This window comes from Silvibacterium dinghuense, assembly GCF_004123295.1.
Lineage (GTDB): Bacteria > Acidobacteriota > Terriglobia > Terriglobales > Acidobacteriaceae > Silvibacterium > Silvibacterium dinghuense.
The window spans coordinates 1-230,686 of the sequence record NZ_SDMK01000004.1 but is presented as its reverse complement, the minus strand read 5'-3'; the positions used below and the strand labels follow the sequence as shown (position 1 = coordinate 230,686).

162 protein-coding genes, 5 tRNA genes and 3 pseudogenes (1 of these 170 cut by a window edge) are annotated in these 230,686 nt (G+C 60.2%); 108 read left to right on the top strand and 62 right to left on the bottom strand.

Annotated features, from left to right (window positions below; all coding sequences use genetic code 11):
- Window positions 1-637 carry the 5' portion of a glycoside hydrolase family 35 protein gene (locus ESZ00_RS17115; protein WP_129209569.1) on the bottom strand. 1,280 nt of this gene lie to the left of the window's left edge, so only the first 637 of its 1,917 coding nucleotides appear in the window; it begins with the start codon at window positions 635-637; its stop codon lies beyond the left edge, outside the window.
- A 181-nt stretch (window positions 638-818) separates the two neighbouring features.
- Between ESZ00_RS17115 and ESZ00_RS17110 the strand changes: the two genes are divergently transcribed.
- Complete coding sequence (locus tag ESZ00_RS17110; protein WP_164981581.1) at window positions 819-1,946, top strand: alpha/beta fold hydrolase; 1,128 nt, start codon at window positions 819-821, stop codon at window positions 1,944-1,946.
- A gap of 265 nt (window positions 1,947-2,211) precedes the next feature.
- Here the strand turns inward: ESZ00_RS17110 and ESZ00_RS17105 are convergent, their stop codons facing one another.
- Window positions 2,212-2,898, bottom strand: a complete 687-nt coding sequence (locus tag ESZ00_RS17105; RefSeq protein WP_129209565.1) for a hypothetical protein — start codon at window positions 2,896-2,898, stop codon at window positions 2,212-2,214.
- A 4-nt stretch (window positions 2,899-2,902) separates the two neighbouring features.
- On the bottom strand, window positions 2,903-3,202 hold the full coding sequence (locus ESZ00_RS17100) for a PadR family transcriptional regulator (protein WP_129209564.1): 300 nt from the start codon (window positions 3,200-3,202) through the stop codon (window positions 2,903-2,905).
- Window positions 3,203-3,612: 410 nt separating this feature from the next.
- Between ESZ00_RS17100 and ESZ00_RS17095 the strand changes: the two genes are divergently transcribed.
- Window positions 3,613-4,713, top strand: a complete 1,101-nt coding sequence (locus ESZ00_RS17095; protein WP_129209562.1) for a hypothetical protein — start codon at window positions 3,613-3,615, stop codon at window positions 4,711-4,713.
- A gap of 46 nt (window positions 4,714-4,759) precedes the next feature.
- Here ESZ00_RS17095 and ESZ00_RS17090 read toward each other — a convergent pair whose 3' ends face one another.
- The 5 genes from ESZ00_RS17090 to ESZ00_RS17070 all read right to left on the bottom strand — a co-directional run bounded on the left by ESZ00_RS17090 (window position 4,760) and on the right by ESZ00_RS17070 (window position 12,620).
- Window positions 4,760-5,269, bottom strand: a complete 510-nt coding sequence (locus ESZ00_RS17090) for a lipocalin-like domain-containing protein (protein ID WP_129209560.1) — start codon at window positions 5,267-5,269, stop codon at window positions 4,760-4,762.
- A 46-nt stretch (window positions 5,270-5,315) separates the two neighbouring features.
- Window positions 5,316-6,239, bottom strand: a complete 924-nt coding sequence (locus ESZ00_RS17085; protein WP_129209558.1) for a LysR substrate-binding domain-containing protein — start codon at window positions 6,237-6,239, stop codon at window positions 5,316-5,318.
- Between the two features lie 360 nt (window positions 6,240-6,599).
- Window positions 6,600-8,114, bottom strand: coding sequence for an efflux transporter outer membrane subunit (locus ESZ00_RS17080; RefSeq protein WP_129209556.1), 1,515 nt, complete (start codon window positions 8,112-8,114; stop codon window positions 6,600-6,602).
- Window positions 8,111-9,382, bottom strand: coding sequence for an efflux RND transporter periplasmic adaptor subunit (locus ESZ00_RS17075; protein WP_129209554.1), 1,272 nt, complete (start codon window positions 9,380-9,382; stop codon window positions 8,111-8,113). The genes ESZ00_RS17080 and ESZ00_RS17075 overlap by 4 nt, the downstream gene beginning before the upstream one ends.
- Window positions 9,383-9,434: 52 nt before the next feature.
- Window positions 9,435-12,620, bottom strand: coding sequence for an efflux RND transporter permease subunit (locus ESZ00_RS17070; protein WP_129209552.1), 3,186 nt, complete (start codon window positions 12,618-12,620; stop codon window positions 9,435-9,437).
- 269 nt (window positions 12,621-12,889) lie between these two features.
- Here ESZ00_RS17070 and ESZ00_RS17065 point away from each other — a divergent pair, with 269 nt between their 5' ends.
- Window positions 12,890-13,789 carry a LysR family transcriptional regulator gene (locus ESZ00_RS17065; protein WP_129209550.1) on the top strand — a complete coding sequence of 300 codons (900 nt, stop codon included), beginning with the start codon at window positions 12,890-12,892 and terminating at the stop codon, window positions 13,787-13,789.
- 9 nt (window positions 13,790-13,798) lie between these two features.
- On the opposite strand, the gene ESZ00_RS17060 is transcribed toward ESZ00_RS17065, so the two are convergent.
- Both ESZ00_RS17060 and ESZ00_RS17055 read right to left on the bottom strand, forming a co-directional pair.
- On the bottom strand, window positions 13,799-14,593 hold the full coding sequence (locus ESZ00_RS17060; protein WP_164981580.1) for a TIGR03435 family protein: 795 nt from the start codon (window positions 14,591-14,593) through the stop codon (window positions 13,799-13,801).
- A 194-nt stretch (window positions 14,594-14,787) separates the two neighbouring features.
- Window positions 14,788-14,874: transfer RNA gene (locus tag ESZ00_RS17055), tRNA-Leu, on the bottom strand.
- A 225-nt stretch (window positions 14,875-15,099) separates the two neighbouring features.
- On the opposite strand from ESZ00_RS17055, the gene ESZ00_RS17050 reads away from it, so the two are divergent.
- The 4 genes from ESZ00_RS17050 to ESZ00_RS17035 all read left to right on the top strand — a co-directional run bounded on the left by ESZ00_RS17050 (window position 15,100) and on the right by ESZ00_RS17035 (window position 18,957).
- Complete coding sequence (locus ESZ00_RS17050; protein WP_129209548.1) at window positions 15,100-15,333, top strand: hypothetical protein; 234 nt, start codon at window positions 15,100-15,102, stop codon at window positions 15,331-15,333.
- A 493-nt stretch (window positions 15,334-15,826) separates the two neighbouring features.
- Window positions 15,827-16,591: a TIGR03435 family protein gene (locus ESZ00_RS17045; RefSeq protein ID WP_129209546.1), complete on the top strand. Its 765-nt coding sequence runs from the start codon at window positions 15,827-15,829 to the stop codon at window positions 16,589-16,591.
- A 306-nt stretch (window positions 16,592-16,897) separates the two neighbouring features.
- Window positions 16,898-17,659 carry a TIGR03435 family protein gene (locus ESZ00_RS17040; protein WP_129209543.1) on the top strand — a complete coding sequence of 254 codons (762 nt, stop codon included), beginning with the start codon at window positions 16,898-16,900 and terminating at the stop codon, window positions 17,657-17,659.
- Between the two features lie 251 nt (window positions 17,660-17,910).
- Window positions 17,911-18,957: a hypothetical protein gene (locus tag ESZ00_RS17035; protein WP_164981579.1), complete on the top strand. Its 1,047-nt coding sequence runs from the start codon at window positions 17,911-17,913 to the stop codon at window positions 18,955-18,957.
- A gap of 195 nt (window positions 18,958-19,152) precedes the next feature.
- Here the strand turns inward: ESZ00_RS17035 and ESZ00_RS17030 are convergent, their stop codons facing one another.
- A complete protein-coding gene (locus ESZ00_RS17030) occupies window positions 19,153-19,581 on the bottom strand; it encodes an OsmC family protein (protein ID WP_129209539.1) in 429 nt (142 codons plus the stop codon).
- Window positions 19,582-20,113: 532 nt separating this feature from the next.
- On the opposite strand from ESZ00_RS17030, the gene ESZ00_RS17025 reads away from it, so the two are divergent.
- From ESZ00_RS17025 to ESZ00_RS17005, 5 genes are all read left to right on the top strand, one after another.
- Complete coding sequence (locus ESZ00_RS17025; protein WP_129209537.1) at window positions 20,114-21,802, top strand: ArnT family glycosyltransferase; 1,689 nt, start codon at window positions 20,114-20,116, stop codon at window positions 21,800-21,802.
- A gap of 109 nt (window positions 21,803-21,911) precedes the next feature.
- Window positions 21,912-22,760, top strand: coding sequence for a TIGR03435 family protein (locus tag ESZ00_RS17020; RefSeq protein WP_164981578.1), 849 nt, complete (start codon window positions 21,912-21,914; stop codon window positions 22,758-22,760).
- 133 nt (window positions 22,761-22,893) lie between these two features.
- Entirely contained in the window at window positions 22,894-23,901 is a 1,008-nt protein-coding gene (locus tag ESZ00_RS17015; RefSeq protein WP_129209534.1) for a DUF5715 family protein, read from the top strand.
- 432 nt (window positions 23,902-24,333) lie between these two features.
- Window positions 24,334-24,891 (top strand): sugar O-acetyltransferase, encoded by a 558-nt coding sequence (locus tag ESZ00_RS17010; protein ID WP_129209532.1) that lies wholly within the window; start codon window positions 24,334-24,336, stop codon window positions 24,889-24,891.
- A gap of 108 nt (window positions 24,892-24,999) precedes the next feature.
- A complete protein-coding gene (locus ESZ00_RS17005; RefSeq protein WP_129209530.1) occupies window positions 25,000-25,893 on the top strand; it encodes a CPBP family glutamic-type intramembrane protease in 894 nt (297 codons plus the stop codon).
- A 353-nt stretch (window positions 25,894-26,246) separates the two neighbouring features.
- Here the strand turns inward: ESZ00_RS17005 and ESZ00_RS17000 are convergent, their stop codons facing one another.
- On the bottom strand, window positions 26,247-26,951 hold the full coding sequence (locus ESZ00_RS17000; protein WP_129209528.1) for a CPBP family glutamic-type intramembrane protease: 705 nt from the start codon (window positions 26,949-26,951) through the stop codon (window positions 26,247-26,249).
- Window positions 26,952-27,312: 361 nt separating this feature from the next.
- On the opposite strand from ESZ00_RS17000, the gene ESZ00_RS16995 reads away from it, so the two are divergent.
- On the top strand, window positions 27,313-27,846 hold the full coding sequence (locus tag ESZ00_RS16995; RefSeq protein WP_164981577.1) for a BTB/POZ domain-containing protein: 534 nt from the start codon (window positions 27,313-27,315) through the stop codon (window positions 27,844-27,846).
- Between the two features lie 190 nt (window positions 27,847-28,036).
- On the opposite strand, the gene ESZ00_RS16990 is transcribed toward ESZ00_RS16995, so the two are convergent.
- The gene (locus ESZ00_RS16990; RefSeq protein ID WP_129209524.1) at window positions 28,037-28,672 is read right to left on the bottom strand and encodes a hypothetical protein; all 636 of its coding nucleotides are present in this window, start codon (window positions 28,670-28,672) and stop codon (window positions 28,037-28,039) included.
- A gap of 344 nt (window positions 28,673-29,016) precedes the next feature.
- On the opposite strand from ESZ00_RS16990, the gene ESZ00_RS16985 reads away from it, so the two are divergent.
- The 4 genes from ESZ00_RS16985 to ESZ00_RS16970 all read left to right on the top strand — a co-directional run bounded on the left by ESZ00_RS16985 (window position 29,017) and on the right by ESZ00_RS16970 (window position 36,997).
- Complete coding sequence (locus ESZ00_RS16985) at window positions 29,017-32,505, top strand: CRTAC1 family protein (RefSeq protein ID WP_129209523.1); 3,489 nt, start codon at window positions 29,017-29,019, stop codon at window positions 32,503-32,505.
- Complete coding sequence (locus ESZ00_RS16980; RefSeq protein ID WP_129209521.1) at window positions 32,502-34,301, top strand: CRTAC1 family protein; 1,800 nt, start codon at window positions 32,502-32,504, stop codon at window positions 34,299-34,301. Before ESZ00_RS16985 ends, ESZ00_RS16980 begins: the two co-directional genes overlap by 4 nt.
- Window positions 34,302-34,310: 9 nt before the next feature.
- Window positions 34,311-35,162, top strand: coding sequence for an RnfABCDGE type electron transport complex subunit D (locus tag ESZ00_RS16975; RefSeq protein ID WP_129209519.1), 852 nt, complete (start codon window positions 34,311-34,313; stop codon window positions 35,160-35,162).
- A 209-nt stretch (window positions 35,163-35,371) separates the two neighbouring features.
- A complete protein-coding gene (locus tag ESZ00_RS16970) occupies window positions 35,372-36,997 on the top strand; it encodes a CRTAC1 family protein (RefSeq protein ID WP_164981576.1) in 1,626 nt (541 codons plus the stop codon).
- Between the two features lie 112 nt (window positions 36,998-37,109).
- On the opposite strand, the gene ESZ00_RS16965 is transcribed toward ESZ00_RS16970, so the two are convergent.
- From ESZ00_RS16965 to trxB, 8 genes are all read right to left on the bottom strand, one after another.
- Window positions 37,110-38,711 (bottom strand): NAD(P)/FAD-dependent oxidoreductase, encoded by a 1,602-nt coding sequence (locus tag ESZ00_RS16965; protein ID WP_129209516.1) that lies wholly within the window; start codon window positions 38,709-38,711, stop codon window positions 37,110-37,112.
- A gap of 49 nt (window positions 38,712-38,760) precedes the next feature.
- Window positions 38,761-39,933 (bottom strand): archaeosine biosynthesis radical SAM protein RaSEA, encoded by a 1,173-nt coding sequence (locus ESZ00_RS16960; protein ID WP_129209515.1) that lies wholly within the window; start codon window positions 39,931-39,933, stop codon window positions 38,761-38,763.
- Window positions 39,934-40,051: 118 nt separating this feature from the next.
- Window positions 40,052-41,371: an asparagine synthase-related protein gene (locus ESZ00_RS16955; protein WP_129209513.1), complete on the bottom strand. Its 1,320-nt coding sequence runs from the start codon at window positions 41,369-41,371 to the stop codon at window positions 40,052-40,054.
- Window positions 41,372-41,786: 415 nt separating this feature from the next.
- Window positions 41,787-43,163, bottom strand: a complete 1,377-nt coding sequence (locus tag ESZ00_RS16950) for an NAD(P)/FAD-dependent oxidoreductase (RefSeq protein ID WP_129209511.1) — start codon at window positions 43,161-43,163, stop codon at window positions 41,787-41,789.
- A 250-nt stretch (window positions 43,164-43,413) separates the two neighbouring features.
- Window positions 43,414-44,775 (bottom strand): DUF3300 domain-containing protein, encoded by a 1,362-nt coding sequence (locus ESZ00_RS16945; protein WP_129209509.1) that lies wholly within the window; start codon window positions 44,773-44,775, stop codon window positions 43,414-43,416.
- 584 nt (window positions 44,776-45,359) lie between these two features.
- A complete protein-coding gene (locus ESZ00_RS16940) occupies window positions 45,360-48,305 on the bottom strand; it encodes an IPT/TIG domain-containing protein (protein WP_129209508.1) in 2,946 nt (981 codons plus the stop codon).
- A 406-nt stretch (window positions 48,306-48,711) separates the two neighbouring features.
- Window positions 48,712-48,912: an allantoinase gene (locus ESZ00_RS16935; RefSeq protein ID WP_129209506.1), complete on the bottom strand. Its 201-nt coding sequence runs from the start codon at window positions 48,910-48,912 to the stop codon at window positions 48,712-48,714.
- A gap of 77 nt (window positions 48,913-48,989) precedes the next feature.
- Entirely contained in the window at window positions 48,990-49,922 is a 933-nt protein-coding gene (gene trxB / locus ESZ00_RS16930; protein WP_129209504.1) for a thioredoxin-disulfide reductase, read from the bottom strand.
- Window positions 49,923-50,319: 397 nt separating this feature from the next.
- Between trxB and ESZ00_RS16925 the strand changes: the two genes are divergently transcribed.
- The gene (locus ESZ00_RS16925) at window positions 50,320-51,666 is read left to right on the top strand and encodes a reverse transcriptase family protein (RefSeq protein ID WP_129209502.1); all 1,347 of its coding nucleotides are present in this window, start codon (window positions 50,320-50,322) and stop codon (window positions 51,664-51,666) included.
- A 248-nt stretch (window positions 51,667-51,914) separates the two neighbouring features.
- Window positions 51,915-52,253 carry a hypothetical protein gene (locus ESZ00_RS16920; RefSeq protein WP_129209501.1) on the top strand — a complete coding sequence of 113 codons (339 nt, stop codon included), beginning with the start codon at window positions 51,915-51,917 and terminating at the stop codon, window positions 52,251-52,253.
- Window positions 52,254-52,323: 70 nt separating this feature from the next.
- On the opposite strand, the gene ESZ00_RS20375 is transcribed toward ESZ00_RS16920, so the two are convergent.
- A complete protein-coding gene (locus tag ESZ00_RS20375; RefSeq protein ID WP_229741156.1) occupies window positions 52,324-53,658 on the bottom strand; it encodes a tRNA (adenosine(37)-N6)-threonylcarbamoyltransferase complex transferase subunit TsaD in 1,335 nt (444 codons plus the stop codon).
- Between the two features lie 98 nt (window positions 53,659-53,756).
- Between ESZ00_RS20375 and ESZ00_RS16905 the strand changes: the two genes are divergently transcribed.
- Window positions 53,757-54,110, top strand: a complete 354-nt coding sequence (locus ESZ00_RS16905; protein ID WP_129209500.1) for a hypothetical protein — start codon at window positions 53,757-53,759, stop codon at window positions 54,108-54,110.
- 5 nt (window positions 54,111-54,115) lie between these two features.
- A complete protein-coding gene (locus ESZ00_RS16900; protein WP_129209499.1) occupies window positions 54,116-55,498 on the top strand; it encodes a CCA tRNA nucleotidyltransferase in 1,383 nt (460 codons plus the stop codon).
- A gap of 290 nt (window positions 55,499-55,788) precedes the next feature.
- On the opposite strand, the gene ESZ00_RS16895 is transcribed toward ESZ00_RS16900, so the two are convergent.
- Complete coding sequence (locus ESZ00_RS16895) at window positions 55,789-56,586, bottom strand: hypothetical protein (protein WP_129209498.1); 798 nt, start codon at window positions 56,584-56,586, stop codon at window positions 55,789-55,791.
- Window positions 56,587-57,211: 625 nt separating this feature from the next.
- The gene (locus tag ESZ00_RS16890; RefSeq protein WP_129209497.1) at window positions 57,212-57,823 is read right to left on the bottom strand and encodes a superoxide dismutase; all 612 of its coding nucleotides are present in this window, start codon (window positions 57,821-57,823) and stop codon (window positions 57,212-57,214) included.
- A gap of 448 nt (window positions 57,824-58,271) precedes the next feature.
- Between ESZ00_RS16890 and ESZ00_RS16885 the strand changes: the two genes are divergently transcribed.
- From ESZ00_RS16885 to ESZ00_RS16820, 15 genes are all read left to right on the top strand, one after another.
- On the top strand, window positions 58,272-59,639 hold the full coding sequence (locus ESZ00_RS16885; protein ID WP_129209496.1) for a glucoamylase family protein: 1,368 nt from the start codon (window positions 58,272-58,274) through the stop codon (window positions 59,637-59,639).
- Window positions 59,640-60,238: 599 nt separating this feature from the next.
- Complete coding sequence (locus tag ESZ00_RS16880) at window positions 60,239-62,674, top strand: glycoside hydrolase family 15 protein (protein ID WP_129209495.1); 2,436 nt, start codon at window positions 60,239-60,241, stop codon at window positions 62,672-62,674.
- A 164-nt stretch (window positions 62,675-62,838) separates the two neighbouring features.
- On the top strand, window positions 62,839-64,845 hold the full coding sequence (gene tkt / locus ESZ00_RS16875; protein WP_129209494.1) for a transketolase: 2,007 nt from the start codon (window positions 62,839-62,841) through the stop codon (window positions 64,843-64,845).
- A gap of 230 nt (window positions 64,846-65,075) precedes the next feature.
- Complete coding sequence (locus ESZ00_RS16870; RefSeq protein WP_129209493.1) at window positions 65,076-65,699, top strand: HAD family hydrolase; 624 nt, start codon at window positions 65,076-65,078, stop codon at window positions 65,697-65,699.
- Between the two features lie 8 nt (window positions 65,700-65,707).
- Window positions 65,708-66,667, top strand: a complete 960-nt coding sequence (gnd, locus tag ESZ00_RS16865; protein WP_129209492.1) for a phosphogluconate dehydrogenase (NAD(+)-dependent, decarboxylating) — start codon at window positions 65,708-65,710, stop codon at window positions 66,665-66,667.
- A 197-nt stretch (window positions 66,668-66,864) separates the two neighbouring features.
- Window positions 66,865-68,403 carry a glucose-6-phosphate dehydrogenase gene (zwf, locus tag ESZ00_RS16860; RefSeq protein WP_129209491.1) on the top strand — a complete coding sequence of 513 codons (1,539 nt, stop codon included), beginning with the start codon at window positions 66,865-66,867 and terminating at the stop codon, window positions 68,401-68,403.
- A gap of 93 nt (window positions 68,404-68,496) precedes the next feature.
- Window positions 68,497-69,294, top strand: coding sequence for a 6-phosphogluconolactonase (gene pgl / locus ESZ00_RS16855; protein ID WP_129209490.1), 798 nt, complete (start codon window positions 68,497-68,499; stop codon window positions 69,292-69,294).
- The gene (glk, locus tag ESZ00_RS16850) at window positions 69,291-70,313 is read left to right on the top strand and encodes a glucokinase (RefSeq protein WP_129209489.1); all 1,023 of its coding nucleotides are present in this window, start codon (window positions 69,291-69,293) and stop codon (window positions 70,311-70,313) included. The genes pgl and glk overlap by 4 nt, the downstream gene beginning before the upstream one ends.
- Before the next feature lie 12 nt (window positions 70,314-70,325).
- Window positions 70,326-70,682 carry a copper resistance CopC family protein gene (locus ESZ00_RS16845; RefSeq protein ID WP_129209488.1) on the top strand — a complete coding sequence of 119 codons (357 nt, stop codon included), beginning with the start codon at window positions 70,326-70,328 and terminating at the stop codon, window positions 70,680-70,682.
- 34 nt (window positions 70,683-70,716) lie between these two features.
- Window positions 70,717-72,369: a copper resistance D family protein gene (locus tag ESZ00_RS16840; RefSeq protein ID WP_129209487.1), complete on the top strand. Its 1,653-nt coding sequence runs from the start codon at window positions 70,717-70,719 to the stop codon at window positions 72,367-72,369.
- Window positions 72,370-72,681: 312 nt separating this feature from the next.
- Window positions 72,682-75,276 (top strand): M1 family metallopeptidase, encoded by a 2,595-nt coding sequence (locus ESZ00_RS16835; RefSeq protein WP_129209486.1) that lies wholly within the window; start codon window positions 72,682-72,684, stop codon window positions 75,274-75,276.
- A gap of 194 nt (window positions 75,277-75,470) precedes the next feature.
- Entirely contained in the window at window positions 75,471-76,202 is a 732-nt protein-coding gene (locus tag ESZ00_RS16830; protein ID WP_129209485.1) for a YggS family pyridoxal phosphate-dependent enzyme, read from the top strand.
- Between the two features lie 9 nt (window positions 76,203-76,211).
- Window positions 76,212-76,523, top strand: coding sequence for a DUF167 domain-containing protein (locus ESZ00_RS16825; protein WP_188590854.1), 312 nt, complete (start codon window positions 76,212-76,214; stop codon window positions 76,521-76,523).
- 104 nt (window positions 76,524-76,627) lie between these two features.
- Window positions 76,628-76,780 (top strand): hypothetical protein, encoded by a 153-nt coding sequence (locus ESZ00_RS20135; protein WP_164981575.1) that lies wholly within the window; start codon window positions 76,628-76,630, stop codon window positions 76,778-76,780.
- A gap of 99 nt (window positions 76,781-76,879) precedes the next feature.
- Entirely contained in the window at window positions 76,880-78,322 is a 1,443-nt protein-coding gene (locus ESZ00_RS16820) for a sodium:solute symporter family protein (protein ID WP_129209484.1), read from the top strand.
- 214 nt (window positions 78,323-78,536) lie between these two features.
- Here ESZ00_RS16820 and ESZ00_RS16815 read toward each other — a convergent pair whose 3' ends face one another.
- From ESZ00_RS16815 to ESZ00_RS16805, 3 genes are all read right to left on the bottom strand, one after another.
- Window positions 78,537-78,980 carry a hypothetical protein gene (locus ESZ00_RS16815; protein ID WP_129209483.1) on the bottom strand — a complete coding sequence of 148 codons (444 nt, stop codon included), beginning with the start codon at window positions 78,978-78,980 and terminating at the stop codon, window positions 78,537-78,539.
- 310 nt (window positions 78,981-79,290) lie between these two features.
- Complete coding sequence (locus ESZ00_RS16810) at window positions 79,291-81,003, bottom strand: S53 family peptidase (protein ID WP_129209482.1); 1,713 nt, start codon at window positions 81,001-81,003, stop codon at window positions 79,291-79,293.
- 382 nt (window positions 81,004-81,385) lie between these two features.
- Window positions 81,386-83,578: an OPT family oligopeptide transporter gene (locus ESZ00_RS16805; protein WP_129209481.1), complete on the bottom strand. Its 2,193-nt coding sequence runs from the start codon at window positions 83,576-83,578 to the stop codon at window positions 81,386-81,388.
- 469 nt (window positions 83,579-84,047) lie between these two features.
- Here ESZ00_RS16805 and ESZ00_RS16800 point away from each other — a divergent pair, with 469 nt between their 5' ends.
- From ESZ00_RS16800 to ESZ00_RS16770, 8 genes and pseudogenes are all read left to right on the top strand, one after another.
- On the top strand, window positions 84,048-85,190 hold the full coding sequence (locus ESZ00_RS16800; protein WP_229741140.1) for a PP2C family protein-serine/threonine phosphatase: 1,143 nt from the start codon (window positions 84,048-84,050) through the stop codon (window positions 85,188-85,190).
- A gap of 393 nt (window positions 85,191-85,583) precedes the next feature.
- On the top strand, window positions 85,584-86,483 hold the full coding sequence (locus ESZ00_RS16795; protein WP_129209480.1) for an EamA family transporter: 900 nt from the start codon (window positions 85,584-85,586) through the stop codon (window positions 86,481-86,483).
- Window positions 86,484-86,759: 276 nt separating this feature from the next.
- A pseudogene (locus tag ESZ00_RS20525) lies at window positions 86,760-87,020 on the top strand (double zinc ribbon domain-containing protein); the annotation flags it as partial.
- A 66-nt stretch (window positions 87,021-87,086) separates the two neighbouring features.
- Complete coding sequence (locus ESZ00_RS16790) at window positions 87,087-87,731, top strand: ComF family protein (RefSeq protein WP_129209479.1); 645 nt, start codon at window positions 87,087-87,089, stop codon at window positions 87,729-87,731.
- A gap of 57 nt (window positions 87,732-87,788) precedes the next feature.
- Window positions 87,789-88,415 carry an HNH endonuclease gene (locus ESZ00_RS16785; protein WP_229741139.1) on the top strand — a complete coding sequence of 209 codons (627 nt, stop codon included), beginning with the start codon at window positions 87,789-87,791 and terminating at the stop codon, window positions 88,413-88,415.
- A gap of 459 nt (window positions 88,416-88,874) precedes the next feature.
- Window positions 88,875-89,288 (top strand): hypothetical protein, encoded by a 414-nt coding sequence (locus tag ESZ00_RS16780; RefSeq protein WP_129209478.1) that lies wholly within the window; start codon window positions 88,875-88,877, stop codon window positions 89,286-89,288.
- Window positions 89,289-89,300: 12 nt separating this feature from the next.
- The gene (locus tag ESZ00_RS16775; RefSeq protein WP_129209477.1) at window positions 89,301-90,113 is read left to right on the top strand and encodes an RNase A-like domain-containing protein; all 813 of its coding nucleotides are present in this window, start codon (window positions 89,301-89,303) and stop codon (window positions 90,111-90,113) included.
- A 41-nt stretch (window positions 90,114-90,154) separates the two neighbouring features.
- On the top strand, window positions 90,155-90,490 hold the full coding sequence (locus ESZ00_RS16770) for a contact-dependent growth inhibition system immunity protein (protein ID WP_129209476.1): 336 nt from the start codon (window positions 90,155-90,157) through the stop codon (window positions 90,488-90,490).
- A gap of 12 nt (window positions 90,491-90,502) precedes the next feature.
- Here the strand turns inward: ESZ00_RS16770 and ESZ00_RS16765 are convergent, their stop codons facing one another.
- Together ESZ00_RS16765 and ESZ00_RS20130 are read right to left on the bottom strand one after the other, a co-directional pair.
- A complete protein-coding gene (locus tag ESZ00_RS16765) occupies window positions 90,503-91,648 on the bottom strand; it encodes a glycoside hydrolase family 88/105 protein (RefSeq protein ID WP_129209475.1) in 1,146 nt (381 codons plus the stop codon).
- A gap of 209 nt (window positions 91,649-91,857) precedes the next feature.
- Window positions 91,858-92,034 carry a hypothetical protein gene (locus ESZ00_RS20130; protein ID WP_164981574.1) on the bottom strand — a complete coding sequence of 59 codons (177 nt, stop codon included), beginning with the start codon at window positions 92,032-92,034 and terminating at the stop codon, window positions 91,858-91,860.
- Between the two features lie 283 nt (window positions 92,035-92,317).
- On the opposite strand from ESZ00_RS20130, the gene ESZ00_RS16760 reads away from it, so the two are divergent.
- Together ESZ00_RS16760 and ESZ00_RS16755 are read left to right on the top strand one after the other, a co-directional pair.
- Window positions 92,318-92,653: a signal protein gene (locus ESZ00_RS16760; protein WP_129209474.1), complete on the top strand. Its 336-nt coding sequence runs from the start codon at window positions 92,318-92,320 to the stop codon at window positions 92,651-92,653.
- A gap of 424 nt (window positions 92,654-93,077) precedes the next feature.
- Window positions 93,078-95,819, top strand: a complete 2,742-nt coding sequence (locus ESZ00_RS16755; protein WP_164981573.1) for a carbohydrate-binding protein — start codon at window positions 93,078-93,080, stop codon at window positions 95,817-95,819.
- A gap of 82 nt (window positions 95,820-95,901) precedes the next feature.
- Here ESZ00_RS16755 and ESZ00_RS16750 read toward each other — a convergent pair whose 3' ends face one another.
- Window positions 95,902-96,888, bottom strand: coding sequence for an SDR family NAD(P)-dependent oxidoreductase (locus tag ESZ00_RS16750; RefSeq protein WP_129209472.1), 987 nt, complete (start codon window positions 96,886-96,888; stop codon window positions 95,902-95,904).
- Between the two features lie 452 nt (window positions 96,889-97,340).
- Here ESZ00_RS16750 and ESZ00_RS16745 point away from each other — a divergent pair, with 452 nt between their 5' ends.
- A complete protein-coding gene (locus tag ESZ00_RS16745) occupies window positions 97,341-97,970 on the top strand; it encodes a TetR/AcrR family transcriptional regulator (RefSeq protein ID WP_229741138.1) in 630 nt (209 codons plus the stop codon).
- A gap of 393 nt (window positions 97,971-98,363) precedes the next feature.
- Here ESZ00_RS16745 and ESZ00_RS16740 read toward each other — a convergent pair whose 3' ends face one another.
- The 5 genes from ESZ00_RS16740 to ESZ00_RS16720 all read right to left on the bottom strand — a co-directional run bounded on the left by ESZ00_RS16740 (window position 98,364) and on the right by ESZ00_RS16720 (window position 101,792).
- Window positions 98,364-98,819, bottom strand: coding sequence for a VOC family protein (locus tag ESZ00_RS16740; RefSeq protein ID WP_129209471.1), 456 nt, complete (start codon window positions 98,817-98,819; stop codon window positions 98,364-98,366).
- Between the two features lie 109 nt (window positions 98,820-98,928).
- Entirely contained in the window at window positions 98,929-99,327 is a 399-nt protein-coding gene (locus tag ESZ00_RS16735; RefSeq protein WP_129209470.1) for a hypothetical protein, read from the bottom strand.
- A 6-nt stretch (window positions 99,328-99,333) separates the two neighbouring features.
- The gene (locus ESZ00_RS20125; protein ID WP_164981572.1) at window positions 99,334-100,152 is read right to left on the bottom strand and encodes a hypothetical protein; all 819 of its coding nucleotides are present in this window, start codon (window positions 100,150-100,152) and stop codon (window positions 99,334-99,336) included.
- 16 nt (window positions 100,153-100,168) lie between these two features.
- A complete protein-coding gene (locus ESZ00_RS16725; protein WP_129209469.1) occupies window positions 100,169-100,582 on the bottom strand; it encodes a hypothetical protein in 414 nt (137 codons plus the stop codon).
- 292 nt (window positions 100,583-100,874) lie between these two features.
- Window positions 100,875-101,792 carry a hypothetical protein gene (locus ESZ00_RS16720; RefSeq protein WP_229741137.1) on the bottom strand — a complete coding sequence of 306 codons (918 nt, stop codon included), beginning with the start codon at window positions 101,790-101,792 and terminating at the stop codon, window positions 100,875-100,877.
- A gap of 217 nt (window positions 101,793-102,009) precedes the next feature.
- Here ESZ00_RS16720 and ESZ00_RS16715 point away from each other — a divergent pair, with 217 nt between their 5' ends.
- The 9 genes from ESZ00_RS16715 to ESZ00_RS16675 all read left to right on the top strand — a co-directional run bounded on the left by ESZ00_RS16715 (window position 102,010) and on the right by ESZ00_RS16675 (window position 115,387).
- Complete coding sequence (locus ESZ00_RS16715) at window positions 102,010-104,043, top strand: sensor histidine kinase (RefSeq protein WP_129209468.1); 2,034 nt, start codon at window positions 102,010-102,012, stop codon at window positions 104,041-104,043.
- Between the two features lie 83 nt (window positions 104,044-104,126).
- On the top strand, window positions 104,127-106,271 hold the full coding sequence (locus ESZ00_RS16710) for a S9 family peptidase (protein WP_229741136.1): 2,145 nt from the start codon (window positions 104,127-104,129) through the stop codon (window positions 106,269-106,271).
- Window positions 106,272-106,295: 24 nt separating this feature from the next.
- The gene (locus ESZ00_RS16705) at window positions 106,296-106,544 is read left to right on the top strand and encodes a ribbon-helix-helix domain-containing protein (protein WP_129209467.1); all 249 of its coding nucleotides are present in this window, start codon (window positions 106,296-106,298) and stop codon (window positions 106,542-106,544) included.
- Window positions 106,541-106,960: a type II toxin-antitoxin system VapC family toxin gene (locus ESZ00_RS16700; protein ID WP_164981571.1), complete on the top strand. Its 420-nt coding sequence runs from the start codon at window positions 106,541-106,543 to the stop codon at window positions 106,958-106,960. Before ESZ00_RS16705 ends, ESZ00_RS16700 begins: the two co-directional genes overlap by 4 nt.
- A 5-nt stretch (window positions 106,961-106,965) precedes the next feature.
- On the top strand, window positions 106,966-107,511 hold the full coding sequence (locus tag ESZ00_RS16695) for a regulatory protein RecX (protein ID WP_129209465.1): 546 nt from the start codon (window positions 106,966-106,968) through the stop codon (window positions 107,509-107,511).
- Between the two features lie 333 nt (window positions 107,512-107,844).
- Window positions 107,845-110,664 (top strand): alanine--tRNA ligase, encoded by a 2,820-nt coding sequence (gene alaS, locus ESZ00_RS16690; RefSeq protein ID WP_129209464.1) that lies wholly within the window; start codon window positions 107,845-107,847, stop codon window positions 110,662-110,664.
- A 307-nt stretch (window positions 110,665-110,971) separates the two neighbouring features.
- Window positions 110,972-113,506, top strand: a complete 2,535-nt coding sequence (locus ESZ00_RS16685; RefSeq protein ID WP_229741135.1) for an N-acetylmuramoyl-L-alanine amidase — start codon at window positions 110,972-110,974, stop codon at window positions 113,504-113,506.
- Between the two features lie 234 nt (window positions 113,507-113,740).
- Window positions 113,741-114,844, top strand: a complete 1,104-nt coding sequence (locus ESZ00_RS16680) for a DUF6599 family protein (RefSeq protein ID WP_129209463.1) — start codon at window positions 113,741-113,743, stop codon at window positions 114,842-114,844.
- Window positions 114,845-115,311: 467 nt separating this feature from the next.
- Window positions 115,312-115,387: transfer RNA gene (locus tag ESZ00_RS16675), tRNA-Thr, on the top strand.
- A 319-nt stretch (window positions 115,388-115,706) separates the two neighbouring features.
- Here the strand turns inward: ESZ00_RS16675 and ESZ00_RS16670 are convergent.
- Window positions 115,707-116,771 (bottom strand): cobalamin-independent methionine synthase II family protein, encoded by a 1,065-nt coding sequence (locus ESZ00_RS16670; protein WP_129209462.1) that lies wholly within the window; start codon window positions 116,769-116,771, stop codon window positions 115,707-115,709.
- Window positions 116,772-116,937: 166 nt separating this feature from the next.
- Between ESZ00_RS16670 and ESZ00_RS16665 the strand changes: the two genes are divergently transcribed.
- Window positions 116,938-117,951, top strand: a complete 1,014-nt coding sequence (locus tag ESZ00_RS16665) for a tetratricopeptide repeat protein (protein WP_229741134.1) — start codon at window positions 116,938-116,940, stop codon at window positions 117,949-117,951.
- Between the two features lie 140 nt (window positions 117,952-118,091).
- Window positions 118,092-119,264 carry an acyl-CoA dehydrogenase gene (locus ESZ00_RS16660; RefSeq protein ID WP_129209460.1) on the top strand — a complete coding sequence of 391 codons (1,173 nt, stop codon included), beginning with the start codon at window positions 118,092-118,094 and terminating at the stop codon, window positions 119,262-119,264.
- Window positions 119,265-119,872: 608 nt separating this feature from the next.
- Here the strand turns inward: ESZ00_RS16660 and ESZ00_RS16655 are convergent.
- From ESZ00_RS16655 to ESZ00_RS16630, 6 genes are all read right to left on the bottom strand, one after another.
- On the bottom strand, window positions 119,873-120,808 hold the full coding sequence (locus ESZ00_RS16655; protein WP_129209459.1) for a hypothetical protein: 936 nt from the start codon (window positions 120,806-120,808) through the stop codon (window positions 119,873-119,875).
- A 250-nt stretch (window positions 120,809-121,058) separates the two neighbouring features.
- Window positions 121,059-121,135, bottom strand: a tRNA-Arg gene (locus tag ESZ00_RS16650).
- Window positions 121,126-121,764 (bottom strand): hypothetical protein, encoded by a 639-nt coding sequence (locus ESZ00_RS16645; protein ID WP_129209458.1) that lies wholly within the window; start codon window positions 121,762-121,764, stop codon window positions 121,126-121,128. The genes ESZ00_RS16650 and ESZ00_RS16645 overlap by 10 nt, the downstream gene beginning before the upstream one ends.
- A complete protein-coding gene (locus ESZ00_RS16640; protein WP_129209457.1) occupies window positions 121,719-122,816 on the bottom strand; it encodes a YheT family hydrolase in 1,098 nt (365 codons plus the stop codon). Before ESZ00_RS16640 ends, ESZ00_RS16645 begins: the two co-directional genes overlap by 46 nt.
- Complete coding sequence (locus ESZ00_RS16635) at window positions 122,813-123,640, bottom strand: DUF72 domain-containing protein (RefSeq protein ID WP_164981570.1); 828 nt, start codon at window positions 123,638-123,640, stop codon at window positions 122,813-122,815. The genes ESZ00_RS16640 and ESZ00_RS16635 overlap by 4 nt, the downstream gene beginning before the upstream one ends.
- Before the next feature lie 38 nt (window positions 123,641-123,678).
- Window positions 123,679-123,753 (bottom strand) — tRNA-His (locus ESZ00_RS16630).
- Window positions 123,754-123,832: 79 nt separating this feature from the next.
- On the opposite strand from ESZ00_RS16630, the gene ESZ00_RS16625 reads away from it, so the two are divergent.
- Together ESZ00_RS16625 and ESZ00_RS16620 are read left to right on the top strand one after the other, a co-directional pair.
- Complete coding sequence (locus tag ESZ00_RS16625; protein WP_129209456.1) at window positions 123,833-124,357, top strand: DUF4112 domain-containing protein; 525 nt, start codon at window positions 123,833-123,835, stop codon at window positions 124,355-124,357.
- Window positions 124,358-124,463: 106 nt separating this feature from the next.
- Window positions 124,464-124,540, top strand: a tRNA-Pro gene (locus ESZ00_RS16620).
- Between the two features lie 135 nt (window positions 124,541-124,675).
- On the opposite strand, the pseudogene ESZ00_RS20520 reads toward ESZ00_RS16620, so the two are convergent.
- A pseudogene (locus ESZ00_RS20520) lies at window positions 124,676-125,251 on the bottom strand (site-specific integrase); the annotation flags it as partial.
- 1,502 nt (window positions 125,252-126,753) lie between these two features.
- On the opposite strand from ESZ00_RS20520, the gene ESZ00_RS16610 reads away from it, so the two are divergent.
- The 4 genes from ESZ00_RS16610 (at window position 126,754) to ESZ00_RS16595 (ending at window position 131,716) form a co-directional block, all read left to right on the top strand.
- Window positions 126,754-126,951, top strand: coding sequence for a helix-turn-helix domain-containing protein (locus tag ESZ00_RS16610; protein WP_129209455.1), 198 nt, complete (start codon window positions 126,754-126,756; stop codon window positions 126,949-126,951).
- 267 nt (window positions 126,952-127,218) lie between these two features.
- Complete coding sequence (locus ESZ00_RS16605) at window positions 127,219-128,205, top strand: hypothetical protein (protein WP_129209454.1); 987 nt, start codon at window positions 127,219-127,221, stop codon at window positions 128,203-128,205.
- A gap of 446 nt (window positions 128,206-128,651) precedes the next feature.
- On the top strand, window positions 128,652-130,130 hold the full coding sequence (locus ESZ00_RS16600) for a hypothetical protein (RefSeq protein WP_129209453.1): 1,479 nt from the start codon (window positions 128,652-128,654) through the stop codon (window positions 130,128-130,130).
- Window positions 130,131-130,162: 32 nt separating this feature from the next.
- Entirely contained in the window at window positions 130,163-131,716 is a 1,554-nt protein-coding gene (locus ESZ00_RS16595) for a hypothetical protein (protein ID WP_129209452.1), read from the top strand.
- Here ESZ00_RS16595 and ESZ00_RS20120 read toward each other — a convergent pair.
- Complete coding sequence (locus ESZ00_RS20120) at window positions 131,669-131,836, bottom strand: hypothetical protein (protein WP_164981569.1); 168 nt, start codon at window positions 131,834-131,836, stop codon at window positions 131,669-131,671. The two genes, ESZ00_RS16595 and ESZ00_RS20120, sit on opposite strands and share 48 nt — an antisense overlap.
- Before the next feature lie 65 nt (window positions 131,837-131,901).
- Here ESZ00_RS20120 and ESZ00_RS16590 point away from each other — a divergent pair, with 65 nt between their 5' ends.
- The 3 genes from ESZ00_RS16590 to ESZ00_RS16580 all read left to right on the top strand — a co-directional run bounded on the left by ESZ00_RS16590 (window position 131,902) and on the right by ESZ00_RS16580 (window position 139,289).
- Window positions 131,902-132,378 (top strand): hypothetical protein, encoded by a 477-nt coding sequence (locus ESZ00_RS16590; protein ID WP_129209451.1) that lies wholly within the window; start codon window positions 131,902-131,904, stop codon window positions 132,376-132,378.
- Window positions 132,379-133,233: 855 nt separating this feature from the next.
- Window positions 133,234-136,098: a hypothetical protein gene (locus tag ESZ00_RS16585; RefSeq protein WP_129209450.1), complete on the top strand. Its 2,865-nt coding sequence runs from the start codon at window positions 133,234-133,236 to the stop codon at window positions 136,096-136,098.
- A gap of 383 nt (window positions 136,099-136,481) precedes the next feature.
- Window positions 136,482-139,289 carry a hypothetical protein gene (locus ESZ00_RS16580; RefSeq protein ID WP_129209449.1) on the top strand — a complete coding sequence of 936 codons (2,808 nt, stop codon included), beginning with the start codon at window positions 136,482-136,484 and terminating at the stop codon, window positions 139,287-139,289.
- 132 nt (window positions 139,290-139,421) lie between these two features.
- Here ESZ00_RS16580 and ESZ00_RS16575 read toward each other — a convergent pair whose 3' ends face one another.
- From ESZ00_RS16575 to ESZ00_RS16560, 3 genes and pseudogenes are all read right to left on the bottom strand, one after another.
- Window positions 139,422-140,651, bottom strand: coding sequence for a tyrosine-type recombinase/integrase (locus ESZ00_RS16575; RefSeq protein ID WP_129209448.1), 1,230 nt, complete (start codon window positions 140,649-140,651; stop codon window positions 139,422-139,424).
- A gap of 23 nt (window positions 140,652-140,674) precedes the next feature.
- Window positions 140,675-141,293 (bottom strand): annotated as a pseudogene (locus ESZ00_RS16565) (recombinase family protein).
- 333 nt (window positions 141,294-141,626) lie between these two features.
- Window positions 141,627-142,271: a TetR/AcrR family transcriptional regulator gene (locus ESZ00_RS16560; protein WP_129209445.1), complete on the bottom strand. Its 645-nt coding sequence runs from the start codon at window positions 142,269-142,271 to the stop codon at window positions 141,627-141,629.
- Window positions 142,272-142,390: 119 nt separating this feature from the next.
- On the opposite strand from ESZ00_RS16560, the gene ESZ00_RS16555 reads away from it, so the two are divergent.
- Genes ESZ00_RS16555 through ESZ00_RS16545 form a run of 3 tightly spaced genes read left to right on the top strand, consistent with a single transcriptional unit; the run spans window position 142,391 to window position 148,199 of the window.
- The gene (locus ESZ00_RS16555; RefSeq protein WP_129209444.1) at window positions 142,391-143,587 is read left to right on the top strand and encodes an efflux RND transporter periplasmic adaptor subunit; all 1,197 of its coding nucleotides are present in this window, start codon (window positions 142,391-142,393) and stop codon (window positions 143,585-143,587) included.
- Window positions 143,588-143,599: 12 nt separating this feature from the next.
- Window positions 143,600-146,773 (top strand): efflux RND transporter permease subunit, encoded by a 3,174-nt coding sequence (locus ESZ00_RS16550; RefSeq protein WP_129209443.1) that lies wholly within the window; start codon window positions 143,600-143,602, stop codon window positions 146,771-146,773.
- The gene (locus tag ESZ00_RS16545) at window positions 146,760-148,199 is read left to right on the top strand and encodes an efflux transporter outer membrane subunit (protein WP_129209442.1); all 1,440 of its coding nucleotides are present in this window, start codon (window positions 146,760-146,762) and stop codon (window positions 148,197-148,199) included. Before ESZ00_RS16550 ends, ESZ00_RS16545 begins: the two co-directional genes overlap by 14 nt.
- 174 nt (window positions 148,200-148,373) lie before the next feature.
- On the opposite strand, the gene ESZ00_RS16540 is transcribed toward ESZ00_RS16545, so the two are convergent.
- Window positions 148,374-148,934 (bottom strand): septal ring lytic transglycosylase RlpA family protein, encoded by a 561-nt coding sequence (locus ESZ00_RS16540; RefSeq protein WP_204520229.1) that lies wholly within the window; start codon window positions 148,932-148,934, stop codon window positions 148,374-148,376.
- 232 nt (window positions 148,935-149,166) lie between these two features.
- Here ESZ00_RS16540 and ESZ00_RS16535 point away from each other — a divergent pair, with 232 nt between their 5' ends.
- From ESZ00_RS16535 to ESZ00_RS16510, 6 genes are read left to right on the top strand one after another with little or no spacing between them, the layout of a single operon-like run.
- Window positions 149,167-150,546 carry an MBOAT family O-acyltransferase gene (locus tag ESZ00_RS16535; protein WP_164981567.1) on the top strand — a complete coding sequence of 460 codons (1,380 nt, stop codon included), beginning with the start codon at window positions 149,167-149,169 and terminating at the stop codon, window positions 150,544-150,546.
- On the top strand, window positions 150,533-152,251 hold the full coding sequence (locus tag ESZ00_RS16530; protein WP_129209439.1) for a GDSL-type esterase/lipase family protein: 1,719 nt from the start codon (window positions 150,533-150,535) through the stop codon (window positions 152,249-152,251). The genes ESZ00_RS16535 and ESZ00_RS16530 overlap by 14 nt, the downstream gene beginning before the upstream one ends.
- 13 nt (window positions 152,252-152,264) lie before the next feature.
- Complete coding sequence (locus ESZ00_RS16525; protein WP_164981566.1) at window positions 152,265-153,995, top strand: GDSL-type esterase/lipase family protein; 1,731 nt, start codon at window positions 152,265-152,267, stop codon at window positions 153,993-153,995.
- A gap of 58 nt (window positions 153,996-154,053) precedes the next feature.
- Entirely contained in the window at window positions 154,054-154,293 is a 240-nt protein-coding gene (locus ESZ00_RS16520) for a phosphopantetheine-binding protein (RefSeq protein WP_129209437.1), read from the top strand.
- Window positions 154,290-155,246 carry a 3-oxoacyl-ACP synthase III family protein gene (locus tag ESZ00_RS16515; RefSeq protein ID WP_129209436.1) on the top strand — a complete coding sequence of 319 codons (957 nt, stop codon included), beginning with the start codon at window positions 154,290-154,292 and terminating at the stop codon, window positions 155,244-155,246. The genes ESZ00_RS16520 and ESZ00_RS16515 overlap by 4 nt, the downstream gene beginning before the upstream one ends.
- The gene (locus tag ESZ00_RS16510; RefSeq protein ID WP_164981565.1) at window positions 155,243-155,602 is read left to right on the top strand and encodes a lysozyme inhibitor LprI family protein; all 360 of its coding nucleotides are present in this window, start codon (window positions 155,243-155,245) and stop codon (window positions 155,600-155,602) included. The genes ESZ00_RS16515 and ESZ00_RS16510 overlap by 4 nt, the downstream gene beginning before the upstream one ends.
- Before the next feature lie 96 nt (window positions 155,603-155,698).
- On the opposite strand, the gene manD is transcribed toward ESZ00_RS16510, so the two are convergent.
- The 5 genes from manD to ESZ00_RS16485 form a co-directional block, all read right to left on the bottom strand.
- The gene (manD, locus tag ESZ00_RS16505; RefSeq protein WP_129209434.1) at window positions 155,699-156,907 is read right to left on the bottom strand and encodes a D-mannonate dehydratase ManD; all 1,209 of its coding nucleotides are present in this window, start codon (window positions 156,905-156,907) and stop codon (window positions 155,699-155,701) included.
- Window positions 156,908-156,936: 29 nt separating this feature from the next.
- Window positions 156,937-157,713, bottom strand: a complete 777-nt coding sequence (locus tag ESZ00_RS16500) for an SDR family NAD(P)-dependent oxidoreductase (protein WP_129209433.1) — start codon at window positions 157,711-157,713, stop codon at window positions 156,937-156,939.
- A gap of 77 nt (window positions 157,714-157,790) precedes the next feature.
- The gene (locus ESZ00_RS16495; protein WP_129209432.1) at window positions 157,791-158,432 is read right to left on the bottom strand and encodes a response regulator; all 642 of its coding nucleotides are present in this window, start codon (window positions 158,430-158,432) and stop codon (window positions 157,791-157,793) included.
- Window positions 158,416-160,518: a sensor histidine kinase gene (locus ESZ00_RS16490; protein ID WP_129209431.1), complete on the bottom strand. Its 2,103-nt coding sequence runs from the start codon at window positions 160,516-160,518 to the stop codon at window positions 158,416-158,418. The genes ESZ00_RS16495 and ESZ00_RS16490 overlap by 17 nt, the downstream gene beginning before the upstream one ends.
- Before the next feature lie 74 nt (window positions 160,519-160,592).
- Window positions 160,593-161,561 carry a sugar ABC transporter substrate-binding protein gene (locus ESZ00_RS16485; protein WP_164981564.1) on the bottom strand — a complete coding sequence of 323 codons (969 nt, stop codon included), beginning with the start codon at window positions 161,559-161,561 and terminating at the stop codon, window positions 160,593-160,595.
- A 276-nt stretch (window positions 161,562-161,837) separates the two neighbouring features.
- Between ESZ00_RS16485 and ESZ00_RS16480 the strand changes: the two genes are divergently transcribed.
- Window positions 161,838-165,278 carry a TonB-dependent receptor gene (locus ESZ00_RS16480; RefSeq protein ID WP_164981563.1) on the top strand — a complete coding sequence of 1,147 codons (3,441 nt, stop codon included), beginning with the start codon at window positions 161,838-161,840 and terminating at the stop codon, window positions 165,276-165,278.
- Between the two features lie 89 nt (window positions 165,279-165,367).
- Window positions 165,368-167,062, top strand: a complete 1,695-nt coding sequence (locus ESZ00_RS16475) for a GH35 family beta-galactosidase (protein WP_204520228.1) — start codon at window positions 165,368-165,370, stop codon at window positions 167,060-167,062.
- 9 nt (window positions 167,063-167,071) lie between these two features.
- Here the strand turns inward: ESZ00_RS16475 and ESZ00_RS16470 are convergent, their stop codons facing one another.
- From ESZ00_RS16470 to ESZ00_RS16460, 3 genes are all read right to left on the bottom strand, one after another.
- Complete coding sequence (locus ESZ00_RS16470) at window positions 167,072-168,310, bottom strand: SGNH/GDSL hydrolase family protein (RefSeq protein WP_229741132.1); 1,239 nt, start codon at window positions 168,308-168,310, stop codon at window positions 167,072-167,074.
- A 25-nt stretch (window positions 168,311-168,335) separates the two neighbouring features.
- Complete coding sequence (locus tag ESZ00_RS16465; protein WP_129209428.1) at window positions 168,336-171,053, bottom strand: glycoside hydrolase family 3 C-terminal domain-containing protein; 2,718 nt, start codon at window positions 171,051-171,053, stop codon at window positions 168,336-168,338.
- Between the two features lie 81 nt (window positions 171,054-171,134).
- On the bottom strand, window positions 171,135-173,654 hold the full coding sequence (locus ESZ00_RS16460; RefSeq protein ID WP_129209427.1) for an alpha-glucuronidase family glycosyl hydrolase: 2,520 nt from the start codon (window positions 173,652-173,654) through the stop codon (window positions 171,135-171,137).
- 491 nt (window positions 173,655-174,145) lie between these two features.
- On the opposite strand from ESZ00_RS16460, the gene ESZ00_RS16455 reads away from it, so the two are divergent.
- From ESZ00_RS16455 to ESZ00_RS16445, 3 genes are read left to right on the top strand one after another with little or no spacing between them, the layout of a single operon-like run.
- The gene (locus tag ESZ00_RS16455; protein ID WP_229741131.1) at window positions 174,146-175,324 is read left to right on the top strand and encodes a TolC family protein; all 1,179 of its coding nucleotides are present in this window, start codon (window positions 174,146-174,148) and stop codon (window positions 175,322-175,324) included.
- Complete coding sequence (locus ESZ00_RS16450) at window positions 175,321-176,466, top strand: efflux RND transporter periplasmic adaptor subunit (RefSeq protein WP_129209426.1); 1,146 nt, start codon at window positions 175,321-175,323, stop codon at window positions 176,464-176,466. Before ESZ00_RS16455 ends, ESZ00_RS16450 begins: the two co-directional genes overlap by 4 nt.
- A complete protein-coding gene (locus ESZ00_RS16445) occupies window positions 176,463-179,603 on the top strand; it encodes an efflux RND transporter permease subunit (protein ID WP_129209425.1) in 3,141 nt (1,046 codons plus the stop codon). The genes ESZ00_RS16450 and ESZ00_RS16445 overlap by 4 nt, the downstream gene beginning before the upstream one ends.
- 106 nt (window positions 179,604-179,709) lie before the next feature.
- On the opposite strand, the gene ESZ00_RS16440 is transcribed toward ESZ00_RS16445, so the two are convergent.
- On the bottom strand, window positions 179,710-180,561 hold the full coding sequence (locus ESZ00_RS16440; RefSeq protein ID WP_129209424.1) for an alpha/beta hydrolase: 852 nt from the start codon (window positions 180,559-180,561) through the stop codon (window positions 179,710-179,712).
- 331 nt (window positions 180,562-180,892) lie between these two features.
- Between ESZ00_RS16440 and ESZ00_RS16435 the strand changes: the two genes are divergently transcribed.
- A complete protein-coding gene (locus ESZ00_RS16435) occupies window positions 180,893-181,801 on the top strand; it encodes an SMP-30/gluconolactonase/LRE family protein (RefSeq protein ID WP_164981562.1) in 909 nt (302 codons plus the stop codon).
- Window positions 181,802-181,809: 8 nt separating this feature from the next.
- On the opposite strand, the gene ESZ00_RS16430 is transcribed toward ESZ00_RS16435, so the two are convergent.
- The gene (locus ESZ00_RS16430; RefSeq protein ID WP_129209422.1) at window positions 181,810-182,562 is read right to left on the bottom strand and encodes an SDR family NAD(P)-dependent oxidoreductase; all 753 of its coding nucleotides are present in this window, start codon (window positions 182,560-182,562) and stop codon (window positions 181,810-181,812) included.
- On the bottom strand, window positions 182,549-183,763 hold the full coding sequence (uxuA, locus tag ESZ00_RS16425; RefSeq protein WP_129209421.1) for a mannonate dehydratase: 1,215 nt from the start codon (window positions 183,761-183,763) through the stop codon (window positions 182,549-182,551). The genes ESZ00_RS16430 and uxuA overlap by 14 nt, the downstream gene beginning before the upstream one ends.
- 266 nt (window positions 183,764-184,029) lie before the next feature.
- Between uxuA and ESZ00_RS16420 the strand changes: the two genes are divergently transcribed.
- The 11 genes from ESZ00_RS16420 to metH all read left to right on the top strand — a co-directional run bounded on the left by ESZ00_RS16420 (window position 184,030) and on the right by metH (window position 206,975).
- A complete protein-coding gene (locus ESZ00_RS16420) occupies window positions 184,030-185,199 on the top strand; it encodes a substrate-binding domain-containing protein (RefSeq protein ID WP_129209420.1) in 1,170 nt (389 codons plus the stop codon).
- A 463-nt stretch (window positions 185,200-185,662) separates the two neighbouring features.
- The gene (locus tag ESZ00_RS16415) at window positions 185,663-189,385 is read left to right on the top strand and encodes an outer membrane beta-barrel protein (protein ID WP_164981561.1); all 3,723 of its coding nucleotides are present in this window, start codon (window positions 185,663-185,665) and stop codon (window positions 189,383-189,385) included.
- A gap of 251 nt (window positions 189,386-189,636) precedes the next feature.
- Window positions 189,637-191,877 (top strand): GH92 family glycosyl hydrolase, encoded by a 2,241-nt coding sequence (locus tag ESZ00_RS16410; protein ID WP_129209418.1) that lies wholly within the window; start codon window positions 189,637-189,639, stop codon window positions 191,875-191,877.
- Window positions 191,867-194,902, top strand: a complete 3,036-nt coding sequence (locus tag ESZ00_RS16405; protein WP_129209417.1) for a DOMON domain-containing protein — start codon at window positions 191,867-191,869, stop codon at window positions 194,900-194,902. Before ESZ00_RS16410 ends, ESZ00_RS16405 begins: the two co-directional genes overlap by 11 nt.
- Window positions 194,899-197,235, top strand: a complete 2,337-nt coding sequence (locus ESZ00_RS16400; RefSeq protein WP_129209416.1) for a glycoside hydrolase family 2 protein — start codon at window positions 194,899-194,901, stop codon at window positions 197,233-197,235. Before ESZ00_RS16405 ends, ESZ00_RS16400 begins: the two co-directional genes overlap by 4 nt.
- A gap of 50 nt (window positions 197,236-197,285) precedes the next feature.
- Window positions 197,286-198,932 (top strand): glycoside hydrolase family 28 protein, encoded by a 1,647-nt coding sequence (locus ESZ00_RS16395; RefSeq protein ID WP_129209415.1) that lies wholly within the window; start codon window positions 197,286-197,288, stop codon window positions 198,930-198,932.
- A 13-nt stretch (window positions 198,933-198,945) separates the two neighbouring features.
- Entirely contained in the window at window positions 198,946-200,142 is a 1,197-nt protein-coding gene (locus ESZ00_RS16390; protein ID WP_129209414.1) for a glycoside hydrolase family 27 protein, read from the top strand.
- A 351-nt stretch (window positions 200,143-200,493) separates the two neighbouring features.
- On the top strand, window positions 200,494-202,434 hold the full coding sequence (locus ESZ00_RS16385) for an NHL repeat-containing protein (RefSeq protein WP_129209413.1): 1,941 nt from the start codon (window positions 200,494-200,496) through the stop codon (window positions 202,432-202,434).
- A 178-nt stretch (window positions 202,435-202,612) separates the two neighbouring features.
- Window positions 202,613-203,044, top strand: a complete 432-nt coding sequence (locus ESZ00_RS16380; protein ID WP_129209412.1) for a hypothetical protein — start codon at window positions 202,613-202,615, stop codon at window positions 203,042-203,044.
- Between the two features lie 107 nt (window positions 203,045-203,151).
- Window positions 203,152-204,258 (top strand): homocysteine S-methyltransferase family protein, encoded by a 1,107-nt coding sequence (locus tag ESZ00_RS16375; RefSeq protein WP_129209411.1) that lies wholly within the window; start codon window positions 203,152-203,154, stop codon window positions 204,256-204,258.
- Window positions 204,255-206,975: a methionine synthase gene (metH, locus tag ESZ00_RS16370; protein WP_129209410.1), complete on the top strand. Its 2,721-nt coding sequence runs from the start codon at window positions 204,255-204,257 to the stop codon at window positions 206,973-206,975. The genes ESZ00_RS16375 and metH overlap by 4 nt, the downstream gene beginning before the upstream one ends.
- A 106-nt stretch (window positions 206,976-207,081) precedes the next feature.
- Here the strand turns inward: metH and ESZ00_RS16365 are convergent, their stop codons facing one another.
- Window positions 207,082-207,303, bottom strand: a complete 222-nt coding sequence (locus tag ESZ00_RS16365) for a toxin-antitoxin system HicB family antitoxin (protein ID WP_129209409.1) — start codon at window positions 207,301-207,303, stop codon at window positions 207,082-207,084.
- 710 nt (window positions 207,304-208,013) lie between these two features.
- On the opposite strand from ESZ00_RS16365, the gene ESZ00_RS16360 reads away from it, so the two are divergent.
- Together ESZ00_RS16360 and ESZ00_RS20370 are read left to right on the top strand one after the other, a co-directional pair.
- Complete coding sequence (locus tag ESZ00_RS16360) at window positions 208,014-213,542, top strand: beta strand repeat-containing protein (RefSeq protein WP_129209408.1); 5,529 nt, start codon at window positions 208,014-208,016, stop codon at window positions 213,540-213,542.
- A gap of 43 nt (window positions 213,543-213,585) precedes the next feature.
- On the top strand, window positions 213,586-214,902 hold the full coding sequence (locus ESZ00_RS20370; protein WP_229741130.1) for an OmpA family protein: 1,317 nt from the start codon (window positions 213,586-213,588) through the stop codon (window positions 214,900-214,902).
- A 153-nt stretch (window positions 214,903-215,055) separates the two neighbouring features.
- Here ESZ00_RS20370 and ESZ00_RS16350 read toward each other — a convergent pair whose 3' ends face one another.
- Window positions 215,056-216,495: a putative bifunctional diguanylate cyclase/phosphodiesterase gene (locus ESZ00_RS16350; RefSeq protein WP_164981560.1), complete on the bottom strand. Its 1,440-nt coding sequence runs from the start codon at window positions 216,493-216,495 to the stop codon at window positions 215,056-215,058.
- A gap of 611 nt (window positions 216,496-217,106) precedes the next feature.
- Here ESZ00_RS16350 and ESZ00_RS16345 point away from each other — a divergent pair.
- From ESZ00_RS16345 to ESZ00_RS16290, 12 genes are all read left to right on the top strand, one after another.
- A complete protein-coding gene (locus ESZ00_RS16345; RefSeq protein ID WP_129209749.1) occupies window positions 217,107-217,283 on the top strand; it encodes a Flp family type IVb pilin in 177 nt (58 codons plus the stop codon).
- Window positions 217,284-217,465: 182 nt separating this feature from the next.
- A complete protein-coding gene (locus tag ESZ00_RS16340) occupies window positions 217,466-218,005 on the top strand; it encodes an A24 family peptidase (protein ID WP_129209406.1) in 540 nt (179 codons plus the stop codon).
- 5 nt (window positions 218,006-218,010) lie between these two features.
- Complete coding sequence (gene cpaB / locus ESZ00_RS16335; protein ID WP_129209405.1) at window positions 218,011-218,835, top strand: Flp pilus assembly protein CpaB; 825 nt, start codon at window positions 218,011-218,013, stop codon at window positions 218,833-218,835.
- A complete protein-coding gene (locus ESZ00_RS16330; protein WP_129209404.1) occupies window positions 218,832-220,277 on the top strand; it encodes a type II and III secretion system protein family protein in 1,446 nt (481 codons plus the stop codon). Before cpaB ends, ESZ00_RS16330 begins: the two co-directional genes overlap by 4 nt.
- 68 nt (window positions 220,278-220,345) lie before the next feature.
- Window positions 220,346-221,533: a CpaE/TadZ family protein gene (locus ESZ00_RS16325; protein ID WP_164981559.1), complete on the top strand. Its 1,188-nt coding sequence runs from the start codon at window positions 220,346-220,348 to the stop codon at window positions 221,531-221,533.
- A 35-nt stretch (window positions 221,534-221,568) separates the two neighbouring features.
- Window positions 221,569-222,912, top strand: coding sequence for a TadA family conjugal transfer-associated ATPase (locus ESZ00_RS16320; RefSeq protein ID WP_129209402.1), 1,344 nt, complete (start codon window positions 221,569-221,571; stop codon window positions 222,910-222,912).
- A gap of 12 nt (window positions 222,913-222,924) precedes the next feature.
- Window positions 222,925-223,899, top strand: a complete 975-nt coding sequence (locus ESZ00_RS16315; RefSeq protein WP_129209401.1) for a type II secretion system F family protein — start codon at window positions 222,925-222,927, stop codon at window positions 223,897-223,899.
- Between the two features lie 5 nt (window positions 223,900-223,904).
- Entirely contained in the window at window positions 223,905-224,807 is a 903-nt protein-coding gene (locus tag ESZ00_RS16310) for a type II secretion system F family protein (protein ID WP_129209400.1), read from the top strand.
- Between the two features lie 198 nt (window positions 224,808-225,005).
- A complete protein-coding gene (locus tag ESZ00_RS20515; RefSeq protein WP_204520227.1) occupies window positions 225,006-225,365 on the top strand; it encodes a DUF192 domain-containing protein in 360 nt (119 codons plus the stop codon).
- A gap of 31 nt (window positions 225,366-225,396) precedes the next feature.
- Window positions 225,397-226,803, top strand: coding sequence for a pilus assembly protein TadG-related protein (locus ESZ00_RS16300; protein ID WP_129209399.1), 1,407 nt, complete (start codon window positions 225,397-225,399; stop codon window positions 226,801-226,803).
- A complete protein-coding gene (locus tag ESZ00_RS16295; RefSeq protein WP_373283905.1) occupies window positions 226,745-227,302 on the top strand; it encodes a TadE/TadG family type IV pilus assembly protein in 558 nt (185 codons plus the stop codon). The genes ESZ00_RS16300 and ESZ00_RS16295 overlap by 59 nt, the downstream gene beginning before the upstream one ends.
- Before the next feature lie 41 nt (window positions 227,303-227,343).
- Window positions 227,344-227,853 carry a TadE/TadG family type IV pilus assembly protein gene (locus ESZ00_RS16290; protein ID WP_164981558.1) on the top strand — a complete coding sequence of 170 codons (510 nt, stop codon included), beginning with the start codon at window positions 227,344-227,346 and terminating at the stop codon, window positions 227,851-227,853.
- Window positions 227,854-227,989: 136 nt separating this feature from the next.
- Here the strand turns inward: ESZ00_RS16290 and ESZ00_RS16285 are convergent, their stop codons facing one another.
- Window positions 227,990-228,217, bottom strand: coding sequence for a hypothetical protein (locus ESZ00_RS16285; RefSeq protein ID WP_129209397.1), 228 nt, complete (start codon window positions 228,215-228,217; stop codon window positions 227,990-227,992).
- 1,225 nt (window positions 228,218-229,442) lie between these two features.
- On the opposite strand from ESZ00_RS16285, the gene ESZ00_RS16280 reads away from it, so the two are divergent.
- Window positions 229,443-230,480, top strand: coding sequence for a LacI family DNA-binding transcriptional regulator (locus tag ESZ00_RS16280; RefSeq protein ID WP_129209396.1), 1,038 nt, complete (start codon window positions 229,443-229,445; stop codon window positions 230,478-230,480).
- The last annotated feature ends 206 nt before the right edge of the window (window positions 230,481-230,686 follow it).

Here is a 230,686-nt window from a genome sequence, read left to right as displayed (position 1 = left end):
TGAGGGCATGGTGAATGTCTTCCATGTACTCGTGGTCGTCACCGTAGGAGCCATACTCGTTTTCGACCTGAACCTCGATGATGGGGCCGCCGTTGCCGATCTGCAGCGGCGCAACCTCCTGGCCGAGGCGCAGGAGCCAGGTGCGAGCGGCATTGAGGAACTTGGGATCGCGTGAGCGGACGTTGATGCTCGGGTCCTTGAGCAGCCAGGCGGGGTAGCCGCCGAACTCCCATTCGGCGCAGGCGTAGGGGCCGGGGCGCAGGATGACGTAGAGGCCTTCCTGCTGCGCCTCGCGGACGAACTCGGCAATGTCCTTGTTGCCGGAGAAGTCGTAGACGCCGGGCGTGGGCTCGTGCTCGTTCCAGAAGACGTAGGTGGTGATGGCGTTGAGGCCCATGGCCTTGGCCATCTTCAGGCGCGCGCGCCAGTACTCGCGCGGCACGCGGGCGTAGTGCATCTCGCCGGAGATGATCTGGAAGGGCTTGCCGTCGAGCAGGAACTGGCCGTTCTCGACTTTGAAGGAATGCGCGGTGTCGGCCGCCTGGTAGGTGGTCTGGGAAGTGGCCTGGGCAGAGAGAAGCTGGCAGCCGCCGAGGGCGAAGGCGGAGAGCAGGAGCGCGGATGATATCGATTTCATTTGGAATTTCATGGGCTCGTGAACAGGGTAACGAAATTGTGAGGCTGGGGGTAGGATTTGTCTCCCATACGAGCCGAAATCGGAATCGCGAGCTGGTGGGATTGTGAAAGGAGGCTTGACAGGCGCATCGTCATTGTTAGATAGAATGCTACATAGGGCTGCTGTACGAACGAGGTGGCGGATGGATTTCGATTATGTCGTGATGCCGGTGGTGATTGTGGTGCTTGCGCTGATTGTCGATGGGCTTGGCCTGCGCTATGCCTTTGCCGTGTCGAGGAGACCTCTGAGGCGTGGTCAGAAGGCAATCCGCCTAGTGGGTGCATGGGCGGCGATGATGCTGGCGTCTTCGGTGGCGACGTTGAGCGCCTACAACGCGATTGCGATGCATGCCTTCTGGGTAAAACATCCGCCGGCGGGCGAGTTCGAAGCGGTGAACGGCGCAAGGATGTACATCCACTGCATGGGAGAAGGCTCACCGGCCTTGGTGCTCGACTCCGGGCTTGGTGACGATTCGATGATGTGGGCTCAGTTGCAGCCCGTGCTGTCGAAGACGACGCGAGTGTGTGCGTATGACCGCGCCGGATTTGGAGGGAGCGAGCCTACGGCCGGGCCCCAGGATGCGGACCAGATCGTAGAGGCGCTGCATGGACTGCTCGGCGCGGCGAGCATATCTGGCCCTGTGGTGCTGATGGGGCATTCGATTGCCGGGATCTATATCCGCGACTACGCCGTGAAGTATCCGGAGGACGTTGCAGGGCTGATCTTTGTGGATGCTTCGACGCCGTTTCAGGATCGAAAGATGGGAGTCACAATGGGCGGCGGTCCGCCGCCTTGGTTGTTGCAGTTTGCGATGATTGTGGGGGTGCCTCGGCTGATTGGAATGTGCTCATCGCACGGAAGCGGAGAGAACACCGATTATCCTGTGATGAAAAGCGAAGACCGCTGCCGCATGTACTATCCGGCGCTGGCCATGGAACTCCGCGCGTTCGGCGATTCGAGCGGAGAGGCGTCACGCCGGAGTAGCTTTGGCTCGCTGCCGGTGCTGATCTTTTCGCACGATCCATTTGGGACGCTGCCGCGTAAGCCTCAATCTGCAGACGAGAAGAAAAGGCAGGGCATGTGGGACGGGCTGCAGGAGAATCTGAAGTCGCTCTCAACACGCAGCCGGAGGATCATTGTGACGGGTGGCACGCATCATCTCTTTGAGGAGCGGCCGCAGCTGGTGGTGGATGAGGTGACGGCGTTTCTGGAGCAGATCCGCGGGACTGCGCCGCAGCCTACAACCTATGGTTCGACAACGCGGGAATAGGCCTGCTTTGCTGGACTGGCCGTCCAGGCATTCCGCGCCTCACGCCTCCGCCCCCGCTGCTACGCGCAGAGCGATCCGCCTTCGGCCCCCGCTTCCTCTGGTCGCGATTTGGGATTGTTCATAAAAAGAGAAAACCGGGTGGCTCATGCAAATTTGTTATTGGCTTGTGTGGGGCGAGAAATTTGTTTCTGTCGGAGTTTGTGCTCTCCTGCGCCTCAAACGCAAGATGCGGGGCACCCGGCGGGGAGTTTGCAGGTGCTCTGGCTCAGCGCTCGGTGAGCAGGGCGTCAATTTGCTCGAGCGTGAAGCGGCTGCCGAGGCGGCGGCGGGTATAGGAAAGCACGAAGGCGGATATCGTCAGGCAGACGATGGAAATGAACCAGAGGCTGGACCGGAGGTCGTAGACCAGGCTGGCGAGGATCAGGAGCATGGGAAGAAGGTCAAGGGCGGCGAGGCGCAGAGAGCGTTGCAGCTGCTGCCGGTAGTAGAGGATCACGGCGTGAGCGTCGTCCTGATCGGGGACCTCGTCGCGGAGAAAGAGGTAACGGCTGTGGAGGAACTGGGCGAAGAAGAGCGTGGCCTGGGTGGCAAGCATCAGGAGGCTGCCGACGGGGTCCTTGCGATGGCCGATATGCGCGACAATCAGGGCTATCCAGATCAGGCCCGCTGCCCAGATCAGGTATCTGCCGGTCCGGAGATCGGTGGCCTGGCCGCGGCGCCGCGAGGCGAACTTCTCCGCCTCGGCGGCAAGCTCCTCCATGGTGTGGATGGGCGCCGGCCGGTAGTGCGCGAGCACGCGCAGGCTGCCGCAGGCCCAGTTGAGGGCGCGCCAGTCGTTCCCGATGCAATCGAGTTCTGCGGCGATGGCCTCCGCCCATGGCTTCGAGCCGGGAGAGGCGTGTCGCACCGTAAACTCTGCCAGCCGCCGTGCGATGTTGCGAATGAGGCTCATGGCTTCATATCCCGAATGCCGGTTTGCGTGCGGTGAGAGTCATGGTGTCTTCCGCCCAGTCGCGCGCGGCGCGCACACCGTTCGCGGTGAGGCGATACATGTGACGCGGCGGGCGCCCGTTCTCCGCGGCTTCCCACCTGGTTTCGAGCAACTGCTGCTCGGCGAGGCGGATGAGCAGCGGATACAGTGTTCCGGACTTGAGACCGGTCTCACGGCTGATGTCGTAGCCGTAGCTCCACGCGCGCGGGGAGCGCAGGAGCTCGCGAAGGACAAGGGCTGTCTGCGGAGTGCGGCGTAGCTTCACGTGGATAAATCTACATATGTAGATTTAGGTTGTCCAGAGGATTGTGCCTGTCTTCACCCCCTGGCATGCGTGCCCGGGTATCCGCAGACGCGTATGTCTGGGGTGAAGCTGTGCCCTGATGCGTTGCTTTTTTCTCTCGCGCGTTTATCGCCCATCCCTGCCAGGCAAAAGAATTCGAGTGGCTCATGCAAATTTGTTATTGGCTTGTGTGGGGCGGGAAATTTGTTCTTGTTGGAGTTTGTGCTCTCCTGCGCCTCAGACGCGAGACGCGGGGCATCCTTTTCGTGCCTTCGGCATGCTTCAGCATTCAGCAAAGCATATTGCCGATGGTATGATCGGGGCGCTTTTCATGCTTCCTGAGCGATGCAGAGAAACAGTGTGTGCGTTTGCAGGCTGGAGCGGAGGTGGGAATGAAACCTTACGTTGGATATGCCGCACTGGCTCTCATCACCGGCACGATGTGCTTTGCACAGGACACAGGCGCGATCAGAACGATCAAGAACGCTCCGTTTTCCGCCGAATTCCAGGGGTTGAATGCTCATGCAAGTGACTCGCTGACATGGACTGCGCAGGTTGCCCGCTCAAGCAGCGGGAGCGTGTACCAGGCCCACTTTTTTACCTCGGGCGTTGCGAAAGACAGCCTCAACAACATGCATATCCGCATCCTCGATGCTTCGAGCGGCTGCAATCTGTATATCTCCCCATTCGTGTCGCAAAGACACCAGGCAAGCAACGGCACATGGCTTGGAGGCATGGCCGGGTTGAGCATCAACCTCTACGCGGATCGTTCCGAGCAGCGCTCTGTCACGGTCGAAGATCTTCGCCGCGGGTATGCGCGACAGCAGCAGCAATTTATCGAGACGCCGCAACGGGATATGTCCGAAGGCATGGTCCGCCGCAGTTCTCTTGGAGAAAGAGAGGTGGACGGCACGGCCCTCTTCGGACTGCATATGGAAAGCGCGCCGGATGCAGAAAGACATTTCACGCAGGACGAATGGGAATCGGATCTGGGGTTTACCTATAGCTTCCGCTCGACGAATCTGGAGGATGGGAGTACCCAGAGCTTCAGCGCAGCGCATGTAAAGCTGGCAGAACCCGATCCTGCGCTGTTCACGGTGCAGGAGAAGTATTTTCCTCCTACCGACGTGTTTTCCAATGCGAAGACTGTATTCGTTTCCGCATCGGCCGGGGATGCGAATCTGCAACGCCGCATTGCGTCGATCCTGACCGCGTCCGGGCACCTGACTGCGGCTCCCGATGCGCAGTCCGCGGACCTGACTGTGCACCTGCGGCCGCTCTCGCCGCCTGCTCCTTCTGCGTCCGATCAGGAGATGGAGATGCAATTCCGCAGGCCGGGCAATGAAATTCCTGTGTCCATCGTTCTTCATCTGCAACATGCATCCGTCGACTGGACAGATGCGCCCGTGGTCAGCACATGTTTCGCGAATCTATGGAGCCAGATGGAAGCCCTGCCTATCTCCACTCCGGCTCCTGATGGGGAGAAGTTCTGAGTTCCTCTCACTGGGGTATGCAGGCATACGCGCTTACTCAGGCTTCTTATCTTTCCTCTGTGGATTTGTCCTGGGTTGCCCGCCGCAGAGTTGTGACGGGGATGGAGCCGTCAGGCCGCGGTGGTACTTTCCACGAAAGCTGGTCCCCCTTCATTTCGTAACTGCGTACCTGAACGGTGTCATCCCAGTTCGGCCAGGAGGCGCGATCGATGCGGAAGGTGATGGTGTGCCGATCTGGATCGACGGCGTACGTGCCGAAGTGAACGCTCATTCCGAGCGCGGCGTTTTTGAACTCTTCCGCCGTTACCTGATTCCTGTCTGCGGATGAAAACTTTGCGCGGTCGGCGCGATAGATCTGCACGGAGTAGTGGCCGTCGGCTGTAAAGATGATCAGACCATGAGGATTGCTGCCGAAGTCCGGAACCGTGGTTCCATCGGGCAGCACCTTGTCTGCTCCTGTAAGAATCCATGTGCCGACAATGGAAGAGCTCTGCGCCATGGCTGCCAGGGGAGCGCACAGCAGTGCGATGAGAAGGGCAAGACTGCGAGTCATCATGCGGCGACTGTAGCAATGTGTCCCGGGCTGCACAATTTGATTCTTCTCAACGCTCGGGTGAGTGGGGCTCACGAGTGATGCGGCGTTGTTTCGGAGGGCCGGATTGCTGCAGGATCGGCTCGAGAGAGCTGGTCAGCAGGGATGCCATGTGATCCTCCGCCGCGCCGCTCGCCTGTGCATGGCGGTGCAGGGTGACCGGGAAGCTGCCCAGGGGTGGAAGCCCGAAGAGCGAGGCGCCCGCGATAAGTCCGCCAGGAAGATGGATGGCGGCGCGCGCGGTGATGCCGAGTTTGCCGCGCAGTGCTGCCCAGAGACCATCCAGGCTTGGGCTGACTGCGGCGATACGATGCGGGATTTGCCCGGTTTCAAGCTGCTGCAGCGCGCACTTGCGAAAGGCGCACTGCGGACCGAGAAGCGCAAGCGGTATTGGCTGGTTGCCCGGAGGTGCAAAATCCGGGGACGCGATCCATGCCAGGCCGATTCGTCCGACCATCCGTGCGCCGGCACGGTCGGCATGGCCGATAACGACAGCGAGATCCAGGTCGCCTTTCTCGGTCGCTTCCACTAATCGTGCGTTGCCTTCGATATGCAGCTCGACCTGCATGCGGGGATAAATGCTGGCGAAGTGGGACAGCACGGGCGGCAGAACAAAAGCGAAATCCTGCGGGCAGCCAATGCGAATCTGGCCTGCAAGCTTTGCTCCCTGCAGCGTGGCCAGCAGTTCATCGTTCAGGGACAGTATGCGGCGCGCATAAGCCAAGGCTGTCTCGCCGGCTTCCGTGAGAGCAAGGCCCCGGCCGCGCTTGCGAAAGATGGGCAGGCCAAGCTCATCCTGCAGGCGCTTCATCTGCAGGCTGATCGCGGAGGGTGTGCGTCCGAGATCAGCCGCAGCCTGTGCCAGGCCGCCCCGATCATGGGCGACTGCGAGGGTCCGTAAGATGTCGAGGTCGAGATTGATGCGGGGTGCCATCCTGTCCTGATGCTACCAATGCATCCTCTCTTTGAGGAGCGGCCGCAGAGCCAACCGTGCGGCCTTCGGCCTCCGCTCCCTCTGGTCGCGATTTGGGTTTTCTGTGGGGGAGACGGAAATGGGTGCCCCATCCTCGCTTCCGTTGGATGGGGGAAATTTGACGTATTCGTCTGAAGTTTTGTCTGAGTGAGGAGAACCCACGTCTCAAATGCGAGACGTGGGGCACCCGGGTTCGTGCTTCCCCTTACAAGTCGCAGAGAGCGCGGCTTGCAGGGGCCGCTCGTTGTGGGGCGCGAGGCGCAAAAAAAACCGGCCCGATGTTCCGGGCCGGCGTTTGTGAGCAAAATGTGATCGTGATGGTTACATTTTGGGCAGCCTGCTGGTGTCCCATCCTCCGCCCAGTGCCTTGATGAGCAGGACGCTGGCTTCGAGGCGGCGCTGCATGATGGCGAGATCGTTGCGCTGGTTGTTGAGCGCGGCGGTCTGCCAGGTGACCACCTGCAGATAGGTATCGACGCCGCCTTCGTAGCGGGTCTGGAAGAGATCGAGCGACTGCTCGGCCGATTCGGTGGCCTGGTGCTGCTGATCGGCCTCGTGCGAGAGCACACGCAGCGCGGCGAGATTGTCTTCGACCTGCTGGAAGGCGGTCAGCACCGTCTGCCGATAGGTGGCGACCGTTGCATCGTACTGCGCTTCGGTCATCACTTTCGTCGACTTGCGGCGGCCGGCGTCGAAGAGCGTCTGCGAGAAGGTCGGTCCCACAGCCCAGAAGCGCGAAGGCCAGTTGAACCAGTTGAGCGCCGAGGTGCCCTGCAGGCCGAAGAGCGCGCTGAGGGAGAGCGTTGGGTAGAACGCTGCCTGGGCGATGCCGATCTGCTCGTTGGCCGCGGCCATGCGGCGCTCGTCGGCGGCGATATCCGGGCGGCGCTCGAGGAGCTCGGCGGGCACGGTGGCCGGGATCACCGGGAGCAGCGGGGTCTGCTGGTTGAGCGGTGTGCGGTCGAGGGTGAACTCGGCCGGGGGCTTGCCGATCAGGACGGCGATGGCGTGCTCATATTGGGCGCGCTGCACTTCGATGTCGGTGAGCTGTACCTTGGTCTGGTCGAGCTGGGTGCGGGCCTGGGCCACATCGGACATGGGCGCGGCGCCGCCTTCGAAGCGATCCTGCGTGAGCTGGAGCGCCTGCTCGTAGGCCTTCACCGTGTCTTCGAGGAGCTTGGTCTGCGCATCGTCGGTGCGCAGGCCGAAGTAGTCCATCGCCAGCTCGGCATGGAGGCTGAGGCGGACGCTTTCGAGGTCAGCGGCGTTGGCCTGCGCCTGCTCGCGGGCGGCGGTGACGCCGCGGCGGATGCGTCCCCAGAGATCGACCTCGTAGTTCAGATCGAAAGGCAGCGAGAAGTTGCCCTCGCCGTCGTTGACCTCGGTCGAGGAGAAGTAAGGCTGGTGCGCGGAGTCGCGCACGGCGCCGACCGAAGGCGAGACCCCGATGGTCGGTGCCTCGTAGGAACGGGCGTAGCCGATCTGTGCGCGGGCGGCGCGGAAGTTGGCTTCGGCGGCCTTGAGCGTCTGGTTGGCGGTGTCGATCTGGCCTTCGAGCGTGCTCAGCTCGGAGTCGTTGTAGATGGTCCACCAGTCGCCCTTGAGGGCGTTGTCGGCGGGCTGGCCGGGCTTCCACCCGTCCTGATTTTGAGCGGAAGTGTCGTGCGCAGCGGAGGACTGTGCTGCATTGTCAGCAGATGCCGGCGGCTGTTCCTTGAAGGCCGGCGGCGTGGGCACGTCGGGACGCTTGTAGTTGGGCCCGACCGTGCAGCCGGCAAGAGGCAGCAGGGCCGCGGCCATCACCGATGCCGCGCGGAGTAAGGAGACGTGCTTCATGCTCCGGCTCCCGGCTTGGTTTCGACGCGCACCGGCTGGCCCTGCGCGAGCGAATCGGATGGATTGAGGATGACCTGGTCCTGATCGTCGATGCCGGAGGTGATTTCGACGGTGGCGCCGTAGTCGTGGCCGACGGTCACCGGAACGAGATCGACCTTGCCGTCGCGGACGACGCCGACGCGCAGTCCCTCGGCGCGGAAGAGGAGCGTATTCGAAGGCAGCGTGAGCGAGCGGTCCTCGGCAGGCACGGGGATATGTACGAAGGCGTACTGGCCGGGGAGCAGCTTGTGGTCCTGGTTCTCGATATCGACTTCGACGTTCAGGGTGCGGCTGGTGAGGTCGATCGAATCGGAGTTGCGGACGACTGCGCCTTCGAACTTCTGGTTTGGCGCGGCGTCGGAGGTGATGACCACCTTGTCGCCGTTCTTCACGAAGCGGGCATCGGCTTCGGGCACGGGCACGAACATGCGCAGCCTGTCGGTCGCGGCCATGTGGAAGAGCTCGGTGCGCAGCGAGCTGGAATCGCCGGCCTGGATGAGCGAGCCGATGTCGATGTTGCGCGCGGTGATGACGCCGGTGAAGGGCGCGTAGACCTTCTCAAAGCCCTGCAGCTGCTGCAGGCGGCCGAGGTTGGCCTGGGCGGAGGCGAGCGCCGACTGCTTGGCGGCGTAATCGCTGGTGGCCTGGTCGGCCTCCTGGCGGGAGACGGCATTTTTGGCCAGCAGCTTCTTCCAGCGCTCGGCGGTGATCTGCGCGATCTCGAGATTCGCCTGCGCGGTGGCCAGGTCGGACCTGGCCTGCTGGACCTGCTGATCGAGCTCGGGGGTCTCGATATCGGCCAGCAGCTCGCCCTGCTGCACGTGCGAGCCGATGTCGTGGTACCACTTCTTCAGGTAGCCGTTGGTGCGGGCGTAGATGCCGGTATCGATGTAGGCCTGGGTATTGACGGGCAGCACGATTTCGAGCGCCTTGGCGCCGCGCGATGCGGTGGTGACATCGACGGCTTCGATGGCGTCTTCGTGCGTGACGTGGGTCAGCTCGGAGGCATCGTGGGCACGCGAGCGGATACCGAAGACGATCGCGACCACGATGATGAGAGCGACCACGCCCAGGCCGATGAGAAAGGCCGGGGAAAGGCGGCGGTCCGGATCGACGATCACGGTGGGCTCTTCGGGAGCCGGTCGGGGAGCGTGATGGACCGGGGCCGTGAACTCTGCGGAGGGCGTGCTTTCCCTCGCGTCGCGGATTCCTTCGTTCTGATCGGGCATCGGGCTTCTGGGCCTGCTTTCTGAGGAATGTTCCATGGTCATGATCCCTGCTCTAGGCGTGCTGCGGGTGCAGTGCGTTGTGCTTCTCTTCGGCCGGGGCCGATCCTTTTTCGCGTCCGTGGAGCAGGGCGAAGACGGCAGGCACGAAGATGAGCGTGGCGACGGTGGCGCACATGAGGCCGCCGATGACGGCGCGTCCGAGCGGCGCATTCTGCTCACCGCCGTCGCCGAGGCCGAGCGCCATGGGCACCATGCCGATAATCATGGCCAGGGCCGTCATGCAGACGGGGCGGAAGCGGGTGGCGCCGGATTCGATGGCGGCGAGGATGGGGTCATGGTGCTCGGCCAGTCGCATCTTGGCGAAGGAGACCACCAGGATGGAGTTGGCCGTGGCCACGCCCATGCACATGATGGCGCCCATCAGCGCGGGCACGCTCAGCGTGGTGTGGGTGAAGAAGAGGAAGAGCACGATGCCGGCCAGCGCGGCGGGCAGCGCCGTGATGATGATGAACGGATCGAGCCACGACTGGAAGTTGACCACGATCAGCATGTAGACCAGCAGGATGGAGAAGACCAGTCCGCCAAGCAGCGAGATGTAAGAGCTGCGCATGGTGTTGACCTGTCCGCGCAGGCTGAGGAACATGCCGCGGGGCACGGTCTTCGACTGCTCGTCGACGATGGCCTGCACCTGCTTGCCGACGGCTCCGAGGTCGCGATCCTGCACCGCGCCGTAGATGTCGACGACGCGGCGGATGTTGTACTCGGAGACCACGGCGTCTTCATGGCCGCGATGGATGCCGGAGAGATCGTTGAGCGTTTCCGGTGTGGGGCGCGCGGGGCCGCCGTTGGCGGAATTGATGGGAATATTCTGCAGATCCTGCAGTGAATCCATGCGGTACTGCGGGGTTTGCGCGACGAGGTTGTAGTTCACGCCGTTCTTGTAGTTGAGGAAGAACATGGGCGTGATCTGGAAGCTGCCGCTGAGCGAGTTGAGCATGCTCTGCGCCACATCGCGCGCGGTGTAGCCGCCCTGGCCGGCCTTGGTGCGGTCCACGTCCACATCGAGCGTGGGATAGTCGAGCGGCTGCTGGATGCGCAGGTCGACAAGGCCCGGAACCTGGCGCAGTTTTTCCATCATGGCCGTGGCCACCTTGGTGCTCGATTCGAGATCGCTGCTCTGGATCTGGATATCGATGGGCGCGGGCAGGCCGAAGTTGAGGATCTGCGTGGTGATGTCGGCGGGCAGGAAGTAGAACGTGGTGCCGGGGAAATCACGCGGCAGGCTCTCGCGCAGCCTGCGGATGTAATCGGCGGTGGGGTGGTGGTCCTCGTTCAGCGAGACAAGGATGTCGGCGTCGGCTGCGCCGATGCCGCCGTTGGTCATGTGCATGGTGTTCATCGGGCTGTAAGGCAGGCCGATGTTATCGAGGATGTTGTTGACCTCGTTCGCGGGGATGGTCTTGTGAATGGCGTCTTCGACCTGGTCGGCGAGGCGCGCGGTCTCTTCGATACGCAGGCCGGTGCGGCCGCGCATGTGCAGGATGAACTCGCCCGAGTCGGTGGAGGGGAAGAAGTCCCGGCCGAGGAAGGGCAGCAGCAGGAAGGCGCAGCAGCAGCAGAGCAGGAAGACGGGGATGAAGGCCTTGCGCAGGAAGACGAGACGGGTAAGCAGCGTCTCATAGCCGGAGCGGACCTTCTCGAACTGGCGCTCGAAGCCGCGCTGGAAGAGCGTGAACGGATTGCGCGTGGGACCGGTGTGCTTGTGGCGCAGCAGGTACATGGCCAGGGTCGGCACCAGGGTTCGCGACAGGATATAGGAGGCGATCATGGCGAAGATGACGGCCTCGGCCAGCGGCGCGAAGAGGTACTTCGAGACGCCAGTCAGGAAGAACATGGGCAGGAAGACGATGCAGATGCAGAGCGTGGAAACCAGCGCGGGAACCGCGATCTGCGCGGCGCCGTCGAGGATGGCCTCGCGCATCTCGTAGCCGTTCTCGAGGAAGCGCTCGATGTTCTCGATGGTGACGGTGGCGTCGTCGACCAGGATGCCGACGGCCAGCGCGAGGCCGCCGAGGGTCATGGTGTTGATGGTCTCGCCGATCATGCTGAGCACGATGACCGAGGTGAGAATCGAGAGCGGGATGGAGACGGCGATGATGACGGTCGAGCGCCAGCTGCCGAGAAAGAGCAGGATCATCAGGCCGGTCAGGGCCGCGGCGATGATCGCCTCACGGATGACGCCCTGTACGGCCGAGCGGACGAAGACGCTCTGGTCGGCGATCGGAGTCATCTTGACCGCGGGCGGCACGAGCTGCGAGACGCGCGGCAGGAGGCCGCGGATGCCGGAGACGACCGAGAGCGTCGAGGCGCTGCCGCCCTTGAGGATGCTGATGAGCACGCCACGGCGGCCATCCTGGCGGACGATGTTGGTCTGGAAGGCGGCGCCGTCGCTGACGGTGGCTACATCGCGCAGGTAGACCATCGCGCCGTTCACCTGCTTGATGGGCAGCATGTCGAGCTCGGGGATGGTGCGGGGCGCGGCGTTGGAGCGGACGTCGTACTCGAGCGGGCCGATCTTGGCGGTGCCGGAGGGCAGCACGACGCTGCCGTTCTGCATGGCCGTCAGCACGTCGCCGGGCGAGACGCCCTTGGACTGCATCTTCTCCTGGTCCATGCTGACGGTGATCTGCGCCTGCTTGCCGCCGTAGACCTGGGGAATGACGGCGCCGGGGATGGTGACCAGCGCGGGACGGATGAAGTTCTGGGCGTAGTCGTTGAGCTGCTGCTCGTTGAGGCCCTGGCCGGAGATGCCGATCTGGATGATGGGCACGCTCGAAGCGGAGAAGTTGATGATCTCGGGCGGCAGGGTTCCGGGAGGCAGCTGGCGGAGCATGTACTGCGAGGCGGCGGTAACCTGCGCGTTTGCGGTGTCGAGGCTGGCGCCGGGCTGCAGGTAGATTTTGATGGTGGCGACGCCGTTGTAGCTGGTGGATTCGGTGTGCTCGATGTTGTCGACCAGCGTGGTGAGCGCCTTTTCATAGGGCGCGACCAGGCGGCCTTCCATCTGCTCGGGGTCGAGGCCGGTGTACTGCCAGGCGACGGAGACCACGGGGATGTTGATGTTCGGGAAGATATCGGTGGGCGTCCGCAGGATCACCACGGGCGCCATGATCAGGATGAGCAGGGCCAGGATGATGAAGGTATAGGGACGGTCCAGCGCTAATTTAACGATCCACACTTAGGGGAGGCCTCCGGGTGACAGGCTCTGGGTTAAAGCATTTCTCCTGACACCGTAGTGTCTCCAGCGGGCGTGCCATGCCGTCTTTCTTGAGAGAAAACGGCACTTGCGCTCTCGCCTCACGCGACAACCTCAGGAGAAATGCTCTAGGCACTCAATCGGAAAAACCGCTGCACCTATTTTGACCCAGTTTCGGACGTGGGGATTCGTTCTTTATTCCGTTGGCACCTATCGGAATAAACGATTGTTTATCACGTAAACTGTCTTTAATGGAGCTTAGACATCTGCGCTACTTCATCACGGTTGCGGAGACGGGCGGATTCGGACGCGCGGCGAAGCTGCTGCACGTGGCTCAATCGGCTATCAGCGAGCAGATTCGCGACCTGGAGACGGAGCTGGGCGTTCCGTTGTTTGATCGTCAGAACCGTCGAATTCAGCTCACCTACCAGGGCGAGCAGTTTCTGGAAGACGCGCGGGCGGTGATGGAGCAGGCGACCCGTGCGGTGGAGAATGTGCAGCGCACGCAGCGGGGCGAGGTTGGCAAGCTGACGGTCGGATTTTTCGTTGGTGGCATGGGGCCGTTCTTTTCGGCGATTATCCGCGAGTTCCGCCGCATCTATCCGGGCATCCAGGTATCGCTGGTGGAGATGGCGCCGGGCATGCAGTACCAGGCGCTGCAGGCGGGGACGATCGACGTGAGTTTCACGCGCACGCTGCCGGCGGTGCACGCCTCGCAGCTGCGTTCGGAGCCGCTGCGCACCGAGCCGTTCTACGCGGTGCTGCTGCGGACGCATCCGCTGGCGCGGCAGCCCTCGGTCTTCATGCGGGAGCTGGCCGGGGAGACCTTCATCCTGAACGACCGGCGGTATTCGCCGGCGGTCTTCGACAAGGTGATTACGCTGTGCACGGAGGCGGGATTTTCTCCGAAGCTGGGAGCGACGGGCAGCGTCTCTTCGGGAGTGATTGCGCTGGTGGAGGCAGGCGAAGGGGTGGCGATCCTGCCGCAGGGCTCGCGCATTCTGGGCAGTGAGGACATCGTGTGGGTGCCGCTGGCCGACAAGGGTGCGGTGATCGACATGGTCGTGGCCTGGTCGCCGAAGATGGAGCGCCCGGCGCTCAAATCCTTTCTGGAGATGGTGCGCAGACGGCGCAAGGTCGAAAAGATGTAGACGCCCGGCTCAGTTCGGGGTGGGCTGGGTTACGGCGTCGATCACGATGGTGTCGACCGGTGCCTTGCCGGCGCGGAGCCTGAGTCCCAGCTGCGGCAGGCCCTCGAGGACGGCGTTGGTCTGGTCGGCATTGGCTTCGTCGGGCGCATCGACATGGAAGTCGTACGAGCCGGTGATGCCGGTCTGGTCGATGACCGGGCGCTGGAGTGTTTCGCTGAGCTGCTGGGCGGTATAGGGCATGGTTGTGTTTTGCCCCACGATCTCGCCGTTCCCCTTGCCGTCGGAATAGACCATGACAATGGTGCGTGGCGGCCATTCCGGATGTTTCGGGGTATCGAGTTTCAGCGGCTTGCCGTTGCGTTCGAGGAAGTAGACGGGCTGCTCGGTCTTTTCCAGGTGGTACTTGAGGCCGAAGCGGTCGCGGAGCAGCGCCTGCAGCATAAGCCGCTGCTCATCGATTAATGGATGGGTGATGCCCGGAGGTGTGTACTGGCGTGCGGAAGAGTCATCGGGCGGCACGGCGGTGATGTCGAACCTCGATTGCTTCACCCAGTCCGGGCCGCCCGTGACGCGGACTATGGGAATATGGAAGGCCTCGGAGATGAGATAGGTGAGCCAGCACTGTCCTCCTTCAATCCGGCCGCCTGGGTAGGTGAGCAGGCCGATATACCGGACCGACGCGGGCTTGATGGTGGCCACGGCGAATTGCGGCAGCGGTTTGCCGGGCTGAGGGAGCAGGATGTCCTGTGCGTGCGCGGCCAGGGCCGAGGCGAGGGTGAAAACAGCGGCAGCGAGCAGGCGCATGGTCGAGTTCTCAACGGCAGGATGACAGCGGAAGCAGTGTAACGTCGTATGTTGGGCGCGTCCAGGTGTCTTGCCGGAGAGGTGACGCTGGAGATCGAGAGGCGTCCAGAAACACGAAGACCCGCTTTCTAGGCGGGCTGTGTGCGAATCATTGGTGACTGCTGTGCTTGTCTTCCGAAGAAGACAAAGCGTATTGGTGCCGAAGAGAGGACTCGAACCTCCACACCCTTGCGAGTACATGGACCTGAACCATGCGCGTCTGCCAATTCCGCCACTTCGGCACGCATGTGGTATCCAGCGTTGCGACTTACTGGACTGGCAGTGATTCTTAGTGTTACAGACGAGGAAGAGGATGTCAAACCGGCGTGACTTGCAGCCGGAAGCGCTCCGGATACGGCGCGGGACAGGGTCGACGCATCGTAGAAGAAAGAAAACAAAATGGCCCTCGCCGCCGGACCGGTCCCGGTTCGTTCCGGCTGCAACCTCTTATGGAGTGAGTTCCGCGTATGAGTCAGCCAGCCGATCTTCCGCCGATTCCCCTGGAACAGGCACAACAGATTCGGGCCTATGCCCACGATCTCAGCAACGCCCTGGAGATCATCCTGCAGACCAGCTACCTGCTGGGAACACTCGAACTCGGAGAACAGGGGCAGCATTGGCGCAAGCTGCTCGATGACGGAGTCCAGCAGGCGGCGCGCGTGAACCGCAATCTCAGGGAATATATCCAGCACAACAGCTAGCTGCTTCGCGCAGGGCGAATCGCCTTCGGCCTCCGCTCCCTTTGGTCGCGATTTGGGATCTGTGGGGTGGATCGGAAAGGGGTGCCCCATCCAAGCTCCGCTTGGGTGGGACGGTACGAACCTTCGTGACGCGTTTATCCTGCGAACCCATGTCTCAGAAGCGAGACATGGGGCACCCGGGTCGTTCTTCTGAAAAGTCTTTGCGGAACTTGGCGTGCTTTGCGTCCTGGCGCGAAAGGGATGCGTGCAGACGCACGACTCCCTCTGTGCTCTCTGTGTCCTCTGTGGTGAATCGCCTTTGTTCTTCCCCACGCAAGCCAACTTCGGGCTTGCATGGGCCACCCGGCTGCTGCGCGCAGGGGACTGCGCGTCCGGCGAATCGCTTCGCGTGGCGCTCCCTTTGGTCGCGATCCGATAGTGGGAGAAGTGAATTTTTTCCTGCGACGGCAGTGCGTTCGCTTATGCTCCTCAGTCAAAGGGCTGAGGTGCACGGATGCGGGTTCTTCTGGTTGCGCTGGTGAGTTGTCTGTCGTTGGCATCGGGTGTGGCCCAGGAGGCTGCGCCGCTCAAATACGATGTCGCCACGGTCAAGGAAAACAAATCGGCTTCGGGCATGACCATGCTCCGCTTTACGGGCAGTGACATGCTGAACGTCGAGAACGGGACTCTGCAGATCATGTTGTCGGCGGCCTACGGCCTCCATCCGTACCTGATCGAAGGCGTGCCGAAGTGGGGCGAAAACCAGCACTTCGATGTTCAGGCGAAGATCCTGGACGCGACGCCGGACCAGATCAAGGCGCTGACGATTGAGCAGCGGCGGGCGATGTTCGCGGCGGTGCTCGTGGATCGCTTCCATCTGAAGACACACTGGGAGACGCGCGAGAAGCCCGAGTACGAGCTGGTGCTGGCCAAGGGCGGCAGCAAGATGAAGGAAGGCTCGGGGCAGCAACACTCCAGAATGCTGAGCCCGAATACCCTGAATGCCAAGCAGCAAAGCGCCGCGGAGCTGGCAGAGGCGTTTGCCGATGCGCTGCAGGAGCCGGTCGTGGACAGGACCGGGCTCATGGGAAAGTACGATGTGGATCTGAAGTGGGCTCCCATGACGTCGAAGAGCGGCCCGGATGCTGCTCAGGATGAGGACGCGGCGCCGGACATCTTCACCGCAGTGAAGGAAACGCTGGGCCTCGAGCTGAAGCCTTCGCGCGGACCGGTGCAGGTGCTGGTGGTGGATGGCGCGGAGATGCCGGTTACAGACTAGGTCGTGTCCCCATATATCCAGGCTGAAAATAAGCGACTTGTATTGCGCATTGTCATTCCGACCGGAGTGAGCCGTAAGGCGAACGCAGCGGAGGAACCTGCAGTTTTCTCCACTCCGCAGGACGATAGAACTGTCCTGCTCCGGTCGAAATGACAATTTGTGGAATGGCTCTATGGGGATGCGACTTAGGTCGTGTCGACTTATAGCTCAGCCAAATCGTTGTCATCGCTTCGGCCGGGATGACAGCGCAGTGGTAAGTTTTATTTTCAACGCCTCTCTGTGTGGATACGGCCTGGAGGGAGATGCATGCGTATTCTGCTTGTTTCGCTGCTGGGTTGTCTGTCGTTGGTGTCGGGTGTAGCCCAGGAGGCCGCGCCGCTCAGGTACGACGTGGTGACGGTCAAGGAAAGCAAATCGACAGAGCCCATCACGCTGATTGATTCTGATTCCGGCGACATGCTGAAGGTCGAGAACTCATCGCTGATGACCATGCTGACGGTAGCTTTCGATCTTCACGAATACTTGATCGAAGGCGCGCCGAAGTGGGGACAGAGCAAGCACTTCGATGTGCAGGGGAAGATTCTCGATGCGACGCCGGACCAGATCAAGGCGTTGACGGAGGATCAGCGGCGGGCGATGTTCGTTGCGGTGCTCGAGGACCGCTTTCACCTGAAGACGCATTGGGAGACGCGCGACAAGCCGGAGTATGAGCTGGTGGTGGCCAAGGGCGGCAGCCGTCTGAAAGAGAGCACCGCGAAGCATCCCTCGAGCGGATTGAACTGGGACGGGATGGATGCCGAGATGCAGAGCTCCGGAGACCTGGCGAAGACGTTTGCGTTCGCGCTGGAGAAGCCGGTGGTGGATAAGACCGGGCTGACGGGAAGATACGACGTAACGCTGAAATGGGCTCCGCTGCGCGGAAAGCCGGACCCCTCTCCATCGGAGGACATCCGGCCTGACATATTTACGGTAGTGAAAGAGTCACTGGGGCTGGAACTGAAGCCCACCCACGGACCGGTGAAGGTTCTGGTGGTGGACAGCGCGGAAGAGCCTTCGCTGGAAAACTAGGGACTGGCCGTCCAGGCCTTTCGCCTTCGGCCCCCCGCTCCCGTTGGTCGCGGGCTGGCGTGTTGCGCAGCAAAACAAAACCGCAAGTCCTTCCACTGGTTCGCCTTGGACTCGCTCCGGTCGGGATGACATTGCGGTGGTGAGTTTTTATTTCAATCGTTCTGCGAATCCATGTCTCAGAGTCGAGACATGGGCATCTTTGATTTGTCTTTTCTGAAAACTCTTTGCAGCTATCTTCTCAGGACAAATAAATGCGCTGCAATAGTTTCAGCGCTGAAACTATTCAATTTAAGTGCATTAAGGAATACTCTAGAGCCGTTACTAGGCAAGTGCACGCCAGTTTAATTTACATGACTCTTATCGTTCGAGATCGTTCAACTGACGGCACTCTCGCACCTCCTGCAGTCAATTATCTGGACAATATTCCGGAAGACGTTTTGTTCTATAGGGAGCATTGCCAACTTCATCCTTCAGCAATTTACAACCGCTCGCTTGAAAAAATCGCTAGAGCATTCTGTTCAGTAACAAAAGAGTATTTTCTGGAAACGGACAATCTTCGCCGTGATAAAGATGCTGCTTTGGATGTCAGCCAACTCCTTGATTACCAAGTTCATTTCCTTAGAACGATGCAGGAATATTTAGATGAATTGTGGCTGATTCTTAAGACGCTGATCGATCCGAAATTGGCAAGCAAATCGAGTGAATTTACAGAACAATATGTCCTCGACAATAAATTGCCAGGAGCAAAATCATTTCAAGAGGCGATACGAGATTACAAGAGCACACTGCGGATAGCTAATAAACTCAAACATCAGCAGTGCTTCCTTAGAGTAGTAGCCGCGTGGTTCGGAAGGGATGTCCATCTTGGCTATTGCCTTGAGGAGCCAGATACAAATGGGATATTAGGACCTTCTCCAGAAGTTCATCCTGACCAGGGAGCCTTTTCTTTCGCTCGGGATCTAACTTGGCATATGGCGAATGTGTACCGTGGCTCAGATAAACTCATCAACGCTGTCCAAAAAGTACTTTCGGCAAAGGGTATATCCCTTCCGAAGACAAAAGTCGCGGATCATCTTCAATGGGATGCCGCGATTACGGAATTAGGGAAAATCCCAATGGCTTACTTCCCAAAAGAAATGCGAAAGCCTATTGCTAAATTCAACCTCGATGATTCTTCTCAAATATTGAAGATAAAACTGCCCTACCAAATGGCTGTGCAAGTGCCATATCCAAACAGAGTTGGATACCTTTTTACTCCACACAAACACAGCTTATCTTGTCGGCTTCCGTTATTGTGACTGATCTTATTGGGGTGAATCCGTGGTTTTGCCGTTTAAGCCGAAACTCTAAAAGTTCACAAAGAAGGTGGAAAGTTTGATATCTAGGGCCGCGGCGATGCGTTCAAGCACACGCCAATTCCTTCGGCCCCCCGCTCCCGCTGGTCGCGACCAGCGGGAGCGGAGGCCGAAGGTGGATCGCCCTGCGCGCAGCAGTTAGACCAGCTGGGCGTCGAGGGTGATCTCGGTGTTGCCGTGGAAGAGGCGCGAGATGGGGCAGCCGGCCTTGGCGTTGCTGGCTGCGGTCTCGAAGGCTGCCTCGGAGGCGCCGGGGACCTTGGCGCGGGTCACGAGCGTGATGTGGGTGATGGTGAAACCGGCGTCGGTCTTCTCGAACTTGACGTGCGCGGTGGTTTCGAGCGACTCGGGGGTGAGGTTGGCCTGGCCGAGCTGGGCGCTCAGGGCCATGGTGAAGCAGCCGGCATGAGCGGCGGCGATGAGCTCTTCGGGATTGGTGCCGATGCCGTTCTCAAAACGGGTGCCGAACGAATACTGAGTCTCCTTGAGGACTCCGCTCTGCGTCGAAATGACGCCCTTTCCGTCCTTCAGTCCGCCGTTCCAAACGGCGCTCGCGGTGCGCTCCATAACTGCTCTCCTTCGTTTTTGAGGGTTCTGCTCTGGGGTGATTGCCGGTGAGTTGGATGCGGGGACCGGGGCAAATGCTGGAACCCGCTTGCATACCTGTTTTGCTTCGCGGCCCGAAGACGGCCTGAGGCCGCGTTTAGAGCATAAACAAACCCAGGGTCCGGGTCGAATCGCCTCCGGCCTCCGCTCTCGTTGGTCGCGAAACCAGCCATGCCGGATCGCGACCATAGGGAGCGCCGCGCGAAGCGGATCGCCTGGACGGCCAGTCCCGCTGCTGGGTGCAGCCGCGGGCCGGTTATGATAGACAAAGCAGGCTTTGTGCCCGGGTCATTCGTCTCAGAGCGAAAGACCGGTGAGGCACCAGCGGGCGTTGTGGCCGGGCCTTCGCAGCAGTAGCCGTTCATTTTTTAAGAAACATTGATGGTGTGCAGGGTTTTTGACGGGAAGACTCGTGTCCGGATCAGCCTGGAGCGCGAGGTTCTGGTGGTTCCTGTTGTGTATTTCATGCGGTGCTGGCGGGAAGGGCTACGGATTGATCGAGCAGAAAAACGCTGAGCCGAACTGGTTGCAACATATCGAGCGGAGCTGGCTGACCACGCTGATCTGGGGGCTGTGGCTGGCGGCCGTGGCGGCACTGCTCGCCCTGCATGCCGTGCACCTGCGGGCGGATTTCCCGAACTTCTCGCCCTGGATGGATTACGCCAAGTACACCGATGAGGGCTGGTACGGGAAGGCTGCGATCGAGCACGCGGTGCTGGGGCACTGGTATGTGCATGGAGACTTCAATCCCAGCGTGGCGCTGCCGGTGCTGCCGGTGCTGGAGTGGGGGGTCTTCCGCTTTACGGGCGTAAGCCTGGTGGCGGCGCGGCTGATCGTGCTGGCGGCCTTTGCCGGGAACCTGTGGCTGGTCTATGCGCTGGTGCGTGCGGAAACGCGCACATGGGGTGTGGCGCGGCCGATCTCCTCTGCCTCAGCCATGCTGGCGGTGACGGTGCTGGCCTCGAGCGCGTTTCTCTATGCCTTTAGCCGGCTGGCGATCCTTGAGCCGCTGCTGGTGCTGTTTCTGCTGCTGGCATGGTGGCTGGGGCTGGCGCTGCGGCGGGCAGAGAGTATCGCCGCGCAGGCGGTATGCGCGGTAGGCATGGGTTTTGCACTGTGCCTGATGATCCTGACCAAGACGACGGCGATCTTCCTGGTGCCCTCGGTGGTGTGGCTGCTGTGGGACGGGCGGCTGAAGGACAGCGCGCGGAGGACGGCGATGGTGGGCGTGGCGGCGGCTGTGCCGTGGGCGCTCTATTACGGGCTGTTCGTGAAGCCGCGCTACAGCTACGACTATCACTATCTGTTTGCGGCCAACCAGTGGGAGCAGCCGCACTCGGTGCTGGGCTGGGTGGCGGCCTTCTGGTATGCGGTGCATGGCGCGCTGTGGATCAGCAGCTGGCTGTGCGTGCTGCTGCTGGTGCTGGCTGTGGCGACGGCGGTCCTGGCGCGCGGCTTTTGGCGCAGCCGGCTAGTGCAGGCCGCGTGGCTGGCCGTAGCCGGATACCTCTTCTTCATCGGCTGGCATAACAACATGCAGCCGCGCTACTACCAGGTGATCGCCTTTCCTCTGGCGATGCTTGCGGGACTGGCCGTCGCAGCGTTAGCTGCTTCGCGCACGTGGGTTCGTGCCATCCCACCCAAGCCAACACCGGGCCTGGATGGGGCGCCCGCTTCTTTCCCTGACCTGGAGCGTTCGGCGGTGCTGCGGCGCGGACTGGTTGCGGTGGCGATGCTTACCCTCGTGACGGGCTCTGCCTGCGAGGCGTGGCAGATTGCCGGCTGGGCGCGGCATCCGCAATACACCTTTCTGCATGCGGCCGAAGGGGTGACGGCGTATATCAACGCGCACCCGAACGGGAACCGGCTGCTGCTCTCGATCTCCGGCGATGACATTACGCTGATCACGCATCTTCCGGCGATCTGCGACGACTATGGAACGTATGATCTGCCGATGCGCATCCATGCCTACCGGCCGGGATGGTATGCGGCGTGGAACGAGATCGATCCGGGAACGCTGCAGGACCTGAGCACGCAGTATTCGCTCGAGCAGGTGGCGTCGTTCGCGGCCTTCGACGATCCGGACCGCAACCGGCTGATCCTCTATAAGCTGCACCCCCTGCCGCCGAAGCGCCAGACCTTCGACCTGGCGATGGAACGCGAGGAGAATGCAGGAAAGTAAAGCGACGGTGCGGGGGACAGGGTATAGCCGGGAGCGCGGAAAGAGAGGCATGCGTCGGTACAACATGCGTCCACTCAGGTTCCCGCCTGCCGAAGATCGGAAGTGTGCCATGCGGACTTCCGGCTCTCGTGTTCTTTCCGCCATTTTTGTATTTCTTCTCTGCTGCGCGGCATCCTCATGGGCGCAAGCTTCGGCGGTCGCTCAGGGTTCCGGCCCCTGCGGCGCGTTTTCTCTGACCCCTGACAATACGTTGGCCTTTGACGTGGCAGTGATCCGGCCCGGCGATCCTTCGCGGGACCGGGTGCTGTTCAAGGCCAATGACTATGGCAAGTGGGAGGTGGAGGGAGTGACGCTCTCCACCTTGATCGAGGAGGCTTACGGCGTCGATTCCTACCAGGTCGAAGGCATTCCGCCGGGGCTGCGGCAGAAGCGGTTCGATATCCGGGCAAAGACGCTGGCTGCTCCCGGCGGTGGACCGGTTCCCAGGGTCGATCCCAACGAGGCCAAACGTCTGCAGACGCTGCTTGCGGATCAGTTCGGCGTGCGGCTGCATTGCCGGGTTGGAGAGCACAAGACTGCCGTTCTCTACCGCGATCCGAAGCACGCTGCCCCGCCGGTCTCCACGCTGGCGGTCAAGGATGGCAGATGGCGGGAAGGCCATGGCTCCGTGACCGGCAAGGGTGTTTCCTTTCAGGTAGTCGTCCACGAAGCGGGATGGGCTCTGCAGGAGAAGGTGGAGGATGACACAGGTCTCCAGGGCTCCTACGACTTCGATCTGAAGTGGACGCCGCCGGGAGAAACGAGTGATGATCCGGACGCAAAGACCTTCGAACAGGCGCTCTACGAGGCCTTCGGTGTGAGGGTGAAGCACGAGATGCGGCCGCTGGCCGTGCTCGTCGTGGATCAGGCTCATATGCCGCAGCTCGAGGATGGAACACAGGTTTCCGGCAGGTTCTGACCGTTGGATCAGGTCCGGGCCAGTCCCACTTTCGGGGGAGGAACCCGGATGGCTACTTTGCGGGGCCGCCGGGCTTCGATAGCCTGAGGATGCTCTGATCGATTCGCCGCGAGCCTTCTTGCGGTATTGCCTCATGCGGTTTTTCTGCCGGGTCTCGCTGATCCTGTTGCTGTGCAGCGGACTCACCATCCCTGTTTTTGCCACCACGGCGCGTAAGGGCACGGCCCACGGGCGGTCTTCCCATGCCCGGAAGACGGCCGCCTCCGCCCCGGTGAAGGCGACAGCCGGAACGACGAAATCCAGAATGACGAAGAACAGGGCTGCGCATAAGACCGCAAGCGCGAGCGAGCAAGCGGCTTCGACTGCTCCTGCGGCGCGGCACCGTGGTTCGCACGCGGCCGTGGCCGAGCCTGTTGCTGAGCCGGTAAGCGGCCGGCTGGGGCGCAGGGCGCGTCGTCGTGCCGCGCTGATTGCCGCCCATCGGCGGCCGGCACGGATGGTTCCGGCCAAGACCGAGGTCGCCGATGCCATGATTCCGGCGGCGCCGCTGGATCATTGGGCGATTCTGCCCGCGCTGGTCGGCTCGCGTGCCTCGCTGGTGCGGCAGAACGAGCGCACCCAGGCCGACGGGCTGACACGCATCGAGGACGATGCCGAGCTGGACCAGCTGCTGGCCGATCGTGCGCTGGTGGCCGTACCGGTGAGCATGAACCTGCGCATCAACGAGGGACTGCCGGAGAATCGCCGCTACTGCCGTCCCTGGACGGCGCGATTTCTTACCGATCTGGCGCGGGCGCATGCGGCGCGTTTCCATCGCAGCCTGCAGGTGAACTCGGCAGTGCGCACGGTGGAGTATCAGCGGCACCTGATGGAGGTGAACGGCAACGCGGCGCCGGCGGATGGAGACATTGCTTCGCCGCATCTGACGGGCGCGACCATCGACATTGCCAAGAAGGGGCTTTCGACCTCGGAGGTCTCGTGGATGCGGGCCTACCTGTATCCGCTCGAAGAGGCAGGGAAGATCGATGTGGAGGAGGAGTTCTACCAGTCGTGCTTCCACATCACGGTCTACAAGTCGTATGAGTCGGCCGGCCGGCCGAGCCTGGTGCCGGCGGCAGTGCTGGCCGAGCGCGTAAAGTAGCCGCTTCGCGCTGCTGCGCGCAGGGCGAAGCGGCCTTCGGCCTCCGCTCCCTTTGGTCGCGGCGCTACCCGCGCGGCTTTTTGCCTTCGGCCCCCGCTCCCTTTGGTCGCGATTTGGGAACTGTGGGGTGGACCGGAAACGGGTGTCCCATCCAAGCTCCGCTTGGGTGGGACGGTACAACCCTTCGTGACGCGTTTCTCCTGCGAACCCATGTCTCAGAATCGAGACATGGGGCACCCTTGATTTGTCTTTTCTGAAAATTCTTTGCGATCTTTGCGTCTTTGCGCTGAAAAGGGATATTGGCCAGGGTACGGAACCCTCTGTGCTCTCTGTGTCCTCTGTGGTGAATCGCCTTTGTTCTTCCCCACGCAAGCCAACTTCGGGCTTGCATGGGCCACCGTCGTATCTTCGTTTGAGGAGAAAGCAACGGGCATGACGCAGGACAACGGTATCAAGGTGATTCCCAGGCGCACGCCGGAATCGGCGGCCATGGTGGCCAGCGTCAAGCGGGCCATGGCCATTACCCCGGTGTTGAACCGGCTGACCTTCGACGATGCGGAGCAGATCCGGGCCGTGTTCAGCGAACTCATCGGCTGCACGGTGGATGAGAGTTTTTCGCTGATTCCGCCGTTCTACACCACCGGCGGTGAGCATATCCGCGTCGGGCGCAATGTCTTCATCAATCAGAATTGCACCATGTATGACCTGGGCGGGATCGATATTGCCGATGACGTGATGATCGGTCCCAATGTAAGCATTCTGACCGCGGGCCATCCCGTGGAGCCTGCGCAGCGGCGCGCCGCTGTGATTGCGCAGCCGGTTGCGATCGGGAAAAACGTATGGATCGCAGCCGGCGCGATCATCCTCGGCGGCGTCACCGTAGGCGAGAACTCGGTTGTGGCGGCGGGTGCGGTCGTGACCAGGGACGTTCCTCCCAATACCCTGGTTGGAGGAAATCCGGCGAGAGTCATCCGTTCGATCGGCGACTGAAGCTTTTACGGTCTGGCGATGGGCGGAAAGAGACGGTCACCGGATGAAACGATCACGGGACGAGAGGGTCAGCGGTTGCGCTGGCTGCCGTGCCGATAGGATTGGGGCGTGACGAGTCCCTGGCTGCATCCTTCTGTTCTGAGCGCAGCGTTGCTGGCGCTGGCTCCGCTCTTCTGGCTGGGTTTTGTGGGCGAGCAGGGCTGTGCCGGATTGCGCGCGCGGCTGCAGCCTGCGCTGCTGCGTCTTCTGTTGCCTGCGCTGCTGGTGATCCCTTATCTCCTGGTGGCTGTACCGGCGGACTCCTTCCGCTGGTATGGGTGCGGGGTGTACCTGTGCGCTCCGGTGCTGGTGGCGTGCTGTCTTGCATGGGTAGCGCGGCGCGATCCGGAGCAGACCGGCCATTGGCTGGAGTTCGTGGTGCTGCTCGGGCTGGGGCTGGCCGTCGATCTGCGCTGGCTGGAGCCGGCGTGGCCCTCGGGGCTTGCAGCATTCGGAAAAGTTCTATTGCTGGATGCGGGGCTGTACGGCTTTCTGGTGGTGCGCGGGCTCTCCGGCGTGGGTTTCGACCTGCGTCTGCGCGGGAGCGACTGGAAGACCGGCCTCAGAGAGTGGTGCTTCTATGCGCCGATGGCGATTCCGCTGGGGCTATGGCTCGGATTTCTGCACGTGCACTGGCCACCGAAGCATCCGTGGATGGCGGTGCCGATGTGGCTCTTCACCTTCGTGCTGATCGCGCTGCCGGAGGAGATCTTCTTTCGCGGCTGGATGCAGAACCTGCTGGAGCGGCGGATCGGGCGGCGTGGCGCGCTGGCGGTGACGGCGATGCTCTTCGGGCTCTCGCACTTCAACAAGCGAACCCACTTCTTCAACTGGCGGTATGTGCTGCTGGCGGCGCTGGCCGGCATCTTCTATGGGCGGGCGTGGCGGGAGAAGCGGCGGATCGACGCTTCGGCCATCACGCACGCCACCGTAGACACGCTCTGGGGTCTCCTGCTCCGCTAGGACTGCGCGTCCGGCGATTGTGCTTCGCGCTGCTGCGCGCAGGGCGAAGCACAATCGGCCCCCGCTCCCTTCGGCCCCCGCTCCCTTCGGTCGCGCTTTGGGAACTGTGGGGTGGACCGGAAACGGGTGCCCCATCCAAGCTCCGCTTGGGTGGGACGGTACAACCCTTCGTGACGCGTTTCTCCTGCGAACCCATGTCTCAGAATCGAGACATGGGGCACCCTTGATTTGTCTTTTCTGAAAATCCTTTGCGATCTTTGCGTCTTTGCGCTGAAAAGGGATATTTGTCAGGGTACGGAACCCTCTGTGCTCTCTGTGTCTTCTGTGGTGAATCCTTCTTGCATTCTGCGAACTTACCTTTGATTTCTTGCTGCGGTTTCGTGCCCGTGCGGTGCTGGCCGGTGTGGATGGTAGTGCAGGTAGCCTAATCCGGCGCGCATGTGGTGATGCACATGGTTGGGCACGGTGAGGGCGATGGTGATGCCGAGGATAGCGTGGGCCAGGCCCAGCGTGTAGAGGTTGCGATAGCGCAGGAAGAGGATGCAGGAGACCCATCCCCAGGCGAGCGTGAGCGTGGTGAGCAGCGGGTTGGGCAGGTGCGCGAGGGCGAAGAGCAGCGCGGCGAGTACCGCGGGCGCGGCGGCATATCTCGCCGGAACGATGCGGCGCAGGCGGGCGAGGAAGTAGTTCTGCAGGAGGAACTGCTGGACGAAGGCCCAGAGCAGGTATCCGGCGAAGCGGAAATCCAGCAGCATGTGGCCGATGTGGCGATGCAGGGTGTGCAGGTACGCGGCGGCGACTCCGGCCACGAGCGCAAGGCCGAGCGCGAGCGCCGGAATCCAGAGCGAGCGGAGGACTCCGGCGCGGGTCAGGCCGAGCGCGCGCAATGAGGCGCGCCGGGCCAGCGTGAGGACGGCGATCACGGCGAGAGCGATCCAGTAGAAGACGCGCTGCCAGGGATCATCCGTCCAGAGCACGGCAAGGATCAGGAGATATCCGCAGGCGAGCTCGAGGATGTCCCGCATGCGCGATGAGCCGGGCTGGACAGCAGGCTCCATACAGGTTCAGACGGAGTTCCGCCGCTCCGTGTCTGGCAAGTCTTTGACGTTGTATTGCTTGCGGGATCGACGCAGCGCCGCCGGATCGGGTAGCGGAAAAATCGTCCGCAGGACTCAGGGTGGGTTCCTGCGTGGAAAGGCTGCCAACCGGAGGAGAGCGATACCAATCTCTATGAACAGGACGTGAATTCATATTGAGTTTCGCAGCACGAAAGCGAGGCCCACAGGACTGGTATTTATGTTTCTTAAAATGTTTTCGGCTGCAGCCATTGCAGCTTGTTTTGCCGTTTCAGCCCAGGCGCAGCATGCAGATTCCAGTACAGCGGAGGATGCGAGCTCGAGTTCTACCTTGAGCTCGGCGATGACCGCCGCGGCACAGGACCCGCCGGCGCCACGGCCACAGCAGGTGCTGGAGGCCCCGGTTCCCGCTGTGGCTTTTTCGGCAGGCTTCAGCTATCTGCAGACCGATCTGCTGAATACTCCCGGAGTGGCGAATACCTACACCCTCGGGTGGTACGCGATGCCGCAGTACTACTTCACCAGGCACCTGAGTGCGATTGGCGAGTTCGACGACCTGGGGAACTACCACGCGCATGCAGGGGAGAATGTCCGCGCCTTCCTGGGCGGTCCGGAGTGGACCTTTGCGACGATGCACCATGTGCAGCCGTTCGTCTTCACGGAGGGCGGCGCGGTGCGCGACTCGCGCGACAACTATATCAACTGGATGGCCTCGGCCGCTGGTGGCATCGGCTTCAACACCAGGATCTCGAAGTCGGTGAGCTTTCAGCTGATTCCGGCCGAGTACGTGGCCTCGAAGCAGACTGACGGCGACTGGAGCGGGAACCTCATGGCCAAGGCAGGCTTCACCTTCAACGGCTTCCGCTGGAAGCGCTAGGACTGGCCGTCCAGGCCTTTTGCCTTCGGCCTCCGCTTCCTTTGGTCGCGATCGGGGCTGATGCAAGCCAAACCCACGTCTCAACCTCGAGACGTGGGGCACCCGGTTTCTGCTGGAAGTGCCGGTTTTCCTATGAAAGACGATGAAAGAGCGCCGGGCCTTCGGGCCCGGCTTTTTTTATGATTCGCGGTTATTGCGACAGATTGTTCGCCGGAGCGCTGGCGGCAGGCGGATTCATATTGCTGACCTGCCAGCCGTCACTGCCTTTGGTCAGGGTCGCCGTTGCGGTCTGCTGGCCGGAGGTGTCGGTGGCGATCTTGGGGAAAGCCGTGGACATTTCGGTGGATTTGGCCCAGTCGGCGAGTCCGGTCACGTCGGAGTGGTAGTTCACGGTGTATTGCGTTGCGTCGGGGTTGTCGCTGGGCGTGTAGGCATCGATGGACTTCACGGCGAGATGGCCATAGCAGAAGTTGCCATAGCCGGGCTGGGATGGATCGGCGGTCCAGACGGAGCGGCCTTTCTCGGTGAGGTCATAGTTATTGACCTGCTTGGAGCCGATGAGGAACCGCTTTTTCTCCTGCGAGCTGCGCTGGAGGAGGCCGGCATCGGTAAGGGCGTCAAAGCCCCTGGTCTGCTCATCGTTGGAGGTATCGGCCTGGGCCGGGAGCTTGACGGAGCTGGACCAGACGCAGCGCGGAAAGCTGCTGTAGGAGTGGTTGATCGCCGATTCAAAGGCAGTTTTATCGACAAGGTTGGTCTTGCGGCAGCCTGCTCCGAGGAAAAGAAGACTGCAGGCGGTAAGGCAAAGGGCCCGTTTCCATGACATCTCTGAAATCTCCATGAAAATTTGGATGCGGAGCCGCAAGCTGCCAGGAAGCGCAGTCCTCTACTCCTTTTGATGGAGTCATATCTCGTTCCATGGTTGGAAGACCGTGACTGTGTGCGCTCCTTATAGTGGCGGAGCGGAAAGAAGGCACAGCGGTGGTGGGGGTATCCGGGCACGAAGATGTGGAGAGAGATTGCCGGAGGTTTGCGGCAGGCTCCACAATGGATGACTGGATGCGCATGCCCGGTCTTTCTTCTTTTTTTCTGTCTCGTTCTCTGTCCCGCTTTTCTTCGGTCCAGGCGTTTTCCTCGCGGCCTGCTGTGGCGCTGGCCTGCGGAGCGGCTTTGGGTGCGGTTTTGAGCATGGCCGGCTGCCATTCCTCGGAGCATGTGCCGTCGCCGGGCAGCGATGCCTATAGCCGTGCGGTGTCGGACTTCTATGTAGGGCTGGCTGCGCTGCAGGTGGGCGACGACGTGCGTGCGGAGAGCGCGCTGGCAGACGCAACGCAGGTGGCTCCGGGCGAGCCCGCGGTGTGGGTGAACTGGGGCATCCTGGCGTTAAGGCAGAGAAATTTCGACATGGCGGCGGAGCGGTTGAACCGCGCCGCGAAGCTCGAGCCGCATAATGACCAGGTTTATTACTTGCTGGGTGTGCTCGAGAGTGAGCGCGGCAACACGCAGGCGGCGATTACGAACCTGGGGATCGCATCGGGATTGAATCCGAAGAACGTGCGCGTGGGCTATGCGCTGGCCGAAGAGGTAGAACGGCAGGGGAATCCGGGAAGCGACGGCCAGTATCAGCAGATTCTGCAGCAGATTCGCAGCGTTTATCCCCGCAATGTGATTGCGGAGCTGGACCTGGCGCGCGTGGCGGCAAAGGCAGGCAATGCGCGGCTGCTGCAGGCGATGGTGAAAGACGTGGCTGGCCAGTCGGCAGAATGGCCGGCGGATGCGCAGGCACAGCTGAAGGCCTTGCAGGCGGCAGCCCTGGAGACGGATGTGCGTCCGGCGGCGCGGCGCACGCTCTTTCTGCGCAATGTGCTGATGCAGGTGCCGTCGGTGCGCGAGGACCTGGCCGAGCTGAAACCGGCGGCGGGTGAAGAGGCGCAGCCGATGACGCATCCGTTGAAGATGGCGGCACCGGGCTCGGAGCCTGCGCCGGCCGATATGGCGATGCAGTGGCAGGCACAGCCGTTGAGCGGGGATGCGGCAGCGTGGGCCGGGGCGATTTCGCTGACCGGCGAGGGCGCTCCGGTGACAGCCACGGCGACACCGCAGGAGTTGACGCTGAGTTCGGGCGCGCGGATGGCGTTTCCCGGCTCCGGTAAGGGAGATACGGTGGCCGCGCTCATGCCGGAGAGCGTGCTGCCGGTGGATTTCAATTACGACTTCAAGACGGACCTGGTGCTCACCGGCGCAGCCGGCATCCGCTTCTTCCGGCAGGACACGCCCGCGCAATTTACAGACGTGACCGCGGCGACGAAGCTGCCCGAGGCCGTGCTGCGCGGCGCTTATACCGGCGCGTGGGCCGCGGATATCGAGGCGGACGGCGATCTGGATATAGTGCTGGGCGCGGCTGCGGGGCCGGTGACGGTGCTGCGCAATAACGGGGATGGGAGCTTTGCTGTGCTGCATCCCTTTGCGGGCGTGAACGGGCTGACGCAATTTGTGTGGGCCGACCTGAACGGCGATGGCCTGCCGGATGCGGCGATGATCGATGCGGCCGGAAAGCTGCACGTGTTCATCAATCAGCGGCTGGGCGCTTTTGCCGAGACCGCTGTGCCGATCGATGAGGCGAAGGCCGTCACGGTGGCGGATGTGGGCGGATGGCTTTCTCTGATTGCCGCTACGCCGGATGGAAAGCTGGTGCGGCTCGCGGCATCGGATGCCGATGCCAGCGCGCATCCGCAGTGGACGACGGCGACGCTGGCGACGGTGCCGGATGCGGCGGCGCTGTTTGCCGGACCTGGATCAGGTTCGGTGCGGCTGTATGCGTCGGATATCGACAACAACGGCGCGGTGGACCTGGTGCTGACATCGGTGCTGGCGCCTGTGGGCGGCCATGCTGCCGGTGCGCGCATCTGGCTGGGTGATGAACATGGTCACTATCTGCCGGCGCCGCAGCCGCAGGGACTGGCGAAGGTCTTCGGCATCGCCGACCTGAAAGCCGATGGGCGCATGGCGTTGCTGGGGCTGACGGCGGATGGTCATGCGGCGGCGCTGGTGGCGCAGGGGACGAAGGGCTATCACTGGCAGACGGTGCGGCCGCGCGCGCGCACGGCGACCGGCGATCAGCGCATCAATTCATTCGGCATCGGCGGTGAGATTGAGATTCGTTCCGCGTTGCTGACGCAGAGGCAGGTGATCGCCGGTCCGCAGCTGCACTTCGGCCTCGGCGCGCATACACAGTCGGAGGTGGCGCGGATCATCTGGCCGAACGGCAGCGTGCGCGCGGAGTTCGCGCTCAAGGCCGATCAGCAGGTGTTGACCGAGCAGCGGCTGAAGGGCTCGTGCCCGTTCCTGTTTGCGTGGGACGGCAAGGAGATGAAGTTCGTGGAAGATACGGTGCCGTGGGGATCGGCGCTGGGGCTGCGGATTGACGGCGTGGGCACGGCGGCGATTGCGGCTACCGAGGAGTGGTACAAGATTCGCGGCGATCAGCTTGCTCTGCGGGATGGCTATCCAACGCCGCGCGACGCTTATTACGATCTTCGCATCACCGGCGAGCTGTGGGAGACGTATTACTACGATCATCTGAAGCTGATGGCGGTGGATCATCCGGCGGGGACGGAAATCTTCACAGGTGAAATGTTTGTCGTCCCCGCAGTGAAGCCTGCGGTGACGGCGACGGCCGAGCCGCAGCCGATTGCGCGGGCGACGGACGATCTTGGCCATGACGTGACGGCGACACTGCGCGCGCGCGATGGGCAGTATCTCGATACCTTCGGGCGCGGACAGTATCAGGGCGTGACGCGCGATCACTATGTGGAGCTTGATTTGGGGAAGGATGTGCCCGCATCCGGCCCGCTGTATCTGATCGCGAGCGGATGGCTGCATCCCTCGGACTCTTCGGTGAACGTGGCGATGGAACAGGGCGCGCATCCGGCGCCGAAGCCCCTGAGCCTTGAGGTCGTGGATCGCGATGGGCACTGGCATGTGGCGAAGGCCAACCTCGGCTTTCCGGCAGGAAGAAAGAAGACCTGCCTCATCGATCTGACGGGCGTGTTTCTTCCGGGTGCGCCGCATCAGGTGCGGCTGCGCACGAATCTCGAAATCTACTGGGATCAGATCGAGTGGGCGAAGGGCGCGCCGGATGCGCAGGTACGTGTGACGCCGCTCACTGTCACTTCCGCCGATCTGCATTATCGTGGCTACTCGATGATCGATCAGGCCAACGATTCGTCGCCGGAGATTCCGGAGTACAACAAGCTGATGGCAACGACGCAGATCTGGCGCGACCTGAGCGGCTACTACACGCGCTATGGCGATGTGCGCGAGCTGCTGGCCAAGACCGACGATCGCTACGTGATCATGAACGCGGGAGACGAGATGAGCTTACGCTTTGCTGCTCCCGCGGCGCCGCCTGCGGGTTGGGTGCGGGACTTCATCATCGCAGGCGACGGCTGGGTGAAGGACGGAGACTACAACTCAACCTACTCCGCTACGGTCCAGCCGCTGCCGTATCACCAGCGCACGGTGTATGACACGGCGCCGGGAAGGCTCGAAGACGAGTGGGTGTACCGGCACCATCCGGAAGACTGGCAGACCTACCAGACGCGGTATGTTTCGCCGGAGGGATTTGTGAACGCATTGAGGAGTTCGGACGCACGATGAAACGCGGTCCTGTTGCCCGCCTTGTGCTGGCAGTGATCTTTGTCGGCCTGATTGTGACGCCGCTGGTGGTGAAGCGAATTTCAGCGCGGCGGCGCGCGGAGGCCATGCGGATAAGCCAGGCCGCGGCGCTCGAGCGCTACGGCTTCTATCTCACCGAAGTTTCGCAGCGGGCGGGGGTGCACTTTGTGAACGAGGGACCGACCCTCGATCCGAAGCTCGCGCACATCATGCCGGATGTGGCTTCGATGGGCGCGTCGGTGACGGTGGTGGACTACAACCGCGATGGCTGGCCGGACTTCTACGTGACCAACAGCCGCGAGGGAAGTAAGAACGCCTTATATCGTAACAATCACGATGGCACATTTACGGATGTCGCGCCGGAACTGGGCATCGCGGATGTGAACCAGCCGGGCACCGGCGTTTCGATGGGCGCGGTGTGGGGTGATTACGACAACGACGGCTATGAGGATCTTTATCTCATCAAGTGGGGACGGCCGGAGCTCTTCCACAACGACCACGGCAAGGGCTTTACGCGCGTGAGCGAGCAGGCCGGGCTGCCGCCGTGGATCAACGCGAATACGGCGGTGTGGTTCGACTATGACGGCGATGGAAAACTCGATCTCTTTGTCGGTGGCTACTACAACGAAGATGTCGACCTGTGGCACCTGAAGACGACGAAGATGATGCCGGACAGCTTCGAGTACGCATCGAACGGCGGACGAAAGTATCTCTTCCACAATCTAGGCAAGGGGAAGTTCGAAGAGGTGAGCCAGCAGCTCGGCATCGATAGCCGGCGGTGGGCGCTGGCCTCAGGCGCGGCGGACCTGCTGGGCAATGGGCACCAGGACCTGTTTATCGCCAACGATTACGGGGTTTCGGAGCTTTACTTCTACGACGGCAAGCGGTTCCGTGAAGTGGGCAGGCAGACGGGCATCGGCTTCGCACCGAAGAGCGGCATGGATGTGGCTTTTGGGGACATATTTAACCAGGGTAAGTATTCGGTCTATGTCTCGAATATCTCCGAAGAGGGATACCTGATCCAGGGCAATAATCTGTGGACGCCGAAGGACGGCACCTCGGGCGACGGGATTCAGTATGAAAATCTCGCGCGCGATCTTGGCGTGGAGCTGGGCGGATGGAGCTTCGGTGCACAGTTCGCGGATCTGAATAACGATGGCAATCTCGACCTCTATCTGACCAACGGCAACGTTTCGCTCGATCACGGGAAGAGCTACTGGTACGACTTTGCCAAGGTAGCGGGCGGGAACCGCTCGATTATCGAGGACGCGAAGAACTGGCCGGCCATGCAGGGACGCAGCCTCTCGGGCTATCAGCAGAAGAAGGTGTGGATCAGCGATGGTGCGGGCAAGTTCGAGGATGTGGCGCGTGCTGTGGGCGTGACCGATACTTATGATGGCCGCGCCGTAGCAGTGGCGGACCTGTGGAATCGCGGGGTGCTCGATGTGCTGGTGGCGAATGAGCGCGGACCGGTGCTGATTTATAAAAACACCGTCGCGCCGGGGAACAAATGGATTGAGTTCGCGCTCGAAGGTACGAAGAGCAACCGTTCGGCGATCGGCGCCGAGGTGGAACTGTACTGGAATGGACAGCGGCAGATTCAGCAAATCTCGGGCGGATGCGGCTTTGCTGCGGAGAATGACCGGCGCATACACTTTGGTCTCGGTAAAGACGCGAAGATTGAGAAAGCTGAAATTCGCTGGCCTTCCGGCAAGGTGCAGACGCTCGAAAATCTGACGCCGGACAAACTGTATGAGATCAAGGAGCCTGAGCTGTGAGGACGCGCTATGAGTGAGACGGCTGTGGCTGCGCCGCCAGCGAAGCCGCTGTGGAAGCAGTGGCTCTCGCTCGAGAATCGCTATGTGCCGCCGGTGTTCATCACGATCATCCTGCTGGCGGCCCAGCTCAGCTATGGAGTGCTCGAGAGCTATTCGCGGACGGCGCTGGCTATTGTCACCGCGATTGTGACAGAACTGGTGCTGGGGAAATTTTTCTACGGAAAGTTTCCCAACCTGGCGAGCGCGTATATCTCGGGGATCAGCGTCGGCATCCTGCTGCGCACGCCGGAGTACTGGCCGTTTGCGGTGTGTGCGGCGATCACCATCTTTTCGAAGTATGTCCTGCGCTTTCGCGGGCGGCACCTGTGGAATCCCTCGAACTTCGGTATCTGCGTGATGCTCTTCCTGCTGCCGGAGACGGTGGCGATGCTGGGCATCCAGTGGGGCAACAACCTGGCTGCGATGGCGGTGATCTGGCTGCTGGGCTCGGCTATTATCTGGCGGCTGCGGCGCTTCCACATCACTGCGACCTACGTGATCGCGTTCCTGGTGCTGGCGGTCGTGCGTGCGCGGATGATCCACGAGCCGTGGCAGTCGGAGATTGCGCCCATCACGGGTCCGGAGTATCAGCTCTTCATCTTCTTCATGATTACGGACCCGAAGACGACGGTGCGCTCACGCTGGGGGCAGTGTGCTGTGGTGGTGGCGGTGGCCATCGTGGAGATGGTCCTGAGGCTGCACCAGTCGGTGTATGCGCCGCTGTATGCGCTGTTTCTCGTCGGGCCGCTGGCGTTGCTGCTGGAAATGGGTCTGGATGCGCGGCGCAGGAAGTCGCCTGCGGCCATGACTGCGGCGGCTTGAATATATTGAACATGTGAATTAAAGGGATTTGACGCTTGTTGCTTCGCCGCTTTTTTCCTGTCGTGTGTTGGTTGTTTGTGCTCGTGCTGGGTGGATGCCAGCATGCTTCGTCTCCTTCTGCCCCCGCGTCTTCCCAGCCCGCGAGCAAGCCCGCGTCGCCTTCCGTTGCAACGCAGCCGGCGCCGGCTGCTGCTTCGACTCCCGAGCGGGTGCGGGGCTCAGGTCCGGTGCGCTTTACGGATGTGACCGCTGCGGCAGGCATTCGCTTCCGGCATAACAGTGGAGCCTTCGGCGAGAAGTATCTGCCGGAGACGATGGGCAGCGGCGTGTGCTTTATCGACTACGACAACGACGGCTACCAGGACGTGCTATTCGTGAACGGCAAGGACTGGCCGGGGCATGTTCGGCAGCATTCGACCCCGGCGCTTTATCACAATAATCATGACGGCACGTTTACCGATGTGACGAAGGCTGCACATCTCGATGTCGAGATCTATGGCATGGGCTGTGCGGTCGGGGATTTCGACAACGACGGCTACGATGATGTGTATCTCTCGGCAGTCGGCGGCGGACGGCTCTTTCACAACATGAAGAACGGGACGTTCGCGGATGTGACAGCGAAGGCTGGCGTAGCGTCGCCGGGCTTTGCGACGGGTGCGGTGTGGTTCGACTATGACAACGACGGGCGGCTCGATCTCTACGTGGCGCACTATGTGACATGGTCGGTGGCGACGGACCAGCGCTGCTCGCTCGATGGAACGCACAAGTCCTACTGCACGCCGGAGCTCTACAAGGGCGAGTCGGGGACGCTGTATCACAACGAGGGCAATGGACGATTTAAAGATGTGACGAAGGCTGCGGGGCTTGAGGACGCGACGAGCAAGTCGCTGGGTGTGGCGCTGGTAGACTTCGACGACGATGGATGGCTCGACCTGTTTGTGACCAATGACACACAGCCGAACAAGCTCTATCGCAACAATCACAATGGCACGTTTACGGAGAGCGGCTTTGCGGCGGGTGTGGCCTTCAGCGATGCGGGCAAGGCGCGCGCAGGCATGGGCACGGATGCTGCGGACTATGACCAGTCGGGCCGCGAGAGCCTGGTGGTAGGTAACTTCACCAATGAGAGCATGGCGCTGTTCCATAACGACGGCGGCGGGTTGTTCTCCGATGTTGCGAATGCTGCGGGGATCGCGGGGCCATCGGCGAAGTCGCTGACGTTCTCAAGCTTTTTCTTCGACTACGATCTTGACGGGCTTCCGGATATCTTCGCCTTCAATGGGCATGTGGCCGATGACGTAGCGGTGACGACGCCGACGTTAAGTTATCCGGAACAGCCGTTACTGTTTCGCAACGTGGGGCGCGGCAAGTTTGAGGATGTGACAGCCAAGGTGGGCTCGGCTCTGCGGCAGCCGGTGGTGGGGCGCGGTGCGGCGTATGCGGATATCGATCTCGATGGCGATCTCGATCTGGCGCTGAACGTGAGCAATGGCGCAGCCAAGCTGCTGCGCAACGACGGCGGTAACGCGAACGATGCACTGCGCGTGAAGCTGGTGGGCGTGAAGTCCAACAAAGACGGCATCGGCGCAAAGGTGACAGTGGTGACTGCGCGCGGACTGCGCGTGACCGAGCGGGTGAAGTCGGGTTCAAGCTATCTCTCGCAGAGCGAGCTGCCGTTGACCTTCGGGCTCGGTAAGCCCGATGCGAAGAATGTGGCGAGGATCGAGATTACGTGGCCGAGCGGACGCAAAGAAACGGTGGCCGATGTGGCGCCGAACCAATTTGTAACCGTGGAAGAGGGAAAAGGGATCGTGGCGCGCGAGGCTTTGAAATAGGGACTGGCCGTCCAGGCCTTCCGCCTTCAGCCTCCGCTCCCTTTGGTCGCGATTCGCAGTTTTACGAATCCACGTCTCGGAATCGAGACGTGGGGCACACGGATTTGTTGTCTTAAAAGCCGCAGCGCTTGAGGAGTGCGGAGATCTCTTCCTGCGTGACGCCGAGTTTGTACGCGTTGGCGTAGAGGTCCGCGGCTTCCACCGGGTACCAGTTGCGTCGCGTGGTATCGCATAGCCCGGCTACGTCGATGGGCTCAATCACTCTGTAGATAGATTTGATGAGTGCGGCTGACTCCTGCAGTGTGCGCGGCTGCTGTGCGCGGGCGCAGAGGTCTTTCATTGCGGGGCCGAAGTTTGGGGCATCGTGGAGCAGGAAGTTCGGTGCGAGGTCGGCGCGGCCCAGGCGGCGTGCGGTTTCCGCATAACTCACCGCGGCGAAATAGAGCAGCGAGAGCGCGGCGAAGACAGGGAAGTCGTCGAGGTTGGCGTAGAGCGCGGCGATGAGGTGTGCCGCGGCGAGGAGTTCGGTGTCGGTGGCTTCGGCATACGTGCGCAGGTCTTGCGCGAAAGCGGGCGAGGACCATGTTGCAGGCTCGTGCTGAGAGAAGAGCTGCGCGAGACGGCTGACTCCGAGCAGCGTGAGCGGGAAGCCGGTCGAGAGCAGTGGGTCGACGAAGCCCGCGGCTGAAGGCAGCAGCGCCCAGCGCGGTTGTTTGTTCGGATCGACGATGGCGGCGCTGCGAAAACTCAACTGCGGAATGTGGGTGAAGGCGCGCTCTGGCTTTGCGTGTGCGAATTGTTCTTTCAGTGCGGGAATCTCTTCGAGCAGGCGCTGCCATGCGGGCTGGCCTTCGCGCAGGTTGAGGCGTGCGGCGGTTTCCTGCGTGCAGGCGACGCCGGCGCTGGTGATGCCACCGCCGTTCATGCTGTGGTGGAATTGCAGCACCCACACCCATCCACCGGGAAAGAGATGATGCACGGCTGCCTGATCGATAGGGTAGGGCGGCGGCTGGCCATTGAGGCGGGCGTGGTTTCCGCTCTCGAGCGTTGCTGCACATGTGAAGTGGTTGTAAAGCGCCTCGGTGGCAGGCATGCCGGGGAGTGTGCTTTCGCCGAGCGAGAGCGCGCGATGGAGAAAACCGCGCGGGCCGGTGGCGTCGACGAGAAATTTTGCGCGGATGTGGACTGGATCATCGTGGCGCGTGGCCGTGAGCGTGACGCCTTCGCTGTCGAAGCTGGGTGTGAGGCTATGGACGAGATCGTAGTAGACGGCGCCGTGGCGGACGGCTTCGTTGAGCAGGAAGTGATCGAAGTCGGCGCGGTACCAGTGCACGTCGCCGATGGATTCGTTGGGGCTGGCGGCGACCAGGAGTTGCGAGTCGCGGCCGGAGGATGCAGGCTGGGCTGGCGTGTGGTGGTGGAAGGTGAAGCCGCGCTTGAGGCCGCAGGCGATCTCCGGGTGTTCGCGCCGCCAGCTGCCCCACTTGGAGAAGGCGGCGAGTGTAGGGAGATCGTACTTTGCAGCAAGCTCTTCAAGCAGTAGCGCGGTGAGGGGTGTGGAGCTCTCTCCAATGACGACGCGCGGATGGCTGCCCTTCTCGAGAATCACGACGGAGAGGCCGAGGCGGCGGGCGATCGAGGCGAGGATGCTTCCGGCAAAGCCGGAGCCGGCGATGGCGAGGTCGTAATTCGAGCTTGAGGGTGGTTCTGTCATTCGAGGTCTTTCTGGCACCTGTGTTTTAGCGCTCGCGCCTTCCCACGTCTCAGAATCGAGACGTGGGGCACCCGGGTTCGTGCTGGCTCACACGCGGCTGAATCTGCTGGGTGAGGTTCATCGTCTTTATGCGAGCGATGCGGGCTTCCCGGCATGATTCACAGGTTAAGTGTGTGGGAATGTCCCAGGTATCTAAAAATATCCTGGAGCGTTGCTGGCTCAGTCCGTATTCGAATGCAGCCTCCACGGTGTTGAGGCTGGGTGAGATGAAGTCGCCAGTCGCGGCAAGGGCTTCCATGGCTCCGTTGCCGCCGCGCGTGGTGAGCAGGGAGATCGCGGTCGCGCCGCAGTCGTGGGCGAAGTCGATGGAGCGGCAGGCCCAGTCGAGTGCCTCCGCTGGTGGAACGAACGGTGGCTGCACGAGGAGGAAGACGCGGAGGTCGATGTCGTGCTTGCGGAGCCAGTCGGATGCGCTGCGGAATTGCTCGAGCGTCATGCGCTTGTTCAGCTTTTCGAGCGCTTCAGGGTGCACGGTTTCGAGGCCCATCGCGACTTCGAGCTTGCCGGGTATAAGGTCGCGGAATCGGAGCGTGCGCTCTCCAAGCAGTGCTGGATGGCACTCGACTATGACGCGCTCGAAATGCTGCATACGTGCAGCAATCGCTTCGTCATCTTCCGGCGGAATGGCGCGGGGATCGAAGAAGGAGCCGGCGTTGTAGAGCTTAATGACGGCAGGGTATGGGGGATAGGGTGTAGGGTGTAGAGCTTCATTCCGCTGCGAGGTGTCTTCGCCGGCTTCAGAGACAACCTCAGGTCCCTCCACTTCGCGTTGCTCCGGTCGGGATGACAAGTTGGGGAAGGCCGGTCGGGATGACAGAGGTGGGAGGTGATTGAGGGCGTGGTCGATCTGACTGGGGATGGCTCCGGTGGGCACGGTCGTGGTCAGGGTGTTGCGCCAGAGGTCGCACATGGCACAGCGCCACGGGCATTCTCTATTTGTAAGCAGAATGGTTACACATGGGGCGATGTGGCCGCCGGCGGCCGGCTCCTCTTCGAGAAAGAAGCCGTAGGGCTCGTAGGGCGAGAGTGCGGCGCGATGCTCGGCGATGGGAATGCCGTCGTCGTTGCGCACGCCGGCGCGATGTTCGATGATCCAGCGGTCGCGGCCGGTGGGGGATGCGGGATAGTGCTCTGTGCTGCCTGAGAGATCGCTTTCTCCCACCCAAGCGGAGCTTGGATGGAGCACCCGTTTAGAAACCGCAGGTTCCTCCGCTGCGCTCGCCTTCGGCTCGCTTCGGTCGGAATGACAATCACGGTCATGTGACGGCTCGGCCATGGCGTTACTGGTAGATCGAGAGAAAGCGGCGGCGGTACTCGGCTTCGCGCAGGGGCAGGTGTTGGCGCATGGCTTCCTTCGGGATCGCGCCGTGCTGGAAGCGGCGCTTCTCGTAGACCGGCATCTCGAGGCCGGTGAGAGCGCGGACGCCGGCGGCGACGATTTCGCCCTTGAGCTCGTAGAGGCGCGGCACGCTGTAGTTCGTGATCGCGATGAAGGGCACGGCCTCGGCCACGGCGATGACATTGGGCCGCGTATAAGGGCTGAAGCCGGCGAATCCGTAGTGACGCGCGGGCGCGTAGGTGCGCGTGTAGGAGCGCGAGAGGCCGCCGGAGTAGGTGAGCGAGTGTTTGATGCGACCGACGCCCCAGCCCTCCTGGTAGAGCATCTGGTTGTGCACGACGCTGCGGATGGTGAGCTCGGGATTCTCCTCGATGGGATAGTCCTTGAGGTTCTCGTCGCCGCCGTCGCCGTCGATCAGGTACTTCCACTCGGGGTAGCGCCTGCGGATGCCGCCGAGCAGCGCGAGCGCCATGGTCGCCGACTCCACGTCGAGCGCCTTGTAGTCCTCGGTGATGCGGATGGTCTCTTCGGCATGGAGCGATGCAGGGTCGGCTTCGATGGTTTCGAGAAAGAGGCCGAGGCCAAGCGAGTCGAGGAATGCGCGTGCCTGTTGGAGATCGGGGCCGTCGCCGAGATCGAGCGTAAAGGCCTTGAGGCGCGCGGGGCTCATGCCGAGCTTGCGCATCACATGGTAAGTAACCAGGAAGACCGAGCCCGAATCGATGCCACCGGAGAAGCAGACGCCGATGGGTTGGGACTCGGGGATGGACTGAAGCCACGCGGCGATTTCGTCGGCGAGCGCTGCGATGTAGGCGCGGCCAATCTCGTTGGTGTCAGTCGAGAGCGCGTTCGAGACGGGCGTGAAGAAGCGCGTATACGTGGGGTCGGGATCGGGGCAGCCGATGAGCTGCAGCTCGGTGATGTAGTGCGCGGGCACCATGCGCGTATAGCCGGGATGGAACTGGTCGGCGAGGCCTTCGGTGACGAGCTGCTGATAGATGGCGTCAATGCGCGGAGCGACGATGAGTGCGGGGCCCTCGGCGCGCTTGGCCAGGAAGTAGCGCATGGGGCGGTCGAGCGAGCGGGCCATGCGCACGGTCTTGCCGTCGCGGGCGAGCAGCGCAAAAGAGCCCGAGATGCGGCGGACGCGCTCTGCATCGTTGGCGAGGATCGCAGCACGCGCGTCTTCGACCGACTGGTTGAGGATCTGGTTGTCGTTGGGATCGGTGAGATCGACGACTCGTTCGATGTAGGCTTCCACTGCGGACCTCGTTTGCTGGAAACAGTCTATTGGAGCGGGGATGATGCGGTCAGCAGCCAGTCGTAAATACGGTCAGCCTTTTGTCTCGAGCTCATGCGTTCCCGCCCAGGCGTAGCTTGGACGGAGCACCTTTGATTGTGCCGGTGCGGACAAGTCCCCAACCCCACCGTCGGCGTTCTGTGAACCCATGTCTCAGAATCGAGACATGGGGCACCCGGGTTCGTCGCTTCCCACCCAAGCGGAGCTTGGATGGGGCACCCTCGTCCTCGTGCTGCTTGAACACTGCAGGTTCCTCCACTTCGCTCCCTATGGTCGCTCCGGTCGGGATGACAATCTATTGGGATTTGAGAAGAAAGAAAAGCCCTGCGCTGGTGGCGCAGGGCTTTTGGAGGGTGGTGATCCTGCACGGCGCTGCTTACGCTACGCTGGCTTTTTCCTTCGAGGCTTCAACTGCGCCGTGTTGCGCATCGCTCTGGTTGGTCCAGCCGGGGAGTTCCTGGCTGCCGGTGATGAGGCGTACGCCGTGAGTGAAGGTGAAGTAGTTCCAGATCCACTCCCAGAACACGAAGACGCGGCTGCGGAAGTTGACCAGGAACATCACGTGGATGAGCAGCCAGGTGATCCAGGCCGGGAAGCCGCTTAGCTTGGCCTTGAAAGGCCACTTGACGTTGGCGATGGCAGCCATGCGGCCGATGGTCGCCATGTCGCCCTTGTCGAAGTAGACGAAGTCGCTGCGGGTCTTGCCCTTCAGGTCTTCTTCGATCATTTTGGCGACGTGGTTGCCCATCTGCATGGCGGGCTGGGCGACGCCGGGGACCTGCTTGCCGTTGATTTCTACGTGGGCAAGGTCGCCGCAGATGAAGATTTCAGGGTGCTCGGGTGGATTGAGCGTGCCGTTGACCATGACGCAGCCGCGGCGGTCGGTTTCAAAGCCGAGCAGCTTGCCGAGCGGCGAAGCCTGCACGCCGGCAGCCCAGAGGGTGACGACGGCATCGATGCGCTCGCCGTTGGCGATGACGTAGCCGGGCTTCACATCGGTGACCTGCATCTTGGTGTGGATTTCGACGCCCAGATCCTTCAGCTGCTCGACAGCCTTTTTGGAGAGCTCTTCCGGGTAGGCGGCAAGCACGCGCGGACCGCCTTCGACCAGCATGACGCGGGCCTTGGCCGGGTCGATGTGGCGGAAATCTTCCTTCATGTAGAGCTTGGAGATGTCGGAGATGGCGCCGGCGAGTTCCACGCCGGTGGGGCCGCCGCCGATGACGACGAAATTGAGAGGAGGATGGGAGCCGGTTTCGAGCATCTGGCGCTCGGCCAGCTCGAAGGCCAGCAGGACGCGGCGGCGGATCTCGATGGCGTCCTCGATGGTCTTGAGGCCGGGAGCATAGGGCGCCCAGCTGTCGTTGCCGAAGTAGGAGTGCGTGGCGCCGGTGGCGACGACCAGGTAATCGTATTCAAGCTCGGCACCGCTCTTCATCTGCACGCGGCGGGCGTTGAGATCGAAGCCGGTGGCCTCGTCCATCAGGGCCTGAACATTCTGCTTTCCGCTGACAATGGTGCGGATGGGTGAGGCAATGTTCGCCGGGGAAAGCATGGCCAGCGCTACTTGATAGAGCAGCGGCTGGAATGTAAAGTGATTGCGTCGATCGACTATGGTGATGTCGATGGGCAAATGCGCGGCCTCCTTGGCCACGTGGGTGCCGGCAAATCCGCCTCCCAAAACCAGCAGGCGTGGGCGCCGACCCTGTTGCAGGGCAGGGATCTGTACTGCTCCTTGCGCTGTCGCGTTCATCCTCTCTCCTCTTACCACTACTTGATGCGCGGAACCTTCTCCGAGGCGCGGGAATGTCCGCACCTTCTCTCTTGTTCGTTATGGAACGAGGGGTCCCTTTGTTTATCTTCACAGATAAAACGGTCAAGAGCCAAAAGAGGCGCAAAAAAGACGAATAAGTGTCGAATAGAGAGAGAAAGTGGGCGGGATCACAGGCAAAGAAAACGGCGGAGCCAAGGGGCTCCGCCGTTTTTGTTATGCAGCCGCTGGATTAGCGGTTGTGAGGATGACCGCCACCGGAGGGATGGCCGGAAGGATGGCCGCCGCCACCGGCATGCGATGCGCTGGCTGCCGGGCGCTGTGCGCCGCCGCTCGGGCGTGCCGCATTTCCAGCAGGACGCGCCGCGCTACCGGCGTTTCCGCGATTGAAGTTCTGTGCGCCCGTCGTGCCGCGGTTAAAGTTCTGGGCACCGGTTGCACCGCGGTTGAAGCCCTGAGCGGTGTTTCCACGGTTGAAGCTTTGGGCTCCGCCGCGATTGAAATTGCTGGCCGCTCCTCCGCGATTGAAGTCGGCAGCACCACCGCGATTGAAACCGGTAGCTCCGCCACGGTTAAAGTTGTTCACGCCGCCACGATTGAAGCCGTTCGCTCCGCCATGGAAGGCGGCTGCGCGGGAGGCCATGCTGGCGTTGTAGGCGCGGGCGCCCGGGGCACGGTCAAAGTGGCCGTAGTAGCCGTGGTTGATGACCGTCACGCTGCGGGAGACGTAGACGTTGCGCTGGTAGACGATGGTGTGCGCGCCCCATCCGCAGCCCCAGCTATGCCATCCCCAGCCCCAATGGTTCCAGCCGCCGATGGCGATGCCGATACCGAAGCCGATGGCCAGTCCGACACCGATGGCCACGCCGACCGGCGGTGCGGCGACGTAGTAGCCGGGCCATGCAACCACAGGTCCGCCATAGACGACCCAGGGGTTGTAGTAGGGCACGTAGACGACAGCCGGGTTCGCCGGGGCGATGACGATCTCGCTCGGCTGGTATTCGACCGCAATCTGCTCATTGGAGCGCAGGCTGCCGGTCTGGTAGGCGCGCTGGCGCATGGCCTGCACGGAGGCCATCACGTCCTGCGGCTGGTTGTAGTAGGCATTGCCCAGCTGGCTGGTCCAGTCGAGATTGCGATCCAGGTTGGAGAGCACCGAGGGGAAGGCAATCAGAGCCTTGACGCTGGGATCCCAGTTCATGCCGTCGACCATCTGGCCGAGCTGGTCGGGTGGATAGTTGGGGTGCGTCTGGACGAAGCGGTCCGCCTCAACGACCTGTGAGGGGTAAGTGGACGCGGCAAGGATCTGGGCTACAAGTGCGTCGGGATAGAGCGCAATCGGCGCGACGAGCTGATCGAGCTGGTCCGGGCTGAGCGCGTTGTAGGCCTGCGGCGGCGTGCCCTGCTGCGGACCCTGATCGTAGGGCTGGGCGGTGGCCTGGTCGGGCGGCGGCGGGGGCGGAGCTTCCTGCGCCCACATATCGGCCACGCCCATGGGAATCATCAGGTAAACGAGCGCGCCGGCGATGGCTTTCTGGCCGAAAGACCATAGATTGCGGGCGGCGGAGTCGTGCGTTTGCGGTGTCGTGTTCATCGTAGCCTCATCTCCCGGGCTTAAGAGCGAATGTTCCGGCGCCCGAAATTCGTGGAACGCCTATCCCGAAGATTACAAGCCTATCTGACACGGATTCAGGGGAAAGAGTTGCGCGGCGCTAACCGCGCGGCTTTTTGCCTCCGGCCTCCGCTCCCTTTGGTTGCTGCTTCGCGCAGGGCGATTCGCCTTCGGCCCCCGCTCCCGCTGGTCGCTATCCGAGTCCTATGCCGTGGTGACAAAACGGGTGCCCCACATCTCGACTTTGAGATGTGGGAAAGCACGAACTCCCGACGGTGGCCCATTCAAGCCCGGTTTTGGCTTGAGTGGGGAGTAGGAAATCCTGCAAACCCACATTTCGAACAGAACGCGATGTGGGGCATCCATGTTTGCTTTTTCCTGAACTATCTTCGCGAGCTTTGCGGAACCTGGCGTTCTTGGCGCGAACCGGGGGATGTCGGCGGGGTGCGGAATTCCCGGTCGTGGCTTATTTCAAGGTTCGAGTGAGACCCACCCATGGCAAAAAACTGTCATGGGTGGGCACCCAGGAAGCGGGTGCCGAAGACGAATCGCCCTGCGCGCAGCAGCTATTCGGTGGGAGCGGGGCTGTCGAGCTCGAAGCTGTAGGTGGCGTTGGGGCCGGTGACAGCGAGGAGGGAGAGACGTCCGGGCTGGCCGCTCAGAGACATGGGAGTGAGCGTGACGGTGCCATCGGCTGCGGAGATGGTCTGTATGGTGGCCTGGCCGAGGATCGGGGCTGTTGGGCAGCTGCCCTGCGTGGGGCAGGGATCGGTCCAGGCGCGGAGCGTCTCGTAAAAGATGACCGGGGCGCCGGCCACGGGGTGTCCGATGGCGTCGGTGACCTCGAGGGTGACGGGGCTGAAGGCGGTGCCGGGAGCGGTCTGCTGACTGGTGCCGCTGACCGGGACAAGGACCGCGGTTTCAAGGTGGACGGCATAGAGAGTGAAGGCCGCGCAGCTGGTGCCGTAGCAGGCGCTGACGGTTTCGGCTTCGCCGGCGGTGAAGGGACCGGCGGCGAGGGTCTGCGTGGCAATGCCGGTGCCGGCTGTCGTGCTCGAGGCGGTGCCGAGCGAGACATCGGAGGCGGTCGTGGACCAGGTGACGGCGGCTCCGGCGAGCGGGCTGCCGGCGTTGAGCACAAGCGCCTGCGGTGTCCACGTCGCGGCGCCACCGATGGCGAGATAGAGATCGGGTGTGAGCGCGCTGACGGTTGGCGGAGCGGCTCCGGTGAATACGCTGAGGACCGAGGCGCCGCTCGAGATGGAGGCGGTGAGCTGGGCAAGAGCGGTGGTGGTGGCGCTGACGCTGAGCGTGGCCGTGCCGTCGGCGTTGGTGGCGACCGTGCAGGTGCTCTGGCCGCAGCCGAGGGCGGCTGAGCCTCCGGTGACCGCAAAGGTGACGGGAACATTGGCGGCCGGCCACTCGTCGTCCCAGTTCATGGCGCGGACGGTGACGGACTGGGGCACACTCATGGGAATGGAGCCGGTGGGGGCGCTGACCAGGGTGAGCGTGTCGCCGGATTGCGCGGTGTAGGCGAGGCCGTCGGCGATGATGGTGACGCCGAGGGTCTCGGGATCGTCGACTTCCACCTGCACGGTGCCGGTGACGCCTCCGGAGGCCGGAGCCATGGCGGTGATCTCATTCGGCGAGATGCTGGTGATTTCCGCTGCCGTGCCGTTCACCTTGACCACCGAGTCGATGCGGAAGCCGGTGCCTTCGATGACGACAGGGCCGCCGGCTGCAGGCAGATGTGCAGGCTGGACGGAGTCGGCGTAAAGGATGCGGCCGCGGTAAAGATAATCGGGACGGCCGTCACCGCGGGCATCGGCCATGGCTACGCGTTCTTCGCCTGTCGCACTGGTGATGACCAGGAGTCGGCTCAGGCCGAGTACACCACCGTTGAAGGGCTGTGTGATCGAGAGGTCGGGAGTCGCGTTCAGATCGTCGGAGGCGTTCCATGCGCCGATGAGCGGCATGGCCTTGTCGATGGTGGCTTCGGCGCTGTCATCGAGCGCCTGGGCTTCGATGGTGTACTCGCGGTTGGCCTTGGGCTGGAAGGCAAACCAGCTGGCATGTCCGTAACCGTTGAGGCGGGCGGTCCATTCGCCGCTTTGCGGTAACGCTGCGGGAGAGCCCTGGCTGCCGTCGTTGCCGGAAAAGGTCTCTTCCGCGGAGTCGTCGATGGTGACGTCCTGGGTAAGGCTGGAGCCTGCGGCAAGCGCGCCGAGCGAGAGCGTGGGCATGGTGCCGGAGGGCGTGACCTGGCCGGTGAGGTAGGCTCCGACCGACTCTTTCTGCGTGTAGAGCGGGTTCACTGCCTCGAAGGTGAGCTGGTAGCTGGCCGAGGTTTCACCTGCGGGCAGTGGGACGCCGCTGATCTCGTAGTAGCCCTCGAGCGTGGTGTCGTCGCTGCCGAAGGAGCCGGGCAGATACGTGGTAGAGGCGGGCGCGGCGGCGATCACAGAGCCTGCGTTGCCTGCGAAGTATGCGCCGGTGACGGCTGTCGCCGTGTAGCGGAGATCGGGCAGGCCGGTGAGGACGTTGATGGGGCGCAGGACGGCGTTGACCCCCTGCATGCCCTGTCCGTTGCGGAAGCTGACGGTGCCGCGGACGGTGAGGGTGTTGGCGGCGGTGAGCTTCTTTGTCGGCCAGGACGACTGGTTGGCCGAGGTGACCGGGTAGAGGCGATTGAGGGCGGCGATGTCGTCGGTGCGCAGCGTGGTGGGGGCGGGCAGGCAGGTCTCGGCGTTCTCGAGGCAGAGCCGTTCGACCGGGTGCATCATGGGCCAGCCGGCGAGGTCGTCGGAGGTAGGAGAGCTGGCGGCGAACTGCTCCTCGTTGGCCTGCGACCAGTCGAGGCCGAGGATGCGTCCGAAGGCGCGGATGATCTGGTACTCCAGCACGGCGTACATGCCGGCGTTGGTGGCGCAGAGGCCGTTGACGATCATGAGGGCGTGGGCGATATGGCCGTCGGCGGTCATGTTGTCGACCTGCGTGTAAACGCCGGTCTGGGGGCAGACGGTGGGGTCGCTGGCGCCGGAGCCGTAGAGGGTATTGAGAACCGAGCCGTCGGCGTCGAAGATGACAGCGACCGGCCTGGTGGTGGCGGTGGGCTGGATGTCGGCGGGCTCGGAGAGGACGCCGCTGGTGTTGGTGACGTTGCTGCCGCTGACGTTCTCGGCCAGGTTGCCCTTGAAGGTGAGCTGGACGGCGGCGGTGGAGATGGCGTTCCAGATCGCGGCGGCGTTGGTCACGAGCGTGGTCGCCGGGCCGTTGGCCTCGGTGGCGCTGAGGGCGCCGAGATCGACGTAGTAGTTGACCTGCCCTCCGGACCAGACCACGGGCTGGCCGAGCGCAGAGGCGTTGAAATAGGCAGGGCCGGCGACCCAGCGCGGGCCGCCGGCGAGCGCAGGAGACGCGCCCAGGAGTCCGAGGATGCAGCCCACGGCGGCGCAGCAGAGCCGGATGAGGGCTCGGATACGGCGTGGGTTGCGTGGGGATGCAGCATCCATGACGGGCTCCGGTGTGCCGTCTGGGGACGGCGCCTGGGGCTATTCGGCCATGAATGGGGAGGGAGATAAGGGGAAAAGCGCGGGGTGCCGTGCGCTCCGAAACCGGATTGGGCGGGTTTTTGGTGTGGTTCGGATTTGGGAAGGACTGCTGCGCGCAGGGCGAATCGCCTTCGGCCCCCGCTCCCGCTGGTCGCGGGACTTGGCCGTCCCGGCGTTTCGCTTCGCGTGGCGCTCCCGCTGGTCGCGAACCTACGATCCTGCGAGCCCACATCTCGAACAGCGCGAGATGTGGGGCACCCGGGTTTTACGATCTATCTGAGCCCTGAGCCCTGAGCCCTGAGCCCTGAGCCCTGAGCCCTGAGCCCTGAGCCCTGAGCCCTGAGCCCTGAGCCCTGAGCCCTGAAAGCTAGATTTCAGGGAAGAAGTCGAAGAAGGCGTCGATGCTCTGGCGGAGCTGGGCTTCGATCTGCTCGCGGGTGCCTTCGAGCAGGTGCAGGGTGACGCCGGCCTGGTTGCCGTTCTGGAGGTTGACAGTGCCTTCGCCGACGGTCTTGATCTCGTCGGCCGGGAGCAGGCGCATGCCGTAGACGAGCGCGAGGTTGGCCATAATCGTTTCTCCTTTACTTGCAGTGAGAAGGGGCGGACAGCCATGATAGCTGCCCGCCCCGTTGCTTTTGCCTTTATTTAGCGGCCGTGCTCTTCGAGGTACTTCTCCACTTCGAGCGCGGCCATGCAGCCGGAGCCGGCGGCGGTGATGGCCTGGCGGTAGCGGCGATCCTGCACGTCGCCGCAGGCGTAGACGCCGGGAACGCGGGTGTGGACGTTGTCGCGGGTGACGATGTAGCCGTCGTCATCGAGGTCGATCTGCCCGGCGAACATCCTGGCGTTCGGCTCGTGGCCGATGCCCAGGAAGAGGCCGCTGATAGGCAACTCGGAGCGCTCGCCGGTGACGGTATCGCGCAGTTTCAGACCCTTGACTTCCTTGTCTTCGACGCCGATCACCTCTTCGACCGCGGTGTTGGTGCGGAAGGCAATGTTGGGGTGCGCCATGGCGCGCTCGAGCATGATGTGCGAGGCGCGGAAGTGTTCGCGGCGATGGAGCAGCGTGACCTTGGAGGCGAAGCGGGTCAGGAAGAGCGCTTCTTCCATGGCCGAGTCGCCGCCGCCGACCACTGCGATCTCCTTGCCGGAGAAGAAGAAGCCGTCGCAGGTCGCGCAGGAGCTGACGCCGTGGCCGATGAGGGCCTGTTCGGAGGGCAGACCGAGCCAGCGCGCCGATGCTCCCGAGGCGATGATGAGCGTGCGGGTGAGCACGGTCTCCTTGCCCAGGTTGAGCGTGAAGGGATGCTTCGACAGGTCGGCCGAGACCAGGTGCGCCATGCGGAACTCGGTGCCGAAGCGGGCGGCCTGCTGCTTCATGTTCTCGATGAGCTGCGGGCCCTGGATGCCCTCCGGCCAGCCGGGAAAGTTCTCGACCAGCGTGGTGATGGAGAGCTGTCCGCCGGGCTCATGGCCTTCGAGGACGAGGGGCTTGAGGTTGGCACGAGCGGCGTAGATGGCGGCGGTAAGGCCGGCGCAGCCGGAGCCGAGGATGACGGTATCGCGAATCTCAGACATAGCAGGACTTTCCGAATTGTAGCTGTAATTGGATGATCGGCGGGACGCTGGGATTCAGGACTGGCCGTCCAGGCCTTCCGCCTTCGGCACCCGCTCCCTTTGGTCGCCACTGCGCGTGGGGCGGATCGCCTTCGCGTGGCGCTCCCGTTGGTCGCGATCTGAGATGGTGGCCCATGCAAGCCTGGTTTTGGTTTGAGTGGGGCGGATGAGACCCGAGGGTTCCAGATCCAAGACTCTATCCTCTGTACTCTCGGGGTTATGATGGTGCGCGGGCGGACGCTCCAAGCCGGCCGCAAGGTCTCTCCGGGGCTACCCCGGGGCAACGTGTGGAATACAGCAGGCACCGCATGAGCCTCCCTGCACGCTGTGCAGATCCGCTCACGCAAAGTCAGACTCGTTGGAGCGTCCGCTGCAGCCTCTCTCCCATTCCAGCAACGAGTTTCTTTCCCTGGCGCATGCGCTTCTCTCTGCAGAGCAAGCGGTCGAGCCGCATCTGCAGATTCTCCGCACGGCGTTTCGCGCGGAGCCGCCGCCGGGACGGCTGAGACCGCTCGCGGTGCGTACGGTCGGGTGGGCATCGACGCGTCCGCGGCCACGGATACGAAGATTCATCGAGCAGCTCCGCGCCGAGCCGAGGCTTGTGCGGCTCATCGAGCGGCATGGGCTGCGGCAGCTTCCTCTTGTCTCCGTGCCGCTGCGCATGTTGCCGATTCCGGGAACGGCGCCGGTAGTGCTCGAAACCGCAGGCAGCCTGGCCGCATGGCTCGAGGTCGAGGCCGGGCAGCTGCTGTGGTTCGCCGATCTTCGGGACTGGAATCGTAAGGCCGGGGGCGATCGGCTGAAGCATTACACCTGCCGGGTGCTGGCGAAGCCGTACGGCGCCATCCGCCTGCTGGAGGTTCCGGGGCCGCGGCTCAAGAGCATGCAGCGGCGCATCCTGCGGGAGATTCTTGCGCCGGTTCCACCGCATCCGGCGGCGCACGGCTTCCGCCGGGGCCGCTCGATCGTCAGCTTCGCCGCGCCGCATGCAGGGCGCGAGGTTGTGCTTCGCATGGACCTCCGGGATTTTTTCCCTTCCATCTCCGGTCCCCGCGTGCAGGCACTTTTCCGCACGCTGGGCTATCCGGAGCCGGTGGCCGACCTGCTGGGCGGCCTGTGCACGGCGACCACGCCGCGCGGGGTCTGGCGCAACACGGGCTGCGAACTGAGCGCCGCCGATCTGCAGGATGCGCGCATCTTCTACGCCCGGCCACATCTGCCGCAGGGCGCTCCCACCTCTCCCGCGATCGCGAATCTCTGCGCGCTGCGGCTTGACCGGCGGATCGGCGGGCTCGCGGAAAAGGCAGGTGTGACGTATACGCGCTATGCGGACGACCTTGCCTTCTCCGGAGACGCACTGTTCGCGCGCGGGGCGGAGCGCTTCGCGCTTCGGGTAGCGGCCATCGCCGCCGAAGAAGGGTTTGCTGTCCATCCGCGCAAAACGCGGTTGATGCGGCGCGGTGTGCGCCAGCACCTGGCCGGACTGACGGTGAACGCGCAGCCGCAGCTGCCGCGGCGTGAGCTGGAGCGGCTGGAGGCGATCCTGACCAACTGCGTGCGTCATGGGCCGGAAGGGCAGAATCGCGATGGGCACGCCGACTTTCGGCGGCATCTGGAGGGGAAGGTGGCCTTTGCCACGATGGTGAATCCGGCGCGTGCCGGACATTTGCGCGAGCTGCTGGAGAGGATTGCGTGGGGGGACTAGCCGTCCGGGCCCTCCGCTTCGCACGACGCTCCCGCTGGTCGCGGGACTGGCCGTCCAGGCCTTTCGCTTCGCGTGGCGCTCCCGTTGGTCGCGATTTCTGATCGGTGGCCCATGCAAGCCTGATTTTGGCTTGAGTGGGGCGGATATGGACCTCTTGCCGATTTTCGGAACCCTGCGAACCCACATCTCGAACGGCGCGAGATGGAAAGCACCAGCATGCCGTTACTCTAGATGCGAGGCGGTTCGACGTGAGATATCAAGCAGTGGTGGAGCGTAGTCGCGCGGAAGTGGAATCTCTTTTGCAAAGTAGCGATGAGCAGCAAATTAGCAATGCGCTGCTCAGTGCGGCTTACTACGATCCTGACTGGAAGTGGGTTCAAGAGAAGTGCCTTGCCTTCAGTTACCATCGCGCTTCAGCGGTGCGATGGAATGCCGCAACCTGCTTCGGGCATCTGGCGAGAATTCACCGTCAACTCGATCTCGAAATCGTCCTCCAGAGATTGGAGGAGTTGAGAGCCGATCCTCTCGTTAAGTCGAGTGTTGAGGACGCGCTCGACGATATCCGCTTTTATATGAAGTTTCAGTAGTTGAGTGAGGGCGAATGGGCCACCCTCAGGTTTTTGCTAAAAGCTAAGAGCTAGCAGCTAAAAGCTGCTTCTACCTTCCCAGCGCCAGTCCCGGATCGGCGGACAGTGTTTCCGCGGCGAAGTCTCTTGCTAGGAACTTGGGCCACGCGGCGGCGGCGATCATGGCGGCGTTGTCGGTCGATAGGGCGAGTGAGGGGAAGGCGATGAAGAGGTCGCGGTCGGCGGCTTCGGCGGTGAAGCGGACGCGCAGCTCGCGGTTGGCGGCCACGCCTCCGGAGACCAGCAGCGTGGTTGCTCCAAGAGCCTCGGCGGTGCGGAAGGTCTTGCGGCGGAGATCGTCGACGACGGCGCGCTGGAAGCTGGCGATCAGGTCGAGTGTCGGCTGGTCGCAGACGGCCAGCACCTCGGCCAGCGCGGTCGAGGGCTTGGCGTCGGGCATGGTCGCCAGCACGGCGCGGCGATGTTCGATGGACGCCTGCATCTCGTGCACCTGCGTATAGCGGAGTACCGCAGTCTTGATGCCGCTGAAGGAGAACAAGGTTTCTGTGAATTCGGGGTCATGGTCCACAGCGAGGGGAACCGCAGGTCCCTCCGCTTCGCTTCGCCCTTCGGGCTCCGCTCCGGTCGGGATGACAGCTTGTTTGGCCGTGGACCCGGTTGGGACGGCAGCTTTGTTGGCCATGTAGGAGGTGATGCCCTTGCGGCCTCCGCGATGGGCCTTGGCCTTGATGTTGGAGATGGCGAAAGGCACGGCGTGCGGATTGCCGTGCGCGGCCAGCGCGTCGATCCACGGACCGCCGGGGTAGCCGAGGCCGAGCAGCTTGGCCACCTTGTCGTAGGCCTCGCCGGCGGCGTCGTCGAGCGTGCGGCCCACGTTGCGATAGGTCCAGCTTTCGCCGCGGCGGCGGGCGAGATAGAGGTGGGTGTGTCCGCCGGAGACGACCAGGGCGAGCACCGGCCCTTCGGGCAGCGTGCGGTCTTCGGTCTCGGCGAGCTGGGCCTGTGGCTGATTCTGTAACACCGCGCTCTGCGCCAGCAGCACGGCGTGGATGTGGCCTTCGAGATGATTCACGGCGATGAGCGGCTTGCCGAGCGCGAAGGCCAGCGCCTTGGCATAGCTGATGCCGACCATGAGCGCTCCGGCGAGGCCGGGGCCGGAGGTGACGGCGATGGCGTCGATGTCGGAGAGCTTCAGGCTGGCCTGCTCCATGGCTGCTCGAACGACGGGCACGATGTTGCGCAGGTGCTCGCGCGAGGCCAGCTCGGGCACCACGCCGCCGTAGGGCGAGTGCGTGGCGATCTGGGAGGCGACCACGTTGGCGCGCATGACGGTACCGCGCTCGACGATGGCGGCGGCGGTCTCGTCGCAGGAGCTTTCAATGCCGAGGATGAGGCCGAGGGGCAGGGTCGCGAGGGTCACACTTCTATCGTATCGATTTGACGCGATCGAATCATACGCGGAGATTGTGAGGTGGAGCAGAATAGCAGGATGGCCTGAAAGGAATGATCGTGGACGAACGAAATCTGCAATTGCCAGAGCAGCAGGATGGGCGGGAGCTGCGGGCGTATGTCGCAGAGGTGGAGCGGAATCAGAGCAACATCGTCTGGGAAGACGCGCATAAAAATGCAGCTCGTGTAGATGGCCTGTTGTGGAAGGGGAGTGAAGACGCTCCGATGGTGCAGCGGGTGGGGATCGCGATCTTCGCGCTGTTCTTTATGCTGATAGGTCTTGGGGTCATAAACCTTGGTCGCGAGCAAGGAATTTTGCTCTGCTACGTCATCGGTGGATGGTCGATTTTGCTCGCCGCATGGCTCATACGGAATGCGCTAAGAGGCATATGGAAGAAACGAAGTTAAGCAAGATGCATAGCATCGCGGAGCAAACTGCGGCGCGGGTCGTTGAGCGGCTGCGGGCGGAGGGCTTTGAGGCCTTCTTTGTCGGTGGGTGCGTGCGCGATCTGCTGCTGGGGCGTCCGCCTTCGGACTTCGATGTGGCCACGAATGCGCGTCCGGATGCGGTGATGGCGCTGTTTCCCAGGACCTTTGCCGTGGGGGCGCACTTCGGGGTGGTTCTCGTGGCGGAGGAGGTTTCCGGCGAGGCCGATGGCGTGCAGAGGGTCACCGAGGTGGCGACGTATCGCAGCGATGGAGCGTACTCGGATGGGCGGAGGCCGGATTCGGTGCGCTTTTCGGACTCGGTGGAAGAGGATGTGGTCCGGCGCGACTTCACCCTCAACGGCATGCTGCTCGATCCGCAGGCGCTGGCTGAAACAGGTGATGTCGCGGCGTCGGTGACGGACTTTGTCGGCGGACGTGCGGACCTCGAAGCCGGGCTGGTGCGGGCGATTGGCGACCCATTTGTGCGTTTCGAGGAAGACAAGCTGCGCATGCTGCGGGCGGTGCGCTTTGCGGCGCGGTTCGGCTTCGCGATCGAAGAGAAGACGGCGGCGGCGATTCGTGCGCTGGCTGCGAAGATTGTGCAGGTGAGCTGCGAGCGGGTGCGCGACGAACTGACCCGGATGCTGACCGAGGGCCATGCGCGGCGCGCGTTTGAGCTGCTGGATGAGACAGGGCTGCTGCACGAGGTGCTTCCGGAAATCGACCGGCTGCACGGTGTAGCCCAGCCGCCGGAGTATCACCCCGAGGGCGATGTCTGGGTGCACACGATGATGCTGCTCGAGCAGCTGCCGGAGGGGGCTTCGGCCACGCTGGCCTGGGGGGCCCTGCTGCACGATGTGGGCAAGCCGGCTACGTTTACGCCGGCTCCGGCGGACGGGACGGGAAGAATCAGATTTAACGGGCACGTCGAGGTAGGGGTGAAGATCGCCGAGGATATCTGCCGGCGGCTGCGCTTCTCGAACGACGACGCGGCGCAGGTCTCGCTGCTGGTGGAGAACCACATGCGCTTTGGCGATGTGATGCGGATGAAGGAGTCGACGCTGAAGCGCTTCTTTCGCCTCAAGGATTTTCCCGAGCATCTCGCGCTGCACCGGATGGACGCCTCGGCGAGCATCGGCGACCTGACACTGTGGGAGTTTGCCAAGGCGAAATACGAGGCGCTGTCGCAGGAGGAGGTTCGTCCGGAGCCGCTGATTACCGGCCGGGACCTGATCGCGGCAGGATATACGCCGGGGCCGGAGTTTCGCCGGCTGCTGACGATGGCCGAGGACGCGCAGCTCGAGGGCCGGGTGCGGACGAAGGACGAGGCGATGGTCTTGATTCAGGGTGTAGGGGATAGGGTGTAGAAACCCCGGGTGGGGTGCCGTCCGGAATCTTCGCCTGGCCGGGGAACAGCAGGTTCCTCCACTGCGCTTCGTTCCGGTCGGAATAACAAAGTAAGAAGAATGCTTCGGTCGGAATGAAATGACAAGTCCGGGGGATGGTAAAGGAAGATTCGTACCTCCCCACGTCTCAAATGCGAGACGTGGGGCACCCGGAGTTTTTTGCACCCTGCACACCCCATATCGCGACCAACGGGAGCGGAGGCGCGAAGCGCAAAGGGCCTGGACGGCCAGTCCCGCTCTGTGCGCAGCAGTTACTGCTGCTGGGGCTGGGGATACTGTTGCTGCTGGCCCTGCTGGTCCTGTGCGGGCGGGTTCTGGCCGCGGGGCAGGACGGGCTTGGGGCGGTCGATCAGCTTGAAGCCGTCGCGGACGACGTAGAAGTTCTGCTCGGGGAGATCGGCTTCGAGGAGATCGCCGTCATGGCCGTAGAAGAGCTCGACCGAGACCGGGTTCTGCTCGCCGACCACCACCGTTGCGTGCTGCACGTCGATCTGGTTGCCGTTGAGGCGGCCGCGGACGCTGGTATCGGGTGTGAGGTCGGTGGGCACGAGGATGCCCTGCTCCTTGGGAATCAGCGCCCAGGAGGTCTGCGGCTTCTGGATCACGATCTGGGTGAGGATGGTGTAGGCCGCCGGGTCGAGATCGGAGAGCAGGACGAGATGCTGGTGGCGATCGACGGAGTTCTGGGTGTTCTTGCCGTCGGCGTTGATGCCGAGCTGGAATTCGCGGCCGGTGGAGTCGGCGTGGGCGGTGAAGGTGACCGGCTTGCCGTTGACGTTGCCGGTGATCTGGCTGCTGACCAGGTTCAGGGACTTGTCGAGGTGCTGGGTCTGGCTGAAGGAGTAGCTGAACTTCGAGAGGCTGACCTTGCCCTGGGAGGTCAGCGTATAGCCGACACCGGTGGGCTGGATGGTGCGGTCGGCCGAGCCGACGGTCTTATCGCCCTGGTAGAGGACGAAATGCTGGGTTCCGGCGGGCAGAGAAGTCTGGGCCATCGCCGCGACAGGGACGGCAAGTGCTGACAGCAGAAGAGCGTTCAGGAAGCGCATCGGACTGTTCCTTTCCATGAAAAGCACAAGGGGGAGACGCGAAGTCTCCTGCATTGAGTTGTAACCCGGGTCGGAAGAAAAAGTTGGACTGGCCGTCCAGGCGATCCGCTTCGCGTACCCGCTCCCGCTGGTCGCGATCCGGGGTTCTGTGTGGTGGAGGCGGAAACGGGTGCCCCACGTCTCGCTTCTGAGACGTGGGAGAGTACGAACTCCGGCATCCTGCGAACCCATATCTCGAACCGAACGAGATTTGGGGTATCCGTCCGTTCTTTTCCTGAAATCTCTTCGCGGACTTGGCGGAGCCTGGCGTTCTTGGCGCGAACCGGGATGCCGGCATGGGCACGGAACCCTGTGTGCTCTCTGTGCCTTCTGCGGGAAAGTGTTTTCGTCTGTGGCTTACTTTGGGGTTCTTCGGAGCCCCACCCATGACGAGAAACTGTCATGGGTGGGGCACCCGGCACCCGGCCGCAGGTCCCTCCACTTCGGTCGGGATGACAGATTTACGTAGAAAAGCCCCGCATTCGTTGGGAATGCGGGGCTTTTCTGGCTTTCCTTTGGGAAGAGGTACGGAACAGGGCAGTGGTAAGGAAACTACACCCTAAACCCTATCCCCTACCCCTCGCGGTTAGGCCTTGGCGGTTTCGAAGCGCTTGTTGATCTCGGCCCAGTTGACCACGTTCCACCAGGCTGCGAGGTAGTCGGGGCGCTTGTTCTGGTACTTGAGGTAGTAGGCGTGCTCCCAGACATCATTGCCGAGGATGGGGAACTTGCCGTGGAGCAGCGGGCTGTCCTGGTTGGGGGTGGTGATGATGGCCAGCTTGCCGCCGTCCCAGATCAGGAAGCCCCAGCCGGAGCCGAACTGCTTGGCGGTGGTCTCGTTGAAGAGCTTCTTGAAGGCCTCGAAGCTGCCGAAGTCCTTGGCGATCTGCTCGGCGATGGGGCCGGTGGGCTCGCCGCCGCCGTTCGGGGTCATGATCTTCCAGAACATGGTGTGGTTCACGTCGCCGCCGGCGTTGTTGCGGACGACGGTGCGGATGTCCTCGGGGATGCTGTTGAGGTTCTTGAGCAGGTCCTCGGGGGTGTGCTTGGCCAGGTCGGGGTGCTTCTCGATCGCCGCATTCAGATTGTTGACGTAGGTCTGATGATGCTTGTCGTGGTGCAGCTTCATGGTCGCTTCGTCGATGTGGGGCTCAAGGGCGGCGTAGTCGTAAGGAAGGGGTGCGAGTTCGTAGGCCACTGCGATATCTCCTTGATTTCTTGGAACGAATCGTTGAGTTCGTGGTTAGCGATGTTGCGGTTGAGAATCCCTGGGACGCCGGGGCTCGCTCGAGCCGGCGATAGCTGCGTCCTCGATCATATCGGATGCGAGGACTGGCCGTCCGGGCAGCCGCGCGTTGCGCATCCGCTCCCGTTGGTCGCGAATGAGATTCGCGAGAGACCCGCCCAGGCCCCAACTGCGGGTCATGGGTGGAGCACCCGGCGGGCAACGGTTCCACGCAACCTTCACAGGCCTGTGGCGTCTCAACAAGAGGGTCCATGAGAAGCTGGAGACGGGAGTTGTGCGGGAATGAGCGGCTGCGGGAAGTCGTTTGGGGGGCTGGCTGCATCTCTCATAAGACACGACTGCTTTGACTCATAAAGAACTAACTCGAAGACAGCTCCTGCGTAAGGCCGGGGCATCGGGCATGCTCGCGCTGGGCGGACCGGCCGCGCTGGCGGCAGGCTTTCAGAACCAGCCCACGGCGCCGACGGTGAAACCAGGTCAGGAACCGAAGACCGAGCAGCAGGCGGCGCAGCAATATCCGCAGACGCCGGGCATGTTCATCAACCGGCCGCTGACGCAGATTTCCAAGGCTGCCGAGGCGCTGCTGGACGATCTCGAAGGAAGAGCCTGCGATTTCTTCTACGAAGAAGCCAGTCCGAATACCGGGCTGGTGCGGGACCGCGCTCCGGCGGCGGGCCGCTCGCTGAGCCGGGTGGCGAGTATTGCGGCGACGGGCTTCGGGCTGAGCGCGCTGTGCATCGCCGCCAAGCGGAATTACCTGTCGCCTTCGCTCTGCGAGGCGCGGGTCGAGAAGACGCTCGCCTTTCTGCTGGAAGAGTGTCCGCACGAGCATGGATTCCTCTACCACTTCATCGACATGGAGAGCGGGCAGCGGATGTTCGGCTCGGAGCTCTCGTCGATCGACACGGCGCTGCTGCTGTGCGGGGTGCTGCTGTGCCGGCAGTATTTTACGGGGAATACGCGGATCGAGGCGCTGGCGACGACCTTTTACCGCCGCGTGGACTGGCAGTGGATGCTGAACGGCGGCACGACGCTCTCCATGGGCTGGTTGCCGGATCAGGGGTTCCTGCAGCATCGCTGGGATATCTATTCCGAGCTGATGACGATGTACCTGATGGCGATCGGCTCGCCGACGCACCCCATCCCGGCCGAGACATGGAACGCGCTGCAGCGGCCGGTGGTGAATTTCGGCGGCATCCAGTACATCAGCGGTGTGGCGCCGCTGTTCATCCACCAGTACGCGCATGCCTGGTGCGATTACCGCGCGGTGCGCGACCTGCACACGAACTACTTCACCAACTCGATCGCGGCGACGCGGGCGCACCAATTATGGTGCATGGTGCTGGGGCAGAAGTTTAACTGGATCGATCAGGACCTGTGGGGCATTTCGGCCTCGGACTCGCGCACCGGCTACCGGGTATGGGGTGGTCCACCGGCAATGGGCCAGCCGGACGGCACGGTGGTGCCCTGCGCGCCGGCCGGGTCGCTGCCGTTTCTCCCCGCCGAGTGCTCGCATGTGCTGCTGAACATCAAGGACAAGTACCCCAAGGCGTGGACGCGGTATGGCTTCGTGGATGCGTTCAACCCCAAGGCCAACTGGTACGCCGAAGACGTCCTGGGGATTGACCAGGGGATCAGCATCATCATGGCGGAGAACCTGCGCACCGGCTTCTGCTGGGAGTACTTCATGAAGAACCATGAGATCACCCGTGCGATGGGCGAAGTGCAGTTCCATCCCGACCCGGATGCGAATTCGCAGATTCTTTGAATGTAGGGTGTAGGGGATAGGGTGTAGTCCTGTTCAGCGCCAGGACGCAAAGAACGCAGAGTTTCGCAAGGGGGTTCGTGCTTTCCCATGTCTCAGAATCGAGACATGGGGCACCCGGTGTTCTGCGAACCCAGGTCTCAGGGGTGAGACCTGAGGTGCCTGGGTTCGTCGCTTCCCGCCCAAGCGGAGCTTGGACGGGGCACCCTGGTTTTCGCCTCCCCACACAAACCGACTTCGGGCCTGGGTGGGCTACTTGTCCGCTTTTTCCTGCACCCCACACCCTTATTCCCTATACCCTGCCTTTCCGGTCCCGATGTGGCGCGTTTTGTTTCAGGCTGGGGTGTTGGGCGGAAGTGTTCGAAAGAAACGAAATGGATCGAATCGCCGTTCCGTGGAATCCTACAAAGGCGGGCGTTCTACTTCTCCCGGGGAAAAATCGCTGAGATTCTCAGGGAATTCATCCTCCGACGAGGGGTGTGCGCTGTAGCGTGAGTAGCGTCAGAAGCACTTCAGCACTTCCATCCCTTTTAACCGGCCCGCGTATGGGACGCGGGTTCTGAGGCCGCCTGGGTTCGCGGCCATGGAGCGCACGAAAGAAGATGAGCGAACTTACTCCGCAGTACAACTGGTTGACGCAGCAGGGCCCCGCTTTCGGCGCTCCGGGCGTGACACCGCGCTGGACCTCCTCGGTGAAGTCGGCGGTGGGCACGGCCTATGCTGCTTCGAGCCGCGCCTGGTACACGATTTCGCACGGCATCCTGAACGAGATTTATTACCCGACCATCGATCGGCCGCAGATCCGCGACATGGAGCTGCTGGTCACCGACGGAGAGACCTTCTTCCATGAGGACAAGCGCGATCTCGACCACGAGTTTTCCTACATCGATCCCGATGCGCTGGGCGTGCGGATCATCTCGCGGGACCGGGGCGGCCGCTACCAGATCACCAAGGAAATCATCAACGATCCGCATTACCCGGTGGTGCTGATGCGGGTGAAGCTCGAGGGCGACGCGGCTGTCCTGGGACGGCTCAAGCTCTACGCCCTGATGTCGCCGCACATCGATGGCGGCGGCGCGGGGAACTCGGCCGGGGTGGTGGATGTGGCCGGGCACAAGATGCTGGTGGCCTGGAAGGATCACACCGCGGTGACGCTGGCCTCGAGCTGCGGCTTCGACCGCGCCAGCGTGGGGTTTGTGGGCACCAGTGACGGCTTCCAGGACCTGCGCCACAACATGATCATGGACTGGGAGTTCGGTTCGGCGGAGAACGGCAACGTGGCCATGATGGGCGAGATCTGCGCGAATCACTCGCGCGATTTCACACTGGCCATCGGCTTCGGCGACGGCATCCATGCGGCGCTTTCGACGACGCTGGGCACGCTGTCGTCTCCGTTTGAAAAGCATCTCAAGCGCTTTTTGGAGCAGTGGCACCGGGCGGAGAGCCCGGCCGAGCTGGCCAGGCACGCCATGGACGGCGGGCGGCTGTTGCAGATCAGCCACAACGTGATCCTGGCCCACGAGGACAAGACCTATTCGGGCGCGTTTATCGCCTCGGCGTCGATTCCCTGGGGTTATGCCAAGGGTGACGATGACCTGGGCGGGTATCACCTGGTGTGGACGCGCGACATGGTGCAGAGCGCCTCGGCGCTGCTGGCCTGCGGGCGCGTGGACACGGCGCGCAGGGCCCTGACCTACCTGGCCTGTACGCAGAAGCCGGACGGCAGCTTCGCGCAGAACTTCTGGATCAACGGCACGCCCTACTGGACCGGCATTCAGCTCGATGAGGTTGCGTTTCCGATCATCCTGGCCTGGCGGCTGTGGAAGCTGGACGGGCTGGGGGAGTTCGATGTCTTTCCCTTCGTGGAGCGGGCGGCTGGCTTCCTGGTACGCAATGCGCCGGTGACCCAGCAGGAGCGCTGGGAGGAGAATCCGGGCTACTCGCCCTCGACGCTGGCGGCGGTGATCAGCGGGCTGATTTGCGCGGCGGAGCTGGCGCGGGCGCACGGGGCCGAAGAACTGGGACTCTTCCTCGAAGAGCATGCGGACTGGATCGAGTCGCACCTGGACGAGTGGACGGTGACCGAAGACGGGGTGCTGCTCCCTGAGGTGAAGCGCCATTACATGCGCATCCGTCCGCCGGCCTGCGGAGAGATTTACGCGCGCGAGGGCTGCGCGGAGGGTATGGTGCGGCTGGCCAACCGCGAGCCTGGCGAGCAGTACGAGTTCGAGGCGCGGGAGATCATCGACGCCGGCTTCCTGGAGCTGGTGCGCTACGGCATCCGCCGGGCCGACGATCCGCTGATTATCGACTCGCTGAAGGTGGTCGATCACGTGCTCAAGATCGACACGCCGCAGGGGCCGTGCTGGCGGCGCTACAACCATGATGGCTACGGGCAGCAGAAGAACGGCGGTCCGTTCGAGCACTATGGGCAGGGCCGGGCCTGGCCGCTGCTGACCGGCGAGCGGGCGCACTATGAGCTGGCGGCGGGCAAGGATATCCAGGACCTGGTCAAGACGTATGAGAGCTTCGCCTCCGAGGGCGGCATGTTGCCTGAGCAGATCTGGGATGCGCCGGATCTGGTGCGCGAGGGGCGGCCGCCGCTGATCTTCGGCGGACCGGCGGGCTCGGCGCAGCCGCTGGTGTGGGCGCATGCCGAGTATCTGAAGCTGCTGCGCTCGCTGCTGGATGGGCGGGTCTTCGACCGCATCGAGGCGGTAGAGAAGCGCTACGCGCAGACGACCGGGCGGCGGGAGTCGGCGATTGAAATTTTCAAAATGCGACGGCCGATCAGCAAGATCAAGGCGGGCAAGCGGCTGCGGCTGGTATCGCGGCGGCACTTCCGGGTGCTGTGGACGCTGGATGGCTGGAAGACGGTGACAACGCTGGACTCGCGGCCCATCGGTTTCCCGGGCACCTACGTGGATATTCCGACCGAGGCAGGGCGAGCGGCACGGCTGACATTTACCATATTCTGGACGGCCGAAAACCGATGGGAAGGCCGGAACTTCGACGTGGATGTGCAGCCGGAGAGCTAAGAAGGCTCTAAGGCGGCAACTGTAGCCGCAAACCGGTACGTTCACGAATTTTTTGCAGATTGCGACTGAATGCGGGCCGGGAAGAGCCGGAGCCGATGGCGCCGGTGGTCCCCGCCGCATTTAGGATGACAAGTGGGATATCAACACCGAAAGGTAAAGTTCATATGAGCGAACTCGATCAACTGTCGATCAATACCCTCCGATTGCTGGCCGTCGATGCGGTCCAGAAGGCAAATAGCGGCCACCCGGGGGCGCCGCTGGGCGATGCACCGATTGCGTACCTGCTGTTCCATAAGCTCATGAAGCACAATCCGAAGAACTCCAAGTGGTCCAACCGCGACCGCTTCGTGCTCTCGAACGGACATGCTTCTGCGCTGCTCTACTCGGTGCTGCACCTGAGCGGCTACAAGGTCACGATCGAGGATCTCGAGCAGTTCCGCCAGTGGGGATCGAAGACCCCGGGTCACCCGGAGTACGGCCACACGGATGGCGTCGAGTGCACCACCGGTCCGCTGGGACAGGGCTTTTCAATGGCCATCGGTATGGCCACGGCGGAAAAGCACCTGGCGGCGATCTACAACCGCGACCAGTTCCCCATCGTGGACCACTACACCTACGGCATCCTGGGTGACGGCGACCTGATGGAAGGCATCTCGCACGAAGTTGCGTCGCTGGCCGGCACGCTCGAGCTGGGCAAGCTGATCTTCTTCTACGACGACAACCTGATCTCGCTCGACGGCCCGACCGACCTCTCCTTCACCGAAGATGTGAAGAAGCGCTTCGAGGCCTACCACTGGCAGGTGCTCGAAGTGCACGACGGCAACGACCTGGTGGCTCTGGAAGCCGCGGTCGCCGAAGCCAAGAAGGAAACCAAGAAGCCCACCCTGATCAAGGTCCGCACCGTGATCGGCTATGGCAGCCCCAAGGCCGGCACCAACAAGGTGCACGGCGAGCCGCTGGGCGCCGAGGGCGTGAAGGAAACCAAGAAGAACTTCGGCTTCCCCGAGGACAAGAACTTCTACGTTCCGGAAGAAGCGGCCAAGAACTGGGCCAAGTCGGTCGAGAATGGCGCGAAGTACGAGACGGAGTGGGCTGAGCTCTTTGCCAAGTACAAGGAAGCCTATCCGGCCGAAGCGGCCGAGTACGAGCGTGTCTTCGCGGGCAAGCTGAAGGAAGGCTGGGAGAAGAGCCTGCCGACCTGGGCTGCCGACTCCAAGCCTGTCGCGACCCGTACCGCGGGCAACCTGGTGATGAACGCCTTCGCCAAGGATGTGCCGGAAGTCTTCGGCGGCGCGGCCGATCTGACCGCCTCGACCAAGACCATCTTCAAGGACAGCGCCAACTTCCACGTGGACCCGAAGGGCCGCAACGTCTTCTTCGGCGTGCGCGAGTTCGGCATGTGCGCGATGGTTAACGGCATGTCGGTGCACGGCGGCGTGATCCCCTACGGATCGACCTTCTTCATCTTCAGCGACTATTGCAAGCCGGCACTGCGCCTCTCGGCGCTGATGAACGCGCATGCGACCTTCGTCTTCACGCATGACTCGATCGCGGTGGGCGAGGACGGCCCGACGCACGAGCCGATCGAGCAGCTGATCGGCCTGCGCGCGATCCCCGAGCTGATCGATCTGCGTCCGGCGGACGCGAACGAGACGGCGGCGGCGTGGCGCGTGGCGCTCGAGGTCAAGGCTCCGCACTTCCTGGCTCTTTCCCGCCAGGATCTGCCCCTGCTCGATCCCGCGAAGCTGGACATCTACGAAGGCGTGAAGCACGGCGCATACGTGGTGGAGAAGGGCGGCGAGTCGCCGGACCTGATCATCATCGGCACCGGTGCGGAAGTCTGGACGGCGATCAAGGGCGCGGCCGAGCTGGCGAAGGAAGGCATTACGGCGCGCGTCGTCTCGATGCCCTCGACCAAGCTCTTCGACAAGCAGACGGATGCGTACAAGGAATCGATCCTGCCGGCGGCCATTCCGAAGCTCTCGATCGAAGCGGGTGCGACGCTCGGCTGGTGGAAGTATGTCGGCTCGACGGGCGACGTGATCGGTCTCGACCGTTTCGGCGCTTCGGCTCCGGGCGGGCTGGTTCTCGACAAGCTGGGCTTCAACGCGGCCAACGTGGCGGCGAAGGGCAAGGCGATCGTCGAGAAGGCGGCCGCTCTGGCCAAGTAAATCGGGTATCCGGACGCGGGGACGGCCAGTCCAGATCTTGGATCTGGCCGGTTCCCGCGGCCTCTCCCCGCGATCGCAATGGGGACGCATGGCCGGGAACGGCCGCAATCCTGCCGGGCGCTGTTCAGGGCTCCTGCATTTGTAACTCTCACCCGTACAGATTTATCTCTTTCAACTCTGCTTTTTTCTTCTTAACCACGAAACACAGCAAGATCAAGACAAAGGAAGCCATGAGCGAGATCACGACAGTTCTCTGGGATATCGGCGGGGTTCTGCTGACCAATGGCTGGGATCACCACAGCCGTGCCCGGGTGCTTGAGCGCTTTGGGGTGGACAAGGCCAGGTTCGAGGCTCTGCATCCGGAAGCCAACGATGTCTGGGAAAAGGGCTTCATCACGGCGGACGAATATCTGAAGCGCACCGTCTTCACCGAGCCGCGCAACTTCACCCCGGAGGAGTTCCTGGCGGCGATGAAAGCCGAGTCCGCGCTGCTCGAGAACACGGCGATGCCGGTGCTCGAGGACCTGGCCTCTTCCGGCTCCGTGGACCTGGGCATGCTGAACAACGAAGCCAGGGAGCTGAACGACAATCGCCTGGAGCTGTTTGGGCTGCACGCCTACTTCGACGTCTTTTTCAGCTCCTGCTATGTGGGGCTGCGCAAGCCGGATGAGAAGATTTACCGGCTGGCGCTGGATGTGCTGCAGGTGGAAGCGGACGAGGTGGCCTTCATCGACGACCGCGCCAACAATGTCGAGACGGCGAAGTCGCTGGGTATTCATGCGATCCGCTACGAAGGCCCGGAGGCGCTGCGCGCCTCTTTGCGCGGGCTGGGTGTGGAACTGAACGAAGACTAAGAACCGAGATACACAAGCACCGATTCACGAAAACCGATTCAAGAAACCGGAGGAAGCAAGCGATGGAACTGGGAATCATTGGACTTGGCAAAATGGGCGGCAACATGGCCCAGCGTCTGCATGACGGTGGACACAAGATTGTCGGCTTCGACTTCAGCGCGGACGCGCTGAAGCGCCTGAATGACGCGGGCTCGAAGGGCGTGACCTCGCTCGAAGACCTGGTGAAGAGCCTGACCGGACGCCGCGCGATCTGGATCATGGTTCCGGCCGGCGATCCGGTCGACGAGACGATCGCGAAGCTCAAGCCCTTCATGAACAAGGGCGATATCTTCATCGACGGCGGCAACTCGAACTACAAGGACTCGCAGCGCCGTCACAAGGAGCTGAAGGCCGAAGGTTTCGACTTTGTCGACGTGGGCACCTCGGGCGGCGTGTGGGGCCTCAAGGAAGGCTACAGCATGATGATCGGCGGCGATGACGAGCCGGTCCAGTACCTGACGCCGATCTTCGAGACGCTGGCTCCGGCCAAGGACAAGGGCTGGGGACACACCGGTCCCGCCGGCGCGGGCCACTTCGTGAAGATGGTCCACAACGGCATCGAGTACGGCATGATGCAGGCCTATGCCGAGGGCTTCTCGATCTTCAAGGCGAAGGAAGAGCTGAAGCTGGACCTGCCGCAGATCGCCGAGATCTGGCGTTATGGCAGCGTGGTGCGCTCGTGGCTGCTCGACCTGACGGCCGAGGCGCTTGAGAAGAATCCGACGCTCGAAGGCCTCGAGGCCTACGTGGCGGATTCGGGCGAGGGCCGCTGGACGGTCTTCGAGGCGATCGACCTGAACGTTTCCGCTCCGGTCATCACCGAGTCGCTGATCCGCCGCATCCGCTCGCGCGAGCAGAACAACTTCACCGATCGCATGATCGCGATCCAGCGCAATGCCTTTGGCGGCCATGCCGTCAAGAAGGACTAAGCGATAACCAGCAACATGGCCGGCGGCGGGAGAATTCCTGCCGCCGGCATTTTCAGATCACCGGCAGTTTTCTCATCAAGCAGTCTTCACCATTTGCATGTAACGTGAGTTCCCCGGGGTACTGCGACCAGTGCGCAGGACCATGAATCGAAAGAAGCAGGAACAAGAACGAGAAGCACGAAAGGCAAGGAGGAAGCATGGCGACCACAGAGATCAAAATCGCTCCGGAGGATGTGGCGAGCGCAGCCGAAGCCCACGAGCGGATTCCGGAACCGGGGGTCGTCGTGATCTTCGGCGCATCGGGTGACCTGACCAAGCGCAAGCTGCTGCCGGCGCTCTTTCACCTGGAGCAGGCAGGATTGCTGCCGGAAAAGATTCGCATTGTCGGCGTGGCGCGCCGCGATCTGGGCGACAGCTTCGCCAAGGATATGCGCGCGGGCATTCTGGAATTCGGCGGCGTGACGGAAGAGGATCCGAAGCTGGAGTCATTCATTGCCAAGGTCAGCTATCACGCGATGAACTTCGACGACGATGGCGGCTACGAGGCGCTGAAGGAAAAGCTGGCCGAGTACGACAAGGAAGTCGGCACCAAGGGCAATCGCCTGTTCTACCTTGCGGTCGCGCCGGAATACTTCTCCGACATCGTCGACCACCTGGGCAAGCATGGCATGGCGAAGTCGGAAGAGGGCGCGGTGCGCGTCATCATCGAGAAGCCTTTCGGTCACGACCTGGAGAGCGCGCGTGCGCTCAATGCCGATATCAGCAAGGTCTTCGAAGAGCAGCAGATTTTCCGCATCGACCACTACCTGGGCAAGGAGACGGTGCAGAACGTGCTGGTCTTCCGCTTTGCCAACGGCATCTTCGAGCCGATCTGGAACCGCAACTACATCGACAACGTGCAGATCACGGCGGCCGAGAGCATCGGCATCGAGGGCCGCGGGCCGTTCTATGAGAAGGCCGGCGCGACCCGCGACATCCTGCAGAACCACCTGATGGAAGTGCTGTCGTTCGTGACCATGGAGCCGCCGGTGAGCTTCGAGGCCGATGCGGTGCGGCAGGAGAAGCTGAAGGTCTGGAAGGCCATCCAGCCGATCAAGGAAGAAGACACGGTGCGCGGCCAGTATGGTCCGGGCACGGTGGGCGGCAAGGAAGCGATCGGTTATCGCCAGGAAGACCGCGTGAGCCCCGAGTCGCAGACTGAGACCTTCGCCGCGGTGAAGCTCGAGATCGACAACTGGCGCTGGGCGGGCGTGCCGATCTATATCCGCGCCGGCAAGCGGCTGGCCAAGCGCGTCACCGAGGTGACGGTGCAGTTCAAGCAGCCTCCGATGCTGCTCTTCAACAAGGCGGCGGCCGGTCCGTGCGGGCAGATCCAGCCGAACCTGATCACCATGCGCATCCAGCCGGATGAGGGCATCTCGCTGCGCTTCGGCGCGAAGCTGCCCAGCCCGGATATGACGGTGTGCCCGGTGGTGATGGACTTCAAGTACTCGCAGGCCTTCGGCACCAATACCGCCAACGGCTACGAGCGCCTGCTGCTGGACGCGATGCTCGGCGACGGTACGCTGTTTGCGCACCGCGACGGCGTGGAAGTGACCTGGGAGCTGTTCACGCCGCTGCTGGAGGCGTGGACGAAGACCAAGCAGGACTTCCCGAATTACGACAGCGGTTCGTGGGGCCCGAAGGCCTCCGACGATCTGCTGAAGCGTGACGGCCGGAAGTGGCAGAAGCTATAAATCACCAGGAACAGGACGGGGATCCGGATGCCGGGTCCCCGTTTGGCATCAGAAGAGAAAGAACCACCAGGAAGATTCAGGTAGAAGACGCACATGGCAAAGACGACGCAGGTAGAGTACCGGGTCTATGAGGGCGCGGCCGAGCTGAGCAGGGCCGCCGCGGAGCATTTTCTGGAATCGATCCAGGCGGCAGTGGCCGCGCGGGGCCGGGCACGGGTGGCCATCTCCGGCGGCAGCACGCCGAAGCGCACCTTCGAGCTGCTGGCCAACGCCAGCGAGCGCTACGAGAAGGAAATGCCGTGGGACAAGATCGAGCTCTTCTTCGTGGATGAGCGCACGGTTCCGCCGACGGACAAGGACAGCAACTACCGCATGACGAAGGAGACCCTGCTCGAGCATGTGCCGCTCAAGCCGGAGCAGGTGCATCGCATGGAAGGCGAGCTGAACCCGGAAGAGGCGGCGGCGCGCTACGAGTCGACGATCCGCAACCAGTTCAAGCTGGAGGGCGCGGAGACGCCGGTCTTCGACGTGCTCGCGCTGGGCATGGGCGACGATGCGCATACGGCTTCGTTGTTTCCGCACACCGAGGCGATCCACGAGCTGGCCAAGATTGTGACCGCGAACCACGTTCCGCAGAAGGACACCTGGCGGATCACGCTGACCTGGCCGGTGATCAATGCGGCGCGGGATGTGTTCTTCCTGATCGGCGGCAAGGACAAGACCGAGCCGCTGCACATGGTGCTGCTGGGCGAGTACGACGTGGAGACGTATCCTTCGCAGCTGATCCAGCCGAAGAGCGGCAAGCTGCTGATGCTTCTGGATAAAGACGCCGCAGCCAAGCTGCCGGCGGTGGGCGCGGACGGCGTGGGCCGGCTGGAGGTCACGCGATGATCCTGGCCGGAGATGTAGGCGGCACCAAGGTCCACCTGGCGCTGTACGAGTTTCAGCAGGGCCGGCTCACGCATGTGCGCGACGAGAAGTTTCCCGCGCAGCAGCACGCGGGGCTGGAAGAGATTGTGCGGCTGTTCTTGGAACAGAGCGGATCGCCGGAGGTGACGGCGGCCTGCTTCGGCGTGCCGGGACCGGTGCGCGGCGGCCGGCTGAAGCTGACCAACCTGCCGTGGGTGCTGGACACGCGCGAGCTGTCGATGGACCTGAAGATCGACCACCTGTTCCTCATCAACGATCTGGAGGCGAATGGCTACGGTATCCCCGAGCTGGCCGCCGATCAGATCTTCGAGCTGAGCGCGGGCGATTCGGGCGTGGTGGGCAACCGGGGGCTGGTCTCGGCCGGTACGGGGCTGGGTGAGGCGATCCTGGTGTGGAACGGCAAGACGCATACGCCGATGGCCTCCGAGGGCGGCCATGCCGACTTTGCGCCGCGCAACGATCTGGAGATCGACCTGCTGCGCTATCTCCAGAAGACGCTGGGCGGCCGGGTGAGCTTCGAGCGCGTGGTTTCGGGGCTGGGGCTCAAGAACATCTACAGCTTCCTGCGCGACGAGAAGAAGCTGGACGAGCCGGCGTGGCTCAAGGAGCGGATGGAGCAGGAAGATCCGAATGCGGTGATCGGCGAGCTGGGCGAATCGGGCCAGAACGAGCTGTGCGCGAAGACGCTGGATGTCTTTGCGGCCTCGTACGGCGCCGAGGCCGGCAACCTGGCGCTCAAGGTGCTGTCGGTGGGCGGGATGTACCTCGGCGGCGGCATCGCTCCGAAGATCCTGAAGAAGATGCAGGACGGCGTGTTCATGAAGGCGTTCACCGACAAGGGGCGCCTGAGCGACCTGCTGGTGCATACGCCGGTGCGGATCATCCTAGACAGCCGCTGCGCGCTACTCGGCGCGGCAGCCTTTGCGGAAGCACGGGCAGCGGAGCTGAGCGGCGCGTCGGTTCGCGCAGCTTCACGGTAAGGGAAAGGAAACATGATGAAGAAGACGCTGCTGAGCCTGGCACTGGTGCTGGGCTGCATGCTGGCGGTGCCGCGTGCCTTCGCGCACGCGGTGCTGGTGTCGTCGACTCCGGCGATCCATGGCACGGCGCATGGACCGGATGTGGAGATCGCGCTCAAGTACAACTCCCGCGTGGACGGGGCGCGCTCCACGCTGACGCTGGTGAAGGTAGGCGGCGCCTCGCAGGCGCTGACGCTGGAGAAGCAGCCCGCGCCGGAAGAGCTGCTGGCGCATGCCAAGCTGGGCGTGGGTGAGTATACGATCCGCTGGCAGGCGGTCGCGGCGGACGGGCACATCACGCGCGGCGAAATTCCTTTCACTGTTAAGTAATTTAGGGAAGTAATTCGACAGGGCATAGACGAACGTGGTCTGGTTCACGCAGGTTTTCGACCTGCTTTCGGTACTGCTGCGGGCCTTTGGGCTCGCCTTTGAGGCGCTGACGCTGGGGGGATGGCTGGTCCTTCTCCTGGTGGCGGCGCCTTCTGTGTTTTCCGGTGAATCGCCGGCGGCTGCGCGACGCGCGGTGGGGCGTGGCGCGAGCTGGGCGGCTCTTGCGCTTCTCGTGGTGCAGGCCATGGCTGCGGCCGAGAGTGCCGTTGAGCTGATGACGAGTTCAGGGATGCGCTTCGCCGAGGTGGCGTCGGCGGATTTCTTTCGCGCGGATGTGGCGATCGTCGTTGCCGCTCTCGCATGGTTTGTGCTGTTAAGGATGATGGCGGTGCGCGCCTCGCGTGCTGCGGCGTGGCTGGGTGCGGTCTTCGCGCTGGCGCTGCTGGCGGGCTCAGTGATGCTGAGCCATGCGCCTTCGCAGCTGACGCATCGCGGGCTGCTGGTGGTGCTGACCGCCGCGCATCACGCCGGTTCGGCGGCGTGGATCGGGGCGATGCCGTGGCTGCTGATCGCGATGCGCCGCGTGGACGACGGCAAGACGCTGCATGCGATGGCGCGGCGCTTCTCGGCGATGGCGATGGTGGCGGTGGTGACGCTGACGGCCGCGGGCGTGGGCATGGCGTGGTACTACGTGCGGAGCTGGGATGGCCTGTATGGCACGGCATACGGTGCGCTGCTGGTGGCGAAGATCGTTCTCGTGCTCGTGGCGCTGCTTCTTGGCGCTTCGAACTGGTGGTTGTTGCGGGCAACGCGGGGCGAGGCGCAGCCGGTGCTGACGCGGCTGCGGCGCTTCAGCGAGGCGGAGATCGGGCTTGGCTTCACGGCGATCCTGCTGGGGGCATCGCTGACGGCGCAGCCTCCGGCGGTGGATATTCATGCGGACCGGCTGACGGGGCATGAGCTGATGCAACGCTTCGCGTGGAAGACGCCGCTGATGACCACGCCATCCTTTAACAAATTAAGTAAACGGCAGGACCTCAAAGACGATCTCGAGGAGACGTCGTTTACCGGCGGGTCGGAGAACGACGCGATGGACCGCGCGTGGTCGGAGTACAACCACCACTGGGCGGGGATCATCGTGCTGGCTGCGGGTTTGCTGGCGCTGGCTCGCCGCGCAGCCGGGCAGCGCGGCGGCCCGGTGCTGCGCCCATTGCTGGCAGGCTGGCCGCTGCTGTTCATCGGTCTCGCGGTGTTTATTCTGCTGCGCGGCGATCCCGATGCGTGGCCGCTGGGGCCGAGGCCGTTCTGGGGCAGCTTTGCCGAGGCCGAGGTGCTGGAGCATCGCATCTTCAGCGTGCTCATCACCGGTTTTGCCGTTTTCGAGTGGGCTGTCGAGACGGGTCGTGTGCGGCAGCAGTGGGCGGCGCTGGTGTTTCCGGCCATGTGCGCGGTGGGCGGGGCGTTTCTGATGACGCACTCGCACGCTCTTGGCGAAGTCAAGGACGAGACGCTGGTGGAGATGAGCCACACGGCGATCGCCGTCTTCGGCGTGCTCGCGGGATGGAGCCGCTGGGTGGCGATACGGTTGAGCGCGCGCGAAGGCCGCGCGGCGGCGGTGCTGAACTGGGTGTGGCCGGTGTGCCTGGCTCTGGTGGGGCTGGTGCTGCTGGATTATCGCGAAGGCTAAGGACTGGCCGTCCCGGCCTTTTGCTTTGCGTGGCGCTCCCGCTGGTCGCGATCTAGCATTCTGCGAACCCACATCTCGAACAGAACGAGATGTGGGGCACCCAGATTCTCCGTTGACATTCAAAGAGGGCGGCTCACTCAAGCCGGTGTTGCCTGGGTGGAGAGATGGATGTTTGTCTTATGCTCTCCCCTGAGCCCTGAGCCCTGAGCCCTGAGCCCTGAGCCCTGAGCCCTGTCTTTGCGATATCGTGGAGATGGTGTCTTCCGCTTTCCCCACGCCGGCCGGATGCCGATTTCATCCTTGAGGCAGTCCATGTCTGCTTGTACCTCCCGCCTTCTGCGCGGAGCTTTGCTTTTTGCCACCGCGACGGTTACGTTTTCCGCCTTCGCACAGCGTATTCCCGACAACGTGATCCCGGAGCACTACGCGCTTTCTCTTACGCCGGACCTGAAGGCGGCGACCTTCCTGGGCAGCGAGAAGATCGATGTGCTGGTGAAGCAGCCTACGGATGCGATCACGCTGAATGCGGCGGAGATCAAGTTCCAGAGCGTGACGGCGAAGGTGGACGGCAAGGAGCTGAAGGCCGATGTGACGCTGGACGATGCGAAGGAGCAGGCGACCTTCCACTTTGCGAAGACGCTGCCTGCGGGACGCATCACGCTGGCTGTGGAGTACTCGGGCATTCTGAACGGGCAGTTGCGCGGCTTCTATCTTTCGAAGACGGCGAAGCGCAATTACGCGGTGACGCAGTTTGAGCCGACCGATGCGCGGCGCGCCTTCCCGTCGTTCGACGAGCCGGGATACAAGGCCACCTTTGACGTGAGCATCACGGTGGACAAGGGCGACACGGCGATCTCGAACACGAATGTAATTGCCGATACGCCGGGCCCGATTGTGGGCGAGCACACGCTGCACTTTGCGACGACACCGAAGATGTCGACGTACCTGGTGGCGTTTCTTGTCGGGGATTTCCAGTGCACATCGGGCGAGAGCGACGGCGTGCCGATCCGCGCCTGCGCGACGCCGGACAAGGTGCAATATACGAAGTTTGCGGTGAAGTCCGCGGAATACGTGCTGCATTATTACGACACGTATTTCGGCATCAAGTATCCGATGCCCAAGCTGGACATGATTGCACTGCCGGACTTTGAAGCCGGTGCGATGGAGAACTTCGGCGCGATCACCTATCGCGAGACGGATCTGCTGATCGACGAGAACACGGCTTCGATCGGCGCGAAGGCGAATGTCGGCATCGTGGTGGCGCACGAGATGGCGCACCAGTGGTTCGGCGACATGGTGACCATGCAGTGGTGGAACAACCTGTGGCTGAACGAAGGGTTTGCCACCTGGATGGAGAACAAGCCCATTGAGGCGTGGCATCCGGAGTGGAAGCTGACCGAGGATGTGGCGGCGGGGCTGAACGGCACGCTGAACCTCGATGCGCAGCGCACGACGCGCACCATCCGCGCGGAGGCGAACACGCCGGATGAGATCAACGAGATGTTCGACGGCATTACGTATGGCAAGGCCGGCGCGATGCTGCTGATGGTGGAGAACTACGAAGGCGCGGAGACCTTCCGCAAGGGCGTGCATAACTACCTGGCGGCGCACATGTACGGCAATGCGACGGCAGAGGACTTCTGGAACGCGCAGACCGAGGTGAGCCACAAGCCGATCGACAAAATCATGGACAGCTTCGTGTCGCAGCCGGGCGAGCCAATCCTGACCTTCTCCGAGCCGAAGGAGGGCAGCGTGGCTGTGAGCCAGCAGCGCTTCTTCCTGAGCCCGAGCGCGAAGGAAAATGGACCGCAGTCGTGGGCCGTGCCGGTGTGCTTCAAGACCTCACAAGAAGGCGGCGATTGTGAAGTACTGACCGGTGAGCAGGCGACGCTGAAGACGCCGCAGACTTCGTTCTTCTTTGCCGATGCGGAGGGCAAGGGCTACTACCGCTCCAGCTATCCGGAGGCGGAGTATCGGCAGATTGTTGCACATGTGAACGATCTGACCCCGGAGGAGCGCATTGCGCTGGTGGGTGACCAGTGGGCGCAGGTGCGCGCCGAAAAGGCTTCGGTAGGCTCGTTCCTGAAGCTGGCTGAGGCGGTGAAGGACGACAGCAGCGCGGCAGTGGTTTCGACCGCGGTCGGCGCCGTCGGCACCATCTATGCGCAGGTTGCAGCGACACCGGAAGAGAAGGCTGCGCTGCGGGCGTGGGTGGTAAAGATCTACAAGCCGGCGCTGGAGCAACTGGGCGAGGCTTCGTCTTCCGATCCGGCGGATAAGAAGGAGCTGCGCGCGACGCTCTTCGGCGCGGTGGGCGGCCTGGGCAAAGATCCTCAGGTCATTGCCGAGGCGAAGACCATCGCGGCGAAGTATCTTGCCGATCCTGGCTCGGAAGATGCAACGCTGGCGCAGACGGCGCTGGCCATTGCGGCGGCCAATGGCGACGCGGCTTTCTACGATCAGCTGCAGAACCTTGCCGAGTCGTCGACGAAGCCGGAGTTGCAGGAAGAGGCTCTGCACCTGCTGGCGAGCTTCAACGATCCGGCTCTGGTGCGCCGCACCTTTGAGTATGCGATCTCCGGCAAGGTGCGCAACCAGGACTCGCCGTTCCTGATCCTGGGCCTGATGCGCGGTGGAGAGACGCGTGACCTGGCGTGGCAGCTGATCCAGCAGAACTGGGACAAGGTGAGCGCGCAGATGACCACGATGATGGGCGGTTACCTGGTGGCGGGCTCGGGCAGTTTCTGCTCGGCAGAGAAGCGCGACGATGTGGTGAGCTTCTACTCTACGCACAAGGTGCATGCGGCCGAGCGGGCGCTTTATCGCGCGAAGGACCAGATGAACGACTGCATCGAACTGCGCTCGGCGCAGGAGCCGAAGCTGAAGAGCTGGATCGCGGGAGAGTAGTTCAGCTCTTAGCTTCTAGCTTTTAGCTTGATTGTGTTGGGTGGGAGGCAGGAGTGCTTCCCACTTTTTTTGTCGTGAGTGGGCACGAACCCTTCGGACGTCTTTTGGCATCCTGCGAACCCACATCTCGAGAAGAACGAGATGTGGGGCACCCGGAGTCTGCGCCATAGAATGGAAGGCGGAGAGGTGTTGGAGTGAGTACGTTTGCGGAGAGGCTGGCGATCATCGAAGAGAGGATTGCGGCGGCGTGCCGGCGGGCGGGGCGCTCGCGGGACGAGGTGCGGCTGATGGCGGTGTCGAAGACGCATCCGGCCGAGGCGCTGGAAGAGGCTGTGGCCGCGGGCGTGCGGCTCTTCGGCGAGAATCGCGTGCAGGAGTTCGAGCGCAAGAAGGAATCGCTGACGACCGCGGTGCGCGCGGGCGCGGAGCGTGAGGGGATTGAGGTTCACCTGATCGGGCATTTGCAGTCGAATAAAACCGCCAAGGCTGCGAAGCTGTTTTCCGGTGTGGATACGGTCGACTCTGTAAAGGTGGCCGAGCGGCTGAGCGAGGCTGCGCTGGCTCTGGGTGTGCGGCTGCCGATTCTCGTTGAGATCAAGCTGAGCGGCGAGGCGGCGAAGACGGGTGCCTCGCCGGATTCGGATGAACTGCGCATGCTCTTCGAGCGGGCTGCGGATTTAGAGGGCATCGAGGTGCGCGGCGTGATGACAGTGCCGCCGCTCGATGACAATCCGGAGACGGCGCGTGCTTGCTTTCGGCAACTACGCAGCCTGAAAGAGGGATGGGCGCAGACATATCCGAAGTTGAGCTTCGAGGAGCTTTCGATGGGCATGTCGGGCGACTTCGAGATTGGTATCGAAGAGGGATCGACACTGGTGCGGATCGGGACGGCGCTGTTTGGCAAGCGTGAGTATCCGGTAGCGTGAGCCGCAGGCGTGACCTTTGCAGACGCAGTGCGCGATGAGCCGGGCGGCGTGACGATTGCCGTGCGTGTGACTCCGCGCGCGAGCCGCAGCAAGATCACCGGCATCTATGAAGACCCCGATGGTGCGCGGGTGAAGATCGCGCTGGCCGCGCCTCCGGTAGATGGGAAAGCGAATGACGCGCTGTTGGCGTTTATGGCAGACGTGCTGGGAGTGCCGCGCTCGACGGTGACACTGGTGGCCGGAGATACTTCACGCAGCAAGCGGTTGCGCGTGGCGGGGATTTTAGCGCGGGATGTGTGTGCGCTCCTGGATCGTAGGTAGAGCATAGCCTCCCACGTCTCAGAATCGAAACGTGGGGCACCCGAGACTGGCGATTTATTCTGCTGTGGTACTCTCTTGGCGCTTTAAGAAGGGGATGGAGAGCTATGAAACCTAACCAGCCATTTGATAAGTGGGCATTCGCGAACGAGTACCTGCAAAAACATCTTCCTGAGATCATCGTCGAGGCAGCTAAGAAGAACTATTCAATCGACGATGATATCCGAGATTTAACCGACCCTAAACCGAAGAATGACTAGCTACGAGCCTGAGCACTGATCCCGGGAAGATTGAACTCTTGCTTTGTGTGGATGGGGATGTAGACTCTTCTTTCATCTCCCATTCAACGTTGGAGTCCGATGTCGCCTTTGTATGCTGCTGTTCTGGGCGTGATTATTGTCACGCTGCTGGTTGTTTCGCTGCTGCGCGCGCGCACGGTCAAGACGAAGGCGGACTTCCTGGTCGCGGGCCGGTCGCTGCCGGCGTTCGTGCTGGTGTTTACGCTGCTCTCATCGTGGATCGGTTCGGGTTCGCTTTTGGCGGGTGCGGAGAACGCATACCGGCACGGCTTTGTGGCGCTGTGGCAGGGCGGCGGCGGATGGGCCGGGCTGCTGTTGATCTACTTCATTGCGCCGCGTGCGCGGCGGTTCGCGCAGTTCACCATTCCCGATCTGCTGGAGGCGCGCTACAGCCAGCTGGCGCGCGTGCTGGGCGTGATCGCGGTGCTGTTCGCTTACACAGCGATTACCAGCTACCAGTTCATCGGCGGCGGCGACATTCTGCACCTGATCTTTCCCACGGTGATCTCGGCCACGGCGGGCAAGATTCTGCTGGCGGTGTTTGTGACGCTGCTGACGGCGATCGCGGGCATGTCGTCGGTGGCGTACATGGACGTGGTGATCGGCCTGCTCGCGACGGTGTCGATGCTGGTGGCCTTTCCGGTGCTGGTACACGCGGCGGGCGGATGGGATGCGGTGCGGCATACGCTGCCGGCGACGCACTTCCAGGTGCTGGGCGACTATACGCTGCTCAAGGCGCTGGAGCTGTTTCTGCCGACCTGCCTGCTGATGCTGGGCAACCAGTCGATGTATCAGAAGTTCTTTTCGGCGAAGAGCGAGAAGGACGCGCGCGTGGCCGTGGTGGGCTGGATTGTGGGCACGGTGATTCTCGAGACCGTGATCGTGGCGCTGGCCGTGGTCGGCTCGGCACTGTTCAAGGGTGGCGAGGTGGCGAATCATCCGCGCGAAATTCTTGCCTACAGCGCGTTGCATGGCATGCCGGGAATCCTGGGTGCCGTGCTGATGGGCGCGATCTTTGCGAAGGTGATCTCGACGGCGAACAACTATCTGTTCTCGCCGGCGACGAACCTGATCGAGGACGTCTTTGCGCGCTACATTGCGCCGGGGGCTTCGAACAAGACGATCCTGATCGTGTCGCGGCTGATGGTGGTGCTGCTGGGGGCGTGGGCGCTGTGGCAGGCGATGGGCACCGAGTCGGTGCTGGCGAAGGCGCTCTACGCGTACACGGTGTACTCGGCTGCGCTGACGCCGGTGATCCTCGCAGCGTTCTACTGGAAGCGGGCCAATGCGGCGGGCGCGGTGAGCGCAATTGCGGCAGGCACGTTCGTGACGGTGTTCTGGAATACCGCCTTCGTGCATAGCTACCTGCCGGCGGCGATCGCTGAGCGGGATGCGATCTTCCCGGCGCTGATTGCGGCGGTCTTCTGTCTCTTCGCGGTGAGCCTGGCGACCAAGCCTCCGCGGCCGGAGCAGATAGCGCTGACGGCAGAGGAGCACGTCTAGCCAGGTAAAACTGGCTGGCGCCTGCATAAAGCGCAGAGCTGAAATGATCTGGAAATGAGGCAGGCTTCCGCATGTGTGCCGGAAGCCTGCCCGTTATGCTTTAACGCAGAAACAGGACAACCGTACCCATGCCGTGTGGATGCAGGTGGCCTTTTCTTGAGGAAAAGGCCACGGAGAGCATGTGCCAGCCGGGTATACCTGTCCTGATTCTGCTTTAGCGACGTCCGCCGGGGCCGCCGCGGCCGCCACCGGAGAAGCCGGGGTGACGTTCGCCGCCGGGGTCATGACCGGCATTGCCGATGTTGCCGCGTCCATCGCGCGCTTCGTTTCCGCGGAAGCCGCCGAAGGCTGCTTCGCCGCGTCCGGGAAGCGGACCGGCGTAGCCGTGATGGGGATCCCAGCGGTTATCGACGTGGCCGTAGAAGCCATGCGGGCCATGGAACCAGGGGCCGGCTCCGATAAAGATGCCGCCGGAGAACCAGTCAGGCCCATAGTAGCCATAAGGGGCGCAATTGTATGGGGCGTAGTCGAAATATCCGTAGGGGCAGACTGGCGCGGGGCCAATGTTCACGACAACCTGGGCTGTCGATACTTTAGGCGCACTGCATACCAGCGCAGCACTGAGAGCTGAGAAAGTGAGCCACTTCCAACGAGACATAAATCCCTCCTCCAACTGGCAATAACGCCATTTGAGTGTAATGGAGAAGGCTGCGATGCGTCTCAAATGCGGCCTGCCGCACCTGATTTTTTGCGCCGGGCCGAGTATTTGCATAGATGAACGATTTGTCATGTTGCGTGGCGATCTGTTGGGCCGAGCGCATATCCGGGAAGAAGCCTATATGCAATCGATACCGTTACAAATGCCGAGGTGAGAGCAAAACAGCCTGATCTGCCAGGAGTTGCGCGGATCAGGCCGTTCTGTTTTTGGCGGCGGCTGGGGGAAGTGGTTTGCAGCTCAGGAGAAATGCTTACGGGGCAAGGGTGGTGATGAGCGCGGCCTTCGGGCTGCCCCAGCCGGTGACCAGGTCATAGCCGGTCACGGCGGAGTAGCTGCCGGATTTGCCGCTGGTGATGTCGTGGAAGTTGGTGGAGTAAGTGGACGTGAGGTTGTCGGGGTAGATAGTGGGATCGAGGAAGCCAGCGTAGGACTGTCCGTTGGCGGTTGCCTGCTGGTTGGAGAGGGCGATGAAGCCGGCCCACATCGGTGCGGCGAAGCTGGTGCCTCCGTACTCGTTGGCCAGGCAGGTGGTCTGGTCGGCGCAGGTGTAGAAGGTGAAGTTGGCGTTGGCGGAGACGTCAGGACCGTTGCGATAGGTGGTCGAGCCTTTATTCGTTGAGGTGATGACGCCGGTGAGTTTTTGCCACGAGGGGATGGCGATCTTGTCAGGCGAGATGCCGCCACCGGAGTCAGACCATGCTGTCTCGGAGGCCCATGGACCGGCGGCTTTGCTGGTGGTGAGATCGGTGCCGCCGACGGAGATCACGTAGGCGGCGTCGGCGGGCCAGGCCTCGTTGCGGCTGGACCAGGTGGAATCGTCACCGGAGGCGGCGAAGAAGCTCTGCCCCTGTGCGGCCATCTTCTCGAAATACGGATTCAGCGTGGTGGGGTCGGCGGGTGTCCATCCCCAGGAGCAGCCGATGGTGGTGGGCAGCGGGCTGTGGGTGGTCATGGCGCCGAGGATGGCGGTGTCGGTGGAGCCGATGTACATGACCAGCGAGGCGAGGCCCGGCGCCATGCCGAGGGCCTGGGTCATGTCAAGGGTCTGTTCGGTGTCGTCGCAGTCGCCGCCGGCGCGGCTGTAGACGCAGGAGGTGGAGGTGCCGTCGGTGGAGAGCAGGGTGATGGGCACGGAGTTGGTCTGGCCGACGTTCTTGTAGTAGGTGGTGAGGTCGGCGAGGTCGGTGCCTTCGTATTCGAAGAGGCCGAGGTTCTGGCCGGAGCCGGTGAGCGCGGTGCCGCCGTAGTAGGCGGCGCGCATGTCAGAGCCGAGGAAGGAGGACGATGGGCCGGAGCCGGTCGTGGCGTGGGTAACGAGCGTCTTCGCGTCGACGCCGCGCGCGGCGGCCGTCTGGGTGCGGCTGACGTAGAGCGGATGGGGGAGGGAGTAATTATCGAGGCCGGAGATGTGCCAGAGCGAGAAGTTGAGGCTGGTGGTGGGCTCGCGGTCAGGCGCGTAGAAGGTGCGACTCTCGGTCGGGTGCTGGTAGGTGTTGAGGGTGATGTGGAAGGCGGATTCGATGGCCGAGACGGTGCCCTTCACCTGCACATCCATGCTCCCGATGGAGCCGCCTGTGACGGTAAGACCGTTCGATTTCGCGAACGTTACGACGGCGTCGTAGTCGGCCTGTGAGGGGCCGAAGCGCTCGGTGAACTGGGCCGGAGTGAGGTAGTGGTGGTAGCTCGAGGAGGAGGGGGTGTAGAGATCTTCGAGAAAGCTTTCGAGAGCGGATTCATCGCTGAGCGGCAGCACGATGTCGAGCGAGAGGGTCTGCGAGGAGGGCAGGTGGCCGACGTACTGGGCAGAGCCGGTGCGGACGGCGTCGCGGACATGGTGCGTGGAGAGGTACTGCGCGTGGGCGCCGGCTGCGGGCAGCAGGGCGGCGGCGAGGAACAGAGCAATACGCGGGCAGGAGCAGCGAAGCGCGGCGGGCAGCGCGATTCTGAAGCGGAATACGCTCATGGCGGGGGGTCCTTGGGTTCGGAATTGTGACAGCAAGTAGCCAGAGCCGCGGGGCAAGGATGGGAGCAGGACACAGAGCGGGTCGCGGGACCGGCGCGTGAATGTGCCGGCCACATTAGCATGGAAAATTTCTGCTTCGCAATGGGACAATGCGCGAAAAGCGGCACCAGAGGTTGCATGTCCTTTGGTCACCTGCGCAGATTTGTAGCTGTAATGGTTGCAAATAAGGGCAGGGTTCAGGGGATGGGGTGTCTCTGCATCCGACAGAGTTTCCCACGTCTCGGACGCGAGACGTGGGGCACCCGATTGCCTGCCGGTGCGGGCAAACCGCAGATCCCTCCGTTGCGCGAGACAAACGCGTCCCGCGCCCGGGCGATACGGCCTACTTCAGCGGCTTGCGGGCGAAGTAGTAGAGCGAGAAGGCGAGCAGCGCGAACATCGCAACGGAAACAGGCTGATGGCTGAGAATGTTGTACGGGCCGGAGCCGGGTGCGAACCAGAGATGGACTTCGGTGCCGCGCGCGGCCTCGTAGAGCTTGAGGCAAACGCCGCAGAGGCCCATGATGCCGCCGGCGGCGATGAGTCCGCTGGCGTAGAGCGAGCCGGGCGAGACTTCGCTCTCGGTCTCGGAGGCATCCCCGCCGGCTTTGGCTACGGCGCGATCGACCATCCAGCGCATGATGCCGCCGACGAAGATGGCGAGCGTGGTGCCGATGGAGAGATAGGCTCCCACGGCGAAGGATAACGACCGGATGCCGAGCAGTTCGACGGCGATGACCAGGAAGACGCCGAGCAGGACGAGTCCCCAGGGCAGCTTGCGCGAGAGGATGCCGTTGATGACGGTGGCCATCAATCTCCCCTGCGGTGCTGCGGCTTTCTCGCTGCCGATACCCTGCGACCACTGCACTTCGATGTTGCCGCTGGAGGGGTTGTAGAGGTACTTGCCGTCGGCAAGTGTCGGCGAGCCGAGCGCGTTGAGCAGCACGTACTGCGAGCTGTCGACGAAGTGATTTGGCTTGCCGGGTTCGGTGAGTTCGATGCGCGGGCGCGCGAAGTGCTGTTGCTGGATCTGCACGCCGGAGGGCAGCGCGGAGAGGCTGAGTGCGATGGGCGCCTTCATCGGCTTGAAGGTTTCGAGGCCCTTGTTCATGGCGTTGAGGGTGAGACCGATGGAGAAGACGGAGACGCCGACGCCGATCATCACCGCGAGCTGCTGCTTCCACGGCGTTGCGCCGACGAGGAAGCCGGTCTTGAGATCCTGCGAGGTATCGCCCGCATTGGCCGCGGCGATGCAGACCGTGCCGCCGATGGTGATGGCGAGCGCACCGAAGGCGGGAGCGGTCCAGCCTTTGACGAGGAAGATGGCGGCCGTGGCCATCAGCGTGGCGATGGTCATGCCGGAGATGGGGTTCGCCGAGCTGCCGATGAGGCCGACGATGCGCGAGGAGACGGTGACGAAGAGAAATCCGAAGAGGACGACCAGCAGCGAAGCGGCGAGGTTCGCGAGCCAGCCCACCTGCGCGCCGGGTACGGGCTTGAGCGTGAGGAAGAGGAACATCAGCAGGACGAGCAGCAGACTTCCGCCGATGACCACGCCCATGGGCAGGTCGTGCTCGGTGCGCTTCGCCGTCACATTCTTGCTGATGGTCTTTGCGCCCGCGGTGAGCGTGCCCCGCAACGCACCAAAGATGGTTGGCGTGGTCTTGAGCAGGGTGATGAGGCCGCTTGCGGCGACGGCTCCCGCGCCCATGGGGCGCACGTAGGTGCTCCACAGATCGGACGGGGACATCTGCGCGATGGGCACGGTGCCGGGGTAGACCGCACCAGGTACGTGCACGCCGAAGAAGTGGATCATCGGCATGACGACCAGCCAGGAGAAGACGCCTCCCGCAATGAGCACGCCTGCGACGCGCGGGCCGATGATGTAGCCCACGCCGAGATACTCCGGCGTGGCATCGGCGCGGATGGCCGAGCCGGGCAGCCACTTCGGTTCATAGTTCGGAGTGCCGGGCCACGCGCCGAGCAGGTTCTCATTCTGGAAGAGGGTGTAGAGAGCGCCGAGTCCGAGGCCGAAGAAAACGCGGCTTGCGAACGACCCGCCCTTCTCGCCGGCGATGAGCACATCGGCGCAGGCCGTGCCTTCGGGATAAGTAAGGTTGCCGTGCTCTTCGACGATGAGCTGGCGGCGCAGCGGGATCATGAAGAGCACGCCCAGCCATCCTCCGAGCAGCGCGAGGATGAAGATGCGCGTGTACTCGAGATCGAAGCCGAGGAAGATGAGCGCGGGCAGCGTGAAGATGACGCCGGCGGCGATGGACTGGCCCGCGTTGCCGGTGGTCTGGACGATGTTGTTCTCAAGGATGGAAGCCTTGCCGAGCGCGCGCAGTACCGAGATGGAAAGCACCGAGATGGGGATGGACGCGGCGACGGTGAGCCCGGCGCGGAGGCCGACATAGACGGTGACGGCTCCGAAGAGAATGCCGAAGATGGCGCCGAGGAGGACGGCGCGGACGGTGAACTCTCGTCGCGTCTCGGTGGCGGGAACGAAGGGTTGGAAATCGGGTTGAGCAGACACGCGAAGATTCTCCAGATAGTTCAGTGCGAAGGGTGAGTGTATCAACTCCTTCGCTGCTCGCGGGACTGGCCGTCCAGGCAATCCGCTTCGCGCGGCTTTCAGCCTTCGGCCTCCGCTCCCGCTGGTCGCCACTGCGCGTGGGGCGAATTGCTTCGCGTGGCGCTCCCGCTGGTCGCGATCCGGGTTCTCTGCGGCGGAGGCAAAAACGGGTGCCCCACATCTCGATTTTGAGATGTGGGAAAGCACGAGTTCCCAATGCTGGCATCCTGCGAACCCACATCTCGAACAGAACGAGATGTGGGGCACCCGTCTTCTTTAGGCGCACTTGATTTTGAGATTCGAGTGAGACCCACCCATGACCAACTGCCTGTCATGGGTGGGGCACCCGGCGTGCAGGCGCGAGAAGAGCTATACCCCACACCCTATTCCCTATACCCTGTGTTGCATGGGGTATCCGCCACAAAGGCCGATGGCGCCACCGCCTCCGCAGCAGTCGCGCGCCGACCGCTTCTGGAAGCGTGTGACCGAGGGCATGGCGCTCAGCGAGATGTGGAAGCAGTTCCGGCGCGATGCGACCTCGAGCTACCGGCTGTACTCGAAGGATGTGAATGCGACACGGGGTGAGGGCGTTTCGCAGAGCAAGCATGTGGCCTCGGTGCTGCGGCAGTATTTCTGGGCGATTGTCGAGAAGCTGACGCCGGCGCGGCGCGTGCTGCTGCTGGTGGCGCTGGTGCTCATTTTTCTGCCCGGCGGCGAGTGGCAGTATGAGACATCGCATGGCGAGATGAAGGCCTTCGTGCTCGACTTCCACTTTTACGGCGGCCTGCTGATGTTCGCGCTGCTGGTGCTGGAGGTGGGCGACCGCGTGGTGATGAAGCGCGACCTGCAGATTGCCAAGGAGATTCAGGAATGGCTGCTGCCGGCGCAGCCTCCGGCGGTGCCGGGCGCGGAGATCGCCTTTACCACGCGGCCTGCGAATACGGTGGCGGGGGATTATTACGATGTCTTCGCGCGGCTGCGCGAGGGAGCCGGCGAGGCGACGTATCTGATCGCCGTGGCCGACGTGGCAGGTAAGAGCGTGCCCGCGGCGATGCTGATGGCCACCTTCCAGGCGAGCTTGAAGACGCTGAGCGCTACATATGGTCCGTTGACGACGCTGGTGGAGCGGATGAATCGCTATGCGTGCAGCAACAGCCAGAACGGGCGGCGGTTCACGACGGCGTTTATCGCCGAGTATGACCCGGCAACGCGGCGGCTGACGTATGTGAATGCGGGGCACAACAACCCGATCCTGCGGCGACGGGCGGGAGCGATCGAACGGTTGAACGCGGGCGGGATGCCGCTCGGCATCATGGACGGCGTGCCGTATGCGTCGGGCGAGGTGATGCTCGAGGGAGGCGACCTGCTGGTGGTCTTTACCGATGGGCTCACCGAGGCCGAAGATCTGCGGCAGCAGGAGTATGGAGAGACGCGGCTGGAGGTGATGCTCCACGCGGGTGCGATGCTGCCGGCTTCGACGCTATTGCAGACGATCATGGTGGATCTGGACCGCTTTGTCGGCGGAGCTCCGCAGCATGACGATGTGACCTGCCTGCTGATGAAGATCCTGTAGCTGCTCTGCGCCGGGCCTGCTGCGCGCAGGGCGAATTGCCTTCGGCACCCGCTCCCTTTGGTCGCGCTGTGCGTGGGGCGAATCGCTTCGCTCGGCACTCCCGCTGGTCGTGGTGACTGGCCGTCACGGGCCTTGAGCTTCGCGTGGTGCTCCCGTTGGTCGCGATTGGGTTCTACGCGGTGGAGACGGAAGCGGGTGCCCCATTCAAGCTTCGCTTGGGTGGGCGCTGACGAACCCCGGCGCTGGCTTTCGTGGTGAATCCTGTTCCCCACCCGAGCAAAAGAGGCTCGAGTGGGCCACCCTGGGTTCTTGCCTTCCCATGTCTCAGAAGCGAGATATGGGGCACCCGGGGACTGACAGCTGACGACTGACCACTTCCGGTATGCTCGGCGCATGCGGGTGCGCAGGCTGCTGGCCTATGCGGCAATCTACTTTTTGTGGGGCGGTTCGTTCCTTGGGATTCGCGAGGTGGTGGCGGTGGTGCCGCCGTTCTTCGCGGCTGCCTTTCGATTTTTCACCGCGGGTGTGCTGCTGCTCGGCTTCGCGCTGGTGACCTCGAGAAAAGACAGGGCTGCGGGGCCGTTCGCGTTGAGCGGGCGCGAGTGGCGGAGCGTGGCGCTGCTGGGGCTGGTGCTGTTCGTGGGCGATTATGCCTGCCTTTTCTGGGCGGAGCAGCGGATTGCTTCGGGCATCGCATCGGTGATCGCGGCGACGATCCCGGTGTGGATCTTTGCCGGCGAGGTATGGCTGCTGCGGACGCAGCGGCTGGCGGCGTGGCCGCTGGCGGGGATTGTGCTCGGCTTCGCCGGTGTCGTCACGCTGACGTGGGAATCCACACGGGGCAGGGCGCTGGGCTCTCTCGTCGGAATGCTGGTAGCCGTGGCGGGCTGCCTGTGCTGGTCTTTAGGGACGTTGCTGTCACGCAAGCTGCAACTGCCTGCGTCGCGCGTGGTGAGCGCGGGTTGGCAGATGGCGATGGGAGGAGCGATGCTGTTTGCGCTTTCCGCGGCAACGGGCGAGTGGGGGCATCTGCCGCATGCCGTCGGCATGCGCGTGGTGGTCGCAATGGCGTACCTGATCGGGGCGGCGTCCATTGTGGCGTTTACCGCCTATGTGTGGCTGCTGGGGCATGAGCCGATGGGACGCGTGGCCTCCTATGCGTATGTGAATCCGGTGGTGGCGCTGGCCTTGGGCGCGACGTTGGCAGGGGAGCGGCTGGCCGCGGTCCAGATTGCGGGCAGCGCGCTGGTGGTGCTGGGGGTGTTTGCGACGCTACGTGGGAGGCGGGGATAGCAGTCAGGCGCAAGACGGCCAGCGGTGAAGCGGCCAGCGTGAAACGGTGAGTCTTTTCACGCTGATAACTGGCCGTTTTGTGACAGACTGCTATCCTACGTCGCAGCAGGGATACGGCATAGCCTTTCGCTTTTTTCTCTCCATGCAACCGATTGGGCGTATACTCACACGCAACGGCGGCTTCCAGCACGCCGCCGAGCGAGGTGCGCCTTCAGCAGTCAACGTGACCGGCTGACGATCGAACTTCCCGAAAGCCAGACGAATGCCTGGCGAGCAGTGGTTCGTGTGCTGCGAAGTTCCCGCTCAGACCGTTTTCAGCCGGGCCGTACCATCCTTCACTGTGTTACCTCCGTAGTTTTTCCCGCCGACTGCCAGGTCTGCGGTCAGCCTCTTGCGGAATCCTCCCGGGTTCCGGTCTGTTCTGCCTGCTGGTCCAATCTTCCTGAACATCATGATCCGGCCTGCTCGCGTTGCGGCGAGAGCCTTGGCTTTTCTTTCTCCGGCGAGCCCCGTGAGGGTGCTGCGGACGAGCTTTGCCGCCCGTGCCGGGTATCGCCGCCTGCGTTTACGCGCGCAATCGCGCATGGGCCGTATGACGGGGCGATGCGTCCGCTGCTGCATCTGCTGAAGTATGAGGGGATGGAGCCGGTCGCGGTACGGATGGGCGATGCCGTGGCGGCGCGGCTGGCTGGAGAAACCGGGCTTCCTGCGCGCATGACGGTGGTTCCCGTGCCGCTCGATGCCGGGCGCATGCGGCAACGTGGTTTTAACCAGGCGGAGTTACTGGCGCGAGGCGTGGTGCGCGGGATGGCCCGGCGTCGTCCGGAGTGGGAAGGGAGGCTCGCTGCGAGAGCCCTGCGACGGGTCCGTGCGACTCAGAGCCTCGCGGGTCTGAGCCCATCCGAGCGCCGGCGCGTATTGCGCGGCGCTTTTTTTGTTGCCCAGCCGCAGCGGGTCGAGGGGCAGGATGTCCTGCTGATCGACGACATTTATACGACCGGGGCGACGGCACGGGCTTGTGCCTGGGCGCTGAAGCGCGCCGGCGCGGCGACGGTGTGGGTGGCAACGGCGGCGCGGGCGCAGCGGCGAGATGGCGCGATCCGGTACGAGGAAGCGTCGGCAGAGAGCGATGCACCGGGAGGTTTTCGTGAGCCGACGGCCGAAGAGATGCGGGAAGACGCGGTGGTGTGGCGGGGAACGGTCCACTCAACGCGTGCGGATAGAAAGGGGCTCTGCTTCGGAGGCTGAACGCGCCGGGCAGGCTCAAGCGAAGGACGGAGGGAAAGGATGTCGCTGGGAAAGGCTATGATTCACGCTCGCAAGCAAAAATCACTCGCCAAGTGCCACACGCTTTCACACGCCGAGGGCCGCGGTCATGATGTGGGGAGCACGGTATCCCGCGCGCGCTTCAACTCCGCCATGCAGACACCGGTGCTAGTGCTGAATGCTTCTTACGAGCCGATCAATATCTGCGGGGCGCGCCGCGCGCTGGTGCTGGTGCTGAAGGGCGTGGCGCGTACCGAAGAAGAGCAGGGCGCGACGCTGCATGCGGCGCGGGCGCGGATGCCGATGCCGTCGGTGATCCGGCTGCTTGAATACCGCCGCATTCCTCACCAGACGCGGGCCCTCTCGCGGAAAAACATCCTGCTGCGCGACCGCAATACCTGCCAGTACTGCGGCATCGTGCTGCACTCGTCGGAGCTTACGCTGGACCACGTGCTGCCGCGCTCGCGTGGAGGGACATCGACGTGGGAGAACCTGGTGGCCTGCTGCCACAGCTGCAATCGCCGGAAAGGGAACCAGTTACTTCACGAGTTAAGGGATATGAAGCTGATGCGCGAGCCGCGCCCATTCTCGCTGCACACCAGCCGGCACATCATGCGCATGATCGGCCACTCGGACCAGAAATGGCGGAAGTATCTGTACTACTAGGGCGTATCCTCCTATAGCCAGACAGAAAATGAGCGACATATATATCGAATTGTCATTCCGACCGGAGTGAGCCGTAAGGCGAACGCAGCGGAGGAACCTGCAGTCTTCTCCGGTCCAGGCAGAACTGCAGGTTTCTCCGCTGCGCAGGACGATAACGCTGTCCTGCTCCGGTCGAAATGACAACCTTTTCTCGTGGCTATAAGGGGGATACGACCTAAAACGCGTACGGGAGATCGCATGGGAGATGAGGTGGCGTGCATCCTCTCTCCTTCCGACCTGCGCCTCGCGCGGAGTGGGAATTTGGGCTGTGTTTCGCCTGCGATGTCTGCCTGTGGGAGCAGTGGGATTCTCCCAAATTTCACGATTCAGCCCACCCAGTCTGCATCCTAAATCGCTGAGATCAAGGGCGTGCCCCGGATCAGGCAGATCGGTGCGTCCGCAGGCGAAAGGGGCTTTCATTTGGCAAATCCATCCAATACCACCATCACCATCGATGGCACGAAGCTGAATGCATTCAGCACCAATGTAGGCATTTCCAGCCACACGGGTGTTTCCGGCATGCCATCTATGGGCTCGATGATATGCGGACTCCATTTTTCGGCGGACATGCATGACACCGTGAATATCCCATTCACGACCGTGAAGCAGCTCTTCGATCTTGCGAATCTGCCTACCCGCGACAAGATCAAAGACATCAAGATTGAGTTCTGGCAGGATGACAGCAAGGCCGATGCGCTTTGCAGCATTGCGTTCAAAGGTTGGATCAGCTCCTGGAACATTTCCAGCGGCGGCGGATCGAATCACGTGCTTTCGATCAGCCTGCAGCCCGCACTCGACCAGAAGAACTACTACGAATTTCAGCTTGGCAATTAAAGGGTCCGGGACATGGCGGAAGTCGATGACGGTCTGACGATCGTTCTCTCGCCGGCCCAACTGGCAGCGGTATTGCAGGCAGGGCAGCTGGAAAATCACCAGCGGCTTGTGAACCGTTTGTGGGGCGGCGCGCAGCTTGTTTTCAGCGCATTGCAGATTGTCGGCGGGGGCGCGATGTTTCTCGTTCCGGAACCGACGATGCTGACCAAGGTCGGTGGCGGGGTTTTGATTGCCCATGGCGCCGACAGCGGGCAGGCCGCAGTGCGCCAGCTCTGGACTGGCGAGGAGACAGAAGACTTCACCCAGATGGCGGGTGAGAAGCTTGCTCATAGCCTGGGTGCATCCGACCAGGCTGCACACTGGGCCGGTGTAGGGCTCGATGTCGCGGTGCCGCTGGCTGTCTCGCTGGTCCTCGGTGCCGAGCGCATCCTGGCGGTGCGCGCAGGCCGCATCTCCCTTGCCGAGGAAGAGCTTGCCGGGGGCCATACCATTCGCGAGCACATCAACCGAACGGAAACAGACCTGCGCGACCGCTTGGTCAAGCAGCCGAAGATTCCAGCCGCGACCACATGGTCCTCTGTCCGAGTTGCCGAGGATGTGATCTCTGACACGATTCGCACCAACAAGCAGACGATTGAGCAGTGGGCGATGGCGGGCGGTAAAGGGAACTTGCGGCTTGTCTACTCGGGCTCGTCACCGGTGGGCGAAGGCGTGATTCGGGCGACAGGAAAGCTGGAAACCATGACGAAGGCACGCATTATCCTGAAACGAACCCAGGTGGCAGGCCGCGTCTGGTTTGTGCTGACAGCCTTCCCGGAGCCATAGCGGATGGATGTCTTCGCAGCCATAGAGATAGAGATATTGTTATGACCTTTACGGAAAAACCAGGCCTTCAGGCTCCCGCGGAAGCCGAACACTACCCTCATCTGGATGCGCTTCTCGGCGGCTACTTTCACCAGGACTTCGATCTCTTCGGGGATACGCTCGCGGAGATTCTGGCCACCTATCGGGAAGATACTTCTGCGGAGGAGCGTGCGGCCACGCGCGCGGATATCGAGCGATTTCTCGGAACCTACGGTCCAGAGGCGCAGGCCGTGAACGAAGCCCTGGAACGCATCTTCAAGCCGGGTGTCATCATCGAGGGCTGGGATGGGCTCAATGCCACACAGTGGCTGGAGGAAGTGGCGCGGCTGCTTGCCTGAGCAGCCGCGATTTCAGCGTGTACGCGCCATGTGGTCGAGCTCGGAGCCGGCGAGCAGGAAGGCTCCTATGCCGTAGACGTAGCTGGCGCCGGGTGTGTATGCGCCGGGTGCGGCTCCGATGGGCTGAATGTCGCCGAGACGGCCGTCTGCATAGATGTGCTGCAGCAGCCCGGCCCAGCCGCGCTTGGCGACGGGCTCAAAGCGCGCGCGGTCGAGGATGCCGTGGTTCACACCCCAGGTGATGGCGTAGACGAAGAAGGCCGAGCCTGAGATTTCCGGCTCAGGGTAGTCGGCCGCGTCCAGCAGGCCGGGGCGCCAGAGGCCGTCGGGGCTCTGAATTTTAGCCACGGTATCGGCCATCTCACGGAACTTTTCGACGTAGAAGGCGCGGTGAGGATCGTTGGCCGGAAGGTGTTCGAGCATCTGCGCGAGACCTCCCATCACCCATCCGTTGCCGCGCGACCAGAAGAGCTTGCGGCCGTTCTTCTCGTGCTTGTCGAGATAGGTCGCGTCGCGGGAGAAAAGATGCTCCTGCGGGTCCCAGAGCAGGTCTGAGGTTCGCTGCCACTGGTGGTGCATGTAATCGAGATATCTGGAATCGTGCGTGACCTCGGAGAGTTCGGCCCAGGCGGGCGGCGCCATGAAGAGCGCATCGCACCACCACCAGCCGGGCTTGGCCGGGTCGTCGGGAATCTGCATGACTTCATCGAACTGGGCGCGCATGGGTGCGATGCGCGTTGGATCGGGATGCTCGCGATAGAGCGCGAGATAGGACTGTCCGATGGCCTGATCGTCGGCATGCTGCTTGCGGGGGCCGAGCGTCCATGCGTAGTGATCGGCGACGCCGAGCACCAGGTCGCGATAGGCGGGATCGTGCAGGGTACGCGAGGCAGAGAGCAGGCCGAGGTAGAGCGTGGCGAAGGTCCAGTCCTGACTCGGGGTGTCGGCCATGCGGTGCGCCTGCCAGTCGGCAACCTTGCGCATCGCGGCCTCAATCGCTGCAGGCTTGATTGCGGGCGAAAGCCGGGCAGCGAGTGGGCCGGGATCGGCGGGAGCGTCGCCGGGTTCGGCCTGGCGCGTGGCCGGGCTTTGCGCCTGCAGGCTGGTGGCAGCGAGTACGAGGCAGAGGCTGGTGCGGGTCAGCAGTTTTCCGATCATCGTCGCAATGCTTTCCGTCGCCGGGTCGATTTCACCGGCATGAAAGATGGTGTTGATGGCAACAAAGAAATTTGTTTTGAAAAGAGGCAGGTTGGGTTCTGCGATGCGATGCGTGATGCGACGGGGTTGTCTGCGATCCCGGCATTCCGAAGAGGAGCACAGGGACAGCATGCGCCCAGCGGGGGCTGGGCGCAGTTCGCGGCAGACGGTTAGCTCTGTCCGTCCTTGGCTTCTTCCTTCTTTTCGATCAGGTCGGTGATGGCTTCCGTTCCTTCAAACCCTGCGATTGCGGCTACGCCTTCGGTGATGATGCCTGCGTCCGGGTCAAGCTTCTTGACGCCTTCGACCGCGGCGAATGCTCCGGCTGCTTCTTCGAGAATACCCATGCGCGACTCCTTGGTTACAGCAGTTGTTCCATGTTCGGATCGAAGGATGAACCGGCATGGAATGGGGGCAGTGTAGCATGCGGTCCTGTGCTTCGGCAGGATGGAGTGCGCGGCTGATGCGGGGGAAATGCGGATTGACAGCCGGTCCTGTTTTGACCGAGACTTTGGCGCGGAGCCGGGGTTTCAGGAGCCTGTCATGCACTTTTACCCCGGGATGAACGCGCGTGACAGATTTGCATCTTCTGTAAACAGAAGCTGAACATTGAAAGGATAGTTAAAACCCATGAGAACGCTTCGTATCCTCGCCCTGTGCTCGGTGGTTTCCACCGGCATGCTGTTCGCCCAGACCGCCGCTACACCCGCTCCCGCAGCTTCCACGCATGCTGCAAAGGCAACGGCCGCAGCGCCCGCTCCGGATGCCGCCGCAATTGCCGATGCGAAGTCGAAGGGACTGGTTTGGGTCAACCTGAATACCAAGGTGTATCACCAGTCGAGCGCCAAGCAGTATGGCGCGACCAAGAACGGCAAGTTCATGACGGAAGCCGATGCGAAGGCAGCCGGCTATCGTGCGGCGAAAGACGGCGGCGCCAAGGCGGCGAAGCCGGCGGCCGGCAAGTAGCAAAAACAGGAGCAGCCTCTGTCCGCGCTCGCGCGGGGAAGAGGTTTGAAGGGCAGGCTTCCGAAAGGAAGCCTGCCCTTTTGCATGCGAACGCGCAGAGGCTTTATGGCGAGGAAGCGAGGCCTGTTTTTGTAACTGTCACAGATATATGTTCCCGCGGGTTGCCGTAGATAAGGAAGCTCTGCAGGCGGGCCCGGTTTTGCGGGAGAAGATGAAGAAATCTCCATACTTCTTAAGACAAACGTTTGTTCTTGACAGGCGCAAATTTTGGGTGATATCCATCCTGTCGCGTGCGAAATGCGGTTTCGCGGCGGAGAGAAGAAAAAATCTGTTCTGACAGGACGATGCAATGCAATCTCCCATGAGTGTGAGTGCTCAAGGGCGCGGGACAGCTGCGCTCTTTTTTCGGATGGCGTGTGGCGCGGTGCTTCTTCTGGCGGCCGGTGCGGCGGGAAGGGCGCAGACGGTCAGCGTGGTGCAGACGAATGCGGACCAGTCGGCGCTGCTGGCGCCGCAACCCTCGCTCACTTTTGAGCCGGGGACGGGCACGCAGATGGCCATCGACGTGGATGATACGGTGCGCTACCAGACGCTCGATGGCGTGGGTGCTTCGTTCACCGATTCGGCGGCGTACCTGGTGTGGAACAAGCTGACGGCCGCGCAGCGTACCGCGCTGATGCAGGATCTCTTCGGTACCGGCGGCATTCATCTGAGTTTTCTGCGCCAGCCGATGGGTGCGACCGACCTGGCGTTGAGCAATTACACGTATGACGACCTGGCTGCGGGAGATACAGACCCGCAGATGACGCAGTTTTCCATTGCGCATGATGAGGCGTACATCATCCCGACGATCCGGGCGGCGTTTGCGGTGAATCCGCAGATCAAGGTGCTGGCGCTGCCATGGTCGCCTCCGGCATGGATGAAGACCAGCCAGTCGACCGGTGGAGGGACGCTCGAGACGCAGTATTTTCCGGCGCTGGCGAAGTACTTCACGAAGTTTGTGCAGGCGTACGAGAAGGACGGTGTGCCGATCAACTATGTTGCGGTGCAGAACGAGCCGCTGTATGAGACGACGGGCTATCCGACGATGTTCATGGCGGAGAATGACGAGGCTACATTCATCAGCCAGTATCTTGGCCCCGCGCTTCTGGCGCAGCGCTTCAAGAACCAGGGATGGAATTTTGCCGGGCAGCACCAGGATGCTGCCGATGCGACGCCGGGCATTCTGGGCTACGAGCATAACTGGGATAATCCGCTCTATCCCGAATTGCTTTTGCGCGATCCCTCGGTGCGGCCATGGCTGGCCGGTGTTTCGTTCCACTGCTATGCAGGCTCGGTCTCGGATGCGCAGAATGCGATTCATGACTTAGATCATGGCGCGCCGGTGTGGTTCACCGAGTGCACGGGCGGATCGTATGCGCCAAACTTCGCGACCAACCTGCCGAATATGGTCGAGAGCGATGTGATCGACGTGCTGCGCAACTGGGGCAAGAGCGTGACGCTGTGGAATATGGCGCTCGATCAGAACGGCGGCCCCACGGTGCAGAACGGCTGCACGGACTGCCGCGGCGTGGTGACGATTGATACCAGCACATCGCCGGCGACGGTGGAGCGCAACGTGGAGTACTACGTGCTCGGGCATCTCTCGAAGTACGTGCAGGCAGGGGCATACCGCATCTCTTCCAACACCTTCGGCTCGGGCAGTGTGGAGGATGTGGCCTTCAAGAATCCGGATGGCTCGATTGCGGTGGTTGTGCTGAATGCGGCGTCGGAGGCGAGCACGTTTACTCTCAACTGGCGCAGCCAGAATGTGACGTACACGCTGCCGGCCGGCGCGGTCGCGACCTTTACCTGGCAGGGTTATCCGGGATCAACCTTTGGTGTGACGGCCGGGCCGGATGCGCAGACGGTGGCTCCGGGCGACAACACGGGTTTCGTCGTAGACGTGGATCATTACGGGCACAGTCTCGGCCATGTGCGTCTCGATCTTGGCAGCCTGCCTTCGGGTGTATGGGGACGGCTGGAGCCACAGCTGTTCGCTTCATCGAACGGGATGGCGCAGCACTACGCATTGCAGCTGGATACGACATCGGGCGCGAGCGCAGGGATATATCCGGTGACGGTGACGGGTGTGCAGGGCAATACACAGCGGAGCTCGACGGTGCAGCTGACGGTGGGCTCTCCGGAGACGCCGTATGGCGGTTCGGCATGGCCGATTCCGGGAGTGATCCAGGCGGAGAACTTCGACAACGGCGGCAAGGGCGTGGCGTACTTCAACCTGGCGACGACCGATCAAGGCGGTGCGAGTTACCGGCCGAGCGAGACGGTGGGCATCGAGGTGACGAGCGACACGGGCGGCGGCTACGACGTGGGCTATACGGCGGAAGGGCAGTGGCTGAAGTATACGGTGAACGTGGCCACGACCGGGTTTTATAGCCTGCAGACGCGTGTGGCTTCGCTCGGTGACGGCGGCTACTGGCATGCGGAGTTCGACGGCCGCAATGTAACGGGTAACCAGTACACCCCGGCAACGAATGGATGGCAGACATGGGAGACGATGTATAGCCCGGTCTTCCGGCTGGCGGCAGGGCAGCACGTGATGAAGATCGTCTTCGACGGCAATGGGCCCACCGGCGGGATGGGGAACTTCAACTGGTTTGCCGTGGAGCCGGTTACGGCATCCACGCCGTACGGCGGCACGCCTGCAGCGGTGCCGGGCACGATCCAGGCAGAGAACTTCGATGTGGGCGGCAAGGGCGTTGCGTACTGGAACGGCAATACAAGTAACAATGGCGGTGACAATTATCGGCCGGGTGAGACGGTGTACATCGAAGCGTGCTCGGATACCGGCGGCGGCGCGGATGTGGGATCGACAAATCCGGGCGACTGGCTGAATTACACCGTGAACATCGAACGCGCCGGGCGCTACACGCTGCATGTGCGGGTAGCGACGGATGTCGGCGGCGGTGTCTTTCACCTGGCGGTGGATGGGCATGATGTGAGCGGGCCGATCACGGTGCCGGAGACCGAAGGCTGGCAGACGTGGCAGACGCTCGATGTACCGAATATCCAGCTGCTGGGAGGCACGCACACGCTGCAACTGGTGATGGATACGGGCGGTTATTACAACACGATCGCCAACTTTAACTGGTTCTCGCTGGACTAGCTCTGCTGGACTGGAGCGAGAACAATACGCGGCCGGCGAGGATGGGTGCCTCCTTCTCGCCAGCCGCATTTTTTGTGATGGGTTAGAAGGTTTCTCCGACGAGCTCTTCGCTCTTCTTCCAGAGGGCTTCGGCGTTGGCTTCGTCGAGGGCGTAGGCGCGGACGCCTTCGTTCATCATGCCCAGGGGCTGGCTGTCGGGAACCACGTGGCTGACGTGGCAGTTTTCGCAGAAGCGCGCACCGACTTCCTCGGCCGGGGCGACGACTGCGGCCCAGATGGAGGTCGCAGCACCTTGGGGAACGGTCTTCCACTGGAAGGGACCTTTGCCTTCAGCGGCGAGCTGCTGGTTGATCTGGTCGATCATGGCAGGGATGGCGCCGGGGTCCATGTGGCGGGCAAGCTCGGTCTGGATGCCGCCGGGATGGACCGCCGTGGCGCGGATGCCGCGGGCGCGATGGCGCTTGTCGAAGGCGACGGCGAAGAGAATATTCGCGGTCTTCGAGCGCCCATAGCCGACGAAGGGCTGGTATTCGGTGTGCTTGAAGCCCGGGTCGTCAAGATTCACGTCGGAGAAGCGATGCCCCGAGGAGGAGAGATTGACGAGCCTTCCGCCGTCACGCAGCAGCGGCGCGATGCGGTTGATGAAGACGAAGTGGCCGAGGTGGTTGGTTCCGAACTGCGTCTCGAAGCCATCGACGGTGTAGCTGAGAGGCGTGGCCATGACACCGGCGTTGGCAATGATGATGTCGAGGGGCTCACCTTTGGCGAGAAACTTATCGGCTGCGGCGCGGACGCTGGCGAGGCTGGCGAGATCGAGCTCCAGGAGCTCGAATCCGCCGCCCGAGGCTGCTGCGGCTTCGCGGATTCCGGCGGTGGTGCGCTCGGCCTTGGCGAGATCGCGGACGGTGCCAATGACATGCGCGCCGTGCGCGGCGAGGGCGCGGGCGGTTTCAATGCCGAGGCCGGCCGAGACGCCGGTGACCAGAATTCGCTTACCCTTGAGAGAGACGCCCTTGAGGACGTCCTCGGTGGTGGAGTTGTAGCCGAATGTTTGCGGAACGGTCGACATGGGTGCTGCTCCTTAGAGGGTGTTATGGACTTTCGGGTGATCGTCGTTGCTGGGGCAAATCGGCCCAGACGAGGCGGAGGACGAAGGCTTAGGCTATTCCTAGGGCGTATCTCCAAATAGCTGGTATGAAACTAAAGAGCTTGCCCATATCGTTGTCATCCCGACCGGAGCGCAGCGGAGTGGAGGGACCTGTGTTTTTGCTGGTACCGGAGAAAACTGCAGGTTTCTCCACTCCGCAGGACGATGAAACTGTCCTGCTCCGGTCGAAATGACAGCCTTTTACTATCGCTCTATGTGGATGCCGCCTAGGGTTGAACTGCGGAAATCGGGCTGCGTGCAGGCAGCGGTCGGTTACGGAGTCGTCGAAAGAAAATTTAAAGCGGAGACTGTCTCCGGTAGATATAGATAAACGGAGGGTGGCTCCGGTTGCAAGAATCGCGATGAAAAAATCTTTGACCCAAAAAACTGCCCGCGGGGCGGCGAAGAAGGCCGCGAAAAAGCCAAGTACGAAGATGACGGCGGAAGAGTCTCTCCGGAAACCGAGAGCCGATGCGCAGCGCAACCGGGAACGGATTCTTGCCGTGGCCAAGGAGGCCTTTGCGCGGTCGGGCGCAGAGCCGAGCATGGATGAGGTTGCGCGGCTGGCGGAGGTTGGGCCGGGAACGCTGTATCGGAATTTTCCTTCGCGGGATGCGCTGATCGAGGCGCTCTACCGGGTGGAAGTGGAAAAGCTGGCGGCCTCGGCGCGGGAGCTCTCGGCGAGGCTCAAGCCGGGAGATGCGCTGCGGGAGTGGCTGTGGCTGCTGGTGGATTACATGGGCGCCAAGCGCCTGTATATGCCGGCGCTGCAGACGATGGTGTGCGGCACGGCGGATGTGTTCGCCGTATCGGGCGCGGCGCTGAGCGGAGCGATTGAGCTGCTGGGGACGCGGGCGATTGCGGCCGGAGTGATCCGGGCCGACGTGGCGCCCATGGACCTGATGCTGGCGCTGTTCGGCGTGGCCTATGGCGGTCCGAAGGAAGACTGGCAGGAACGGGCGCGGCGCATGGTGCATGTGTTGCTGGTGGGGGCTAAGCCTTAAAAGCAGGGGGTAGGGTGTAGGGTGTAGGGTGTAACTGGGCCGGTGCCTTCGGCTGCTACGCGCAGGGCGGGACTGGCCGTCCAGGCCTTTCGCCTTCGGCCTCCCGCTCCCGATGGTCGCGGATGGGAGGTGTTGTTCCCCATTCAAGCCAAAACCGGGCTTGAATGGGCCACCCGTTGCATCCTGCAAACCCACGTCTCAAAAGCGAGACGTGGGGCACCCGTATCCTCGCTTGTGGAAGGAACTGCAGGTCCCTTCGCTTCGGCCGGGATGACAAGATGCGGGAGGGGTGAGAGAACTAGATCCTACGCCCTATCCCCTACACCCTATCCCCTACACCCTATCCCCTACACCCTATCCCCTACACCCTGTTTTATGGGGTACCGGCCGATCTCAGCCTTCGCGGGCGGCGGCTTCGAGTCTGGGCAGGTCCAGCTTGATCATCGTCATCATCGCTTCCATGGCTTTGGGATGCTTGATCAGTTCGCCGATATTGCGGGGTACGATCTGCCAGCACAGACCGAAGCGGTCGGTGAGCCATCCGCAGGCCATGGGCTTTCCCCCTTCGATCAGCTTGTCCCAGTAATGATCGATCTCCTGCTGAGAATCGCAACGGACGAAGAACGAGATGGCCGGGTTGAGTTGATAGGCGGGGCCGCCGTTGAGAAAAACCATCTCCTGGCCTTCGAGCTCGATGGTGACTGTGGCCGTTTTGCCGGCAGGCCATGGGCCGACGCCTTTCGATCGCACCTCGTCGAGTTTGCGTGCATGCGGGAAGATGCCCAGGTAGAACTCGGCTGCATTTTCGGCGTTGTCGTTGAACCAGAGAAAGGGCGCGAGTTTATTCATGGCTGGCATGGTACCGCCGGCGGGCCGTGGTCAGGTAGGGCATCGAAGGAGCCGATGTTCATCCACTCAAAGCAGCTGTGACCTGCCTGCCTGCTTCGCGATGCGGAGACTACATCATGGGGCAGCTGAGCCTGGGCTGAGGAGGCGTCTGTTTGAGTTGATCGAAAGATTCGTAGCCTGTCACATTCCAGCCTGAGCCGGCATAGGTGGGGTCGGATTTTTCGAGTGTGATGACCTGGAATGGGCAGGATGTCTGTTTTGTTGTTGTGGAGGGGAGGAGCTCGAGGGTCCACACATCGTGATCGTGGCTGGAGACACGATAGGGCTGGTCGCAGGTGCTGAAGGAGCTCTTCCAGCGTAGACGGGTGCGGGTGGTTTTGAAGTAGCCGGAACAGGCGTGGCCGTCGCCTTCGAGGGAGAGACGTGGGTAGGGATGGACGGCAGCATTCTGCGCGGTGGCTGCGGTGGACAGAAGAGCAAGCAGAAGCGCGGTGCTGAGAGCTCTCATGGTTCGCTATTTCCTTCCGTGAGCCGGGACGCGCATGGGGGTGTGCTTCTTTGCAGGATGCTTAGGGGGTGGCGCGGGAGCTCGCTCCGGCTTGATTTTGCCGGTGATGATGTCGAGTGCGAACTGGAGCTTGTCGGCGTAGTTTCCGTCGCCTGCGTTGTAGTGCTTGGCAATGAACTGGAGGGTGCGAGGGCGCCAGCCGATGATGGCCAGGTGCTTGTGCACCTTGGGCGGCGCGGGATGCTTGGGATGATGCGATTTTCCATGTGCCGCAGGAGCGCTTTTATGGGCCGCGGATGCGGGCGCGGGCGTTACAGGAGCAGGTGCGACAGGAGGTGCTGCGGGAGCGGCTCCTGAGGCCGGCGCTGCGGGAGTGGCGGCTGGTGCGGGGGGTGGATCTGCCTGCAGGCCGAACATGGCGGTGATCTTGAGGACGTAGCCGACGCCAGCTTCGATGTTGAGGTTGCCGTTGACGGGCACATTGGAGACGGTGAGCATGTTCGCGTACTCGGGCGGGAGAACGAGCTTGCCGGTAGGCGAGGTGAGCAGTTCCCGAAGGCCGGGGTCTCCATTGACGCCGATCTGCATGGGCGCGGTTTGCCAGGCCGCGTTGGCCGCACCGGATTCGACCCAGGTGATGGCCTTGATGACCTGCCAGTCGATGGGTTGATAGTTGGCAGTGCCGCTGAGGAATTTGTTGTAGGTGTTGGTTACGAGCTGGAGCTGCGCATCGTAGCTGTTCCAGGGGGCGGGGTTCTTTGCAATCTCGTCGGAGAGCTGAACCTCCCACTGCTTCAGCTTGGCTTCATCATGCGGATACGGCATTCGTTTGTCTCTCCAGTTAGTTCGACATCTTCACATCGACATACTGCTTGTTGGTGAGAGCCGGCTGGAGGGTGAGGCTGAGGAGGTGATTGGAGCCTGCACCGCTGATGGTGTAAAAGCTGGAGATCCAGCCACTGAACTGATAAACACAGATGGCATCCTGCCTGCTTTCATCGGTCCAGTACTCGATCTTCATGTCGCGCACCTTGTCGCGAGTGAGCTGGTTGGAGAGCCCGAAGAGCGCGCTGAGGGTGCTGAAGGGCATGTTCACATTGTCGTGAATATCGACTGTGACGCTGATGGAGCAGGATTGCGATCCCATGAGCGGCATGCCCATTTCATCGTGAATGGTGCTGAAGCCGACGTGCGTGGAGATGGCGTTGAATTGATTTCCATCGATGGTCACTGTGGTATTTCCGGGGGATGCCATGAAGGGGATGCTCCTCTGCTGTCTGTCTTACGGATGATGCGGAATAATTGGATGCACGATCGCGCATCCAGGTTGAAGAGCCGTTCCGGCGTATCCGTGCTTTTTCCGGATCGGCGCGCTGGGATTTTCGCTTTCTGCCCAGGCTGGCTGGGGTACCTGACTGCTGCGCGCAGGGCGAGTGGCCTTCAGCCTCCACTCTCTTTGGTTGCGATGGAGGCCTGTGTGAGACCCACCCATGCCAAACCCGGGCATGGATGGGGCACCCAGGTTTTACGATCGATCTGAGCCCCTGTTATTGCGGCTTTTGCGGCGGTTTCTGGTCGGGTTGCTGCTGGCCGTTGTTGGTGATGTCCTGGCCCTGGAAGAGCACGCGCACGCTGGCGTTGAAGTGCTTGTAGTTGGTGTACTTCAGCGTTTCGCGGATATGGACGTCCTGGCTGAGATAGCCGTGGCCGCCGGAGAAGTGCAGGATGCCGTCGCCCTTGGTATAGACCGGAAACCAGTATTTGCCGTCAATCTGCTCGCGGTAGGTAACGAAGGGCGGAGACAGGTCCTCGTGCCCTTTGCGGGTGTCGTCGGGGACATTCTTGCCGTCGGTGACGACGATCTGGAGATCGTGCTGATCGACCCAGATACGGCCCTGGAAGTAGCGGTGCGGCTTCTCGATCTTTTTGGGAGCAACGTCGAAGACGTAGGTATCGACGTCGTCGATTTTCTGCCGGCCGACGTAGTGGAGGTCATACTGGCCGACATCTTCTTTGGTGAGCACGAAGGGCAGGCGCTGCTCGATGTCCTGGAAGTCGGCGGGGGACATCTGCACCCGTTCGAGGGTGCTGGCGGGGGCGAGGACGACGTGCTCCATGCGCTTGCCGTCGGGATCGAAGGAGATGTCGGTGACCTCGTAATACTGGCCGTCTACTTTATTGTCATCGTTCAGGGTTTCGACCTTCACGCTGCGCTCGTAGGTGTAGTTGTCCATGGCCTGGCGGAAGACGGATTCCTTGGCGGTGAACTGGTCGATGATCTGCTGCGGCGGGATGGTGGGCTCGGAGGTGTCGAGCGGGCCGAAGCCGGAATCGAGCGGCATGGCGGTATAGGAGACCTGTGCCTGGGCTATGGCAGGGGCCAGCAGCAGGGCTCCGGCCGCAAGCATGCAGGCCAGACCGAGGTGAGAACGAGGAGAGGCGGGACGGACAGCAGATGCGGGCACGCGGAGCTCCTTCACGCCTTCATGGTAGCGCCTTTGGGAGCGGCAGGCAGCAACGCGAGGAAAAGAGAACTGGCGGCTCACGTACACTGGCGGTACGATACCGGTTTCGCAGTCACGATAGCCGTTTCTGGCTGTATGCCAGGTGGTGTTTTCCTGAAGAAAAGCCACTCCGTTTCTGCGGTTATAGCCACTGCGAAACAGGTATATCCCGTTTCTCATGATGGATGACTACCAGGTTCCAACTCTGATCCTGCTCTGGCTGCTTGTCGCGGTATTTGCCGTGCTGAATGTGCAGCGCAGGAACTGGCGCCGCCGGCTCTGGCTGGCGGGATGGCTGCTGATTGCTACGCAGATGCTGCTGGAGGTACTGGGACCGGCTGGAGGGTGGTCAAAGGCTGCATACCGAAGCTGCGGAGCGCTGGGGATGCTGATGTTCCTGGGATCGATGGCCGTGCCGTTTTTCGGCAAGCGGCAGCGGATCTCCTGGGTGGCGATGTTTGCCATGCCGTCGCTGCTGTATGTGGTGCTGACGTCGGTAGCGGGCGGGGCAGGGCCTTTCTTACGCGGTGTGGAGTTTGCCGCGGTGGTGGCGACCGCGGCGGTCTCTGTGGCATGGAGCAGGCGCCCCGTGCATATGCCCCGCTGGGGAACGATGTCCTGGGCATCGGCGGTGTCCGTGGTATGCCTGTGCTATGCGGCTCTGAACCAGCCTTCCATGGTGATTCATGCTGCACAGGCAGGAATCGGAATCTGGACGGCAGTCCTGGTGGTGGCGATCTACCGGCGGCCCTCGCCGGGAGTCATCTTCACGGCGGCGGGATTTGTGATCTGGCAGGTGGTGCCGCTGCTGGAAGGGATCATGCCGCTTTCTCCCGGCGTGTGGCTGCCGGTGCACCGGTTTTCGAACCTCGTATGCGTGGTGACGGCGATAGGGACCATTGCGCTGGTGCTTGAGGAGGAGACGCGGGAAAACTCGGCGGGACAGCGCCGGGACCGGCGTGCGCGGCTGGAGATGGAGCGCTATGCCAGGTTGAATTTTCCGGCCGAGCCTCATCAGGACTTCGGGATGCACTACCGGGCGGTCGTGGAGGCAGTGGTCGAGGCAAGCCGGTTTTCGCTGGCGGCGATCCTGCTTCGGCAGGTGCCAGGACGCGTGCGTCTGGCGGCTGTGGCCGGTGCAAGCCCGGAGCAGGGAAGAGCTCTGGAGCGGCTGGCAGCGGGGATCAGCGAAGAACAGCTGATCTCGGCGTGGATGGAGATGCGAAAGCAGGCTACGCAGCCGGTCCATGGCAGGTCTCTTGAGTTGTGCCCCTGGATTGCGCCGTCCGACAAAGTGCATTTCACGGACAATGAGCCGCTGCGGACGGTTGTGATCAGTACGCGCGAGGGGGATCTGCAAGGGGTGCTGGCGGTCGGGACGCGGAAGGAGCAGGACGATCCGCTGATGCCTGAGGACTTGATGGCGCTGCAACTCCTGGCTGCGCGGCTGGCGTCGGCGCGCGAGAGTGCTGCGTTGCAGCGGAGAGTGACGCAGTCGGAGCGGCTGGCCGGGATTGGGCGGCTGGCAGGAGGCATTGCGCACGAGCTCAATAATCCTCTAACCGTGGTGATGGGGTATGCGGAGCTGCTGGAGGAGACCTCGACCGAGGAGAAGACCCGGCGCTACGCGGGAGTAATCCGGAGCGAGTCGCAGCGAATGCGGCAGGTGATCGATGGGCTGGCACGTTTCTGGAGACCCTCGCCCAGCCCGGTGGCCGCGCTGGATCTGGAATGGGTGCTGCGAGGGCTCGAGACGGAGCTGCGTCCGGAGTGTGAGGGGCAGGGAGTTCACTTCGAGGTGTGCGCGGCGGCGGATCTGCCGCCGGCGAGCGCCAATCCGGAGCGGCTGGCGCAGGTGCTGAAGCAGCTGGTGGCGAATGCTTCGCGGGCCGCGGCCGGTGAGGGCGGGAAGCCGTGGGTGCGGATGGAAGCCGGACAGGGCGAGGAGCATCTGCGCATCGTGGTCTCGAACAGCGGACCGGGGTTTCCGGAGCCGGAGCGGTTGTTCGATCCGTTTTTTACGCTGAAGCCGAAGAACGAGGGCGCGGGCATGGCATTGAGCCTGTGCTACTCGATGATCCGGGAGCTGGGCGGAGATATGAGCGCCTACAATTTACAGCCGCACGGGGCTGCGGTGATTGTGGAGCTGCCGGTGGCTCTGCCTGAACCGAGGGAGAAAGACGCTTCTGCGGGGATGATCCACGGCGAATAAAGCGCGTGGATGCTACATTCGATGTGCTGCTGGAGCGGATGACGGCGGCCAGGGCTGCTATGACGCGAAGGATTTGCAGGAAGATGCGCCGTTGGGCGCGCCTCTCGGTAGTGAGTGCATTGGGACTGTTTGCCAGCTGCGCATGGGCGCAGAGCGCTGCGCGGCGTCCGATGACCTTCGAGGACATGATGAAGATGCGGCGGCTGGGTGAGATCGCCGTGTCGCCAGATGGCCGCTGGGTGATGTACTCGGCGACGGATGTGAGCCTCGCCCAGAACACGAAGACCTCGCATCTGTGGATGGTGCCGGTAGCGGGCGGCGAATCGCACGCGCTGCTGGCCTGGGAAGCGGGCGAGAGCCGTGGACGCTTCTCGCCGGACGGCAAGCAGATTCTCTTCGAGAGCACACGTGAAGGCGGCCAGCAGATCTGGCTGGCAGATTTCGACGGTGCGACGGGAAAGATCGGTGAGCCGCACAAGCTGACCTCGCTGAGCACGGAGACGGACGGCGCGATGTGGTCACCGGATGGCAAGTCCATCCTGTTTACCTCGGCGGTCTATCCGGAATGTAACGATGACAGTTGCAATCAGCAGAAGGATGAGGCCAGCGCCGAATCAAAGGTGAAGGCACAGGTCTTCACTCACCTGCTTTATCGGCACTGGGATCACTTTACGGGCGACAAGCGCAGCCATCTTTTTCTGGTGAGCGCCGATGGGAGCGCGCTGCGCGATCTGACGCCGGGTGACGGGCACGATGTGCCGCCGTTCTCAATGGGCGGCCCGGATCAATATGCCTTTGCGCCGGACGGCAAGGAGATCGCCTTCGAGGAGAATCTCGACCCAGTGGCGGCGACGAGCACGAACTCGGATATCTTCACGCTGCGGCTGGACGACGCGAACGCGAAGCCGGTGAAGATTTCAACCGCGGCAGGAGGCGATCATTCGCCTGCGTACTCGCCGGATGGGAAGTCGATTGCGTGGCGCTCGCAGGCGCGTGCGGGTTATGAGAGTGACCGCTTCCGGCTGGTGGTGTACGACCGCGCGTCGAAGAAGATTACAGAGCCCCTGCCTGACTTTGACCGTTGGATAGACGAGTTCGTGTGGGCTCCGGACTCGCAGAAGATTTATTTTGCCGCGGGGGACTTGGGCGAAGAGCCGGTGTTTGTGACTTCGCTCGACGGCAAGCAGAGCAGCGAATTGACGGATGAGGGTACCTACGGCGATCTGCATGTAACGCCGGATGGGAAGACGATCGTGGCTGCACGGCAGACGGTGCGCGTGCCGGGCGATGTGGTGGCGCTCGAGACGGACAGAGTAAGAAAAGCGGCGGCAGGAATGGCGCATCGCAGAGTGACGTATGCTTCTCCGACCGATCTGGGGATGACGCAGACCTTCTTCATGCAGAAGGATGTCACTCACTTGAACGCTGTTTTGCTCGAAGCATTAGACCTGTCGAAGATGGAGCACTACTGGTTCTCGTCCTTGGGTCGGGTGCGCGTGGAGGGCTTTATCCTCCGGCCGCCGGGCTTCGATGAAACGAAGAAGTATCCGGTGAAGATGCTGATCCATGGCGGACCGCAGGGCGAATGGGGCGACAGCTGGAGCTATCGCTGGAATGCGGAGCTGTTTGCGGCGAATGGCTATGTGGTGGTGATGATCAACCCGGGCGGGTCGGTCGGCTATGGGCAGGCGTTTGTGGATCGGGTGAACCGCGACTGGGGCGGCAAGCCGTATCTCGACCTGATGAACGGGATGACGGCGGCAGAGGTGAAGTATCCGTTTATCGACAAGAGCCGTGAGTGCGCGCTGGGCGCGAGCTACGGCGGCTTTATGGCGGACTGGATTCTTGGCCACACGGACCGCTTTCGCTGCATTGTGACGCACGACGGGATGTTCAATCCGGAGTCGGCGTATGGGACGACCGAAGAGCTGTGGTTCAACGAGTGGGAGTTCGGCAGCACGCCGTGGACGAATCGAGCGATGTATCGTCGCTGGTCGCCGATGCTTTCGGCGCCGCGCATGAAGACGCCGACACTGGTGATCCACTCGCAGCACGACTATCGACTGGATGTCTCGGAGGGTTATCAGCTCTTCACCACGCTGCAGAGGATGGGTGTGCCGTCGAAGATGCTGTACTTTCCGGACGAGAGCCACTGGGTGACGAAGCCGCAGAATTCGCAGCTCTGGTACAAGACGGTGAATGACTGGGTGGATCAGTGGACGAAGTAATAATTGTCATACGAAAAATAAAAGGTGTCATACAATAAAGCGATGAAGAGCATCGTGCAGGCACGGCTGGATAAGGATGAGCGGGCGGATCTGGACCTGCTCATGCAGCGTACAGGCTCGAGTGCTTCGGAGCTGATCCGCGAGGGACTGCGGTTGGTGAAGAAGCAACATGAGACCTATCCGAGGAAGAAGATCATCGGGATAGGGCAGTTCGATGCCGGGCCAAGTGACCTTTCGACCAACAAGAAATACCTGGAAGACCTCGGGCGTTGATCTCTCCGGTTTTGTTGGATGCCAGCGTCATTGTGGCTCTCTTCCATCAAAGAGATGCGTACCATGCGATGTGTGTCCGGGCACTCGAGGAGTTAGATCGACCGCTTGTGACATGTGAGCCCGTCATCATGGAGAGCTGTCATCTGCTGAAAAGATCGGTGGGCGCGGTCGATGCCGTGGTTGCAAATATCGAAAGCGGCTCATTTGAAATGCCATGGCGGCTTGTCGATGCAGCGAGTGCTGTACGCGCCTTGATGGAAAAGTATCGTGACATTCCGGCGTCGTTGGCGGATGCATGCCTCATACAGATGGCGGATGAGTTGGACACCGGCGATATTCTTACGCTCGACAGCGATTTCCGTTCTTACCGCTGGCGGCGTCACAATCCATTTCACCTGCTTATCGATAGAGTTTGAGCCCGATGCCGTTTGGACGCGTAAAGAAGACCGAGCCGCTCGACGCCGAAGCGCTGCATGAGTATGCGGTGAAGGCGCTAGGGCGGCGGATGCGCACCGTGGCCGAGTTGACGCGTCTGCTGCGCGGGCGCGTGGAAGAAGGCGCGCTGGGGCAGGCGAAGATCGACCATGTGTTGAAGCGGTTGAAGGAGTATGGCTATCTGAACGATGCCGACTTCGCGGCGACCTACACGCGGCTGCGGCAGGACAACATGGCGCTGGGCCAGCGGCGCGTGCGGCAGGATCTTACCGTGAAGGGCGTGGACAAGGAGCTGATCTCGGAGACGCTCGAAGCCGCCTACGGTGAGGTGAACGAGGAAGAGCTGGCGCGCCGTCATCTGGAGCGCAAGCGCGTGAAAAAGCCTGCCACTGACAAGGATGCGGCGAGAGTGATGCGTCTGCTGGTGCGGGCCGGCTTCTCGACCGGCGTGATCTTCAAGATCCTCAAGAGCTGGGATGTGGAGGATGAGGCGCTGGCGGGCTTGGAGCCAGGGTTCGATCACGAGCTCTGACGGTGGCCATCCAAGCTTCTATTGCTTGGGTGGGTACAGGATAAGCCTCATACTTCCCCACTTAAGCCAAAACCAGGCTTGAATGGGCCACCGTCATGAAGAGCGACGGTAGAACGCTGCCCGCGCATCCCGTTCGCGCCAAGACGCAAAGCTCGCAAAGAAAAACCGCGAAGACATCCTCGAAAGCAATCGCGCGCTTGGCGTCTCTTTGCGGACTCCGCGCGAACGTTCTCTCCGGCTGGGGCACATTCGCAGGAATTTGGTACCCGTTTTCGTTCTGCCAGCGGACGTTCCCGCCGCCGCAGAGGGGAATCCTCCTAGTAAACTGTGGGAATGCAATACCGCTCCGGTTCCGATATTCGCGAGACCTTTCTGCGCTTTTTTGAGACGAAGGGGCACCGCCGTGTGCACTCGTCTTCGCTTGTGCCTGCCAACGACCCGACGCTGCTGTTCACCAATGCGGGCATGAACCAGTTCAAGGACGTCTTCCTGGGCGTGGAGCACCGCGATTACAACCGGGCGACGACCTCGCAGAAGTGCGTGCGCGCGGGCGGCAAGCATAACGACCTCGAGAACGTGGGCTTCACGCGCCGTCATCACACCTTCTTCGAGATGCTGGGCAACTTCAGCTTCGGCGACTACTTCAAGAAGGATGCGATCGCCTACGCGTGGGAGCTGGTGACCTCGCCCGAGTGGTTCGGGATTCCGAAGGACCGGCTCTACGTCACCATCTTCAAGGGCGAGAACGGCGTGCCTCGGGACGAAGAGGCCTACAAGCTGTGGCTCGAGACGGGCGTGCCGGCCGAGCGCATTTTCGAGATGGGCGCCAAGGATAACTTCTGGCAGATGGGCGACACGGGGCCGTGCGGGCCGTGCTCGGAGATCTTCTACGACATGGGCATCGAGGCGGCGGAGACGCCGGGTGTCAACAAGCCGTTCGGCGAAGACGACGCGCGCTATGTCGAGATCTGGAACCTGGTGTTCATGCAGTTCGACCGCAGCGCCAATGGCGAGCTGGCGCTGCTACCCAAGCCTTCGATTGACACTGGCGCGGGTCTCGAGCGCATGGCTTCAGTGATGCAGGGCGTGCTGTCGAACTTCGAGACGGATCTGTTTACGCCGCTGATCAAGCGGGCTGCGGAGCTGACGGCGGAAGCAACGGACGATCGCCAGAAGGCTTCATTGCGCATCATTGCGGACCACGCGCGTGCGGCGACCTTCCTTATCTCCGATGGCGTGCTGCCTGCGAATGAAGGACGCGGCTACGTGCTGCGCAAGATTCTTCGTCGCGGCATTCGTCATGGACGCCTGCTCGGTCAGGACAAGCCTTTCATGCGCGAGATGGTTTACGCGGTGCGCGATGAGATGGCCGGAGCGTATCCCGAGCTGAACGAGAGTGCGGACCGCGTGGCCAAGGTGGTCGAGGCTGAGGAGCGGCAGTTTGCGCGTGTGCTGGAAATTGGCGCTCGACAGTTGGATCAGCTTCTAGCTAAGAGCAAAGATACGTATGCTCGCTTGCTGGAGGCAAAGCAAGCAGAGAAGAATCTAGCGAGCATGCCGAATGAAGCACTCGCTGAGCTCAGCTCTTGGTTTGGTCGTCCGATCAGCGAAGAGGATTGGGGGGATATTGCTCCGCAGGCCAATCCTAGTGTTCCCGGCGATAAGGCTTTCCATCTCTACGAGACCTTCGGTCTGCCGCTCGACTTCATGACCGATGCGGCGCATGATGCGGGCATTCACTTCGATCTCGATGGCTTTGAAGCTGCGCGTGCGGAGGAGCAGGCGCGGGCTCGTGCCTCGTGGAAGGGTGGCGCGAAGCAGTCGGCGAGCCCGGTCTATCGCGAGCTGGCGAAGACCGACTTCGAGGGCTACAAGACGCTGCGCGTCGACGGGGCGGAAGTGCTGGCCATCGTGAAGGACGGCGTGGGCGTTCCGGTTGCGGCTGCGGGCGATGCGGTCGAAATTGTGCTGAACAACACAAGCTTTTATGCCGACTCGGGCGGACAGGTGGGCGACCGTGGATGGCTCTACTCGGACGATCACAACGCGGTCATCGCAGACGTGAGCGGCTGCACCAAGCCGGTGCAGGGTGTCTTCGCGCACAAGGCTGTGCTGCGCGCGCCGCTGGCGGTGGGCGCGAAGGTGGATACCGTTGTCGATGCCGACTTCCGCTATGCCACGCAGCGCAATCACACGGCGACGCATCTGCTGCATGCGGCGCTGCGCGAGGTACTGGGCAAGCATGTGAAGCAGGCCGGATCGCTCAACGATCCGACCCGTCTGCGCTTCGACTTCTCGCACTTTGCGCCGATTGCCGATGAGGAGCTGGCCGATGTCGAGAGCCTTATCAATAAGGAAGTGCTGGGCAACACGAAGGTCGACACCATTGTGGATGTGCCGATCGACGTGGCCGTGAACGAGTATCACGCCATGGCGCTCTTCGGCGAGAAGTACGGCGAGCGAGTGCGCGTGGTGAAGATCGGCGACTTCTCCACGGAATTATGTGGAGGCACGCATACCGGCGCGACGGGCGAGATCGGCGTGGTGAAGCTGATTGGCGAGGGCTCGGTGTCGTCGGGCGTGCGGCGTGTGGAGGCCGTCACCGGTCTGGGCGCGCTCGATGAGTTCCGCCGCGGATTTGCTGTTGCGCAACTGGCGTCGCAGTTTGCGCCTTCGGCGGAGCTGACTCCGGCCGAATCTCTGCGTGTGCGTCTTGCTTCGCAGGAGGACGAGCTGAAGAAGCTGCGCCGCGAGCTGGATGAGGCGCGGATGAAGTCGGCGGCGAGCTCGCTCTCGAATGCGACCGACTCGGCGGTCGAGGTGAAGGGCATCAAGGTGCTCTCGCAGCGCGTGGATGCGCTCGATCGCGGGCAGATGCGGACGCTCGTCGATAACCTGCGCAACAAGCTGGGCTCGGGCGTGGTGGTGCTTGGCTCGGCGGATGGCGAAGGCAAAGTGGCGATCATTGTCGGCGTAACCAAGGATCTGACGGCGAAGGTGCAGGCGGGCAAGGTAGTTGGCCAGGTGGCAAAGCTCGTCGGCGGCTCGGGCGGCGGACGCCCGGATATGGCCGAGGCCGGCGGTAAGGATGCTTCGCAGCTGGACGCGGCGCTCGCGAGTGCTGTGAAGGTGGTTGGCGAGCTGCTGGGGTAGAGCTGTGGAATCCCACGTCTCAGAATCGAGATGTGGGGCACCCTGCTTCGCGCAGGGCGATTCGCCTTCGGCACCCGCTCCCTCTGGTCGCGATCCGGGTTCTTCGGAGACCCACCCATGACAAAACCTGTCATGGGTGAGGCACCCGGCAGGTTCCTCCACTTCGCTTCGGTCGGAATGACAAAATTTAGATGGACTCATCGTCGCTGCCTTCACACTCTGTTCACGATGAGGTTGCGAGCTGGATTCCCCGGGATGGATCGGGGTTTGGCTGTCCCCCTATAATCGCCTTGTAGTTTCTACTTTTATGCCGGTTTCTACTCCCTCTGCAGGACGCCATCGCCTGCTCCCGATTGCCGGCGGACTGATGCTTTCGCTCCTGATGGGTGCTCCGGGGCCGGCGGATGCGGCGGGCCGCGCGCCGTCGCTCTCTGCCTACGACCACGCGCAGCGTCTGCGCGAGGCGCTCGAAGGGCGGCCGGAGCGCGAGCGCACGCGGCGCGAATACGACCGCGTGATGGATGCCTATCGCGCGGTGTATCACGGCGATCCGCGCTCGTCCCATGCCGATGCTTCGATCTCTGCGGTAGCCGACCTGTTGGCCGAAGAGGGGCGCATCTTCCAGGACGACAAGGCGCTGCATGATGCGATCGGGCAGTATGACTTTCTGCGTGCGCAGTATCCGGGGAGCCGTTACCGCTTCAGCGCGCTGCTGACGACGGGTGAAATCTATCTGCGCGACCTGGACGATAAGGACCATGCGCGGGCGAGTTTCCAGGAGTTTCTGAAGCTGTATCCGCAGAACCCGCTGGCCAATGAGGCGCGTTCGGAGCTGGCCAGCCTCAAGCGCGGTGGTCCGGCGAAGACGCGTGCGGGGCGGAGTGCGGCGACGGCGCAGGCTCCCCAAAGCACAGCGGCTCCTGTAGAAAATCTGCCCGAGGTGCGCGCGGGTGTGAATCCGCCGCAGAAAAAATCGGGCAAGAACACGGTGCTGACGGCGGCAAGGCAATCGCAGCAGCAGACCGGCTTCCAGGAGCAGGACCTTGCACCGCCTCCGACGGGCGGCATGGCTTTGACATCGGTCTCCCCGACTGCGGCGAACGCACCGGCGAATACGGCTTCGGCCCATGCCGCCGCGGCGAGCGAGGCCGCGAAGGAAGAGGCTGTGCTGAATGCGCCTCCGCCACCGAGGCGCGGCAAGCTGCCGCTGGTGACGGGGATTCGTCACTGGTCGACGCCGGTGTATACGCGGGTGGCGATCGACCTGCAGGATGAGGTGCAGTATGAGGCGGTGCGTGTGCCGCATCCGGACCGCATCTTCTTCGATCTGCATGGCGCGAAGCTGTCGCCGGAGCTGATCGGCAAGTCGGTCGAGGTGATCGACGACGGATTCCTGAAGCGCATCCGCGCGGCCCAGTTTTCGAACGATGTGACGCGCATCGTGCTCGATGTGAGCGACGTGAGCGAGTACTCGGCGTTTTTTCTGCCGAATCCTTCGCGGCTGATTATCGATATTCATGGCAGCAAGTCGGGGAGCCGATCGCCGGTGTACACCGCTTCGGCTCCGGCTGCAGAGTCGCCGTCGAATCTGCCGGAGGTACGTGCGCCGCATGCGTATTCTGCTCCCTCTGCAACGAAGCAGCCTGCGCAGAGCGCGGCTTCCCGTCCTGTGCAGGCGGGTGGTTCCGGCACGGTAGGTCTGGGGCCGGCGACGACGCCGGTGACGGCCATGGGCACGCCGGTGACAACGAAGAACGATGCCGCAGGGCAGGGTGATCCCGCGGCGCTGTCGGATGTGGCGACGCTGGGCAGGCAGCGCGACACGGTGAAGGCGACCAGGCATCCGACGATGGCGCCGGTGGTGCAGTCGGTGGCCGGGACGCAGCCGGCTCCGCAGCCGGATGAGGTCGCGGCGGCGAATGTGCCTGCGGCGTCCGCGAATACGAATGGGGATACGACGAACGGGAAGAAGCGAAAGCGGCATGGTGATACGGCTTCGGGCTCGACGAGTGCCGTGGCCACGAATACTGCGCCGGTGGGTGCTCCGCCCGTCGATTTAGGCGCGACGGGCATCTCCGCGGGAGCGCCGCCGACGGCGGACGGGCAGCGGTCGATGGTGCGTGCGCTCGGTCTCAAGATCAACCGCATTGTGGTGGATGCCGGGCATGGCGGCCATGATTCGGGCACGCTCGGACCGGGCGGGATCGAAGAGAAGAACGTGGTGCTGGATGTGGCGCTGCGGCTGGGCGCGCTGCTCAAGCAGAAGCTGGGCGCGGATGTGATCTATACGCGCGATGACGACACCTTTATCCCGCTCGAGACGCGCACGGCGATTGCCAACAAGGCGCAGGCGGACCTGTTTATCTCGGTGCATGCAAACTCGAGCCCGGACAGCTCGGCGCGCGGGGTGGAGACGTACTACCTGAACTTCACGACGTCCGCAGACGCGCTTGAAACGGCGGCGCGTGAAAACTCGGTTTCGGATGAGTCGATCCATCAGCTTTCCGACCTGGTGAAGAAGATCACGCTGACGGACAAGATCAACGAGTCGCGCGAATTTGCTACGGATGTGCAGCAGAGCCTGTACTCGGGGCTCGAGGACGGGAACGCGGGGCTGAAGGACCGCGGCGTGAAGAAGGCTCCGTTCGTGGTGCTGATCGGCGCGAATATGCCGTCGATCCTGGCGGAGATTTCGTTTCTCACCAATCCGAACGATGCGCAGGAACTGCGCGATCCGAAGTATCGCGAGCGGATTGCCGAGTCGCTCTATCGCGGTGTGGCGCGGTATGTGGGCAGCCTGAACGGCGTGCGCATCGCGGACGCTTCGCCGAGGAGCAAGTAGTCAGGGCTGCTGCGCGCAGGGCGATCTGCCTTCGGGGACTGGCCGTCCCGGCCTTACGCCTTCGGCCTCCGCTCCCTCTGGTCGCGATCCAGGGCTCAGGGCTCAGGGCGCCAACCCGTGCCGGTGCCAGAGGTTGTGGCGCTTCCGGCGGCTGCATGAAGCATGAGCGCGACCGAAGGCGATTCGCCCCACGCGCAGTGGTAGTCTCTCCTTGTGATGGTCTGTGGAAGGCGGTTGCCGGCGCTGGTTGTGCTGGCTGGGGTGGTGAGCCTCGGAGCTCCGGTGCTCGAGGCGCAGGGAACGGCTGTGGCTTCTTCGACTGCGGCGGTGCAATCCGCCATCGCGCTGCCGGCGACACTGGGCGGCTGGCAACTCGATGGAGCTGCGCAGACCGGGACCGATCCGGCGCAGCTGGATGCGGCACAGGCCGGCCCACTCAAGGAATACGGACTCAAGGGCTACGCGGCGGGAACCTACCGGCATGGCGGCGCAACGCTCGCCGTCAAGCTGCTGCGCTTTCCGGATGCGACCGGGGCCTATGGTGCGTTCACGCTCTATCGCACGCCTGCGATGCACCCGGCCGATTTCAACCTGGAAAAGGGACACGAAGCCGCGGTCGGCGATGGGACGGCGATCTTCTGGACGGGGACCGAGGTGGTGACGGCTGCGGCTGCGCACATCGGTTTCGAGGAGCGCGAGGCTCTGACGGCGTTGGCCGCGGCGCTGCCCAAGAATTACGGCCCGGACGGAGTGGCTCCGCCGCTGCCGAAGTATCTGCCGGACGAGGGGCTCGACCGGAGCTCGGTACGCTATGCGATCGGGCCGGAGGGCTATGTCGCTGGCGGAGGGGCGCTGCCGTCCGGGACGATCGACTTCAGCCAGGACGCCGAGGTGGTAACGGGCCGCTATGGAGCCGAGACGCTGACGGTGGTCGGGTACCCCACGCCGCAGATCGCTGCCGGGAGCGAGAAATCGCTTGAGACGCTTTTGAAGGGCGCGGGTGCATCCGGAAGTCTTCAGAACGCGCTGGCGAAGCACACAGGGCCTCTGATGGCCGTGGTGAGCGGTCCTGAGACGCCGTCCAATGCCCAGAAACTGCTCGACCGGGTGAAATACGAGGCGCAGGTGACGGCCGACCATCCGGAGGGCTATGGCAACGAAGTGAAGAAGACCGCCCGTCTGCTGGTGGGGATCGTGACGCTGACGCTGATCTTGGGCGGAGCAGCGCTGCTGCTGGGGATTTTCCTCGGAGGCGGACGGGCGCTCTATCGCGTGCTGCGCGGCAAGCCTGTCTCGACGCTGAACGATGACGACTTCATCAGTCTGAAGCTGGAGTAAGGCAGGGGGGGCACGGTTCAGGGCGTAGCAAGCCTGATTCCGATCCTCTGGATTTTGCACCGGGAGTGGTGCAGATTCGGACGTAACCGACTCAGGACAAAGCGGCTTATACAGAAAAATGGCCGCCTGATGCGAATAAAAGGCGAATATTTGCGGATGGGGTGTCAAGGAAGGTACGGTTGTAATCCACTGAATTCAGGCAAGTTGCAGAGTTGGGGATTTTGCCTTGACACCCCTCCGGCCCAAACTTAGTATTTCGCCAGAAAGTTCTGATGGCTTTGCCTCCGTTGGAACTATTCTCCCTAAAGAAAAGGCTGCCCTGTTGCCGGGCGGCCTTTTCGTTGTCCGAGCCCTGGCCGGGCGGGCGGAGGCGCTTCGCGCAGGAAGCCGAGGCTCGCGGCTGAGAGACGCGCAACCGGTGGCGGACTTTACGCTCGGGCCGGGGAACGATAGAATCACGGAGGAAGGCCGACGTAGCTCAGTTGGTAGAGCAGCCGATTCGTAATCGGCAGGTCACCGGTTCAAGTCCGGTCGTCGGCTCCAGTTGTGGCGTGCGGCCGCCTCTTGCGCCGCGTTTTTCTTTTTTCCCCGGAAAATTTAGTTCTTCCCACCCATGCAAACAGCGGGCACTGCTGCGCGCAGGGCGATTCGCTTCGCGCGTTGCTCCCGTTGGTCGCGATCTGGGGCACCCCGCTCTCCGTGGTGAATCTTGTCCCCACCCAGGCGGAGCTTGGACGGGCACTCTGCCTGTGCCGGCGAAACCGCAGGTTCCTCCACTTCGCTTCCCCACCCCAGCGCGCCAACATCGGGCGCGCCGGGGACCCCGGTTCGCTCCGGTCGGAATGACAAGGTGAGAAGGATGCTAGAGGCCCAGCGTCCGGGCAGCGAGGGCTGTGCCTTCGACGCGGGCCTTGATCTTGGCAAAGGCGGTCTCACGCGAGGTGGAGCGGTCGTCGGCGAAGGGTGAGAAGCCGCAGTCGTCTGTGGTGCCGAGCTGGTGAAGCGGAAGAATGGCCGCGGCCTCGAGGACGCGGCCGCGCACCTGCTCCGGCGTTTCGATGGCCGGTGTGATGGGATCGATGACGCCGATGAAGACGGTGTGGTGCGGATGGAGGAGATCGCGCACGATGCGGAGGACGCGCGGCCGGTCGGGTTCGCTGGCCATCTGGAGGTAGAAGCGGCCGGCGTGCATCTGGAAGAGATCGGGCAGCAGTGAGGCGTAGTCGACACCGGCGCTGTGCGTGGAGTCGTGGTCGCCGCCGGGGCAGACGTGGACGCCGATGCGCTGCCGCTCTTCGGGAGAGAAGCGGTCGAGAACCTGGTTGTTGAGGGCGATGAAGCTGCGCAGCAGGCCTCCGGAGGGATCGAGGAGGAGCGAAAGCCGGGCCTCGGTGAAGTCGATCTGGACAGTGGCTGCACCGACGTCGAGGGCGCCGCGGATATCCTGCTCGGCCTCGTCGATGAGATCGGCGAGGAAGGCTTCGCGTGGGTAGCCGGGGATAGGCTCCTGCGGGTAGAGCAGGCTGAGCGCGGAGGCGGAGATGACGGCCTGTTTGAGCGGGCGGCGGGTGAGGGTAGCAGCTTTTTCAAGGAAACTGCGCGCGTGGACGGCGTAGCGGAAGGGGCCGGCGGTGAGGCGCGGAAGCTGGCGGGTGTGGCCGTCGGCGAAGGGGATGACGACGCCGTCGGGCGCCAGGTTGGTGAGGCCGGAGAGCGGATAGGTGGCGAAGCTGGGCTTGGTCTGCTCGCCGTCGGTGAGGACGGGCGAGCCGGTGGCTTCGAGGCGCTGGAGGGTGTCGCGCAGGGCCTCGTCGTAGCGCTCCTGGAGAGTTTCGGGTGTGATAAGGCCGGTCTGGGACTGGAGGATGGCTTCCACCAGCGTGGCGGGCCGGGGAATGCTGCCGATGGACTCTGTAGGAATGGGCATGGCCGCCAGTCTAGTCAGAGAGCCGGAGGGCAGAATCCACCGAAAGAGGGAAATCCCGAACTTCTACCAGGCCGGGCTTGCACCTAGTTCAGTACCGTGTTATCCACGTGATTTTTATATTGCCTACTTGTTTGCTGGGGCGGGAGTACGGATAATCGCGTCATACGTGAGCGACGGTCCCATTGCGAGCACACTGACTGTGACCCGATATAGCCGTCACGACGCCCTGCGCATCCTGCGCATTCCGGCCCGGCACCTGCGGAGCTGGGAACGCGCGGGACTCATTGCATTTTCGGAAAGCTACTCGTTTCAGGAGCTGGGGCAGCTGTGCAAGCTGCGCGATCTGCGTGCCATGCGGCTTTCGGCGGCGCGCATCCGGGCGAGTGTGAGCGCGATGCAGGCAGTGTCGGGGATGGCGAACCCGCTGATGGAAGCGGGAGCGGCGCGCAGCGGTTCGCGGCTGGCCTTCCGGCACTCGGGTGCCTGGATGGAGCCGGTGACGCGGCAGTTTGTCTTCGACTTCGACGGGCGGCAGCGCATGTTCGAGGTGGAGGGCGGTCTGACGCAGGCCGAAAGGGCGCAGCGCGTGTCGGCGCTGTTCCTCGACGCGGTGCGCTGCGAAGAAGCGATGAAACTGGACGAGGCGATCGCGCTCTACGAGGAGATTCTCGCGCTCGATGCCAATCACGCGCCTTCGGCGATCAACCTGGGAACGATCTTTTACAACCGGCGGGAGTTTCAGCATTCCGAGGAGCTCTACCGGCAGGCAACGGTCTCCGATCCGGGGTATGCGCTGGCGTTTTTCGACCTGGGCAACGTGCTCGATGAACTGCAGCGCGTCGAAGAGTCGATCGATGCCTATAAGCGGGCTATTGCATTGATGCCGAAATATGCCGATGCTCACTACAACCTCGCGCTGGCCTATGAGCGCAGGAGCGAGCGGCGGCGGGCGCTGCGGCACTGGGTAGCGTACGTCAAGCTCGATCCGGTGGGGCCATGGTCCAACCATGCGCGGAGCCGGGTGAAGATGATTCTCGAGCGCGAGAAGCTGACCATCGTCTGGCGCCACGAAGGGACAGGCCGTCCAGGCCTTCTGCCTTCGTCCTCCGCTCCCGCCGGTCGCGGGACAGGCCGTCCAGGCTTTTTGCCTTCGGCCCCCGCTCCCTCTGGTCACGTTTGAGCTGGGTGTTGATGCCGGAGGTTTGTGCCTTCCACCCAGGCGGAGTGTGGATGGGGCACCCTTTTCACAGGCTAGTGTCGATATGCCCTAGTTGCCGTTTTCAGGTGCTACACTCAACGGTCTTCTTCTGTTGAGGTTTCATGGATATCGCGACAATCGGGAAAGCTGCGCCTCTGACGGCGCTGAGTGAGGATGAGCAGCTCTTTCGCGCGACCGTGCGGGAGTTTGCGCGGGAGCGCATTGCGCCGCTGGTTAGGCGCATGGACGAGGAGCAGCAGTTCGATGCGACGCTGCTGAAGGAGCTGTTCGCGCTGGGACTGATGGGCATCGAGGTGCCTGAGGAATATGGCGGTGCGGGCTCGGATTTCTTCGCGTCGATCCTCGCGGTGGAGGAGATTTCCGCGGTCGATCCGGCGGTGGGCGTGCTGGTGGATGTGCAGAACACGCTGTGTGTGAATGCGCTGCTGCGCTGGGGCACCGCGGCGCAGAAGCAGTCTCTGCTGCTGCGGCTGGCCGCGGACACGATCGCCTCCTATGCGCTGAGTGAGGCGGGTTCGGGCTCCGATGCCTTTGCGCTGCAGACGCGCGCGGAAAAGCGCGAAGACGGTTATGTGCTGAACGGGCGCAAGCTGTGGATCAGCAATGCGCGCGAGGCGGGTGTCTTTATTATTTTTGCGAACCTGAACCCGGAGGCGGGCTATCGGGGCATCACGGCGTTCGTGGTGGAGCGCGGCACGGCGGGATTCACGGTGGGCAAGAAGGAAGACAAGATGGGGATTCGTGCCTCATCGACCTGCGAGCTGATTCTCGAGGATTGCCGTGTGCCGGCGGAAAACCTGCTCGGCGAAGAGGGCAAGGGCTACAAGATCGCCATCGAGACGCTGAATGAGGGGCGCATCGGCATCGGTGCGCAGATGCTCGGCCTGGCGCAGGGAGCGTGGGACCACGCGGCGAAATATGCGCGGGAGCGGGTGCAGTTCGGGCGGCCGATTGCGGAGTTTCAGGCAGTGCAGTTTGCGCTGGCGCAGCTGGCAACGGAGATCGAAGCGGCAAGGCTGCTGGTCTACAACGCGGCGCGGCTCAAAGCTGCGGGCGCGAACTTTGTGCAGGAGGCGGCGATGGCCAAGCTCTTCGCCTCGCAGGTGGCCGAGCGGACGGCGAGCCAGGCGGTCGAGGTCTTCGGCGGCTATGGTTTCGTGAAGGATTCGCCGGTGGAGAAGCTGTATCGCGATGCGAAGATCGGGAAGATTTACGAGGGTACATCGAACATGCAGCTGATGACGATCGCGAAGCAGGCGCTGGGCCGGATTTAGGCTGTATCCCCCTCTAGCCATTGCGCAAATTGCCATTTCGACCGGAGCAGGACGGTTTTTGGTCATGCGGAGTGGAGGAACCTGTTGTTCCCGCCTGTATGAGCAAAGAACTGCAGGTTCCTCCACTCCGCTTCGCTTCGGTCGGAATGACAACCTTGGACTTAACCCTTGCTATACCGATACGGCTATAGAGGCATACGTCCCAGGTCGCTTCGCGCGAGGCGATTCGCCTTCGGCCTCTCTGGTCGCTAGATTGAGTCTGTTCTCTCTGGATAACAAAGAAGAACCTGGGTGCCTCCTATGCGGGAGGACTCGAGCGTCGCGCTATGGTTCTTGCTGCGGCTTGCCGCGCTAATTGTCGAAGCGCTGATCTTTGGGAGGTTGCTCTGCGGGACGTTGCTCTGCGGGGCGCTGGTCTTCCGGGCGGCGGGCGGGGCCGATGCGGTGGATGTGTCCGGGCTCGGAGCGGCCGGGCCAGTTCTCCCGCGTGGCGGGGAGCTGGTCGGCTGCGGGGTCAAGCTCTTCAGGCTTTTGTGGCTGGGGGGCGTCGGTGGCCATGACTAAGACCTCTCTTTGCTGAGATGCCAGCTGCGCGAAGGTGAGCAGGCTCAGAGGTTCTTCGGCCGGAGCTTTGCGAGCAGTGTATCGAAGCGTACCCAATAAATGGCGCAGTCTTTCTCGCTGGTGCCATGGCAGTAGAAGAGATATTTGCCGTCGGGTGAAACGTATTGGCCCCAGCGGTGGGCGAGGCCGCGGTTGATCTTTTCACCGAGGCTCACGGGTGTTGTCCAGCTACCGTCGCGGCGGTGGAAGGCGATGTAGAGCTGCGACTGGTAAGTAGGTGTCTCCTTTGCGCTGACAATAAGGTAGGACTCGTCAGGGGCAATGTAGAGGTCGCCGTTGAAGCCGGGTTCATTGACTGGACGGCCGAGGCTGCGCACTTGCGGCTGGTTACCGGAGAAGGTGAGTACGCTGTAGGCGTAGTCGATGCCGTGGGCCTTGTCGTCGGCGTCCGGCTCGCTGCCTACGTATGCGTTGCCGCTACGCGTGGGCATGTAGTCGTAGACGCCGAAGCTCTCCTCGAGAAAGGGTGCGGGCGCGCTCCAGCCCGAGGCGGTGCGGTGTGATTCCCAGACATTATTCATGCTGCCGTGAGGCACGATGTGGCGCATGGAAAGGGTGTTGCCGTCGGCTGACAGCGTAGGTGAGAGGAACTGCTCGCCGATGAGGATGTCCTGGCTCCAGCCATGGTCGGGAGCGTGACCGGTAAAGCGCAGGCAGCGGAGCTGAGCATGGACACCGCTGATCCAGGAATCATTGAGGGCGTAGTAGAACTCACGGCCGTCGGCGGAGAAGGCAACGCGGCCCATCCCGAAGAGGTTTCCCTGGCGAAGCAGCGCAGGTGCGAAAGGGCGCGGTGTGCTGGAGGGATGCGGCTGGCGAAGATACGCGTCTTTGCTCTGCCAGAAGCTCTTTTCAGCTGAAGCGGCAACAGCAGGGCAGAGCAGGGTAAGTAAAAGGCAGAGAACCCGGCGGATGGACATGGCGAGACTCCTCGGGATGCAATGCGAGGTGCGAAATGGATGCCGAGGTGGAAGCAATCCGTCTGCCAGAAACCAGAGTGCGAAAAGCTGTGACGGAATGAAGGTTAGGCCATGCGCGAAGAGCGGCGAGGCCGGAAGTGCTGTCCGGATTTGCATGGGGCTGGCCGCTGGCGGACACCGGCAGCAATGAAGGTGAACTTGAAGCGAAATGTTTGCGCACTGTCGGGGCGGCTGAAATGGCTCCATGCCATGGTGGGCGCGGCAGGACTCGAACCTGCGACCCTCTGCTTAGAAGGCAGATGCTCTATCCAGCTGAGCTACGCGCCCGCGTTTGCGGCATCCCGATTGTTTACGGCTGCAATCGCTGCCCTTATTGTAGCCAGAACCGCGGCGTGGAGCACAGCTTTCCAGTGTGCGCGGGCCGAGGATTCGGTGGCTCCGCAGGCGGCGGTGTAGAGCGTGAAGGCAAAGCCGGGCCCGTTGTCGATGTCAGCCGGGCGCAGAACGCAGTCCACACGGCCAGGATGAGCGAGGGTTTGACGGCGGAGATCCTCAACGAGGGCGCGGACGAGCTGTTCGGTTGCAGGAAAAGAGGTGTGGACGGCAGCGTGCGCGGGAACGATGTCGATATAGGCGGCAATGCCATAGGCCGCATGGTCCGGTGTGGCGTCGAACTCGTAGGGATCGATGTCTTCAGAGGCCAGAGGCCACAGATCGCACTTGGAGGTAAAGACAGGCGAGGCGGGAGCATGGAGCGTGAGCAGTGCTTCGGCCAGCTCGGGCCACGCAGCGGTTTCCGGCAGCGTGTGTGCGGCTTCGGGGTGAAGGCGCAGGTCGGCAAAGCCCTCCCATGGAGCGACGATCGCCGGTTCGTCCGGCCCGATGAGTGCGTCCCAGTCGGCTTCCATGGTCAGCGTGCTCCGGAGCTGTGATCCACGGGCAGCGCGGCGAGCCATGCGTGGAGCGTGTCCTCCGCCCAATACTGGATTTTGCTGCCTGTAGCGGGTTCGCCGGGGGCGAGAAAGGCGCAGTGGCCGCCGTGCGTGGTTTCCGCAAGATGCACGTTCGGATTGGCGAGCAGCGCGGCGCGCGTCTCCGGGAGCATGACGATGAAGGGATCGTCGGTGGAGTGGATGATGAGCGTCGGCACACGAAACGCAGAGGCGAATTGCGAGCTGGCGACGGAATAGTAGTAATCGTCGGCATCGCGGAAGTGGCTGTAACGGGCCACGATGTGCTGGTCAAAGTCGCGCATGGTGCGGATGGCGTCAAGATTGACGTCAGCGTAGAGACGCGGATAGAGCTCGGCTTTACGGCGCAGGCGATTGCGCATGTTGCGCAGGAAGTGCTGCTCGTAGATGCGATTCGAGAGGCGATGGAGCGCGGCCGACGAGGGCGCGAGATCCATGAGCGGCGAGACGCCGATGACCGCAGCCAGTTGCGGCGGCGGCGCGGAGGCGACTTCGCCCGCATATTTCAGAACGAGGTTGCCGCCCATCGAGTAGCCGAGCAGGGCGATGCGCGTGAGGCCGTGCGTGGCGATGATATTTGTAACCACGGCTGCTACATCTTCTGAGCGGCCGGAGTGATAGATGGTGGGGCAGAGAGGATCGGTGCCGCCGCAGCTGCGCATGTTCATGCGGACGACGTTGTATCCGGAGGCCAGCGCGCGCGCGGTGTTGCCGAGAACGTATTGCGAGCTCGAGGAGCCTTCGAGGCCATGCACGATGACCAGCGTGAGCCGGTCGCGTCGCACCTCTTCGGGCTGCCAGTGGCAATGGCAGAGCAGATGCGACGGTCCGTATACGGCTTCGCCGTCGATCATGACTGGACCTTCGACTTGGAGCAGCAGCTCTTCCGGTTCAGGCAGGGTGAGGCGGCGCGGGATGAAGTTGCCGGCGAGGGTCTGGACGTGGCCGTTGCGCAGGCGGGGATAAGGCACAAAGGGTTGCAGCCACGCCGGTGCTGACGCCGGAGATTCTTCTTTCACGGTGCTGATGGTGCTCATGCGGTGCGGAGGCCCTCAAGAACAGCGGCGGCGCGCAGGGCTCCGGCGGGCTCTTCATCATGCCTGAAATAAGCGTAGACCTCGCCCTTCGTTTCCAGCTGCTGCGCCTTGCTCTGTATCCGCGTACGGATGGCATCGAGTTCGGACTGCGCATAGGTAGAGCGGCGCAGGCGATAGCAGGCGAAGTTCGCTGTCGCGAGATCCGGAGTGAGGAGCTCGTCGCTTTCGGCCATGCAGAGCGCGGCCTTGTGCGTGCGCAGCAGCTTTTCGAGATGAGGCAGCGCAGGCTCCTCGAACCATGACTCATGGCGGAACTCGAAGGCGATGCGATAGCCGCGCGGGCAGTCTTCGAGGAAGGCAGCGAGGCGGTCGAGATCGGCCTTGAAGTTGGGCGGAAGCTGGAAGAGCAGGACCCCGAGGCGGCTGGCGCTGCGGACCGGTTCAAGCGAGGCGAGGAAGGCGTCGAGGTCGGCTGCAGCGTTTTTGAGACGCAGGATGTGGGTGATACGCTGAGGGGCTTTGAAGGAGAAGCGGAAATCGTTGCTCTCTCCCGTCTCAAAATCGAGACGTGGGGTGTCCGGATTGTGCTGCGAGACAGTTTCCAGCCAGCCCTGGATCATTTTCTCCGTGGGCAGCGTGCGGAAGGTGTAGTTCACCTCGACAGAGTTGAGGCGCGAGGCGTAATAGCTGAGGAACTTCTTCGCCGGGAGGCCAGCGGGGTAGAAACCGGGTTTCCAGGAGGGGTAGGCCCATCCGGAGCAGCCGACGAAAATGCGCTCCGCAGGATGATTTGCGGGCTTCCCGTGCTTGGCTGAGGAGGACACTGTGAGGTGAGAAGCGTCAGGGTCTGAAATGCAGAGACTGGGGCGGCTAGTGGGGATCGAACCCACGACACCCGGTGCCACAAACCGGTGTTCTGCCACTGAACTATAGCCGCCGTAACGCTTTTTCGATTGTAGCATCGGTGGCGGGAGATTGGGGCGTCCTGTGGAAGAAGTACGCATCATATGAGGGATATGGCAAAGACGCCGGCTGTCGCATCGCCCGAGATTCTGCCGCCGCTGCGCAACAGGACGCGGCTGGGACGGCGGCTCTTCGACGACGAGAACCTGGACCTGCTGGCGCATGTGCTGGATGACTGGTTCCGCATTCCGGGCACCTCGATCCGCTTCGGCATCGACGGGATTATCGGTCTGGTGCCGGGGCTGGGAGATATCCTGGCCGGCCTGGCCTCATGCGTGATCGTGGTGGCGGCGTGGTTTCGCGGCGTGCCGTATGTGACGCTGACGCGCATGGTGGTGAACCTCGCGATCGATGTGCTGATCGGATCGATTCCGCTGCTGGGCGATGCCTTCGATATTGCGTGGAAGGCGAACCGGCGGAACTATGCGCTGCTGTCGCGGCATCTGGCCGAACCGCACCGGCACACGTGGAAAGATGCGGTGTTTCTGGGGATGATTCTGCTGGTGCTGGCTGCGATTTTCGCGCTGCCAGGTCTGGTGCTGTGGTGGATCGTGGCTCGTCTGCTGCATGGCTATTGAGGGCAGCATTTGGCTCCGTTTCGAGACGGAGTGGGCGGGCGGCTCTGCGGTACAATCTGATGAGCGCGGGGGCTTTTGCGAGAGCGAGAGCCGGGAGCGCACATGTCGGGGCGTAGCGCAGTCTGGTAGCGCATCTGCTTTGGGAGCAGAGGGTCGGGGGTTCGAATCCCTCCGCCCCGACCAACAAAATAAACCACTTACATGATATCTTTGGTTTTTGAGTTGCCCGCTTGTGGGGGGAATTTGTGGGGACACTTCCGGCTCGGCCGGTGAATCCAGCATTTTTACCGCCGCTCTCTTCGATTCATTCCTCGCGTGGCTGTAGCGCTCGAGCATCCGCCGCGAGAGCTGGCCTGCGAGAGCGAGGAGCGTCTGATCGGCGACGCGATTCTCGCCCATGCGCGAGATGAACGTATGTCTCAGATCATGCCAGCGGCAGGTGACTTTCGCTCTGGTTCTGCAGGTTGTCCAGGACGACTTCCAGCCGGCGATAGCGACCTTGGGGTCGTAGTGATAGACCTTCACCTCGCCGCCGAACTCGCCCTTCTTTCCATGAAGCCCGTAACGCTCCGACGGAAATACGAAATGCGCAGGTTCCGCATCGGCGAACTGACTCCGCCAATCCTTCAGGCAAGACAGCGCCGTGTCTGACAGGGGGACAACGCGGCCTTCGCCTCCCTGGGTCTTGCTCTTGCCGACAGTGATGGTTTCTTCAAGCAGATCGACCTGGCGCCAGCGCAGGAGCCGCAGCTCTTCATTGCGGAGGCCCGTATGGATGGAAAGTAGAACAGCGGGGTAGAGGCTGCGACTGCTGCTCTTCTTCGCGGCGGCGAGCAGGCGAACCTCTTCGTCTGGTGTGAGAGCTCGGCCGATGTCTTCGCGCTCGCGTAGCATGCGTACGTCTGGGGAGATGTCGTGCCACATGCGGTGGTGCATCAGCACCTGGCGCAGCAGTCCGACTTCGATGTTGATAGTGCGACCACTGACGCCAGCTTTCTGGCGATCCCGTTGGTAGCGGCTGATGTGCTGAGGCTTGATGTCTGAGAGGAGCAGCTTTCCGAATGCGGGCTCGAGCTGTTTGCGGCTCGATTCATGGATGCCTCGGGTTCGCTTCGCCCAGTGTGGCTCGCGCAGCTTGCAGTAGGCATCGATCGCGCGTGAGACGCTCAGGGGGCCGGCGATCTTCTTAAGGCCTGCAGATCCTAGCTCCAGCGCGCGTCGACGCTCACGCTCCACGCGTCCCGCTACTTCCTTGTTCGCGGAATGCGTGCTCTCGCGGATACGTTGGCCTTGAAAGACGAACTCATACCACCAGACGCCGCCGCGTTTATAGATTGCCAACGTAGGTCCTTTCTTTTATCTATTTGAAGCCATGGTCCGCTATTGCTTGTTTTGGAAGGTCCGTACCGCGTTACTAATGCCTACGCGGTTCTGATTCCACCCAAACCATTTTTTTTGTATTCCCTCGCGATAAAGCGCAGCGAGATCCGCATCCTCGGAGATGCAGGCATTTGCGTAGTCAACCAATTTGTCTATCAGTTTTGAATTTGAATACCACTCATCACTCTTGGCAATTGCCCGTGAGAACTTCTTTGCCAGTTTGATATATAAATCTGATTTTCTCTCAGCCCTTCCGTTTTTAGCGGACTGACTGTTCTGCGATCGATACGATATGTTTCTGCACGCTTGGCACAGTGTTCCTCCGCGATAGTTCCGCCTCCAATGCTTAAGAAAGAAGTAGTCTCGGCACTTGTCATTTCGGCATTTTGCGAGCTTTACATGCCAATCGCACAAGAAGAAGAGTGAGAATCCGACCTCCGCAGAAGTGTCTCCTTGGTGATCAGAGGGCCCAGCCATTCGAATCTCTTGAAAGCTTGGCATTCTAATAGCAGCTAGCCCATCGCCATCGATTACGAATGAGAAGCGCGCAAGGCTATTGAACCTCCGAAAAGCGGTATGGGCGTCCTTTGCTTTTCGGATATCTCGCTTTTCGGGATTCTCTTCGCGTCCCAGACATCCTGTCTCCAGCCACTCATCGATGTAATAGCGAAGACGATCATTCGCATCTTGTCTATCCAGCCAAAATCCGTGAAGGAATGCTCCCTGTGGACGCCTCTTGGCAGTGCGACCAGCATTGAGGCTTTTGCTGTTTAGCGTTTTCAAGAATTCGTCTGGGTCCAAATCCGCCAAGACTCTGATTGGCGGAAGCTTGGACGTGCTTTGCGACGGCATGTGTCCAGATCTCCCGTTCTCTATTTTTGATGGAATATTTCTATATACAAATTCCAATCAAAATAAATCGACACGGAAAGGTAGTCAAGTAATGATTGCGCTCAAGGGTAGCCACGGTGGCGCAAAGCTATGGCGATAGCACCCAATACAAGGGGAGTGCAGATATGGCACATCATGAGGAACTGCTGGCGGTCGAGCAAGCGGCCGTGCGGCTGGCTATTAAACCGAAAACGCTGCGGAACTGGATCGGCGAACGGCGTATCAGCGTGTACCGTGTGGGGCGCTGCGTGCGGGTTGCGGCTTCTGAGATCGAGCGTGTGCTCGAGGAAGGCTTTGTTCCAGCGCATCGCGACGTTGCCTGAAAAGGAAGTTTCTCAGGCGAAAGCAAAAGCCCGGCATAGACCGGGCTTGGGAAGGATGAATCTCTTGAACAAGCGGAATCATACCACGCGCGAACGCAGCCGCAAGAAGCGCCGCCTGCGGGTCGGGAGAGAGCTTCGAGCCGCTTCAGTGTTCGCTTCTGACGATTGCCGCACAGCGCAGCGTGCGAGCTCTCCGGCAGGAGGCGGTATGAGGTGCTGCGATCTTCACGGGCAGGCATCTGGGGCTGCGGAAACGAGGGCGGCCTAGTGTTCGTCAAAGTATTTCGACAGATCTTAGATTCCACAATTGCTGATGACTGGCAGGTACGCCACGTCTTTGAAGATCTGCTGAAGCTCGCTGACTACAAGACTGGCGAGGTCGACATGACGCCCCGGGCCATCTCCCGCCAGACGGGCGTGCCACTTGATGTGGTCGAGCGCGCTCTCAGCGTGCTCGAGGAACCCGATACGGACAGTCGCTCTGCTGAAGAGGAAGGACGCAGGCTCGTACGCTTGGCCGCAGAGCGTTCTTGGGGATGGAGGATTGTTAACTTCGCCCATTATCGTGACCTCAAGAACCTCGATTTGAAGCGAGAAGCGGATAAATTTCGCCAGCAGAAGCATCGAGCTTCAAAGCGTGACGCGAGCGTGACCGAGTGTGACAGTCACGCGATGTCACAAAGTGTAGCCCCTAAAGAAAAAGAAGAAGAAGTAAAGAAAGAAGAAAACGGCTCGCCTTCGGCTCCCCGTGTTTCTGACAAGTCTTCTCCTCTGCCAGTCTCGACGCGCGCTGTAGTTCCTGCTGTTCGGAATCTGAAAATCTCCCCACCGGTCGATTCGCAAGAGCGACCCGACGCTTCGCTCGAGCTGAGAATCCTCTGCGAAGCCGTTGGCTGCTTCGGCATGCGAGAGCAGCGAGATCTGCACGAAGTGATGCAGGCGCACATGAAGCTCAGCGGCGTGGATGCGGCGGCAGCTCGGGAGCATATGACGGCGCGGTGGAATTTGCTTGGCGAGCATTCGGAGCGCCTGCAGTGGGTCTGGGGCTCGTCGCACAAGTTCTTCATCTCCGGGAAATGGAATCTGCCGGAGAGTTGGCCGTGGAAGCCAGGGGAATCGCCGCCGCACGATCCCAATGCAAAGCGCAGAAACCCGATGGCCGAAAGGGCGCAAGAGCACTTCAGGGAGATGGACAATGCACGACTCGAAGCAGAGCGATACCGCGCGGAGAAGAACGCTGCTCGTGGAGCGTAGAAGCGATCTGAGCGCGTTTTCTCCATGTGATCGTGCGCTCTTGAAGTGCTGCTTACATGGCGCGCCGGATACCGTATACGACTCCGCACGGGCCGAGTCATCACCGACTGGCAGGATCTCGGAGTCATGGGCATGCGTCGGCCTGAGTAACTCCTGCCGGTCGTTCTTCGATCATCGTGAAGTTGAGCGGGCAACAGAACAGGAGGCTCTTCCATGGATGGCATGATATTTCCCGTGATTCGTGAAGTTGGCAGTATCTGGAAAATCTCAAACAGATGGGGGTTCAGTCTCTAATGGCAACGATGGCTCCATATACGCTCAATCTCGATCCAAATCAGAGAAGGCTGACCCTTGTGCCTCCTGCGGGCGATGTACCGCAGATGGCTGCTCCTGGCTCTCCGCAGTCCACACGTGCGTTGACCCTGTCAGGTCGGGATTCTGTCCAGATGGCCGCTTATAGAGCGCCACAGGCCGATGCCGCGCCTGCCCCTATGCAGCTTCCTGGTGGCATCGCGCACGCTCGAGATGCTGGCTACCTTGCTCCTCTGTCATTCGGGGCCACGCCATCCGCGATGACGATCGCGCCGACAACCGTCATGCCTGACGTGCCGCAGATGGCCGGTCGCACGGCTGCGCTGGCTCCCGTGAACCAGCAGGTGCAGTATCCGCGCGGCACGCTTATCGGCGACAAACAGGAACAAGCGATGATGGCCGGACGCCACGCGCCGCTCGAGTCTGTTTATTCCAGCATTACGCACAGCAACTTCGGGCAGAACCATCCGATCCTCGGCAAGATTCTCGGTGGCATCGCGCAGGTTCCGGCGACCATCGCCGACATCGGGGCTAGTTTGCCTTTCCATGGCGCAGCCGCATCCCTCATTCCGGGCACGTCGATCAACTTCGGACTTCAGAAACAGGGACTCGAAAACCGCATCGGCAACGAAGAGAAGCAGCAGTTGAATGAGGCGCAAACAGAGGAGCAGAAAGCGCAGACTGCAGAGGCGAATGCACGCACGGCGGAGATTCCTGAAGCGCGGAAAGCTGCTCAGCAGGAGATGGAGGCACAGCTCGCCGAGCATGGTCTTGGCTTCGATGCGAATAACAAGATCGTGCCGCTTCCGGAAGATCAGCTTGCTCCGGAATTGCGTACGAAGCTTGCGGGCCAATGGAAGCCGGTGACCGGCATGCTCGGGATGAACAACGAGCCGCTCGAGTACAACGAGCAGACCGGCATGTATCGCCCGGCTCCAGGGATTGGGCAGGTTCAGGCGCTGAAGCAGCCGGGCGAATCGGCGGCACAGGATGATCAGAGGTATGAATCCCTGGTTGCGAAGTCGATCGAAGGCCAGCAACTCTCTTCTGACGAGCGCGCCTTCGTGAAGGCTTATCGCGACCGAAAGACGCTCGGCCAGCAAGTCACAAACTTCTACGCCAATCAGCGTGACCAGGGCAAGCAGGACGTGTCTACGCGCCAGGCAGCCTTCAAGGCGTATCAGCCGGCGATGGATTCGGCTGAGCGCTTCAACGTGATGGCGAAGAACTATGAAGATGCGGTCAAGAACCACAACCAGCAGGCCATGCTCTCGCTGCTTGCCAATCACCTCGGTATGACGATGGGACTTCAGAAGGGCGCGCGCCTCAGCCGCGACATCATCCAGGAAGCTCAGCAGTCGATGCCATATCTCCAGGGGCTGCAAGCGAAGTTCGACAAGGATGGTTACCTGCAGGGGGTGACGTTGAGCCCTGAGCAGATGCGCCAAATGGTCGATCTCGGACGCGAGCGCTATGTGGAGGATGTCACCAAGGCGCGTAACGAAGCGCAGTATCTCGGTGCAACGGATGATGGGCCTGCGCGTACGCCGAACAAGTCGGTGATCAATCAGTACATCGGCATGGCTGGTGGTGATGTGAACAAGGCAAAATAGCTGGCTACTCAAGACGGATGGACGGTGAAGTAATGGCACAGGATCCATGGGAAGACGCGGCGGCGCAGTACAAGGCTTCGCAGGCAAAGGGCAGCGCATCGCCTAGCACAGTCTCGAGCAACGACGACTGGAAGCTCTGGCAGGCTGGCACCGGGGACGCGCAGCATCAGGGCGTTTGGGACACGATCAAGTCTGGTGCCAGCAATCTGGCCAAGGGCGCAGCCAAGGGAATCGCTGGGGACGTATCGAACATAGATAACGCGGTTGCCAAGATTCCAGGCATCGGTAATTGGCTGACGACACCGCTGGTTGGAGGGCATTCCTCACAGCAGGCCCGTGCGCAGCTCAGTGCGGCCAGCACTCCGCATGGCACCATGCAGGGCATTGGTCGAGGCATCGAGCAGGCTGGCGAATTCCTCATCCCTGGCTTAGGAGAAGAGGAAGCGGCGGGCCGCATTGCCTCTTTGATTCCTAGCGCCGGCCGCGCCGCAGCACCACTTGCACGAGTCGGATACAACGCGCTCACATCTGGGGCAATCAATGCCATGCAGGGCGGTGGCTTTGCTTCCGGTGCCCTGGCTGGCGCAGGTGGCGGGGCTATCGGCGAGGGCATGCGCGCAGTGGCGCCGGCTCTGGCTGAGTCAGCCATCGGTATCCGGAAGACCGATCGGGCATACGGCAGAACGCCTGGTCGCATGATTCTCGATGAGACGAAGGGATACTCTCCGCGTGCTGTCGCAAACAGCGCGCAGGCAACGCTCAATCAGCTGAATCCACAACTCGATCGGATTGCGGATGTGGCCAGTGTTCGCCCGCGGCCTGCGATCTCTGGTCTACTCCAGGAGCCAGTTCTTGATGAGTTCGGCCGCGTGACGCAGCCGCATCCCATTGCGGGTGTAATTCCTACGACTGAGCCGAACCGGATAGGATCGCTGATCCCAGCCCGCGGAATCGTCGGCAGTGCTATCGGTCGAGCGACAGCACAGAATGCCGAGAAGGAAGCAGGCCAACTGCAGCCGATGTCAAAGTTCCTGAGCCAGCGGTTCAATACCGGAGAGCTGATTCCGGAGCAGGTGACTCCACGGGAACTGCTCAACCTGCGTCGCGGCTTCGGCAATGAGTTTGTGCACAACTGGAATCCGGAGGTGTCGCCTAGCGTCACTGGAACCGCACGCAGAGCCTATGGCGCTCTCACGGACGAGTTCCATCGCGCCGTGCCTGAGGCAGCAGACCTGGATCGCAGGATCGGAGGCCTGATTCCTGTCGCCAAGCGTGCGGAGAGTGCGGATCTCAATGCGCCCTTCACGCAGAGAGTCGCCGGCAGGCTGAAGGCTCACACCGGAGCGCTGATCGGATCCGTTGGAGGCAGCCTTTACGGCTATGGCAATGGTGGTGGAATTCCCGGCGCTGTCAGAGGGGCAGCAATTAGCCTGCTTGCTCCTGCGGTGCTGGCTTCGCCGAGAACGCTGATGACAGCCGCCCGAGTCGCGAACGCTCCTGGAGCCCTGCTGAGGGCAGCCCAAGGCGGTGCGCTGCAATTAGCTCGCGAGAAAGCCAAGAAAGGTAGCGCCACAGATAACCAGTAGCCATGTGAGGAACAGCATGCCGGTATCCCGCGGAAATTTGCGGTCGTGCCATGCCTCATGCACCACGGCAAAAGCGAAGAAGAGCAGAACGATGACAGAGAAGACCACAATCAGATCCATGGCTTCCTCCTGGGCCCTACGCTATCAATCCTTGAAGTCGATCGACAGCGAATTCCGGAGCCTGAATGAATAAGCTTCAGCCGACGAATGCTCCAGTGAACCTCGGTCGTCATCGGCGCGCCTGCTCCATCTGCGCTCATGCTCAGTGCGAGGATATCGATGCCGCTTTCATCGCCTGGCGCAGTCCTGCAGCGATCGCAGAAGAGTTCGGTCTGTCGGATCGCGCGAGTGTCTACCGACACGCACACGCGTTTGGTCTTTTCCCCAAGCGCCAGAGAAACGTCCGCGCAGCTCTCGAGAAGATCATCGAGAAGGCCGGAGAGGTCGACGTCACGGCGGCAGCGGTCGTCGCTGCTGTCCAGGCATACAGCAAGATCAACGCTGCCGGCCAATGGATTGAACGCACTGAGCAAGTGAGCCTGAACGACTTGTTCGATCGCATGAGCACTCAGGAACTGGAGGAATATGCCCAGTCCTGGAAGCTGCCGCGGTGGTTCACCGCGATTGCGCAGAGCGCCACAGGGAACGACGGTCAAGAGTAATGAAATGCGGCGTAGGGCCTGCCAAAGGCTCACTGTTACCCGCAACAACTCGAAGCTAGGGGCAGGCTTCATTAACCGCAGAGAAGAGGATGCAAAATGAAACCCGGTGACTACGAGTTAGGGTCAGAGAAGTCGAGGGCGGCCGCCAGGCAGTTGCTCGAAGAGAAACGCACTGACGCAGACTATTTGACGATCATCTCGTCCGTGCCGCGGCCTGATTGCTCAGGGGCTGACGACTCGGGGCCGTGGTGCACGCCTTGGCGAGAATGTGCTGCGGCAGCTTCTTGCGTATGTGCTATTTCCCCCAGGGCATGAGCACAGAAGAAGGATTTCGCACCATGGTGGTGCGGGAAGATCCCTTGCTTCAGCGATGATCCTGCCGGGCAAGGCCCTCCCCTCAAGGGCAGCTGGCCCAGAGAATCAACGCTGCGAGAGTGAGGGGGCTCGGTTTCAAACTAAAGAATGAGCGAAGGGGGAGGGGGAAGTCCTCCATTCACTTCAGTCGAGCTGCGGCGCGCTTCCTCCTTGAGGAGCGGCGGGGCAATGAAGAGTCCAGCGAACTCCGCTTCGTCGTGAAGTCGGTCATCGATGGGTCCATTGTCAACTTGGAGGAACTGGCTCGGCGAAATGGCTTGAATGGCTAGCATCGTCACATCCGAAGTCGTAAGGATCTCGCTTCTATTGTGATTCCGCCGAACGATGAAAGTGCCCTCGAGATCAACTGGTTCAGAGGATCACCGCCGCAAGCGTCAGGTCGGCCTGCTTCGAGTGTCCCGAGTTTCTAATGTTTTCTTCAATTGTTAATGGGTGCAAGTGATTTATCATTCGCGAGATCCATCATCCTTAGGAGGCACATTGATAACAACGGATACGATCGCCGCGCTCGCCAGTACTTCATCTACCTCGATCACCGACCTCACCACCGCTACCGTTGCTTGCTTCTCCTCTTCGAGTGCAGGATTCAATTCTTCACCTGATGGGGGTGGTGGAGACTTTACTTTCGGTACGGCATCTACCGCATGGCCTGACGGAGGCATCGTCGTTTGCCCTTCCGATAGGACTTCATCTGTTTCAGCCGCACCCCTCGCTACGGGTGATGGAACGAGTACCTATTTCACCGGGACTCTTACGCCTGGGGATGGCATTCTGCCCACGACGATCGCTATTTCTGCGGGAGTTACGATCACCGACCTGGGTTTCGGAACGCTGTACGGCACCGGCATTTATGGCACGATCAACTACACGACCGGCTTATGGACTTTAAATTTTGTGCAGGCGTGGTCGGCCACGACCACCTATATTTCGGGAAACCTGGTCTGGTATAACGGCGCAATCTGGAAGGCCTACCAGGATACGGTCCAGGGTGAGGCGAACCTCAACAGCATCCCGTCTATTCCCAACAACGGCTTCTGGGAACTTGTCTGCCTCACGACGGCTGCGGCAGCCATCCCGAGTTCTGGCCAAGCGATCACTGCGAGCTATACCTATGCATCCTCGGCAGGGCGATGGGTGCGTATTTGTGGAGGTGCCCTGGATATCCGATGGTATGGAGCGACCATCAGTTCTGATATTTACGAGCCCTTGTCTCGTGCCGACTACTATGCCTTCACGTATAACCCCACGTTTGGAAAAAGCGTGTACGTTCCGGCCGTCGGAACGTTCTACCTAAAAACACCTGTTCTATTCAACTCTTTAAGGTTGCACGGTGATACTAATACTTATAGCTCGGCCGGGAGTGAGATCAAATGGATTCCTTCCATAGGCACAACAGCTATCGATCTTCTTCCAGCTCTCACATTCACTAATAAGTTCATTTGCGAGAAGCTCACAATTCTCGGAAGCGATGTTCTTCCCACGGTATCCACACTGGTGAGTAGTGGGTGGGTCATTGCCGAAGCTGTCGTGACAGGCAGCATTTCAGGAAATACATTGACTGTTTCTGCGGTCACGAGCGGCGCTTTAGCTGTTGGCCAGTCCATCAGCGGTGCGGGAATGGCTCCTTGCCCGCTCGGCCAATGCGCAATTACTGCGCTCGGGACTGGAACAGGCGGGACCGGAACTTATACCATCAGCGGTTCAGCGCAGACGGTGGCAAGCACAACAATCACGTCGACGAACCTGCCGAATTATGAAGCATTTCAAGCTGGAACAATCTGTGTTCAGGCTAACAGTCAAGGTGTTATTCGAGATTGTCGTATAGGCCAAGCGAAGGTCGGCGTATGGATGAATGCGAATGGAGGCCACACGTACCTCGAAGACACGCAGGTGTCCGGATGCATGTTCAATGTGTTCAACATCGGGTATACGAACACCCAAGACTACTTCTTGCAGGCTTGTGACTTTACTGGTGCATTTTGGGCATCCATGGCATTCGGTCGCGCTGGCCTGTCGTTCAGTTCTAATCGTTCCCACTTCGGTTTTGGACCGTATTGCATCTTTCAGTTTGATGATTCGCAATACGTCTACCCGAACCAGACGGAACCTGGTATCAACTACATCGCCGGCACGGAAATTTACTTCAACGACACTTCCCTTGAAGGTCCTGGCGAGGCCGTTGTTTACACGCTTCCGTTCTGTGATCCTCAGTTTGTTTTCCGCGGACTGTCGGGCACGAATGGCTATGCGAACTATAACCTCCCGACTTCTCTCGTCCCGGAGCCATGGAGCTATTTCTTTCAGTTCCTCGGCGGTCTGAGCGTGTTCGATTGCGATCACAATGGAGGATGGGACACGAGTGGTGACAGCGCCATCGCCAAATGTTACATAGGCGAGACGCTGGCTGCTGGAAACACCGTCAGTACCGGATGGAACACCTCCCTCGATATCTTCCAGGGAAGCGTCGTGTGGGGAACCCCCACACAATTCAGTAGGGCGAGCTTTGTAGATTACCGGGCAAATCGGACCGACACGGATTTTCAGCGGCGCACGGAGAGGCTTCGCTTGCCGAGCATGGCTCACACCGGAAACATGACGCTTGATCCGGAAAATACTGCCAATTACACGCTTCACGCGGGTACCACGGTGGCGATTACGCCACTCGCTACACTTCTGGCAGGAGCATTGAGTGGCTATACGGTCCCGCGCGAAGTTTACGAAGAGTGTGGCCCCAACCCAAATGTGATTTGCATATCCTGCACTGCGGAGACGGGTGTGGTCGCTAGCCTACCTGTTCGTTCGGATATCACATGGAATACTGCTCGCGCCCTTGCGATGTCAGGATGGTTCGCCACATCAACGTATTCGGGCTACGTGCAGGTAAGGGCTCAAAATGCAAGTGCGGCCTATGTGGATTTGTTTCAGTCGTATAGCACCACCATCCCTCTAAGCAACGAAACCATCGGTCGCTATTACGGCAAAGGCGTGACGTTGTCGGATATGGCGAGCACTAGTCTGACGACGCTTCAGTTCTCGATTTCTTCGTCGGTGTCGGGAGCTTATGTTCTCTACATCATCGCGCCGATGCTGACGTATGACGACTTTGCTCCATACAACCGTTTCGCTGGTCCTACTGCTCTAGCTCCCCAGAGTTGCACTAACTACGCATTGGCAAACCTGCCATCTGCTGTGGAGTTTTCGCTTGGCGCGACCAGCTATTGCACAGATGGTCGCAATACCGGCGAGGCTGATGGCGCGGGTACTGGATGCCCTGTGTTTGTTAAGTCTGTGTCGGGCGTGAACACCTGGTGTGCGGTTTGGTCCGGAGTGGCAGTCACCAACTAGCATCCCGCAAGTTCCTTTTAGGGGGCCGCAGATGCGCGGCCCCCTTTCTTTTGCTTCAGGGGGCGCTCGCGCGTTGAAATCGAACGTGTGGCCTGGTCAAATTCTTGCGGTAGTGCTCAGCAAGATTAGACGGACGACGATCGCTGGCGCTGCTGTCCTTGCGTGGCACATGGCCTAGCCCGGCCAGGCGGCGTTCCGAAAACCGTCCGCCTGATAACGAGGCAACTGTCTGAAAACAATGGTCCGCCGAGCCGAGTTGGCGGTGTCCCTAAACTAGATGATTTGTTTTTTACTCGAGGCGTATCCCCGAACTCCTGATACCCCTCAGACGCGGAAGGCATGTAATTTACTATGTGTCGGATCCGCCATTCTAAGGAGGCACCTTGCTAACAACAGATACCATTGCTACGCTAGCCAGCACATCGTCTACCTCACTGAGTGATCTCACCGTTGCTATTGTTGCTTGCTTCTCCTCTTCGACAGCAGGACCTGATTCTTCGCCCGATGGGGGTGGCGGAGACTTTATCTTCAGTGCAACGTCTACAGAATGGCCTGATGGCGGTGTTGTTGTTTGTCCTTCTGACCGGACTACGGCTGTTTCTACAACGGTACAGGCAACAGGAGCAACCAGTATCACTGGGACCCTTACTGCCGGGCAGGGGATTCTGCCTACTACAGTCAATATCTCTATCTCGGCGGGAGTTACGGTCACCGACTTGGGCTTCGGAACGCTCTACGGTACCGGGATATACGGCACGATCAATTACACGACTGGCGCATGGACGTTGAACTTTGTGCAAGCATGGAGTTCCACGACTACCTACGCAAAGGGTGCATACGTTTGGTATAACGGGGTTATCTGGCAAGCGTATACGGCGTCCAACACAGGCAACACGCCTGCAATCGCCAACAATGAATGGTGGGTCTATGTTTGCCTGACTTCTGCAGCGGCTGCGATCCCTAGCTCTGGTCAGTCGATTACCGTCAATTACACCTATGCTTTGAGTTCGGGACGCTGGGGCCGTTTGTTTAGCGGCACTATCGATGTTCGCTGGTTTGGAGCTGTTACTGAGAGCTCGGCTGATCTTTACCAGCCACTCTCTCGGGCTGATTATCTTGCTACGCGCACAGGTCAGCCAGTCTATTTGCCGGCGCAAGGCGTGTGTTACGGGCTCAAGACTCCCGTGCTCTTCAATTCCCCGCACTTGATAGGTGATGCAAGAACATATACGGAGATCTCGAGCACAATCAACTGGAATCCCTCTATAGGCACCACGGTTATTGATCTCCTGCCGGCATTAACGCTAAATGGGGCATGTTTTATATGCGATGGCATCACTATTATTGGGAATGATGGTATTCCGAGCAGCCCGTCTGCCCTGGTGACAAGCGGATGGATTATTGCTGAGGCCGTATTCACTGGTTCAATCTCAGGGAACACATTGACGGTTACTGCTGTCACAAGCGGTACTATTGCTGTCGGTCAGTCGATCAGCGGAAGTGGGATGTCTCCATGTCCCTTAGGGCAATGCACAATTACTGCGCTTGGTACAGGTACGGGAGGTACTGGAACTTATACGATCAGTGGAGCATCGCAGACTGTTTCAAGCGCCACCATAACAGCTACTGCACTACCTAACTATTCCGCATTCCAGGCTGGAACTATCGCCATTCAGTGCAACAACCAGGGATTCGTTCGCAATTCACGAGTCCTCGGCACTAAGGTTGGCCTATGGCTCAATGCGGTTGGTGGTCACACATCGCTGGAAAACTCCGCCTTCGGCGCAATATTTGGGATTTTCAACATCGGTTACACGAACACTCAGGATTACCTGGTGTATGCATGTGACACTACAGGCTGTTTGTTTGCGTCTTATGCCACCGGCCTGAACGGAGCATCGATAAGGTTCATTCGCACGCACATAGGGGATGCACCTTATGGGCTGTTCCAGTTCAATGACTCTCAGTACGGAGGGCGAGTCGGCGGAACCAACGCCGTAGAGTTCTATGGTGTGTCCTTCGAGGGCTTTGGTGAAGCTTTGATCTATGTGCACCCAAGCGCTAGCGTGCAGATGCACATGACGGGCATCTACGGCAGCAACATGTATTCAACTTACGCGCTGCCCACTTCCCTTGTACCGACAATGGGCTGCTATGTATTTCAGATACTCGGTGGTCTATACGCATTCAACTGTGACCACAATGACGGTTGGGGAAACACCGGATCAACCGGGATACTGCTCGCAGTGGCGTACATAGGAAGTTTGTCGTCCCAAGCCAACATCCAGGATGCGTGGTATGAAGACTTGGATGTGTTTAAGGGCAGCATCGTTCTCGAAAACCTAGGGGTCGACCAGTTGGCCGATTATCGCTCTGCTCGTGTCGAGCGCGATTTTCAGCGCAGAACCGAACGGCTCCGCTTGGGAAGTATGTCCACCGGGGGCAGTCTGACGTTCGATCCTGAGACAGCGTCAAACTGGACCTGCTCATCGGGCTCAGACATCACTATAACTACACTTTCGAGCCTTCTGGGGGGAGCGCTTGACGGCTATGCGGTGCCAAGAGAGATATATGAGGAATGTGGTACCAATCCTAATGTCATCTGTCTTACATTAACCTCGGAAGTGTCTGGGAGGGCCACGCTTCCTGTTGTAAGTGGCCTCACGTGGGAAGCTTCGAGAGCAATTGCGTTGAGCTGTTGGGTTGCGGGGCCATCAGCATTTTATCAAGTAGCAATCTCGTCTGTTGGCTCCTCTGGCAATCCAAACACGTCTTATGCTTATCAATCAGCTGCCAATACCTCAATGTTTTTTCGCTTGATAACCAAAGGTGCCACGTTGGCCGATGGTGCCTCTACGTCATTGACCGGCTTAAGTATCAATGCCTCCTTTTCGTCATCGTCGTCTGGAACCTTCTATTTCATTGCGCCGACAATGTCTCTTGACGATTACAAGCCTTACAACCGATTCGCGGGACCGACCGCCCTAGCTCCGTTGAGTTGCAGCAGCTACACCTTTGCGAATTTACCATTGGCAACTCAATACTCGTTGGGAGCGACGAGCTTTTGCATAGATGGACGCAACACTGGTGAGGCTGCTGGAGCCGGTACCGGATGCCCTGTATTTGTGAAGTCAGTATCGGGTGTAAGCACCTGGTGCGCGGTCTGGTCCGGGGTAGCAGTCACGAACTGAGACCAAGCAAATCCCTTTTTAACACAAGGCCGCAACACGCGGCCTTTCTTTTGATCTAGCCAGCAAAGATCGCGGTGGTTGCCGTCTTGAAATCAGATGAGGCACAGTTGCATGCAGTAGATTCAAACAGGTTCAGTGTGCTCCCGCGAGGTCCTGTGGCGTGATTCCAGCTATGCGAAGCAACTGAAGAGCCTCAGCAATGGATGCAGAGGTATCCGTTATGTCCGGCAAAGACGTTGCGTGCGAATGGGCTTGCATCCATCTTCTCTGCGCCGAAAGGCTGATCTGGGTGTAGTGCTGGCGCATCTCCTCCGTTGCATGTCCCATGCGCGCCATGATGATGTCGATAGGAAAGCCTTCTTCAGCCAGGCGAGTAGCGCCAGTGTGCCGCATCCCGTATGGATCCACCCATGGCAGGTTCGTCGCCGCTCGGACCTCATTCCATTCCCGCTTAATTCCGCTTCCTGTCATATGGCGCGCCGGATCGTAGGCATGTCCTCCCCGCTTTCCAATAGGAAAGAGATGGTGCTGAGGATCTCGCGAACCGCGGTCATAGGCCCTGGCGATGAGTTGCTCGAACGCTGATAAGCAGCTTTCATTCTCAATAGCGATCGTCCGCTTTCGATACTTATTCTTCGCGGATGACCATGGAACGGTGACTACCTGCTGGCTGAGATTGATGTCACCGATCCGAAGGCCGTTAAGTTCATTCGCGCCCATGCAGGTATTGATGCTTGCCACGCTCCACCAGTGAACGATCATCCATCGCTGCCGACTCAGGGATGCCTCAAGCCACAGCTTCTGCTCTTCCGGTGTCAACGCTCGCGCAATGCCCTCGTTCTGCGCCCGAAGCTGACGATAATAGCGCTGATCATCCTTAGACCACGTTTCGGCATACATCAAGATCTTGTGAAGGGTGGCCAATTCTTGATTGATCTGCTGCGGTTTCACCGGACAGGGCGTTCTCCCTTTGGGCGGAGCGAGAATTTCGCCTTTGCGGTTGCGCCTCGGGAACTCATCCTGCGGTCGACGATAGCGAATGAAGGGTTCAGCTCCGGTGGACCGAGCGCTCTGGTAATTTTTCAGGTCATACCAATGGATATCTGAAAGCGAGGCTTCTTGAAAGAACAGCAGGAGTGCCTTCCTGTGATTCTGGTCCATGCGCCGGGTTTGTGCGCTTACGTAGCTCGCCACAGGCCGTCGACCCTGGGTGGTGTGTGCGCCAAGCGATCTCAGTGAAATGTAGTGCTCGAAGGTCTCTTCAAGAGTCATGTCTGCGGAGATGACATGCTGGCGTTGAGCGGTACCAAATGCGCTCAAAGCCTCTTCACGTGCTGCTTTGAAGTCGTATTTCAAAGTCATATAGCTCTCTCCTCTCAAGCTGGTTACTGAACCGCCCGCATCGCCGTGCCGGTGCCGATGCCCATCTGCCTGGCGATCGCGCGCCACGGGACGCCTTGGCCGCGCAGTTCGCGGATCTGGTCAGGGTTCGCGTAGGCCCGCGGCCGGCCGATGCGCTTGCCGCACGCTCGGGCAGCTTGGATGCCGGCGGAGACGCGCTCTCGGATCAGCGCACGCTCAAACTCGGCCATAGCGGCCACAACATGGAACATGAGGCGGGCCGGATGGGGTCGAGAGATCGAGGTTGTCGCGGAGGGCCAGGAAGGCGACGCCGTAGGCCTGCAGGTCCTCGAGGGTGAGGACCAGATGCTTGAGGCTGCGGCCAAGACGATCGAGCTTCCAGCAGGCGATTGCGTCGAAGCGGCGCCGGTGCGCGTCGGCCATCAGGCGGTTGAACTCCGGCCAAGACTCTTTTGCGCCAGAGACGCACAGGTCGATGTACTCGCCGGCGACGGTCCAGCCGCGGCGTGTGGCATACTCGCGGAGCTCTGCGAGCTGCAGTTCAGGGTTTTGTCCGTTGAGAGTTGAGACTCGGGCGTAGAGAGCTATGCTCCGGATCTTCTGAGAAACAGGCACGGGGGTGCTATTGTGGCGAGAAGCCATCATTGCCTCCGTATAGGCGATATGGTCAGCGTCGGTTCGGTGTTGGTAGCACCGGGCCGACGCGTTTCACTATCTACGGGCAAAGACCCGAGGTCAAGGAAATTCGGGACACTGTGGGTATATTTGTGGGGACTATCTATAGGAAGAGAGAGTAGTCAGGAGTAAAGCGTGATCATGGAATTGTGCTTATAAATCAGTTGTTTGTGGCGCAATGGTAATTGCGGGTAAATGTGGAGTATGGTGTTCGTTACGCTTTGGGAGCAGAGGTTCGGAGGGTCGAATCCCTCCGCCCCGACCAATCGAATTACACATTGGGTTCTTGCCTAAAGAACGCTATCGGTTTTTCGAGGCAGTTGTCATGGTTTTCTGTGCCGGTTTCCGGGATGGTTTCGGCCATATTGCGAGCGCAAGCTGGCCAATCTTCATGAGCTGTTCTTTGGTCGCACCAGAGCGCGCCTGGAGGGACATTCCCGAGAGAGTCGTGCGGAAATAGGAGGCCAGCAGATCGATATCCGTATTCTTTGGCAGCTCTTTGAGCCGTACCGCTTCCCGCAATCGCTTCAGCCAGCCTGCTTCCGACGAAGCTCGAAGCCGGTTCATCTCGTCCTGTAACTTTTCATACTTGGGCGAGCAGGTGGGGAGCGCGAGCCAAAGCAGACAGCCGCGGGGTTGATCGGTGCGCGTCAATTCGTTTGCCGAAACCTCGAAGAGTTTCGCGAAACCTTCTCGCGCGGTTTTTCCCTCTCGCACCGCCTCGCGGTACACCTCGCCTCTGCCGGCAAGATAATGGTTCACCGCGGCGAGGAAGAGAGTCTCCTTGTCGCCAAATGAGGAGTAGAGGCTCGACGTGCAGAGATTCATCGCTGCCGCAACTTCATCCACGCTGGTCTGCTCGAATCCTCGCTCCCAGAACAGCAGCACCGCTGCATCCAGCGCTGCCGCGGGGTCAAAACACTTAGGACGCCCCCGTTGTGCCATGGCTCCTCCTTTCTTCTTTATTGGAGCACACGTTTCATAAAAAGTTGCGCTGGTCTGAATCGCTCTGGATTCCGCTGCATCTATTTTGAAACGACCGCTCTAATAAATGGAGAACCCACATGCAAGCCACATCCAAAGAAGGATCGGTGCTCGCCAGCCGAAGCCTCTGGGCGCTCGCTCTCTGCGCTCTCATCGTCGTTGCCGGCTGTAAACAGGCTCCGCAGGCAAAGCCTGCGGCATCCGCGGCTTTCGTCAGCGCGGCACCGGTTGTTGTCAAAGATGTGCGAATTTCCGACGAGTTCAATGGCCGCGTCTGGGCCACGGACTACGTGGATATTCGGCCGAGAGTTACCGGTTATATCGACCGCATTGCCTTCCACGAAGGACAGATGGTCCACCGCGGAGATCTTCTCTTCGTCATCGATCCGCGCCCATATAAGGATGCCGCGGACAGCGCGGAGGCGGAGCTCGAGCGCGAGCATGCGGCCGCGGACTTCGCAAAGATTCAGGAAGACCGCGCGGAGAGGCTGAAGAAGTCGGATGCCATCTCGCAGGAAGAAGAGCAGAACAGGGGCTCCGATCTTTTGCAGAGCGGAGCCCGGGTTAAGGCCGCAGAGGCGGCCCTGGCATCGGCGCAGCTGAACTTGTCTTATACGGAAGTACGTTCTCCGATTGACGGCCGTACAAGCCGCACCCTGCTGACGCTGGGCAACCTTGCCCAGGCAGACCAGACCGTGCTGACCTCTGTCGCGAGCGTCGACCCGGTTTATGTCTACTTCGATTGCGACGAGCAGAGTTATCTGCGTTTTGAGCAGAGCGCTCGCCACGGTACTGCCGTTGGCTCCGATAATCCAGTCCGGGTTGCTCTTGCCGACGAGCAGGGTTTTCCGCATGTCGGGCACATCGATTTCATCGATAACTCACTTAATCCATCCACGGGAACGATCCGGGCTCGAGTCGTGCTCCCGAACCCCAACCATACGCTGACGCCCGGGCTGTTTGCGCGCGTTCAGCTGCAGAGCGCGGCGGTGCAGCAGGCCACGCTCATCGACGACAAGGCTGTGCTGACGGATCAGGACCACAAGTATGTCTATGTCGTCGGTCCGAACAATACGGCGCAGCGCAAGGACGTCGTTCTCGGTGGAACGGTCGATGGCCTCCGCATCGTCAAGTCCGGCCTTTCTTCTCAGGACAAGGTCATCGTCGGCGGACTGCAGCTGATCTATTTCCCCGGTGCACCTATTTCGCCAACGATGACGAGCATGGATGCTTCGCTCCCGGACTCAACCACGCTTGCCTCGGCAGAAACGAAGTAAGGAGAGCACGGCATGGATTTCTCGAAATTCTTCATCGACCGTCCTATTTTTGCCATCGTTCTGTCCATCATCATTTTTTGTCTTGGACTGATCGCGATTCCCATTCTTCCTTCGGGCGAATATCCCGAAGTCGTTCCTCCGAGTGTGGTTGTTCACACGAACTATCCTGGCGCGAACCCGAAAGCGATCGCTGAAACTGTCGCAGAACCTCTCGAAGAAGCCATCAACGGCGTCGAGGGCATCATGTACATGAAGTCTGTTTCCGGTTCGGACGGCAGTCTTCAGGTGATCGTGACCTTCCGCCCGGGTGTCGATCCGGATACGGCTGCTGTGCGCGTGCAGAACCGGGTCAGCCAGGCTTTGTCGCGTCTTCCGGATGAGGTGCGGCAGTTCGGCGTAACGACGCAAAAGCAATCGCCGACTCCTCTTATGTATGTGGCTCTCGTCTCGAAGGACGGGAAGGCGGATTCGCTCTATCTCCGCAACTATGGAGTCATTCACGTCAAGGACGAGTTATCGCGTTTGACCGGCATCGGCGATGTGCAGATGCTTGGCGCAGGCGATTATGCCATGCGCGTGTGGCTCGATCCGAATCGCCTGGCTTCACGCGGGATGACCGCAGACGATGTGGTGAATGCGATCCGGGAACAGAATGTCCAGGTCTCCGCTGGACAGCTCGGTGCGGAGCCCTCACCGAACAAGCCTGATTTTCTGACCTCTATCAATGTTCGCGGACGTCTGACAACGCCGGAAGAGTTCTCGAACATTATTCTCAAGTCCGGACCGAATGGTCAGATCGTCCATCTCTCGGATGTCGCACGGGTCTCGCTGGGTTCGAGCGACTACACACTGCACACCTACATCGACACGGGCGACGCGGCGTTTATCGGCATCTTTCTTTCTCCGGGAGCCAATGCGCTCGGCGTGGCAAAAGATGTCTACGCGAAGCTTGCGGAGCTCTCGAAGATGTTTCCCGCGGGTGTGGGCTACAGGATTGTCTGGGACCCGACGGTCTTCGTGCGGGAATCGGTCAACGCTGTTGAACATACGCTCGTCGAAGCTGTCATCCTGGTCGTCATCGTCGTCATCGTGTTTCTGCAAACGTGGCGGGCTTCGATCATCCCACTGGTCGCGGTGCCTGTATCGATTGTCGGCTCATTTGCATGGCTCTACCTGTTGGGCTACTCCATCAATACGCTTACCCTGTTCGGCCTGGTGCTTGCCATCGGCATCGTGGTCGATGACGCGATCGTGGTCGTCGAGAACGTGGAGCGATTCATCGAGCATGGCCTGAGTCCTCGCGATGCTGCTCATCGTGCGATGAAGGAAGTTTCGGGTCCGATCATCGCGATTGCTCTGGTGCTGTGCGCGGTCTTCGTGCCTATGACGTTCCTCACGGGCATTACCGGCCAGTTCTACAAGCAGTTCGCTGTGACGATCGCTATCTCGACTGTGATCTCTGCAATTAACTCGCTCACGCTGTCTCCGGCTCTTGCCGCGAAGTTGCTGCGCGAGCGCGGCGCGCCGAAGGACGGGCTGGCCAAGGCTATCGACTTTGCTCTCGGCTGGTTCTTCCGTCCTTTCAACCGCTTCTTCCAGCGCAGCTCCGAGGCTTACCAGGGAACAGTAGGACGCAGCTTCCGCGTTCGCGGTGTCGTCTTCCTTGCGTATGCCTGCCTGCTGGGATCGATCTTTGTGCTCTTCAACCGCGTGCCGGGCGGCTTCATCCCGACACAGGACAAGCTCTATCTTTTCGGAGGCGCAAAGCTGCCGGAAGGCGCTTCGCTGGCGCGTACCGATGCGGTGCTGCGGGAGATGGTGAGCAAGGCGCATGAGGTCGATGGCGTCGAGATGCTGCCGGCCATGTCTGGCTACAACGCGTTGCAGGTGACCAATACACCGAATCTTGCGACTTCCTATATCCGTCTCAAGGATTTCGATGAGCGCCACGAGTCCGCGTCCCAGATCGTTGCGGAGATCAACAAGAAATACTCACAGATTCCGGGAGCGATCACGTTTGCGCTGATGCCGCCGCCTATTCAGGGGCTTGGCAATGGTTCCGGGTATTCCCTTTACATCGAGGATCGTGCAGGCCTCGGCTATGGAGCTCTTCAGCATGCGCTGTCTGCGTTCCAGGCTACGGTAGCGCAGACTCCCGGCATGACGTATCCCATCTCGTCCTATCAGTCGAACATTCCACAGCTTGAAGTGAATGTGGATCGTGAGAAGGCGAAGGCGCAGGGGATCTCTCTCTCCGATGTGTTCGACACGCTGCAAACCTATCTGGGCTCCGACTATGTCAACGACTTCAATACGTTTGGCAGGGTCTACCGCGTGATGGTGCAGGCAGACAGCCAGTACCGGCAGCGCCCCGAGGACATCACCAATCTCCGCGTGCGCAACGCAAACGGAGAGATGGTGCCGATCGGCTCAGTGGCCACGGTGCAGCAGACATACGGGCCAGATCCCGTCATGCGCTACAACGGCTATCCGGCGGCGGATGTGATCGGGGATTCGGACCCGCGCGTTCTTTCCTCGGGACAGGTCGTCGACAAGCTTACGGAGATCGCGAAGAAAGTCCTTCCGCCAGGCATGGTGCTGGAATGGACCGACCTCAGTTATCAGCAGACAACCCAGAGCCATGCGGCGGCTGTCGTCTTTCCGTTGGCCATTCTGCTTGTGTTTCTCGTGCTGGCTTCTTTGTATGAGAGCTGGACGCTTCCGCTTGCTGTCATCCTCATTGTTCCGGTCTGTATCTTTGCGGCTTTGTTCGGGGTTTGGCTCTCGGGCGGGGATAACAACATCTTTGTTCAGGTCGGATTGGTCGTGCTGATGGGGCTTGCCTGCAAGAACGCGATCCTGATCGTCGAGTTCGCGCGCGAGCTCGAGCTTCATGGGAAGAGCACCATCGAGGCGGCTCTGGAAGCCTGCCGTCTGCGTCTGAGGCCCATCATCATGACCTCGATCGCATTCATCGCCGGCTCCGTACCGCTGCTGCTCGGACACGGCGCGGGAAGCGAAGTGCGAAAGGCAACGGGCGTTACGGTATTTTCCGGCATGCTCGGGGTTACGCTGTTCGGCCTTTTCCTGACACCCGTCTTTTACGTGGCTCTGCGCAAGTTGAGCGGGGCGACGCTTCAGGAAGAGTTTCGTGAGGAAGGAGAGAAGGTCGATGCGTATATCTAATGCCTTGCTCGCAACGATCGTAGCTTTGTGCTGCGCTGCCTGTTCCGTCGGGCCGCACTACAAGCGACCGGATATGGCTCTTCCGGCTCAGTTCGTCGCACCCGGGACTTCGCGTGCGACGACTGGATCGCCTCAGGTGGAAGCTGCAGATCCACAGTTCTGGCACAGCTTCCATGATCCCGAACTGACGACGCTCGTGGAGCGGGCTCTTACCTCGAACAATGATTTGCGGTCTGCTCTCGCACATTACGATGCGGCGGATGCTCTCTGGCGCTTGAGCAAGTTCGATCGCTATCCCACGGTCACAGCAAGTGAGGACGTCGGCCGGGAGAAGCTCGCGGCCAGTCAGGCCTTCGGTTATCCACGGAATTATCGCTACTCGAATTCGACGCTCAATGCGAGTTGGGAGCTCGATTTCTTCGGGCGTGTTCGTCACAATATCGAGTCGCAGCACCAGCAGTTGCTTGCGACCGCAAACGACCAGGCGGCGATGCAGGTGGCGATCGTCGGAGAGGTTGCTGCAACGTACATCGATCTGAGAGGGCAGCAGGAGCGGCTTCGTGTCGCTCGGCAGAATGCCGAGAACGAAGGCCGGACGGTCAAGCTCGTGGAGGCCACTTACTCTGCCGGGCGCGGTACGCAGTTCGATACCGCAAGGGCTCGCGCGCAGTATGAAAGCACGAACTCGCGCATTCCCGCGCTCCTGTCGGCCATTGCTCTCGATGAGCACCGGCTGGCAGTTTTGTGCGGCCAGTCGCCGGATACGCTTGTCGCCGAGCTGGATGCGCAGAAGCCTCTGCCGGACTTGCCGGAGGGGATCGATCCCGGCACGCCGGCGGAGCTGGTGCGCAGGCGCCCGGATATCAACGCATCGGAGCAGCGTCTCCACGCCGCCACGGAAGAGATCGGCATCCAGACGGCAGATCTGTTTCCGAGATTGAACTTTGCCGGTCTTTTAGGCATAGCCGAGTATCATTCGGACTCGCCTTTTGACGGATTCAGCCCGGTAAACATGGCCGCGCTGAATATTGACTGGTCATTTCTCGATCGCGGGAGGGTGAAGGCCAGGATCGCGGCGAGCCAGGCCGATGGCGATGCCCAGCTCGCACAGTATCAGCAAACGGTGCTGCTGGCTCTCGAGGATGTGGACAACGCGCTGGTGCGCTATGCGCGCTCCCGCGAGCAGGATGCGCAACTCAGCCAGGCTGCTGCGGACAGCAAGCGGGCAGCCGACCTGGCGGATATCCGGTTTCGAGAGGGCGCAACGGGCCTGCTCGATCTCCTGGATGCGCAACGGGAGGAGCTCGAGGCCGAGGACGCTTACGCAACGAGCCATCTGAACAGCGCCAGCGCGGCGGTCAGCCTGTATAAGTCTCTGGCGGGAGGCTGGCCCCAGTTGCAGCCTGCGAAGATTGCCAGGCCCTGAAGCCGCGGTCTGCGCCGGGCCGGGCAATAGGCATCCATACTATGGGCAAGAGGGATTCCGCGGCTGGTTGAGCTGCGGAATCCCTCTTGTCTTTTGGGGGGCTGGTGTGGGTTTCGAACAGGAGCCCACAGCTTCTCTGGAGATCGCTACCGACGGAGATAACCGCCGGGATAGCTAGCTCTTGCCCGGGTCCGGGTGTGCCGGTGTGCCGAGCACTTCGAGCTTGACCCTGGCAATGCCGGCTCGCAGGATGCCGAGTTTCTCGGCTGCGGCAGAGGAGAGGTCAATGATGCGGCCGCTCGAGAGAACACCCCGGTCGTTGATACGGACAACGACGGACTTATTGGAGTTCAGATCGGTTACGCGCACGCGTGTCCCGAATGGCAGGCTGTTGTGGCAGGCAGTCATCTGGGATTCATCGAAGACTTCGCCCGATGCCGTGGTGTGCCCATGCAGCACGGAGCCATACCAGGAAGCCAGTCCGCGGAGCGGGTTGAAGCTCTTATGCGTGCTTTTGGGCGGCGCCATGAGCGCCTGCTGGGCCGACACGGTGGCCTGCATGTACTGCGTCGTGGAGATCGATGCGGGGAGCGGCTCGACAGGGCGCAGGTAGTATGCCATCGTGCCCGCTGAGCCAGTGCCAGCGATCGCGAACGCACCCATCCCGATAAGAAGCCGGGGGTGCTGGAGCAGACGCCGATACTGACGGGAAACAGTGTTACGGAAGCGCGCCATGGAGGACGAATCTTCCTGATAAGGCTGCAGTGCCGAAGCACTGTGGTCTGCGGGCGAATTGGTGTCAACCAGTCCCATCCTGGTTTTGGTGCGAATCAATCGAATACCTGCGAGACGAGATCCTTATAAAACGCTGGGGGGTGTGATGCATTAGTTACCCGCCACGATGTATCCCTCTTGCCGAGCTACTCGAATTGAAGTCGAGCACGTATTCTCGAACAAGCGTGGCTGTATGTCCCTGAGCTCTTCGGTTTTCTTCGTCTTCTTTCTTGTTATTTGTGGGCTGTACTGGTTGCTGGCGAGACATCGCAGCTTCCAGATCGTGTTGTTGTTGCTGGCCAACCTCGCCTTTCTGGCAAAATTTGGCCCCGTCTATCTGCTGGTGCCCGTTGCTGCGTCCATCGACTGGGCCGTTGGACTCGGGCTGACCCGCACAGGCAGCCAGACAACCCGGCGCATTCTTGTCATTTTATCGCTTTTACTCAATATCGGCCTCCTTCTGGGACAGAAGCTGATACCCCTGGCACCGCATTTCCGGTGGGGGTGGCTCTTCCACCTCAGCCTGTCGTTTTATTGTTTTCAGGCACTTAGCTACACCATCGATTTGTACCGCGGCGAAGGAAAGGCGGAAGCAAATTTACTTCGATATTGGGCTGGAGCGATGTTTTTTCCGGTCATCGTGGCCGGTCCGATCCCCCGCATGCACAAGCTGCTGAAGCAGCTGCGGGAGCCGTTCCGGCTCACGCAGCCGGCGGCCGCAACGGCGTTTTTGTTGATTGCGACCGGACTGGTCAAAAAGTTATTGGTCGCCGATTATCTGGCGAACAACTTTGTGAACCGAGTCTTCGATACGCCGGCGCTCTACAGCGGGTTCGAGAACCTGCTGGCGGTGTATGGCTATGCTCTACAGCTCTTCTTCGATTTCTCGGGCTACACCGATATCGCCATGGGCGTGGCCATGCTGCTCGGCCTGTCCATCCCGGAGAACTTCCGCACTCCTTACCTTTCCGTGAACCTGCAGGACTTCTGGAAACGCTGGCACATCAGTTTTTCTTCCTGGCTGACGGATTACCTGTTCGAGTCCCTGCCGAAGAGCCGGCTGTTTCCCTCTGTTACCTATGCCTATGCCTTCATGGTCACGTTTCTCCTGGGTGGACTCTGGCATGGCATCACCTGGAACTTTCTGATCTGGGGTGCCATTCATGGAACGGGGTTGTGGCTTTTCTACCTGTGGAGCGTGTGGCGGAAGAAGCGTGGAGCGAAACGGGTGGGGTCGCTGCCGGGACGGATTGCCGGGGCTCTTCTGACCTTCCACTTCGTGTGCTTTTCCTGGATCTTCTTCCGCGCTGCCGATCTTCCCGGGGCGATTGTCGTTTTGAAGCAGATCGGTTCGCATACCTGGGGCATGGAGAATGTGACCCTTCCTGTCGCCGGTGTCCTGGTGTTTGCCGTGCTGGCGCACTGCATTCCGCAGGATTGGTTTGACCGCTCCGCGAAGCTGGCGGATGCGATGCCTTTCTGGGCTCAGGGTGTGGCATTGGCAGGGATCGTGATCGCAATTGAGTTTCTGGCCGGGCAAGGCTCCGCGGGGTTCGTGTATGGCAAATTCTGATCCCACGTCGCAGTCCGGTCATGGTTTTCCGTGGAAGGCCGCAGGGACGATTGCGGTTGCAGTGGGCATCCTTGCGGGAGCGCACTGGTATGGCGACCACTCCAAGGGATGGAACCCTTCCACCTTCCTGCAGGCATGGGAATACCACATGCCGCAGCGGCCGAAGCCGCTGGTGCCGCCCCAGGCGGAGGCGCGCCAGTCCACCGGCCGTGCGCCGGGTCAGCCGGAAGCCATCAGCGCGGTGATGGTGGACGATTACCTGGTGCTGGACCCGTTCTTTGCCGCGTTATGGCAGCTGGAACAGAAGAAGAGCGCAGCAGAGAAGAGCACGGTTGAGAAGGGCACTACCGAAACTGTCGCAGTAGAAACCGGTGCCGAGGAAGTCGTGACAGTTGTGCACTATGGGGACTCGCCGACTACCGCAGACCTGATTACAGGCGACGTGCGGGAGCAGTTGCAGGAGCGATTCGGCGATGCGGGGTATGGCTTTAACCTGACGGCGAAGCCCTGGGCCTGGTACGGCCATCGCCATGTGGAGATATCCGACAGCGGCTGGTTGTCGTCGCAGAAAGACGCCACCGGGGTCGGCCGATATAAGCAGGGGAGCTATGGGCTGGGTGGAGCGGTCTTTGCCGGTTCTTCCGGTGCGCACACGACGTACACGCTTACCGGAGCACCGCAGGCATCGGTGATCGTTCACTATCTGACGTATCCGGGCGGAGGCAGCTTCTCGGTCGGTGCGGGCGACGCCACGCTCGAGACGGTTAGTACAGATGCTCCGGAAGAGGCTGTCGCAACGAAGCAGGTTGTTTTACCGGAGGGCGCGACCAAGGTATCGCTGAGGGTGACGAGTGGAACGGTGAAGCAGTTTGGCGTGGATTTCCGCACCAACCATAGCGGCGTGCTCTACGACTCGCTGGGGCTGAACGGCGCGACGACGACGATTCTGTCGCGCACCTTTGAGCCGAAGCTGCTGACGGAAAGCCTTCGCGCCGCACGGCCTCAGCTGGTGGTGATCAACTATGGGACCAACGAGAGCCAGTTCAGCGGCCTGGTTTCCACGCTGGAGAAGGAATTGACCATGGCGATTGCGAACATCCGCGCGGCTGCGCCGGGTGTTCCGATCCTCATCATGTCCCCGATGGATCGTGGCGACCGCCAGGGAGGTGAGATCGTCACGCAGGCCGAGATTCCGCAGATTGTAGCGATCCAGAAGAAGGTTGCCGCGGAGGATGGGTGCGCATTCTTCGATACCTACGATGCGATGGGCGGCGAGGGAACGGTCGGGCGCTGGTACGAGGCGCAGCCACGATTGATGACGGCAGACCTGATCCATCCCACGCCGCCTGGCGCATTGCTGGTGGCGAACCTGCTGATGGAGAACCTGAATGCAGGTTACGATCGCTGGAAGCGGACTCATGGCATTGTGACCGGGGCAACGGCTTTGAAGGGGCCTCCGGTCGTAGCAGCTCCGCGACCCAAGCCATCGCCAGCGGTGAAGAAACTGCAGGAGGCCGCACCGGCCGGAAATGCGGTGCCGGATGTGGCTCCAGACGCGGTTCATGTTCCGGCTGGCCATGCTCCGGCTGTCGGAGCTCCGGCTGACGGAGCGGTACCCACGGCGGTACCAGCGCCTGCATCCGGCGTTCCCGAGGCAGCCGGCTCCTCTGCGGCTTCGTCTAACTCAACGCAAAGACCTCAATAGAAGAATGAGAGCCGTGAGTCGATTCTTTTTCACTCCTACTGCAGCGCTGTCCCTGGCGGCAGCGATATTCGGTGGCGCTGCCGTCCACGCGGCCCCGGTCGCGTTGTCTACGGTCGCGTCCTCTGCGGTTCCGTCCGCGGTCACGTCCACGCCTCATAAAAAGAAGGCATCGACAACCGCTTCTTCGCATACCGCCGGATCGAAGGCTGCCCGGAAGAAGGGTGCAAGGCTGGGAGCGGGGAAGTCTTCCGGCGCGCATGCGAAAACCAGAGCGTCGAAGAAGAGCAGCGCTCCGGCGTATCAATCGTATGTGCCGGTCCCGCAGGCGCGTCCAGTGCCACAGCCGCAGGAGACGGGCGATGGGAATACGACGGCTGTTCCAGCCCCGGATATGGCTGCGGAGCAAGAGCAAAGGAGCTATGCGCAGGCCTCACCGGAAGCAGCGACTGCTCTGTCTGTCGAGGACCGGCTGGCGCATGGTGGAAGCGCCCTGCACTTTGCTGGATCGCTGCAGAACTTCTTCACGGCGCTCCGCGCCCAGGGCGGTCCGCAGGGGAGCCAGACGGTGCGCGTGCTGCAGTTTGGGGACTCGCATACGGCAGCCGATATGTTTACCGGAGAGCTGCGGTCGCAGATGCAGTCCCGCTTCGGCGATGCCAGTGTCGGGTTCACGTATGCCGGGCATCCGTTTGCCGGTTACCGCATTCTGGGGTCAGGACGTGGGCAAAGCGCTGGATGGACTACGCTCGGCACCCACTTTACGCAGCTGGGCGATGCATTGCTGGGCATGGGCGGCGTAGCGATCGAAGCCCAGGGCGCAGGCGAGACAGCCTCGCTCAGCGTGAACTGCAGGACGCTTGATGTTCAATTCCTGCGCAGAGAGGGCGGCGGGTCATTCACTGTTACAGACAACGGCCAGGCGGTGCAGACGGTGCCTACCGCTCTTGTCACAAGCGCAGCCACGCAGACGCAGAACGCCCAGGTTCAGAGCGCGCCGGCTCAGGCTCCTCAGCCGCCCGATGCGCAGACGCAGGAATCCTCTACAGCGCCGGCGGCGTCGCCCGATCAGGCTGGCAGCGTGACACTCTCGTGCCAGCCCGGCCGCAACGATTTCAGCTTTACCACGATCGGGGATGGTCCGGTTCGGCTTCTTGGCACCGTATCCCTGCAGCCCGGTATTACCTGGGAGGCGATCGGGATCAACGGAGCGGAGGCTCCTCTGATTCTGCGATGGAACCGCAGCCTGTTCGATACCTATCTTGCATCGCGGCCGCCGCAGTTGATTGTGCTTGCCTATGGCACGAATGAAGCGGCGGGAAGCTGGACGCGCGAGGATTATCAGGCCTCTTTCGCGACCCTGATCGATCACCTGCACACGGTTTCTCCGGATGCCTCCATCCTGGTGCTGGGGCCGGGAGACCGGGCCATCGCAAGGTCGAGCTATGTAATCGGACGCAGGGGGCGGCGTATCCAGCGGAGGGCGTATGTCCCGTATACGGGAACGGAAAGAATTATCGATGCTCAGCGCGAGGTCTGCCGCACGCATCACTGCGCCTTCTGGGACTGGAGCGCCCGGCAGGGAGGATTTGGCTCCATGCAGCGCTGGGTTGCGGCAGGTTATGCACAACCGGATCACACGCATCTAACAGGCACCGGGTATCGTGTGCTGGCAGACGCCTTGTTTGCGGACGTCATGTCGAGCTACGACGGGTTTGTAAAACGAGGCACCATTCAGGACTATTAGTTATAGGTAGTTATGCGTGGTCGCAGACTGGAAAATGACGGAGTTAGAGAGGGAAATTATGGATACAAAGCCGGGAATCATCAAAGTTCTTCAGGCCGTTGCAGGCGAACCGATTACACCCCAGGATGACGAATCGCTCTTCGATTCGGGCCTGCTGGATAGCTTTGCTCTTCCCGACTTTGTCAGCGGTCTGGAAGAAGAGTTCAACGTGAAGATTCCGGACAGCGATCTTTCGGCGCGCAAGTTCGACACCATTGAGAAAGTACAGGGTTACCTGGCTAATAAGGGTGTTGCGTGAGCTATCTGCGTGCCTTCGGTACCTATGTTCCTGAGCGGGTTGTGACCAGCGCGGAGATTGCGGCGCTGGTCGATATGACCGCTGACGATATCGTCGCCAAGAGCGGTATCGAGGAGCGCCATTACGCGGCCGAGAATGAGGATGTGGTTTCTCTGGCCGTGGCGGCTGCCGAAGACTGCCTTCGCAATGCGGGCGTTGTACCTGCGGAAATCGGCATGCTGATCGTTGCCAGCGGGTCTGCGGACCGGTTCTGTCCGGGGCCCGCGGCCTCTGTCGCCGCCAGGCTCGGCCTGAGCCAGATTCTGGCGCTCGATGTTCCTGTTGCCAGCGCGGGCTCTTTGATCGCCATGCATATCGCCATGCAATTTGCCTCCTCGGCCGGCAAGGTGCTGGTGGTGGCTTCCGAGGTGATGAGCCGCCGCGTGCAACTGACGCCGGATGGTCGGGATACGGCCATTCTCTTCGGCGATGGCGCCGGTGCATGTCTGATCGATGCGCATCAAGGTTTTTTGAAATTGAAAGACGCTTTGCTGGCCACGGATGGCAATGCCTGCGAGATTCTGCGCATGGAGGGCGGGCTCCTGCATATGGAAGGCGGATCGGTCATTCTGCAGGCGGCACGCAAAATTCCTGCAGCGATCAAAACCTTGCTCGAGCGAAACGCCTTGACGTCTGCAGAGTTGAGCGTCATGCTCATGCACCAGGCAAATGTGAACCTGATTGAAAAGGTGGCGAAGTCTATCGGGTTGCCGATGGAGCGTTGTTTCGTCAATATTCGGCGTTATGGCAATACATCTTCCGCGTCGATGTTGATTGCCGCGGCCGAATGGCATTCTGCCAATCCCGGGCCGGTCCAGAGCCCAGTCCTGTTCGCTGCATTTGGCGCAGGGCTGAACTGGGGGGCTCTGCTCGCCACACCAGAAGTCGTAACACCGGAAGAGGTGTCCGCATGAAGAAGATCACCGTTGGTGCTGCGCTCCTGTTGTTCAGCGCGTGTGCCGTTGCTCAACTTTCACCACGCTACGATCGCTGCATCGCGCGTGCGCGCCAGAATACCGTTCAGGTCGGCATCTGCGTGCAGAAGGAAATGACGTTTCAGGATGCGCGCCTCAACCGGGCGTATCAGACACGGATGAAGGCCGCGCAGTCCGCCGATGCGAAAGCATCTCTCAAGAGCGAAGAGCTGGCCTGGATCCGGCATCGCGATGCGCAGTGCAAGATCAACGGAGAGACGGTCGATAACGTGTGTCTCGTGCGTGAGACCGCGAACCGCGCAACGCAGCTCGAATCGGGGATAACTCCGCAGTAGAGCATTTCTCCTATATAAGGTAGAGCATGTCAGGCATAAACGCTGCCGTTTTCCTTCGAGGAGAACGGCATCCTGCCGTTGCGGGGTTTTTGTGGATTACCAGTCTGTCAGCGTGCCATCCTGCCTGCGATTCACGGGAAGATAGGCGCGTTGATACTCGTATTGTGATGCGAGCTTTTCGTCGAAATCTATGCCTAATCCCGGCTTATCTCCCGGATACATGTACCCATCCTTGAAGAAATATGCATGGGGGAAGACTGCATCTGTCTCCGCTGCATGCGGCATGTGTTCCTGGATGCCGAAGTTATGAATGGCGGTATCGAAGTGCAGCGCGGCAGCCATGGATACCGGGGACAGGTCTGTGGCTCCGTGGCATCCGGTCTTTACATGATAGAGGTCCGCGAAGTCCGCAATTTTCTTTAAGTGCGTCAGTCCGCCTGCGTGTACCACGGTTGCGCGGATGTAATCGATCCACTGGTTTCGGATCAGATCATGCGCATCCCACAGGGAATTGAAGACCTCACCGACGGCGATGGGCGTGGTCGTATGCTGGCGGATGAGCTTGAATCCTTCCTGCAATTCTGCGGGTGTGGGATCTTCGATCCAGAACAGGTGGAATGGCTCCAGTTCCTTGCCCAGGCGCGCTGCCTCAATCGGTGTCAGGCGGTGATGGCAGTCATGCAGCAGATGGATTTCTTCGCCGAAGACTTCACGCACCTTTGCAAATAACCCCGGCACGGAACGCAGATAGGACTCTGTCTCCCACTCATACTCGGTGGGAAGGCCTCGTTCTGCGGGCTCGTAATATCCGGTCGTTTTGCCCACACCATACGTCGATTTGAGTCCGGGCACGCCGCTTTGTACGCGGATCGCCCGATAGCCCATCTCCTTGTGTTTTGCGACATCTTCGAGCGCTGCGTGGATGTCTTTTCCGAAGGCGTGGCAGTAGACCATCACGCCCTGCCGGCTGCGGCCGCCAAGAAGGTTATACACGGGCGTATGCAGCGCCTTGCCTTTGATATCCCACAGCGCCATGTCGACTGCGGCGATGGCGGACATGGTGACCGGCCCGCGTCTCCAGTACGCGCCGCGATAGAGATATTGCCAGATGTCTTCTATCTGGAATGGATCGCGGCCAATCAGGCAGGGAAGCACGTGATCGGTGAGATAGCTGGCGACGGCCAGTTCCCGTCCGTTCAATGTGCCATCGCCAAGACCGTAGATGCCCTGATCGGTTTCTATCTTCAGAGTGACAAAATTCCGTCCCGGCGAGCAGATGTTCACATATGCGTTCGTGATCTTCACGGAAATAATCCTTCCTGCTGTTTGCGGCTTTATTGATTGACGGCGCTCGCCAGGAAGCCGCCGTCGACGGCAATGATCTCGCCGGTTACAAACCCGGCTGCCTCGGAGGCCAGATAGACTGCGGCTCCTGCGACTTCCCTGGCGTTACCGAATCGCCCCATCGGCGTGCGCATTTTCAGCTCGCTTCCTCTGACTGTCCCTTCCACCAGTGCGCGGTTGAGCGGGGTGGGAAATATGCCCGGCGCAATGGCATTCACCTGCACTCCGGACATAGCGAGCTCAATGGCGAGAACCTGCGTCAGCGATCCGATGCCTGCCTTGCTTGCGCAGTAGGCGGCTACTTCCTTGAAGCCTACGAAGGTGCCGAGCGAGGCGAGGTTGATGATGCGGCCATATTGCTGTTGAACCATGCCCGGCGCAAAAATCTGGCAGCTCCGCAGTGTGCCTGTCAGGTTCGTCTCGAGCACGCGCGCCCACTCCTGCTCGTTTTCCTGGAGAGTGGGCGCCTTGTGCGTGATGCCTTGCGCGTTGACGAGGATGTCGACTTTACCGAAAGCGTCGATCACCTGGGCATGCAGCGCCTCGAGCGTCTCCCGCTGCATGACATCGCTGGTCACGCGCAGAGTCCTTCGCCCCAGCTGTTCTATCTCGATGGCCACCTGTTCTACCTGTTCCTGGCGTCGGGATGTGGCCACAACATCGGCTCCTGCCTCTGCAAGGCCGATGGAGATGGCGTGTCCCAGTCCGGTGGTTCCTCCTACGACTACGGCTATCCGGCCTGTGAGGTCGAATAAGGAGCTAGCCATGAAGTCTCTCCTGTTCATTTGTTCGATTCTGTTCTTCTGCCTGCGTACGGCAGCGCTGTCTGCGCATGGAACGCACGTCAGTGCAAGGTAATGAGGCCGGTGTGGATGGCAATGAAGATAGCCTCCGTGCGGTCGCTCGCCTCGAGCTTTTCGGTGATGTGATTGAGATGATTGCGGACCGTGAATTGACTGATTTGCAGCGTGTTTGCCACTTCCTTGTTGGTTAAGCCCTTGGCGACCAGCTCCAGTACTTCGCGCTCCCGTGCGCTCAGTCCTGCGGTCATGCGTGACTCCGAAAGACGTTTGGCGATGCGCTCCGGGAAGGCCTGCCTGCCTGCAAAGACGGAGCGAATGGCAGACATAATCTCTTCCGGCGGAGATTCTTTCAGGAGATATCCCCTGGCTCCGGCTTTGACCGCAGCATAAATTTCTTCGTCGAACTCGAAGCTTGAAAGAACGATGGCCTGCACGCGGGGAGCCTGCGTGCGGATCTGTTCGAGCGTGTCGATGCCGGAGAAGCCCGGCATGCGGAGATCGACAAGAACGATGTCGATGGTTTTCTGCCTGAGGATGTCCAGTGCTTCGCGCCCGCTGCTGGCTGCTGCCACCACGGCAAAGTCCTCCTGCATGCCGAGCAATGCACTCAACCCGAAACGCACGATAGGGTGGTCATCCACCAGGAGCAGCCGAATCTGTTTTTTATCAGCGTGAGTAGTCATAAGGTTTACTTCTTGTTTCGAGCTTGCCGAGTGGAATGGAGCGTGAAGGAAAGGCGCGCATCCTTTGCCACAGCGGCCTTAGCAGGCCGCTGACCAAGGGAAGCGGGGCGACGATGGAGACGGACGTTCCCCGATGCGGAACCGACTGGATTTCAAGCCGGCCGCGAACCTTTGCCGCGCGGCTGTGCATGCCGGTGATGCCGAGGCCACGCTGCGCCGCGGCGTCGAAGCCTCGGCCATTGTCGTGGACGGTGAGCGCGGCTTCGCGGCGATGCAGGACTAGATGGATTTCGAGCTGCGTGCAGCCGCTGTGCTGGATAGCATTGCTGATTGCCTCCTGCCCGACGCGGAACAGCGCATCGGTCACCTGCACCGACAAGGCTGTGACACGTCCGGTGAGATGTCCCTGGATTTTGGGCGAATCTCCTGTAACCAGACGCGTGGCTACCTGTTCGAGTGCTTCAAGAATCGCGGTGGCATCGCGCAGTTGCGGGCGAAGAGCAGCGATGGTGCGGCTGGCCTCGCGATGGCTGATGTGAACCATCTCGAGAGCGTTTTGCACGTGAGTCTGCATCTTGTTTTCTCCGCGCCGCTCCATGATGGCGGCGTTGAGCAGGTACGCGATGCCGGTAAAGCTCTGTGCGAGCGTGTCGTGCATCTCAAAGGCGAGTTGTTCGCGCTCTTTCATCACCGATTGCAGGTGCCATTGCTGCGCGCGGTGCAGTCCGATCTGAATCAAGAGCAGGACCAGCACGGATGTCAGTCCAAGCACGGCAATATGCCGTGGCGACCACCATGGCGGCGAACTGACGACATCGACCTGTTCCACGACGACAGCAAAGGGATAGGTTCCATGTGTGTACTGATCGAGTGAGGTAGCGATGCCGCGCAGGCGTATGCGGCTGCCGCGTTCCAGGGGGTGGAGATCCGCAGTAGAGCCGGTAACGACGCCGCGAAAGATCAGATCGCCGTCACGCAGAATGATGTCGTGATCTGAGGTAGAGACGAGCGTGCCTTCGATCGAAATAGCACGTCCGCGATAGGTTCCGCCCGTGAGCTGCGCCGCGGTGACGGCCAGAGGAGGCACGGCGAGATCGGACCAGAGCACGCGGATGTCCGCATTCTCGAGGCTGCTGCGGAAGCGCTCCGATAGAACAGTGCCGTGCGCGAGGACGATATCGCCTAGCTTCAAGGGCGCATTCGAGTGGAAGGCCGGCACGATGAGTGCGTTGGTTTCATCCTGGATGGCGACCAGAGGAGGAAGAGAGATGACCGTTCCCTGCAGCGTGACATTCGGATGCCGGCCCGGCTGCATCAGGAAGGTCACGATGGGTTGCACTCCGGCTTGTAATGCACGCTTGCGGGCTTCGGCTTCAAGCGAGGTCTCATAACGCGCCGTGAGCTGGGGAACGAATGGGACATCGATGGGAAGTGCAACAGCACCTGCCGATTCGCGGTGAAGGGCTGCGAGGTCTTCTTTCGATGCGGAGCGTATTGCGAGATGATCCCACACCGCGCTGGTCAGGTTTGAGCGAACGCCGGAATGTCCGCTCGCAATACACGCCTGGTCTGCGGTCGTGAGCGCCTGCGTCACGCCAGAGGGGGAGCGGACTTCCACACCGAAGGAGCAGCCGATGGCAACGACGCGCAGATGAAATCCCTGCGATAGATCGAGTGTTGCGGGCAGGCTGATGCGTTGCAGCACTTGCCATCCGAAATCGGCCCGGCCAAATTCGAGTGTGGCATCAGAGACGCGCACACCAGCGAAGTAGCCATGGTAAGCATCGACGCCCGTCTCCTCACCATGCGAGCGAAGCACGAGTCCAGCTTCTCCATCGGCGGAGGTGATGTGGATATCGGCTTCAATCTGGTAGTCCGCCTGTGTTTCCGAGGTCAGAATGTATCTTGCGCCGCGCTCTTCCGAAGCGTTTTCGAGCCGGCTGCCGTTCATACTCCATGTGCTGCCGTAGCTTGTCCAGGTGCCGCGTTCCAGCGCGGCTGGTCCGCCATTCATCACCTGAGGCCTGCTGTGCATGGAGTGCATCCATGGCCTGATGGTGACGAGCGCGGCGAACAGGAGAAGCACGGCACCGGCGGCTATCCAACCTGGCGCAGTGATCCGGCGCTGCTGGGACGAGTCTCTTCCTTCGGGGACGAGACTCACGAGCCGCTCCAGCGGAAGATGGAGTAGGAAAAGAGAGGCTGATTGGACGGTGCCTGCACGTTGTCGCGGGTGAGCAGAATTGGAGATACCAGCGTAATGCCGGGAACGGTCTCCTGATGGATCTCCGCATCCAGATTGCGCATGGCGATGCGTCCGATCGTGCGCGTGTCCTGCGCGATGATTGCATCCACATCGCCAGTTTCGAGAGGCATCAGCAGATCCTGGTCGAAGCCGACGATCGCGATCTTCGATCTTGGTTCACTGGCCAGCTTGGCATAGTATGCGCCGCGTGTGGCGATCCCTGAAAGCGCAACGATGGCATCTACCGGTTCGGAGCCGGTCAGGACCTCCTGCGCAATCTGTTGCTGATGCGTGATGAAGGTATCTCCGAAGCGCCGGATCGAGATGTGAATGGAGGGAGCTACCTGCGTGAGGGCTTTCTCAAATGCATCTTCGCGCGTGAGCGATGCCTCTGAGCGAGGAATGATGCCGATGATGGCGATGGAACCTTTGCCATGCAGCAGCCGGGATATGGTCTGCGCCGCAAGCATGGTGCCCGCCGCTTCGTCGTTGCGGACGTAGGAGAGCCTGGGTGAGGGAGGTGGTCCGAGCTCATCATCGACGATGACAACCGGCACGCCGCGCTCGATGGTTTCCTGAACAGCGGTTCGGGCAGCCAGAGTCTCGTCGGGAGAGAGAATGAAGCCGCGATAATGGCGCCGCTGCAACGTGGCATAGAGCTCCATCTGCTGCTCTACGTATGCCTCATTGGGCGGCGCATTCCAATACACGGATATCTTGTCCTGACGCGCTGTTTCGACGATGCCCTGATGCATGGGCTCCCATAGCGGTGTTGCCGTGGTGCGCGGGATGACAGCAATCGCGTCGGATTGCGAATGACAGCCAGCTGCAAAGGGGATAACAGCGAGCAGCAGAGGCGTCAGTCTCAAACAGAAGTTAGGCATGGGCCAATATGCGGAGAGCAGAAAAAGTATATACACCGGCACACACTGCTGGCTCCTGGAGATGTGTGCTTGCGGGTTGGTACATCTGTACCATGCGAGTCTTTGCATCGCTTGCCTAATGTTCCTATCCGCAGCGGGTAGAGCACTTATTTCTTGTGCAGAGCTCTCAAAGAGCCCGCGTAGCCGGCATGAATACGCCCGCCGGGAGCGGGTTTGGAGAGAGGCATGAAGCAGACAGATCAGAAAAATAAAGGCCCTCATGGGAGAAGAAGGTCCTTGAAAAAAGCGGCAGGACGCATGAGCCTTGCACTGACCATAGGCATGCCGTTGGTCGTTGCTCCTGTGGCATTTCTATCCGGCACTGGAAATCTCTATGCGCAGGTTTTGTACGGCACCATGACGGGCAGCGTCCTCGATCCTACCGGCGCTGCAATTCCTGGTGCCGCCGTGACTGCGGTCAACGTTGAAAAAGGGATTGAGCTGCATACGACGAGCAATGCAGATGGAACCTTCACCTTCACCGATCTGACTCCTGGAACGTATAAGGTGATGACTTCGGCTACGGGATTCGGTCCCTCCGAGCAGCAGGGCATCCCTGTACTGGCCAATACGGTGCAGCGTGTCGATTTCCAATTGAAGATTGGAACCGCGACACAGGAAGTTTCGGTCACGACCGCACCGCCGATGCTGCAGACACAGACCGCCGAGACGAGTTCGAATATTTCGAATGAACAGGTCTCGGAACTGCCCACGACCTCGACTACGGGGCGCAACTTCCAGAGCCTGTACAAGATCGTGCCCGGCGCAACACCGCCAGCCGAGCAGAATTCTGCGGGTGGTAATCCTCAGCGCGCGCAGGCAACGAACGTCAACGGTGTCTCCAATGCGACAAACACGACGCGTATCGACGGAGCCGTCGACGCGTATCCGTGGCTGCCGTACCTGGTCGCTTATCTGCCGCCGACCGATGGCATCGACAGTATCAATGTCGTGACAGGCAGCTTCAATGCAGAGCAGGGGTCAGCCGGTGGCTCGGCTATCAATGTTACCGTTCGCAGCGGCACGAATGCTCTGCATGGTACGGCGTGGGAATACAACTCGATCGCGCAGTTCAATGCGCAGTCCTGGCAGAATCGCACCGGTGTGCTGCAGAAGAATATTTACAACGAGGTGGGTGGATCGATCGGCGGTCCAATCATTCGGGACAAGCTCTTCTTCTTCTTCGATTACAACCGCGTTTCGGTCAATAAGGCGATCAACGGTACGCTTTCGATTCCTACCGCGGCGATGCGGGCAGGCGATTTCAGCGGCACCGGCATCACGATCTATGATCCCGCTACGGGCAATACGAGCGGCGCAGGGAAGACGGCTTTCTCGAATGACCTGATTCCCAGCAGCCGGATCGTGCAGGCCGCGTCGATCATGCTGCAGAATCTTCCCGCTCCGAATACGGGAGGCGCCGGAGCTCTCACGAATAACTACTTCGGGTCCGCGGTGAATGCTTTTCTGCGCGAAAACTATGACACGAAGATCACGTATGTCCCGTCGCAGAATACGAGCTTTTTTGGGCACTACAGCATCTCGCCGAATACCATCTCCGACCCGCAGGTCTTTGGAGAGAATCCTGGCGGCGGCACGTATGACGGCGGCCAGCCCGGTGCGGCAACGGGACGCATCCAGAATGTGGGTCTTGGCTTTACGCACGCCTTCACCTCCCATTTCACAACCGACTGGAATGCCGGGTACACACGGCAGAGACTCGAAGCAGAGGCTCCGGATATTGCTCTCGGCGACTATGGCGTGAATACGCTTGGAATTCCGGGGACTAACTATAACGGGAACCCGCTCTATGGCGGCATTCCCGGGTTCTACTTCACGACTTATGCCAACCTGGGCAACGCGAATACGGGCAGCCCCTTCACCTTCCGGGATAACCAGTACACGGGCAACGCCAATGCAAGCTGGCTGCATGGAAATCACAGCGTCCGTTTCGGGGGCGAGTATCTGCATGCTGCAATCAACCACGTACAGCCTGGTTCGGGGAGTTATGCTACGCCGCGCGGATCGTTTATCTTCAGTGGCGGCGCCACGGCTGATTCCGGCGGTTCGGCAACGGCGGTGAATTCATTTGCCTCATTTCTCCTCGGGCAGGCTGAGAACTACCAGAAGAGCATCCAGAGCTTCAATCCCGAGGCTCTGCGCTATTCCACCTTTGCTTTTTATGCACAGGATACGTACCAGGTGCTGCCGTCGCTGACGCTGAATTATGGCCTGCGTTATGAATACTACCCTCTGCCAGTTGCCGATCACTTCGGCACGGTGCGTTTCGATCCTTCGATTGCAACGACCATCACTGATACCGACGGAACGCATACCGTGGGTACGATCCTGGTGGGTGGAAAGGGCGGCATTCCTAACAGCGCTTTCACCTCGAATGGATGGGGCATGATCGTTCCGCGATTCGGCCTTTCCTATCGTGCGGATGAGAAGACTGTGATTCGTGCGGGTTTCGGGATCACGGACGATCCGGATACGCTGCGCGGACTGCTGCAGGCCTATCCGGCGGGCATCACGACGAACATCACCGGAGCGACGGGATACGTGGCTGCGACAAATCTCAACGCAGATACGCCGAGCGTGGTTTCTTCGGTAGGAATTCCTGCCATTACGATCCCGGATATCTCTTCGGGATATCTCGCGCTGCCGGAGAATCTATCCACGGTGACGATTCCGAAGAATTTCCGCCGCGGTTATATCGAGAGCTATAACCTCACTGTGCAGCGTGAATTGCCGGCACGCTTTACGGTGACGGCGGGATATGTCGGTACGCACTCCATCCGCCAGCAGAGCTCGGTGAATATCAATGCTGCGCCCCCAGGAGGTGGCAACACCGGACGCCTGTTGAACACCACGTACGGCGCGAATACGAACAATACCGACATCAACAGCCTGCAGCCTTTCCAGGGGTCTGTCTATAACGGCCTTCAATTGCAGCTGACCCGCATGGAAACCAGGCATGCATCGACCGGTGTGGTCTACACCTACTCCAAGTCGATGGATGCAGCCGATAACAGCGAAGCGAATGGTCTCATCTTTGCCTATCCCACATACTGGAACCGGAACTGGGCACTTGCCAGCTACGACCGCAAGCATAACTTCCAGTGGTGGACGGTTTATAACCTTCCTTTTGGAAAGGGGCAGACCTATCTCTCGCATGGGGCTCTCGGCTACGTGCTTGGGAACTGGCGTCTGAGCACGGTTCTCAGCCGTGTGAGCGGCACGCCTATGAGCATTACCGATTCAGGAAGCTACCTCAATGCTCCCGGCAATACGCAACTCGCAGATCAGGTAGCCGGTGTCGATCCCGTATTCAGTGGCAGAAAGCATCTTTCGACGACGACAAACGGCTATCAGTATCTGAATCCGGCTGCGTATGTCTCGGTTTCTTCCAGCAACTCGACGGCGCCGCGCTTTGGTGATTCCGGCCGAGACAGTGTGCGTGGTCCCGGTATCTTCAACCTCGATGCCGGCCTGAAGCGCAGTTTCCCGATCCGGGGAAACGTCGCCTTCGACCTGCAGGCAGAAGCCTTCGACGTTACCAATACGCCGCAGTTCGCTAACCCCACAACCACCATCAATTCGGGGAGCAGCTTCGGTGTGGTGACGACGTCAAACGTCAACCGGACGATGCGTCTGAGTGGCCGTATCAACTTCTAGCTTTAACCTAAGTAAGAAGACCGGCGGAGAGGATCAGGATTGCCTCTCCGCCATTTCATCTTTTGAATACTTTGTATTCGGAGAACCGTGTGAACCGGAAGAAGCTTTCTGTCTGCCTTGCATGCGTCTTGTCGTTGTTGTCTCTCGCGTCCGTGGCTGAGGCGCAGCATGGGCGTTCGTCCGGCGCCTCTCATGAGGACCTGCCGCATCTGGAACAGCGCGGGGCCGCGACCCAGTTGATCGTCGATGGAAACCCATACCTGATTCTCGGTGGAGAGCTGCACAACTCCAGCTCCTCCAGTCTTGCGTACATGCAGGACGTATGGCCTCGCATGGAGTCGATGCATCTGAATACGCTGCTGACCCCTGTAGCTTGGGAGACGATTGAGCCGGAAGAGGGGCACTTCGACTTTCATGTTCTGGATGGGCTGCTGGAAGGTGCGCGTGCGCATCATCTGCGGCTGGTGCTGCTCTGGTTCGGTGCGTGGAAGAATACCTTCTCCAGTTATGCGCCGGGATGGGTGAAGCGCGACGAACAGCGTTTTCCGCGGGTGCTGTTGAGCGATGGCCGCGGCACCGAGCGATTGTCGCCTTTCAGCGATGCCGTGCGCGCGGCAGACAGCAAAGCTTTTTCCGCTCTTATGCAGCATCTCCGTGAGGCAGATGGAGATGAGCATACAGTGCTGATGGTCCAGGTGGAGAACGAAGTCGGTGTGATCCCGGAATCACGGGATCATTCTCCTGCGGCAGAGGCGGCCTTTCGCGGAGATGTGCCTGCGACGCTGACACGCTACCTCGAGCAACACCGATCTTCGCTGCAGCCCGAACTGCGCACGGCATGGGAGGCTGCGGGTGCACGCACCAGCGGGAGCTGGCAGCAGGTCTTCGGGCTATCTTCACTTACGGATGATCTCTTTATGGCCTGGCAGTATGCCTCGTACCTCGAGCAGATTGCTGTCGCAGGCAAGCGGGCCTATTCGCTGCCGATGTATGCCAACGCAGCGCTTATCCGTCCGAATTATGAGCCGGGCCAGTACAACAGCGGCGGCCCGCTGCCACATTCCATGGACGTATGGCGTGCTGCAGCGCCTGCGCTCGACTTTCTTTCTCCGGATATTTACTTCAACGAATTTGCTTACTGGGCCGGTGCCTATGCGCGGCCCGGCAATGCTCTCTTCATTCCGGAAGCGCAGCCCGGCATAGTTGGCGCAGCTAATGCGCTTTATGCATTCGGGCGCCTCTCCGCCGTGGGCTTCTCGGCCTTTGGAATCGACGATCAGGGTAATGCGCCGCTCGATCTGGTTGGTATTACACGGCCGGGCGAGCGGCCTGATACCACGGCAATCGCTTCTGTGTATGCAGAACTTTCAGCTTTGAGCCCGCTCATTCTCGATGCGCAGCGTCGTGGCTCCGCGACCGCAGCTCTGGTGGAAGGCGATGCGCAGCGTGCGGCTCGTGTGCGGATCGGGGAGTACACGGCAGAAATCCGCCGCACGGGGAACGAGCAGGGATCGCGGATTGGCGTGCTCTTTCTTCAGCAGGGGCCGGATACATTTCTCGTTGCCGGAGCCGGAGATGCGCAGGTTGTTTTTAGTTCCGATCGGCCGGGTGCGCCGATCGTCGGCATCGAGAGCATCGACGAAGAGCTTTACGAGCATGGCCAGTGGGTTGTACGGCGGCGTCTCAACGGAGATGAAAGCGGACAGGGGCAGCAACTGCGTATTTATCCGCAGGATATCTCCGATGGACGTATTTACCGGGTGCGGCTTTATCGCTACCACTAAGTTCGAGGGTTAATGCTGCAGCAATGCAAGCGGGATTGCTGCGGCCATGGCCCGGTATCCTGCAGGTGATGGGTGCAGGTGATCGCCGGAATCATAGGCGGGGAGAAGACGATCCGGCCTCTGGGGATCGCGCGTTACGGAGTCGAAGTCCACCACGGCGTCGAAGTGCCCAGGCTGGCGGATCCACGCGTTGAGCTCCTGCCGTGCCGCTTCGTCGGCCACGGCGGGGTGATAGTAATCCGAGCCGGTGTAGGGAAGAATCGTTCCTCCGATGACGAAGAGGCCCTGCGCGTGAGCCCGATCGATCATCTGCTGATAACCGGCTTCGAGCCGTTGCAGCAGCGCGGCATGCTCCTCGCCGCTGGCCGGAGGAGTCTGCCGTGCGAGTGCGCCGAGGTCATTGACGCCCTCGAGCAGGATCAGAACGCGCACGCGACTCTGTGCCAGAACATCTCGATTGAAGCGCGCCAGCGCATTCGGCCCCAGGCCGTCGGTGAGCACATGGTTGCCGCCAATTCCGACATTGACGACACTGCGATGGCTGGTGGCTTGTGCAAGCCGCTGGGCGAGGTCATCGGGCCAGCGGTCGTTGCCATTTGTCGTTGCGCCATGGCCGTCAGTGATCGAATCGCCGAGTGCGACAATCGCCGCATCCTGTGAAGATGCGGCTACATCGATGCCGCTCAGAAAGAACCAGTGCTCGAAGGTCTTTGGTGTTGAAAGCTCGCCGTCAGCCAGGTGCATTCCGTGCGCGAGATAGCTGGTGGCGCGTGAGCCGGGGTGCGAGGTCTCGGTTGCTGGAGCGGTATCGAGATGCAGCGTGATGGCGATGTCTGTGCCTGCGGAGATGGGCAGCGATACCGGGTCAGACCAGTAGTCGGCGCCGGCGGGGATGATGACATCCTGCGCTCCGTGGAAGGTGAGAGTGCGATCCGTGCGCGTGTCGATGGCGGATGACGCAGGTGAAACGGCGCGCGCCAGATGAACGCCGCCAAGATGAAGATCCGTTGTGCCGAAGGCATTGGAGAGACGCACGCGGACGGCGCTGCCGCCGAGCGAGAGATGGACGATCTGGCGCAGGGTGGCGTCGGTGAGGTCCGTGGCAGGCAACGCATTGGCAGGCTCGGGGACCTGCTGCGCGCTGGCCCACGATGCAACCCACGAAGAATCGGACTGGCCGTGCATCGTGCACGGCGCAGCCAGCGCGGCGAGTACAACGAGAGCGTGCAGGGATCGGAGATGCATCATACGTTCTGCTTTCCTGTGCGACGTGTCAGTGTGCGACATCCGCACTACCTTCGATGTTGAAGTTTGCATACTGCGTATGGAGTGAGCTGGAGGACGGCTGCGAGCCGCCAACATAGATTTGATATGCGCCAGCCTGTACCGAACGTGCGCCATGCGCATCCACTTCGGAGAGCTCCCGTGCATGGAGGGTGAAACGCAGGTGCCTGGTTTCGCCCGGCTTCAGATGCACGCGCTCGAAGCCTTCGAGCTGGCGTAGCGGTGAGAGACCGCTGTTGCCTGTGTCCGGAGGCAGCAGGTAGAGCTGAGCGACTTCATCTCCGGCAAGTTTGCCGCTGTTGGTGACATCCGCTTCGACGACGAGCGGCTGGCCAGCTGCGAGGTGCTTTGTCGAGGCATGCACATTTGCATACGAGAACGTGGTGTAGCTGAGACCGTAGCCGAAGCCGAAGAGCGGATCGCCTGCGAAATAGCGATAGGTGCGCCCTTTCATGGTGTAGTCGGTAAAGGACGGGAGGTCGTTGATGGAACGATAAAAGGTGATCGGAAGGCGGCCACCGGGATTATTGGCTCCGGTCAATGTATCGGCGATGGCCTGCGCGCCAGCTTCTCCCGGATACCATGCTTCGAGGATGGCATTCGCGTGCTGTTCGGCAAAGTTCACTGCGAGTGCCGATCCGTTGAGCAGCACGACGACCACTGGCTTGCCCAGAGCCGTCAGCGCCTCGAGCAGTTTCTCCTGAGCTGCAGGTAGCGCTACATCGGTGCGGTCGCCGCCTTGAAATCCCTGCAGGTTGATGGGCATTTCTTCGCCTTCGAGCGTCGGCGTGAGTCCGAGCATGGCGATGACGAGATCGGAGTCGCGTGCTGTCTCGATGGCGTGCTGCAGGAGCTGTTCCGCAGGCGGCATGAAGGACAGTGTGATCCCCGTGCCATGCTCCGCGCTCGAGCGGACAAAGTCGACTTCGATGGTGTGGGCTCCAGCCTTATCTGCCTTGAATGCAAATTTCGTCGGGCGCTGCTGATGGCTCTCCTGGGGAAGTCCCGTTGTGCCATTCACCTGCACGGGGCCTGTCTCTGTGCCCTCCGGAAGTGCTTTCGCTTCGGTGACCACCTGACCATCGATCCGCACGGTGTAGCTTTGCTCGTAGGCGCAGTGATTACAGGGACCGGCGCTGAGCTGGAACTGGTATTCTCCTGCGGCGGGCAGTGTCAGCGTGCCTGTCCAGCGCACGGCAAAGCCAGTGGAGGGATGCTGCGGCAGCGGATTCACGCCGCTCCAGTTGAAGTCGATTCCGGGGTCGATGCGTGTCAGCAGCGGTGTGCCGCTCAGCGACGGTGAGGCGAAGTACTCCGCCTTCAGTCCTTCTTCCTTTGAGTTCGGAGACGGATGCAGCATGGTGCGCGGCACGGGCAGCATGAAACCATCGACAAAAGGGGCGCCCGGCGCATAGCGCACACTGGCAGCGGTCAGTGTGCGGCGGATAGCATCGACGGGGAGTTGAGGATCATAGGGCGTGCCGTTGTAATTGCCTTCGAGAGAAGAAAGCATTGCTGCATTCGGTCCGACGACCGCGATGTGACGGAAACGCCCAGAGGCGAGAGGCAGAATGCCATCATTCTTGAGCAGCACCATCGACTCTTCCGCTGTGCGTTGTGCGACCGCGACGTTCTCCGGAGAGTGCACGGCGCTGAAGGGAGTCTGCGCGTAGGGCACTGTGGCTGGCGGGTCGAAGAGGCCCAGCTCCATGCGTGCGGTGAAGAGGCGGATAAGGCTCCGGTCGATATCTGCTTCCTGGATCAGCCCCTGCCGGACGGCATCGCCCAGGTGCTCGTATGTGGCGCCGCAGTTGGTGTCCGTGCCGGCCAGCAGCGCATCGCGGTCGGCATGTTCCGCATCGGGTTCGGTCTGGTGGGTATTGGGCTTGAAGAAGTCATCGATGGCGCCGCAGTCGGAGGTAACAAATCCATGAAAGCCCCAGTCCTGGCGGAGCACCTGCTGAAGCAGCATGGTGCTGCCGCACGCAGGTGCGCCATCCACTGCGTTGTAGGAGCACATAATCGAGTCAGCCTTGCCGTCGACGATGGCCATACGGAACTGTGGCAGATAGGTGTCCCACAAGTCATGCCGCGTGGGTGTGACATCGAATTTATGACGTATGTTTTCCGGGCCGGAATGCACGGCAAAGTGTTTCGGTGTGGCGATCACCTTGTAATAGTGCGGATCATCGCCCTGCAGGCCACGAATAAAGTTCACGCCCAGCGTGCCGGTGAGGAAGGGATCTTCTCCGTAGGTCTCCTGGCCGCGTCCCCAGCGCGGATCGCGGAAGATATTGATGTTCGGAGACCAGAAGGTGAGTCCGAAGTAGATATCGTGATTGCCGTGGCGCAGGGCTTCGGAGTTCTTCGCGCGCGCCTCGGTGGCAATCGCATCGCCAACTTGATGGAGGAGCGGTGCGTCCCAGGTAGCGGCCATGCCGATGGCCTGCGGAAACATGGTGGCATAGCCGGAACGGGCTACGCCGTGCAGCGCTTCATTCCAGTAGTTATAGGCGGGGACGTCGAGCCGTGGAATGGCGTGCGCAGCGGAGCCCATCTGCCCCACCTTCTCTTCCAGCGTCATGCGGTGCACCAGGTCTGCCGCACGCTCCTCGGCCGGCAGCGCCGGGTTTTTATAGGCAGGTTCCTGCGCTGCCGCAGAGAGCAGAGCTGCAGCCAGAAAAAGAACACCATAGACAGATCGCATTCGAAACTCCATCGTTTTGCGTGGGCAAGGGATGAGAAGACGCAACGGTTATGAGCGTGGAAAAAGGGGTGAATCTTTGCGCTATCGCATGGTAGTTGCAGAAGCCGTGTCTGTCGCCTGCTTTCCGGCAGGCAGGAAAGAGAGATAGTCGATAGCGGCGGGATCCTTGCCGTCCGGCATTCCGCGCAGTGTGATTGTGTCGCCGGGATGCAGCAGAACCGGCATGGTTGTGTAGCGGGTGCTGGTATGGCCATCGAGCTTCAGGTCGTTCGAAGCCGGGGGCAGCGTGTCATCCGCTGTCCATGCGGCGATAGGAGCTCCGTTTACCAGCAGGGTGAAGTGTGCGTTGCCCTCCCGCAGATCGAAGTACTGCACCGCAATGCGATACTCACCGCTGCGTCCGGCTTTTGCGCTGAGCGAGCACCCTGAGCCTTGTTCACACTCGACCGCATGCCCGCCGGATGCGGTTTCTATCGGAGTGACGGCTACAGTGCGGTAGCCATCGGCCTGCATTGACTCGGCTTCCATGCGATCGGGGAAATTGTCTACGCGATGGAGCTCGTCGGGGATGCCGGATATGGTGTGGAACCATGTGTTCACGGCATCGCGCCAGACGATGGCATGTCCGGCCTGGTAATGAAACAGCTCCAGCACCTTTTCGAAGCGCTCCGGGTCGATATCCGGCTTCAAGGCCAGCCAGCGTGGCGCATAGGTTGCGACGGCCGCTGCGCCTTCATAGTGGCTGTTGTAGATATGCTGGATGACTGTATCGCCATTGTGCAGGCGGTAGGTATACGGCACGTGATGCATGAACAGCAACAGATCATCGGGGCAGGTTTTGAGCGACTCGTAGATGGCCGCCAGCTGCGGCGGATACTGGCCGATGTAGCCTGTTCCGGTGGCTACGGTGCGATCCATGCCCACACCTTGACGATCTGCGCGAAACCACTGTCCCCAGCCGTTGTTTTCTGCCGAACCTACGCCAGGACCATAATGGACGCCGATGATATCCGTTAAGGTGCCAATGCCGAGCGGACCGGTATAGTTTTCGTAATCGCGCCAGCTCTCGAGCTGCAGCGCGTCGATGGTGCGCACTACCTCCGGCTTGTTGCCGAAGGTCAGACGCGTCCAGGTGTCGATAATTTTTTCGGCCGGCTCATCGGGATTCCATGCCAGCCGGCCATAGCCGTAGAGATTGGCCATGGCCATCGGATGGTGCAGCCAGTTCGTATCCATGCCGACATTGGCGACCGCGACAAAGCCGCCCAGTGGTTGATGAAAGCTCCTGCCCTCGACGATCTCTTTGAGCGGCGTAGAGCGGTTCTCCGCGCGCAGATCGGTGTCGAGCGCCCACTTCCACATCGGTACCAGGAAAACCATGTGGCGCTGCTGGCCCGTGTATTCCTGGGTGATTTCCAGCTCTACGGTTTGCGAGGTGTGCCGCATCGCAGCGAAGAGCGGAGAGACCGGCTCCCGCACCTGGAAGTCGATGGGCCCATGCTTGATTTGCAGCACGACATTCGGCTCGAACTTACCATCGAGCGCATGGAAGTTATCGTATCCGGCCCGTGCGCGATCGGCCTTGAGGTCATGCCAGTCCAGGTGGTGGTTGTAGACGAAGCCGCGATAGAGCACGATGCCGCCATGCTTCTGCAGTGGACGTGCCAGCACATTCGCCGCTTCGGCTGGAGTGCGGTCATAGTGTGAAGGACCGGGGCGTCCCTCTGAATCCGCTTTCACAACAAAGCCGGCGAAATCCGGGATGCGTGTGTAGATTTCGTCGACGGTCTTCGACCACCATGCCGCTACTGCGGGGTCCAGCGGATCGAATGTCTTCAGGTGGCCGACAACCTCAGGACTCGAGAGATCGATGGATAGTGAGAGGCGGATGCCCCAAGGGCGCAACTCGTCCGCGATGCGGGTAAAGCCTGCCAGCTCTTCCGGCTCCAGCGTGCGCAGGTCGGCGTTGACGTTGTTCACGGTAAGTCCATTGATGCCGATCGAGGCCAGCAGCCGTCCGTAGTCGGATACGCGCGAAAGATCATCGCGTACCTTGCCTCCGTCAAAAAAAATGCTGCGGCCCGCGTAACCGCGCTCGATGCTGCCATCGAGATTGTCCCACTGGTTGACCCAGCGGATGGGGGCGGCGGGTGCGGAGGCAGTAGTGGATTTTGGAAGCGGCTGAAGCGTAGCGACGAGCTCGAGGAGATGGAAGACGCCGTAAAGCACGCCCCGTGTATCCGCGCCGAGAATGACGTAATCGTTGCCCTCGCGTTTGAAGCGGTAGGACTCCGGGGGCATGGCATCGTTGCGTGATGCCAGCCGCAGATCGAAGGCGGGAGCATGCGCGGTATTTCTGCCTGCGGTCGGCGCGACGGCAAATGGATGCCCGAGCATCGAGCTCAGACCATGGGCCAACTCCTGCGCGGCGCATCGATCGACCTGGGAGCTGCCTTCGACGCTAATGATCTGCGGAAGTGAAGCATAGGCCTGCGCATCCTGTGCGCTCAAACGGGCATAGCGCAGCCAGCCGGCGTGTCCATCCTCTGCAGCCAGGGATAAGGGGAGGAGCATAGCCAGGAGGAGGAGAACACGTCGCATTTTTTCATCATCTGGAAAGCGAAGATCACGCACATGGTCCAAATGTCCTATATCTCAGGGTGACATCTTTGTGTCGATCGCGAAATCCGGACCCTGCGGAAGGAGCGCGTGCGATACCACCGCAGCATACTCAAACGGGCTGGATCGGTACACCGGCGTGCAGCAGATGGCGGCTCGGCATGGCGGAAAGAGCAGGTTCTTAGCCGCTTTCGGCCGGTCGGACTCACCGAAAGATGCTGAAGCCATAACCGAAAGATAGCCGGGAATCCGGTGGACAACGTTGAAAACTTACCTAAGGTTCGCTTGGTGTAATGCCCCGCGGATGATCCGGATTCCGCTGCGATGGTGATGCAGCGGCTGCGTGGAGACGATTTATGCTCTCGATTTCCTGCATGACTGCATGGATGAAGCTGCGAAATGTTTTATTTAGATTTTTGCTCCTTAGCCTGTTTTCTCTGACGTTGCATACGGCAGCCGATGCGCAGTCCAGGATGAACTGGGATCAGGTAAAACAGTCCTTTCTTGCCTCGAATCCCACGCTTGCTGCGGATGAAAGCAATGTGCAGGAGATGAAGGCGGAAGAGATTACCGCCTACTTGCGGCCAAATCCGCAGGTCACCTTCGGCGTCGATCAGCTTTACCCCTTCTATAAAGATCCGGCGTACCAGCCATTTTCGAATGCGCTGACTACGGGTTCGATCACCTACCTGCATGAGCGCGATCACAAGCGTGAGCTACGCCAGGAGAGCGCACAGGAAGGAACACGTATCGCCTCTTCGCAGCACGAAGATCTTACGCGGAACATGATCTTCAACCTGCGCTCGCTCTTCGTGCAGACGCTTCAGGACAAGGCCCTGGTGCAGCTTTCCAAAGATGAGCTTGATTATTACGACCACATCATCGATATCAGTCGCACGCGTCTGAAGGATGGTGATCTGGCGCAGATTGATTTTGACCGCATTGTGTTGCAGCGCGTGCAGTACGAGTCAGATCTACAGGCCGCAGAGGTGAGTCTTCGAACCTCGAAGATTCAGCTGCTGCAACTGCTCGATCAGCGCACTCCCATTGACCAGTTTGATGTAGACGGAACCTTCGACTTTACCGATCAGCTGGATCCGGTTACCCAGTTCCGCCAGATTGCGCTGGCCGAGCGGCCGGATCTTCAGGCTGCGATGCAATCGGTGCAGCAGTCAGTGACAAATCACAAGCTGGCTGTTGCCAACGGCTCGACGGACCCTACCTTCGGAGTGGATGCCGGAGCAAATCCTCCTCTCGATCCATATGTAGGCTTCAACGTGAGTATTCCTCTGCGTATCTTCGATCGCAATCAGGGGGAAAAGAAGCGTACGCAGCTGGATATCGGCCGCAACCAGCAGCTTGAAGATGCAGCGCGGGCGCAGGTCTTCAGCGACGTGGATTCCGCATGGGAGCAGGTGAACAGCAATCTCATCCTGCTTCGTCCTTATAAGGCGCAGTATCTGGCGCAGGCGGTGCGCGTGCGCGACACGGTGACCTATGCCTATCAGCATGGCGGCGCTTCGCTGATGGACTTCCTGAACGCACAGAGCGATTACAGAAACGTACAGATGGCCTATCTGCAGCTGGTCGGAGCTTACCTGGTTGCTGCAGGGCAGCTGAACCTTGCCGTGGGCCGTGAGGTGATCCAATGAAGACTGCGAAGTATTTGCAAGCGCTGGCCTGTGTCGCAGCCGTGTCCTGGATGACGGCATGCGAAAAGAAGTTCGACCCGGCAAGCGGCGCTCCGACCTCGACCCCAGCAGTGGTAGAAGCAAGCCACAATGGAACGATCGCTATTCCTGACGCGGGGCGCTATTCGCTGGTGACCGCGGAGGCCATGCAGGCGTATCCCAGGCTGAACGTAACCGGTTCTGTCTTTCCTGATATCGCGCGGGAGGTGCCGGTGATCTCTCTGGCGAGTGGCCGTGTCGTAGATATCCGTGCGCGTCTCGATGATCACGTAAAAAAGGGCGATCTGCTTCTCCGGGTGCAGAGTCCGGATATCACGAACGCCTTCGACGTGTATCTGAAGGCGGCCAACGATGAGCAGCTTGCGCGTACGGCCCTGAATCGGGCCCAGGATCTTTATGACCATGGCGCAGTGCCAAAGAGTGCGCTGGAGCAAGCTCAGGATACGGAAGAAGATGCGCTTACGGATCTTCATGCGGCAGAACAGCAGCTCAAAACGCTGGGGGTCGATAAAGAGCATCCATCGAGCATCGTGAATGTATATGCGCCCATTCCCGGTGTCATCGTGGCGCAGAATGTAACCGATGCCGCGGCTGCCGGCGTGACCTATGCCGGCTCCCCGACTGCTTTCACCATTGCCGACCTCTCAGTGGTGTGGATCATCTGCGATGTCTATGAAAATGACATTCCGAAGTTGAAGCTGGGGCAGGCGGCAGAAATCAAGCTGGCAGCTTATCCTGATGAAACTCTGACGGGCCGCATCAGCGATATTGGACCGATACTCGATCCGAATATTCGCACTGCAAAGGTTCGCGTTGAAGTTCCGAACCCACGGAATCTTCTTCGCCTGGGCATGTTTGTTACTGCAAGCTTCCAGGGACAGGAGTCGAAGTCGTTCGCAGTGATCCCCGCGACCGCAGTTTTGCATCTGCACGATCGTGATTGGGTTTATGAGCCGGCGGGGAGCGGACAATTTCGCCGTGTGGAGGTGGAGATCGGAGATACGGAGCCCGATGGGAAGCAGCAGGTGCTCTCGGGTATTGCGCCCGGACAGCAGATTGTCGGTGATGTCCTTGCGCTTGAAACAGCACTGGAGGCGCAATGATCCGCAAGATTGTGGATGCTGCGCTGCAGAACCGCTTCCTGGTGCTGGCGGCTGCGGTATTGCTCTTCGCCTGGGGCATTGTCTCGTTTAAGCGACTGCCTGTCGAGGCCTATCCCGATGTGGCCAATAACTATGTCGATGTGATTGCGCAATGGCCAGGTATCTCTGCTGAGCAGATCGAGCAGCAGGTGACTATTCCGCTCGAGACGGTGATGAATGGCATTCCGGGAGTGGCTCACGTCCGCTCTTGGTCTATCTTTGGCCTGTCTACGGTAGAAATGGTTTTCGGAGAAGATACGACGAACTTCGAAAACCGTGAACGTGTGCTCGAGCGTCTTTCGCAGGTGACGCTGCCGACGGGAGTCACTCCGCAGATGGGAACCGACTGGAGCCCGGTCGGACAGATTTACTTCTACACGCTGAGAAGCACAAACCCGGAATACGACGTCATGAACCTGAAGACGATCGAGACCTGGGTGATTGAAAAGAATCTCAAGTCAGTGCCAGGTGTGCCAGATACTAATCCTTTTGGTGGCCCCACGCGCGAATACCAGGTGCGTCTCGATCCGGACAAGCTCGTGTCTTATGGGTTAAGTCTGGCCCAGGTTGAACAGCAAATTACGAATAACAATGCCAATGGTGGCGGCAGCTTTATCGAGGCCGGAAACCAGCAGATCAATATTCGCGAAGTAGGGCAGGTCCGCAATATTCAGGACATCGAAAACACGGTGATTCTGACTAAGACAGGCACCGCACTGCGCGTGCGTGATATTGCCACTGTCACGCAAGGTCCCATGATCCGTCTGGGCAGGTTCGGCGACACCTATCATCGCGAAGATGGCAAGTTGGTTGACGATGACGATGTAGTTTCCGGAATTGCTGTGCTGCAAAAAGGCGATGATGCCCAGCCGGTGCTGGAGGCCATCCATGAGAAGGTGAAGGAGCTAAACGATCAGATCCTGCCCAAGGGCGTGAAGATCGTTCCCTTTATCGATCGCAGTGAGCTGATCGAATTTACGACGCACACGGTGTTGCATAACCTCACCGAAGGCATCGTTCTTGTCGTCATCATTCTCTTTCTTTTTCTGGGGAATGTCCGCGGAGCCTTCATTGTCGCGCTGACGATTCCGTTCTCGTTGCTCTTTGCTGCAATCTGCCTCGATCTCAAGCACGTTCCCGCCAACCTGCTATCGCTCGGAGCGCTTGATTTCGGCATGGTTGTCGATGGCTCTGTGGTGATGGTGGAGAATATCGTGCGCCATCTGGGGCGCAAGAACGAGTCGGATCGGCCTACGGTGGAGCGCATCCGAGAGGCTGCGCATGAAGTGCAGCGGCCGGTCTTCTATGCCATCCTCATCATCATCACGGCGTATCTTCCGATCTTTACCCTGCAGGCTGTGGAAGGAAGACTCTTTCGCCCAATGGCCTGGACGGTTGCCTTTGCGCTGTTAGGCGCGCTTCTGTTCTCCATGGTGCTTGCGCCGGTGCTCTCGAGCTTTCTTTTCCGGCGCGGCGCAAAGGAGTGGGAGAACCCGGTGATGGAAAAGCTCAACACACGCTATCGCAGGAGCGTGCATTGGGCGATTCATCATCGCTGGCTCATGGTTGGCACCGGCATGTTCGGACTGGTCGTAGCCATTTATCTCGCAGTCGGCGGCGTCATTGGTTCGGAGTTCCTGCCGCATCTCGATGAAGGCGCACTCTGGGTGCGAGGAACGCTTGCGCAGAGTGCAGGCCCGGATGAAGGCATTCGCGTAGCGAATAAAGCGCGCCTGATCCTATGCTCTTTTCCTGAGGCAACGGAATGCACCAGTCAGACTGGCCGTCCCGATGACGGTACCGATCACACCGGCTTCTTCAACACGGAATACTTCGTAGGTTTAAAGCCGAAGAAAGAGTGGCGGCCTGTATTCGATGGAGATAAAGACAACCTGATTGCCGCAATGACACTGGAGCTTCAGCGTCAGATTCCAGGTGTTGTATGGGGTTTCTCGCAGCCCATCGAAGACAACATGGAAGAAGCGGTAAGCGGTGTGAAAGGTGAGCTTGCAACGAAGGTTTATGGCAGCGACCTTCATGTGCTTGAAGATAAGGCGACCCAGGTGGCCGACGTGATGAGCCACGTGCAAGGCATCACCGACCTGGGTGTTTTTCAGGTGACCGGCCAGCCCGATCTCGACATCGAGGTAGACCGCCGCAAGGCGGCACGGTTCCAGATCAATGTGGCTGATGTACAGGATGCTGTCCAGACGGCCGTGGGTGGGAATGCGCTTACACAGGTGTTGCGTGGGGAAGAGAGTTACAACCTTACCCTGCGCTATCTGCCGCACTATCGCGATACGCGCGAAGCGATTGAGAATATTCGCCTGCTTTCTCCCTCGGGCGAGCGTGTGTCGCTGGCGCAGTTGTGCACGATTCACGAGGCGGATGAAGGCTCGGAAATTTACCGCGAAAATAATCAGCGCTATGTAGCTATCAAGTACAGCGTAAGAGGCCGTGCTCTGGGTGACGCGGTAAAAGAGGCGATCAGTAAGGTTAATCAGCAGGTCTCGCTGCCGCGAGGCTATCACATTGGCTGGGAAGGAGAGTATCAGAGTGAGGTTCGCGCGGAGGCGCGCATGCTGATTATCGTGCCGCTCACCGTGCTGCTGATCTTCATCATCCTTTACGCAATGTATAAGTCCTTCAAGTGGGCTTTGCTCATCCTGGCGAATGTTGCCATGGCTCGTATTGGCGGCATGCTGGCGCTGCTCATCACTGGAACAAACTTCAGCGTTTCTTCGGGAGTCGGTTTCCTCGCGCTCTTTGGCGTCTCGGTGCAGACTGGCGTCATCATGCTCGAATACATGAACCAGTTGCGTGCACGCGGGAAGTCAATCGAGGAGTCTGCGATTGAAGGCGCTGTTCTGCGATTGCGGCCGATCATGATGACCATGCTGGTTGCGACATTAGGTCTCCTGCCTGCTGCCATGTCCCACGGTATCGGATCGGACTCACAACGGCCGTTTGCCATTGTCATCGTTGGGGGCCTGATTGCCGATCTCGTTATGAGTATCTTCCTGCTGCCGACTCTCTATGTGTGGATTGCCCGGCCCTCCGACGTTCTGCCTGAGCCGGAAGTCGAGTTTGAAAACTGATGATGTGGCAAATGCTGAAGCTGCATAGCTAGATAAGAGTCGCGTCCGCAGTGTTCTTGGGACGTGACTCTTGCACGGCTATGCGGCGCAGCAGGATCTGCGAAGGTTATGGCTCTGCGTGCGCCATCCAGCCATTGCGAGTCATCCAGGCGCCGAGCAGGTCTGGCCACATCGAAGCTCCGGGAACATGCTCTGCCAGCACGAGCCCATGAGACCCGTGCTCGAACAGGTGCATTTCCACGGGGCGATGATGATGTACATATGCTTGATAGAAGAGGACGCTGTTCTCTACCGGGACAACCGGATCATCGCTTGTGGCGAAGAGAAAGACGGGCGGTGAATCGTCGGTCACGTGGAGCTCATTGGATAACTCATCCTCGACCTGCGGTGCCGGTGCATCACCGAGCAGGCTGGTGTGCGAACCGGAGTGCGTGATGCCGGGCTTCATCGAGATGACCGGATAGGCAAGGATGCCAAAGTTCGGACGTGGGTCCAGAGCATCAACCGCATCGGCTGTTTCGAAGGGAAGCTTCTCCTGTCCATGCGTGAGCAGGTAAGACGCCATGTGCCCGCCGGCGGAGAAGCCCCATACCCCGAGCCGCGTCTCGTCGATTCCGAAATCCTTAGCGCGTGAGCGGATGAAACGGACGGCTCTCTGTCCATCGAGCATTTCGGCCGGATAGTGATACGGAGCCACGCGGTAATGCAGCACGAATGCTGCGATACCATGCGCGCAGAGCCACTTTGCCACCGGCTCTCCTTCCGGTGCGGCCAGATAGTGATAGCCTCCACCCGGAATGACAAGAATGCCCGTCTGTGTCGGGTTCTTCGCTGGCAGATACACATCGATAGCCGGAGTGTCGGTCGCTGCCGAGCCGGTTGCCAGGGGGACTTTGCCTGCCCAGAGAGGCAGGCTTGTGTCGGGTGAAGCGACGCTGATTCCACATCCCAACATCATGACGAGAGCCCAGAGAACAGCCTGGGATAATCTTTTCGGGGAAATTGCCAACCTCTGCTGCAAAGGGAAGAACCTCCTGGTTTCTCTGAGCTTCAAATGCGCAATGATTAGGATTTCCAATGGAGAAGGAAGAAGGCAACGGGAATTTTATTTCTCCACCGTGTTTCGCATGGTGTGATGCGCGCGTTCTTATCGATTCTGCTTCCATAAGTGGGGAAGGACGCGCCAGAAGACTCTCTCTAATGGCAAACTGGAAGCGCGCTTGCGGAGGCATATCGCGATTCCTCTGCGCATGCGGTGATGCAGAGCTTTCGATGGATGAAGGATGCGGATGGATGTGACTTCCGGCAAGGTTCGTGAGATTTCCTGTGTGGTTTCAGCCCATGATATTTGCGGCGAGGGCGTGGTCTGGCATCCGGAAGAAGATGCCTTGTACTGGACCGATATCAACCGGCGTCTTCTGCATCGCTACAGGCTCGCGGATACACGCTTTGAGACGTGGCAGTTTGAGCAGCCGGTGACGGCTGTGGCGCTTACTTCCAACCCTGCGCTCATCCTCGTCGTGCTCGGGGGGAGCATCATTCTCTGGGATACAACTGCCTGCTGTTCCGTGGCCACGCTCTTCCAACTGCCTGCGTGGCCGGGAGTGCGATGCAACGATGCCCGGGTCGGTCCGGATGGAATGCTCTGGTTCGGCACGATGCAAAACAATGTCCGAAGCGATGGCGGCAGCGTGGAGATTACCGACTATCTTGGCGAGTTGCTTTCGCTCGAGCGCAGCGGCAAGACCTGTGTATGGCACAGCGGCATGGGGATCATGAATACCGTGGCCTGGTCGCCCAGTGGAGAGCGCCTCTTCTTCGGAGATACACTGCGCAATTGTATCTATAGCTCGGATTTCTATTGCACTTCGAGCACGATCTCTGCACCTGCTCTCTTTGCCGAAGGCTTTCTTCGCGGCCTGCCCGATGGTTCTGCTATGGATGCGGACGGATATCTATGGAATTGCAGATATGGCGGAGGCTGCATCGTCCGTTTCGCACCGGACGGCGCGCTAGCGGAGGTGATCGATACGTCGGTGAAGAATCCGACGACCTGTGCTTTCGGTGGTCCTGATTACAAGACGTTGTACTTTACCTCGGCTGCCGCCTCGGAGGATGGCGAGGCGGCGCCAGGTGGTGCGCTTTTCTGTTTGGAGGTAGAGGTTCCCGGCCTTCCAAGTTATCGGTTCGAGTTATAGGTGCATATCTATAGGCGCACCGGGAGCTGTGCGAGTAATCCTCCATCGACCCGATAGGAGGACCCGGTCAGGAAAGAGGCTTCATCGCTCAGCAGGAAGGCGATGACCTGCGCCACTTCTGCAGGCTGCGCCACTCTCTGCAGCGGATGCGAGCTGCCCCATTCCGCCAGTATCTCTTCGAGAGGTCCGTCTCCACGGAAGGAATCTGCGGAGGCGCGAACCATCGGTGTATCGACTGTTCCCGGCATCACGGAATTCACGCGGATGTGATCTTTCGCATGATCCACGGCCATGGCACGTACCAGCGCCTCAAGCGTGCCTTTGCTCGCTGCATAGGCAGCAACGCCATCCTGACAGGCCAATGCCTGGACGGACGAAACAATCACAATGGCGCCGCCTGCTTTCATCCTGGGGATGGCTGCCCGGGCCGCGAGAAAGGCGCCACGGGCATTCACGGATTGCACCATGTCATATTCTTCGACCGGCGTTGTGATCACGGTTCCGTAGTGCTGAATCCCCGCGCTGTACACCAGCCAGTCGAGATTTTTTCCGTCCGCAGCAGTTTGCACGGCGGCTTCGACCTGTGCGGGCTCCCGGACGTCGCAACGAAGCCAGGGCGCGCCGTGGAGGTCTCCGTTGGGGTCGCTCAGATCTGCCACTGTAACCTTTGCGCCGCGCTCTTGAAGAAGCTGAGCCGTGACGAGGCCTATCCCTGAGGCCCCTCCAAAGACGAGCGCATTCTTTCCGCTATATGGCTTCATCGTGTTCCACCTTCGCCGTTATGCGTTCTGCCATGCGTATGGCTCCCCGAAGCTCTGCGAGCCCACGCAACCGCCCCACTGCCGGATACCCTGGAGCCGCTGCGCGCTCACAATCATTCAATAGCTCCTGGCCATGATCGGAGCGGAAGGGAAGCTTTGCGCATTCTCCACACTGCTCTTGTTTCACAACCTCAAGCAGGATTCCGATGAGGTCCGCATCGCCTTCGAGGTGGGCTGCTTCAAAGAAGCTCTCCAGCGGCTGGCTACCTGCCTTGACCAGAGTGTTCTCACGCTGTGTCGAGCGGAGGTGGAAGAATGCAATGCGCGGTAAGAAACGGTGCACCATGGCAGCCAAATCGTTATCTGCTCTTACTCCGAGAGCGCCTGTGCAGAAGGTGATTCCATTTGCTGTCAGTGCAGACTGTGCCATAAGCCAGTCCAGATCCTCTGCCGTGCTTACGATCCTAGGTAGCCCAAGCAGGGGTCTCGGCGGATCATCGGGGTGAACGCCTAATCGCATTCCGAGTTCCTCCGCTACCGGGCAGACAGATCGCAGGAATTCTCCTGCATGCTCGCGGAAGCTGCTTGCATCCAGGCCGTTATATTGCTCGACCAAATCGCGGACTCCCTGCAGAGTGTAGCGGCCATTGCCGCCGGGCAGGCCGCACAGGATGGTTTCAAGGAGCTCATCTCTTTCGTGAGGCGTCATTGCCTGGAAATAAGCTTGCGCCTGTTGACTGGCCGCTTCTCCCCACTCCTGCTCTGCTCCGTTGCGCTTGAGAAGATAGAGATCGAATGCGGCAAACGCGAGCGCATCAAAGCGGAGGGTAAAGCCTCCACCGGGCACGGGCGCGTGCAAATGGGTTCGCGTCCAGCTGAACAGAGGCATCCAGTTATAGGCCACGGTGCGGATGCCGCAGGCGGCCAGGTTTAGCAAAGACGTCTTGAAATTTTCCGTGTCACGCTGCCATCCCGGGGCGCGCATTTTGATGCGCTCTGTGACGTCGAGGCTTTCGACGACGCTCCAGCGCAATCCTGCGGCTTCAATCTCCGCTTTGCGTTTTCGAATGAGCTCAACCGGCCATGCTTCGCCGGCGGGAACTTCATGGAGCGCGGTGACGATGCCCTCCGCGCCTGCCTCTTTCGCGTCTCGCAGTGTGACTCGATCGCCCGGTCCAAACCAGCGCCAGGTCTGCTCCATACTCTTACTCCAACCCTGCTTCCCGAGGTTTCAAAACTATACCCCTCAATGCCCGCCATTGCCGATTGTGCCTTGTTTCCATTACTTTTTTGCGGGGTATGGCAAATCCTTCTCCCCGGTATCCATTGCGTGCCCATCCTAATCCTGCTGGAGGCAGCTTGAGAGCGGGAATCCCTGAGCAAGGAAATCGTTTTGCAGTGCGAGACGTTATGGAGCTTGAAGATGCGGAAAGAATGCCATACAGAAACCTGTAGAGAGACAGCCAAATGACAAAACATGACAGCGTAGAGCCGGAAGAAGGTTCACGACGCAAGCGTTCCTACACCATCCAGTCCGTGGTGCGTGCCGTGGATATCCTCAACGCCTTCACAACTACGTCGGAGATTCTCGATCTCCGCGTGGTGGCTGCGCGTACCGGCCTGCACAAGGCCACGGCGTTTCGCCTGCTGGAAACTCTGGTGGAGACGCGCATGCTCGAGCGCGCGGGCAAGCAGGGCTATCGTTCCTCGATCCAGGTCTCGCGTTCGCGGCGTTTCCGGATCGGCTACGCCTCGCAGAGCAACCTGCTTCCATTTACGGCAACTGTCACGGATGGCCTGGTGGTGGCGGCGAATGCTGCCAATGTGGATCTTCTGATTGCGAATAACGAATTCAGCCCGAGGATTGCGCTCCAGAACGCGGATAAATTCATCGCGGAAAAAGTGGATCTGGTGGTGGACTCGCAAATTAATGTGGCCGTGGCAGCGCAGATTGCCGCCAAATTTTCCGATGCGCGTATTCCATTTATCGCGCTCGATATTCCTCATCCTGGAGCTGTCTACTTTGGCGCGGATAACTATAAAGCGGGCCGCATGGCAGGACGCCATCTGGCGAAATGGGCGACACGCCACTGGAAGGCCAATCCGGAGCAATTGATTCTTCTTGGTGTGGATGTTGCCGGCTCGCTTCTAAATGCGCGGCTCACCGGTATTGTCGATGGCATTGGTGAATTGCTTCCCGGAGGCCGCAACCTTCCTACGCATCATTACGATACGAAGGGTGGCCAATTTGAAGCCACACTCGATCTGGTGCGTAAGCACCTGCGCCGCAAGCGGCCCGAGCGAGCGCTGGTTGGTGCAGTGAACGACTCCACCGCGCTGGCTGCGCTGCAGGCCTTTCGCGAGGCAGGCCTCGAGCGGGCCTGCGCGATTGCAGGCCAGGATGGCAGCCTTGCGGCCAGGGAAGAAATGCGGCGCTCTTCCTCGCGCCTGGTCTGTTCCGTGGCCTATTTTCCTGAAACCTACGGCGCGCAGATTATTCAGCTGGCTCTCGATATTCTCAGGCGTAAGCCAGTAGCTCCCGCGGTCTTCGTGCAGCACGAACTCCTCACTCCGGAGAATGTGAACAAGATTTATCCGAATGATGCGTGGATGAAGCGAGCCCCGGATCGCGTTTGAAATGGCTCATGTGAACGCTATTTTTGTTTCTCTGTGTAAAACGTAAAGCCATATCTTGCGAGGAACCGTCCAGCCTGTATCCGGATATGGATTACACATGGATTTCCTGTAAAACATGATTTTTTACGCCTTTACCGCGCCTGTGCACGAGAGGGGCTTAAGACGGATTCGTTGTGCGATGTGAAACGATCTTCACTGCCCCTGAAAAGCCGCCTTCGCTGTTGACATGCTGTTTCAGCACAACCTAAAAAGCCGGTTGGAATCGGACAAACAGATACGCACAGAAGCTGTGAACATGCTTTACCTTGTGCTGGCCATCCGGCAGTTCCCCCTGTCCGCATTCCGAAGTTGAGGAGGCGGAATGCTTTTTGGAAACAAACATAAGAAGACAGCGGCAATCGCTGGACATGGTGGTTTTATGAAAGGTCTGCGGATGGTTTTCCGGCCGGGCTTATGGCTGGCTATGAGCATTGTCTTGATGTTGCCGGCGATGCTCCAGGCACAAACAGGGCAGGGCTCGATTGGAGGCACGGTGCACGATGCGCATGGTGCGGTCATTCCCCATGCCTCGATCGAAGTCACCAGCAACGCGACCGGCGTACAGCAGACAACGCAGGCAAATGACGAAGGAGCCTTCCAGGTGCTTTCGTTGAATCCCGGCGAGTACAGCGTGGGGATATCGGCACCTGGCTTCGAGCAGAAGGTGATGAAGTCAGTCACGGTAGCCGGTGTGGGACTCACCTCACTCGATATTTTGCTCGAGGTTGGCAAGGCGAACACCGTAGTGACTGTGAATGCGAATGTCGACCTGCTGACCAAGAGCGAGTCGGATGTTACGACGACCGTGGATCATAAGCTCGTTCTGGATCTCCCCTACCCGGAACGCAGTTCGCTCGAGGCTGCGCTGCTCGCTCCCGGTGTGGAGGGAGATACGTTGCAGCCGGGCGGAATTTCAACGGAAAATCCGAATGCCTATACCAGCTATGTGGTGCCTGGCGCCAGCATCGTGGTAGGCGGCGCGCCTCCTGGAACCAGCTCAGTGGTTGTGGACGGCTCGGATGTAACGCAGGCCAGTTACGCGCGTACGGGTGTGAATCTCTCCGGACGCGAAGTACAGGAAACAACCGTGATCGTGACCGGGCTCTCGGCGAAGTATGGCCGCACGGGCGGAGGCGTTATTGTGCAGAGCAGCGCTGCCGGCACAAAGGATTATCACGGCGGGGTGACATATCGTCATACCGATCCTTACTTCAATGCCTTTCCTGACGGCGGTACCACGAGCAATGCGCTGCATGAAAACTACTACGGGTTCTATCTCGGCGGACCTGTTTGGATTCCCAAAGTGTATCCGCATCGGGATAAGACTTTCTTCTTCGTCGGTGTTGAGCCGGCCCGTATGCAGAACGCCTTTGGCTTTCGCGGTATCTTCCCCACGCCGGATGAACTCGCGGGCCATATCCATAACTCGCTGGCATTGTTAAATCAGAGCATCCTGAAATCTTCCGGCTATGCCGCGGCTCTTGCTGCCCCGCGTATCGGCGCTATCAATTATCAGTCCGCAGTGAATGCGGCTGGCTTTCCTGATGGCCCTTACGATGCTTCTCTGATCCGTGCCATCCCGAATGACGATATTTCGGCTCAGCTGGCGCAGAACCCCTTTGCGCAATATGTTCTTTCGTTGTTCCCGACGCCGAGCAATCCTGGTCCATATATAAAGTTCGACAATGCTCAGGCGACTTCGCAGAATGACGGCACGAATGCGACCTATAAGCGCGGTGTCAACAATGTGGATAATCGCTACTCCATGCGTTTCGACCAGCATTTCAGCAATTCAGATCAGCTCTTTGTCCGCTATACGGTAATTCCAGTTGTCGCAAACCGGTTCTTTGCTGTTTCCGCGTCGAATCCGCTGACGATCGTGCCTACGGATTCGGCACGGACCCACGATATCGCCGTGGGCTATACGCATGTCTTCACGAATAACATTGTCAACTCCTTTCATTATTCGTTCATGCGAGTGAATCAACAGCGTCTGCCTCCTCCTATCACGCAGAACAAGGATTTCGCCGCAGCTTATGGCCTGACTCCGGCTACTTCGGGATATGGCTTTCCCAGTCTCGGCAATCTGAACCAGAATGGCGTGTCTTACACCATGCAGATGGGGACTGCGACTGCGGCCATCCAGGCGGACCAGAACTTTATCGCCGGGGACGATGTTACATGGACGCATGGGCAGCATCTCTTCCAGTTCGGCACAGACATTCGCTGGATTCAGTCGAACCAGTACGATCTCAGCGGAACCACAGGCGGAAAATATAACTTCCTTGGCGCACAGACGAACAATGGATCTTCCGGTGGTGCGCCTCTGGCCACATTCATTCTCGGTACCATCTCGGCCTTCAGCAATACTCCGGTAGAAGTTCCCGGATACTATCGCTGGCGCTACTATGCGGGGTACTTCCAGGATGACTGGCGCGTAACGCCGCATCTCACCATCAATGCCGGCCTGCGCTGGGAGCTAGAGACGCCGCGCGCAGAGAAGTTCAATAACCAGGCCTATATCCGTCTGAATACGCCGGGTAATCTCAACGGCCTTCTGGATACGACCACGGCCTATTGCTTCTCGGATGCATGCGGAAACCCTCGCACGCTCTGGCCGATCAACTACAAGGGCTTTGAGCCACGGCTGGGTTTTGCCTACTCGCCGAATGAGCGTATGACGGTGCGGGCAGCATACACGCTGCAGCGTTTGCCGCTCACCGGGTATGAGAATATTCCTGACCCGGATTTCAATGTGTCCTCTCAGGCTGTTGGTGGCCAGAGCGGTGGTGTCACTCCGAATTCCACGGTCAACTACATTACCAATCCGGTGGGTGCGCTCACCTCTGCCTATACCGCGCTGAACGGTAATCGTGGACCGATTCTTTACTCCACGGGGCTGGCTCCTGTGTTCGTTTCGCAGAGCAGTGCTGTTCCTTATACGCAGAGCTGGTCGTTTACGGTGCAATATCAGCCTGCTCCGCTGACTCTTCTTCAGGCTACATACAACGGTAGCAAGGGTACGCATCTGATCGGGCCGTTTACGAATGCACTCAATACCCCGACGCTCGGTACCCTGATTGAGGCGATCCAGAGCCATCAGAATCTTGGGGCTTCATCGCCGAATGCTTATGGCATTACGCAGAATGGCGCTCTGGTCTCGGAGACTAATCTGCAGCGGCTGAATCCTTACCAGAATTTCTACAATCAGGCGCTTCCGGAGATTTATCCGCGCGGCGGCACGATGGAGTACAACGGCTTTTATCTCAGCGTGAACCAGCGTTTCGGCTATGGGCTCTCACTGCTTGCTAACTACACATGGTCGAAGACCATGGATGATGTTCCGGATACCAATACTGGAGCTAACTCTGGGGGGTTCGGCTCCGCGGTACTGCAGAATCCCTACAATCCGAAGGCGGAGTGGTCTGTGTCGAGCTTCGATCAGCCCAGCCGCCTTAAGCTCGGATACACCTATGAGCTGCCCCTGGGCCGTGGAAAGTGGCTCGATACGCACAATGGATTTCTCAACCAGGTTATCGGGAATATCTCGACGGCTGGCATCGCCACATATGCTGACGGACTGCCTACGCCCGTCACGCTGGGAACCGTGGGCTATTTTGTTTCTGTCACCCCTACAGGCACGAATGGCTGCACGGCCACCGGTACCGCGAAGTATTGCACGGCCAGTGCATTGCCCTCTGGTTACACGCTGCGCCCCAATCTCGTTCCGGGCGCTCACCTGATCAATAAGAACTGGAAGAAAAATGCCTTGAATTCGAACTTCACGCCGTATCTCAATCCGGATGCATTTGCGGTTCCGGGCACGCTGAACAATCCGGCTCTCGGTAATGCACCGCGCCTGCTGGCCGGGGCGCGCAGCCCGCGCGAGGCTCTCTTCGATATGCAATTCAGCAAGGGGGTGGCATTCGGCGAGCGTTATCATCTCAACCTCAATGCCACCTTCAGCAATGTCTTCAATCATCCGGTATATTACGGCGCGAACCACGTGCTCGACGGATCGATTACGACCTCTAATGTCACGGGAACAGTGACACCCAACCCCTCGGCGAGCTTTGGCCAGTTCAACCAGTCGCAGACCGCGGGTATGTCTCGCATCATTCGCATCGGTGGAGAATTCACCTTCTAGGCTGATTGATGCGAAAAGGCTATGGCGTACTTCGCGATAAGAAGTACGCCATAGTTGTTTTCTTGGAAGCCGCGAGCCCGGCTCGTTTCAGGCTCCGAGACGGATCGGTATGCCGCTATCACGCATTGACGCATGGCTGAGCGGAGTCTACAAACAGAAGCGAAAGGGGAGAACGCGTGCAGTATTGGCTGCCTCGAGGCAAGCGCAGAGTATCCAGGCAGAATTCATCTAGGACTTCGCATGCCTTATTCATGCGAGCGACTGTGCTTTTGTGGGTGCTGAGCGGAACATGTGCGGCATTGGCTCAGTCGCATCCAGGAAACGGCGATCCATACTCACTGGTCGATCCGCACATCGGTACTTCGTACGATGGCCAGACTTATCCGGTGGTGGGCATGCCCTTCGGCATGACAGGCTGGACCCCGGAGACACAGGCTACGGAAAATAAGTGCCTGTCCCCCTACTATTACAAAGACAGCCATATCACTGGATTTCGCGGCAGCCACTGGTTGAGCGGCAGCTGCACCCAGGACTACGGCAGCGTCACGCTGATGCCTGTGGTGGGAGACCTCAAGGTCGCCCCCTCGGCGCGCGCTTCCCGTTTTTCTCATGATTCTGAGGTGATGTCGCCTGCCTATTACTCCGTGTTACTCGAGGACTATCAGACGAAGGTCGAGCTGACGGGTACAACTCGGGCAGGAATGTTGAGGATTACGTATCCTGCAGCGGGAGTTCGGCACCTGGTGGTGCAGCCGAATGTAAGAGCGGGGCAGGGATTCGTAGAAGTAAGACCGGATCGGCATGAGATTGTCGGTTATAACCCTGTGGTGCGCATCTATCAGGGAGCGGGAAAGTCTGCGGGCTTCAGCGGATATTTTGCCCTGCGCTATCAGGAGAAGGCTGCTGATTTCGGGACATGGTGCGGCAAAGACGTATCGCAGCATGCATTGAAAACGAAGATACCCTGCACGCAGCCGGGGGCCTTTGTCACCTTTGCAGGGAATGCATCGTCACCCGTTCTCGTCAAAATAGGTACGTCGTTCACGAGCGTGGAGGAAGCAGAGAAGAACCTGGATGCGGAAGAGCAGGGATGGAATTTTGACGAAGTTCAGCAGGAAACAGAAAAGGCCTGGAAGCATCTGCTGGGAAGGATTGAGATCGAGGGAGGAACGCCGGAAGAACGGACCGTCTTCTACACCGCGCTCTTCCATGCCTCACTCGCGCCGCGAATGGTCAGCGATGTCGATGGAAGCTATCGCGGCTTTGCTCAGGAGGGCAAGCTGCATCGTACCGCAGGCGGTTCTGCGTATTACGATGACTTCTCGCTCTGGGATACCTTCCGCGCACTTCATCCCCTGCTGACTATTCTTGAGCCGCAGCGCGACCAGCAGATGGTGCAGAGCCTGATCGACAAGGGTGAGCAGGGAGGCTTTCTCCCTATCTTTCCTACATGGAACAGCTATACCTCGGAGATGATCGGCGATCATGCTGCGCCGGTCATCGTGGATGCTTACGCCAAGGGGCTGCGCGACTTTGACGTTGCAGCGGCTTATCGCCTTATCCGGCAGAATGCTTTTGTAACTCCGCCGCGGGTTCAGTATGTGGATGGCAAGGGGCGCCGCGCGCTCACCTCTTACATGCGATATGGCTTCGTTCCGCTCGAGGATGAAGTGCTCGATGCCTTCCATCATCGGGAGCAGGTCTCTCGCACGCTGGAATATGCGTATGACGATTCCGTAGTCGCTCAGTTTGCCGAAGCGCTGGGACATACGGAAGATGCCGATGTGTTGCGCAAGCGTTCGGCGAACTGGAGAAGAGTCTTCGATCCGTCGACAGGCTTTGTACGCGGACGTTACGCCAACGGAAACTGGATTACGCCCTTCGATCCATCGAAGCCGGTGCCGTATATCACCGAGGGCCTTCCGTGGCAGTACACCTTCTTTGTGCCGCAGGATATTTCAGGGTTGATTCAGGCCAGCGGCGGAGCGGCGACATTTATCGAAAAGCTGGATGGGCTGTTCGATAAGGGACTTTACGATCAAGGGAACGAGCCGAGTCATGGCATCGCCTATCTGTATAACTATGCCGGAACTCCGTGGAAGACGCAGGAGCGCGTGCGCCAGATCATGCTTGCGAACTTTCACGGAGGCCCAGATGGGCTCCCGGGCAACGACGATGCCGGGCAGATGTCTGCCTGGTATGTGTTGAGTGCGATGGGCTTCTATCCGGAATGTCCCGGCACACCTATGTATAGCATCGGCTCTCCGCTCTTCACTCGTATCGTGATTCATCAGGACAATGGGAAAAACTTTACGATCCTCGCGCCTGGCAGTTCTGCGCGCAGTTTGTATGTCCGTTCTGTGCAGCGGGATGGCGTCCAGCTGCTCACGTATGAATTTCGTCACGAAGATATCGTGAATGGTTCCACGCTTACGTTTGAGATGAGTGCGGAGCCGAACAAAACAACAATGGGACCTGTTCATGGCAAATAAACGCCGATTTGTACTGCTTGCCTCTTCCTGCCTTGCTGCTCTCTCGATTGCTTTTCCGCTTCCTGTTCTCGCACAGATGGTGACGGGTTCTCGGATGCCAGGCTATGCGGATGTCTTTGGCCTCGCTGCGGATCAGCAGGCGAAGGACTACTCGGTAGAAGAGATCGCCGTCTTTGCTGGGCAATCAACCGGGGTAAATAGTGTGCTGCCCGGAGAGAGCATCTCGCTTACGTTTCGCTTCAAGAACCGGACATCGCACCCGATGGAAGCGAATGGCGAGATGGAGCTCATCAGCTACGCAACGAAAGTGCCAGCCGGAGAGGTGTGGAAGCCGCAGGTTTCACGGATCGCGAAGGAAGGCTCAACCCCATTTCATCTGAATCTTGCGCCGGGAGGCACGCAGGATGTTGTTGTTGTGCCTCAGGTGCCGGAGCGCTTTGGTGGCTATGTGCTTGTCTCCGATGTGGAAGGACGCGGCAGGAGCTTTGCCGCGGCATTGGCGCGCTCGATCTCTCCGGATAATGGTCGGGTGCAATTTCCGACCTATGCCCTTGATGCGACCTGGCCGCAGTTCATGAACGAAAAGGTATTCACCCTGTTCGAGCGGCTCGGGGTAAAGGCGATGCGTCTTCCTGCATCCTATGCTCCTGCTTCTGCTCCTGAAGCGGCGACGCTCGAGCGTGACCTCGATGCTTATATGGGCTGGGCCAAGACGCATGATGTAGCGGTGATGCTCACATTGCAGAATGGTTCGACGGTGACGCAGCCGCTTGGCCGTCCGCGTCCATGGCTCTCACCTGAGGGCACGATGCTGAAGAGTAAATCCGACGAAGCATGGCTTCCTCAGTATGATCCCGATTTTCAAAACTGGGTCGAGCGCCTGGCGATGCGCTATGGCTGGCCGAGCGGCAATCTGAATGCGGTGGAGTTATGGAATGAGCCATGGGAGAGCACGTCTATCTCTGGCTGGGGCGCGGACATTCCTCGTTATCGCGAGATTTACACCAGCATGGCGCAAGGGGTGGAAGCGGCACGCAAGAAGGCGGGTGTTCAGGTTCTTATTGGCGGCACATGTTCTTCATCGAATGCGCGAGACAAGCTCTTTGCGGATGGTTCGGACCAGTTTTTGAAGTGGCTCGACTTTGTCAGCGTTCACTATCAGCCGCTTGCTGCGGATGCTACCGAAGAGCCGGCATGGAGAAATCGCAAGAGCCCTTACGGGCCGGTTCGCGTGTGGGATACGGAAAGCTGGATTGCGAATTCCGAGGATCGATTTCCAGCGGTGATCGCATCCATGCGCGCCCAGGGACTAACGCGTACCGCTGGTATTTATGCGGGGAACGTTTATGACAGCCACAACCTCGTTGTGGATGGAAAGCCTGTTTCCATTGTGCAGGTATGGGCACCGGCCGCGGCAGTTGCCGCGACACAGAAGTTCATCGGCCAGCGTGATTTTGAGCGGCTCCTTTTTGCCAACGGACTTCCCTGGGTCTTTACCTTTCGTGGATTGCCCGGTGCAGCAAAGCCGGAAGAAGATGGCACGCTGGTGGTGCTCGGCGACCTGAAGGCGCTTTACGATCCGAATCGAACAGTGTTTCGTTCTGTGCATATCGCATCGGACGCACATCTTGTCTTGCATGACAGCGAGCATCGCCTGCGAGCATTCGACAGCAATGGCAACGCCATGCCTGCTTTGAATGGCGTTCTTACGGTTCCATTGAATGGCAGCGGTTATTTTCTTCGTGGTGACGGACGCAATGGATCATTCGCGGCTCTGCTTGCAGCGGTACGTTCGGCTGAAATCCATGGCATCGATCCGGTAGAGATTGTTGCGCATGATATGACCACGCCGCTGGGAGCCGGTTCTTCGTTTCGCCTGACACTGACGAATGTGTTGAACCATCCCATCGATGCCAATGTTTCAGCGCGCCTGACCAATCTTTCTCTTCCCCTCGACACGCAGCGAGTTCGTCTCGTTGCAAATGAGACGCGCACGGTTACGTTCTCGCTGCCTCCGGAAACGCCGCTCCCGCAGAATGTCTATCCACTCGAAGCCTCTGTGGATGCGGGCGCAGAGGGAACGGCCACGCTGCATGAAGATCTGCACGTGAACCGGATCGCCTATCGCACGATCTCTGTCGACGGCAATCTGCAGGACTGGGTCGGGGTGCTTCCTCAGATTCTTCCCGGCACCGGGATCGGTGCCAATCTGACGGAAGAAGCCTGGCTTCCTTACCGGGACTTCACACAGGGTGCTGGCAGCAACCTTGCTACCGCATATCTTGCCTATGACGATCAGTTTTTCTACTTTGCCGCAAAGATTGCCGATACCACGCCGGACGCTGGCATGCTTCGCTTCGCAAAGCGGGATGACGACTCGTATTTTTATCCCACACATGTGCAGGCGCCTGACGGTACACCGCTGACCTGGCCTGAGAATGTGCGGCACTTCTCTTATCGCAAGCATTTTGACGTTCCCTCCGGCAGCGGTGAGCATGATAACGTGCAGATCGCCTTCAATGTTCTTCCGGCGAAGCCTCTGCTTCCGCATCCGCCTGGAGTGATGCCACACTTCATCACGTACTGGGATACAGACTATGAGTTCGCTCTCAACACCGTTGCTCAGGAGTACGGTGGCGGGACGGAGATCTGGCGTTTGCAGGCTCCGGGGATTCCACGCAAGCATTTCTTTCCGCGCCAGCCGCATTCGCCTATCGACGGTGGTCCTGTCGATGGCAAGCTTGTAACCCGCTACGAAAACGGTACGCGGATTGTCGAAGCTGCCATTCCCTGGAGCGCAATGCCCGAGGTCTATGCTCGTATTCAGCGAGGAGAGACGATCAAGTTCACCTGCCGCGTCAATGACAACAAGGGGCCGGCACATGAGCTTGCGACCGGACGCAGTGTGTCCACGACCAACTCCTTTACCTTTCATGATGACTGGAAGACGCACTGGTCGAACGAGCTTGAATTCAGCGCGGACCGCAATGGCGCAACCTCGACATCTATTCAGGAGAAACAATGAATCGCAGGTTTTTTCTCAAATCTTCCGGGCTGGCCGCAGGCGCGACGCTCGTGCCTGCGGCCATGCATGGCATGGCAGAACAGATGGATGCCTCGCAGCATGCTCTTCCTCGCATCGTCCCGATCAATCAGGGATGGCTGTTTTCCCCAGCCGTGATGCCGGGAGATACGGATGCGCATTTCAACGATGCAGGCTATGCGCCGGTGGTTCTGCCTCATACCAACAAGCTTCTTCCTTGGCATAGCTTTGATGATGCGGACTACGAATTTATCTCCAGCTATCGCCGTCACTTCCGCCTTCCGCGCTCGGCGCGCGAACAGCGTGTCTTCGTGGACTTTGAAGGTGCGATGACGGCCTCTACGGTCTGGATCAATGGACACAGCCTCGGTGAATATAAGGGCGGCTATACGCACTTCTCCTTTGAGCTGACTCCCTTCGTGAATTGGGACGGGGACAATGTACTTGCCGTACACCTGGACTCCACGGAGCGTAAGGATATTCCTCCCTTCGGTTACGAAGTGGATTACATGACCTTCGGCGGTATCTATCGCGAGGTGAATCTTCGCATCGTTCCCAGGATTTTTCTTGAGAATCTGGTCGCTCGTGCCATCGATCCGCTTTCGCCGTCTCCTTCGCTCGAGGTCGAGAGCTTCTTTGAATCCTCGGTGCAGGCCGAGAAAGGCCTTGTGTTGCATGTGGAATTGCGCGATGGCGATCGTGTTCTCGCGCAGCAGTCGGCAGCCTTTGCTCCTAAGCCGGTTGCGGGTGGAGGCAGCTCGCAGGTCGTGACGTTGGAACACCTGTCCGGCATCGAGTTGTGGGATTTGCAGCATCCGAAGCTCTATAGCGTGCATGTACAGCTCCGTCGCGGTGAGCAGGTGCATGACGAGGACAGCCGGCGCATCGGTTTTCGCGAAGCCCATTTTACTCCTGCAGGATTCTCGCTCAACGGCAACATTGTGAAGCTGAGGGGCCTGGACAGGCATCAGACGTTTCCATTCGTAGGACAGGCAATGCCGGCTCGTGTGCAGCGCAGAGACGCCTGGATTCTGCGTCACGAGCTGAAATGCAACATCGTGAGAACCTCGCACTATCCGCAGTCGCGTCACTTTCTCGATGCCTGCGATGAGCTTGGCCTTCTGGTGCTGGAGGAGATTCCCGGCTGGCAGCATATCGGAGACGCGGCCTGGCAGGATATTGCTGTGGATAATGTCGGCCGGATGATTCGCCGGGACTGGAACCACCCTTCGATCATTCTTTGGGGCGTTCGCATCAATGAGTCCAAGGACGATCACGATTTCTATACGCGGACGAACGCTGCTGCTCATGCGCTGGATAAGACGCGGCAGACCGGAGGCATTCGCTCCAATCTGGCTTCGGAGTTGCTTGAGGATGTTTACACCAACAACGATTTCGGATTTCCGCTTCACGCTCCGGTAGCGCCGTTGTATCTGAATACAGAGTTTGTCGGGCACACTTTTCCTACACGCTCTACGGATAACTCAGAGCGGCAGCGCGAGCATACTCTGCGTCACGCCCGTATCCACGACCAGATTGCTTCTTCGGCCAGCTTTTCCGGAGGCATTGGCTGGTGCGCATTTGATTACAACACGCACTTCAATTTCGGCAGTGGTGACCGTATCTGCTATCACGGCGTTTCGGATATTTTCCGGCTGCCGAAACCTGCGGCAGGATTCTATAAGTCGCAGTGCGATCCTGCAGAAGAGGTTGTTCTGGAACCGGCATTCCATTGGGCGCGTAACGATGAGAATGTCGGCTTTACTACGGCGCTCGTCTGTTCGAACTGCGATCATCTCAAGTTTTATCTGAATCGAGGTTCAGGTTTCGAGCTGATTGCCGAAGCTGACCCCGATCGTCAGCAGTTTTCACATCTTCGCTATCCGCCCTTTTCTGTGCCGCTCGATAAAAAGTCGCTTCGCGATTGGGGTGACCTGCGCATCGATGGCTATATTCAGGGCAAGCAGGTTATCTCGAAGAGCTTTTCAGGGCGTGGCGTGGACCGCAAGTTCCACGCCACGGCGGATGACCTCGAGCTCCATGCGGACGGCGCAGATACCACACGTATCGTTCTTCGTGTGACGGATGAGTTCGATCGCATTCGCCCCATTGCTAACGACCCGATTGTCTTTGATCTCTCCGGCCCGGCGCAGCTTATTGGTGACAATCCTTTTTCGCTTATAGGGGGAACGGGCGCGATCTGGATTCGTGCTACGAGGCAGCCCGGCACAGTGGTTCTGCGGGCAAAGCATCCGCGTCTGGGTACGAAGGAGATCAGCATTCAGGTCACTCCAGCGGCCTCTGACCTGGTATAGGAGCGTGGGATGCAAATGACGCGGAACGATAAGAAAAGCGGAGTGGATGCATGATGTCGGGATCAGAGCTTGGCAGGCGCCAGTTCCTGCGGCTCTCCGCGTTGGGGGTTCTGCCGGCTGTATCCTCGGTTTCGAGCAAGCAGGTGGTCGATGTATCCGAGATGGGAGCGCGGGGGGATGGTCGCACGCTGAATACCCACGCTCTGCAGCGAGCGATTGACTCAGTGCATGACGCGGGTGGGGGCGTGGTTGTACTTACTCCTGGGATATTTCTCTCCGGTGGCCTCATGCTTCGCAGCCGTGTCACGCTTCATCTTGAAGCAGGCGCGGTTTTGCTCGGAAGCACGAACACAGAGGACTATGAATATCATCCTGGGCCGCCTGTGGAGGGTGATGCCAACGGACGGCACCTGATTTTTGCGTTGGATGCTGAGGACATCGCCGTTACAGGGCAGGGAACAATCGATGGGAATGGAGCGGCCTTCTGGCATCGCAAGGGCCGGCCCGCGCCACGCGGAGAGGATCTATGGGGCGATGTGATCGCGTGGGATTATGAGCCTGCCACGCAACGCCGTCCTTCACCGATGCTGGAATTCGCACGTTGCCGGAATCTCCGCATCGAAGGCATCACGTTGAGAAATGCTGCGGGATGGACGCTTCGTCCGGTAGCCTGCGAATCGGTTTTTATCCATGGCATCCGAGTGCGTAATCCTGTTTATGCACCGAATACCGACGGCATGGACATTACAGCCTGTCGGAATGTCTTCGTCTCCGATTGCGACATCGCTACAGGTGACGACGCGATCTGCATCAAGAGCGAAAATCCGTATGGAGAATTGCTGCCGACGAAGAACATCACTGTGACTAATTGCGTGCTCTCTACCTGCTGCAACGGCTTCAAGGTGGGTACGGCTACACATGGCCGGGTGGAAAATATCGTCTTCAGCAATTCTGTGATTTATAACGACGACTCGACTCCGCTGAATCAGCGACTGACGTCGGGTATTGCGCTCGAGATTGTGGATGGCGGTGCGATGCAGGGTGTGACCATCTCGAATATTCGTATGGAGAACGCCCGGACACCTCTCTTTATCCGTCTGGGCAGACGAACACCTGGTGCGGGTTCTTCCTTGCGCAATCTACGCATTGATGGATTGCATGCGACGGGAGCGATTCTTACCAGTTCCATCACCGGGCTCCCGGGTATGCCTGTGGAAGATATCGTTGTCTCGAATTCCAGCTTTTATTCAGGAGAGCATGGCCGCGCGAGTTGGGCACAGAAAGAAGTTCCGGAGCAGTCGGAGAAATATCCGGAAGCTCGCATGTTCGGCCGACTTCCGGCTTCTGGTCTGTATATCCGTCATGCGCATGGTATTCGTCTCCACAACTTAGAATGCCTCTCGTCGTCCCCGGAGGAAAGAGCCACGCTCGTCTGTGATGATGGAAGCGATCTGGAGATACATGCACTGCGCAGTGCGGCGCCGGATTCTCCTGCCTCTATCATTCAGCTTCACAACTGCAAGGACGTCTTTGTGCATGGCCACCGTGCTCCCGCGATGACCGGTGCCTTTCTCCGTGTTTCAGGTGGCGAGTCTGCAGGCATTTCTCTTGTAGCGAACGATCTGTCGCGGGCTGCAGCTCCTGTTGCTGTTGTGGCCGGAGCTGCTCCGGCTGCGCTGACCTCGCATCCTCTCTAAGAAGGAAATTTTCATGAACCGTGTTCTTCGTTCTGTGCTTTCTTTGCGCTCCTGCTGCCTGGCCGTCCTCTCGATGCTTGCCATTGTGTCGTTGCATGCGCAATCCACACTTGCGCCTACTCCGCCGATGGGCTGGAACAGTTGGAATCACTTTTACCAGCACGTGACTGACGCAGATGTGCGCGCGGCTGCCGATGCCATGGTCTCCAACGGCATGCGTGATGCCGGATATGTCTACGTAAATATCGATGATGGCTGGCAGGGTTCGCGCCTGCCGGATGGCACGATTCAGAGCAACAGCCGCTTTCCTGATATGAGGGCTCTGGCTGATTATGTGCATGCCCGCGGCATGAAGCTGGGTATCTATTCTTCTCCTGGTGCCAGGACCTGCGCGAAATTTGAAGGCAGCCTCGGGCACGAGCAGCAGGACGCGCGCACTTATGCTGCATGGGGTATCGATTACCTCAAGTATGACCTTTGCAGTTATGGCGATGTGTTGCGTGCAGCAGGTAAAGGAGATGTTGCCGCTGCATTTCCATTGCAAAAAGAGGCTTATCGGAAAATGCACGATGCGCTTGTCGCAACCGGACGGCCGATTGTGTTCAGCCTCTGCCAGTACGGCATGAACAGCGTATGGGAGTGGGGTCCGGAAGTGGGTGGAACACTCTGGCGCACTACAGGCGATATCTCCGACAGTTACGATCGCATGTCTCTCATCGGTTTTCAGCAGGCAGGCCTGTCGCGATACGCTCGTCCCGGTCAGTGGAATGATCCCGACATGCTGGAGGTTGGTAACGGCGGCATGACGTTCGATGAGTATAAGACGCACATGAGCTTGTGGGCCATGCTGGCCGCGCCTCTGCTTGCGGGGAATGATCTCAGCAAGGTGAAGCCGGAAGATCTCGCCATTCTTGAAAACAAGGATGCCATTGCCATTGATCAGGACCCTTTAGGCAAGCAGGGAGATCGATTCTCCGCAGTGGGGCCTTACGAGATATGGCGTAAGCCGCTTGCTCATGGCCGTCAGGCGATTGCTCTATTCAATCGCGGCGAGCTTGCGCATACCATGCAGGTTCCTCTCCATGATCTGCAGGTTCCCATGCATGCGCATGTGCGGGATGTATGGGCGGGTAAGGACCTCATCGCATCTGAGAACTACTCTGTTTCAGTTCCCAAGCACGGGGTGGTTCTTCTGCTCGTCGCTCCTTAGGCGCTGTAACGGAATAAGAAGGCCGCTTTCATCTCGTGGAGAGAGATGCATCGTGCGTCTGTTGCTCTTTCGCAGAGTGAAATGCGGCCTTCCAGCCTCTCTTTATCCACTCTGGATTTCCTTTATTTCGCAGGTGTTCCGTCCTTTCGTGCGGATACCCTGTTTGCCGTGAAGGCCGATATCGGGTGCGCAGAGTGAGACGGATGAGCGCCGCTCATCCATTCGCAATCGTTTCTTGACGGGCTTTTCCAGCGCCCATTAGAACGCTCTTCGCCGAGAGTCAGACTCCCCGATGCAAGCGCTGCCTGCTCCCGGTCCGCCCCGGCGGAATTTATTGAGGAGCAGTCCCCCATGCTTTTCCGGAATTTGAGAATACGCCTTCTCTGTGTGTTTCTTGGCGTCGCGCTTTCCCTTCTCTATGCACACCTCAGTTATGCCCAGTACACAACGGACTGGCTGGCGAATACCTATGGTCTCGACGCCTCGCATGTTGGCAATGCCGCTCGTTCGATGTGGGTGGATCCGTCAGGCGTGATTTATACCTCCAGCCTCTGGGATGAAGATGCAGGCGGAGTCGGCATCTATCAGAACGGAGCCACACTTGGCTCCATGGGTGCCCATAATGAATTTCAGGGCAGCGCGATCACGGGCAATGACACGGACCTTTTCGTGGCCCTTGCTTTTAATAGCTCGCTGGGCGGAAGCGGACTTGTCGGACGTTACAACCGTTCCAGCCAGACTCGCGATCTGGTGATCGCCGTGAGTGCCGATACGACAGAGGAGAAGGCGGATGTCATCACTGGAATCACCACCGCCGGTGATCTTCTCTACGTAAGCGACTATCCCGGTAATCGTGTTCGTGTTTACACCACGGATGGGGCGTGGCAGCAGGACATCAGCGTCGCGTCTCCCGGTGCGATTGCGGTGGATAGTTCCGGCAATATCTGGGTAGCGCAGAAGGCAAGCGGTGCGATTCAGGAGTTCAACGCAGCAGGCACGGCGGTTACGACCCTCAGTCTTGCTTCCACCGCTCGTCCAGCTTCGCTTTACTACGATGCAACGAATGGAGAGTTGCTTGTAGGAGATGAAGGGCCGGATATGAATATCAAGATATTCGACATCAGCGGCACTCCCACGCTCCTGAGCACATTCGGCACGCTCGGTGGATATCTGGATACAACCACGGGCACCAAGGGGCGCGTCGGGGATAAGCGGTTCACGCGCGTGCATGGCATCGGCAAGGATACGGCCGGGAATCTATATGTCCTCAACAATCCCTGGGGCGGTACGTGGGATCTCGGACGCGATGGAGGAACGGATATCCATGCCTATGACAAGACCGGGGCTTTGAAGTGGAAGCTGCAGGGCCTGAACTTCGAAGCTGTGGTCGCTCCCGATCCAGCTACGGATGGCGTGTATTTCTATAGCGGCAACAATATTTACACCGGTACAGCCGGAGGCTCATTCATCGCCAATACCATTGACCCGTTCACTTATCCTTCCGATCCACGCATCGATGTGACCGATCCTCAGCGCGGAGAAGATTTTGGCCAGATGGCTTATGTGAATGGCCACCGGCTTCTGGTTGCCAATGGCCAGAACCCGGATATCTTCTACCTCTATTACTTCTCGGATGCGAATGGTGATATTGCTATCCCAGTTGGATCTATCCCCGGTACGCTCTTCAATACAACAGCTCGCATTCGCGATGGCTTCTGTATCGATAGCAAGGGTGATATATGGGCCGGCCTGGATAAGACGAGTGCCATCTGGCACTATCCGCTTGCCGGCTTTGATTCGACTGGCAAGCCGACTTGGGGAGCGGGTACTTCGACGCCGACTCCTGCCTCTATCGGCACTCTTACGCGCATCATCTATCTGGTGGACTCCGACACCATGATCCTCGCTTCGGGGATTACCGGCAGTACGGACTGGACCGCAATCGGAACGCGTGTCGAGGTCTACCATGGCTGGCAGGCGGGTAATACCTCGACTCCCAATCCAGTTATCACACTCACTGGCACCAATCCCAAGACCATAGCCGCTGCCGGCAACTACCTCTTTGTCGGATACGTGCATACTGTTCCGAATATCGATGCGTATAACTTGACGACCGGTGCTAACACCATTACGTTCACGAACAGCAATACCAGCGCCGTCTCCGTCGGCAATGATGTCGACTCGATGTACGGCATTCGCGCGTATCTGCGCTCCACGGGGGAATACGTCGTCACCAAGGACAACTACAACAGCACCAATGTTGTGGTCTATCACTGGACGCCTTCGTCCTAGACGCGGCTTGCATCTTTCTCGGGCCCGGAGCATGTCGACTCCGGGCCCGAGGCTTTTTGATACATTTGTCGAGCGGTGAACGTGCCGATGTCGTGGCACAGACTGTTGTCTAAGGGGAGAGAAGATGCGGATCAGGATGGTTCTCGCGACGGTCGCGATCATAGGTTCAGGAGTTTGTATGGGGAGTGCGCATGCGCAGGGACGCGATGTGCCAGTGCCGGCTTCCTGCAGCCCGCAAGTGAATGCGGGGCTGCAGCAGATGATTCGCAGTCATCCCAGAGGCTACGTGGAAAACGTCATGGCATGCGGTGTCGCTACGGGGACGCGAGTAAACCATGGAGGCCGGCACGGCTCGCACCACATTATTACGCTGGATGTGACTCTTCCGCAGGATGGAGCAGTGAAGATCCAGGTTGCGATCAATGATGCGCTGGATGGCACGGTTTCAGCCAATGCCGGTGACTCGGTCTTCGCCTACGGGCAGGGCTATGTCACCGGCGGCCTTTGGGTTGCGGGGATTCACGATGTTCACTGCTCGACACATCCCACGGCGGACAATGGCTGGGTCGTGGTGAATGGAGCCAAGACTCCGAATTCCTGTTCGCGATAGAGGCAGATGGATCTGGTTTTCTTCGTGCAAGCGACGATGCCCTTGCCGGCTCCGGCAAGGGCATCGTCGCAGATGAGATAATGGGTACAGTACTTTACCTGAAAACCATGAATCGTTCGCAGCATCCTCTTCAGGCCATTCTTGAGCAGAGAATCGCCATCATCGACGGCGCCATGGGCACGACCATCCGCACCTACGGGATGAAGGAGGCCGACATCCGCGGGGATCGTTTCCGGGATGCGCAGAAAGACCTGCTCAACAATGGAGACCTTTTCAGCCTGACGCAGCCGGAGATGATTGGCGATATCCATCGGCGTTTTCTTGAAGCCGGAGCCGACATCATCGAGACGAACACCTTCGGCGCTACCAGCATCGCACAAAGCGAATTTTTTGTGGATGATCCGCGCGAGCATGGCGGGAAGAAGGATCCAGCCTTCTATCAGAAGATCATCGAGGACGCATCGCTCCGCGATCTCGCCTGGGAGATCAATGAACAGTCGGCGCGGCAATGCCGCGAATGGTCCGACCGCATTGCGAATGCTACGGGCCGTCCGCGGTTTGTCGCAGGGGCGATCGGGCCATTGACGGTTTCGCTCTCGAATTCACCGGATGCCGACGATCCCGGCTTTCGCGTAGTCACCTTCGACCAGGTAAAGCAGGTGTACGCCGAACAGACACGTGCTCTGATTGCCGGCGGCTCCGATCTACTGCTTGTCGAGACGATTTTCGACTCATTGAATGCGAAAGCTGCGCTTGTCGCCATTCAGGAGGTTTTCGAAGAGGATGGCAAGACTCTGCCGGTGATGGTTTCCGCCGCGGTTGGACGCGGTGGCGAAACCATGATCTCAGCACAGACGATTGAAGCATTGTGGAATGCGGTGCGGCATGTGAAGCCGCTCTCGATCGGGCTTAACTGCTCGCTCGGACCGGACCTGATGTATCCCTTCCTCGAAGAGCTGGCCGCCAAGGCGGATACGGCTGTCTCGGCCTATCCCAATGCTGGTCTGCCCAATCCGCTGTCGCCGACGGGATTCGATCTTGAGCCGGCTGACATGGCTCGCTATCTCGGCGAGTTTGCGGACGGTGGGCTGATCAATATCGCAGGCGGATGCTGTGGCAACACGCCGGAACACATCGCGGCGATTGCAAAGGCACTCGAGGGGAAGGCGCCCCGCAGTCTGAGGCGTGAAGCGTTGGTGGAGAGCGAAGGATGAGCAGTCTCCCATCGATCGAACCAAGACCTCTACGTCTTTCCGGATCGCAACCTTTCACGCAGCAGCCCGGTGTCTACATCATGATCGGCGAACGCACCAACGTCGCCGGATCGCCGAAGTTCGCCAAGCTGATTAAGGAAGGGAAGTACGAAGAGGCAGTAAGTATTGCCCGTCAGCAGGTAGAGAATGGCGCCAACGTTATCGATATCTGCATGGACGAGGGCATGATCGATGGCGTTGCGGCTATGACGCGCTTTCTGCAACTGCTGGCCAGCGAGCCGGAAGTGGCGAAGGTGCCCTTCATGGTGGACTCCTCCAAGTGGGAGGTTGTTCATGCAGGCTTGAAGTGTCTGCAGGGCAAGGGCATCGTAAATTCTATCTCGCTCAAGGAAGGCGAGGAGAAGTTCAAAAGCCACGCTGCAACGGTGCTGAAGTATGGTGCTGCTGCCGTGGTCATGGCCTTCGATGAGCAGGGACAGGCTGCGGATTACGCAGATAAGATCCGTATCTGCGAGCGTGCCTACCGCATCCTTGTAGATGAAGTTGGATTCGCGCCGGAAGATATTATCTTTGACCCGAATATTCTGACCGTCGCCACGGGTCTTGAGGAACATAACAACTACGCGGTGGACTTTATCCGCGCAACGCGCTGGATCAAGGAAAACCTGCCGCATGCCAAGGTAAGTGGCGGCGTTTCGAATATCTCCTTCAGCTTTCGTGGCAATAACAAGGTGCGCGAAGCCATGCACTCGGCTTTTCTCTATCACGCCATTGCCGCAGGCATGGATATGGGGATTGTGAACGCCGGTATGCTCGAGGTGTACGAGGAGATCGAGCCGGAATTGAAGGTGCTGGTTGAGGATGTGCTGCTCAACCGCAGACCGGATGCGACCGAACGCCTGGTGGATTTTGGAGAAGCGCTGAAGGCGGCGGGCACAGGCAGCGCTGCTGCTGAAAAAAAGACGGAAGAGTGGCGGCATGGCACCGTCGAGGAGCGTCTCTCTCATGCGCTGGTGAAGGGCATCGATACTCATATCGATGTCGACACGGAAGAAGCGCGCGCCAAGCTGGGACGCCCTTTGCAAGTGATCGAAGGCCCGCTCATGGCGGGTATGAGTATTGTCGGCGATCTCTTTGGCGCAGGAAAAATGTTCCTGCCGCAGGTGGTGAAGTCGGCCCGCGTCATGAAGAAGGCAGTTGCCTATCTCACGCCGTTCATGGAGGCCGAGAAAGAGGCGATGGCCGCAGCCGGGATCGAAGTCAGAACCCAGGGCAAGATTGTGCTGGCCACAGTCAAAGGCGACGTTCATGATATCGGCAAGAACATCGTTGGTGTCGTGCTGGCATGCAACAACTATGAGGTCATCGACATGGGCGTCATGGTCCCTGCCGAAAAGATCCTCGAGCGTGCCAGGTCAGAGAATGCCGACATTATTGGTCTGAGCGGGCTGATTACTCCGTCGCTGGATGAGATGGTGCATGTGGCGCGGGAGATGGAGCGGCAGAGCTTTAAGATCCCACTGCTGATCGGCGGCGCAACGACAAGCCGCGCGCATACGGCGATTAAGATCGCGCCTCATTACAGTGAGCCGGTGGTGCACGTGCTTGATGCAAGCCGTGCTGTGCCGGTAACGACGAGCCTGCTGAGCGAAGAGAACAGGCAGGCCTTCGTAGAGAAGCATCGGGCAGAGTATGAAGCAGTAAGAAAGGCCCACGCCGCACCTCGCCAGAAGACAGTCCCGATTGAAGAAGCGCGTGCGCGGCATACGCCGATCGAGTGGCGGATTGAAGATATCGCGCAACCCTCATTTACCGGCGTGCGCGTACTCGAGGATTTTTCGCTCGCAACGCTGCGTGAGTATATCGATTGGTCACCTTTCTTCCATGCCTGGGGATTGAAAGGGATCTACCCGCGCATTCTCGAGGACGAAAAGCAGGGAGCCCAGGCACGCCAGATCTTCGCCGAAGGCAATGCGCTTCTGGACCGGATCATTGCTGAGAAGCTGATTACGGCACGGGGTGTGTATGGTATGTTTCCGGCGAATGCTGTTGGCGACGATATCGAGCTCTATACGGATGAGGCACGTTCAACCGTACTCGAACGATTCCACTTTCTCCGTCAGCAGGCCAATCGAGAAGGTTCCGATCCGTGCCGCTGCCTCTCAGACTTTGTCGCACCGAAGGATACATGCCTGCCGGATTATGTCGGAGCCTTTGCTGTCACGAGTGGGATCGGCTTGCGCGAGCTTTGCGATCTCTTCCGGGCACAGCATGATGACTACAGTGCGATCATGGCCGAGGCACTCGCGGATCGTCTCACCGAAGCATTTGCGGAATGTCTCCACCAGCGTGTCCGGAATGAGTGGGGTTATGGTCTCGAGGAGCGCTTTACGAATGCCGAGCTGATTCGGGAAGAGTATCGTGGCATCCGTCCGGCACCTGGCTACCCGGCAAGCCCGGATCACACGGAAAAAGGAACGCTCTGGGAGCTGCTCGATGTTGAGGCGAAGACCGGCATCCTCATCACGGAGTCCTTTGCCATGTGGCCCGGATCGAGCATTAGTGGCCTTTACTTTGCGCATCCAGAGTCGCGTTATTTCAGCGTTGGCAAGCTCGGCCGCGATCAAGTTATCGACTATCAGAAGCGCAAAGGGATGTCTCTGCGAGAGGTCGAGCGGTGGCTTGGGCCAAACCTGAATTACGACCCCGAAGGCTGATCCCTTCTCGACATACTTTCTTTAGTTTCGTGATGCCTCTCAAGAGCCTGTCCTTGTGACCGTGGTGGGAGAAATTCTTGTCGTCTGCTGCTTAAGCATGAAAAGCTTAAGCAGGTTTCTCCTCTTCGCTCTGGATGACGATATTCCGGGGTGCGGAACCCTCGGAGTCCTGTACGTGCTCCAGGCGGGTAATTTTCTCCGCGACAGCCAGAGTGATGAAGTGATTGAGCGAAATGCCCTCGCGCTCTGCGAGATTGATCGCTTGTTGCCGCATGGTCGGGGAAAGGCGAAGCGGAAAGCAGTGGTGGCGTTTATACTCATCAGCCATTCATAACTCCTGACTCACTGATACTGCCTCCGCATATTTTCGGAGGCAGCGCGATTTCAAAAGTACTGTGCATCTGCATGCTTGGATATTTGTCGAATACAAGTAACGGCGTCAAAGAGGCAATCTGCTCTTATCTTGGTCATGTGTGGGATTTGGATTTGCAATCGTTCCTGTTGCGTTAAAGACGCCTGATAGAGTTAGGATCGCAAAAAATATATCTGTGTGATCTGGGAGTGTAAATGATAATCCGTGTCTTTCGGATTATTCATGGATAGAAGGCCATTCCCGCATTTCTTAGTTGCGAGCTTTCCTGCCTTGCTCTTATTTGCTCATTTGTACAGTGTCGGGTCGGTAAGTGCTTGTCTTGATGGCCTATATGGGTGGAATGCTATCGCCCTGCCACGGGTCATATCGCTACTTATGTCACGCGCGCTTTTCTATCTGCTCGGACAGTGATGTCATCCGTGATATTGAAACGTGAATATTTCTTCTTTCTGATGTTGTAAATGTTCCTAGCGGACATACTATGGGCTGGACGTAAGTAACCAGATCGTTAGGTACTGCCTGTCTTCTTGATGTACTTCGCTGCGTGAATCGTATGCGTGGCCTTGTCAGCGAATTCTTCGCATAAGTGCTTATGGCTATCGAACTGCGGCTCTCAGCCGCTCGCGAGGCCGTGTGCCTGTGATCAGTCAAGGAGTCATACCCCGATGTTTAAGGCCAAACCTTTCCTGTCGTCCCCCGAAAAAGTAGATGCGAGTTATAGCTCCCGCCTCCTGAAGATAGCTCGAAGTGGTGTCGGCATAAGTGCTGCCCTGCTGGTATCCGCTTTTACGATTGTTCTTGCGGGCTGCGGCGCGAGCGGCTATGCCGGTAATGGGATTACTTCGCTCTCTGCATCTTCGATCACGATGGATGCGGGCCAGTCGGTTGGCATTACAGCGAATCTTTCCGGGACCGAGACGATTTCCTGGGCCATTGCTGGAGCAAGTTGCAGTGGGAGCGCATGTGGCAGTCTCTCCGCCACTACCGGTACGGATGTGACCTATACTGCTCCGTCGGGCATCACATCGCAGTCGCAGGTTACGTTGACGGCTGGCATTGCGAATACCTCGAATTCGCGCACGGTCAGCGTTACAGTCAACCCCGATCCGAAGATTAGCGGATCGCTGCCCGCGGGCACGGTTGGCACGGCATACTCAGCGACGCTTACGCCGAGCGGCGGCACGGGCACGCTGACGATGAGCCTCGCGAGTGGATCGCTGCCGGATGGTTTGACCTTCAATGCCAGCACGGGTGTGATCTCGGGTACTCCGACGACGCAGGGCACATCGACATTTGTGGTGCAGGTTGTCGACCAGAGCGTGACGCCCTATACCGCGACGGTAAACGAGACCATCACTGTTTCTACTTCCGGTACCACGACGCCTTTGACGCTGACCGGTGGCGTACAGCCTCCCGGCACGGTTGGTGTTGCATACACGACTTCGCTGACTGCAAGCGGCGGTGTGACGCCTTATACCTGGAGCATCGCATCAGGCACGCTGCCTGCCGGGCTCACGATCTCTGCTTCGACCGGAGTGATCTCTGGTACTCCGACGACAGCGGGATCTTCGACCTTCGTTGTCCAGGTGCAGGATTCTACCGGCGCTACAGCCACGGCCTCGGCGTCGATCACCGTGAATGCGGCAACTAGCACGCTGACTCTCACGACCACGACGCTTCCCAACGGCACGGTGGGCGTCGCTTACAGTGCGACGATCGGCGTGAGCGGTGGAACCTCGCCCTACAGCTGCGCGATCACCAGCGGCACGCTGCCTGCAGGACTTTCGCTGAGCGGCTGCACGGTGAGCGGCACTCCGACAACAGCAGGTTCTTCGACGGTTACAGTGAAGGCGACCGATTCGGCAAGTCCGGCGAATACCGTCACTGGCCCAGAGACGATTGTGATCTCTCCGGCCACCTTAACTTTGACCAGCACCACGCTGCCGAACGGCACGGTCGGCGTTGCCTACAGCGCGACGATCGGAGCCAGCGGTGGAACCTCGCCCTACAGCTGCGCGATCACCAGCGGTACACTGCCTGCGGGCCTGTCGCTGAGCGGTTGCACGGTGAGCGGTACACCGACAACAGCGGAGACGTCGACGGTCACGGTGAAGGTGACCGATTCGGCGAGCCCCGCGGATACAGTCAGTGGCCCGGAGACAATTGTGATCTCTCCGGCGAACCTGACTCTTACGACAACGACACTGCCGAACGGCACGGTGGGCGTGGCTTATAGTGCGACCATCGGCGCGAGCGGTGGAACTTCGCCCTACAGCTGCGCGATCACCAGCGGTACGCTGCCTGCGGGCCTGTCGCTGAGCGGTTGCACGGTGAGCGGTACACCGACAACAGCGGAGACGTCGACGGTCACGGTGAAGGTGACCGATTCGGCGAGCCCCGCGGATACAGTCAGTGGCCCGGAGACAATTGTGATCTCTCCGGCGAACCTGACTCTTACGACAACGACACTGCCGAACGGCACGGTGGGCGTGGCTTATAGTGCGACCATCGGCGCGAGCGGTGGAACTTCGCCCTACAGCTGCGCGATCACCAGCGGTACGCTGCCTGCGGGCCTGTCGCTGAGCGGTTGCACGGTGAGCGGTACACCGACAACAGCGGAGACGTCGACGGTTACCGTAAAGGTGACGGACTCGGGAAGCCCCGCGAAGACAGCCACGGGACCCGAGACCATCGTGATCTCTCCGGCAACTCTTACCTTGACCAGCACCACGTTGCCGAACGGTACGGTGGGCGTTGCGTATAGCGCGACCATCGGAGCCAGCGGTGGAACATCACCCTACAGCTGCGCGATCACGAGCGGCACGTTGCCTGCAGGCCTTACGCTGAACGGCTGCACGGTGAGCGGTACGCCAACAACAGCGGAGACGTCGACGGTCACGGTGAAGGTGACCGATTCGGCGAGCCCCGCAGATACAGTCAGCGGTCCGGAGACGATCGTGATCTCTCCAGCGGCCTTAACCCTGACCAGCACCACGCTTCCGAATGGTACGGTGGGTGTTGCGTATAGTGCGACGATCGGTGCCAGCGGCGGAACATCACCCTACAGCTGCGCGATCACGAGCGGTACGCTGCCTGCGGGTCTGGCACTCAGTGGTTGCACCGTGAGTGGCACGCCGACGACAGCGGGCACCTCGACAGTCACGGTGAAGGTAACTGATTCCGGAAGCCCGGCAAAGACAGTTACTGGCCCGGAGACGATCGTGATCTCTCCGGCAACTCTTACATTGACCAGCACCACGTTGCCGAACGGCAAGGTAGGCGTTGCGTATAGCGCGACAATCGGTGCCAGCGGCGGAACCTCGCCCTACAGCTGCGCGATCACCAGTGGCACGCTGCCTGCTGGCCTTACTCTGAGCGACTGCACGGTAAGCGGTACGCCGACGACTGCGGGAAGCTCGACTGTAACCGTGAAGGTGACAGATTCGGGTAGCCCGGCGCAGACGGTCACCGGCCCGGAGACGATTGTGATTTCTCCGGCAACTCTAACCCTGACCAGCACGACGCTGCCGAATGGCACGGTAGGAGTGCCCTACAGTGCGACCATCGGCGCCAGTGGAGGCACTTCGCCGTACAGCTGCGCGATCACCAGCGGCACGCTGCCGGCAGGCTTGATCCTGAATGGCTGCACGGTAAGCGGTACGCCGACCACGGCGGGAAGCTCGACTGTAACCGTGAAGGTGACAGATTCGGGTAGCCCGGCGCAGACGGTCACCGGCCTGGAGACGATTGTGATTTCTCCGGCAACTCTAACCCTGACTAGCACCACACTGCCGAATGGCACGGTAGGAGTGCCCTACAGTGCGACCATCGGCGCCAGTGGAGGCACTTCGCCGTACAGCTGCGCGATCACCAGCGGCACGTTGCCTGCTGGCCTCACGCTGAGCGGCTGCACCGTGAGCGGCACGCCGACCACAGCCGGGTCTTCCACCGTTACTGTGAAGGTGACGGACTCCGGAAGCCCGGCGCAGACGGCAACCGGTCCTGAGACGATCGTGATCTCGCCGGCGAGTTTGACGCTGACCACCTCTACGCTACCGAATGGTACGGTAGGCATCGCTTATAGCGCCACGATCGGCGTAAGCGGTGGCACCTCGCCTTACAGCTGCGTGATCAATAGCGGCACGCTGCCTGCAGGTCTTACGCTGAGCGGCTGCACGGTAAGCGGTACGCCGACGACAGCGGAGACGAGTGTTGTAACTGTGACGGTGACAGATTCGGAGAGCCCGGCGAAGACGGTGACTGGTCCCGAAAGCATCACCATTAACCCATCCGGTACGCTGACCCTTGCGGCGACGCTGCCGAATGCCATCCTGAACACCCCGTACTCCTATACGCTGCAGGCCACCGGCGGCACGGCGCCTTACACCTACGCCGTGACGACGGGAACTGTTTCGGCAGGCATTACGCTCGCCTCCGACGGCGTTCTCAGTGGCACGCCGACGGCAGCGGGTGCTAGCAGCTTCACCGTTACCGTGACCGACAGCAAGGGGGCCACGGCCACCGACAACCTGATCCTCCTGGTCGTGTATCAGTCTTCTCCGAACGACTCGGAGCTTACCGGTCCCTATGCGTATCTCTTCCAGGGATATGACGACGTGGTGGCCGGAGTGCTTGCCTACCAGACGGCGACCGTCGGCAGCTTTACCGCGGACGGAACCGGTGGCATCACGGCCGGCGAGCTGGATGCGAACCATCAGTCTTCGGCGCCTGCCGGAACCACGGTGGCAACGCAGACATTCCTTGGCACCTACATCGTGAACTCCGACAGCCGGGGCTTCATCACCATCACAACTCTGAATTCGGACGGCACGACCGATCAGACCTTCACCTATGCCATCTCGCTCAAGGCTCCTGTATCGCCGGCGACGGTCTCCACGCAGGGCAGCCTGATTGAGTACGACGACGACCAACTGGTAGGCACCAAGGGCAGCGGCTCGCTCCTGGCGCAGACCACCTCCGCTTACTCCGCCGGACTCAAAGGCAGTTATGCCTTTGGATTCTCGGGTGACACTCCCTGCCTGGTCTCCTGCACCATTGGCATCGCTTCCGGGCCTGTGGCGACGGTAGGTCAGTTCACCACGGACGGTGCCGGTACGATCAGCACCGGCGCGGCCGATGCCAACATCGCGAGCGTGAATTTCCCGAATGCACCGCTGACCGGCAGCTACGAGGCTGCCGACCAGAATGGGCGACTGGCGATGACGCTCAGTAACTCCAGCATCTCTGACGGTGTATATCCGTCGGACTACGCGGTCTACATCGTGAATGCGAACGAGGCGTTCGTGATGTCAACCGACAAGCACTCCGCCTACTCTCTGCTGGCCGGCACGGCGCAGCTGCAGACCATGAGCAGCTTCTCGAACACGGATCTGAATGGGCCGTTTATCGGATATGAGAATGCACAGTCCGATCCTGGCCTGCTCGGAACCACACTGCAGAGCGTACTCAACTTCTCCACCGCAACCATCTTCCGCGCCAGCGGCGACGGCGCGGGCACCTGCAATACGACCAACGTGGATAGCGCGGGTCTTACCAGCCTGGTGGATAACCTCACCGGCCTCTCCAACTCCAGCACGCTGCTGCAGGCGTTGCTGGGCAACTCCACTGCAACCGGAACGTCTACCTGCGAGGTTGCGAGCAATGGACGCAGCGAGCTGGACTATCCTCAGCCGCCGAGCCTGATTGCTACGCTGCTTGCCATCCTTGGTCTGCCTACAGGGCCGCCGGCACCGCGCATCGTCTATCTCACCAGTCCTGGAACCGGCTATTTCCTCGAGAGCAGTTACGCCGGTCTCGGACACATCGAGCAGCAGACGGGTTCGCCGTTCAGCCTGTCGACACTCGATGGAACGTTCGTCGATTCCACGATCCCGGCAAGTTCGCTGGCCAGTATCAATACGTCGGGATATTTCACTGCAAATGGAGCCGGTAAGGCGAGTTACACCCTCGACATGAATGTCGGAGTGGGCACGATCAATGTGCTGGAACTCGGCGAAACTACCACCACCACCTATACACTCTCTGATCCGAACAGCAACACCACCCCGGCAACGGCAGGACGCTACCTGCTCGGAGACGGCACAACCGTGATCTACGCCATTTCTCCTGACAGATTCGTGTTGCTCAATACGAGTCCGTTGACGACTTCACCCAGCGTGTCGCTGCTCTATTGAGCAGCGGCACGCCAGATCTGAATGTTCAAGATAGGAGAAAAGGATGATCCGCTCGAAGTTGTTAATTGGTCTGCTTATGCTTGCCGGGGGAGCCGCTGCTTATGGGCAGCGGGCCACTCCCCAGGATGTCGATTACACGTCGCGCTTTGATCTTGCCGGCGGCTACAACCTGATCGATGCCAATGCTCCGCCTGCATCCTGCCAATGCTTCACGATGAATGGCGCATTCGTAGAAGGCGACTTTAACTTCAAGAAATGGCTGGGCGTGGCGGGCATGGTCACTGCCGGTCATGCCACTGACATCAGCACGCTGGGCCAGAACCTTACGCTGATGACCTACATGGGGGGGCCGCGCTTTTTGTGGAATCATTCCCGGCTGACAGCGTTTGGCCAGTTCCTCGCTGGCGGCGCGCGCGGTACGGGATCTTATTTCCCCACCAGCACTGGCTCGAAGAGCAGTGCCGAGAGCTTTGCCTTTTCAACCGGAGGCGGACTGGATTTCAATCTCACGCCGCGCATCGCAATTCGTACCTTCAATGCGCAGTATCTTCGCACCGAGTTTCCAAACGGCAGCAATGGCTCGCAAAATCAGCTTCAAATCAGCACGGGCATTGTCTTTCGTTTCGGCGGAAATCACATAGCACCGGCGCCGCCGATGCGTGTCCCTCCGGAAACGCGTTCGGAGATCGAGTTCAACTGCAGTGTCGGTGCGCAGGAAGTATCGGCAGGCAATGCGGTCCAGGTAATCGGCGAGACGATGACCTTGCCAGACAAGCTGGATGTCACGTACTCGTGGACCAGCAATGCCGGCGCGATAGAAAGCACCGGCCGCATGGTCACGATCGATACTTCGCATCTCGCGCCCGGAGTGTATCGAGTCGATGGGCGTGCATCGCTTGTCTCCAATCCATCCGTGAGCGCGACCTGCCAGGCCTCATTTCATGTTCGGGAGGAAGCCGTAGCTCAAAATTCGACACAGCCGGCGGAAGTGATTGTGCCTCCTGCCGACATGGATGACTTTCACAAGCATGTCGTGGATATGTTCTTCAGTTACGACAGCTCGCATATTCGTTCGGATGAGCAGGGAGGGATCGCGCAGGATGCTGCGTATCTGAATGCGCATCCGGATCTCAGCATCACGATTGCAGGTTATGCGGACGAGCGTGGCTCGGCAGAATACAACATCGCCTTGGGGCTCAAGCGTGCCACAGCAACACGCAAAGCACTGGCGGAAGCCGGTGTAAACAAGTCACGCATGAAAGTATTGAGCTATGGGAAAGAGAAGCCGTTCTGTACGGAAACGACCGAAAGCTGCATGCAGCAGAACCGGCGCGCGCAGCTCGTTCCAGATGGTCAGTAAGGTTTGCGTTTCATCCACATGAAGAAGTGGTCTCTGTCCTGGGACCTTTGATGGAGCCGGCATCGGGCAATTTGATGCCGGCCTTTTTTTGCCAGTAGGCGTTGGAAAGAAACATGTGGGCCGCTCCTCGCATGAGAGAGAGCCGGCGCTGCTCTATTGACAGAGCCTGGTTTCACGCGCCTGAATGCCCTGGCGAAGTTTCAGGAGGAGGTTGCTGAGTGGAACAGGCCGGCTATAGAGATAGCCCTGTGCAAAGTTGCAGCCGGCATGCAGGAGCGCAAGGGCCTGCTCCGGTGTTTCGATCCCTTCGCCGACGATGCTCATCTTTGCGGTACGCGCCAGATCGATCAGAAGCTTTACGATTTCCAGATTGAGGTCGTGACGCATCATGTCGCGCACGAAGGACTGATCGATTTTAAGCACATCGATCGGGAGTTGCGCGAGGTAGCTGAGCGAAGAGTATCCGGTTCCGAAATCGTCGAGAGCGATCCTGATACCGAGTGCGCGAATCTCCTGAAGGAGCTTGCCGATACGGTGTGGATCGCGCACAAAAACGCTTTCCGTGATTTCAAGTTGCAGCAGGGAAGGATCGATGCCGCAGGTGTTCGTAAGTTCCCGGATGTGGCGGAGAAAGTCTGGATCTTCCAGTTGAGGGCTGGAAACATTGATGCTGAAAACCAGGTCGCAGTGTAACTCCTGCTGAATGGTGCGAATATCTTCCGCCGTCCGCTTGAGGGCCCAGATACCCATGGGAAGAATCGATCCGGATTCTTCAGCCAACTGAATAAAGGCTCCTGGCGCCAGGAGCCCTCTGGTGGGGTGATTCCAGCGAATGAGAGACTCTACCCCGTAAATGGAAAGATCACGCATGTCGACGAGCGGCTGGTAATAAAGTTCGAATTGATTGAGCTCTGCCGCGGTGCGGAGTTGCAGAGTCGTATCAATCGCACGCAGCGTATCTTCAAAGATGACGCGGTCGTAAAAGACATAGCAGTTGCCGCCTTGCTTCTTGGCTCGCGTCAATGCGGTAGCCGTCGCGCGCAGCAGTTCTTCGCCGTCGGAGTAGCGCGGCTGCAGTTCGCACACGCCGATACTCGCCGTGACCGGAAATTCCTGTTGCTGCAGCGTGTAGGGCTTCTCCATCAGTCGCAGCAGGCGGATCGCCATGCGAATGGCCTGGTCATGGGAGGTGATCTTTCCAAAGAGGATGCAGAATTCGTCTGCAGTCAAGCGAACCGCAATGTCTTCATCGGAGAGGATGCCTTCTAACCGTTCTGCAGCCTCTTTTAGTAGAAGGTCGCCTGCTTGATACCCGAAGAGATCATTGACGGATTGAAATCTGTCCAGGCCAAGATGCATGAGATATCGGGTGGACTTGTCTCTGCGCGGGCCAGTCTCGTGTGGTGCCTGCAGAGACTCGAGCAGAAAGGCACGATTTCCCAGCCCTGTCAGGCTGTCATGGAATGCCAGATGCATCAGCTTTGCTTCCATCCATTGCCGCTGACGGATTTCTCGCTGCAGGGCATCGTTTTGCAGCTGGAAGCTCTGTTGTTGTGAGGCGAACTCCAGCGAACGCTCGTGATCCTCCTGCATCTTCTTGTGAAGAGAGCGGCGAGATGACGTCCACCAAAAGAAGGCCGAAGCCAGGGACAATATGCCTGCCACTCCGGAGCCGAGTGCGAGTGCTTCAAGAGCGTTTCGATGGAGAGGAAGCATCGTGAGTAATCGTTCGGATGAGGAATGAAATAAGCATCTCATCATATTCCGCTCTCCCCCGGTTGACTATGGAAATAAGATGTCATGGAAGAAACGAGACTTCCCTTGTGAGTAAGATAACTGCGGATGGTTACCAGGTATCGCCAGTGATATCAAAACGGTGATATTTGTGCAGGTGGTACTTGCAATCAGTAATGGCCGTGGTTAAATGATGGCATATCAAAGCCAATAACTCATGCATGATCGCAAGAATGCAATGAGAGCAGGTAAGAGGCAGATGGCCACGTCGTAGAAGAGAGGCGGCGAAGGCTCGCTGGAGTAATCGAGAAACGTAGTTTCTTATTGTGCTCCCGCAATTGGCGTCACCCCCGATGCCTTTTCACGTCACCCAGAAATTCCATGCCGTGCGCACCGTGAGCTATCCGTCTCATACGTGTGTGAGTCTCTCCATTTCACTATTGCCTTGAAGGAGTAATCCCGTGAAGAACATGAAAGCCATCATGAATCGCCTGATCTCGGATGAGTCGGGCCAGGACCTGATCGAATACGCACTGGTTGCCGGCCTGGTTGGCCTTGTTTCAGTCACCGCTTTGCAGACGCTGGCCACCGATATTGCAAAAGTGTTTACCGCTATTGATACCGATTTGACGACTGCTGCTGGCTAAGTGAGTAGCTGCGCCACATGCGCCGGGGCTATCGCTTATGCGAGGCCCCAGGCACAACTTATCGGAAGTATCCCTGTCGTTTTGTTCTTTTGTTTGACTCTATGCCTTGAGTGACGCCTGCTCGATAGCTGCCGGCATCATCCACACCTTGATCGCTGCGAACACTTTCTAGGGAACACAACATGATGCAAGATCACCAGGTGGTCTTCTGCGCCGCAGCATCTGCCTTCGCCGGCATCGCTGCTGTCTGGGATGTGCGAACGCGAAGAATTCCAAATCTCCTGTGCCTGACGGCCTTTGCAGTCGGGATTCTTCTCCACTTCGGCATGGACGGCTGGTCTGGCATGCTTACCTCGCTGGCAGCCGGTCTTATCGCAGGATTCGTCTTCTTCCTCTTCTTTCTTGCCGGAGGAATGGGCGGCGGAGATGTGAAGCTGATCGCCGCTATCGCCGCACTCGCCGGATTCGCGCAGCTGCCGTATCTGCTGGTATTTACTGCCCTCACCGGTGGAGTGCTGGCCATGATGCTCATTCTTCGTAGAGGAGCGCTTCGCTCTACGTTGAAGAATATGGGCACGCTTTTAGGGCATCACCTCCGCAGCGGTCTCAAGCCGCATGAGGAATTGAATGTCCAGAATCAGTCTGCGTTGCGGCTGCCCTATGGCATCGCCATCGCGGCAGGTGCGTGCATCACGCTCTATCTTCAGGGAAGCCGAGGCTGACCAATATGAAAACACGCCGGCTTCTCGTGGCTCTTTTGATCGCTGTTCTGGTATCGGGCATCTTTACGCTATGGATCGCAGGTAGATTGGCGCACGCTCACAGCGGGCAACGGTTGCAGTACTATGCAGCTGCGCACGCGCTGGATGCTGGATCTGTGCTCGCCGCGGCCGATATCAAGCAGATTGCATGGCCGAACTCGATGGCGTTGGTAGGAGCCTTCGTGCGACCTCAGGATGTAATTGGCCGTGTTGTGCTTTTTCCTGTCGCTGCCGGTCAGCCACTGCTCGAAAGCCAGCTCGCCGCACCCGGTTCCGGCGCGGGGCTTTCCAATAAGATTCCGCCCGGTATGCGGGCTCTTTCCCTTAAGTCGGATCAGGTCGTAGGTGTTGCGGGCTTCCTCTTTCCGGGCACGCATGTCGATGTGCTTGTTACCTATACGATGCCGTCTTCCGCCATGCCTGTAACATCTACCGTTTTGCAGGATGCGGAAATTCTTACCGCGGGCCAGAAGATGGAGCCTGACCCGCAGGGAAAACCTGCGCCAGTCGATGTGGTGACGCTCTTGGTCTCGCCTCAGGATGCTGAGCGAGTCGTGCTTGCCAGTGCACAGGGTCGTGTTCACTTCGTGCTGCGAAACGGGACGGACTCGGCGGAATCCGCCGCTGCCCCCATTCAGCTTGCTTCGCTTGGGCAGCCCGATGCAGTAAATCGCTTGCCGCAGCCAAAAGCTCATCCCCATGTGCGAGCCGTAGCAGCGACCCCCGCGCCTGCGAAATATAACGTTCAGGTGATCAGCGGAGATAAGTCCACTACGGAGAGCTTCCAGTGAAGAAATATGCCGGCGGCGTAATGAAATCTTTTGAGGCGTTGCTCCTGCCTTTCATGCTGACTGCAGTCGCTGCAGGCGCATGGGCGCAGAGCAGGACACAGGCGGTGCTCTCTGCTTCTGCGGTTGCGGCGCAGCCTGCAGACTTTACCAGCGCTGCTCCGAATGAACAGGCGATGCATATGGTCGTGGGGCGATCGATGTATATCAACACGCGTCATCGCCTGAGCAGAATTTATGTAAGTAATCCGGGTGTGATTTCTGCCTATGTTGCCAGTCCGAACCAGGTGCTGGTCAGTTCCAAGGATTATGGCGTGAGTTCTTTGGTGGTATGGGATGAATCGGGAGAATCTCAGCCCTATCTCATCTCTTCGGATCTCGATCTTGAGCAGTTGCGAACATCTTTACAACACTCTTTGCCCGGAGAGAATGTGGACGTACAGGGCGATGGCGGCCGCATCGTGCTTTCAGGCATGGTTGCGACACCTGAAGACTCCGATGCGGCAGGAAAACTGGCCGGGATGTACTCGAAGAATGTCTTCAATGCATTGAGTGTGAACTCGGCAGCGGTCAAGCAGGTTCGTCTAAAGGTCCGCATCGTCGAAGTTGATAGGCAAAAGCTTATGCAGTTCGGATTTAACTTCTTCAATGTCGGCGGCAATACACTTGCTCAAACAACAACCACACAATTCCCGTCCACCCTCACGGCTTCAACGAACGGATCGTCTTCTAGCAGTTCCAGTAGCGGAACCTCTGCATCCGTCGGAAACAAGATAGCGTCTTACACCAGTCCGCTCAACTTTCTGCTCTACAGTTCGTCGCTCAATATCGGCGCCACCTTGCAGGATCTTGAGACGAAGCAGATCCTCCAGATACTGGCAGAGCCCACCATCACTACGATCAGCGGAAAGGAAGCAAGTTTCCTGTCCGGTGGTGAGTTTCCATTCCCGGTGGTGCAGGGAACTACCGGCGGTCTCACTTCTATCAGTATTCAGTTTCGTCCTTATGGGGTGAAGATCGATTTCACGCCAGTGGTGAATGTCGACGGCACGATCCAGCTGAAGGTCGCACCGGAAGTGAGCGCGCTCGATTACACGAACGAGGTGAGTATCGACGGGTATGATATCCCCGCCATTTCAACGCGGCGTGCAGAAACTCAGGTCGTGCTTCGCAGTGGCCAGAGCTTTGCCATATCGGGTTTGCTCGATCGTCGCACGACAGACGCTTATAGCCGCACGCCAGGGTTTTCGAGCATCCCCATTCTTGGTCAGCTGTTCAAGTCCAAAAATCTGAATCACTCAACAACAGAGCTGATTGTGATCGTCACCCCGGAAGTCGTAAATCCGATCACGGAAAGCTCGAATATGAGCGAGCCGAATCTTCCGGTTCCTTCTATCGACTCCAAGCAATTCGACGAATCATTGCAGAAGAAGAAGTCTAACTGATGCTAAACAATATGATGCGAGGCCGGGTTTTGCCTTTCAATGGTAATAGGGTGGAAGTTCCAGATCCTATGGTGATTGCTGTCTGTCTTGGGGCTGATACCGTGGATCGCTTGAACCATGCGATAAAGAAAAGAACATGGCGCAGTGAAGTGGCTACGTTCACTTCTTATATCTCACCGGATAAGCGGCCTTATTTTGCTCCACTCATCAAGTCTGCCGAGATCTGTATTGCGTTCGTCGATTTCAGCCGATCCACGGAAGAGGCAATTGAGACTGCGCAATATCTCACGCAGATGTTTGCCGGGAAAATCACCGTCGTTGCTTTGGCTAAGAGTAAAGACCCTGCCAAAATTCTCGTAGCCATGCGCTCGGGATGCAGTGAGTTCCTGGAGACCCCTCTGCAGGAAGTCACGCTGAATGATCTCTTCGACCGGCTTGAGCGGCAATGGTTCAGCACGCATTACAAGGAGCCACAGTCTGGTTCGATTCTTTCTCTCTTCGGAGTAAAAGGCGGAGTAGGGACGACGACTCTTGCGGTGCACCTGGCCGTATTCCTCTCGCAGATGCAAGGCAAGCGCGTTCTTCTCGTAGACCATTGCCAGGAGCTTGGGCACGTCTGTGTCTATCTTGGTATGGATGGAAGAAAGTCTCAGTTTCAGGAAGTGGTTAAAAACTTTAATCGCCTCGACAGCCAGTTACTGCATGGCTTTATAGGCCGTCATCCGATGGGCCTGGATGTTCTCTCATCGTTGGATAGCTGCGGGGCACGAGCCATGGATGGCGATGCCTTGACAAAGACGCTGGAGTTCCTGCGTTGCGAATACGACTACATCATCTTCGACTGTGATATCCGGCAGGAAGAGCACAATATGCCGGTCATAGAAGCATCGCAGCGCATTTACCTGGTTTCCACGCAGGATGTTGGATCACTGCGCAATCTTTCCCGCTATATTGACCGCTTCCTTCTGCTGGATGCTTCCGCCGAGAAGATCGAGATTGCACTGAACCGTGTCTCGGATCTGGATCCTGCTCTTGTCGAGCAGGTGGAAAAGGCAGTCAAGCTGCCGATCAAACTACGCATTCCGAATGCGTATCTCGAGCTTGCAAAGACGGCAAATCTTGGGGAGCCAATCATGCCTGGAACTAAGTCTCCACTGGCAAGTCGTTTTGCAAAGTGGGCCGAAGCGATTGCAGGTGCGCCATTGAGTGAGGTGAGCGCCAAGCGGGTGAAACCATTGTTATCGCTCTGGAGATAAGTGGTTGGGATGCCGAGATGCTGAGGAAATATCCAATGAGTGCGACAGAAGAGACCCTGAGCGGTGGTGACAGCGGAATCCCGCATAACACGCGCGGTGTGCCGGAGGTGCTCCAGCAGCAGATCAAGTCGGCTGTGCATAAAGAACTCATCAAACGGTTGGATCTTGATCGCTTGAGCGAGTTTAACGATACGCGCTCTGGCCAGCAGCAGCTCTTTCTCTTGATACAGCGCTTGCTTGTCGAACATGGCATTCCACTGAGCGTGACAGAGCGAGACAAGCTGGCACAAGAGGTGCTGGATGAAGTGTTCGGGATGGGCCCTCTCGAGCCACTCCTGCACGATCCAACAGTGAACGACATCCTCGTCAATACGCACAACGCTGTTTATGTAGAGCGGCGTGGCCTTCTTGAAAAGACAAATGTTGTTTTCAAAGATGACCGTCATCTTATGCACATCATCGAGAAGATCGTTTCTGCGGTGGGCCGCCGTGTCGACGAATCTTCTCCGATGGTGGATGCCCGGCTGGCGGATGGCTCGCGTGTCAACGTCATTATTCCGCCTCTGGCCATCGACGGACCTATTCTTTCTATTCGCCGTTTTGGTAATACCCCTCTCGCTGCAGAGGATCTCTTGCGTTCCAATACCCTGACAGCGCCGATGCTCAATTTGCTCCGCTGTGCGGTGCAGGCCCGGGTGAGCATCGTCATTTCAGGCGGCACCGGAACGGGCAAAACGACATTGCTGAACATTTTGTCGTCTTTCATTCACGGCAATGAACGCATTGTCACCATTGAAGATTCGGCAGAATTGCTCATGCGGCAGGAGCATGTCGTTCGCCTGGAAACAAGACCGCCGAATGTTGAGGGCCGTGGGGCAGTCCGCCAGCGTGAACTCATGATCAATGCGTTGCGCATGCGGCCGGATCGCATTGTTCTCGGTGAGGTTCGCGGTGAAGAAGCGCTCGATATGTTGCAGGCGATGAACACGGGGCACGACGGATCGCTGACGACCATCCACGCGAACACGCCACGAGATGCGCTCTCGCGTATGGAAACGATGGCGATGATGGGCGATATTCGCTTGCCGGAGCGCGCCATCCGTTCGCAGATCGCATCTGCAGTGCAGCTGATTGTTCAGGTTGCGCGTTTGAGCGATGGTAGCCGGCGTATCACACACATCACAGAACTTACCGGCTCCTTCAGCGAAAACATCAGCATGAACGATCTCTTCCTTTTTGAGCGAAAGGGCGTTACTTCGGCTGGAACGGTAAAAGGACGATTTTATTCCACAGGAATTATTCCGCGTTTTGCAGAGAAGCTGGCTGCATGCGGCATAGCGCTGCCGTCTGATTTTCTTACGCACGCCGTTGAGGTTTGAGAGGAGAACTGCATGCTGCTGATATCCGTAGTTTTTCTCGTCACCTTGTCTATTGTCTTTGGGGCTCTTGCGCTTGCACTGAGACCAACAGCTGCGCAGGCTGCCGTTGATCGTCGAATCAGGCAGGTGGTCACTGCGCCTTCTGATCTGCAAAACATCCTTCTGCCAGGGGCTGAGAGTTTGCTTGCGCAGGAGCGGGATGTACTTGGCTGGATGAAACCAATTCTGGTTAAGTCGGCATTCGCGGCCAGGATTGCGACTCTTGTCGTGCGCAGTCAGGTTAAGACCACCGTGTCTGCGGTACTCATGTTATCTGTTGTTCTTGGCGCCGCAGGATTTCTAATGATCCTGCTCGAGCTCAGTACTCCGTGGATGGCAATTCCTGCAGCGATTGCCATGGGATGCATTCCACTAAGTTATCTGCGCTATCGACAGAAGAAGAGGCTTGCAGCCTTTAACGCGGTGCTCCCAGAGTGTGTAGAAACCTGTGCGCGGTCGCTTCGTGCCGGTCATTCTGTCGTTGCGGCACTGGATATCGTTGCGCAGCAATCTCCGGAGCCTGCCAAGACAGAGTTCGCAGAGGTATTTAAAAAGCAGAATTATGGTTTGCCCCTGAGGGAAGCTCTCAATCAGATGATGGAGCGGATGCCCTCGGAAGATCTACGGGTGATGATTACTGCATTTCTTGTGCAGCGAGATACAGGCGGCAACCTGGTCGAGATACTGGAGCGGCTGGTCGTGATTATGCGCGATCGACTTCGTATCCAGCGTGATATTCGTACCCACACGGCACAGGGCCGACTTACAGGTTGGGTTCTCTGTCTTCTTCCTGTAGGACTTCTTGCCCTCATCAATTTAGTGAGCCCCGGCTACTCAAAGGTGCTTTTTCATACCGAAGTAGGCAAGCGAATGCTTTATGTAGGTCTTGGCCTTCTTCTCCTCGGTGGATTCATTATTCGGCAAATTATTCATGGGATTGAGGTGTAGCGCCGATGCAGATTCTTTTCTTCGTTGCGATTGGGGTTATAGTCTTCTGCCTGATTGGTCTTCTCCTGATCCCTTTTCTATCGCGCGGCAATCGGGAATCGCAGCGAGTACTCGCCGCGATAGGAGGAAATCACCCCGATCGGGAAGGACTGCATGGGCTAGCTCGCTTAGAAGATGGGCTTCTTAAGCTGGCGCATGATATCCGCACTCGTCTTGGACTTTCTGTAAGTTCAAAATCTATCGATCGTCTTGCGGCTGCGGGGTATCGAGGACCGAATGCTCCGGATTTTTACTTCGCGGCGCAATGTCTTACTCCGTTGGCCGGCGCATTTCTCGGCAGCTTCATTCCTAGTAACACGCTTTTCTGGGTCTTTGTCTTTGTAGCGGTGGGATACATATTTCCGGGATTCTGGCTTACAGAGCGGGCCCGCATCCGCCGGAACCGCATCCGCCGAAGCCTGCCAGATGTGGTCGACCTGCTCGTGATTTGTGTGGATGGAGGGCTCGGACTGGACCAGGCGCTGATTCGGGTGAATAGCGAAATCGCCAAGTCGCATAGCGATTTGCAGAATGAGCTGACTCGAGTTCACCAGGAGCAGAAGGCTGGCCGTCCGCGCATGGAAACATGGCAGAATCTCGCTGACAGGATCAAGGTGCGCGAAATTTCGGTGTTCGTCAGCATGCTTACGCAGGCCGATCGATTTGGCACACCTATCGTCAAGACACTCAGTACCTTTGCGGACGATCTTCGCACGAAAAGGCGTCAACAGGTAGAAGAGCTTGCCGAAAAGACCAAGGTAAAGATCATCTTCCCACTCGTTTTCTGTATTTTCCCCTGTCTGTTCATTGTCCTTTTGGGTCCGGCTGTTTTGCAGATAGCAAGCAGCTTGAAAGATATCGCACATTAACCATGGCTGTTTTAGGCTGCAGCCGGAATGCATTGCAGCCTTCACTGAGCCACATCGCTGGAGGGAATAAGTCGTTATGGATACAGTCACAATGGTTCGTCTTATCGCAGGGGTTCTGGCGGTAGTTGTCCTCGGCATCATCATTTACCGCCGCAGCCGGAATTCGGCCTAAACAGCCTGAGGCTGTGGGGGAAAAGCATGCGCGTCATATCTGTGCGGAATGAAAGCACGGGAAAGAACATCGGCGGCCAGATCGAGATCGCGAATACCAGTTTCACCAGGATGCGCGGATTGCTTGGACGCAGACAACTGGCTCCGGAGGAAGGGCTCTGGATTAAGCCTTCCTCGGGAGTTCATACCATAGGAATGAAGTTTGCGATCGATGTTATCGGTCTTGATCGCAAGCATCGTGTCGTTCACCTGTGGAATGCATTGGTGCCGAACCGTATCACTGCGGTTCATTGGAAGATCAGCAGTGTGCTGGAAGTCCCGGCGGGCAGGATCGTGGAAAGTGGAACCAGGATCGGACACACCCTTGAGATGGATACGCGCAACTAATCGCGGCTCGCGTGGCATTGCAGATCCTGCCATGCTGCGTTTCCTGCTGCGCAATGATCGTGGCCAGACGACCATTGTTGTTGCTCTCTGCATGACAATGATTCTCGGCTTTGTCGGTTTCGCGATTGATGTGGGGCATCTCCGCTATGTTCGGCGTAACCTGCAGACAGCAGCCGATGCTGCGGCACTGGCCGCGGCCAGCGAGGTGCGCATTTGCGGGGGGACGGCAGATTGTCCTTCTATGCAGACTGCGGCTTCACAGTCTCTTACCGAGAATGGCTTTACCGGGGCGTCTTTAGGTCTGAATTGCGCGACGCCTGGGAGCACAGGGCTCACGCTGACCCTTAATAACCCGGTCTGTGCTGTTTCCGGCGATCCCAATGCCAATAAGCAGAACTATGTAGAGGCGGTAGTTACGGATTATGTCCCAACGTATTTTGCGCGCATCTTTGGAGTCAGCACTGTCGCTGTGACCGCACGTGCAGAAGCTGCACGAGGTATCGGTGGTCCATGTATTTATGCGTTGGATCAGACGGGGGCAGATGCGATTCAGATGCCGATAGGCGTAATCGAGAAATTCAACTGTGGAATGGTCGATGAGTCGAACTCCAGCTCTGCCTTTTCATGTCCGGTAACGTTGTTCGTATACGCTCCGAGTGTCAACGTGACCGGAGGATCAAGCGGACTACTTTGTGGTGTGACACCTCCGGCGCATACTGGTGTCCCGCGTCCGCAGCCGAATGATCCACTGGCCTATCTTCTCGCTCCCAGTACCGCGAGTAATGCTTGCGGCACCAGCCTCACTTCGCCGTATTACGGGTCTTCCAATGCAGTGAATATTATTCTCGGCCTGGGGAGCACAGTGATCTTCCATCCTGGGGTCTACTGCGGGGGGATCAACATTACAGCTGCGGTGTTGGCCAATGTCATCTTTGAGCCGGGTACTTATATTCTCAGGGATGGGACCGGGTTGCTTTCGCTTGTTCAGCAGGGCGGCCTGAACATCACGATTTCCGCTCTTTCTTCTATCCAGGGTGATGGCGTGACGTTCTACAACGAAGGAAATATAAACTCTCCATCGACATCGGTCGGAGGATTTTCCATCACTGCGCCAGCAACTCTTGGACTCACTAGCTTCAGCCTTACGGCTCCAACGAGCGGAGAATATGGTGGCATGCTCTTCATGCAGGCGCCTAACGTTACGACTACGGGAACTTTCGTGGCGGACCTGCTGGTTGGGAGCAAGATGGAAGGCGCAGTCTATGAGCCGGATGCGATGGTCAGCTATGGTGTAGCTGCAATTTCCGATAACTACAACATTCTCGTAGCTAAGGATATCGAATTCAACGTTACGATTATCAGCTCTTTCGGGAATAACTATGCGACTCTTCAAAGCGGATCTCCGCTCAATGGTGACGATGTCTCACTGGTGCAATAGTCTTTCTCGCAACCTGTCCGCCGCGAAGCGGCCAGGGTATGCTGCTTCGCAGCGCAGTCTGGGAGACTGTTCGGAGAGTGGCTCCAGTCTTCTCGAGACGGCGCTGGTGATGCCTATACTGTTGCTGCTGATGGCAGGTGCCATCGACTTCGGGCGCGCCTACTCCATTGCCATTGAAGTGGAGTCGGCAGCCCATGCCGGAGCTCTCTATGGTGTGCAAAATCCATCCGATACCGCTGGAATGGCAGATGCGGTCAAGGCGGATGCTCCAAATCTTGCTGCGTTGACGACGACTGCAACCTACGGTTGCGAATGTTTCGATGGTTCACAATCCAGCACCAACTGTGTCACTGTGCCTGTGTCCTGCAGCGGCGAGAACTATGTGAATTATGCGCAGGTAAGCGCGTCTGATACGTACACGCCTATCTTTCCATACCCTGGAATCCCCAGTTCGATCGTGCTGCAGAAGACGGTAGAAATGCGCTCGGGAGGGGATTAGGCGTGAGCCTGCACTGCATCATGGCAAGAGGAGCCGCGCGGATGGCGGTGCGAACGCCGTTGCAGCCTTCCTTCCGATCGTTATGGATGGAGGAAACAGGCAGCGAGCTGGTGGAATTCACCATCACGCTGAGCCTTGTTCTCATGACGATCTTCAGCATTCTCGCCGGGTCCGTGGCACTTTATGCGCAACATTATGTGACCAATGCGGCACGGGAGGCCACGCGATATGCCATTGTTCGAGGTTCGTACTGGTCCGGTACGACTTGCTCGACGACGACCGCAGGCGATTGCATGGCTACATCCACGAACGTAAGCAACTTTGTCCTGAGTACGGTTCCGCCCCTTATCAGCACGAGCCAGTTGAGTGTGTCGACAAGCTGGCCAGGCACTACCGCTACAGGAGCGGCCTGCGACACGATCAACGGCACGAACAGCATTACCTGCACCGTGTCGGTAACAGTCAGTTATAACTATAACTTTCTTCTGCCGTTCCTCCCTGATAAGACGATTACTCTGGCAAGTACCTCCAGCGGGACTATTGCCGAGTAGTTGCTGCTTCATGCCCTGCAGGCAATGACTGCGGGGCAGCCTGCTTGTATTTCATCCCGGAAGACGAGTGTGCCCGCTGCCGGTCCTCCTGGGGAGGCCTGGTTGCAGCGGGCGAGAGTCAAAGCGGAAAGAATGGCTAAGGGCGGCGCCGGAACAAGGAAGAGGTCATTGGTTCTTGTGAGGGCCGCGCCTGTTCTTTTAACCACGAACTATGTTCCATGCGGCTGATTTTTTCAGCGACAGCCAGGCTGATGAAGTGGTTCAGCGAAAGTCCTTCACTGTGGGCCAGATCATTCGCCTGCCGGCGCATCGTTGAAGAGAGGCGAAGTGGAAAGCAATAACGCTGCTTTGTATCAACTGACATACGGGCTATGGATTCACCTCCGTGATGGTTTGCCGCTTGGCACCAGTGCCGAGAAGAGCCCTTCCAGGAGTCGTCTCGGGAGAAGGCAAAGGGGTCATAAGCAGCCCTTGGCGGGTACTAAAGTACTCATCTAGGGATGGACAATGCTTAATCCAACGCGATAAAAGTAACATTACTTTTGTGGGAAAATGAAGTGGAAAATATCATTTTGGCACCCAGAAAGATATTTTTTGTTTTCACGTCATTTGTGATATCGCCGGTGATATGAAAACCGATTGACTTTACCGCTTTCGGCTCTATCCGGTCCTCAAATAGGGAATCCATCGGTTCATTACCCGGATGCATATATTGCATATATATCGTCAGGGAGTATCTCCCTCTTTTGGGGGAACCGCGATGTTGCTGATAGAGGTTTCTTTGTTGGAGTAGCCAAAACAGAATGAGTGCTTCCGGTTAGAGGGTCGCTTCAGCAACGAGTCTGTCGTCAATCGATCATTCAGATAGAAGCTGGGATAGGACCTCAATGTCTTGTCGGAAAGAAGCAGAGTTTCGCGCACTCTCTCCCGGGGTTACAAGGCGAAGGGTCGCGACTTATCTTTGTTTCTAAGAGCGTTGTTGTGCGTTTCTAAGAGCGTTGTTCTGCCTGGAAACTTATTGTTAGGTGCATCTCGGAATGGGAGCGATCTGCCTTTTATCGCAGAGGGCAGAAGCCTGTGATTGCGGTTATTCCCGGGCAGGAGCTTATTCCCTCGATATAGGACACCTTGTGCTCGAGGCTTAGCTTACACTTAGCTTACATATGAGATGCTGCGGAGCGACGGCGTTTGTCGCGACGGATATCGGGTCATATCCGAGCGGCGAGCGACGAAGAGATCGGGAAAATTGGCCCCAGTCCCCTGAAAACGAATATTGGGGGGCGGGGAAAATCGACCGCTACTTCGTTGTCGCCCTCGACGGTGGACCCGCCACAGCCTTCGGACTCCGCCTGGGGTGCGCCGATTTTCACCAGCAACGCCGCGCGCGCGAAAGTCCATAACAGGCTCTAGTACTATGGATATCCTGAGTATGCAGTTGTCTCGTCTTTCCAAATGGAGAGACGGCAGGGAGTACCCCTATTTCGGCCAGGCTTCGGTGAGAGTCTGGTCCAGACGGGCGATTCCTGTCGTAGACTGCATGCACTGCAGGCCGGGCCAGAAACAAAGGGCTGCTCTGCGCACAGGGGAAGATGACAAAGAAGAAGAGCAAGCATCCTACGCTGAGCGAAGTGGCGAAGAAGGCCGGAGTCGGAACGACGACGGTATCGCGCGTGATCAACGGTGGGCAGCGTGTGGACCCGCAGACGCTGGCACGGGTGCAGAAGGTCATCGAGAGCCTGGGCTATATGCCGAACCAGGCGGCCCGCATCCTGAAGGGTGACCGGACGCGGAGTATCGGTTTCGTGATTCCGAGTATCGCCGATCCATTTTTTTCCAGTTGCGCCGAGGCGGCGCAGGCCATTGCGCGCGCGCATGACTCCTTGCTGATCGTGCTGACGACCCAGAATGATGCGCATGCCGAGGTGGAGAGCGTGAATGTGCTGCTGCGCCACCGTGCCGATGGCTTCATCCTGGCCCCGGGCAATTCACAGAGCCAGGTGCTGCGCACGCTGCTCAAGCGGGTGCAGGTTCCGGTGGTGACGCTCGACCGTCCAATGGAAGGCATGCCCATCCCGGCCGTGGTTGCGGACAACTTCGCCGGAGCTCGGATGGCGACGCGGCACCTGATCGACCATGGCTACCGGCGGATCGCCTGCCTGACGGGAGAGCCCACGCTATACACGCTTCATGAGCGCATCAAGGGCTACCAGAAAGAGATTGAGACGGCCGGCCTTGAGATGATCCTGGATGCATCCATTAAGGACTATCGCTCGGCGGAGTACGCGGTGGAAAGCGTGCTGGCGGCCCCCAATCCTCCGGATGCCCTGCTGACCCTGAAAAACAGCACAACCATCTTTGTCTTCGAGGCGTTGCAGAAGCTGGGAATTTCGGTTCCGGAGCGGGTGGCGCTGCTGGGTTACGACGACTTTGAGCTGGCGGCGACGGTGCGTCCTTCCATCAGTGTGGTGCAGCAGCCGATCGAGGCTCTGGGGCGCACAGCGGCGGAGCTGCTCTTTTCCCGGATGCTCGATGGGGCTGGTGCGGAAAAGGACCGGGGGAAGATGGTAGAGTTGCACACCCGGCTGATTCCCCGGGCCTCCTGTGGCTGCCGCCCTCCGCAAAACTGACTTCCGCAAAAACTGAGTAGACGCACCCGTCGGCAACCCCTGCCGGGAAGTCTTTCCCGCGTCGTCGCTGCTCAGCAGTCCATCCTCCGACATTGTCCTTCTCCATGAGAACTCCGGGATGGTGCAGCAGTGGGACGGAATGGGTGGTTTTGGCATGTTTCCACGCCGGGCCGAGGGGCTCGACGCAGCTCTTCTGAGAGCGCTCA

What these genes read in the sequence shown, in the direction of transcription:
- pgl (WP_129209490.1), top strand. Translation starts at nt 68,497, where the DNA reads ATGGCAAAGACGACGCAGGTAGAGTACCGGGTCTATGAGGGCGCGGCC.
- ESZ00_RS16350 (WP_164981560.1), bottom strand. Translation starts at nt 216,495, where the DNA reads ATGCAGGAGGATCACGAGCGTTCGCTGGAGTTCGCCTCACAACAACAG.
- ESZ00_RS16315 (WP_129209401.1), top strand. Translation starts at nt 222,925, where the DNA reads ATGCTGCTGATATCCGTAGTTTTTCTCGTCACCTTGTCTATTGTCTTT.
- ESZ00_RS16365 (WP_129209409.1), bottom strand. Translation starts at nt 207,303, where the DNA reads ATGGCTGATGAGTATAAACGCCACCACTGCTTTCCGCTTCGCCTTTCC.
- ESZ00_RS16435 (WP_164981562.1), top strand. Translation starts at nt 180,893, where the DNA reads ATGGATGTGACTTCCGGCAAGGTTCGTGAGATTTCCTGTGTGGTTTCA.
- ESZ00_RS20370 (WP_229741130.1), top strand. Translation starts at nt 213,586, where the DNA reads ATGATCCGCTCGAAGTTGTTAATTGGTCTGCTTATGCTTGCCGGGGGA.
- ESZ00_RS16440 (WP_129209424.1), bottom strand. Translation starts at nt 180,561, where the DNA reads ATGATGTTGGGATGTGGAATCAGCGTCGCTTCACCCGACACAAGCCTG.
- ESZ00_RS16535 (WP_164981567.1), top strand. Translation starts at nt 149,167, where the DNA reads ATGTCCCTGAGCTCTTCGGTTTTCTTCGTCTTCTTTCTTGTTATTTGT.
- ESZ00_RS16640 (WP_129209457.1), bottom strand. Translation starts at nt 122,816, where the DNA reads ATGAGCACCATCAGCACCGTGAAAGAAGAATCTCCGGCGTCAGCACCG.
- ESZ00_RS16530 (WP_129209439.1), top strand. Translation starts at nt 150,533, where the DNA reads ATGGCAAATTCTGATCCCACGTCGCAGTCCGGTCATGGTTTTCCGTGG.
- ESZ00_RS16670 (WP_129209462.1), bottom strand. Translation starts at nt 116,771, where the DNA reads ATGCCCATTCCTACAGAGTCCATCGGCAGCATTCCCCGGCCCGCCACG.
- ESZ00_RS16660 (WP_129209460.1), top strand. Translation starts at nt 118,092, where the DNA reads ATGGATATCGCGACAATCGGGAAAGCTGCGCCTCTGACGGCGCTGAGT.
- ESZ00_RS16775 (WP_129209477.1), top strand. Translation starts at nt 89,301, where the DNA reads ATGGCGGAAGTCGATGACGGTCTGACGATCGTTCTCTCGCCGGCCCAA.
- ESZ00_RS16390 (WP_129209414.1), top strand. Translation starts at nt 198,946, where the DNA reads ATGAACCGTGTTCTTCGTTCTGTGCTTTCTTTGCGCTCCTGCTGCCTG.
- ESZ00_RS16575 (WP_129209448.1), bottom strand. Translation starts at nt 140,651, where the DNA reads ATGACTTTGAAATACGACTTCAAAGCAGCACGTGAAGAGGCTTTGAGC.
- ESZ00_RS20515 (WP_204520227.1), top strand. Translation starts at nt 225,006, where the DNA reads ATGCGCGTCATATCTGTGCGGAATGAAAGCACGGGAAAGAACATCGGC.
- ESZ00_RS16380 (WP_129209412.1), top strand. Translation starts at nt 202,613, where the DNA reads ATGGGGAGTGCGCATGCGCAGGGACGCGATGTGCCAGTGCCGGCTTCC.
- ESZ00_RS16625 (WP_129209456.1), top strand. Translation starts at nt 123,833, where the DNA reads ATGGCAAAGACGCCGGCTGTCGCATCGCCCGAGATTCTGCCGCCGCTG.
- ESZ00_RS16770 (WP_129209476.1), top strand. Translation starts at nt 90,155, where the DNA reads ATGACCTTTACGGAAAAACCAGGCCTTCAGGCTCCCGCGGAAGCCGAA.
- ESZ00_RS17045 (WP_129209546.1), top strand. Translation starts at nt 15,827, where the DNA reads ATGCGGGTTCTTCTGGTTGCGCTGGTGAGTTGTCTGTCGTTGGCATCG.
- ESZ00_RS16870 (WP_129209493.1), top strand. Translation starts at nt 65,076, where the DNA reads ATGAGCGAGATCACGACAGTTCTCTGGGATATCGGCGGGGTTCTGCTG.
- ESZ00_RS16715 (WP_129209468.1), top strand. Translation starts at nt 102,010, where the DNA reads ATGATGGATGACTACCAGGTTCCAACTCTGATCCTGCTCTGGCTGCTT.
- ESZ00_RS16510 (WP_164981565.1), top strand. Translation starts at nt 155,243, where the DNA reads ATGAAGAAGATCACCGTTGGTGCTGCGCTCCTGTTGTTCAGCGCGTGT.
- alaS (WP_129209464.1), top strand. Translation starts at nt 107,845, where the DNA reads ATGCAATACCGCTCCGGTTCCGATATTCGCGAGACCTTTCTGCGCTTT.
- ESZ00_RS17020 (WP_164981578.1), top strand. Translation starts at nt 21,912, where the DNA reads ATGCGGACTTCCGGCTCTCGTGTTCTTTCCGCCATTTTTGTATTTCTT.
- ESZ00_RS20130 (WP_164981574.1), bottom strand. Translation starts at nt 92,034, where the DNA reads ATGGGTATTCTCGAAGAAGCAGCCGGAGCATTCGCCGCGGTCGAAGGC.
- ESZ00_RS17050 (WP_129209548.1), top strand. Translation starts at nt 15,100, where the DNA reads ATGAGTCAGCCAGCCGATCTTCCGCCGATTCCCCTGGAACAGGCACAA.
- ESZ00_RS20125 (WP_164981572.1), bottom strand. Translation starts at nt 100,152, where the DNA reads ATGCCGTATCCGCATGATGAAGCCAAGCTGAAGCAGTGGGAGGTTCAG.
- ESZ00_RS16905 (WP_129209500.1), top strand. Translation starts at nt 53,757, where the DNA reads ATGATCGTGGACGAACGAAATCTGCAATTGCCAGAGCAGCAGGATGGG.
- ESZ00_RS17075 (WP_129209554.1), bottom strand. Translation starts at nt 9,382, where the DNA reads ATGCCCGATCAGAACGAAGGAATCCGCGACGCGAGGGAAAGCACGCCC.
- ESZ00_RS17080 (WP_129209556.1), bottom strand. Translation starts at nt 8,114, where the DNA reads ATGAAGCACGTCTCCTTACTCCGCGCGGCATCGGTGATGGCCGCGGCC.
- ESZ00_RS16385 (WP_129209413.1), top strand. Translation starts at nt 200,494, where the DNA reads ATGCTTTTCCGGAATTTGAGAATACGCCTTCTCTGTGTGTTTCTTGGC.
- ESZ00_RS17000 (WP_129209528.1), bottom strand. Translation starts at nt 26,951, where the DNA reads ATGGAGCCTGCTGTCCAGCCCGGCTCATCGCGCATGCGGGACATCCTC.
- ESZ00_RS16325 (WP_164981559.1), top strand. Translation starts at nt 220,346, where the DNA reads ATGGTGATTGCTGTCTGTCTTGGGGCTGATACCGTGGATCGCTTGAAC.
- ESZ00_RS16345 (WP_129209749.1), top strand. Translation starts at nt 217,107, where the DNA reads ATGAAAGCCATCATGAATCGCCTGATCTCGGATGAGTCGGGCCAGGAC.
- ESZ00_RS16545 (WP_129209442.1), top strand. Translation starts at nt 146,760, where the DNA reads ATGCGTATATCTAATGCCTTGCTCGCAACGATCGTAGCTTTGTGCTGC.
- ESZ00_RS16595 (WP_129209452.1), top strand. Translation starts at nt 130,163, where the DNA reads ATGGCACAGGATCCATGGGAAGACGCGGCGGCGCAGTACAAGGCTTCG.
- ESZ00_RS17035 (WP_164981579.1), top strand. Translation starts at nt 17,911, where the DNA reads ATGCGCTGCAATAGTTTCAGCGCTGAAACTATTCAATTTAAGTGCATT.
- ESZ00_RS16485 (WP_164981564.1), bottom strand. Translation starts at nt 161,561, where the DNA reads ATGCCTAACTTCTGTTTGAGACTGACGCCTCTGCTGCTCGCTGTTATC.
- ESZ00_RS16820 (WP_129209484.1), top strand. Translation starts at nt 76,880, where the DNA reads ATGTCGCCTTTGTATGCTGCTGTTCTGGGCGTGATTATTGTCACGCTG.
- ESZ00_RS16995 (WP_164981577.1), top strand. Translation starts at nt 27,313, where the DNA reads ATGACCGCCGCGGCACAGGACCCGCCGGCGCCACGGCCACAGCAGGTG.
- ESZ00_RS16655 (WP_129209459.1), bottom strand. Translation starts at nt 120,808, where the DNA reads ATGTCCATCCGCCGGGTTCTCTGCCTTTTACTTACCCTGCTCTGCCCT.
- cpaB (WP_129209405.1), top strand. Translation starts at nt 218,011, where the DNA reads ATGAAAACACGCCGGCTTCTCGTGGCTCTTTTGATCGCTGTTCTGGTA.
- ESZ00_RS16460 (WP_129209427.1), bottom strand. Translation starts at nt 173,654, where the DNA reads ATGCGACGTGTTCTCCTCCTCCTGGCTATGCTCCTCCCCTTATCCCTG.
- ESZ00_RS16765 (WP_129209475.1), bottom strand. Translation starts at nt 91,648, where the DNA reads ATGATCGGAAAACTGCTGACCCGCACCAGCCTCTGCCTCGTACTCGCT.
- ESZ00_RS16375 (WP_129209411.1), top strand. Translation starts at nt 203,152, where the DNA reads ATGAATCGTTCGCAGCATCCTCTTCAGGCCATTCTTGAGCAGAGAATC.
- ESZ00_RS20120 (WP_164981569.1), bottom strand. Translation starts at nt 131,836, where the DNA reads ATGGATCTGATTGTGGTCTTCTCTGTCATCGTTCTGCTCTTCTTCGCT.
- ESZ00_RS16790 (WP_129209479.1), top strand. Translation starts at nt 87,087, where the DNA reads ATGCGTCCGCTGCTGCATCTGCTGAAGTATGAGGGGATGGAGCCGGTC.
- ESZ00_RS16900 (WP_129209499.1), top strand. Translation starts at nt 54,116, where the DNA reads ATGCATAGCATCGCGGAGCAAACTGCGGCGCGGGTCGTTGAGCGGCTG.
- ESZ00_RS17110 (WP_164981581.1), top strand. Translation starts at nt 819, where the DNA reads ATGGATTTCGATTATGTCGTGATGCCGGTGGTGATTGTGGTGCTTGCG.
- ESZ00_RS16950 (WP_129209511.1), bottom strand. Translation starts at nt 43,163, where the DNA reads ATGAACGCGACAGCGCAAGGAGCAGTACAGATCCCTGCCCTGCAACAG.
- ESZ00_RS16685 (WP_229741135.1), top strand. Translation starts at nt 110,972, where the DNA reads ATGCCGGTTTCTACTCCCTCTGCAGGACGCCATCGCCTGCTCCCGATT.
- ESZ00_RS16795 (WP_129209480.1), top strand. Translation starts at nt 85,584, where the DNA reads ATGCGGGTGCGCAGGCTGCTGGCCTATGCGGCAATCTACTTTTTGTGG.
- ESZ00_RS16495 (WP_129209432.1), bottom strand. Translation starts at nt 158,432, where the DNA reads ATGACTACTCACGCTGATAAAAAACAGATTCGGCTGCTCCTGGTGGAT.
- ESZ00_RS16645 (WP_129209458.1), bottom strand. Translation starts at nt 121,764, where the DNA reads ATGGCTCGCCGCGCTGCCCGTGGATCACAGCTCCGGAGCACGCTGACC.
- ESZ00_RS16885 (WP_129209496.1), top strand. Translation starts at nt 58,272, where the DNA reads ATGCTCGCGCTGGGCGGACCGGCCGCGCTGGCGGCAGGCTTTCAGAAC.
- ESZ00_RS17095 (WP_129209562.1), top strand. Translation starts at nt 3,613, where the DNA reads ATGAAACCTTACGTTGGATATGCCGCACTGGCTCTCATCACCGGCACG.
- ESZ00_RS16455 (WP_229741131.1), top strand. Translation starts at nt 174,146, where the DNA reads ATGAACTGGGATCAGGTAAAACAGTCCTTTCTTGCCTCGAATCCCACG.
- ESZ00_RS16465 (WP_129209428.1), bottom strand. Translation starts at nt 171,053, where the DNA reads ATGCGATCTGTCTATGGTGTTCTTTTTCTGGCTGCAGCTCTGCTCTCT.
- ESZ00_RS16540 (WP_204520229.1), bottom strand. Translation starts at nt 148,934, where the DNA reads ATGGCGCGCTTCCGTAACACTGTTTCCCGTCAGTATCGGCGTCTGCTC.
- ESZ00_RS16710 (WP_229741136.1), top strand. Translation starts at nt 104,127, where the DNA reads ATGCGCCGTTGGGCGCGCCTCTCGGTAGTGAGTGCATTGGGACTGTTT.
- ESZ00_RS17040 (WP_129209543.1), top strand. Translation starts at nt 16,898, where the DNA reads ATGCGTATTCTGCTTGTTTCGCTGCTGGGTTGTCTGTCGTTGGTGTCG.
- ESZ00_RS17085 (WP_129209558.1), bottom strand. Translation starts at nt 6,239, where the DNA reads ATGGCACCCCGCATCAATCTCGACCTCGACATCTTACGGACCCTCGCA.
- ESZ00_RS16965 (WP_129209516.1), bottom strand. Translation starts at nt 38,711, where the DNA reads ATGACAGAACCACCCTCAAGCTCGAATTACGACCTCGCCATCGCCGGC.
- ESZ00_RS16740 (WP_129209471.1), bottom strand. Translation starts at nt 98,819, where the DNA reads ATGAATAAACTCGCGCCCTTTCTCTGGTTCAACGACAACGCCGAAAAT.
- ESZ00_RS16340 (WP_129209406.1), top strand. Translation starts at nt 217,466, where the DNA reads ATGATGCAAGATCACCAGGTGGTCTTCTGCGCCGCAGCATCTGCCTTC.
- ESZ00_RS16935 (WP_129209506.1), bottom strand. Translation starts at nt 48,912, where the DNA reads ATGGCCAACCTCGCGCTCGTCTACGGCATGCGCCTGCTCCCGGCCGAC.
- ESZ00_RS16300 (WP_129209399.1), top strand. Translation starts at nt 225,397, where the DNA reads ATGCTGCGTTTCCTGCTGCGCAATGATCGTGGCCAGACGACCATTGTT.
- ESZ00_RS16295 (WP_373283905.1), top strand. Translation starts at nt 226,745, where the DNA reads ATGCGACTCTTCAAAGCGGATCTCCGCTCAATGGTGACGATGTCTCAC.
- ESZ00_RS16975 (WP_129209519.1), top strand. Translation starts at nt 34,311, where the DNA reads ATGAGTGAGACGGCTGTGGCTGCGCCGCCAGCGAAGCCGCTGTGGAAG.
- ESZ00_RS16500 (WP_129209433.1), bottom strand. Translation starts at nt 157,713, where the DNA reads ATGGCTAGCTCCTTATTCGACCTCACAGGCCGGATAGCCGTAGTCGTA.
- ESZ00_RS16405 (WP_129209417.1), top strand. Translation starts at nt 191,867, where the DNA reads ATGGCAAATAAACGCCGATTTGTACTGCTTGCCTCTTCCTGCCTTGCT.
- ESZ00_RS17015 (WP_129209534.1), top strand. Translation starts at nt 22,894, where the DNA reads ATGCGGTTTTTCTGCCGGGTCTCGCTGATCCTGTTGCTGTGCAGCGGA.
- ESZ00_RS16945 (WP_129209509.1), bottom strand. Translation starts at nt 44,775, where the DNA reads ATGAACACGACACCGCAAACGCACGACTCCGCCGCCCGCAATCTATGG.
- ESZ00_RS16610 (WP_129209455.1), top strand. Translation starts at nt 126,754, where the DNA reads ATGGCACATCATGAGGAACTGCTGGCGGTCGAGCAAGCGGCCGTGCGG.
- ESZ00_RS16310 (WP_129209400.1), top strand. Translation starts at nt 223,905, where the DNA reads ATGCAGATTCTTTTCTTCGTTGCGATTGGGGTTATAGTCTTCTGCCTG.
- ESZ00_RS16990 (WP_129209524.1), bottom strand. Translation starts at nt 28,672, where the DNA reads ATGTCATGGAAACGGGCCCTTTGCCTTACCGCCTGCAGTCTTCTTTTC.
- zwf (WP_129209491.1), top strand. Translation starts at nt 66,865, where the DNA reads ATGGCGACCACAGAGATCAAAATCGCTCCGGAGGATGTGGCGAGCGCA.
- ESZ00_RS17060 (WP_164981580.1), bottom strand. Translation starts at nt 14,593, where the DNA reads ATGCGCCTGCTCGCTGCCGCTGTTTTCACCCTCGCCTCGGCCCTGGCC.
- ESZ00_RS16560 (WP_129209445.1), bottom strand. Translation starts at nt 142,271, where the DNA reads ATGGCACAACGGGGGCGTCCTAAGTGTTTTGACCCCGCGGCAGCGCTG.
- ESZ00_RS16590 (WP_129209451.1), top strand. Translation starts at nt 131,902, where the DNA reads ATGAATAAGCTTCAGCCGACGAATGCTCCAGTGAACCTCGGTCGTCAT.
- ESZ00_RS16815 (WP_129209483.1), bottom strand. Translation starts at nt 78,980, where the DNA reads ATGTCTCGTTGGAAGTGGCTCACTTTCTCAGCTCTCAGTGCTGCGCTG.
- glk (WP_129209489.1), top strand. Translation starts at nt 69,291, where the DNA reads ATGATCCTGGCCGGAGATGTAGGCGGCACCAAGGTCCACCTGGCGCTG.
- ESZ00_RS16895 (WP_129209498.1), bottom strand. Translation starts at nt 56,586, where the DNA reads ATGCGCTTCCTGAACGCTCTTCTGCTGTCAGCACTTGCCGTCCCTGTC.
- trxB (WP_129209504.1), bottom strand. Translation starts at nt 49,922, where the DNA reads ATGTCTGAGATTCGCGATACCGTCATCCTCGGCTCCGGCTGCGCCGGC.
- ESZ00_RS16395 (WP_129209415.1), top strand. Translation starts at nt 197,286, where the DNA reads ATGATGTCGGGATCAGAGCTTGGCAGGCGCCAGTTCCTGCGGCTCTCC.
- ESZ00_RS17010 (WP_129209532.1), top strand. Translation starts at nt 24,334, where the DNA reads ATGACGCAGGACAACGGTATCAAGGTGATTCCCAGGCGCACGCCGGAA.
- ESZ00_RS16845 (WP_129209488.1), top strand. Translation starts at nt 70,326, where the DNA reads ATGATGAAGAAGACGCTGCTGAGCCTGGCACTGGTGCTGGGCTGCATG.
- ESZ00_RS16280 (WP_129209396.1), top strand. Translation starts at nt 229,443, where the DNA reads ATGACAAAGAAGAAGAGCAAGCATCCTACGCTGAGCGAAGTGGCGAAG.
- ESZ00_RS17105 (WP_129209565.1), bottom strand. Translation starts at nt 2,898, where the DNA reads ATGAGCCTCATTCGCAACATCGCACGGCGGCTGGCAGAGTTTACGGTG.
- ESZ00_RS16400 (WP_129209416.1), top strand. Translation starts at nt 194,899, where the DNA reads ATGAATCGCAGGTTTTTTCTCAAATCTTCCGGGCTGGCCGCAGGCGCG.
- ESZ00_RS16360 (WP_129209408.1), top strand. Translation starts at nt 208,014, where the DNA reads ATGTTTAAGGCCAAACCTTTCCTGTCGTCCCCCGAAAAAGTAGATGCG.
- ESZ00_RS16810 (WP_129209482.1), bottom strand. Translation starts at nt 81,003, where the DNA reads ATGAGCGTATTCCGCTTCAGAATCGCGCTGCCCGCCGCGCTTCGCTGC.
- ESZ00_RS16445 (WP_129209425.1), top strand. Translation starts at nt 176,463, where the DNA reads ATGATCCGCAAGATTGTGGATGCTGCGCTGCAGAACCGCTTCCTGGTG.
- ESZ00_RS16980 (WP_129209521.1), top strand. Translation starts at nt 32,502, where the DNA reads ATGAAACGCGGTCCTGTTGCCCGCCTTGTGCTGGCAGTGATCTTTGTC.
- tkt (WP_129209494.1), top strand. Translation starts at nt 62,839, where the DNA reads ATGAGCGAACTCGATCAACTGTCGATCAATACCCTCCGATTGCTGGCC.
- ESZ00_RS16725 (WP_129209469.1), bottom strand. Translation starts at nt 100,582, where the DNA reads ATGGCATCCCCCGGAAATACCACAGTGACCATCGATGGAAATCAATTC.
- ESZ00_RS16800 (WP_229741140.1), top strand. Translation starts at nt 84,048, where the DNA reads ATGGCGCCACCGCCTCCGCAGCAGTCGCGCGCCGACCGCTTCTGGAAG.
- ESZ00_RS16285 (WP_129209397.1), bottom strand. Translation starts at nt 228,217, where the DNA reads ATGTCAGTTGATACAAAGCAGCGTTATTGCTTTCCACTTCGCCTCTCT.
- ESZ00_RS16415 (WP_164981561.1), top strand. Translation starts at nt 185,663, where the DNA reads ATGAGCATTGTCTTGATGTTGCCGGCGATGCTCCAGGCACAAACAGGG.
- ESZ00_RS16760 (WP_129209474.1), top strand. Translation starts at nt 92,318, where the DNA reads ATGAGAACGCTTCGTATCCTCGCCCTGTGCTCGGTGGTTTCCACCGGC.
- ESZ00_RS17065 (WP_129209550.1), top strand. Translation starts at nt 12,890, where the DNA reads ATGGAGCTTAGACATCTGCGCTACTTCATCACGGTTGCGGAGACGGGC.
- ESZ00_RS16735 (WP_129209470.1), bottom strand. Translation starts at nt 99,327, where the DNA reads ATGAGAGCTCTCAGCACCGCGCTTCTGCTTGCTCTTCTGTCCACCGCA.
- ESZ00_RS17030 (WP_129209539.1), bottom strand. Translation starts at nt 19,581, where the DNA reads ATGGAGCGCACCGCGAGCGCCGTTTGGAACGGCGGACTGAAGGACGGA.
- ESZ00_RS16695 (WP_129209465.1), top strand. Translation starts at nt 106,966, where the DNA reads ATGCCGTTTGGACGCGTAAAGAAGACCGAGCCGCTCGACGCCGAAGCG.
- ESZ00_RS16880 (WP_129209495.1), top strand. Translation starts at nt 60,239, where the DNA reads ATGAGCGAACTTACTCCGCAGTACAACTGGTTGACGCAGCAGGGCCCC.
- ESZ00_RS16600 (WP_129209453.1), top strand. Translation starts at nt 128,652, where the DNA reads ATGGCCGCTTATAGAGCGCCACAGGCCGATGCCGCGCCTGCCCCTATG.
- ESZ00_RS16450 (WP_129209426.1), top strand. Translation starts at nt 175,321, where the DNA reads ATGAAGACTGCGAAGTATTTGCAAGCGCTGGCCTGTGTCGCAGCCGTG.
- ESZ00_RS17090 (WP_129209560.1), bottom strand. Translation starts at nt 5,269, where the DNA reads ATGATGACTCGCAGTCTTGCCCTTCTCATCGCACTGCTGTGCGCTCCC.
- ESZ00_RS16430 (WP_129209422.1), bottom strand. Translation starts at nt 182,562, where the DNA reads ATGAAGCCATATAGCGGAAAGAATGCGCTCGTCTTTGGAGGGGCCTCA.
- ESZ00_RS16290 (WP_164981558.1), top strand. Translation starts at nt 227,344, where the DNA reads ATGGCGGTGCGAACGCCGTTGCAGCCTTCCTTCCGATCGTTATGGATG.
- ESZ00_RS16750 (WP_129209472.1), bottom strand. Translation starts at nt 96,888, where the DNA reads ATGTCGACCGTTCCGCAAACATTCGGCTACAACTCCACCACCGAGGAC.
- ESZ00_RS16550 (WP_129209443.1), top strand. Translation starts at nt 143,600, where the DNA reads ATGGATTTCTCGAAATTCTTCATCGACCGTCCTATTTTTGCCATCGTT.
- ESZ00_RS16555 (WP_129209444.1), top strand. Translation starts at nt 142,391, where the DNA reads ATGCAAGCCACATCCAAAGAAGGATCGGTGCTCGCCAGCCGAAGCCTC.
- ESZ00_RS16420 (WP_129209420.1), top strand. Translation starts at nt 184,030, where the DNA reads ATGACAAAACATGACAGCGTAGAGCCGGAAGAAGGTTCACGACGCAAG.
- ESZ00_RS16470 (WP_229741132.1), bottom strand. Translation starts at nt 168,310, where the DNA reads ATGATGCATCTCCGATCCCTGCACGCTCTCGTTGTACTCGCCGCGCTG.
- ESZ00_RS20135 (WP_164981575.1), top strand. Translation starts at nt 76,628, where the DNA reads ATGAAACCTAACCAGCCATTTGATAAGTGGGCATTCGCGAACGAGTAC.
- ESZ00_RS16520 (WP_129209437.1), top strand. Translation starts at nt 154,054, where the DNA reads ATGGATACAAAGCCGGGAATCATCAAAGTTCTTCAGGCCGTTGCAGGC.
- uxuA (WP_129209421.1), bottom strand. Translation starts at nt 183,763, where the DNA reads ATGGAGCAGACCTGGCGCTGGTTTGGACCGGGCGATCGAGTCACACTG.
- ESZ00_RS16940 (WP_129209508.1), bottom strand. Translation starts at nt 48,305, where the DNA reads ATGGATGCTGCATCCCCACGCAACCCACGCCGTATCCGAGCCCTCATC.
- ESZ00_RS16835 (WP_129209486.1), top strand. Translation starts at nt 72,682, where the DNA reads ATGTCTGCTTGTACCTCCCGCCTTCTGCGCGGAGCTTTGCTTTTTGCC.
- ESZ00_RS16410 (WP_129209418.1), top strand. Translation starts at nt 189,637, where the DNA reads ATGCGAGCGACTGTGCTTTTGTGGGTGCTGAGCGGAACATGTGCGGCA.
- ESZ00_RS16785 (WP_229741139.1), top strand. Translation starts at nt 87,789, where the DNA reads ATGATTCACGCTCGCAAGCAAAAATCACTCGCCAAGTGCCACACGCTT.
- ESZ00_RS16320 (WP_129209402.1), top strand. Translation starts at nt 221,569, where the DNA reads ATGAGTGCGACAGAAGAGACCCTGAGCGGTGGTGACAGCGGAATCCCG.
- metH (WP_129209410.1), top strand. Translation starts at nt 204,255, where the DNA reads ATGAGCAGTCTCCCATCGATCGAACCAAGACCTCTACGTCTTTCCGGA.